General features: G+C 31.9%; 204 protein-coding genes, 3 tRNA genes and 2 pseudogenes (2 of these 209 only partly in view). 107 read left to right on the plus strand and 102 right to left on the minus strand.

The features are described 5' to 3' along the window. On the plus strand, positions 1-2,061 hold the 3' portion of the coding sequence (locus Q0891_RS07065; RefSeq protein WP_299100168.1) for a polysaccharide biosynthesis tyrosine autokinase. 321 nt of this gene lie to the left of the window's left edge; 2,061 of the gene's 2,382 nt are visible here — the last part of the coding sequence; the start codon falls outside the window, past its left edge; its stop codon occupies positions 2,059-2,061. Positions 2,062-2,136: 75 nt separating this feature from the next. Here Q0891_RS07065 and Q0891_RS07070 read toward each other — a convergent pair whose 3' ends face one another. Continuing rightward, positions 2,137-3,309 (minus strand): proline dehydrogenase family protein, encoded by a 1,173-nt coding sequence (locus Q0891_RS07070; RefSeq protein WP_299100170.1) that lies wholly within the window; start codon positions 3,307-3,309, stop codon positions 2,137-2,139. Positions 3,310-3,403: 94 nt separating this feature from the next. On the opposite strand from Q0891_RS07070, the gene aroB reads away from it, so the two are divergent. After that, on the plus strand, positions 3,404-4,474 hold the full coding sequence (gene aroB / locus Q0891_RS07075; RefSeq protein WP_299100172.1) for a 3-dehydroquinate synthase: 1,071 nt from the start codon (positions 3,404-3,406) through the stop codon (positions 4,472-4,474). On the opposite strand, the gene Q0891_RS07080 is transcribed toward aroB, so the two are convergent. The 3 genes from Q0891_RS07080 to Q0891_RS07090 all read right to left on the minus strand — a co-directional run bounded on the left by Q0891_RS07080 (position 4,471) and on the right by Q0891_RS07090 (position 6,755). Next, complete coding sequence (locus tag Q0891_RS07080; protein ID WP_299100174.1) at positions 4,471-4,986, minus strand: DinB family protein; 516 nt, start codon at positions 4,984-4,986, stop codon at positions 4,471-4,473. The genes aroB and Q0891_RS07080 overlap by 4 nt on opposite strands. Positions 4,987-5,052: 66 nt before the next feature. Continuing rightward, positions 5,053-5,535 carry a winged helix-turn-helix transcriptional regulator gene (locus Q0891_RS07085; RefSeq protein WP_299100176.1) on the minus strand — a complete coding sequence of 161 codons (483 nt, stop codon included), beginning with the start codon at positions 5,533-5,535 and terminating at the stop codon, positions 5,053-5,055. 74 nt (positions 5,536-5,609) lie between these two features. Then, a complete protein-coding gene (locus tag Q0891_RS07090) occupies positions 5,610-6,755 on the minus strand; it encodes a M14 family zinc carboxypeptidase (RefSeq protein ID WP_299100178.1) in 1,146 nt (381 codons plus the stop codon). A 303-nt stretch (positions 6,756-7,058) separates the two neighbouring features. Between Q0891_RS07090 and Q0891_RS07095 the strand changes: the two genes are divergently transcribed. The 5 genes from Q0891_RS07095 (at position 7,059) to Q0891_RS07115 (ending at position 11,171) form a co-directional block, all read left to right on the plus strand. Beyond that, on the plus strand, positions 7,059-7,433 hold the full coding sequence (locus Q0891_RS07095; protein ID WP_299100180.1) for a helix-turn-helix transcriptional regulator: 375 nt from the start codon (positions 7,059-7,061) through the stop codon (positions 7,431-7,433). A 40-nt stretch (positions 7,434-7,473) separates the two neighbouring features. Continuing rightward, positions 7,474-7,860, plus strand: coding sequence for a hypothetical protein (locus tag Q0891_RS07100; protein ID WP_299100182.1), 387 nt, complete (start codon positions 7,474-7,476; stop codon positions 7,858-7,860). A gap of 4 nt (positions 7,861-7,864) precedes the next feature. Then, the gene (locus Q0891_RS07105) at positions 7,865-8,650 is read left to right on the plus strand and encodes a TerC family protein (protein WP_299100184.1); all 786 of its coding nucleotides are present in this window, start codon (positions 7,865-7,867) and stop codon (positions 8,648-8,650) included. Positions 8,651-8,813: 163 nt separating this feature from the next. Then, positions 8,814-10,223 carry an MBOAT family O-acyltransferase gene (locus Q0891_RS07110; RefSeq protein ID WP_299100186.1) on the plus strand — a complete coding sequence of 470 codons (1,410 nt, stop codon included), beginning with the start codon at positions 8,814-8,816 and terminating at the stop codon, positions 10,221-10,223. A gap of 3 nt (positions 10,224-10,226) precedes the next feature. After that, positions 10,227-11,171: a hypothetical protein gene (locus Q0891_RS07115; protein WP_299100188.1), complete on the plus strand. Its 945-nt coding sequence runs from the start codon at positions 10,227-10,229 to the stop codon at positions 11,169-11,171. On the opposite strand, the gene Q0891_RS07120 is transcribed toward Q0891_RS07115, so the two are convergent. The 18 genes from Q0891_RS07120 to Q0891_RS07205 form a co-directional block, all read right to left on the minus strand. Then, on the minus strand, positions 11,168-13,837 hold the full coding sequence (locus Q0891_RS07120; RefSeq protein WP_299100190.1) for a DNA gyrase/topoisomerase IV subunit A: 2,670 nt from the start codon (positions 13,835-13,837) through the stop codon (positions 11,168-11,170). The genes Q0891_RS07115 and Q0891_RS07120 overlap by 4 nt on opposite strands. Continuing rightward, complete coding sequence (locus Q0891_RS07125) at positions 13,838-14,308, minus strand: hypothetical protein (protein WP_299100192.1); 471 nt, start codon at positions 14,306-14,308, stop codon at positions 13,838-13,840. It lies immediately after the preceding gene. Next, entirely contained in the window at positions 14,305-16,164 is a 1,860-nt protein-coding gene (locus Q0891_RS07130) for a DNA topoisomerase IV subunit B (RefSeq protein ID WP_299100194.1), read from the minus strand. Before Q0891_RS07130 ends, Q0891_RS07125 begins: the two co-directional genes overlap by 4 nt. A 162-nt stretch (positions 16,165-16,326) precedes the next feature. After that, complete coding sequence (locus Q0891_RS07135) at positions 16,327-17,223, minus strand: DMT family transporter (RefSeq protein ID WP_299100196.1); 897 nt, start codon at positions 17,221-17,223, stop codon at positions 16,327-16,329. Positions 17,224-17,350: 127 nt separating this feature from the next. Then, on the minus strand, positions 17,351-17,908 hold the full coding sequence (locus Q0891_RS07140; protein WP_299100198.1) for a hypothetical protein: 558 nt from the start codon (positions 17,906-17,908) through the stop codon (positions 17,351-17,353). A 57-nt stretch (positions 17,909-17,965) separates the two neighbouring features. After that, a complete protein-coding gene (locus Q0891_RS07145; protein ID WP_299100200.1) occupies positions 17,966-18,427 on the minus strand; it encodes an SRPBCC family protein in 462 nt (153 codons plus the stop codon). Between the two features lie 144 nt (positions 18,428-18,571). Further along, positions 18,572-19,666: a redox-regulated ATPase YchF gene (ychF, locus tag Q0891_RS07150; RefSeq protein WP_299100204.1), complete on the minus strand. Its 1,095-nt coding sequence runs from the start codon at positions 19,664-19,666 to the stop codon at positions 18,572-18,574. A gap of 180 nt (positions 19,667-19,846) precedes the next feature. After that, a complete protein-coding gene (locus Q0891_RS07155; RefSeq protein ID WP_299100206.1) occupies positions 19,847-22,189 on the minus strand; it encodes a DEAD/DEAH box helicase in 2,343 nt (780 codons plus the stop codon). Next, positions 22,183-22,881 carry a hypothetical protein gene (locus tag Q0891_RS07160; RefSeq protein ID WP_299100209.1) on the minus strand — a complete coding sequence of 233 codons (699 nt, stop codon included), beginning with the start codon at positions 22,879-22,881 and terminating at the stop codon, positions 22,183-22,185. Before Q0891_RS07160 ends, Q0891_RS07155 begins: the two co-directional genes overlap by 7 nt. A 153-nt stretch (positions 22,882-23,034) precedes the next feature. After that, positions 23,035-24,978: an alpha/beta fold hydrolase gene (locus tag Q0891_RS07165; protein ID WP_299100210.1), complete on the minus strand. Its 1,944-nt coding sequence runs from the start codon at positions 24,976-24,978 to the stop codon at positions 23,035-23,037. A gap of 178 nt (positions 24,979-25,156) precedes the next feature. Further along, on the minus strand, positions 25,157-26,029 hold the full coding sequence (locus Q0891_RS07170) for a hypothetical protein (protein ID WP_299100211.1): 873 nt from the start codon (positions 26,027-26,029) through the stop codon (positions 25,157-25,159). A gap of 2 nt (positions 26,030-26,031) precedes the next feature. Then, positions 26,032-27,480, minus strand: a complete 1,449-nt coding sequence (locus Q0891_RS07175; protein ID WP_299100213.1) for an MBOAT family O-acyltransferase — start codon at positions 27,478-27,480, stop codon at positions 26,032-26,034. A 166-nt stretch (positions 27,481-27,646) separates the two neighbouring features. Further along, positions 27,647-27,796 (minus strand): hypothetical protein, encoded by a 150-nt coding sequence (locus Q0891_RS07180; protein WP_299100215.1) that lies wholly within the window; start codon positions 27,794-27,796, stop codon positions 27,647-27,649. 147 nt (positions 27,797-27,943) lie between these two features. Next, positions 27,944-28,315: a hypothetical protein gene (locus tag Q0891_RS07185; RefSeq protein ID WP_299100217.1), complete on the minus strand. Its 372-nt coding sequence runs from the start codon at positions 28,313-28,315 to the stop codon at positions 27,944-27,946. A gap of 58 nt (positions 28,316-28,373) precedes the next feature. Beyond that, positions 28,374-29,090 carry a DUF3307 domain-containing protein gene (locus tag Q0891_RS07190; RefSeq protein ID WP_299100220.1) on the minus strand — a complete coding sequence of 239 codons (717 nt, stop codon included), beginning with the start codon at positions 29,088-29,090 and terminating at the stop codon, positions 28,374-28,376. Further along, complete coding sequence (locus Q0891_RS07195) at positions 29,090-29,686, minus strand: SatD family protein (protein WP_299100223.1); 597 nt, start codon at positions 29,684-29,686, stop codon at positions 29,090-29,092. Before Q0891_RS07195 ends, Q0891_RS07190 begins: the two co-directional genes overlap by 1 nt. A gap of 163 nt (positions 29,687-29,849) precedes the next feature. Further along, positions 29,850-30,176: a hypothetical protein gene (locus Q0891_RS07200; RefSeq protein WP_299100225.1), complete on the minus strand. Its 327-nt coding sequence runs from the start codon at positions 30,174-30,176 to the stop codon at positions 29,850-29,852. A gap of 353 nt (positions 30,177-30,529) precedes the next feature. Further along, positions 30,530-31,039 carry a nuclear transport factor 2 family protein gene (locus tag Q0891_RS07205; protein ID WP_299100227.1) on the minus strand — a complete coding sequence of 170 codons (510 nt, stop codon included), beginning with the start codon at positions 31,037-31,039 and terminating at the stop codon, positions 30,530-30,532. A 314-nt stretch (positions 31,040-31,353) separates the two neighbouring features. On the opposite strand from Q0891_RS07205, the gene Q0891_RS07210 reads away from it, so the two are divergent. After that, a complete protein-coding gene (locus tag Q0891_RS07210) occupies positions 31,354-32,496 on the plus strand; it encodes a carboxypeptidase-like regulatory domain-containing protein (protein ID WP_299100230.1) in 1,143 nt (380 codons plus the stop codon). 72 nt (positions 32,497-32,568) lie between these two features. Here the strand turns inward: Q0891_RS07210 and Q0891_RS07215 are convergent, their stop codons facing one another. Further along, positions 32,569-32,922 (minus strand): 4Fe-4S dicluster domain-containing protein, encoded by a 354-nt coding sequence (locus Q0891_RS07215; protein WP_299100233.1) that lies wholly within the window; start codon positions 32,920-32,922, stop codon positions 32,569-32,571. A gap of 167 nt (positions 32,923-33,089) precedes the next feature. On the opposite strand from Q0891_RS07215, the gene Q0891_RS07220 reads away from it, so the two are divergent. From Q0891_RS07220 to Q0891_RS07260, 9 genes are all read left to right on the plus strand, one after another. Beyond that, complete coding sequence (locus tag Q0891_RS07220) at positions 33,090-34,148, plus strand: acyl-CoA reductase (protein WP_299100235.1); 1,059 nt, start codon at positions 33,090-33,092, stop codon at positions 34,146-34,148. Positions 34,149-34,281: 133 nt separating this feature from the next. Continuing rightward, positions 34,282-35,343, plus strand: a complete 1,062-nt coding sequence (gene serC / locus Q0891_RS07225; RefSeq protein ID WP_299100237.1) for a 3-phosphoserine/phosphohydroxythreonine transaminase — start codon at positions 34,282-34,284, stop codon at positions 35,341-35,343. Positions 35,344-35,443: 100 nt separating this feature from the next. Beyond that, a complete protein-coding gene (locus tag Q0891_RS07230) occupies positions 35,444-36,394 on the plus strand; it encodes a D-2-hydroxyacid dehydrogenase (protein ID WP_299100239.1) in 951 nt (316 codons plus the stop codon). 100 nt (positions 36,395-36,494) lie between these two features. After that, positions 36,495-37,130: a DUF937 domain-containing protein gene (locus Q0891_RS07235; protein ID WP_299100241.1), complete on the plus strand. Its 636-nt coding sequence runs from the start codon at positions 36,495-36,497 to the stop codon at positions 37,128-37,130. A gap of 215 nt (positions 37,131-37,345) precedes the next feature. After that, positions 37,346-37,783: a DUF6146 family protein gene (locus Q0891_RS07240; protein ID WP_299100244.1), complete on the plus strand. Its 438-nt coding sequence runs from the start codon at positions 37,346-37,348 to the stop codon at positions 37,781-37,783. Between the two features lie 49 nt (positions 37,784-37,832). After that, the gene (locus tag Q0891_RS07245) at positions 37,833-38,327 is read left to right on the plus strand and encodes a DUF6787 family protein (protein ID WP_299100246.1); all 495 of its coding nucleotides are present in this window, start codon (positions 37,833-37,835) and stop codon (positions 38,325-38,327) included. Further along, complete coding sequence (locus Q0891_RS07250; RefSeq protein ID WP_299100248.1) at positions 38,324-38,665, plus strand: hypothetical protein; 342 nt, start codon at positions 38,324-38,326, stop codon at positions 38,663-38,665. Before Q0891_RS07245 ends, Q0891_RS07250 begins: the two co-directional genes overlap by 4 nt. A gap of 37 nt (positions 38,666-38,702) precedes the next feature. Next, the gene (locus Q0891_RS07255; protein WP_299100250.1) at positions 38,703-41,102 is read left to right on the plus strand and encodes a TonB-dependent receptor; all 2,400 of its coding nucleotides are present in this window, start codon (positions 38,703-38,705) and stop codon (positions 41,100-41,102) included. Between the two features lie 24 nt (positions 41,103-41,126). Continuing rightward, complete coding sequence (locus Q0891_RS07260; RefSeq protein WP_299100252.1) at positions 41,127-41,696, plus strand: type 1 periplasmic binding fold superfamily protein; 570 nt, start codon at positions 41,127-41,129, stop codon at positions 41,694-41,696. Positions 41,697-41,743: 47 nt separating this feature from the next. Here the strand turns inward: Q0891_RS07260 and Q0891_RS07265 are convergent, their stop codons facing one another. Next, the gene (locus Q0891_RS07265) at positions 41,744-42,022 is read right to left on the minus strand and encodes a hypothetical protein (protein WP_299100254.1); all 279 of its coding nucleotides are present in this window, start codon (positions 42,020-42,022) and stop codon (positions 41,744-41,746) included. A 205-nt stretch (positions 42,023-42,227) separates the two neighbouring features. Here Q0891_RS07265 and Q0891_RS07270 point away from each other — a divergent pair, with 205 nt between their 5' ends. The 9 genes from Q0891_RS07270 to Q0891_RS07310 all read left to right on the plus strand — a co-directional run bounded on the left by Q0891_RS07270 (position 42,228) and on the right by Q0891_RS07310 (position 53,477). Beyond that, positions 42,228-44,669, plus strand: a complete 2,442-nt coding sequence (locus tag Q0891_RS07270) for a DUF5916 domain-containing protein (RefSeq protein WP_299100256.1) — start codon at positions 42,228-42,230, stop codon at positions 44,667-44,669. Between the two features lie 39 nt (positions 44,670-44,708). After that, positions 44,709-45,386, plus strand: coding sequence for an ABC transporter ATP-binding protein (locus Q0891_RS07275; protein ID WP_299100258.1), 678 nt, complete (start codon positions 44,709-44,711; stop codon positions 45,384-45,386). A 131-nt stretch (positions 45,387-45,517) separates the two neighbouring features. Continuing rightward, positions 45,518-46,549: a hypothetical protein gene (locus tag Q0891_RS07280; RefSeq protein WP_299100260.1), complete on the plus strand. Its 1,032-nt coding sequence runs from the start codon at positions 45,518-45,520 to the stop codon at positions 46,547-46,549. A 150-nt stretch (positions 46,550-46,699) separates the two neighbouring features. After that, positions 46,700-47,467: an alpha/beta hydrolase-fold protein gene (locus tag Q0891_RS07285; protein ID WP_299100262.1), complete on the plus strand. Its 768-nt coding sequence runs from the start codon at positions 46,700-46,702 to the stop codon at positions 47,465-47,467. Positions 47,468-47,469: 2 nt separating this feature from the next. Further along, complete coding sequence (locus Q0891_RS07290) at positions 47,470-48,876, plus strand: M17 family metallopeptidase (protein WP_299100264.1); 1,407 nt, start codon at positions 47,470-47,472, stop codon at positions 48,874-48,876. A gap of 66 nt (positions 48,877-48,942) precedes the next feature. Then, positions 48,943-50,142, plus strand: a complete 1,200-nt coding sequence (locus Q0891_RS07295; RefSeq protein ID WP_299100266.1) for an ATP-grasp domain-containing protein — start codon at positions 48,943-48,945, stop codon at positions 50,140-50,142. 50 nt (positions 50,143-50,192) lie between these two features. Next, entirely contained in the window at positions 50,193-50,954 is a 762-nt protein-coding gene (locus tag Q0891_RS07300) for a cytochrome c oxidase assembly factor Coa1 family protein (protein ID WP_299100268.1), read from the plus strand. A gap of 453 nt (positions 50,955-51,407) precedes the next feature. Then, positions 51,408-52,538, plus strand: a complete 1,131-nt coding sequence (locus Q0891_RS07305) for an MBL fold metallo-hydrolase (RefSeq protein ID WP_299100270.1) — start codon at positions 51,408-51,410, stop codon at positions 52,536-52,538. Positions 52,539-52,562: 24 nt separating this feature from the next. Next, complete coding sequence (locus Q0891_RS07310; RefSeq protein ID WP_299100272.1) at positions 52,563-53,477, plus strand: AraC family transcriptional regulator; 915 nt, start codon at positions 52,563-52,565, stop codon at positions 53,475-53,477. A gap of 18 nt (positions 53,478-53,495) precedes the next feature. On the opposite strand, the gene Q0891_RS07315 is transcribed toward Q0891_RS07310, so the two are convergent. The 8 genes and pseudogenes from Q0891_RS07315 to Q0891_RS07350 form a co-directional block, all read right to left on the minus strand. Continuing rightward, entirely contained in the window at positions 53,496-53,918 is a 423-nt protein-coding gene (locus Q0891_RS07315) for an SRPBCC domain-containing protein (RefSeq protein ID WP_299100274.1), read from the minus strand. A 58-nt stretch (positions 53,919-53,976) separates the two neighbouring features. Continuing rightward, a complete protein-coding gene (locus Q0891_RS07320) occupies positions 53,977-54,492 on the minus strand; it encodes a Crp/Fnr family transcriptional regulator (RefSeq protein ID WP_299100276.1) in 516 nt (171 codons plus the stop codon). A gap of 95 nt (positions 54,493-54,587) precedes the next feature. Then, complete coding sequence (locus Q0891_RS07325; protein WP_299100278.1) at positions 54,588-55,790, minus strand: hypothetical protein; 1,203 nt, start codon at positions 55,788-55,790, stop codon at positions 54,588-54,590. A gap of 2 nt (positions 55,791-55,792) precedes the next feature. Then, positions 55,793-56,614: a GMP synthase gene (locus tag Q0891_RS07330; protein WP_299100280.1), complete on the minus strand. Its 822-nt coding sequence runs from the start codon at positions 56,612-56,614 to the stop codon at positions 55,793-55,795. An 18-nt stretch (positions 56,615-56,632) separates the two neighbouring features. Next, positions 56,633-57,727, minus strand: coding sequence for a carboxylate-amine ligase (locus Q0891_RS07335; protein WP_299100282.1), 1,095 nt, complete (start codon positions 57,725-57,727; stop codon positions 56,633-56,635). 159 nt (positions 57,728-57,886) lie between these two features. Then, positions 57,887-58,276 (minus strand): annotated as a pseudogene (locus tag Q0891_RS07340) (helix-hairpin-helix domain-containing protein); the annotation flags it as partial. Positions 58,277-58,318: 42 nt separating this feature from the next. Continuing rightward, positions 58,319-59,266: pseudogene (locus Q0891_RS07345) on the minus strand (RimK family alpha-L-glutamate ligase); the annotation flags it as partial. Positions 59,267-59,309: 43 nt separating this feature from the next. Next, on the minus strand, positions 59,310-60,014 hold the full coding sequence (locus tag Q0891_RS07350; RefSeq protein WP_299100284.1) for an alpha/beta fold hydrolase: 705 nt from the start codon (positions 60,012-60,014) through the stop codon (positions 59,310-59,312). Between the two features lie 372 nt (positions 60,015-60,386). Between Q0891_RS07350 and fumC the strand changes: the two genes are divergently transcribed. The 3 genes from fumC (at position 60,387) to hutI (ending at position 64,545) form a co-directional block, all read left to right on the plus strand. Beyond that, positions 60,387-61,784, plus strand: coding sequence for a class II fumarate hydratase (fumC, locus tag Q0891_RS07355; RefSeq protein WP_299100286.1), 1,398 nt, complete (start codon positions 60,387-60,389; stop codon positions 61,782-61,784). Positions 61,785-61,817: 33 nt separating this feature from the next. Next, positions 61,818-63,212 carry a T9SS type A sorting domain-containing protein gene (locus Q0891_RS07360; protein WP_299100288.1) on the plus strand — a complete coding sequence of 465 codons (1,395 nt, stop codon included), beginning with the start codon at positions 61,818-61,820 and terminating at the stop codon, positions 63,210-63,212. A 97-nt stretch (positions 63,213-63,309) separates the two neighbouring features. Then, positions 63,310-64,545, plus strand: a complete 1,236-nt coding sequence (gene hutI, locus Q0891_RS07365; RefSeq protein WP_299100290.1) for an imidazolonepropionase — start codon at positions 63,310-63,312, stop codon at positions 64,543-64,545. 65 nt (positions 64,546-64,610) lie between these two features. Here hutI and Q0891_RS07370 read toward each other — a convergent pair whose 3' ends face one another. After that, on the minus strand, positions 64,611-65,498 hold the full coding sequence (locus tag Q0891_RS07370; protein WP_299100291.1) for a chromosome partitioning protein ParA: 888 nt from the start codon (positions 65,496-65,498) through the stop codon (positions 64,611-64,613). A gap of 106 nt (positions 65,499-65,604) precedes the next feature. Between Q0891_RS07370 and Q0891_RS07375 the strand changes: the two genes are divergently transcribed. Continuing rightward, positions 65,605-66,624, plus strand: coding sequence for a formimidoylglutamase (locus Q0891_RS07375; protein ID WP_299100292.1), 1,020 nt, complete (start codon positions 65,605-65,607; stop codon positions 66,622-66,624). Continuing rightward, positions 66,614-67,078: a GNAT family N-acetyltransferase gene (locus tag Q0891_RS07380; RefSeq protein WP_299100294.1), complete on the plus strand. Its 465-nt coding sequence runs from the start codon at positions 66,614-66,616 to the stop codon at positions 67,076-67,078. Before Q0891_RS07375 ends, Q0891_RS07380 begins: the two co-directional genes overlap by 11 nt. A 344-nt stretch (positions 67,079-67,422) precedes the next feature. On the opposite strand, the gene Q0891_RS07385 is transcribed toward Q0891_RS07380, so the two are convergent. The 8 genes from Q0891_RS07385 to Q0891_RS07420 all read right to left on the minus strand — a co-directional run bounded on the left by Q0891_RS07385 (position 67,423) and on the right by Q0891_RS07420 (position 77,676). Then, complete coding sequence (locus tag Q0891_RS07385) at positions 67,423-69,120, minus strand: hypothetical protein (protein ID WP_299100296.1); 1,698 nt, start codon at positions 69,118-69,120, stop codon at positions 67,423-67,425. Positions 69,121-69,204: 84 nt separating this feature from the next. Then, positions 69,205-69,732 (minus strand): hypothetical protein, encoded by a 528-nt coding sequence (locus Q0891_RS07390; RefSeq protein WP_299100298.1) that lies wholly within the window; start codon positions 69,730-69,732, stop codon positions 69,205-69,207. Between the two features lie 40 nt (positions 69,733-69,772). Next, positions 69,773-71,008 carry a DUF6638 family protein gene (locus tag Q0891_RS07395; protein ID WP_299100300.1) on the minus strand — a complete coding sequence of 412 codons (1,236 nt, stop codon included), beginning with the start codon at positions 71,006-71,008 and terminating at the stop codon, positions 69,773-69,775. A 72-nt stretch (positions 71,009-71,080) separates the two neighbouring features. Further along, positions 71,081-71,665, minus strand: a complete 585-nt coding sequence (locus tag Q0891_RS07400) for an NUDIX domain-containing protein (protein WP_299100302.1) — start codon at positions 71,663-71,665, stop codon at positions 71,081-71,083. Between the two features lie 23 nt (positions 71,666-71,688). Next, positions 71,689-73,017, minus strand: coding sequence for a hypothetical protein (locus Q0891_RS07405; RefSeq protein ID WP_299100303.1), 1,329 nt, complete (start codon positions 73,015-73,017; stop codon positions 71,689-71,691). 2 nt (positions 73,018-73,019) lie between these two features. Next, positions 73,020-74,981 carry an AAA family ATPase gene (locus Q0891_RS07410; RefSeq protein ID WP_299100305.1) on the minus strand — a complete coding sequence of 654 codons (1,962 nt, stop codon included), beginning with the start codon at positions 74,979-74,981 and terminating at the stop codon, positions 73,020-73,022. A 155-nt stretch (positions 74,982-75,136) separates the two neighbouring features. Next, a complete protein-coding gene (locus tag Q0891_RS07415) occupies positions 75,137-76,180 on the minus strand; it encodes a hypothetical protein (RefSeq protein WP_299100307.1) in 1,044 nt (347 codons plus the stop codon). Positions 76,181-76,329: 149 nt separating this feature from the next. After that, on the minus strand, positions 76,330-77,676 hold the full coding sequence (locus Q0891_RS07420) for a microtubule-binding protein (protein WP_299100309.1): 1,347 nt from the start codon (positions 77,674-77,676) through the stop codon (positions 76,330-76,332). Between the two features lie 417 nt (positions 77,677-78,093). Between Q0891_RS07420 and Q0891_RS07425 the strand changes: the two genes are divergently transcribed. Next, entirely contained in the window at positions 78,094-78,312 is a 219-nt protein-coding gene (locus tag Q0891_RS07425) for a hypothetical protein (RefSeq protein ID WP_299100310.1), read from the plus strand. A gap of 112 nt (positions 78,313-78,424) precedes the next feature. Here the strand turns inward: Q0891_RS07425 and ettA are convergent, their stop codons facing one another. From ettA to Q0891_RS07455, 6 genes are all read right to left on the minus strand, one after another. Next, complete coding sequence (ettA, locus tag Q0891_RS07430) at positions 78,425-80,116, minus strand: energy-dependent translational throttle protein EttA (protein WP_299100312.1); 1,692 nt, start codon at positions 80,114-80,116, stop codon at positions 78,425-78,427. A 52-nt stretch (positions 80,117-80,168) separates the two neighbouring features. Next, positions 80,169-80,351 (minus strand): CAL67264 family membrane protein, encoded by a 183-nt coding sequence (locus Q0891_RS07435; protein WP_173281019.1) that lies wholly within the window; start codon positions 80,349-80,351, stop codon positions 80,169-80,171. Positions 80,352-80,461: 110 nt separating this feature from the next. Next, positions 80,462-81,187 (minus strand): pirin family protein, encoded by a 726-nt coding sequence (locus Q0891_RS07440; protein WP_299100313.1) that lies wholly within the window; start codon positions 81,185-81,187, stop codon positions 80,462-80,464. Then, positions 81,184-81,621 carry a MarR family winged helix-turn-helix transcriptional regulator gene (locus tag Q0891_RS07445; protein ID WP_299100315.1) on the minus strand — a complete coding sequence of 146 codons (438 nt, stop codon included), beginning with the start codon at positions 81,619-81,621 and terminating at the stop codon, positions 81,184-81,186. The genes Q0891_RS07440 and Q0891_RS07445 overlap by 4 nt, the downstream gene beginning before the upstream one ends. A 42-nt stretch (positions 81,622-81,663) precedes the next feature. Next, entirely contained in the window at positions 81,664-82,194 is a 531-nt protein-coding gene (locus Q0891_RS07450) for an NADPH-dependent FMN reductase (RefSeq protein WP_299100317.1), read from the minus strand. Between the two features lies 1 nt (position 82,195). Next, positions 82,196-82,552: a DoxX family protein gene (locus tag Q0891_RS07455; RefSeq protein ID WP_299100318.1), complete on the minus strand. Its 357-nt coding sequence runs from the start codon at positions 82,550-82,552 to the stop codon at positions 82,196-82,198. Between the two features lie 148 nt (positions 82,553-82,700). On the opposite strand from Q0891_RS07455, the gene Q0891_RS07460 reads away from it, so the two are divergent. Genes Q0891_RS07460 through Q0891_RS17295 form a run of 3 tightly spaced genes read left to right on the plus strand, consistent with a single transcriptional unit; the run spans position 82,701 to position 85,552 of the window. Then, positions 82,701-84,329, plus strand: coding sequence for an acyl-CoA carboxylase subunit beta (locus Q0891_RS07460; RefSeq protein WP_299100320.1), 1,629 nt, complete (start codon positions 82,701-82,703; stop codon positions 84,327-84,329). A 52-nt stretch (positions 84,330-84,381) separates the two neighbouring features. After that, positions 84,382-85,032, plus strand: a complete 651-nt coding sequence (locus Q0891_RS17290) for an MFS transporter (protein WP_367179560.1) — start codon at positions 84,382-84,384, stop codon at positions 85,030-85,032. 37 nt (positions 85,033-85,069) lie between these two features. Continuing rightward, the gene (locus tag Q0891_RS17295) at positions 85,070-85,552 is read left to right on the plus strand and encodes a hypothetical protein (protein WP_367179561.1); all 483 of its coding nucleotides are present in this window, start codon (positions 85,070-85,072) and stop codon (positions 85,550-85,552) included. 64 nt (positions 85,553-85,616) lie between these two features. On the opposite strand, the gene Q0891_RS07470 is transcribed toward Q0891_RS17295, so the two are convergent. The 6 genes from Q0891_RS07470 to Q0891_RS07495 all read right to left on the minus strand — a co-directional run bounded on the left by Q0891_RS07470 (position 85,617) and on the right by Q0891_RS07495 (position 93,755). Further along, complete coding sequence (locus Q0891_RS07470) at positions 85,617-85,784, minus strand: hypothetical protein (RefSeq protein ID WP_299100322.1); 168 nt, start codon at positions 85,782-85,784, stop codon at positions 85,617-85,619. A gap of 96 nt (positions 85,785-85,880) precedes the next feature. Continuing rightward, positions 85,881-86,243, minus strand: a complete 363-nt coding sequence (locus tag Q0891_RS07475; protein WP_299100324.1) for a methylglyoxal synthase — start codon at positions 86,241-86,243, stop codon at positions 85,881-85,883. 1 nt (position 86,244) lies between these two features. Continuing rightward, on the minus strand, positions 86,245-87,108 hold the full coding sequence (locus Q0891_RS07480) for an N-acetylglucosamine kinase (RefSeq protein ID WP_299100326.1): 864 nt from the start codon (positions 87,106-87,108) through the stop codon (positions 86,245-86,247). Positions 87,109-87,186: 78 nt separating this feature from the next. Further along, positions 87,187-88,188 carry a type I glyceraldehyde-3-phosphate dehydrogenase gene (gene gap, locus Q0891_RS07485; RefSeq protein WP_299100328.1) on the minus strand — a complete coding sequence of 334 codons (1,002 nt, stop codon included), beginning with the start codon at positions 88,186-88,188 and terminating at the stop codon, positions 87,187-87,189. A gap of 31 nt (positions 88,189-88,219) precedes the next feature. Then, positions 88,220-89,206, minus strand: a complete 987-nt coding sequence (gene pfkA / locus Q0891_RS07490; protein WP_299100333.1) for a 6-phosphofructokinase — start codon at positions 89,204-89,206, stop codon at positions 88,220-88,222. Positions 89,207-89,342: 136 nt separating this feature from the next. Then, positions 89,343-93,755, minus strand: a complete 4,413-nt coding sequence (locus Q0891_RS07495; protein WP_299100334.1) for a translocation/assembly module TamB domain-containing protein — start codon at positions 93,753-93,755, stop codon at positions 89,343-89,345. Between the two features lie 162 nt (positions 93,756-93,917). Between Q0891_RS07495 and tsaD the strand changes: the two genes are divergently transcribed. From tsaD to Q0891_RS07535, 8 genes are all read left to right on the plus strand, one after another. After that, a complete protein-coding gene (gene tsaD, locus Q0891_RS07500) occupies positions 93,918-94,940 on the plus strand; it encodes a tRNA (adenosine(37)-N6)-threonylcarbamoyltransferase complex transferase subunit TsaD (RefSeq protein WP_299100335.1) in 1,023 nt (340 codons plus the stop codon). 560 nt (positions 94,941-95,500) lie between these two features. After that, a complete protein-coding gene (locus Q0891_RS07505; protein ID WP_299100337.1) occupies positions 95,501-96,133 on the plus strand; it encodes a peptidylprolyl isomerase in 633 nt (210 codons plus the stop codon). Further along, the gene (locus Q0891_RS07510; protein WP_299100339.1) at positions 96,133-96,837 is read left to right on the plus strand and encodes a 16S rRNA (uracil(1498)-N(3))-methyltransferase; all 705 of its coding nucleotides are present in this window, start codon (positions 96,133-96,135) and stop codon (positions 96,835-96,837) included. Before Q0891_RS07505 ends, Q0891_RS07510 begins: the two co-directional genes overlap by 1 nt. Positions 96,838-96,848: 11 nt before the next feature. Continuing rightward, a complete protein-coding gene (locus Q0891_RS07515) occupies positions 96,849-97,490 on the plus strand; it encodes a DUF4159 domain-containing protein (protein WP_299100341.1) in 642 nt (213 codons plus the stop codon). A 38-nt stretch (positions 97,491-97,528) separates the two neighbouring features. After that, a complete protein-coding gene (locus Q0891_RS07520; protein WP_299100343.1) occupies positions 97,529-97,861 on the plus strand; it encodes a hypothetical protein in 333 nt (110 codons plus the stop codon). Between the two features lie 219 nt (positions 97,862-98,080). After that, entirely contained in the window at positions 98,081-98,584 is a 504-nt protein-coding gene (locus Q0891_RS07525; protein ID WP_299100345.1) for a TrmH family RNA methyltransferase, read from the plus strand. A gap of 48 nt (positions 98,585-98,632) precedes the next feature. Then, complete coding sequence (locus Q0891_RS07530; RefSeq protein WP_299100347.1) at positions 98,633-99,721, plus strand: AI-2E family transporter; 1,089 nt, start codon at positions 98,633-98,635, stop codon at positions 99,719-99,721. Between the two features lie 6 nt (positions 99,722-99,727). After that, on the plus strand, positions 99,728-100,924 hold the full coding sequence (locus Q0891_RS07535) for a class I SAM-dependent methyltransferase (RefSeq protein ID WP_299100349.1): 1,197 nt from the start codon (positions 99,728-99,730) through the stop codon (positions 100,922-100,924). Here the strand turns inward: Q0891_RS07535 and Q0891_RS07540 are convergent. Then, entirely contained in the window at positions 100,896-101,303 is a 408-nt protein-coding gene (locus tag Q0891_RS07540; RefSeq protein WP_299100351.1) for a hypothetical protein, read from the minus strand. The two genes, Q0891_RS07535 and Q0891_RS07540, sit on opposite strands and share 29 nt — an antisense overlap. A gap of 436 nt (positions 101,304-101,739) precedes the next feature. Between Q0891_RS07540 and Q0891_RS07545 the strand changes: the two genes are divergently transcribed. The 4 genes from Q0891_RS07545 (at position 101,740) to Q0891_RS07560 (ending at position 102,877) form a co-directional block, all read left to right on the plus strand. Beyond that, positions 101,740-101,828, plus strand: a tRNA-Ser gene (locus Q0891_RS07545). A gap of 50 nt (positions 101,829-101,878) precedes the next feature. Then, positions 101,879-101,953, plus strand: a tRNA-Pro gene (locus Q0891_RS07550). A gap of 33 nt (positions 101,954-101,986) precedes the next feature. After that, positions 101,987-102,060: transfer RNA gene (locus Q0891_RS07555), tRNA-Arg, on the plus strand. A gap of 193 nt (positions 102,061-102,253) precedes the next feature. Then, positions 102,254-102,877, plus strand: coding sequence for a LysE family transporter (locus Q0891_RS07560; RefSeq protein ID WP_299100353.1), 624 nt, complete (start codon positions 102,254-102,256; stop codon positions 102,875-102,877). A gap of 10 nt (positions 102,878-102,887) precedes the next feature. Here the strand turns inward: Q0891_RS07560 and Q0891_RS07565 are convergent, their stop codons facing one another. Continuing rightward, the gene (locus tag Q0891_RS07565) at positions 102,888-104,939 is read right to left on the minus strand and encodes an HDIG domain-containing metalloprotein (protein ID WP_299100356.1); all 2,052 of its coding nucleotides are present in this window, start codon (positions 104,937-104,939) and stop codon (positions 102,888-102,890) included. A gap of 114 nt (positions 104,940-105,053) precedes the next feature. Here Q0891_RS07565 and Q0891_RS07570 point away from each other — a divergent pair, with 114 nt between their 5' ends. Together Q0891_RS07570 and Q0891_RS07575 are read left to right on the plus strand one after the other, a co-directional pair. Continuing rightward, positions 105,054-106,232, plus strand: coding sequence for an acetyl-CoA C-acyltransferase (locus Q0891_RS07570; RefSeq protein WP_299100358.1), 1,179 nt, complete (start codon positions 105,054-105,056; stop codon positions 106,230-106,232). 9 nt (positions 106,233-106,241) lie between these two features. Next, positions 106,242-106,991 carry a C40 family peptidase gene (locus Q0891_RS07575; protein WP_299100360.1) on the plus strand — a complete coding sequence of 250 codons (750 nt, stop codon included), beginning with the start codon at positions 106,242-106,244 and terminating at the stop codon, positions 106,989-106,991. A gap of 52 nt (positions 106,992-107,043) precedes the next feature. Here the strand turns inward: Q0891_RS07575 and Q0891_RS07580 are convergent, their stop codons facing one another. Together Q0891_RS07580 and gyrA are read right to left on the minus strand one after the other, a co-directional pair. Further along, a complete protein-coding gene (locus Q0891_RS07580) occupies positions 107,044-108,333 on the minus strand; it encodes a tetratricopeptide repeat protein (RefSeq protein WP_299100362.1) in 1,290 nt (429 codons plus the stop codon). Between the two features lie 28 nt (positions 108,334-108,361). Next, entirely contained in the window at positions 108,362-110,911 is a 2,550-nt protein-coding gene (gene gyrA, locus Q0891_RS07585; RefSeq protein WP_299100364.1) for a DNA gyrase subunit A, read from the minus strand. A 424-nt stretch (positions 110,912-111,335) separates the two neighbouring features. Between gyrA and Q0891_RS07590 the strand changes: the two genes are divergently transcribed. Both Q0891_RS07590 and Q0891_RS07595 read left to right on the plus strand, forming a co-directional pair. Continuing rightward, entirely contained in the window at positions 111,336-113,885 is a 2,550-nt protein-coding gene (locus Q0891_RS07590) for an ATP-dependent Clp protease ATP-binding subunit (protein ID WP_299100366.1), read from the plus strand. A gap of 80 nt (positions 113,886-113,965) precedes the next feature. Further along, complete coding sequence (locus Q0891_RS07595) at positions 113,966-114,346, plus strand: hypothetical protein (RefSeq protein ID WP_299100368.1); 381 nt, start codon at positions 113,966-113,968, stop codon at positions 114,344-114,346. 31 nt (positions 114,347-114,377) lie between these two features. Here Q0891_RS07595 and Q0891_RS07600 read toward each other — a convergent pair whose 3' ends face one another. After that, positions 114,378-114,716 (minus strand): helix-turn-helix domain-containing protein, encoded by a 339-nt coding sequence (locus tag Q0891_RS07600; RefSeq protein ID WP_299100370.1) that lies wholly within the window; start codon positions 114,714-114,716, stop codon positions 114,378-114,380. Positions 114,717-114,954: 238 nt separating this feature from the next. On the opposite strand from Q0891_RS07600, the gene nfsB reads away from it, so the two are divergent. The 25 genes from nfsB (at position 114,955) to Q0891_RS07725 (ending at position 141,608) form a co-directional block, all read left to right on the plus strand. Then, positions 114,955-115,614 carry an oxygen-insensitive NAD(P)H nitroreductase gene (gene nfsB / locus Q0891_RS07605; RefSeq protein ID WP_299100372.1) on the plus strand — a complete coding sequence of 220 codons (660 nt, stop codon included), beginning with the start codon at positions 114,955-114,957 and terminating at the stop codon, positions 115,612-115,614. 27 nt (positions 115,615-115,641) lie between these two features. Further along, positions 115,642-116,475 (plus strand): DUF4437 domain-containing protein, encoded by an 834-nt coding sequence (locus Q0891_RS07610; RefSeq protein WP_299100374.1) that lies wholly within the window; start codon positions 115,642-115,644, stop codon positions 116,473-116,475. An 81-nt stretch (positions 116,476-116,556) separates the two neighbouring features. Continuing rightward, a complete protein-coding gene (locus Q0891_RS07615) occupies positions 116,557-117,420 on the plus strand; it encodes an AraC family transcriptional regulator (RefSeq protein WP_299100376.1) in 864 nt (287 codons plus the stop codon). Positions 117,421-117,543: 123 nt separating this feature from the next. After that, complete coding sequence (locus Q0891_RS07620; RefSeq protein WP_299100378.1) at positions 117,544-118,389, plus strand: enoyl-CoA hydratase/isomerase family protein; 846 nt, start codon at positions 117,544-117,546, stop codon at positions 118,387-118,389. Positions 118,390-118,418: 29 nt separating this feature from the next. Next, the gene (locus tag Q0891_RS07625) at positions 118,419-119,381 is read left to right on the plus strand and encodes a 2OG-Fe(II) oxygenase (protein WP_299100379.1); all 963 of its coding nucleotides are present in this window, start codon (positions 118,419-118,421) and stop codon (positions 119,379-119,381) included. A 98-nt stretch (positions 119,382-119,479) separates the two neighbouring features. Then, positions 119,480-120,286, plus strand: a complete 807-nt coding sequence (locus Q0891_RS07630; RefSeq protein WP_299100381.1) for an SDR family NAD(P)-dependent oxidoreductase — start codon at positions 119,480-119,482, stop codon at positions 120,284-120,286. Positions 120,287-120,524: 238 nt separating this feature from the next. Then, on the plus strand, positions 120,525-121,028 hold the full coding sequence (locus Q0891_RS07635; protein WP_299100383.1) for a transcriptional regulator: 504 nt from the start codon (positions 120,525-120,527) through the stop codon (positions 121,026-121,028). Between the two features lie 11 nt (positions 121,029-121,039). Continuing rightward, the gene (locus Q0891_RS07640) at positions 121,040-122,170 is read left to right on the plus strand and encodes an efflux RND transporter periplasmic adaptor subunit (RefSeq protein ID WP_299100385.1); all 1,131 of its coding nucleotides are present in this window, start codon (positions 121,040-121,042) and stop codon (positions 122,168-122,170) included. A gap of 22 nt (positions 122,171-122,192) precedes the next feature. Further along, positions 122,193-125,330, plus strand: coding sequence for an efflux RND transporter permease subunit (locus Q0891_RS07645; protein ID WP_299100387.1), 3,138 nt, complete (start codon positions 122,193-122,195; stop codon positions 125,328-125,330). Between the two features lie 4 nt (positions 125,331-125,334). Beyond that, a complete protein-coding gene (locus Q0891_RS07650) occupies positions 125,335-126,753 on the plus strand; it encodes an efflux transporter outer membrane subunit (protein ID WP_299100390.1) in 1,419 nt (472 codons plus the stop codon). Positions 126,754-127,024: 271 nt separating this feature from the next. Next, positions 127,025-127,645 carry a MarC family protein gene (locus Q0891_RS07655; RefSeq protein ID WP_299100392.1) on the plus strand — a complete coding sequence of 207 codons (621 nt, stop codon included), beginning with the start codon at positions 127,025-127,027 and terminating at the stop codon, positions 127,643-127,645. Positions 127,646-127,692: 47 nt separating this feature from the next. Beyond that, positions 127,693-128,289, plus strand: a complete 597-nt coding sequence (locus Q0891_RS07660) for an NAD(P)H-dependent oxidoreductase (protein WP_299100393.1) — start codon at positions 127,693-127,695, stop codon at positions 128,287-128,289. Between the two features lie 3 nt (positions 128,290-128,292). Further along, positions 128,293-130,182, plus strand: a complete 1,890-nt coding sequence (locus tag Q0891_RS07665; protein WP_299100396.1) for a monovalent cation:proton antiporter-2 (CPA2) family protein — start codon at positions 128,293-128,295, stop codon at positions 130,180-130,182. Between the two features lie 155 nt (positions 130,183-130,337). Then, a complete protein-coding gene (locus Q0891_RS07670) occupies positions 130,338-131,729 on the plus strand; it encodes an NAD-dependent succinate-semialdehyde dehydrogenase (protein ID WP_299100399.1) in 1,392 nt (463 codons plus the stop codon). A gap of 134 nt (positions 131,730-131,863) precedes the next feature. Beyond that, positions 131,864-132,745, plus strand: coding sequence for an AraC family transcriptional regulator (locus Q0891_RS07675; protein ID WP_299100401.1), 882 nt, complete (start codon positions 131,864-131,866; stop codon positions 132,743-132,745). 90 nt (positions 132,746-132,835) lie between these two features. After that, positions 132,836-133,033: a hypothetical protein gene (locus tag Q0891_RS07680; RefSeq protein ID WP_299100403.1), complete on the plus strand. Its 198-nt coding sequence runs from the start codon at positions 132,836-132,838 to the stop codon at positions 133,031-133,033. A gap of 2 nt (positions 133,034-133,035) precedes the next feature. Further along, positions 133,036-133,413 (plus strand): nuclear transport factor 2 family protein, encoded by a 378-nt coding sequence (locus tag Q0891_RS07685; protein ID WP_299100405.1) that lies wholly within the window; start codon positions 133,036-133,038, stop codon positions 133,411-133,413. A gap of 139 nt (positions 133,414-133,552) precedes the next feature. Beyond that, positions 133,553-133,753, plus strand: coding sequence for a CsbD family protein (locus tag Q0891_RS07690; protein ID WP_299100407.1), 201 nt, complete (start codon positions 133,553-133,555; stop codon positions 133,751-133,753). 293 nt (positions 133,754-134,046) lie between these two features. Next, positions 134,047-135,657, plus strand: a complete 1,611-nt coding sequence (locus Q0891_RS07695; protein ID WP_299100409.1) for a glutamate synthase-related protein — start codon at positions 134,047-134,049, stop codon at positions 135,655-135,657. 6 nt (positions 135,658-135,663) lie between these two features. Next, positions 135,664-136,404: a hypothetical protein gene (locus Q0891_RS07700; protein ID WP_299100411.1), complete on the plus strand. Its 741-nt coding sequence runs from the start codon at positions 135,664-135,666 to the stop codon at positions 136,402-136,404. 9 nt (positions 136,405-136,413) lie between these two features. Next, positions 136,414-137,568, plus strand: coding sequence for an ergothioneine biosynthesis protein EgtB (gene egtB, locus Q0891_RS07705; RefSeq protein ID WP_367179562.1), 1,155 nt, complete (start codon positions 136,414-136,416; stop codon positions 137,566-137,568). Next, complete coding sequence (locus tag Q0891_RS07710; RefSeq protein WP_299100413.1) at positions 137,569-138,570, plus strand: L-histidine N(alpha)-methyltransferase; 1,002 nt, start codon at positions 137,569-137,571, stop codon at positions 138,568-138,570. Position 138,571: 1 nt separating this feature from the next. Next, positions 138,572-139,240: a hypothetical protein gene (locus Q0891_RS07715; protein WP_299100415.1), complete on the plus strand. Its 669-nt coding sequence runs from the start codon at positions 138,572-138,574 to the stop codon at positions 139,238-139,240. Positions 139,241-139,343: 103 nt separating this feature from the next. Continuing rightward, positions 139,344-140,195, plus strand: a complete 852-nt coding sequence (locus Q0891_RS07720; RefSeq protein WP_299100416.1) for an SDR family oxidoreductase — start codon at positions 139,344-139,346, stop codon at positions 140,193-140,195. 123 nt (positions 140,196-140,318) lie between these two features. Further along, positions 140,319-141,608, plus strand: a complete 1,290-nt coding sequence (locus Q0891_RS07725) for an ATP-binding protein (protein WP_299100417.1) — start codon at positions 140,319-140,321, stop codon at positions 141,606-141,608. A 133-nt stretch (positions 141,609-141,741) separates the two neighbouring features. Here the strand turns inward: Q0891_RS07725 and Q0891_RS07730 are convergent, their stop codons facing one another. The 7 genes from Q0891_RS07730 to hutH all read right to left on the minus strand — a co-directional run bounded on the left by Q0891_RS07730 (position 141,742) and on the right by hutH (position 148,667). Further along, on the minus strand, positions 141,742-142,548 hold the full coding sequence (locus Q0891_RS07730) for a type 1 glutamine amidotransferase domain-containing protein (RefSeq protein WP_299100418.1): 807 nt from the start codon (positions 142,546-142,548) through the stop codon (positions 141,742-141,744). A gap of 109 nt (positions 142,549-142,657) precedes the next feature. Further along, entirely contained in the window at positions 142,658-143,818 is a 1,161-nt protein-coding gene (locus tag Q0891_RS07735) for an iron-containing alcohol dehydrogenase (protein ID WP_299100419.1), read from the minus strand. A 21-nt stretch (positions 143,819-143,839) separates the two neighbouring features. After that, positions 143,840-144,838: an NADP-dependent oxidoreductase gene (locus Q0891_RS07740; protein ID WP_299100420.1), complete on the minus strand. Its 999-nt coding sequence runs from the start codon at positions 144,836-144,838 to the stop codon at positions 143,840-143,842. 12 nt (positions 144,839-144,850) lie between these two features. Beyond that, positions 144,851-145,483 (minus strand): NAD(P)H-dependent oxidoreductase, encoded by a 633-nt coding sequence (locus Q0891_RS07745; protein WP_299100421.1) that lies wholly within the window; start codon positions 145,481-145,483, stop codon positions 144,851-144,853. A gap of 7 nt (positions 145,484-145,490) precedes the next feature. Then, a complete protein-coding gene (locus Q0891_RS07750) occupies positions 145,491-146,156 on the minus strand; it encodes an NAD(P)H-binding protein (protein ID WP_299100422.1) in 666 nt (221 codons plus the stop codon). After that, positions 146,157-146,741, minus strand: coding sequence for a TetR/AcrR family transcriptional regulator (locus tag Q0891_RS07755; RefSeq protein ID WP_299100423.1), 585 nt, complete (start codon positions 146,739-146,741; stop codon positions 146,157-146,159). Positions 146,742-147,137: 396 nt separating this feature from the next. Next, the gene (hutH, locus tag Q0891_RS07760; protein ID WP_299100424.1) at positions 147,138-148,667 is read right to left on the minus strand and encodes a histidine ammonia-lyase; all 1,530 of its coding nucleotides are present in this window, start codon (positions 148,665-148,667) and stop codon (positions 147,138-147,140) included. A gap of 128 nt (positions 148,668-148,795) precedes the next feature. Between hutH and Q0891_RS07765 the strand changes: the two genes are divergently transcribed. Beyond that, positions 148,796-149,833, plus strand: coding sequence for a TlpA disulfide reductase family protein (locus Q0891_RS07765; protein ID WP_299100426.1), 1,038 nt, complete (start codon positions 148,796-148,798; stop codon positions 149,831-149,833). Positions 149,834-149,894: 61 nt separating this feature from the next. Here Q0891_RS07765 and Q0891_RS07770 read toward each other — a convergent pair whose 3' ends face one another. Further along, positions 149,895-151,457 (minus strand): NAD(P)H-hydrate dehydratase, encoded by a 1,563-nt coding sequence (locus tag Q0891_RS07770; RefSeq protein WP_299100427.1) that lies wholly within the window; start codon positions 151,455-151,457, stop codon positions 149,895-149,897. A gap of 391 nt (positions 151,458-151,848) precedes the next feature. On the opposite strand from Q0891_RS07770, the gene thrA reads away from it, so the two are divergent. From thrA to Q0891_RS07795, 5 genes are all read left to right on the plus strand, one after another. After that, the gene (gene thrA, locus Q0891_RS07775; protein WP_299100428.1) at positions 151,849-154,323 is read left to right on the plus strand and encodes a bifunctional aspartate kinase/homoserine dehydrogenase I; all 2,475 of its coding nucleotides are present in this window, start codon (positions 151,849-151,851) and stop codon (positions 154,321-154,323) included. Positions 154,324-154,350: 27 nt separating this feature from the next. Further along, positions 154,351-155,274, plus strand: a complete 924-nt coding sequence (locus Q0891_RS07780; RefSeq protein ID WP_299100430.1) for a homoserine kinase — start codon at positions 154,351-154,353, stop codon at positions 155,272-155,274. 89 nt (positions 155,275-155,363) lie between these two features. Further along, positions 155,364-156,656 carry a threonine synthase gene (gene thrC / locus Q0891_RS07785; RefSeq protein WP_299100432.1) on the plus strand — a complete coding sequence of 431 codons (1,293 nt, stop codon included), beginning with the start codon at positions 155,364-155,366 and terminating at the stop codon, positions 156,654-156,656. Positions 156,657-156,714: 58 nt separating this feature from the next. Next, entirely contained in the window at positions 156,715-157,377 is a 663-nt protein-coding gene (locus Q0891_RS07790; RefSeq protein ID WP_299100433.1) for a hypothetical protein, read from the plus strand. A gap of 6 nt (positions 157,378-157,383) precedes the next feature. Next, on the plus strand, positions 157,384-157,734 hold the full coding sequence (locus Q0891_RS07795; protein WP_299100434.1) for a ribose-5-phosphate isomerase: 351 nt from the start codon (positions 157,384-157,386) through the stop codon (positions 157,732-157,734). Here the strand turns inward: Q0891_RS07795 and bshA are convergent. The 8 genes from bshA to Q0891_RS07835 all read right to left on the minus strand — a co-directional run bounded on the left by bshA (position 157,731) and on the right by Q0891_RS07835 (position 168,288). Further along, complete coding sequence (gene bshA, locus Q0891_RS07800; protein WP_299100435.1) at positions 157,731-158,867, minus strand: N-acetyl-alpha-D-glucosaminyl L-malate synthase BshA; 1,137 nt, start codon at positions 158,865-158,867, stop codon at positions 157,731-157,733. The two genes, Q0891_RS07795 and bshA, sit on opposite strands and share 4 nt — an antisense overlap. A gap of 171 nt (positions 158,868-159,038) precedes the next feature. Next, a complete protein-coding gene (locus Q0891_RS07805; protein ID WP_299100436.1) occupies positions 159,039-161,996 on the minus strand; it encodes a glycoside hydrolase family 3 N-terminal domain-containing protein in 2,958 nt (985 codons plus the stop codon). Between the two features lie 111 nt (positions 161,997-162,107). Further along, positions 162,108-163,331, minus strand: a complete 1,224-nt coding sequence (serB, locus tag Q0891_RS07810; RefSeq protein WP_299100437.1) for a phosphoserine phosphatase SerB — start codon at positions 163,329-163,331, stop codon at positions 162,108-162,110. 81 nt (positions 163,332-163,412) lie between these two features. Continuing rightward, the gene (locus Q0891_RS07815) at positions 163,413-163,898 is read right to left on the minus strand and encodes an ABC transporter ATPase (protein ID WP_299100438.1); all 486 of its coding nucleotides are present in this window, start codon (positions 163,896-163,898) and stop codon (positions 163,413-163,415) included. 53 nt (positions 163,899-163,951) lie between these two features. Further along, the gene (locus Q0891_RS07820) at positions 163,952-164,734 is read right to left on the minus strand and encodes a (Fe-S)-binding protein (protein WP_299100439.1); all 783 of its coding nucleotides are present in this window, start codon (positions 164,732-164,734) and stop codon (positions 163,952-163,954) included. 106 nt (positions 164,735-164,840) lie between these two features. Further along, positions 164,841-166,157, minus strand: a complete 1,317-nt coding sequence (locus Q0891_RS07825) for a (Fe-S)-binding protein (protein ID WP_299100440.1) — start codon at positions 166,155-166,157, stop codon at positions 164,841-164,843. A 13-nt stretch (positions 166,158-166,170) separates the two neighbouring features. Further along, positions 166,171-167,118 carry an MlaD family protein gene (locus Q0891_RS07830; protein WP_299100442.1) on the minus strand — a complete coding sequence of 316 codons (948 nt, stop codon included), beginning with the start codon at positions 167,116-167,118 and terminating at the stop codon, positions 166,171-166,173. Between the two features lie 54 nt (positions 167,119-167,172). After that, a complete protein-coding gene (locus Q0891_RS07835; protein WP_299100444.1) occupies positions 167,173-168,288 on the minus strand; it encodes an N-acetylmuramoyl-L-alanine amidase in 1,116 nt (371 codons plus the stop codon). 109 nt (positions 168,289-168,397) lie between these two features. Here Q0891_RS07835 and Q0891_RS07840 point away from each other — a divergent pair, with 109 nt between their 5' ends. The 4 genes from Q0891_RS07840 to Q0891_RS07855 all read left to right on the plus strand — a co-directional run bounded on the left by Q0891_RS07840 (position 168,398) and on the right by Q0891_RS07855 (position 173,621). Then, a complete protein-coding gene (locus Q0891_RS07840; RefSeq protein WP_299100445.1) occupies positions 168,398-171,163 on the plus strand; it encodes a putative LPS assembly protein LptD in 2,766 nt (921 codons plus the stop codon). A 143-nt stretch (positions 171,164-171,306) separates the two neighbouring features. After that, on the plus strand, positions 171,307-171,687 hold the full coding sequence (locus tag Q0891_RS07845) for a RidA family protein (RefSeq protein WP_299100447.1): 381 nt from the start codon (positions 171,307-171,309) through the stop codon (positions 171,685-171,687). Between the two features lie 94 nt (positions 171,688-171,781). Beyond that, positions 171,782-172,822 (plus strand): GMP reductase, encoded by a 1,041-nt coding sequence (locus Q0891_RS07850; protein ID WP_299100448.1) that lies wholly within the window; start codon positions 171,782-171,784, stop codon positions 172,820-172,822. Between the two features lie 28 nt (positions 172,823-172,850). After that, complete coding sequence (locus tag Q0891_RS07855) at positions 172,851-173,621, plus strand: TIGR02757 family protein (RefSeq protein ID WP_299100449.1); 771 nt, start codon at positions 172,851-172,853, stop codon at positions 173,619-173,621. Positions 173,622-173,696: 75 nt separating this feature from the next. On the opposite strand, the gene Q0891_RS07860 is transcribed toward Q0891_RS07855, so the two are convergent. Beyond that, positions 173,697-175,592, minus strand: a complete 1,896-nt coding sequence (locus tag Q0891_RS07860; RefSeq protein ID WP_299100450.1) for a peptidase M61 — start codon at positions 175,590-175,592, stop codon at positions 173,697-173,699. Between the two features lie 85 nt (positions 175,593-175,677). On the opposite strand from Q0891_RS07860, the gene Q0891_RS07865 reads away from it, so the two are divergent. The 5 genes from Q0891_RS07865 (at position 175,678) to Q0891_RS07885 (ending at position 181,120) form a co-directional block, all read left to right on the plus strand. Continuing rightward, the gene (locus tag Q0891_RS07865) at positions 175,678-176,685 is read left to right on the plus strand and encodes a glycosyltransferase family 2 protein (protein WP_299100451.1); all 1,008 of its coding nucleotides are present in this window, start codon (positions 175,678-175,680) and stop codon (positions 176,683-176,685) included. A 280-nt stretch (positions 176,686-176,965) separates the two neighbouring features. Next, positions 176,966-178,891, plus strand: a complete 1,926-nt coding sequence (locus tag Q0891_RS07870; RefSeq protein ID WP_299100452.1) for a BatA domain-containing protein — start codon at positions 176,966-176,968, stop codon at positions 178,889-178,891. Continuing rightward, the gene (locus Q0891_RS07875; RefSeq protein ID WP_299100453.1) at positions 178,888-180,141 is read left to right on the plus strand and encodes a dihydroorotase family protein; all 1,254 of its coding nucleotides are present in this window, start codon (positions 178,888-178,890) and stop codon (positions 180,139-180,141) included. Before Q0891_RS07870 ends, Q0891_RS07875 begins: the two co-directional genes overlap by 4 nt. Further along, positions 180,141-180,473, plus strand: coding sequence for a hypothetical protein (locus Q0891_RS07880; protein WP_299100454.1), 333 nt, complete (start codon positions 180,141-180,143; stop codon positions 180,471-180,473). Before Q0891_RS07875 ends, Q0891_RS07880 begins: the two co-directional genes overlap by 1 nt. Positions 180,474-180,475: 2 nt before the next feature. Further along, complete coding sequence (locus tag Q0891_RS07885) at positions 180,476-181,120, plus strand: alpha/beta fold hydrolase (RefSeq protein WP_299100455.1); 645 nt, start codon at positions 180,476-180,478, stop codon at positions 181,118-181,120. Between the two features lie 72 nt (positions 181,121-181,192). Here the strand turns inward: Q0891_RS07885 and Q0891_RS07890 are convergent, their stop codons facing one another. Continuing rightward, entirely contained in the window at positions 181,193-181,699 is a 507-nt protein-coding gene (locus tag Q0891_RS07890) for a hydrolase (protein ID WP_299100456.1), read from the minus strand. Between the two features lie 2 nt (positions 181,700-181,701). Next, positions 181,702-182,463, minus strand: coding sequence for an MBL fold metallo-hydrolase (locus Q0891_RS07895; protein WP_299100458.1), 762 nt, complete (start codon positions 182,461-182,463; stop codon positions 181,702-181,704). A gap of 89 nt (positions 182,464-182,552) precedes the next feature. Here Q0891_RS07895 and Q0891_RS07900 point away from each other — a divergent pair, with 89 nt between their 5' ends. After that, positions 182,553-184,007 carry a TonB-dependent receptor gene (locus tag Q0891_RS07900; RefSeq protein ID WP_299100460.1) on the plus strand — a complete coding sequence of 485 codons (1,455 nt, stop codon included), beginning with the start codon at positions 182,553-182,555 and terminating at the stop codon, positions 184,005-184,007. Positions 184,008-184,080: 73 nt separating this feature from the next. On the opposite strand, the gene Q0891_RS07905 is transcribed toward Q0891_RS07900, so the two are convergent. Both Q0891_RS07905 and bcp read right to left on the minus strand, forming a co-directional pair. Continuing rightward, a complete protein-coding gene (locus Q0891_RS07905; RefSeq protein ID WP_299100462.1) occupies positions 184,081-184,479 on the minus strand; it encodes a hypothetical protein in 399 nt (132 codons plus the stop codon). A gap of 73 nt (positions 184,480-184,552) precedes the next feature. Beyond that, entirely contained in the window at positions 184,553-185,008 is a 456-nt protein-coding gene (gene bcp / locus Q0891_RS07910; RefSeq protein ID WP_299100464.1) for a thioredoxin-dependent thiol peroxidase, read from the minus strand. 35 nt (positions 185,009-185,043) lie between these two features. Between bcp and nth the strand changes: the two genes are divergently transcribed. After that, the gene (nth, locus tag Q0891_RS07915; RefSeq protein WP_299100466.1) at positions 185,044-185,700 is read left to right on the plus strand and encodes an endonuclease III; all 657 of its coding nucleotides are present in this window, start codon (positions 185,044-185,046) and stop codon (positions 185,698-185,700) included. Between the two features lie 66 nt (positions 185,701-185,766). Next, a complete protein-coding gene (locus Q0891_RS07920) occupies positions 185,767-186,285 on the plus strand; it encodes a hypothetical protein (protein WP_299100468.1) in 519 nt (172 codons plus the stop codon). A 51-nt stretch (positions 186,286-186,336) separates the two neighbouring features. On the opposite strand, the gene Q0891_RS07925 is transcribed toward Q0891_RS07920, so the two are convergent. Both Q0891_RS07925 and Q0891_RS07930 read right to left on the minus strand, forming a co-directional pair. Continuing rightward, positions 186,337-186,483 (minus strand): hypothetical protein, encoded by a 147-nt coding sequence (locus Q0891_RS07925; RefSeq protein ID WP_299100470.1) that lies wholly within the window; start codon positions 186,481-186,483, stop codon positions 186,337-186,339. 57 nt (positions 186,484-186,540) lie between these two features. Next, positions 186,541-187,125, minus strand: coding sequence for a sigma-70 family RNA polymerase sigma factor (locus Q0891_RS07930; RefSeq protein WP_299100472.1), 585 nt, complete (start codon positions 187,123-187,125; stop codon positions 186,541-186,543). 449 nt (positions 187,126-187,574) lie between these two features. Here Q0891_RS07930 and uvrA point away from each other — a divergent pair, with 449 nt between their 5' ends. Beyond that, positions 187,575-190,364 carry an excinuclease ABC subunit UvrA gene (gene uvrA, locus Q0891_RS07935; protein WP_299100474.1) on the plus strand — a complete coding sequence of 930 codons (2,790 nt, stop codon included), beginning with the start codon at positions 187,575-187,577 and terminating at the stop codon, positions 190,362-190,364. 1 nt (position 190,365) lies between these two features. Continuing rightward, positions 190,366-191,022: a hypothetical protein gene (locus tag Q0891_RS07940; RefSeq protein WP_299100476.1), complete on the plus strand. Its 657-nt coding sequence runs from the start codon at positions 190,366-190,368 to the stop codon at positions 191,020-191,022. On the opposite strand, the gene Q0891_RS07945 is transcribed toward Q0891_RS07940, so the two are convergent. Further along, positions 191,019-192,080, minus strand: a complete 1,062-nt coding sequence (locus tag Q0891_RS07945; RefSeq protein ID WP_299100478.1) for a DUF3667 domain-containing protein — start codon at positions 192,078-192,080, stop codon at positions 191,019-191,021. The genes Q0891_RS07940 and Q0891_RS07945 overlap by 4 nt on opposite strands. Positions 192,081-192,270: 190 nt before the next feature. On the opposite strand from Q0891_RS07945, the gene Q0891_RS07950 reads away from it, so the two are divergent. After that, the gene (locus tag Q0891_RS07950) at positions 192,271-193,485 is read left to right on the plus strand and encodes a hypothetical protein (protein WP_299100480.1); all 1,215 of its coding nucleotides are present in this window, start codon (positions 192,271-192,273) and stop codon (positions 193,483-193,485) included. A gap of 103 nt (positions 193,486-193,588) precedes the next feature. Here the strand turns inward: Q0891_RS07950 and Q0891_RS07955 are convergent, their stop codons facing one another. From Q0891_RS07955 to Q0891_RS07970, 4 genes are all read right to left on the minus strand, one after another. Further along, a complete protein-coding gene (locus Q0891_RS07955; RefSeq protein ID WP_299100482.1) occupies positions 193,589-195,049 on the minus strand; it encodes an oligosaccharide flippase family protein in 1,461 nt (486 codons plus the stop codon). Between the two features lie 108 nt (positions 195,050-195,157). Beyond that, entirely contained in the window at positions 195,158-196,456 is a 1,299-nt protein-coding gene (locus Q0891_RS07960) for a glycosyl transferase family 1 (RefSeq protein ID WP_299100484.1), read from the minus strand. 68 nt (positions 196,457-196,524) lie between these two features. Beyond that, positions 196,525-198,990: a YfhO family protein gene (locus Q0891_RS07965; RefSeq protein WP_299100486.1), complete on the minus strand. Its 2,466-nt coding sequence runs from the start codon at positions 198,988-198,990 to the stop codon at positions 196,525-196,527. 109 nt (positions 198,991-199,099) lie between these two features. Continuing rightward, on the minus strand, positions 199,100-199,393 hold the full coding sequence (locus tag Q0891_RS07970) for a DUF4834 family protein (protein ID WP_299100488.1): 294 nt from the start codon (positions 199,391-199,393) through the stop codon (positions 199,100-199,102). A gap of 130 nt (positions 199,394-199,523) precedes the next feature. Between Q0891_RS07970 and Q0891_RS07975 the strand changes: the two genes are divergently transcribed. Together Q0891_RS07975 and Q0891_RS07980 are read left to right on the plus strand one after the other, a co-directional pair. Further along, entirely contained in the window at positions 199,524-200,498 is a 975-nt protein-coding gene (locus Q0891_RS07975) for a transporter (protein WP_299100490.1), read from the plus strand. A gap of 17 nt (positions 200,499-200,515) precedes the next feature. Further along, positions 200,516-201,634 (plus strand): GTP cyclohydrolase, encoded by a 1,119-nt coding sequence (locus Q0891_RS07980; protein WP_299100492.1) that lies wholly within the window; start codon positions 200,516-200,518, stop codon positions 201,632-201,634. A 73-nt stretch (positions 201,635-201,707) separates the two neighbouring features. On the opposite strand, the gene Q0891_RS07985 is transcribed toward Q0891_RS07980, so the two are convergent. From Q0891_RS07985 to Q0891_RS07995, 3 genes are all read right to left on the minus strand, one after another. Continuing rightward, positions 201,708-202,967 (minus strand): aminotransferase class I/II-fold pyridoxal phosphate-dependent enzyme, encoded by a 1,260-nt coding sequence (locus Q0891_RS07985; protein WP_299100494.1) that lies wholly within the window; start codon positions 202,965-202,967, stop codon positions 201,708-201,710. Positions 202,968-203,283: 316 nt separating this feature from the next. Then, the gene (locus Q0891_RS07990; RefSeq protein ID WP_299100496.1) at positions 203,284-204,321 is read right to left on the minus strand and encodes a PLP-dependent cysteine synthase family protein; all 1,038 of its coding nucleotides are present in this window, start codon (positions 204,319-204,321) and stop codon (positions 203,284-203,286) included. A gap of 73 nt (positions 204,322-204,394) precedes the next feature. After that, a complete protein-coding gene (locus Q0891_RS07995; RefSeq protein ID WP_299100498.1) occupies positions 204,395-206,458 on the minus strand; it encodes a S9 family peptidase in 2,064 nt (687 codons plus the stop codon). A 78-nt stretch (positions 206,459-206,536) separates the two neighbouring features. On the opposite strand from Q0891_RS07995, the gene Q0891_RS08000 reads away from it, so the two are divergent. Next, positions 206,537-206,860, plus strand: a complete 324-nt coding sequence (locus Q0891_RS08000) for a YbaB/EbfC family nucleoid-associated protein (RefSeq protein ID WP_299100500.1) — start codon at positions 206,537-206,539, stop codon at positions 206,858-206,860. Between the two features lie 88 nt (positions 206,861-206,948). Here the strand turns inward: Q0891_RS08000 and Q0891_RS08005 are convergent, their stop codons facing one another. Then, complete coding sequence (locus Q0891_RS08005) at positions 206,949-207,965, minus strand: low specificity L-threonine aldolase (RefSeq protein ID WP_299100502.1); 1,017 nt, start codon at positions 207,963-207,965, stop codon at positions 206,949-206,951. A 3-nt stretch (positions 207,966-207,968) separates the two neighbouring features. After that, complete coding sequence (locus tag Q0891_RS08010) at positions 207,969-210,371, minus strand: zinc-dependent metalloprotease (protein ID WP_299100503.1); 2,403 nt, start codon at positions 210,369-210,371, stop codon at positions 207,969-207,971. A 102-nt stretch (positions 210,372-210,473) separates the two neighbouring features. On the opposite strand from Q0891_RS08010, the gene prfB reads away from it, so the two are divergent. The 4 genes from prfB (at position 210,474) to Q0891_RS08030 (ending at position 215,074) form a co-directional block, all read left to right on the plus strand. Beyond that, positions 210,474-211,578, plus strand: a protein-coding gene (gene prfB / locus Q0891_RS08015) for a peptide chain release factor 2 (RefSeq protein WP_299100505.1) whose coding sequence is annotated in 2 segments (ribosomal slippage) — positions 210,474-210,536 and positions 210,538-211,578 — 1,104 coding nt in all. Because the reading frame shifts where the segments join, the coding sequence is not laid out codon by codon here. 19 nt (positions 211,579-211,597) lie between these two features. Next, on the plus strand, positions 211,598-211,939 hold the full coding sequence (gene arsC / locus Q0891_RS08020) for an arsenate reductase (glutaredoxin) (protein WP_299100507.1): 342 nt from the start codon (positions 211,598-211,600) through the stop codon (positions 211,937-211,939). Positions 211,940-211,949: 10 nt separating this feature from the next. Continuing rightward, positions 211,950-212,414, plus strand: coding sequence for a hypothetical protein (locus tag Q0891_RS08025; protein ID WP_299100509.1), 465 nt, complete (start codon positions 211,950-211,952; stop codon positions 212,412-212,414). Between the two features lie 137 nt (positions 212,415-212,551). Beyond that, positions 212,552-215,074 carry a TonB-dependent receptor gene (locus tag Q0891_RS08030; protein ID WP_299100511.1) on the plus strand — a complete coding sequence of 841 codons (2,523 nt, stop codon included), beginning with the start codon at positions 212,552-212,554 and terminating at the stop codon, positions 215,072-215,074. Positions 215,075-215,150: 76 nt separating this feature from the next. Here Q0891_RS08030 and Q0891_RS08035 read toward each other — a convergent pair whose 3' ends face one another. Both Q0891_RS08035 and Q0891_RS08040 read right to left on the minus strand, forming a co-directional pair. After that, positions 215,151-217,742: a zinc-dependent metalloprotease gene (locus tag Q0891_RS08035; protein ID WP_299100513.1), complete on the minus strand. Its 2,592-nt coding sequence runs from the start codon at positions 217,740-217,742 to the stop codon at positions 215,151-215,153. A gap of 115 nt (positions 217,743-217,857) precedes the next feature. Beyond that, on the minus strand, positions 217,858-218,517 hold the full coding sequence (locus Q0891_RS08040) for an HAD family phosphatase (RefSeq protein WP_299100515.1): 660 nt from the start codon (positions 218,515-218,517) through the stop codon (positions 217,858-217,860). An 84-nt stretch (positions 218,518-218,601) separates the two neighbouring features. Between Q0891_RS08040 and Q0891_RS08045 the strand changes: the two genes are divergently transcribed. Further along, positions 218,602-218,769 carry a hypothetical protein gene (locus Q0891_RS08045; RefSeq protein WP_299100517.1) on the plus strand — a complete coding sequence of 56 codons (168 nt, stop codon included), beginning with the start codon at positions 218,602-218,604 and terminating at the stop codon, positions 218,767-218,769. Between the two features lie 388 nt (positions 218,770-219,157). Here Q0891_RS08045 and Q0891_RS08050 read toward each other — a convergent pair whose 3' ends face one another. The 6 genes from Q0891_RS08050 to Q0891_RS08075 all read right to left on the minus strand — a co-directional run bounded on the left by Q0891_RS08050 (position 219,158) and on the right by Q0891_RS08075 (position 225,655). Then, entirely contained in the window at positions 219,158-219,673 is a 516-nt protein-coding gene (locus Q0891_RS08050; RefSeq protein WP_299100519.1) for a hypothetical protein, read from the minus strand. A 12-nt stretch (positions 219,674-219,685) separates the two neighbouring features. Then, positions 219,686-220,597, minus strand: a complete 912-nt coding sequence (locus Q0891_RS08055) for an AraC family transcriptional regulator (protein ID WP_299100521.1) — start codon at positions 220,595-220,597, stop codon at positions 219,686-219,688. Positions 220,598-220,606: 9 nt separating this feature from the next. Then, a complete protein-coding gene (locus Q0891_RS08060) occupies positions 220,607-221,557 on the minus strand; it encodes an SDR family oxidoreductase (protein WP_299100524.1) in 951 nt (316 codons plus the stop codon). A gap of 227 nt (positions 221,558-221,784) precedes the next feature. After that, on the minus strand, positions 221,785-223,692 hold the full coding sequence (gene acs / locus Q0891_RS08065; protein ID WP_299100526.1) for an acetate--CoA ligase: 1,908 nt from the start codon (positions 223,690-223,692) through the stop codon (positions 221,785-221,787). Between the two features lie 36 nt (positions 223,693-223,728). Beyond that, the gene (locus Q0891_RS08070) at positions 223,729-224,085 is read right to left on the minus strand and encodes a DUF779 domain-containing protein (protein ID WP_299100528.1); all 357 of its coding nucleotides are present in this window, start codon (positions 224,083-224,085) and stop codon (positions 223,729-223,731) included. Between the two features lie 70 nt (positions 224,086-224,155). Continuing rightward, on the minus strand, positions 224,156-225,655 hold the full coding sequence (locus Q0891_RS08075) for an aldehyde dehydrogenase family protein (RefSeq protein WP_299100530.1): 1,500 nt from the start codon (positions 225,653-225,655) through the stop codon (positions 224,156-224,158). Between the two features lie 172 nt (positions 225,656-225,827). Between Q0891_RS08075 and Q0891_RS08080 the strand changes: the two genes are divergently transcribed. Beyond that, positions 225,828-226,742 (plus strand): AraC family transcriptional regulator, encoded by a 915-nt coding sequence (locus Q0891_RS08080; RefSeq protein WP_299100532.1) that lies wholly within the window; start codon positions 225,828-225,830, stop codon positions 226,740-226,742. Positions 226,743-226,762: 20 nt separating this feature from the next. On the opposite strand, the gene Q0891_RS08085 is transcribed toward Q0891_RS08080, so the two are convergent. Genes Q0891_RS08085 through Q0891_RS08095 form a run of 3 tightly spaced genes read right to left on the minus strand, consistent with a single transcriptional unit; the run spans position 226,763 to position 230,109 of the window. Next, positions 226,763-228,457, minus strand: coding sequence for a sodium:solute symporter family protein (locus Q0891_RS08085; protein WP_299100603.1), 1,695 nt, complete (start codon positions 228,455-228,457; stop codon positions 226,763-226,765). A 19-nt stretch (positions 228,458-228,476) separates the two neighbouring features. Beyond that, positions 228,477-228,734 carry a DUF4212 domain-containing protein gene (locus Q0891_RS08090; protein WP_299100534.1) on the minus strand — a complete coding sequence of 86 codons (258 nt, stop codon included), beginning with the start codon at positions 228,732-228,734 and terminating at the stop codon, positions 228,477-228,479. Then, complete coding sequence (locus tag Q0891_RS08095) at positions 228,712-230,109, minus strand: sodium:alanine symporter family protein (protein WP_299100536.1); 1,398 nt, start codon at positions 230,107-230,109, stop codon at positions 228,712-228,714. The genes Q0891_RS08090 and Q0891_RS08095 overlap by 23 nt, the downstream gene beginning before the upstream one ends. A 270-nt stretch (positions 230,110-230,379) precedes the next feature. Here Q0891_RS08095 and Q0891_RS08100 point away from each other — a divergent pair, with 270 nt between their 5' ends. Further along, positions 230,380-230,686, plus strand: partial view of a heparan-alpha-glucosaminide N-acetyltransferase domain-containing protein gene (locus Q0891_RS08100; protein ID WP_299100538.1) — the start only. Its footprint extends 791 nt past the window's final position; only the first 307 of its 1,098 coding nucleotides appear in the window; its start codon is at positions 230,380-230,382; its stop codon lies beyond the right edge, outside the window.

Raw genomic sequence — 230,686 nt, forward strand, 5'->3', positions numbered from 1 at the left:
ATTAGATGCTTCGCAGAAGGTAGTATTAAGGAAAGAGAAATTTACAATAATCCACCTGTAAAAATTGATTTTTACGCCGCTGACTCAATAATACATTTTGTTGATACCACTTTATATCTCAAAGTAAAATCACCAACAAAATTTTTGGCCTTTAAAAACGAAGGAAAGTCTTTATTAGATAGAGATGAGAAAAAAGGAAAGTCTTATAGTTTTGGATCTAGAATAAAAACTGGATTTGGAGACATGGTTCTAACACCAAATACAGGTAAGCATGCGCCAATTGTAGGAAGCAATCTAAAAATCACCATTAGTTCTGTAAGTAAACTTGTAAATAGTTACCAGAAGAAGATAAAAATCTCTTCAGAAACAGGGTCTAGTGTTTTGCATTTAGCATTAAATGAGAGTATTTCATACAAAGCAGTTGATATATTGAATGAACTCGTTTCTGAATATAACAAAGATGTATTAAAAGAAAAAGAAGAAGTTATTAAAGCTACGTCTGACTTTATTGATAATAGACTCGCGCAAGTATCAGAAGAATTAGAAAAAGTTGATTACACGGCTGAGAGCATTCAAAGAAAACAAGGTTTAACTGCATTAGATTCTCAAGCTGATTTAAATCTCCAAACAGGACAACAATTACAATCTGAAATTGCCACAACGTCAAGAAATATTCAATTAATTGATTATTTACAAGAAGACATATCAAGAACAGATAGAACAAGTGATTTATTACCTGCTGGTCTCGCTATTGGTGATGCTAACACCGACCAGGTAATTAAAAATCATAATGAGTTGGTTGCCAGACGAGATAATTTACTTAAAAATTCAACGGAACAAAATCCAGTTGTTATTCAGCTTAATAGTCAAATTTCAGCCTTAAAATTAAATATTCAAAGCTCTTTAAAAAATATAAAGTCTAGCTCACAAATGACTTTAAGTAGTCTGAGCAGAGAAAACAGTAGAATTCAGGGTAGACTCTCTACAGCTCCTACTAAACAAAGACAATTCAGAGACATATCTAGACAGCAAAATATTAAGGAATCACTATATCTATATTTACTTGAAAAGCGAGAAGAATCTGCTATTAAATTAGGTATGGATTCTCCGAATGCCAAAATTGTTGATATGGCATTTTCATCACATAGACCCGTTGCACCTAACCGAATGATTGTGTATATAGCCTCGTTGCTATTTGGCTTAGGTATACCAATTGCACTAATTTATATTTCTGACTTAATAAACACTAAACTTTATAGAAAAGATGATTTAGTAGATTTATTAGATATACCATATTTAGGTGATGTTCCAAAAACATCTAAAAAGCAAAAACTAGTTAAAAAGGTAGATTATTCACCAAAGGCGGAAGCATTTAGAATCATAAAGTCTAATATAGATTTTATGCTTAGAGATATCAAAGGACGTGCTAAAAAGATTTTTGTAACCTCTACGATTCCACAAGAAGGAAAATCTCATACTAGTACCAATTTAGCAACATCTATAGCTCACTCTGGTAAATCTGTATTATTAATTGAGACAGATATACGTGTACCTAAAATACTAGATTATTTAGAAATCACAGATCAACCAAAACAGGGATTATCAGACTATATAGCCGATCCTTCTATAAAACCTCAAAGCGTAGTATTAAAACATAAAGAAAATAAATTTTTAGACATTATACCATCTGGTACAATTCCTCCTAATCCTTCAGAGTTATTAATGAATGAAAGAGTAGTTGATTTGTTCACATATTTTGAGGACAAGTATGACTACATAATTGCAGATACTTCAGCAGTAGGAATTGTAAGTGATACGCTGTTGATTTCACATTTAGCGGATACTTTTATATATGTTGTGAGTGCTGCCAAAATAGACAGGCGTTTACTACAACATGTCGCACAACCATTATATACTGAAAAGCGATTACCTAGAATGACAATGCTTTTAAATGGTGTTCGTGCAGGTAATAAAGGATATGGTGGCTATGGCTACGGTTATGGTTACGGAAACAACCCTAATAAAAAGAAAAAATGGTATGAGTTTTATAAAAAATCATAACATTAAATAATCAAACAAAAAGCCACTTAAATAAGTGGCTTTTTGTTTTTATTCAAATACTTTTTAGTTTATGTACTATAATTTACGACGCCTCTTTTCAGCCTTTAATAAAGATAGCTCTCTACTTGTTTGACCTGCAACAGACGTGTTCTCTTCTGCCCTTCTTATTAAATATGGCATGACATCTTTAACCGGACCAAAAGGAATATATTTAGCCACGTTATATCCTTCTGCAGCTAAATTGAAACTAATATGATCACTCATTCCATATAATTGGCCAAACCACACATTATTATCCTTCTTAGATATATTGTGCGTTTCCATAAGCTCCATAGCTAAATAACAACTCAACTCATTATGAGTGCCAATAAACACAGAAATGTCTTTTAAATTTTGAATAATATAGTTTAGTGTTACATTAAAATTTTCATCTGTAACCTTTTTATTTTCACAAATTGGAGAATCATATCCTTTTTCTATCGCTCTTTCACGTTCCTTTTCCATATAAGCGCCTCGTACGATTTTCATCCCAATTTTAAAACCATTTAATTTTGCACGCTTGTGCAATTCTTTTAAATAATCAAAACGGTCCCAACGATAAAGCTGTAGTGTATTGTAAACAACTGGCACCTTTGTATTATAGCGACGCATCATTTCCTCTACCAAATCATCAGCAGCATCTTGCATCCAACTTTCTTCTCCATCGATTAAAACTTCAACGTCTTTCTCTTGTGCAAGTTTACAAACAGCGTCAAATCTATTTACAATTCTATCCCATTCAGCTTGCTCATCTTCTGTGAATGCTTTCCCTTCTGTCTTTTTTTGATATAAATAAAAACGTCCAAAACCTGTTGGTTTAAAAACCACAATAGGCATGGCTTCCTTCTCATCACAGAAATTAATAATCTTTAATATTTTTTCTAATGCACTATCAAATTGATTTTCAATTGCCTTACCTTCCACAGAATAATCTAATACAGAGCTAACACCTTCTGTATACAAATCGTCAATAACACATAAACAATCATCTTCATTTACACCTCCACAAAAATGGTCAAATACAGTAGACCTTATTAAACCTTCTACCGGCAAATGTGCTTTTAAGGCAAAGTTTGTTGCAGCTGTCCCTATCCTTACCAATGGTTGAGAAGAGATCATTTTAAATAAGAAATAAGCGCGCTCTAAAGCCGAATCGGACTTTAACACAAAGGCCGTTTTTGTATTCTCAAAAAGGGAACGATTTATCATTTTAATTGAAGTTTATATACAAATATATTTATTATTAGGTTCATTTTTATTGAAAAAGGAAGTATTTTCACCTAATCAAATTAGATCGTTCATAATGGATTCAATTTCAACCAAAAATGCAATCGTTTATTTTAATTCAGACGTTTATACAGAAATAAACAAGTACTTAGAAGTTAGCAAGCCTTCTAAAATATTTGTACTTGTAGATACAAACACGCACGAGTATTGTTTACCAAAATTCTTAAGCGAACTACAATCTGGAGATATTGCAATTGAAGTTATGGAAATGCCTAATGGAGAAGAGCATAAAACAATTGATATTTGCACAGGTGTTTGGGAAGCTTTATCAGAATATAATGCAGACAGAAAAAGTCTTTTAATTAATTTAGGAGGAGGCGTTGTCACTGATTTAGGTGGTTTTGTTGCAAGTACTTACATGCGAGGAATTTCGTATATCAACGTACCAACCTCTTTATTAGCAATGGTAGATGCTTCTGTAGGTGGAAAAACTGGAGTTGATTTAGGAGCCCTAAAAAACCAGGTTGGTGTTATTAACGAAGGCGAAATGGTCGCTGTTGATACTACATTTTTAGACACCTTACCACAGAACGAAATGGTTTCTGGTTTTGCAGAAATGTTGAAACATGGTTTAATTTATGACGAGAAATATTGGAATACCTTAACAAATCTTGAAGCTTTAGATATTTCAGATTTAGATCAACTTATTTACGATTCTGTGATTATAAAAAACAAAGTTGTTACCTCTGACCCAACAGAACAAGGCTTAAGGAAAATACTAAATTTTGGTCACACTTTAGGCCATGCCATTGAAAGCTATTTTCTTGAAAATGCTGACAAAACACCTTTACTTCATGGCGAAGCCATAGCCATTGGCATGATTTTAGAAACATATTTATCTACAAAAGTATGCGGACTAACTATTGATGCATTGCAAAATATTACTGAAGGTATCTTAAAAACGTTTTCAAAAGTTGAAATTTTAGATAACGATATAAAGACCATTATTACCCTTTTACAACATGACAAAAAGAACAGTCATGGTATAGTAAAATTTGTTTTACTCGAAGCTATTGGCCAACCTAAAATTGACTGCGTGGTAAGTAATGAACTTATTCTCGAAGCTTTTGAATATTACGCTAATTAAAGGTAACGATTATTAATAATTTCAATGTGGTGGTTTTCGTGTCCTATAGTAATATAAGCTAATGCTCTAACTGAAATAGGATAGCCACTAGCCTCTCCTATTTGTAATAATACTTCAGAATTAAAACTTGCATACAAGGCAATTGTTGCTTGTCTTACAGCAACAAATTCTTCTATTAGATTCTCCAATGAACGATGGTTAGCATAAGATTTGTCTACATAACCATTTTGTTCAAAACCAGGTAATGCTGTTTTATCATATCTTGCTACTCTTAAGGCTCTATAAGTAAATATACGCTCCGTATCTATAATATGAAGTAATATCTCTTTTATAGTCCATTTCTCTTCAGCATATTTATAATTGTGCTTATCCTCAGGAATTGCTGAGAAAAATGAAACCACTTTATCTAAATTTCCTTTTAAACCATCCACAATAGATGCATTTGTAGATTTTTCTATATACGACTTATAATAATAACCGTACTCATGTTCTCCAATTATAATTTTATCCATAGTTATGAGATATAAAAAAAGCCCTTAGCGATTAACAAAGGACTTTATTATCAATTATTTAATCGATTAACCTAACTCGTTAAAAATAGTATGCATTAATCGTTTTTTATCGTTCAGACTTTCCTCTAATGAAATCATAGTTTCTGTTCTATAAACACCATCAATATCATCTAACATAAAGATAATATCCTTTGCATGCATAGTATCTTTTGCTCTAATTTTACAGAAAATATTAAACTTTCCTGTTGTGATATGTGCTACAGTAACATAAGGAATTTCATTAATACGCTCTAATACAAACTTAGTTTGCGAAGTATTTTGAAGAAAAACACCTACGTAAGCAATAAATGAATAATCTAGTTTATGATAATCTAATGTTAATGAAGAACCTTTAATAATTCCTGCTTCTTCCATTTTTTTAACACGCACGTGAACTGTACCAGCAGAAATCAATAATTTCTTAGCTATATCAGTAAAAGGAATACGTGTATTATCGATAAGCATATCGAGGATTTGATGATCAACTTCATCCAATTTAAACTTTGCCATTATTTAATAATCTTTAGATTAAACGCAAAAATAACACATTTAATATAACGATAACGCATAAAAACTGAATAATTTTAAGAATTTAGTGAGATTCTTTCATTATTCAACAACACGAAATCGATTTCGTTACCTAGTTTTAGCTCTGTATTTGAAATTGTTTTTACCGTATTTCCATTTGCCTCTATTTCTTTGTGACCAAATTTAGATTCTAATTTAGAAATTTGAACAATTTTTGGAATAAAACAGACTTTATTATCCTTTAGCACTTCTTGAAACTGAAATGCAACATCAGTAAGTTGATTTTTAGTAGAATTCAGCTTTGCATTCCTTATAATAACATCATAAAAGCACTTCCCATTTTCTGGTATATCTAAATAAGCAATGTAGTTGTCTTCATTTATACCATCAGCAATAACATCTAATCCTTTTAAAAGTGACATAAACATCAAACGCCTTACGGTTTCTCTTTGGTAATCATCAGCAAAATGACCAGCTTCATATAATATAGTAGGTACTCCAAAATTTTGGAACGTGTCTCCTACACAATTAATATTGAATCCATCATCATATCTTCCAACAGCATTAGGAATCTCTTCTTGTAATAAATTATTAATCTCTGCGACTATGGCCATTGCCACTTTCCTATTCTTAGTAAGGGATCTTTCCTGATCTTGAGCAGGAGATAAAAACGACAATGTTGCGATATTATTCGTTTCACCAGCACTAAATATGGTGCGTTGACCATGAAGATTAAAACAATAATCTGGGAGAAATTCATTATAAGTACGTCTTAGGACTATACTTTCTGGCTGGCTTAAATCTTGTGCATCTCTATTTAAATCAACTAAATTGGCATTAATACGTGTATAACGTTCTGCACCATCTGGGTTTAAAATTGGGATTATAAGTAATGTGCAATTCTCTAATATCGTTTTTACAATGTCATTATGAGTTTCAAACAAATTAAAACAATCAAAAAGTGCTTTTGTCGATGTTGATTCATTGCCATGCATTTGCGACCATAACAAAATTTTCATTGGTCCATTCCCAAATTCAAAACTATAAATTGGTCGTTCCTCTACAGAATAACCAATAGTTGATATTCTAGATTTTGAAAATTTATCAAAACAATTTTCTATGTGAGAATTGGTAATATAACGTCCAGATAATTCCTTCGTTTTTACAGTTGGGAATATGGTGTTTAAAAGTTCTAAATTCATGTGCTTAAATTATCATTTGCAAATGTAATCATTTGATAATTTACAATTGTAAACAATCAATATCAGTTAATTTTTTACAACCGTAAACCTAAATGATATATTTTTCTGTGCGAAGCTATATTGAAAATAACAAATTCTAACTAATGCTCTAATTTATAATGTAAAATATTATTTATCAGTCAATTATATTCAAAAATCAATCTTATAGTTTAATACGAATACAATTATTAATTTATATTTAACACAAATTAAACACCTTTTGTTTACATTTGTGTACTAGTATTTACAATTATAAAGTTTACAATGATAAACTCTGTTGATTTTACAAAAAGACTTCAAAAAGTCATTGATTTTTACAACGAAACAGCTTCAAGTTTTGCTGAAAAAATTGGTGTTCAACGCTCAAGTATTTCGCATATTTTATCTGGAAGAAATAAGCCAAGTTTAGACTTTGTGATGAAGGTTCTACACTCCTATCCTGAAGTAGAATTATATTGGCTCATGAATGGAAAAGGTAATTTTCCGAGTGATTTAAAAAATTCAGAAAATCAAAACTCTCAAATAACCGAAACTAAAACTCCACCTCAATTACCTATATCAGAATCCAATTCTGATTCCGATATTGAAAAAATTGTCATATTCTATAAAGACGGAACTTTTAAAAGTTATAAGCCCTAATATTCTTTTTACTATTCATTATCTTTGTTAAAAAGATTTTATGAGAGTAATAATTTTACTTTTTTCACTGCTATTTTTAACGAGTTGTTATGAAACTGAAAGAAATTGTACAGATTTTAAAACTGGTACTTTTGATTTTACATATACGCTAGATGGTGTAGAACAAACAACACGCTTTACACGAACAGAAAACTTCAATATAGATTATCATAACGGGAAAGTAGACTCATCTTCCGTGAGATGGATAAATGATTGCGAGTTTATACTTAAGAAGTTACATCCTACTAGTAATTCTGAAAAAGATGCTATTCACATGAAAATATTATCTACTTCTCAAGACTCATATATGTTTGAATATAAATTAGCTGTTAAGCGACCAAACAAACCGCTTAATGTTGAAAAAGGTATTGCTGTAAAAATAAAATAATTTTATGTTAGATTTTCTACTTACTTCAGATGCTATAATGGCATTGTTAACCTTAACGTTTCTTGAAATTATTCTGGGAATAGATAATATTGTTTTTATATCTATTGCTGCTAATAAACTTCCAGAACACCAACGAAATAGAGCAACCAACATTGGCTTAATTCTAGCTATGGTGCAACGTATTATACTACTTTTCTTTGTGTCATTTTTGGTTGGTCTAAGTAAGCCATTTTTTACCGTAGACAATAATTGGCTTTCCATTGGAGTCAGTTGGCAAGCGATTATTCTGTTTGCTGGCGGTTTGTTTTTAATTTATAAAAGTACTTCAGAGATAAGAGAAAAGGTCGAAAACCCGTCTCACGATGAAGATGAAGTTAAATCTAAGCCTATAAAATCTCTTAGTAATGCTATTGTTCAAATTGTTATTATTGACTTTATATTCTCTATAGACTCCATACTTACAGCAGTTGGTATGACAAACGGATTGCATCCTAACCATAATTACACTTTAGTTTTAATGATCATAGCAGTAATGATATCAATTGGCATTATGATTGGTTTTGCAAACCCAATAAGAAAATTCATAAACGCTCATCCTAGCATACAGATACTAGGTTTAGCATTCTTAATTTTAATTGGATTTATGCTCATTACAGAAGCTGCACACCTCTCACATACAGAGTTTTTTGGCAAATCCGTTGGCGCAATTCCTAAAGGTTATCTATATTTTGCTATAGCATTTTCATTATTCGTAGAATTTATAAACTTTAAAACGACGAAGAAAAAATAAATACAACTTTAAAATTGAAAAAAATTAAAGTTGTAGAACGTTGTTTTTAATCCGCTTAACTAAAATTCCTCATCTAATTAGGATACGCGAATTTGGTTTTACTATATTTCGACAAAATTAACATGTTTTTAAAACAGACCCAAATCTATAAAACACTCAGTTAATGCTTTTTAACTCGTTAGAATATCTTATATTTTTACCTATAGTCTTCATTATCTATTGGTTACTAAAAAACAGCTACAAGAAGCAGAATATCTTATTGCTTATCTCGAGCTATGTGTTTTACGGTTGGTGGGATTATCGTTTTTTATCTCTAATCATTTTCAGTTCTTTTTTAGATTACTTTGTTGGTCAAAAAATCGAAGAAGCTATTGGCAACAAAAACAAAAAGCGCTGGCTATTAGTAAGCTTATGCTCTAACTTAGGTTTACTTGCCGTATTTAAATATTACAATTTCTTTGCAGATTCATTTTCAAGTACGATGTCTAGTATAGGCTGGGAAGTTAATGACCTTACGTTAAACATCATATTACCTGTAGGTATTAGTTTTTACACTTTTCAAACGCTGAGCTACAGCATTGATATTTATAGAAACGAAATAAAAGCGAGTAGAGATATTGTTGGTTTTTTTACGTTCGTTAGCTTATTTCCGCAATTAGTTGCTGGACCAATTGAACGAGCATCTAACCTAATGCCACAAATAGAAGGCAAAAGAAAACTAAACGCTACATTAATAAAAACAGGCGTATTTCAAATCTTTATAGGTTTATTTAGAAAAGTTGCCATTGCAGATAACCTAGGTGTCTATGTAGATTCAGTTTACGGAAACTATGAAATACATAATAGTTCTACACTTCTAGTCGCAACTGTTTTTTATGCATTTCAAATTTATTTTGATTTCTCTGGTTACTCTGACATTGCTATTGGTAGCGCAAAACTCTTTGGGTTTAATTTTAATAGAAACTTTAATTTCCCTTATTTCTCAAGAACGCTTACTGAATTTTGGCGACGTTGGCATATGTCATTATCCTTTTGGTTAAGAGATTATCTTTACATCTCCTTAGGTGGAAACAGAAAAGGAATTGTTATTACCTACCGAAACTTATTACTTACAATGCTAATTGGCGGCTTATGGCATGGAAGCTCTTGGAATTTTGTGATTTGGGGAGGAATTCATGGGTTGTTTTTAAGTTTAGAAAAGTACACGTTTTCCGCTTTAAAAATTAAAACCTTTAATGCATTTGGGTACATCTATACATTTATTGTTGTACTAGTTGCTTGGATATTTTTTAGAGCGCCAGATTTTCATTCTGCCTCAACTATAATTGTAGAAATATTTAGCTTTAACTACGGAAGCCTTTTTGTTGGAAACATTAATACTTTTATCAATGGTCTATTATTGCTAGTTTTAGGGTTCTGTATAGATTTAAAAATCTTTAGGTCTAAAACACCTCTGGAAGATTATGGTATTAAATTCAATACCGTAAAATTATCCATTATTGTTTCTGTTATAATTATAATGCTGTGCTTGTTCTATTCAACAGCTGAAAACTTTATTTATTTTCAATTCTAGATTATGAACTCAGATATCACAAAAAAGCTTTTAAAAATTGTTGTGCTGACCATAATCATTAGTTATGGATTAGATAAACTTGTCTTCTTTGGCTTAAACAAGATTAGCGACAATGTAATGACAGGACAAGCCATCGGAAAGCTTAATCAATTTCTATCAGTAAAAGACAATACAGATTTTTTGGTTTTTGGAAACTCAAGAGCCAACCACCATATTGATGTCGATTTATTTAACGACAACAGCTACAACATGGGAGTTGACGGTGTTGGTATTGCTTATAATAGCACTTTAATTAACACCTTGCAAGAAGATAAAAAACAATACGTTATAGTTCATATTGATACTAAAAACTTTTTTGATAAGGATTACGATGGATCAGACATTAGAGGGTTAAAAACAAAGTATCATAGAAACGACCAAATTACGACAGCTTTAAATAATTCTAACCGATTATCTTTACTACAGCATATCTATTATAGCATGAATTATAATGGAAATGCGATTGGAATTATTAAAAATTACTTTAAACCTGGTTACGACTTTAAGACTTATAATGGTTATGATCCTTTAACAATAAATAAGTCTCAAGAAGAAATGAGAGACACCATATTGTCTAAAGCTGATACCAACGAGGAATGCAACAAAAACCTTGAAATGAATTTAGTTGCAATTGATTATTTAAAATCGATGAAATCATTTATAGATAAAGCACCAAACAAAACTTTTCTATTTGTCACATCACCTATCTACAACGACACTTGTGATAAAGACAATAAAATGCTAACAGCATTAATGAATGAACTCGGATTAAATTATTTGGATTACACCAATTTATACAAAAACCAAAAAGACAATTCATTTTGGAAAGACCCAACACACTTATCTAAAGAAGGTGCTGAGGCATTTTCTTCTGTATTATTGAAACGATATAAAACGCTTAATAATTAAAACAAAGTAACCTGGCCTTTATCGTCGGTTTCTAAATCATCGTCATTATCATCAGTTTTATCTGTAGCATCTAAATTTTCAGCTTTAATTTCTGTTTTAGAATCAGTATTTAAAGTTTCTTCGCCTACAACTTCCAAATCATCTGCATGCACTTCTTCTGGTGCTTCGTAAGGCAAAGATTCTAGTAAATTAACTTGATTAATTTTATCTTTAGTTAATTGATTCCCTTGAGCAGTAATACCTTTTATTGATATAAACGCTTCTAAATCGACTTCCATATTAGGCTTACGATCTTTACCACGCTCTTTGGTAAATTCTACTTCTGCCATTGGTCGCCAATCGGTAGAAACTATTTCTAATTGAGAATCTGCATGATCTGATATAAAAGATTCCTCCTTTCCTTCTTGCTCAACTATAAATCGTTTCACATAATAACGTTCTTTTTCTCCATCGTAATAAATAGCAGAAATTGGTTTTTTAGGAATCCATTTTTCAAGAACAATCATATCACTATCAAAATGCGTCGTTAATTCAGGAATAATGCATTTAATGATTCCAGATTGATTTATAATTAAAAGTCTATCCTCTCCTCTAAATTCACCTATTAGCTCACCTCTTCCATCAACATTTAATCGCTGAACAGTATCGTCAAACCATATTTTACGTGGTTTTAATGTTGATACTCCTTTTTCCTTAAGTTCTATGCGTTTTATAGGATGCTTAGTTACCGTATTTCCTTTAGATGCTCTTCCTTTAATTAGGACGTTTGCAAAATCTAAATCCCACTTCATCTTTTTAATACCTCCTATTTGCCTCAACATAATAGTAACAACTTCAGCTTCACCATTAGGATTAGCAGAGAAATATAATAATGGAGAATTTTTACTACCATTAGTTAAATCGTATTCTCGATCTCTCGTCATACTCGTTACCGCAAAACGTTTAACGTAGGACGCACCTCCTTTGCCATCACGATAAATCAAATTGTAAATAGTACGTTTATCTTTTTTCTTAAAGACAGCTACATGAATTATGTTTTTTCCAATAAAGGTTTTTGAATCTACTTTGGTAACCATCATTTTACCGTCCTTAGTAAAAACAATAATATCATCAATATCACTACAGTCACAGACGTATTCATCACGTTTAAGTGCTGTTCCAATAAAGCCTTCTTCTCTATTAACATAGAGCTTAGTATTTCTAATAATTACTTTTGTAGCATCTACATCTTCAAATATCCTTATTTCAGTTTTACGCTCTTTACCTTCACCGTAATCCTTTTTTAATCTTTCGAAATATGCTATGGCATAATCAATTAGATTTGCTAAGTGATGCTTTACTTCAGCTATCTGATCTTCCAAAGCATCTATTTTCTGTTGTGCTTTATCGATATCAAATTTAGAAATACGCTTAATTCTAATTTCGGTTAAACGCGTAATATCTTCTACTGTTATAGCACGTTTTAAATGTTTTATATGAGGTTGAAGTCCTTTGTCAATAGCATTTATCACACCATCCCAAGTTTCTTCTTCTTCAATATCGCGATAAATACGTTTTTCAATAAAAATACGCTCTAACGAAGCAAAATGCCATTGTTCTTGAAATTCACCTAATCTAATTTCTAATTCACTCTTCAAAAGCTCTACAGTATTATCTGTAGAACGACGCAACATTTCGGTTACACCAACGAAATAGGGTTTGTTATCTTCAATTACACAACCTAATGGCGAAATAGATGTTTCACAATTTGTAAAAGCGTATAACGCATCAATAGTTTTATCTGGAGATAATCCAGAAGGCAAATGAATTAAGATTTCAACTTCAGCAGCTGTATTATCTTCTATTTTTTTAATTTTTATTTTGCCTTTATCATTTGCTTTAAGAATAGAATCAATCAATGAAGATGTTGTAGTAGCAAAAGGAATCTCTGTAATAACTAAAGAGTTTTTATCGCGTTGAGAAATTTTTGCTCTCACCCTAACTTTTCCACCTCGCAGACCATCATTATAATTTGTAAAGTCTGCTATACCAGCTGTTGGAAAATCTGGCAAAATAGTAAAGCGTTTACCTTTTAAGTGTTTTACAGAGGCATCTATAAGTTCAATAAAATTATGTGGTAAAATTTTAGTTGATAAACCAACGGCAATTCCTTCTCCTCCTTGTGCTAAAAGCAAAGGAAACATAACTGGTAAATTAATTGGCTCCTTTCTTCTTCCATCATAAGAGGCCTGCCATTCTGTAATTTTTGGATTATAAACAACGTCTAAAGCAAATTTTGATAAACGTGCTTCTATATAACGTGATGCTGCTGCTCGATCTCCTGTGAGTATATTTCCCCAGTTTCCCTGTGTATCTATTAGTAAATCTTTTTGACCAATTTGCACCATGGCATCTGCGATACTCGCATCACCATGCGGATGGTATTGCATAGTATGACCTACAATATTTGCCACTTTATTATAACGACCATCGTCTAAGTCTTTCATAGAGTGCATTATACGGCGTTGTACTGGCTTAAAACCATCCTCAATAGCTGGTACAGCACGTTCTAAGATTACATAAGATGCATAATCTAAAAACCAATCTTTATACATTCCGGTAACCTTCTTAATAGTTTCTTGGCTACCGTTATCGTCATTTAACAACTCGTCATGTTCTTCTGTCATTTACCCTAGTTTACTTTTATTTTCTTTAATAATTTTTCTTAAAGACTGCTTAACATATTTTATCTTCTTACTTTTTAGAAGTGATACATTAAATCGTTCTTTAGAAATACTACCATTTTTATTTTTTCTAGAAATTACCAAAGTTTTGTAAACTTTATAATTATTAATCTTATAACCAATAACCTTGTGTTTAGCAATTTCTATTTTGCGCTCTCTATAATTGATATAATCTGTTAGAATTAAGCCTTTATTAATTATAACCAATTTAGTACCATCACTATCGTACTCAAAATAACTGGCCACAAAATGAACTACCACAACTGCTATAGCCAATCCTATAACAACCCATAATGAACTCCCTTCTAATACATGAAATGATTTAAAAACCGTTGCCAATAATATAGCAAAGACCAACAATATAAAATAGATAGAAATTATGGTGCTTTTTACGCTTCTATTGTCTGTTCTCATACGTTATCTTCAACAACATCAAGTTCAACTTTAAGATTGTCAATAATAAATTCTTGACGCGTAGGTGTATTTTTTCCCATATAGAAGGATAATAACTCTTCAATAGACATATCCTTATCTAACATTACAGGATCTAAACGAATATCATCACCAATAAAATGCACAAACTCATCTGGCGAAATTTCACCCAAACCTTTAAATCGTGTGATTTCTGGTTTGTTTTTTAATTTCTCAAGGGCATCTTTTCGTTCCTCTTCGGAATAGCAATAAATGGTTTCCTTTTTATTTCTTACTCTAAATAAAGGTGTTTGTAGTATATATAAATGACCTTCTTTAATCACTTCTGGAAAAAACTGCAAGAAAAATGTAATTAACAACAAACGAATGTGCATACCATCAACATCGGCATCAGTTGCAATAACCACATTATTATAACGTAAATCTTCTAAGGATTCTTCAATATTTAAAGCGGCTTGTAGTAAGTTGAATTCTTCATTTTCATAAACAATCTTCTTACTTAGTCCATAACAGTTTAAAGGCTTTCCCTTTAAACTAAATACAGCTTGCGTATTCACATCTCTCGATTTTGTGATACTGCCAGAAGCCGAATCTCCCTCAGTAATAAACAAGGTCGTTTCAAGATTACGTTCATTTTTAGTGTCACCAAAATGCACTCTACAATCGCGCAACTTCTTATTGTGTAAACTCGCTTTTTTAGCTCTATCCTTCGCTAATTTTCTAATACCAGATAATTCCTTACGTTCACGTTCTGCCTGTAGAATTTTACGTTGAATTTTCTCTGCAGAATCCGGATTTTTATGTAAATAGTTGTCTAAATAGCGTTTAACGTAGTCGTTGATGTACGTTCTAACGGTTGGCAAATCGCCACCCATATCTGTAGAACCTAATTTGGTTTTTGTCTGACTCTCAAAAACAGGTTCCATTACTTTAATAGCAATAGCTGCGACAATAGACTTTCTTATATCTGAAGCCTCATAACTCTTTCCGTAAAATTCTCTAATGGTTTTTACAATAGATTCTCTAAAAGCTGCTAAGTGCGTACCACCTTGTGTCGTATTTTGTCCGTTTACAAACGAACGATATTCTTCACTATACTGAGTTTTACTGTGTGTAATTGCTATTTCTATATCCTCTCCTCTCAAATGAATGATAGGATACAACATATCAGATTCATTAATATTTTCTGATAATAAATCCTTTAAACCATTTTCACTATAATATTTTTCGCCATTAAAAACAATGGTTAATCCAGGATTTAGATACACATAGTTTTTAAGCATCTTAACAACATACTCGTTACGATACTTATAATTTTTGAAAATAATTTCATCCGGAATAAAACTAACCTTAGTTCCTTTTCGTCTACTTGTTTCGTCTAGTAGTTCTTGATTTGTTAAGTTTCCTTGTTCAAATTCTGCAGATGCCGATTTGTTGTCTCGTGTAGATTCTACTCTAAAATAAGATGATAATGCATTTACAGCTTTTGTACCAACACCATTTAAACCAACTGATTTTTTAAAGGCTTTAGAATCGTACTTTCCTCCAGTATTCATTTTAGAAACTACATCAACCACTTTTCCTAAAGGAATACCACGACCGTAATCTCTAACAATAACACGTTCTCCTTGAATGGAAATCTCAATGGTTTTACCTGCTCCCATCACAAACTCATCAATAGAATTGTCTAGAACTTCTTTAAGTAGTATATAAATACCATCATCTGGTGAAGACCCATCACCTAACTTTCCGATATACATACCTGGTCGCATTCGGATGTGTTCTTTCCAATCGAGTGAGCGTATATTATCTTCGGTATAGTTAGACTGTTCTGCCATAAAGTTGAGGTCGAAATTTTGTTGGAACGCTAATATAATACTATACCATAAAAAATAAAATATGGTTTTAGTAAAGTAATTAACAATAATGCATTAAAACTGTTGAGAACATTGACTTTGCTTCAATTTTTGCTCTAAAATTTGAAATGACACCTAAAAATCCTAATTTTCTTTCCGTTTTGAAATTAATAGTATGCCAGAAATAACCACTAATGTACCAACCACTTGAAGCACAGTTAAGCTTTCATTCAAGAAAATAACCGCTAAAATTATGGTTGTGATTGGCCCAATACCTGCCACAACTGCAAAATTTGAAGAATTGATTAATTTAATTGAAATAGACACTAAAAACGATGGAATTACAGTTGCAAAAACCGCAATACACAATCCTAATGCATACACTTGCCAAGGATAATTAAGAATATCTACTCTAGAAAACAAGCCATAATGCACAAACACACAAATACAAGAAACCAACATAGCAAATGCCGTAAAACGCATGACACCAAATTTAGGAATCAACCAACCACTACCAACTAAATACGAGGCGTAAGTCACGGCACTCAGCAACACAAAGAAACCGCCTAAGTAGGTATTAGATCCTGATATTGAAACCTCACTACCAAAGGTTATAATAATACCAATGTACGTGATTAGTATTGCTAATTTCTGAAGTTTAGTGATTGCTTTTTTAAGGAATAACTTGTTAAACAGCAACACAATCGTTGGATAAATAAATAAGATAATACGCTCTAAACTGGCTTTAATATAGGTTAAACCAACAAAGTCAAAATAGCTAGCGAGATAATACCCAACAAATCCAAAAAACACTAACCAAAGGTAGTCTTTGCGCTGTGTAATTTCTTGTTTTTCATTTCTATATACATAAGCAATAACCACATAAAACGGAAACGCAAATAGCATTCTAAGCAACAGCATACTAAGCGCATCAATATTATAGCGATATGCCAATTTTACCATAACAGCTTTAGAAGAAAATAAAACAATCCCTAAAACTCCAAGTAAAACGCCGTAAATGAACGTTTCCTTCTTTTTCATTGAACGAAAATAAGGGTAAACTTTTTAATTGAAAATGAAAAATATAAGATTTACGATGTTCAGTTTAGAAAACTAAAACCTAAAACCCAAGACTAACAAGAATTCTATAAACCAAGTAAGCAAATTTTTATTTCTTCCTAAAATCGAATCCCAAATTAAGCTGAAACATTATTGGCCAAATATTTCCATTTCCTTTAGTATCCATATAATATTGAGGTCCAACATCGAATAGTAAATGAAAGCGCTTTCCGTATTTTCTTTGAATTCCCCAAGTTGGTCCAAACGCAAAATCAAAATCTGAAGTTCTATTTACATTTTCTGCTATAGAATTTCCACGCGTTACCAATCTAAAGGATACAAAATTTCCAGAATTGTTTGTTGTATTTCTATTTTTGTCTGTTCTCTTATTTAGATTGTAAAACCACTTATGCTGAAAATCGGCAAATGGACTTATAACATATATAAATCCGCTTCCTCCTGACGTTAAATCAGGATAACCTCCACCATAATCAACACCTAAGGATGAAGAAAATGTAGAATATTGACCTGTAGGAATTTCGAGTTCAATTGCTGGATTTAAAAAATTGACACGCCAAACTTTTTCAGTTCCAATATCGTTAGTGTTTTGGGCATAATTTAATGTGGTCATCAACCCAAAAATTAATGTAAATAGGATTTTTCTCATTGAATGTTGGTTTTTGAGATTCTAAATATTGGACAATTTGAATCAAAAATTATGCCGTTAAGACGTCATTAATGCCTCTGCCTTTATTTTTAAGAATTCATTTCTAGTCCTTAATAAATTGGTCATATAACGTTTTAGAAACAAAACATTTGCCAATTGACCTAGAATACCAAAAGGCGATTGAAAATGAAACACATCAACCATTAAGGTTTTATCTTGTTGTGTAGAAAAAATATGTTCGTGTTTAAAACTTTTAAAAGCACCAGAAACCATTTCGTCCACAAAATACGAAGGACTTTCAAACGCTGTGATTTTTGAAGTAAGCTGCTGTGTAACACCAAAATGTTTAGCTTCCCAAGTTACCGATTCTCCCAACGCTATTAATCCTGAAGTTTTACCAGCTATTGCCTTCTCTTTAGAATGCGCCATGGAATCTTTGTGAAAATCAATATTACGCGCTAAATCAAAACAGGTTTTTAGGTCTGCTTTAATTAGGGTTTTGATTTCAATTATTGGCATTATGTATATTTTAATTCGTCATTAAAAGGAATGCGAAACCTATGACGAGTTAACCTATTACAATTATAGCATAAAAGGTTAAGACTGTGCTCAACCAAACAAATAAGCTAAGTTAATAGCCAATACCAATAAGCAAAAAGCTACTTACACGTTAAACAAGAAATGCATTACATCGCCATCCTTAACAATGTAGTTCTTCCCTTCTACTTTCATTTTACCAGCTTCTTTTACTTTGGCTTCACTTCCGTATTCTACGTAATCATTATACGCAATAACTTCTGCTCTAATGAATCCTTTTTCAAAATCGGTATGAATAACACCTGCTGCTTGTGGACCAGTTGCTCCAACATTTACAGTCCAAGCTCTTACTTCTTTTACACCAGCTGTGAAATACGTTTGCTGATTTAAAAGTTTATAAGCCGAACGGATTAATTTTGCCGAACCTGGCTCTTCTAATCCTATATCTGCCAAGAACATTTGGCGCTCTTCGTAGTCGTCTAATTCATTAATATCTGCTTCTGTACCAACAGCCAACACTAAAACTTCTGCGTTCTCGTCTTTTACAGCGTCTCTTACTTTATCTACGTAAGCATTACCTGTAGTTGCAGCACCTTCATCTACATTACAAACATACATTACGGGTTTGTCTGTGATAAACTGAGATGGTTTTACAAACTCTTCGTAATCTTCTTCTGAAAACTCTAATGCTCTTACCGAAACACCAGCTTCTAAACTTTCCTTTATTTTAAGAAGAATAGCTTCTTCTTTCTGAGCTTCTTTGTTTCCTGTTTTTGCGGCACGCTTAACTTTATCTAACTTTTTTTCAGTTGTTTCTAAATCTTTAAGTTGCAATTCCATATCAATAGTTTCCTTATCTCTTATAGGATCTACAGAACCATCAACGTGAACAATGTTTTCATTATCAAAACAACGCAGTACATGCAAAATAGCATCAGTTTCTCTAATATTAGCTAAGAATTGGTTACCTAAACCTTCACCTTTAGAAGCACCTTTTACCAAACCAGCAATATCTACAATCTCTACAGTTGCAGGCATTACACGCTCTGGATTTACCAATTCTTCTAATTTCTCTAACCTTGGATCTGGTACATTTACCACACCAATATTAGGCTCAATAGTACAAAACGGAAAGTTAGCACTTTGCGCTTTAGCGTTAGATAAACAGTTAAATAAGGTTGACTTTCCTACGTTTGGTAATCCTACAATTCCAGCTTTCATCGAAAAACTTGTTTTTCGTTCTCACACAAGTGAGAATCTTGTTAAATATTAATCGCAAATTTTGCGTTTGCAAATGTAAGTTATTTGTGGAATAGTTATTTAAAAAGTTTTAGGAATAATTAATTACTTTTTAATTATATTTTTACTAAATCAAGAAATTTTAACTGAAAGACATTATTACTATATATATCTTTCGATTAACTTGTAATTATCTGGCTCAGTAATAAATTCATTAATCGATTTTTTAAATTTTATCTCTGTCTCATCAATAGTTTCTATATGTTCAATAAGTAGTTCTATTTCTTCAAAACTAAACCCATATTTCAAAAGCCAAATCTCTGTTTCATCATTAGTACCAAATTTTATGTAGTTACTTAAAATAAGTGACCTCTTATCATTTGTTTTTTCAAAGTAAAGTATCAATGCACTAGATATTGGGTCTTTTACAGAAAGGGAAAGAACTTTGTCAATATAATCATAAGTGTCATAAATTATTGTATCAAAATCTATATCAGTTACACTAGAGTTTCTACGGAATAAAGGTACTGGTTTTTTAAAACTTTTATTTGGAAGGGCTTCAGCTATACAAGAAAACCTTACTTTTTTTTCAAAAAGTTGCTTTTTAAATTCATTTATCGAAATTTCCTCTTTTTTCAACTTTTGTCTTAACTTTCGTCTAAAATCTTTCTCAGATAAAAATGCGTGTCTCAATGAAATTATTTCAGCGAAAGACTTTCCTTGAATCTGCCAAAGTAAAATAGGAATAGATGCACTTAGGACACTTTTCTCACCATCACTGAGTTCAGTTCGTCTTAAATGAGCTGTATAGATATTTTGAAGTGCTTTCTTTATTTTTCTTCTTTTATAGTCAGTTAATACATAATATTCCTTTACTGTTAAAGGCTCTAATTCTTGGTTTAAAAAGTTGTCTAAAATAAAAGAGATTTGTTTATCTAAATCAGCTTTTTCTATTCGTGATATTTGGCTTTCTGTTAATTGTAAATCAGAATTAAAAGTGTCATTTTTTATTGCATCTACTATATCAATAAAGTCTTCATTATTTGGGTCTGTCGGGTTATCAAGATTTGATAATGGTGATAATGATGATTCAGTATTTAATCTATCTATAAAAGTTCCTTTGTTTTTGCTCTCTACTACGACATAGCCATAATCAAAGTGATTGTCTTCAAGCGTTACTCTACCAGCTCGCCCTATTAAATTTTTTAAACTTAAGGTCTTTTGGTCTTCATTACCTCTGAAATTAAAGTTGTTAATCCAAATTATATCAAATGGCATATTAATGCCTTGAATTAATGTAGAAGTTGAAAAACAGATTTTAGCGTGATGACTATTTACAAAATCTTCAATTATTAATCTTGCGTTTAAAGGAATTGAACCGTGATGAATTACGATACCTCTTTTCATTAAGTAGATAAGCATAGAACTCTTTTCACTATCATCTTTAGTTCCAAAAAAGGACTCTATTTTTTCAATATAGCTTAAACTTTCTTTATCTGTTATTATTGGACATAATTCGATATAGTCTGCAAAAGATTCAATAAAATTCCCACTATATATTTTTGATTTTGAAATGTATATTAGTGCTGTGCCATTATTTTTAATAGTTTCTTTAACAATATCACTTTCAATTTTTTTTCCTTTCATTTCATCTTGAAATGGTGAGAAATATTTAAAGCTACCCTTTGAATGTTCAATGAAAATTTTACCAACAGTTTTTTGATTATATGTTTCTGAATCAATACTCTGTGTGATATTATTTTTTTGGAATTGTGCTTCAGGATTAAGTATAAAAGGATGAGTAAACACCTTTTTTATATTGCTTAATTTTTTATCAATTCTTCTGACTAGAGAATCAAATTTCATTCCTCTTATACCTTCTTCCGAAATTTGGGCTTCATCTAGTAAAATTAATTCAACATTTAGTTTTGGAATGTTTTTAAACAATTCTTCACCTCTTTCAGGTGTTATAATATAAATTCTATTTTTAGTTCTTTTTGTATTTACTACTTCAATGAATTGCAGAACTAAAGTGTCTTTTGATACAAGTTTTTTGACTTTAATTAAATACTCTGAAATTAAGGCTCTTGATGGCAATATGATAATGATATCTCCTTGAGTTTCTTTAATTAATTCTTGAAATAAAAATGATTTACCAGCACTTGTTGGTGCTGAAAATGAAAAATTAGTATATTTTTTTATTGAAAGATACGCATCTGCTTGTATAGGAGTGAATTTGTGTCCTGTGTCTGAAATTATTGTTTCAGCATATGCATTGTATATTGCTTCTATGAATGAATTTGGTTCTTCTGTTTTGTAAAACAAACCCATAAGAAACATTAGTTTAGATTCGTATTTCTTAAAAGATTCGGCATTATATTTTTTCAAATACGATAAAGTTTCTAGATGGCTATTGTCAGTTGGACCATTTTTATGAAAATCATAAAGTATTTCTTTTATTAAATTTTCATCAAAACCTTGGTTGAATATTATTTCACTTAACATAGCTCAACTGCGATTAGATAAAGTTCATTATATTTAATAATCTCCTTTATTGGTTCTGAATCAAGAGCATTATTAAGTGTATCAATTATGTTTTCATTATTATGTGAAAAAGCAGCTGAATATCCTTTTTTATTCTCTATGATATTTTGTTTGGTTTTTGAATCTAAAAAAGGAAGTAATGATAGTAATTCAGCGCTATCTCTGTCTCCAATAAAATCAATTATTTGGTTAAAGGCTTTGGCTCTTGGAGTTCCTTCTAGACTAAACTTAGCCTCTCCAAAAACTAAATAACTATTAGAGCTTATAGAGTGATAGTCAAAACCAGGGTTTCCTGTAATTTTTTCTTTGAGTAATTCGGCTAATGGTATTAATTTATGCGAATGTTCAATTTCTAAAGCTTGTTGAGCTGCGTACGAAACAATAAATTCTCCAATTTCAGTATTTACATTTGAAGATATTTTAGCAATTATTTCATTTACAATTTTATCAATAGTTTTTTTTGAAGTAGCTCTAAAAGTTATTTGAGAAATTTCATCAAGATTGTTTATCCAACTTGTATCACAAATATGTTCTTCAAACTTTTCAACAATTGGTCTAAAGTTTTTAATTTTTATATGGATACAATTAATTTGACAACTACTCCCAGTTGGTAACTTATTTAGGTACTTATTGTCAATTTTATTAATTTCCATCTCTATATCCTTGCTTCAATGCCTTGTCTCAAATGAAAAGCGAAGTTACCGATTTCAAAACATAAAATCTATACGTAGAACTACGTATTTAACAAGAAAAATCCCAAGCCAAAGACTTAGGATTTCTATATTAATTAAAATTGGCACCTATTGTTATTTAGCTTCAATTTCAATACTTTCCGTTGTACCATCCATTGGCACATTTTCTTTTTTAAGATGTTTATCTAAAAACTTTAAAATTCTACTATAAGATTCTATTTGATTTTCCTTTTTAATAAAACCATGCCCTTCATCTTCAAACAACACATATTCTACCGGAACACCGTTTTTTCTAACACCAGCTACAATTTCATCACTTTCTACCTGCAACACCCTTGGGTCTTGAGCGCCTTGTAACACAATTAATGGTTTAGTAACTTTATCTGTATGAAATAAAGGCGAAATTTGTTTCAGCCTCACAGAATCTGCAGAAAAAGGGTCTCCTAATTCTAGGTATAATGACTCTCTAAATGATTCCCAATATGGCGGAATACTCTTCATGGTACGTATCCAATTGGTCACACCAAATAGGTTAACGCCAACATCAAACTCTTCTGGAGTATATGTTAATGCAGCCATAGTCATGTAACCACCATAAGATCCACCAATGATACCTATTTTGTCGCCATTAATTTCTGGTTGTGATGCTAACCAGTTTTTACCTTCTACACAATCTTGTAAATCTTTCTCTCCATGATTACGATCATCCATTTTAAAAAATGTTTTTCCGTAACCACTACTACCACGATTATTAACTGCTAAAACGGCATAACCATGATTAACCATATATTGAATAAGAGAACTAAACCCTTGACGAGACTGTCCACCAGGACCACCATGAACCCAAACCATTGCTGGCACTTTGTTTTCTACTGAAGCTTGATGTGGTAAATAATAAATAGCAGGAATTTCAACACCATCAAACGATTTATAACGAATTACTTTTGCGGTTACTAAATCTTCTACATCTATAGCATCGTTAAGAACATTAGTTAGTTTATGTTGTTCTTTAGTTTCAATATTATAGGTGTATAAATCTGAAGGCGAATTAGATCCACCAACATACATACGCATCCATTTTTCATCATCACTGAAACCAACACTTGTAATGCTCTTATCTTCAAAATCTGGCAAATCAATAGGTTTCATTGATTTAGAATCTAAGACTTCAATGGCATTTTTACCATCTTCGTTCACATAAACAATCATATATTTTCCTTTGGAGGTAAAACCACTTCCTACGATATCCCAAGGTTTTTCTAAAACTTTTTTCTTCGCTTTAGTTTCCAAATTATAAGACATTAAATAGGAGAATTCGTTACCATCATCTGTTGTGTAATAGAACTTAGAATTATCTTTTGAGAAATCTTGAGATGAATTCTTACTTTGATTTTCGTTTATTTTAATCATTTCCTTAGTTTTTACATCATAAAGAAATAAGTCGCTATCATTTGTGTTTATCGATTTAGTAAGTGCAAAATAATTTTCGTCACTTGACATTCCTGAAAAACTGAGCCCACTATCATCTTGATAAATCATTTCAGACGTAAAATCATCAATAGACATTTTGTACACATCAAAATATTTCGGATTCCTTTTGTTAGAACCAATATATAAATACTGATCATCATCTGACCAGCCATAAAAACTAGATTTCACACCTTTGTCTGGTGTAATATCTTTGATGTTTCCCTCTAAATCCCTTACAAATAAATGATCTATTTCGTCTCCATTACCATCTGCACTTAACAACATTCTATTGTCATTTGGGAAATAAGATTCTGCAAAAACCGAAGTACTATCAGAGGTTGTAATTGCAATCAATTCTCCTCCTGTAGAAGGAACAATGTAAACATTATAGACTCCTGAACGATTACTAGATAAAAGTAAACTACTATTATCTGCAGAAAAGCTTCCACCTGTTACAGCTTCGTTATCCATAAATTGTTCAATAGTATATTGCTTAATTTCGCGATTAACCATTGCATTGTCCGTTTTATTGTCTTTGCAAGAAAACAGGAGTACAACTAAGCATAAACCTAAAATTTTTGTTTTCATAATATTAGTTTTTTGATTTTCACTTAAATGTACAACATTCTAATTAACAAGTGATTATAATCTTATTTTAATTGATGTTGAATATCAATACGCAGTACATCATCTTTTTTGTACAAAAAAATCCCAAGCCAAAGACTTAGGATTTAATATTATATTTCGTAACCTATTTTATATTTTTCTAATTCTGAGTTTTGGCTATTGTATTTAAGTGAGAAATTAACTCCTTCGTAAACTTTTTTGCTCCAACACCATTTAAGTGATCAATATTAAAAAAGAGCGAATCTGGGTAGTGATCTGTTGTTCTATCAAAAACTATATGGCTTTTACTGTACTTTATATTTAGTCTTAAATATTCTTCCATAATGTCAATTGGAATCTCATTTATATATTTTTTATGCAAAGGATGACTTGTAAGCACTAATGATATATTTTTAACTTGACACAAATCAACAATTGAATCTAAGTAATTTTTTGAAATCTCTGAAACTTGCAACTCTTTTCTACCATCAAAATAGTGCGTTTTTACTGTTTTTTTCCATTTAGAAAAATTAGTAGACGTACTTTCATTTGAAAATTTTGATAAATATATGATATGATTCTGCTTTGGATAAAATGCAGTTTGTTTCCACAAAACTTGACGATAAATCGAATAATCTATTAAAGGAGTATCAAATTCAATTATAGGGTAAGCTCTTTTCATCATTTCATTAACCCATGGTTGACGTGTAAATTTAAAATCATTGAATTGAGAAATATTATGTGGAGCAAAACCAAGAATCAAAGTATCCGGCTTGATAGTATTCAATATTTTTTTAAGTTTCCAAAAGGTTAAAACATAAGGCTCTGCAGTTTGCGAAATATTTTGAGCGTTGCTAAAATAATTCTCATTAATACTTAACTGTGGATGTGAATCTCCAGCTATGAGAACATTTTTATAAGTCATTGGCAACTCTTCATTGACATAAATAAATCTATTAATAAGCATATTTGCACCAAAGTATATGGATGGAATTGCTAAGAAAATTATTAAACTTTTTATGAATTTTTTCATACTTAGAATTGAAAATAAATAAACTCTTGTTCCCTACCTCCAAACCAGAGTATCGCCATCACGATAGCGTAATAAAATATATACCTTAAAGGTTTTACCCATTTAAAACCAATTGTTTGTATTGCAAATTGACCTTCTCTTCCAACCCATTCAATTAATACGAAAATTCCAATAAGAATTATCGTCGGGATTGCTAAGCTACCATTTACAAAATATGGAAGAGCAAAAACCTGTGTAGAAAATATTTTACTAATAATTTCAAATGCGTGATGAATGTTCTCAGCTCTGAAAAATATCCATGCAAAAACTACTAGAGAGAAAGTCATAAACATACTAAACAACTCCTTTAGTGATGGGAAATTTTTACCTTCGGCAATACTATCAATAAATGTTCTGTTTTTATTTAACAAAAGTAATGGCAAAAAATAAATTGTATTTAAAGCTCCCCAAGCAATAAATGTCCAATTTGCTCCATGCCAAAAGCCGCTGACTATAAAAATAATAAATGTATTTCTAACTTTCATCCAAGTCCCACCTCGACTTCCTCCTAAAGGAATATATAAATAATCCCTAAACCAAGTTGAGAGGGATATATGCCAACGTCTCCAAAACTCAGCCATATCCCTTGAAAAATAGGGGAAGTTAAAGTTCTGCATTAGGTCAAAACCAAATAGTCGCGATGTACCAATAGCTATATCTGAATAACCTGAAAAATCCCCATAAATTTGAAACGTAAAAAATATAGCGCCAAGGATTAAAGTGCTTCCGTTTAAATCAGCGGAATTATTAAATATCTGGTTTGCAAATTCAGCACAATTGTCAGCAATGACAATTTTCTTAAATAAACCCCAAAGAATTTGGCGTAATCCATCAACAGCTTTTATATATTCAAATTTTCGCTTTCTATTAAACTGAGGTAGTAAGTGAGTTGCTCTTTCTATTGGCCCTGCAACCAATTGTGGAAAAAAACTAACAAAGGATGAAAATGCAATAAAGTCCTTTGTAGGTGTTAATTTTCGTTTATAAACATCTATTGTATAACTCAAGGTTTGAAACGTATAAAAGCTGATTCCTACTGGTAAAATAATATGTAAAGAATTCGCTTTTATATTTGATCCAAAAAACGAAAAGACAGTGACGAAATTTTCAAGAAAGAAATTATAATATTTAAAAAAGCCTAAAAACCCTAGGTTCACTAAAATACTTGTCCAAAGTAAAATTTTTCTCTTAGTTTGATTTTCTTCTTTATTAAGTTTTTGGCCAATAGTGTAATCAACAATTGTACTGAATAAAATCAACAATAAAAACCTCCAATCCCACCAACCGTAAAAAAAATAACTTGATGCAACTATTAGAAAATTTTGAAGTTTTAAACTTTTATTAAATACAAACCAATATAGGATAAAAACTATAGGTAAGAAAACAGCAAAGTCTATTGAGTTAAATAACATTATTATCTTTTATGCTTTATTGTTAATCTTTAAATTGATAGTTAATTCATTAGATCCAAAACTATAATGTGAGTCCGTTTAAACATCTATTTGCGTTTGCAAATGTAGAGAATTTGAAAAAATAAATGTCATTTTAATTATCATAACTTTTTAAAGTATTTATTCGTTAAATCGTCAAAATCAATTCATCAGATATAGTTATTTTCAAATTTTCCCTTCCTATTAAATTAAGCATTTTTTCAGGATCAATTGTTGTTTTCAAAACATGGTATTCTAAATCAGGATCCACATTTTTTCTTAATTCTTCAAAATTCATTTTACAGTCTATTTTATTCAACAAAAGTAAATTAATCGTAATATTTTAAAAATCAAACTTATAAACAGTTATAAACAAGAAAAATCCTAAGCCAAAGACTCAGGATTCAATATAACATTTCGTAATCTATTTTATATTTTTCTATAGTTAAGTTACATTTTTAAAAGTAGGATAGTTCTCGGTAATACTACCAACACCTTTTTTATTCATTTTAAAAACCACATCTTTTTTTGTTGTAAACAATAACACAGATAAAAAAGAGGATTTTAAATGCTGCTTTACAATAGGCAAAGCGTCTTCTAAAGTCATTTCTTCTTCTATATCTTCGGTTTCTCGTGGTCTAAAGCTATACTTTAATATGACTTTAAAGTCGTCTTCTGCATAGATTGGCCTTAAGAAAATGTTTTTTAATTCCGGTTTACCAATGGTTTTTGCCATGGTTAATTTTGCAAAGGTTTTAGCTTCTATGCTTTCTTTTACTTGTTCCCAGAACTCATTAAATACATCTTGGTAGGTCATAGATTTTATTATTTATACTGGTTTGTCTCTATTTGTGGTGTTTGTTTATAATTGAATTTTACACTAAGGTTATAACATATTTATACAACAAGCCTATAAATATGGCCATACCAAAGCTTATTAATGTACCTATAAGCATGTATTCGGTAAGCTTTCTGTCTTTAGCTCTAGATAAATCGCCAAATCTAAATACGGATTTTGCCGCAATAAGCAACCCAATGGCACTCCACTGATTTAGTAATATAAAACTAAACACAAATAGACGTTCTAAAATACCAATGTATTTACCTGCGCTTTCTAATGAGTCCTCAGAATTATCTTCTTCTAAACTCCACTTTCCCATTAACATTTTCATAATGATAGAGGACACAGAAGTTATTAATAACAATGCAAGCAGTAATAACAAGGCTTCTTTAGAATATAATTTTTCAATATCTAAGCTATAAGGCGCTTTAAAATAAACGACAGCACCTATAATTAGTATATGAAGTATTTGATCTACAAAAAACAGCCATCTGGTATTAGCTTTTGCCTCGAGATTTATTTTAATGATATCAATGACCAAATGACTAATAACTATGATTATAAAATAGGGTAAAAACGACCAATTGAATTGAAACAGTACTAATAATGCTGCAAAATGAACTAAACCATGAACGTATAAGTATTTTGATTTATGCTTTTTATCCTTTTTATCTTTTACCCAACTGTTTGGCTGTAAAACAAAGTCTCCAATGATATGTGCGATTAAAAATTTAGTAAATAAGAGTATCATTATTGAGCGATTTTTGCTTTATAAAAATTGTTCATAGTCATTATTTCTTCAAAACCTCCTCTTTTTAAAGCTTCACTAATACTACTTTGAGATTTATTGAGGAGTTGCGCTAAATCTTCTTGTTTTTTATCGGAATGCTCTAAAGTTGTTGTAATTACTTTAGCCACTGTACTACTCCAGTTATTTGCCGTTAACAATGCTAAACTAAGCATAATATTAATAGATTCATTGAAATTTTGGTCCGTTGTTTTTATGGCTAAGGTTTGCTTTTTTAAGGCTTCAAAGCAATCACCAGACATTATATATGCAGACCCATTAGATTCTGTTATTTTGCTAGATGCATAGGTTTCTTCACCTATACCAATGGCCATCCTAACATCTTGTGATTTTAGTTGTTTAATTGTTGCTTTAATATGCATAGCTGCAAGTAATGCTTTTTGTGGTGCTATTGAAAGCTGAAAACTATCGCCTCTAAATATCTCCCAACTATTAGATTCTTTGCCATAATAATTAAGCGTTTTTTTTAGAGGTGCTAACCAACGCTCTGTATCTATCTCTCTAGAATTGATGATATCTCCTGTGATTACTGCAATCATTTTTCTTGGTTTTACACAAATATATCGGTTTTTTAGCCAATATACAACTTTATCGGCTTAATAACCGATATTTTTAATTATCGGATTTGTAACAGATAATTAAAAGTGGAATAAAAAAATCCTAAGCCAAAGACTCAGGATTTATATTTCTAAACTTTTAAAACTATTCACGCTCCAAAAGCTTTTTTGACACCTTATAAGTTGCTGCATACGCTAAACCTTCTTGTCGTTTTTTAAAAGTTGCAAATGCTCTGGTGTACCATTTGGGATCTGTTGCTTTCTTTTTAAACTCTTCGTGACTTAAAACGTCGTACATTTTACCATCTAACCAAGGTTCTATACCATAGATACCAATGCCAAAGTGCTGTACGCGCTGGAGTACGGTTTCAAAATCTGTTTCAGAGAAATAATGCGTTTCGCCATCGAAACCATCATTTACATTTTTTAAATCAGTGAAAACGTGTTTTTCTAAAAATTCTGTTTGTGTCATTATATTGCTGTACCTTAATAATTATTATCTATTCTATAATCTAAAATTAAGACGCTTTAATGTCATTAATTTCTGGACGCAAAGTTAAGCCTTCTTAAACCGATTACTTCATTTATTTAATAAGATGATAGCTTATTTTGCCAATCATTTAACTTAGGTTACAATCTTAAACATAGGATCGTTTTCCGTGATACTGCCTACTCCCTTTCTATTCTCTTTGATTACAATATACTTTTCGTTTGTAAATAACAGAACAGATAAAATCAATGAAGCACCTAAAACATCACAAAAAAATCCTAAGTCAAAGACTTAGGATTTCAATGAAACATAAGGGCTAACAAAACGGCTAAAATTTAGCTTTCATTTTTTAGTAATGGCGAATGATGTTCGCTCACAATTTTCCAACCTGCATTTGTTTTCGCAAATAACAATGACATCTGATCGTTAACTACTACAAGATTTTCTCCAAATTTTAATTGAAAATCAGTATGCATTGTCACATTAGCCACATCGCCAAAAACAGCTATATGCATATCATTGGCATCAAATTTTATAACCTCTGTAACCTGACTAAACGTATTACGTTCAAATTCTTCATTCTCCTTGCTGTCATTTCGAGGTTCTCCATTTTTAAACTCAGTAAATTTTGGTCCATAAGCATGAAAACTAATTAACTTATCCATATCACCATCACGCAGACTTTGCTCTATAGCATTCCAGGTTTCTAATATTTCTTTTTTTGCTTCTGGAAACTCGTCATTTATTAAATCTACTTCCTCTACCTCTACAATTTCGGCTTTTTCTTTGGTTTGCTTGCAAGCAAATATTGCAACACCAACAACCACAAGTAACACTAATTTCATTTTATAAATCATAATACATAATTAATTGATTAATAGCGAGTTAAAGATACAGCTAAAAATTGTAAGAACGCATACGTATAACTACGTAATTTTTTAATAATCAAATAATTACACTATATTTAAGCGTAGTTCTTAATAAATACTATGGTTGTCTTCATAAAAAATGAAGGAGCAATACCAGACGGCAGTTTAAAATGCAACTGGCAAACTAGGGAATTTCTGTATTAAACTGTTATATAAATAGATACGACTAACGCAACCATTTGAATCTTTGTGCGTCTACAACATAACTAATCCATTAAAACCTCACAAAAATGAAAAAATCAATCGCTTTTATCTTAGTGCTGCTCCTAGCCTATTCGTGCTCAAAAGACAAACAAGAAAACAATGATGGAGATTTTAATCTCAGCGGAAAATTTGTCGCGCCTAATGGCACTGATGCTGTTTCTAAGGCTAATGTAAAATTATACGAAGGCAACACCCTTATAAATGAAACGCTTACAGATAGTGAAGGTAACTTTACATTAACTGGTGTATCACCTGGAGATTATGAGGTCATCATCTCAAGAGGACTTTTCTCAACAACTCTTAGTACAACTGTAAATACTGACAATGATATTTTTGATATAGACCTGAGTACTATTACCATTACAGATCTGCCAAACATCGCTGTAGTTACTGGTGATTACGATAATATAGAAACTGTTTTGTATAATATTGGGCTTGTAAATCCTGTAACAGGAGAACCATTATTTGATATTATAGATGGACATGATTTAGCAGGAAGACCAAGTAGTTCTCAACAAGGACACAGCCACGACACTAATACTAGCTTAAGTAAAACTACTACTAATGAACAGTTAGAACCTAATGTAGATTTTGGATTTGGAAGTTTAATTGAATCGCCTGCATTATTAGCAAATTATGATATTATATTTTTAAACTGTGGCTTAAGTGAATACAAAACAGAATTCACTAGTAATCTTACAGATTTTGTTGCCAATGGTGGCTTGCTTTATGCTACCGATTACACTTATGTTTATTTATATGACATTACTAATTATGGAACAGATTATATCTCTTTTAGAGACCCTTATCGTTCAGGTCAGTCATTATCTACAACTGCAGAAGTACTCAACGAAGATTTATTAGATTGGATGACCTTAAATTTTAATATTTCGACTACAGATAATACCGTTACAATTGATCAGTTTCTAAATAGCTGGCAACCCGTGGCATCTTACGACGACAATACTGTGTTGCCTTGGTTATATGGTCCTGTGGTGTATAATGACGGTATTGAAGAAGATATCTATTTAGCCTACACGTTTGCGCATGGTAATGGTGGTGTGTTATACTCCTCTTTTCATACTAAAAATAGTGCAACACAATCTGAAGCTGTTGAGCGTTCTATTCAATATTTAGTTTTTGAATTAGCGAGCTTAAAATCGGAATAATACATACCAAATAAAATTAAAAAACCCGAAGCCTTAGACTTCGGGTTTTTTAGTTATTTCTTAGTTTTGAAATTAACCTTCAGGATGCATAAAACGTTGCTTACCTAATAACTCTTCTTCAGTTTCTACATTATCATCATCAGGAATACAACAATCCACAGGACAAACAGCAGCACATTGAGGTTCTTCATGAAAGCCCATACATTCTGTACACTTATCTGGTGCTATGTAATACACTTCATCATCAATAGGTTCTTGTGTTTCGTCAGCATCAACTTCTTTACCATCTGGTAAAACAATTTTACCGGTTAAGCTTGTACCATCAGAATAACGCCAATCATCGGCTCCTTCGTAAATAGCTGTATTTGGGCATTCTGGCTCACATGCTCCACAATTTATACATTCGTCAGTGATTATAATTGCCATAGTTTTTATCTTTTTCTTTAGTAATCTGCGCGTTAATTAATTAAAATGTCAGATGTATTTCGCAAAATTTAATCCATATTTCACAACAAACTTTTTCTTGCTCATTTGGTTTGCGTAATTTTGCAAATGCAAAAATAAAGCCAAAACATCGTATAACCAAACCATATATGGATTTACAACAAAGAATTAACGCTTTTATAAAATTAGGCGCTTTTTTAAAGCAATTTGAGAATAACGAAGCCGTTATAAATAATAATATTGAAGCAAATGATTTATTTTTTGATGGCTTTAAACACCAAATAAAACTTGCTCAAGAAGCCAATGGCTGGTTTACAAAAAACAACATAACTTTTACGCTAAAAAATTGGTCTAATGCATTGACCAACAAAAACATTAGCGAATGGTTAGAAAAGTATAACTTTAATATTGAAAACCCAAAGACCGTTGCTATTATTATGGCAGGAAATATTCCTTTAGTTGGGTTTCATGATTTTTTATGTGTCCTTATTTCGGGCCATAATGTTTTAGTAAAACAATCATCTAACGACAAACATTTATTACCATTTTTAGCTAAATATTTAGAGATAGTTGAACCTCATTTTAAAGGCAAAATAAAATTCACTGAAGAAAAGCTTGAGGATTTTGAAGCTGTAATTGCTACAGGAAGCGATAACACTGCTCGCTATTTTGAGTACTACTTTAAGAACAAACCTTCTATCATTAGAAAAAACAGAAATTCAGTGGCTGTATTAACAGGTAATGAAACATCTGAGGATTTAGAATTATTATCTGATGATATTTTTAGATATTATGGATTAGGTTGCAGAAACGTTTCGAAACTTTTTGTACCAAAAGGTTATGATTTCCAAGCCCTATTTAAAGCCGTTTATAAATGGCATCCCATAATAAATGAATCTAAATACGCTAATAATTACGACTACAACAAAGCCGTGTATTTAATGAGTGAGTTTGATATGTTAGAGAACGGATTTCTGATGATAAAGGAAGATAAAAGCTACGCATCTCCTATAGCTACGCTGTTTTATGAGTATTACGATTCTATTGAGGATTTAAAACAACAAATAGCAGATAATATAGACCATATACAATGTGTAGTTGCTAAATCATTTAAGGATGGAGAAATAGAATTTGGTGACACACAGAATCCAAAGCTAAATGATTATGCGGATAATGTAGATACTGTTGAATTTTTGTTAGAAATATGAGATAAAAATTATCAATTTAATAACATAAATTAAGCATTTAATTAGCACCTTTGTAACGGTTTAAAAAATTAATAAAATTTCTGGTCTAGACTATTATTAAGTCTAATAGAACGGAAATGAAAATAAAATTTTCATGAAAAAACACAATTTTAGTGCAGGTCCATGTGTATTGCCAAAATCGGTAATGGAACAAGCAGCAGCAGCAGTTTTAAACTTTGATGAAGGCTTATCCCTTTTAGAAATATCACATCGTAGCAAACCATTTGTTGATGTCATGGAAAATGCTCGATCTTTAGCTTTAGAGTTATTAGGTTTAGAAGGAAAAGGTTATAAAGCGTTGTTTTTACAAGGTGGCGCAAGCACACAATTTTTAATGGTAGCATTAAACCTACTAGAAAAAAGAGCTGGTTACTTAAACTCTGGTACTTGGGCAGACAAATCTATAAAAGAAGCAAAAATATATGATGATATTTACGAAGTAGGATCATCTAAAGCCGCCAACTTTAACTACATACCAAAAGGATACGATATCCCAGAAGATTACGATTATTTTCACTGTACGTCTAACAATACCATCTTTGGAACACAAATGAAGAGTTTTCCAAACTCTCCTGTACCAATGGTGTGTGATATGAGTAGTGATATATTTTCGCGTCAGTTAGATTTTTCTCAATTTGATTTAATCTACGCTGGAGCTCAAAAAAACATGGGTCCTGCAGGTACAACTTTAGTTGTTATTAAAGAAGATATTTTAGGTAAGGTGTCTCGTAAGATTCCTTCAATGATGGATTATAAAGTTCATATAGGAAAAGGTAGTATGTTTAATACACCTCCTGTATTTGCCGTTTATGTATCTATGTTAACAATGCAATGGTTAAAAGATTTAGGTGGTATTAAAGCTATTGAAGAAATCAACGAAAAGAAAGCAAGCTTAATATATTCTGAAATTGATTTAAACCCATTATTTAAAGGTTATGCTGTAAAAGAAGATCGTTCTAACATGAATGCAACGTTTACATTAGAGAACGAAAACCTTAAAGAAACATTTGATGCTATGTGTTTAGAAGCTGGTATCAACGGAATTAATGGACACAGAAGTGTTGGTGGCTACAGAGCATCAATGTACAATGCGTTGTCTTTAGATAGCGTTAAAGCACTTGTAGAGATTATGAGTGATTTAGAAAGTAAAGCTTAAAAAAGTAAGGAGTACTCTATGGAGTACGATTTAAAAATAATTATAATTTAAAGTCTTTGAGTTGAAAAACTTTTAAACTTTTAAACTTTTAAACACAAACATGAAAGTATTAGCAAACGACGGAGTTTCTCAAAGTGGTATAGATGCCTTAGAAGCTGCAGGTTACGAAGTTATAACAACAACAGTTGCCCAAGAACAATTACAAAACTACATTAATACAAATGAAGTTTCTGTATTATTAGTAAGAAGTGCAACAACAGTAAGAAAAGATTTAATTGACAACTGCCCTAGCCTGAAAATTATTGGTCGTGGTGGTGTTGGTATGGATAATATTGATGTAGAATATGCACGTGAAAAAGGCTTAAGTGTTATAAACACACCAGCAGCTTCATCTCATTCAGTTGCCGAATTGGTATTTGGTCACTTTTATGGTTTAGCACGTTTTTTACATAACTCTAATAGAGATATGCCATTAGAAGGTGATGCCAATTTTAAAGGCTTAAAGAAAGCTTATGCAAAAGGAACAGAATTAAAAGGTAAAACTTTAGGTGTTCTTGGTTTTGGTCGTATTGGTCAAGCAACTGCAAAAGTAGCTTTAGGTGCAGGAATGAAAGTTGTAGCCTTTGATCCATTTTTAGAGAAAGCAGATTTGCAATTAGATTTCTTTGATGGACAAAAAGTAAATTTTGAAATAAAAACAATTTCTAAGGAAGAGGTTTTAAAACAATCAGACTTTTTAACGTTACACGTACCAGCTCAGAAAGACTATGTTATTGATGAAGCTGAATTTAACCTAATGAAAGATGGTGTAATCATGGCAAATGCAGCACGTGGTGGTGTTGTTAATGAAATTGCACTTGTAAAGGCAATTGAAAGCGGTAAAGTAGCAAGAGCAGCTTTAGATGTTTTTGAAAAAGAACCAAAACCAGAAATTCAATTACTAATGAATTCTTCATTATCGCTTACACCACATACTGGTGCAGCAACAAATGAAGCGCAAGATAGAATTGGTGTTGAATTAGCTGAACAGATCATTTCTATACTAGGTTAATATTAAAATGTGACCAAAGCAAAAAAAGTGAGTCCTACAATTGTGGGACTTTTTTTGTACCTTAACAAACAATATTTAACATAAATTAATTCAATAAAAAATGGCAGGAATTTTAGACTTATTAAACAGTGACTTAGGAAAAACAATCATAAGCGGTGTTTCTGGATCAACAGGAACAGATCAAGGAAAAACCAGTAGTGTATTAACTATGGCTTTACCAGTACTTATGAAAGCAATGGAACGTAATGCTTCTACACCAGAAGGTGCAGCAGGATTAATGGGTGCATTAAGCGGTAAACATAACGGAAGCATATTAGATAACCTTGGTGGTTTATTTGGTGGTGGTGTTGATGAAGAAGTAACTAACGATGGTTCAAAAATTCTTAACCATGTATTAGGAAGCAAGCAACAAGGTGTTGAGCAAGTAATTGGTCAAAAAGCTGGTTTAGATTCTGGCGCAGTTGGTAACATTTTAAAAGTAGCTGCTCCTATTTTAATGGGTGTATTAGGAAAACAAGCTAGCCAAAACAATGTAAGCTCACAAAGTGGAATTACTGGTTTATTAGGCGGTTTACTTGGTGGTAGCGATACAGCTAACGAACAAAGTTTCTTAGAAAAAATATTAGATGCAGATGGTGACGGTAGCGTTATTGATGATGTAGCTGGTATGGTTTTAGGAGGTAGCAAAAGCTCTGGAGGACTTGGTGGTCTTTTAGGTGGTTTATTCGGAAAATAAAATAACTTCCCTTTTATATAAAGCAAAGCAGTTCTTACTATAAGAGCTGCTTTTTTATTGATTGCATTATTACACTTTAAAATTAACTAGGTTAACGTACTCAAAAGGAGTGTTCACATAATATAGGTTGTTATACCATTTAGTTTTCTATTGCTTTGTAGTGTTAATTCAAAGTGAAAACTCAAAAACACAAACATTTTTTAATATCTTTAAGTATGAAAAAGTTAATTCCATTTATTATTATTCTTATTTTAATTGCTAGTTGTAAATCTTATAACAACAACCAAACTATTAACAATGAGAACGAAAACAGCTTAGTACAGAGTGACACCGTAACTATAAGTAGTGACGAGAGTGATTATGAAATTATTATTATAGAACCTGGATTTAATACGTGGTTACTTACTACAGCACGACCAGAAGGCTATTATTCGCAAGAATGGCTAGAAACTAGAAATGCACTTATGGTACAAACATGGAACCAACGCAACTTACAACCTAGTGCTTTTGATCCATCACTATACGAGTTGCGAATTGATTACGACACCAGAACCGATTATGGCTATGAAGTAAATTATAAGCTATACAATTACTTTGTTTACTTTCAATTAAAATACAAACAAAGACTTTCTTCTTTTAGTCCTCGAATTTAGACTTATAATACATCTTTATTTATTAATTTTGAGGCACGATTAAAGTGCTATGGAAAAATTTAAAAAACATTGGGAAATACAACACAATTGGCAGTTGTTGTTTCCCTTTTTTGGTTTAATTGGTTTAGGATATTCTGCATTTAAAATTTCGAATTCAATTTTAAAGGACAATCATTTAATTCTAATAATTGCTGTCGCTTCTATCCTATTTTTCCTTTTATTGAAATTAACCCTTTTCATTTTTAAGAAACTTGAAAAAAAATGGATTCTAGATTATAAATGGGAAATGATTCGTGTTTTTATGGTATTTGCCATAACAGGCTCATCTTCATTGATAGTTGGAAGACCAATAATAAAGCTATTAGGAATTACTAAAGAAAACTTAAACCCTATCCTTTATTTGGTATTATTTATTATCATTGGGCTCATTTTTTATCAAATACTTTTAGTTACCTTTGGATGGTTATTTGGGCAATTCAAATTTTTCTGGGAATTTGAAAAGAAAATGCTCAGAAGATTTGGATTAAAACGGTTCTTAGATTGAATTTTAAAACACTAATATCATCAATATTTAAAAGCTTAGCGGTTCTGCTAGTGCTTGCTGTATTGTTGCCTTCTGCCGTAAAATTTAATCATGTTTTCACGCATCATTCACATAACGTCTGTGATGAAGATGATTCTACGAATACACATTTTCATGAAACAGATTTTGATTGTGATTTTTATAAATTTAAACTCTCAAATAATTTATATTTAGTATTCAACAATTTTGAACTAGATGTAAAGAAGACAAACGCTCAACAATTATCTTCATATTATAATTTTTCAACGAATTATAAGCCATTAAATAGATTTCTAAGAGGTCCTCCTCTAGCTGTGTAACTTTGAAATAAAACACATCAATAATTAAATCTAATTAATGAAGCAATTCATTATTGGCATGGCTCTAACATTAACTTGTTTTAGCTATAGTCAGACCTGTACATTTACTTTTTTAGGAGAACTTTCAGATTTCCATGACGGAACGCTAATCTCTTCAGCTACAATACATATCAAAGAAATTGATAAATATGTGGTATCTGATTTTGATGGAAAGTTTAAGATTGAAAATCTATGTAGTGGTACCATTACTTTAACCATTTCTCATGTTGGCTGTGAAACTAAAACGGTTTCATACCAACTAGATAATGATATGTTTAAGAAAATTTACTTAGAACATCATTTAGAAGAACTCAATGAAGTTACAGTAAGCACTAATCTTAAAACGGAAAGTACCAGTATAGAGCAATCTATCAATAAATCGGTTATAGAAAATTACTCAGACAAATCGTTAGGAGATGCTTTAAACTCATTAAGTGGTGTTTCTTCTTTAAATACAGGAAATACTATTGTAAAGCCTATGATACATGGTTTGCATAGCAGTAGATTATTAATAATTAATAATAATGTACGTATGTATGACCAAGAATGGGGAGATGAGCATGCACCAAATATTGATATCAATTCTAGTGGTAAAGTTGTTGTTGTGAAAGGTGCAAACACGTTAAGATATGGAAGTGACGCTATTGGTGGATTAATTCTTGTTCAACCGCAAAGGTATGCTGCAGTAGATAGTTTATTTGGCAGTTCTATGTTGTCATTAAATTCTAATGGATTTGGTGGTAATATTAATTCTGAAATTATAAAAACCTATAAATCGGGATTTTACGGTAGACTTCAGGCAAGCTATAAAAAGTTTGGGGATTTTAAAGCACCAGATTATTACTTAACCAACAGTGGTTTAAAAAACTTAAATGCATCAGCGAGAATTGGTTATAGAAGTTTTGAAAAAGGGTTTGATGCCTATTATAGCGTTGTTGATAACGAAATAGGCATTTTACAATCGTCACACATTGGAAACGTAGGTGATTTAGTTGCTGCTATTAACAGAACTGAGCCTCGTGTTATAGATGATTTCTCATATAATATAGATTATCCTAAGCAAAATATATTGCATCATTTAGCTAAAATTGAAGCTTATAAACGATTCAAAAATTTAGGAAAACTAACAGTACAATACGATTTGCAAATCAATAGACGAAAAGAATTTGATTTAAGACGAGGTGATCTATCAGACACTCCTGTTATTGATCTAAGGTTATTTACTAATGCTTTGCAATCTAATTTACATATGGATTTTATTGAAGGTCTAAAATTAGATATTGGAGCCTTAGTACGCTTTCAACAAAATGATGCAGTTTCTGGGACTGGTGTTAGTCCATTAATTCCAGACTTTAAAAAATTTGAAGCTAGTATTTACACAATAGGTAACTATAATTTAAATGCGTCTTCTAAAATAAATGCAGGTGTTCGCTACGATTATTCAAGAATTGAAGCAGACAAACGTTACAACCTAACTGATTGGAATGAAACCTATAATTATGATGAGTTATTTCCTGAATTTGAAACAAACACTATTGAAAACACAAGTATTTTAACAAATCCTGAGTTTACATATCATAACATTTCTGCTAATTTAGGCTACTCAAAACAGTTTGAAAGCGATTTATCGGTTTTTGCTAATTATGGCTTAGCAACCAGAGTACCTAATCCTTCAGAATTGTTTAGTGATGGTTTACATCATAGTGCCGCAAGAATTGAAACGGGTTTATTAACATTATACAAGGAAAGGGCTCATAAATTTGCAGCATCTATAGAGCGAAACAACGAGGATTTTGGATTTTCGATTAGTCCATATTTCAAATATATTAAGGATTACATGCAGCTTATTCCTGTGGGTATAACCACAACGATTAGAGGTGCTTTTCCTGTTTGGGAGTATAATCAAATCAATGCACAAATATTGGGTGTTGATATTGATGTTACCAAAAAAATTACAAATAGACTTAATTATGTAGGTAACTTAAGTCTTTTAAGAGGCCAAAATCTTTCAGATGACATTCCTCTTATTCATATGCCTGCAACAAACCTTACAAACAGTATATCTTATTATAATGATGAATTAAATCAATTAACAATGCGTTTAATTCACAAAACTGTATTACAACAAAAAAGATATCCAGATTACAACTTTTATACATACGAGCCAATACTACAAGAAGATGTCTATGTAGATATTAGCTCAACAACTCCTGCGTATTCATTATTTAGTTTTAATAGTTCAATGAGCTTCAAAGCTTTTAAAACAGGATCATTAAAATTAGAGTTTAATGTCGAAAACATATTTAATACCAATTACAGAAATAACTTAAATAGGCTTAGATATTATGCAGACGAATTAGGCAGAAACTTTAATATTAAAATTAAAATCAATTATTAACTCAATACATTAAAATTAAAAATTATGAAAAATATAAAATCAGTAAAAACAATTAAATTATTAGCCTTACTTCTTGTAACAAGTATCGCTTTTGTTAGCTGTTCTAGTGATGATGACGATCATGATGATCACGATCACGAAGAAGAGCTTATCACTACAGTAACTTACGAGCTTATTAACGGAACAGACATTGTTACTTTAGTATATCAAGACTTAGATGGTGAAGGTGGTGCAGATGGTAACACAACTGTTTCTGGTCCATTAACTGCAAATACAGTTTATTCTGCAACTATTGAATTGTTAAATGAAACTGAAAATCCTGCAGAAGATATTACAGAAGAAGTTGAAGCAGAAGGTGACGAGCATGAGTTCTTTTACACATCTTCTATTTCTGATGTAACAATCACTAAATTAGATGAAGATTCTGATGGAAACCCAGTAGGTATTGTAACAACATTTGTTACTGGTGACGCAGGATCTGGTTCATTAACTATAGAATTAATTCACGAGCCAACAAAACCAAATGATGGTACGTCTGCAAGTGCAGGAGGAAGCACTGATGTAGATGTAACTTTCCCTATCGAAGTACAGTAATTTAAGTTTGTAATACAGTTAAAAAAGCACTCTAACGAGTGCTTTTTTTATGCCTTATTGTAACTTTTTTGTGCACTAAAAACATAAGTATAAAACCACATAATAGTAAACGTTGGTATAATATCTAAACCTGGTAATCCTTCTTCTATTAAAGTAATTACTCCAGCTACTTTACCTGCTTTTCCATCGTATAATTTCGTCATTAATAATGCTGAAATTGGAGCCCAAACAATATCTGTAAATTCTCCAAAACCTGGAATTACGAATGAGACCATACCAATAGCATCTAATAACATGCCTAATCCTAATAATTTGTATTTATTCATATATAATATTTATTACCTATTATAACACAATAAGTATTCCAAAACCTATAAATCTTGAACTACTAACATTTCCTTAGTACAGTTTTTAACAAATAATTAAGACGTATGCAGAACATCTGAGGTTAGATTTGTAATAATAAAAATGTAACAACCGCTAAATAATTACATTTATATAGTATCATCAATCATCAGAAATCAATCAATTATGAACTCTCGTTCACACCTCTCACTCCTACTGTACTTTGTTTTAACGCTTTGTGTTTTCTCTCAAGATAAAAAATCACTTCAAATAGAACGTACAGAAAACGCGCCTAAAATAGATGGTCTATTAGATGATTCTGTTTGGGAGCATGCGGAAAACGCTACTGGTTTTACCCAAATTAGACCAGAAATTGGCAATAAACTACCACATGGAGAGCGCACAGAAGTAAAAATAGCTTACGATGATAATGCCATTTATATTTCAGCCTATCTCTACGATGATCCTTCAAAAATAATGAAGCAATTAACGTCTAGAGATAACTTTGGACAGAGTGATTTTTTTTTAATTGCACTAAATCCTAATAACGACTATCAAAACGACACTTATTTCGTAGTCTTTAGTTCTGGTCAGCAAGCAGATGCTATTGCAAACCCAACAATTGGTGAAGATTATGGTTGGAATGCCGTTTGGGAAAGTGCTGTAAAAATCAATGATGATGGTTGGGCTTTAGAAATGAAAATTCCTTACAGAGCTTTACGATTTGCAGATCAAGAAGAACCAACTTGGGGAATTCAATTCCATAGACATTTTAGACGATTTAGATCACAATATACGTGGAATCCATTAGACCCAACACAAGGATACGTTGGTTTATATCATGGAGAGTTAAAAGGATTGGATAATATTAAGCCACCTGTACGCTTAAATCTTTATCCATTTTCAACAGGCCTTGTAAATACCTATGATGGTGATACAGATACAGACCTCACATTTGGCATGGACGTAAAATATGGAATTACAGATAATTTTACTTTAGATGCTACATTGGTACCAGATTTTAGTCAAGCTGGTTTTGATAATGTAACTCTTAATCTTGGTCCTTTTGAGCAAACCTTCTCAGAGCAACGTCAGTTTTTTACAGAAGGTGTAGATTTATTTTCTAAAGGCGGTTTGTTCTTTTCCAGACGAATAGGAAATGGTCCAAGTGGGCAACTCAATTTAGCTAATAATGAAGAGGTAAATAGACCCAACGAAGTAAAAGTACTTAATGCATTAAAAGTTTCAGGTAGAACAAAAGACGGACTTGGTATTGGTCTTTTTAATGCTATAACAGAAAAAACATATGCTACCATTACAAATACAGACACACAAGAGTCACGCAGAGAAGTTGTAGAACCTTTTACAAATTACAATATTCTTGTTGTTGATCAGCAGTTTAACGGTAATTCTTCTATAGGTTTAATTAATACCAATGTATTAAGAGAAGGTAATTTTAGAGATGGTAATGCAACAGCTTTAGTTGGTGACATAAAAAATATAAGAAATACTTATAGAATTCTTCCTCAGTTAAAAATGAGTAATGTAAACTATCAAGACAGCGATTTAGAAACTGGTTATAGTACTTTTCTATATGTAGGCAAAACCCATGGCAATCTAAGGTACAGTTTTGATCACAGCTATGCAGATACTAAATACAACATCAATGACTTAGGACTAATTTTTAGAAATAACTATAACAATTTTGGTGTTGATATTTCGTATCAGATTTTTGAACCTAAGGGAAATTTAAATAGCTATAGCGTTAATGCTTACATGAATTATGAAAATTTAGCTAATCCAGGCACTTTTTCAGGCACTAATTTTGGCGCAGAATTCAATGCTCAAAACAAAGGATTAAACAACTTTGGTTTCTGGGCAGATTTTGAACCAGGTAAACAATATGATTTTTTTGAATCTAGAGATGGAAGACCTTTTATCTTTGAAAACTTTGCAAGTGGAGGTGGTTATTACTCATCTAACTACAACAATAAATTTGCGTTTGATATTAATGCTAATTCTTTCAAAATATTTGAAGAAGGCAGAGATTTATTTGGTTACAACCTTACTTTAAGTCCTAGATTTAGATTTAATGATAAATTTTTACTGATTTATTCAGCAAGACTTAATGTATCTAATGGATCTAGAGGTTACGCAACTTATGCAGATGATCAGCCTATTTTTGGAGAACGAAATAGACAATCCTTAACAAATAGTATATCTGCCAATTACACTTTTAATCCCTTAAATACTTTAGCCCTAACCTTCAGACATTATTGGGACACTGTAAAATATGATAATGAGTTTTTTACCCTTTTAGATAATGGACTATTAACTACCGCTTCTGGTTATACGTTTGATAATATTGGAGATAGTCCTAACATTAATTTTAGTACATGGAATATTGACTTTAGTTACTCATGGCAATTTGCTCCAGGAAGTTTTTTAACGACGCTTTACAGAAATCAACTTTTTAATAGAGATACCTTAGCAGAAGAAAACTATACAGACACCCTAAATAATCTCTTTGACCAGCCTATACAGCATACTTTTTCTCTAAGAGTGCAATATTTTATAGATTTCAATGGTATAAAATCTGTATTTAAAAGTAACAAATCTGCATCTTAGTTTTGTGCATTAATTCATTAAGTATTACTTTCACATCTTATGAATAAGACCGTAATTTCCGCAAAGCAAATAAAGAAAGCCTACAAAGATCTCCAAGTTTTAAAAGGTGTTGATCTAACGATATTAAAAGGCGAAGTCATTTCTATCGTTGGTGCTTCTGGTGCTGGTAAAACTACACTTTTACAGATTTTAGGAACTCTAGATAAACCAGATTACAACTCTGATACTGAGCTTGTAATAAATGATCAATCCATACAAACATTAAACGATAAAGCCTTAGCCAAATTTAGAAATAAGAACATTGGGTTTATCTTTCAGTTTCATCAATTATTACCTGAATTTTCGGCATTAGAAAACGTTTGTATTCCAGCTTTTATAAATAACACGCCAAAAGCTGAGGCGGAACAACACGCAATAGAGTTATTAGAATATTTAGGCTTAAAAGACAGAATACATCACAAACCCAACAGCATGTCTGGAGGTGAGCAACAGCGCGTTGCTGTAGCTAGAGCACTAATTAATAAGCCAAATATTATATTCGCAGATGAACCTTCTGGTAACTTAGACAGCGAATCCGCAGAACAATTACACAATCTATTCTTTAAGTTAAGAGATGAGTTTAACCAAACCTTTGTAATTGTTACTCATAACCAAGAATTGGCAGCAATGGCAGATAGAAAGCTAACAATGGTAGATGGCAAGATAATGGCTAAATAAGCTTTACTGTAACTAAAATCATCATTATTTACTCAGATCATTAATAATAAGATTTAACCAATTAATTGTTTAGTTCTTCACGCAACCATTTTACAATTTTTACATCTATTAGAGCAACCTAATCAGTCAATTTGAAAAACATAATTTTATTTCTTTGTTTAATATTATTCTTAAACTCGTGTACAACCATATTAAATAGCAAAACAACACGAGTAAATATTTATGCTTCTGATGATTCTAAAGTTGAATACAAAAATGAAGAAATTCAACTCAAAGAAGGTCAAGCTATAATATACCCTCTTCGCTCTAATGAAACTTTGCAATTCACTATTTCTAATGATAGCGTCTCAACTGATTTTAGATTTAATAGAGAAATATCCTCATTAATATACTTAAATATACCCTACACTTATGGATTAGGTATACTGATTGATCTTACTAATAATAAACGATTTACATACAGGAGAAATATATTTTTTGAGTTAGATTCAACTACAAATAAGTATCAAATTTTTGAAGGAAAAACGAATCCTTTTAAACAACATCAAACTTTTATTTACACATCACCAATGTTGGCAATGGATGTGTTTTCGCAACCGCAATTATCATTAGGAGTCGAATACTTTTTTTTAAACAATGCCAGTTTTAGTGCTGAATATTCAACCGTTTATACTAAAAGATTAGGATCTAGTTCTCGCTTAGAGGTTTTCGAAAATAAAGGTCGTTCCTTCAGATATGAACTTAAATACTACAATCTAACAAAGTTTATTAGAAACCCTAAAGTGAACGAATATTTAGGGCTAGAAGCACGCTTAGTGAGATATCAGTACAACAAAAGAATTAATTATTACAGATCTAATCAAGACATTAACTATTTTGTTAGTGAACAAATTGCTGTTCAAAAATCATTAGATATTTTTAACATAAAATATGGATTAAATTTTCCTGTAGGCAAGAAAATGTATATTGATTTATATACAGGTTTAGGTCTACGAAAAAAGACCTTTAAAAACCCAAATATTAATTACAATCCTGAAACCGATCGTTTTTTGGATGATGACAATCACTCCTTTTTTGGAATTAACAACAATTACCTAGAAGGTGTTCATGATCGTAATCTTCTCAATTTCTCTCTTGGATTTAAGTTTGGCTTTAAACTTTAAAGAATTGTTGAAATCTGTTTCTATTTTTATGGCAATACAACCCATAAAATAGTATTTTCGCTTAGAACTCTTTAATTTCATTTTTACATTATCCCAAGCCTAAAATGAACCCATTTTAAAGAGTTATTACCTTAATTAAAATATATGACAGTGAAGGAGTTCGAACCTATAATAGAAGTTCTAGAAGAAGCCTACGAAATACCGCGTCTAAATGCTACGCGAAAAATCTCAGCATTATTACCACATGATTATTACGAAACAGATAGACGTTACCCTGTACTCTATCTCCAAGATGGACAGAATTTATTTAACCCTTCTGCCCCTTTTGGTGATTGGGCAATTGATAAATCTATGGCAAAACTTGCCGAAGAAGGTCTTAGAAACCTTATTATCATCGCAGTAGATCATGGAAATGAAGAGCGCATCAATGAATATCTACCCTATTTTCATCCTAGATTTGGTGAAGGAAAAGGTAATTTTTATATTGAATTTATGATAGAACGGTTAATCCCTTATATCAACAGTCATTACAGAACCTTAACCGATTTTGAAAATACTGGTATTGGCGGAAGCTCAATGGGTGGATTAATTAGTCTTCACGCAGGACTCAAAAATCCCGGTGTATTTGGTAAAATGATGATCTTTTCGCCAAGTTTATGGATTTCTAATAAGATTTTTAAGAGTACTAAAACGTTTCAACCTTTAGAAAAATCTAAAATATACTTGTATTCTGGAGGACAAGAAAGCGAAGAACATTTACCTAATGCACATCGCTTAGGAAACCTAATTCAAGAGAAAATGGGAAAAGGGTATGATATCGATTTTCATTTTTCAATAAACGAACACGGAAATCATTCAGAAGCACATTGGCGAGAAGAATTCCCAAAAGCCGTTAAATGGCTTTATTTTAATTCATAATTATGACGTATAAACACAGCAAATCATTAGATATCACAAAAGACTTTATTCTTCCCTGTAGAAAAGATGAACTTGATTCTATAAAGGAATTTTTACCAATTGAAAATCCAGATTTTGATGGCAGTTTCTCTACTCATCAATTACTTTACGGAACACAAGGTAATAGAATATACCTCATAGGTTTAGGAGAAGAAAAACACAATTCTCAATTAGAGAAAACATTTCAGAAATTAGCTTTTGAAACTCAAAAGTATTGGAATAAAAACATTCAAGTTTATACTGAAAACCTAACAGAAGATGACATAAAAAAAGCTGTTATTGGCTTAAAAATGGCACAATATGCCATTGGTGAATTTAAATCTAAAAAAGAGAAAACTAATAAAATTACGGTTTCATTTACATCTTCAAAAACTATAAAAAATGTTTTAAATGAGGGGAAATACACAGGCGAAACCATAAATAGAATTAAAGCTTTAGTTGATTCGCCACCAAATATAAAAACACCAGAATTTTTAGGGAAGTGGGCAGAGAAATCAGCTAAGGATACGGATTATAAGTGTTCTATATTAAAACATAAAGAATTAAAAAAGCAAGGATTTGAAGCTGTGCTCTCTGTTGGAAAAGGAAGTGTAAACAAACCAGTGGTTATCATCACAGAATACACACCAAAAAAGAGCAAAAAAATTGATATTGCTCTGGTTGGTAAGGGAATAACTTTTGACTCTGGAGGATTATCTATAAAACCCTCTACCAATCTTCATTACATGAAAAGTGATATGGGAGGCGCTGCAGTTGTTTTGGGTGTTGTGGAACTCATTGCTAAACTAAAGCTAGATATTAATATCGTTGGTATTGTGTGTTCTGCAGAAAATGCTGTAGATGCAGAAAGCTATAGACCTGGTGATGTTATCAACTCCTACTCTGGTAAAACTATTGAAATTATTGATACTGATGCTGAAGGCCGTTTGGTTTTAGCAGATGGATTAAGTTACGCCGTAAAAAATATAGAACCAGAATACTTAATTGATTTAGCCACCTTAACAGGAAGCGTTGTAAGAACTTTAGGTTATGAAGCAGCTGGAATGTTTACACACAACGAAGAAATGGCCAAAACCATGTCTGAAATTGGATATAAAGTACATGAGCGTGTTTGGCAATTACCAATGTTTGAAGAATATAAAAGTGATTTACATAGTGATATTGCAGATCTCAGAAACTTTAGCGGCAAACCATTAACTGGTGCAACCAATGCTGCACAATTTTTAGAGTCATTCACTGAAGAACACAAAAATTGGATGCATTTAGATATTGCAGGTGTTTCTTTTGGAAGTTCGCCTTATGCTAAGATGAAAAGTGCTTCAGGTTATGGTATTCAGTTAATTACTGAATTTATAAAATCAAAAATTTGAAGCTGTTATTGCGTTATTAATTTTAAATCACTAATTTAATATCTAATTTATATCAAAACCAATACCATGGCTAACCAACCACTAAACTTTCTTTGTATTTCCACTTATTTTAAAGGAGAAGATTTTTTAAAAAGTGTAAAAGCTGAAGGAAATAATGTTTATTTATTGACTAAAAAAAAATATGATAATGAACCTTGGCCTTGGGATGCTATAGACGATACATTTTACATTGAGGAATGGAATCACGAAGATGTAGTAAAAGGTATTGCCTACAAATTCAGAAACATAAAATTTGATCGGTTTGTAGCTTTAGATGATTTTGATGTTGAAAAAGTAGCACTTCTAAGAGAACATTTTAGAATGCCTGGTATGGGAAGAACCACAGCCCATTATTTTAGAGATAAATTGGCTATGCGAGTTAAAGCTAAAGAAGAAGGCGTTAATGTACCAGAATTCACAGACTTATTTAATAACGACTCTATTAACGATTATGCTGACAGTGTAAGTCCTCCTTGGTTAATAAAACCAAGAATGGAAGCTTCTGCAACTGGAATTAAAAAAATACATTCTAAAGATGAATTGTGGCACGTCATTAATGAACTTGGTAATGAACGCGATAATTATTTAGTCGAAAAATTTGCACCTGGAGACGTATATCATGTAGATGGTCTAAATGTAGATGGAAAAGTTGCGTTTGCAAGAGTAAGTAAGTATTTAGATACACCATTTGAAGTGGCTCATGGTGGTGGTATATTTAGGTCTGCAAGTTCAGAAATTGGCTCTAAAGTAGAAAAAGCGCTGCAAAAAATGAATGCTGCAGTTATGAAAGCATTCGGTATGCAATTTGGGGCATCACATACAGAGTTTATACAATCTAAAGCCACAGGAGAGTTATTCTTCTTAGAAACATCATCTAGAGTTGGTGGTGCCAATTTAGCCGAAATGGTAGAATATGCTTCTGGCATAAACCTTTGGGGAGAATGGGCTAAAGTAGAGTCTGCTAATCTTTTAAACAAAACCTATAAACTTCCAAAAATCAATAATCAATATGCAGGTATTGTAGTATCCTTAAGTCGATTTGAACATCCAGACACGTCAAGTTTCACGGATAAAGAAATTGTTTGGCGTATGGATAAAGCATGGCATATTGGACTCATTGTCGTTTCAGATTCTAGTGAGCGTGTTTTAGAACTATTAGATCGCTATACAAAACGTATTGGCGAAGAATTTCATGCTAGTTTACCTGCTCCTGATAAATCTGAGTAAAAAATCTTTCAATTTCAAAATAAAAATCAACCTTACCATCTTTTTTAAAAATGCAAGAAATCGCAGAAAACCAATACCAATTAGCTAGTAGAAAAAGACGAATTGCTGCCTTTCTCGTAGATCACTTTGTGATGACATTTTTAATCGTTTCTATTACTTTTTTAGCATTAGGACCAGATTACTTAAACGAACCTGATTTCTCCAAAATAACAGCCGTAATGCTAACGACACTATTATTAGGTTTTGCTGTTTATTTTGGTAAGGATTCTATCAAAGGTATTAGTATTGGTAAATGGATTTTTGGAATAATGGTTAGAGATGAAGATAATCCTGAAGTTGTACCATCTATGGGAAAATTATTTTTCAGAAACATATTTATAATCATTTGGCCTGTAGAATTTATTGTATTAGCAACAAGTAATGAAAAGAAGCGTTTAGGCGATAAAGTTGCGAAAACAATTGTGGTTAAAAACCCTAAAAAACCAGCCAAGCTTCCTAGAATACTTACTTTAGTTGGTGCTGGTTTAATTTTTATAACGTTTATGATTCTATTTGTTGGTGCAGCAATGAAAAACTCTGATGCTTATAAAGTCGCTGTAGAAAACATAGAACAAAACGAACGTATTATAGAAGAAACTGGTGGTATTAAAGGTTATGGAATGATGCCTTCAGGAAGTATAAATATAACTAACGGATTTGGAGAAGCACAACTATCAATTACAGTTTTAGGCAATGAAAATGATGTAAACGTTGGTGTTTACTTAACTAAACAACCTAATGGAGACTGGCAATTGATAGAGATGAATCCATAAACTAAATTTTGAAATTTTACAATCCTAAATTCTCTCTTGCTCTTATCATCATTCAGCTTTTTTTTTCGTTGAACCTTTATTATGATTTTGTAATGTGGGGAAAAAACAATCCAAAATTAGATGCACTCGTTAATCGAGATTTTAATGGAGACGCACTATTTATTTTCGTCGTGATAATTGGACTTTATGAAATGACAACAAAGCGAGGTCATTATAAAAAAATACTTAGAATTATTATGAATTGTATTGTCTTTGGTACTTTCTTATCAAAGAAAATACCAATAAAAAATCTTTATGATGCTATTTTTAATTCTGCTTGGTTTATAGCAAGCATTGTTCTAATACTAATGGTCATTAGAATTATATTCATTAGCAAAAAGTATTCAACTTTCAGTAATTAGAATACAATTCCACATTCATAAGAATTGTAATTTTGTTTTAGAATTAAATAAAATGATTAAAAAGATTTTAAAACGAATAATGATTACAACCCTTATTATAATTGGTTTATTGGTAACAGCATATTTTGCTTTCACCAACTACTACCCTAGTTTTGGTGGCGATGTTTCTAAAGAACAAAAAGCTATTTATTCAAAATCAGAACAATTTAGAGATGGAAAATTTAATAATACAAATCCTGTTCCTAAAGAATTAAGTTTTTCTGAAACTATGAAATTGGTATATACGTTTTTTACAACAAGAGTACCTAATGGAAGACCTAAACACGATTTAAAAGCAATTAAAATAGATTCTACAAATATTGCAGAATATAATGGCGAAGCCAGAATGGTTTGGTTTGGTCATTCATCTTTTTTATTGCAATTAAAAGGTAAAACCATTCTATTAGACCCAATGTTTGGCAAAGTGGCTGCACCTTTAGATATTTTAGGAGGCAACCGGTTTAATGAAGAGTTTCCTTTAGAAATTGCGAAATTACCCAAAATTGATGCCGTTATTTTCTCACACGATCATTACGATCATTTAGACTATAAATCAATTTTAAAAATTAAAGATAAAACCAAACATTTTTATGTGCCATTAGGCATAAGCACACATTTAAAAGCTTGGGATGTTCCGTCTGATAAAATTACAGAGTTAGATTGGTGGCAAAACACAGAATTTGAAGGTTTAAATTTAGTCTGTACACCTGCTCAACATTTTTCTGGACGTAAAATGAATAATGGACAAAGCACCTTATGGAGTTCTTGGATTATTCAATCTAAAACTGAGAACATCTATTTTAGTGGAGACAGCGGTTATACTAACCACTTTAAGGAAATAGGCGAAAAATATGGCCCTTTTGATTTGGCTCTTATGGAATGCGGACAATACAATGATAGATGGTCTGATATACACATGATGCCAGAAGAAACTGCTCAAGCAGGAATTGATTTAAAAGCCAACAAAATAATGCCAATACATTGGGCAGGATTCAAGTTAGCCTTGCATGAATGGACAGATCCAATTGAGCGTGTTACTAAGAAAGCAAAAGAGCTAAACCTTAACGTTATTACACCTAGAATTGGTGAACAAATAATAGTTAAAGACTCTACCCACACGTTCACTGATTGGTGGAAAGATTAATAATTTCCTTATCTTTATTTATACATGAAAGAAATTGTTCAAATAAATAGTATTGCCGAAGTACATGCTTATTTTGGATTAAAGAAACCCAAACATCCTTTAATTTCTATTATTCGTGTTTCTGATAGCGTAGAAGATATAGATATTGAAAACTTTAAGTATGCTTTTAATTTATATCATATTAGCTTAAAAGATAATTGTGAATACACCATCTCTAATTATGGTCAAAATTCTTATGATTATCAAGAAGGTTCCATGGTTTTTGTGGCACCCAATCAGGTATTAGAAATTGAAAGACAAAATATTAACCAAGAAGATTCAGGTTGGAGCATAGTGTTTCATCCTGATTTAATTAGACAATCTAAACTAGGTAAACGAATTGACCATTATTCATTCTTTGAATATGCATCAAACGAAGCGCTTCACCTCTCTAACGAAGAACGACAAACCGTAACTGAGATTTCTCAAAAAATAGAAAAAGAATTTAGTAGCAATATAGATGCTCATAGTCAGACTTTAATAATTTCGAATTTAGAATTACTTTTAAATTATTGTGTACGGTTTTATGATCGTCAATTTTTTACAAGAACTAATTTAAATCAGGATATTGCTAGTCAGTTCGAAAAACTTCTTAAAAACTATTACGGTAACAACAAGCAATTACAATTTGGTATTCCGTCTGTTAAATATTGCGGCGAAGCTATGAATATGTCACCAAAATATTTGAGCGATTTATTAAAGAAAGAAACAGGTCAAAGCACACAAGACCATATTCATAAATACATCATTAATAAAGCTAAAAACAGATTACTTAATTCTAATGAAAGCGCAAGTGAAATTGCATATAGCTTAGGGTTTGAATATCCACAATACTTCAGCAAAATTTTTAAAAAGAAGACAAGCATGAGTCCAAATGAATATAGGCAACGTTTAAATTAGTAAGTAACTTGACTATACTTATAAGTTTTCTGCATGTAATTTTAATTCTGCATTCATTCTTTCAAATCCCATTTTAGTATCCTCATCTATTTGTTTAGAGAACATTTTAACCAAAATGCCACAAAAATTCTCCCTTTGCTCGAAAAGCGTTGTACCATTGCCGTTATCTGATAATTTAAAAGCATGTTCACCATCAAAAAGTCCTTTAAACCATAGATGACCAAGCCATTTCAATTCTTTTTCTTCATCTCTCACCAAAACAGTTGGTCTAAAAGTCATACCTTGTATTTTAATTTTAATCTGGTTACCAACTTTTACATCGCCTGAGACTGACTTTATAAAAGAATTCCATTTAGGGTAGTTATCAAAATCAGTTAAGATTCTCCATACTGTCTCTATATCAGCATTAATAGTAATTGATGTTGTAATCTGCTTTGTCATTATAATAAATTTATAAAACAAAGATCTATACTATTATAGGTGCTCCTCTTGACAAATATCAAGAAATCTTTTTTTGTCGAATTCTGCTAAATGTTTCTGGAGACATACCTAGCATTGAAGCTAAATATTGCAAAGGTACTTGGTTAAATAAGGCTTTATTATTTTTAAAAAGTTTATCGTAGCGTTCTTCAGCACTAAGAGATAAATGACTAAAAACGCGTTCTTCAAGATGAACAAAACAACCTGCAATAAATTGCTTTTCCATTTCCGCCCAATTAGGAACTACTGCATTTAAAAGTGCATAGTTTTCACTATTAATGGTGTAAAGTTTACAATCTGTAAGTGCTTGTATATTGAAACGTGCTCTTTGTTTAAAGCTAAAACTATATAAGTCCGTGATGAACGAGCCTTCAGTAGATATCCATTGTGTAATCTCTTTATCATTATAATTAGCAAAGACACGAATAATACCACTTCGCACGAAGCTCAATTTTTCACAATATTGACCATTCTTTGTAAAATACTCACCCTTTTTTAATTCTGTTTCATTAAACAAGGATGTAATTTTATCCATATTTTGGTTAGATACACCAAAATATGATGTTATATATTTCTCTAATTCTGTCAATGAAATAATTTCTTTAACTTAATATGGGTAATTAATAAGCTTTAATTCTCAAAAAATCCTGTACTACCACCAACCCAAGTTTTGTCTTTATTATACTTTACACCTACCATTTCGCCTTTACTTAAACGCATTAAATTGCTTACAATTTCTGTTTTGTTGGTTTTTGAATTATGAAGCATCATCATTCTAATTTCGCATTTTGCTGGCACATCCATTGTCTCAATTACTGGTGCATAAGCGACTTTTTCTTGCAGTAGATAATTAGATTTATTGGATAAACCATCAATCATTTTTTTAGTAACATGAATCTCAACACCTGCACCAGCAAAGGAATATAAAGGTTTTAAAACGTAATTTTCTAAATCAGAAGGGATTTCTTTAAGTTGGTCTAAATAATAAGATTTAGGTACATAATCTCCTTTTAATAATGGCATTGTGTATTTACTGATTCTATAAAACCAATTGGGATGGCCAATCCATTCTACATCAACTTCATCTTGAAAACTAAATTCAGTTTTTAAATCTGTTCTCTGGTGTAGCTCATCAAAAATAATTCTGTTATAAATTTTTGATACTTCAACTTCAGATTTATTTTCATCTAAATAATAAAGTATCTTTCCTCTTTTCTTTAAATCAGTTATGCAGAGCACCTTAATCCCTAATTCTTTTGCTGTAGCATAAAAATCAACTGCTGTTGCTTGTTTTTCTGGTTCTATTTCTAAAAGTACAACCTGTTTAGGATTGGTATCTCCTACAATCTCTTGTTTTAAAAGTACTAAATAATCATCGGCAGTCATTCCGTTTAAATGCTGAGAAAAACCTTCAGGAATTACATTACCAAAATGCTTAATATATTTTCGTCCTAGTAATTCTTGAAAATAATATAAAGAAGGAAATCCTTGTAATTCGATTAATTTAGGCGTTAAATCGCCATTCTCATCCTTACAAATCCCAAAATCGAGTTGAATAAATTTAGATTGTTCATCTTCATTTGGTACAATTGTGTTTGTATCAAAAAAAGCACCATCAGTCAATTCTTTAAAATTAGATTTATTAATAACAGACATGATATCATCACAAGCCTCTATTAATTTCTCCTTAAGTGCTTTAGATAAAAACACTGGTGTTTCTGCAATTTTAAACGGAACATGATAATTATAAGTCCCATTTATATCTTTTAAGAAAGCATCATATTTTTCTTCCGAAAAATTAGCATTATAAACGTCTCTAATAGGCTTTATCATTATTACTTAGACATTAAAGGTTCCTTAATCTTAATAATTGCGTTTTCTATAAACTGAGGTAAAATTGTATTATAGGTTAATTCAATCTTTTCAGGATCATCAATCCTATCCATCATCTGACTGTATTTTTTCTCGCCAAAACTAGAAATAACTTTATTTTTATTTTCCTCTAGTTTAAAATAAGCCTCCATACTAACTGGTTCTGCTTCAGGATGAAACTGTGTTCCCACAAATTCCTCCGAAAACCTAACAGCCATAATAGCACGCTCTAACTCTACATGCGTTCTAATTTTTTCAAGACTTAAAATGGTAGCGCCATGTTTTTTAAAAACCGTTAATTTAGGCTGAATCAACTGCCAATCTCTTGAATCTACGGCGTAGAAAGGGTCATTTAAACCTTTAAAGATAACATCGTTATGTCCTTTTTTAGTTTGATGCACTTTTAAAATTCCAAATGACGTGCTGCGTCTTGGCTTTAGTTCTCCTAATTGAAAATAATCACAAATAACTTGAAACGAATAACATATAAAGAAAACAGATTTCTTCTGGCCGTTAGAGGTTTTATTAAAATCCCAAAGATTTTGCATTAACTTCAAATATGGTTTTCGCCATTTGCCTTCATCTAAAGGACTTCCTGGTCCTCCACTTGATATATATATATCAAATGATGTATCTGGTAATTCATCTTTAGCTCTTACATTGAAGATTTGGTAATCAACTTCAGAACTAAAACTATTTACAATTTCAGTAATACAACGTAACCCTTGATTGGGTTCGTCGTTATTCATATCTAAAATAGCGAGTTTTAATTTTTCTTTTATCATTGGTAAAATGTAGGTAATTTATAATCCTGAAATAGTTTGCTCCGTTATATAGTCTACTACTTTGGTTAGGTCGTTTGTTTGTTTAAAAATTTCGAGCTGACGGTCTGCTCCTGTTCCATTTTTAATCATTTCATGCACATATTCAATTTCTTTTCGAGAGCCTAAATCATCTACGACATCATCAATAAAATCTAGTAATTCTAACATTAAAAGTTTTGTTTCAACTTCTGCTTCTTTACCAAAATCTATCATTTTCCCTTCTAAACCATAACGACTTGCACGCCATTTGTTTTCATTTATTAAAGCACGATGGTAATTCATAAAATTAAGATTATGTGTTCTTAAATCATATAATTTAGCCACTAAAGCTTGAATAATTGCCGTTATACAAACAGTTTCATTAACGGTTAAGGGAATATCACAAATTCTAACTTCTAACGTTGGAAAAAATGGATGTACTCTAATATCCCACCATATTTTCTTAGGATTATCAATACAATTTGTTTTTACTAAGACATTAACATAGTTTTCATACTGCGCATAATTTTCAAAAACACCAGGAATTCCTGTTCTAGGAAATTTATCGAACACTTTAGATCTAAACGATTTAAAACCTGTGTTTCTACCTTCCCAAAATGGCGAATTAGTAGATAAAGCGTACAAATGCGGTAAAAAGTAACGCATAGAATTTACAAGATGAATGGCCATTTCCTTATCTTCCATGCCAACATGTACATGTAAACCAAAGATTAAATTAGAACGTGCTGTATCTTGCAACTCCGTAATTATTTCATCATACCTTGGATTTGGTGTTAACAACTGGTGTTCCCATTTAGAAAATGGATGTGTACCAGCAGCTCCTATTTTGTATCCCAAATCATTAGCAATACCAGAAATAGATTTACGTAAATGCGTAATTTGATGTCTTGCATCTGTAATGTCTTCACAAATATTTGTACCAACCTCTACAACAGCTTGATGCATTTCTGCTTTTACCTGGTCATTTAAAACCTTGGCAGCTTCTGTAACAATTTGTTGGTCGTGAGAAATTAATTCTCTAGAAACAGGATCAATAATTTGATACTCTTCTTCGATACCTAAAGTGAATTTCATATAAAAAATATTGGAGGTTAGTTAGGCAAATAAATTTATGAATAAATTGAATACAATTTGAGCGTAACTTAAAATATAAACTTTAGTCTTTAGTCACGCTCAATTTTGAAATTAGTCACAAACTGATAAAATATAGTCAGCAACAGTACTGAAGAATGGTTACTTTACCTTTCCTCCATTTAATTCATCCTGTAATTTTTTTAGCTCATCCCATTTTCCATTAGCAGCTAATTTCGCTTGTTTTGGCCAAGTATCGGTAACATGATTACCGCGCACATCTACAATAATTTTAGTGATTTTTGCAGATTTGGTTTTTGCCAATTCGGCAAACGTAGTAATACTCGCTTTTGCCAATGTCGCTGCAATTTTTGGTCCAATACCTTCTATTTTCTTTAAGTCATCTGGCTTTACATTTTTAGCAGGAGCCTTTTTTACAGCAGTTTTCTTAGGTACTGTTTTTTTAGCTACAACATTTTTAGCAGGTGCTTTTTTAATTGCCACTTTTGTAGCTACAGCTTTCTTATCAGCAACTTTTTTCACAGCCTTCTTTTTAGCTGTAGGCTTCTTTTTAGTTGCCTTTTTAGGTGCAGCTATTTGATCCTTTACAAAAGTTCCCCAAGTTAAGTTCATTTGACCCTTTTTGTATTGTTTTGCTCTTGCGATTGCCATATTAGCAGCATTCTCTACAATCCATTCAAAATTGTCTTCGCCTACAGAATTTATATCAGCATCTGGTGCAGGATTACAAAAATCAATAGCATATGGAATTCCGTCTCTTACAGCAAATTCAACCGTATTAAAATCATAACCTAAAGCTTTATTTAATTTAATACAATAGCTCTCAACTAAATCTAATAGCTTCTTATCAACAGGAGGACCATCAATGACGTAGCGCAAATGATGCGGATTACGAGGCTCATATTGCATAATATGAATCTGGTCAGTACCTAAAGCATAACACCTAAAATATTCCGTGAAATTAATTTCTTCTTGAAGCATCATTACTAAATTCTCCGTTTCACCATGCTTAGCCCATAAATCTTCAGGACTTTCTACACGATAAACACTTTTCCATCCACCACCATCATGTGGTTTCATGTAAGCAGGAAAACCAATAGTATCGAACATTTTTTCCCAATCGAAAGGGAATTTCATGTTTCTAAAAGAATTTTCATCAGTATCTGGTGGACGATGAGAAGACGGTAAAATAAAGGTTTTAGGCACAGGTACTCCAATAGACTCTGCTAAAGCATTATTAAAGAATTTTTCATCTGCACTCCACCAAAACGGATTGTTTATTACTGCAGTGCCAGTGATAGCTGCATTTTTTAAATAGGCTCTATAGAAAGGTACGTCTTGAGATATTCTATCAATAATAACAGCATACTCATCTGATTTTGCTTGCTCTACAGTATCGATAGAAACAGCTTCAGCCATCATATCTTTAATACCTTGTTCTTCTATTTTTTTATTAACTCTATCAATAAATGCCCAAGGGAAGGTGTTTTCTTGACCGAATAAAATTCCTATTTTTCTCATACTTAAAATGGATTAGTTGGTTTAATTAATTTAGTTTGTAAGCTTATAATTTAGATAAATAATGTGGAAACATTCTATTCCACAAAGGCCAATCATGTTCTGCCCATTTATGCTCGTCATACCAGAAAGGTATGTTTTTTTCTGTTAATATGCTAGCCATTTGCTTATTAGAATCTAAACAAATATCCCATTCACCTACACCAAGAACTATTTTCATATTCCACAATTCAGGATGACTTGCTCCTGGTAAGAAATCTACAGGATTATTATAGAATACATTATCATCGTAATGACCATCTACAAATGATTTAATATCAAAAGCACCACTCATACTAAACATATGACTTACACGCTCTGGATGTCTAAACGCAAAATTTGCGGCTTGATAACCACCAAAACTCGGTCCTGCCACGGCAACCTTATTCATACCTTTTTCATCACAAATTTTATTAACGAGTTCATTCATAATAAACTCATCATACCACGCATGGTTTTTAGCACGATCTGCAGGATGAATACTTTTGTTATACCAACTTAATTCATTGATACTGTCAGGACAATAAATCTGAACTAAACCTTGTTCTACAAACCATCTCACAGACTCTACAAGTTGCATATCTCTGCATTCATTATGCTTTCCCATTGTTGTTGGAAACAAAATTACAGGGTAGCCAGTATGTCCAAAAACAAGCATTTCTATATCTTTACTTAGTGTTGGTGAATACCATTTAAAGTGTTCTTCTTTCAATTGAATAATTTTTAGTTAATTATTAAAAATTTTAAGTTGGCAAAAGTAAGCTATTTCAATCATTAATATAACCCTTTATCACTGAAAACAAAATAGTTAGCCTCAAATTTATTTCGCTTTAAATTAATGTATCTTTAGTTTTTCTTACTTATTTTTCTGCAATGACAATTCAGCAATTAATATTTTGATAATTACATATTTATGATAGATAAAATTCACCAATTTCATAAAAACGAAAAATAAACATACTCTTAAAAATAGTAAAAAAACTTATTAACTTTTTTAATTATTACCTGTTCACATAAAAGCTTGAATAATCGCTTATTAAAATTTCAAAATCTTTAAATTTGTATAGCATTAAATAAATCTAATATGAATTATAGAATTGAAAAAGATACGATGGGTGACGTAAAAGTGCCTGCCGACAAACTTTGGGGAGCACAGACAGAACGTTCTCGTAATAACTTTAAAATCGGAGCTTCGGCCTCAATGCCATTGGAGGTTGTTTATGGGTTTGCTTATCTAAAAAAAGCAGCAGCATATACTAATTGCGAACTAAACGTTTTATCTAAAGAAAAACGTGATTTAATTGCACAAGTATGTGATGAAATTTTAGAAGGTAAACACAATGACCAATTTCCACTAGTAATTTGGCAAACGGGTTCTGGGACACAGAGTAATATGAATGTGAACGAAGTTGTTGCCAACAGAGCACATCAAATTGCCGGAAAAGTAATCGGTGATGGCGAAAAAACAATTCAGCCAAATGATGATGTTAATAAATCACAATCATCTAACGATACGTTTCCAACTGGTATGCACATTGCAGCTTATAAAAAAGTTGTAGAAACTACAATTCCTGGTGTTATTCAATTACGTAATACATTACACAAAAAATCTATTGAATTTAAGGAGGTTGTAAAGATTGGACGTACGCATTTAATGGATGCTACGCCATTAACTTTAGGACAAGAATTCTCTGGATATGTATCTCAATTAGACCATGGTTTAAAAGCATTAGAATCTACACTTGCTCACTTAAGTGAATTAGCTTTAGGAGGTACTGCAGTTGGTACAGGCTTAAATACGCCAGAAGGTTATGATGTGTTAGTGGCAAAATATATTGCTGAATTTACAGATTTACCATTTATAACAGCCGAAAATAAATTTGAAGCTTTAGCAGCACACGATGCGATTGTAGAAACTCATGGTGCATTAAAAATGTTAGCCGTTTCACTAAATAAAATTGCAAATGATATTAGAATGATGGCATCTGGACCTCGTTCTGGTATTGGAGAAATCATAATTCCGGCAAACGAACCAGGAAGTTCTATAATGCCAGGAAAAGTAAATCCAACACAATGTGAAGCGTTAACTATGGTTTGTGCTCAGGTTTTAGGTAATGATGTAGCTATTTCTGTTGGTGGAACACAAGGTCATTATGAGCTGAATGTATTTAAACCAATGATGGCTGCAAACATTTTACAATCTGCACAATTAATTGGTGACGCTTGTGTAAGCTTTGAAGAGCATTGTGCGAGTGGTATAGAACCAAACCATAAGGTAATTAAAGAATTACTAAATAATTCTTTAATGTTGGTAACTGCATTAAATACAAAAATTGGGTATTACAAAGCTGCTGAAATTGCAAATACGGCTCATAAAAATGGAACAACATTAAAAGAAGAAGCTGTAAATCTTGGTTATGTATCTGCTGATGATTATGACGAATGGGTAAAACCAGAAAACATGGTTGGTAGCCTAAAATAATTGAAATTAATTAACCATTTAAAACAATAACATATGAAACACAAATTACTATTTACATTTGCTTTATTAGGTTCTTTTGCATTTGCACAAACTACATTTTTGCCAAAAGTAACCATTAATGGATCTACAGGTGATGCACCTTATGCTATAGATTCTGGTTTAATTGATGGTGATGCTTTTATAGATGTTGTAATTGGTACAAACCTAGGCAACACTATAGAATGGTATAAAAATAATGGAGATAATACCTTCACTTTACAAACGTTGGTATCTAACGTTCTTGACGGTATCGTTGAAGTTAAGCTAGTTGATTTAAATAACGATGGCTTTTTAGATATTCTGGCTTCTGCTTATAATAATGATCGTGTTGTTTGGTTTACAAATGATGGTGCTGGTAATTTTTTAACTCAAAATGTCATTTCTAATTCTGTTTTAGGTGCTTCTGGTATGGCTGTTGGTGATATTAATAACGATACTTTTCCTGATGTTGCTGTATCATCATATGATAGTGACGAAGTGATTTGGTTCTCTAACGATGGAACGGGTTCTTTTACTTTAGAAACAAATAAAATTGATAATACTTTAAACGCACCAGGCGCAGTAAAATTAATAGATATTGATAGTGATGGCGATTTAGACGCCGCTGTTGGTACTGCTGCCTATAGTGGTGATGTTATAGAAATATTTAGAAATGATTTAATTCCTGGAGGAACAGTGTCATTTATTAAAGATGCTACTTCAGTTGCCACTGGTAAAGTTGGAATATTTAATCTAGAATTTGAAGATTTAGATGGCGATTCTAATTTAGACATTTTAGTATCTGAAGTTTCCTATGGAGGTGGTCCAAATGGTAATTTATATTGGTATGAAGATAATGGTTCTGGTTTTACAGAAACAGTATTTACAACCTCAGTAAGCAATCCTGCGTTAGCGCGTTTCAAAGATTTAGATAATGATGGCTTAAATGATATTGTTCTAGGCAATGGAAAATCAAATGCTGGTAATGACCTAGTTTGGTTTAAAAATAATGGTGCTGGTGTTTTTGCTGCAGAAGAAGTTATAGACGCTACCCAAAGCCAAGCATTTGTGCATGCCATTGAGGATTTTGATGCCGATGGTGATTTAGATATTGCCACGTGTGCATATAATAATGACGCTTTAAATTATTTCGAAAATCAAAAAGTTGTGCTTAGTATTCCTGTTTCAGAACTAGAAACGGTGTCTATATTTCCTAATCCAACAACAGATTTTTTAAATTTTGAAGGTTTTGATACATCTATGAATGTGACAGTTTTTGATGCTTTAGGAAAACAAGTTTTAACAAAAACAATATCTAATGGCGAAAAGCTTGATGTATCACAATTAGCTACTGGTATATACACAATAAAGTTGAATGATAAGTTCTCAACAAAATTCATTAAGGAGTAAATTATTATTAAATAATTAACGATTAACGCTGGTAAATATCAACTAGCGTTTTTTTTTGTTCAAAAATTTAACAATCTTTACAAAAACACCAATCTCTATGTCTATTCTAATTTTAAATATCAAACAACTTCTACAGGCACATGAATCTAATGTAACCATCTTAAAAGGAGATGAAATGAAAACGCTTTCAGTACTCGAGGATGCTTATGTTTACATAGATCATGATACCATTATTGAATTTGGTAAAATGGAAGATTATAGAACTATCGAAGCTGATACTGTTATAGACGCTACAGGTAAATTGGTTCTACCCTCTTGGTGCGATTCTCATACGCATATTGTATATGCTGGTGATAGAACTTCAGAATTTGTAGATAGAATAAATGGCTTATCCTATACTGAGATTGCGAATAAAGGTGGTGGAATTTTAAATTCGGCTAAAGTACTTCAAAACACATCCGAAGATGAATTATATGAACAATCTATAAAACGATTAAACGAACTTATAGCTATGGGAACTGGTGCTGTAGAAATTAAAACTGGCTATGGATTAACCGTTGAAGCAGAGTTAAAAATGCTAAGGGTTATAAAACTCATTAAACAAGAAAGTTTAGCTGTTATCATTCCTACACTTTTAGCTGCTCATGCCATACCAGAAGCCTACAAAACAAAAAAACAAGATTATATAAAATATATCACAGACGAATTAATTCCTAAAGCGGTAGAATCTAATATTACACATTATTTAGATGTATTCTGCGAAGAAGGCTATTTTGATATTAACGATACCGAAACCATACTTAAAGCAGGTAAAGCTCACAATTTAAGACCAAAAATACATGTTAATCAATTTAATATTTTAGGTGGTATTGCTCTTGGTGTAAAGTATAATGCACTCTCTGTAGATCATTTAGAAGAATTAAACGACGATGATATTAAAGCTTTAAAAGGCAGTGAAACTATACCTGTTGCATTACCAGGTTGTTCTTACTTTTTAGGAATCCCTTACACTCAAGCTAGAAAAATTATTGATGCAGGTTTACCATTAGCAATAGCCACAGATTACAATCCCGGTTCTGCACCAAGTGGAAACATGAATTTTATTGTGAGTTCTGCTTGTGTAAAACTAAAAATGACACCTGAAGAAGCTATTAACGCTGCAACAGTAAATGGCGCTTATGCCATGGGAATTAGTAATATGTACGGCAGTATAACACGTGGAAAAAAGGCGAATCTACTCATTACAAAACCAATGAATCATTATAGTGAAATACCTTATGCTTTTGCTCACAACCCAATTGAGCAAGTCATTATAAACGGTCAGTTATTATAAAACAAAAAAAATCCAGAAGTAACCTTCTGGATTTTTTTGCTATCAATCAATCAAATAATAATTTCTTATTTCAATGTAAACTCTGAAGAAGAAATTAATTCTTTATTGTTAAATACATTTATTTTATAACGACCAGCTTCAAATTTAGAATCCTCTGAAGGCGAAACATATTCGCAAATATTTAAATTTCTGTTTTCGTAATTAAATCTACTAATTAAACTGTAGTTTAAAACTTGATCATCAAACTGCATCTGATCATTAGCACCTAATACATTATTCATTGGGTCAATAACCTGAACGTATAATTCCTTATCACCTGCTTCAGTTAACATGTTTTTTGCAACCGTGAAACAAACTTTAATTTTATCGCTACGTCTTGCACGCTCCATTGGTACTTGTTTTCCACTAGCTCTTTCTAAAACTCCCATACCAACTAAACCTACAGTTTGTAAAGCTGCCGCATCTTTAACAACACCTGCCAATTCTGTGTTTTGAACTAAAAGTGAATCTGTAAACATTGTACGCTCAGCCAATTGTACTTGTGTACTATCTAAAGACGTCGCTAAATATTGGTTTTCAACTTTTAAACGATCGTTTTCAGTTAATAAAATCTCCATTTCTTCTTCTAGCGCTTGGTACTTCTTTTTGTATCTCCATAAACTGTTAACACTGTTCTGAGAGATTTTAAGCGAATCCATTAAACCTTGAATACGGTCTCTAGCTGCAATTAAATCTTGATTTTTTACTTCACTATCAGCAATAGCTTCATCGTAATCTTTAGCTAAATTGCTTAAGTCATTCATTACTTGTTGCTTTTCGCTAACTAGTAATTTTTCATTTTCCTGCTTTTCATTATACAACTTAGATGTATAAAATGCAGTTACTAAGAATAATACAGCTAAAATAGCTAAACCTACTTTTAGTGCGGTACTTGATTTTTGTGAACCATTCATAAATTGTTTCGTTTTAGTATTGTTAATTGTTGTTTTAATTGTTTAATTGAGATCAAAGTAATTAAATAAAACTGTACTTTTATTCTATTATTTTAATTTTTTCCAAATGAATCATTTTATCTTATTTACTGAAAAAGAAAAACAAGAGTTTTTAAAGAAACGTAAAGATGAATCAAAATTTGGTGAACATATTCAGTTAATTCCTAACCTCACTAACATATACGATGATATTGTTAATTTAGACGTTGACTATGTAATATTTGGAATTAAAGAAGATATTGGAGTTTATGGAAATCACGGAAGAACAGGCACTTACAAGGCTTGGGATGCCACTCTAAAAATTTTGTTAAATATACAAAGTAATGCCTTCACATTAGCAAAACGGGTATTGGTATTAGGTCACTTACAGTATAATGAACAGCGTGAATCATTACTTAATCTAGATAATTCTAAGAAAAAAGATTTACATAAAATTAGAAGTTTTGTCGAAATTATAGATAAAGACGTCACATGTTTAGTTTCAACAATTGTGAAGGCAGGAAAAATCCCAATTGTCATAGGAGGAGGACATAATAATGCTTACGGTAATATTAAAGGTTGTGCTTTAGCTCACAATGAACGTATGAATGTTGTAAATTTTGATGCACACACAGATTTTAGAGCAGAAGAAGGCAGACATAGTGGTAATGGATTTAGTTATGCTTATGCGGAAGGCTTTCTTAAAAATTATTTTGTTTTTGGATTGCATGAAAATTACACCTCAGAAGCTTTGCTAAAAAAAATGAAGAAAGTAAAGTCCATAAAATATAATACTTACGAATCTATTGAGGTTAGAAACGATGTTGATTTTAAACCTGAAATGAAATCTGCTTTAGACCATGTTTCAGATAAGCATTTTGGCATTGAGATAGATTGCGATGCTATAGAGAACATACCAAGCAGTGCAAAAACTCCAAGTGGATTTAGCATTAAACAAGCCAGACAGTTTGTAAACTATTTTGGAAAACATAGCAATGCCACCTATTTACATATTTGTGAAGCTGCACCAACAAAGAAAACCGCTACCAAAGTTGGCAAATTAATTACATACCTGATTACAGATTTTATTAGAGCAAATGACAATTAAAATTATAGAATTCAATAAAAAGTACACACAAAACTTCTACGATTTGAATATTGAATGGCTTAAAACCCATTTTTATGTGGAAGCTTATGATGAGGAAGTTTTAAGTCAACCAGAAAAATATATTATTGATAAAGGTGGTGTTATATTCTTTGTACTAAAAGATAAAAATGTTGTTGGAACAGCTGCTTTAATGCTTACAAGTAAACCTAATATTCTAGAATTAACAAAAATGGCTGTTCTACCAGAACTGCGTGGTCAAAAGATTGGACAACAATTATTGCAGCATTGTATAGATTACGGTAAATCTCAAAGCTTAAAAGGCCTACTACTCTACTCTAGTCGAAAACTAGAAAATGCTATACACTTATATCGTAAATATGGATTTGTAGAAATTCCAGTTGAGGAAAACTGTCCTTATGAACGCTGTGATATAAAGATGATGTTAGAGTTTTAGTTTTGTTATACTGAATTTATTAGATTCTGAAACCAGTTCAGAATGACAAACAAGTAACTCAGTTTATTTACTATTATTGGATTTAAATATTTTCAACTTTAAGGATAAAAATTATAGAGCCTATCTCGTGCTTTAAGATATTCTCTATCTTTTGATTTTGTCATGCTGAATTTATTTCAGCATCTCATTTCAATAAGTGTTAGATTCAGATTCTGAAACGAGTTCAGAACGACAAAGAGGACCGTTTCATTCATTAAATAATCGAATGAGATAAATCTTATTAACTAAAAAGACCTGTCAGGTTTTAGAAACCTGACAGATCTGAATAATTTAAAATCAATTTTTTATTGTCCTCCTATGGCTTTTAACGAATCTAATTCGCGTTGAAGTGCATCAATTTTATCGGTATTATCTTCAACTTTAGGAATACTCATTAGTGAATCCATTTCTTGTTCTATTATATCTTCATCCTTTGGCACTTCCTTAAAGTAATAACCAATGCCTTCACTAGATCTCCAAGCTTCGTTTAATTGGTTATAAACTTCCTCATCCCAAGTGCTTGGATGCTTAACATCTATCCAAATCACATCTCTATATTCACTATCAATCAATACTAAATCTGGTGTGGCAGATCCATCAAATTGTTGTGCATCAGTAGAACTTATTGAAGAAATTGTACCTAAGAAAAACATACGTTTTCTACCAGCTATATTCTTTATATATGGTCTAAATTCTACAGGTGTACTTGCATTCCAATCATATTCTTTACGCGATTCTTTAACTTTTAATGGCATTGCAGAAACACCTGCATAACCTTGTTTTTTGGTCGCGTGATCATAGTAATACAATTTATCTGTTCCGTCTGCAGGAATAAACACACTATAACTTAAACTGGTGCGCTCATCGCCTACTGGCTCTAAACCAAACCAATGGTATAAACCACTAAATGCATCTGAATTAGAACCTGCAAAATCAAAATCTGTAACATATGGTTGTTGATTTTGGTCTTTTGGCATCATTGGAATTTTTACGGCTGTTTCCATATTCCAAGGTAATGGATCGCTAAATCCACCCAAGAATTTTAAAGATTCTGCTTCAAGTTGAGAAACTTTTTCTGATAAGGTATTTTGTTTCATTAAAAAAGGATGATTCTTAATCTCATCTGGACTCACAAAGGTTCCTTTACCAATTGTAATTCTTTCTATATAATCGTTAGCATCATGTTCTCCACTATCAATTATCATCACACCACCAAATGATGGATAAGGAAAAAAGAATCCTTTCCACTTTATTAAACTTACTACTTCTACCCATTTACCAGCATCGTTTTTCATGTAAAAGGTGTCACTTGGCTCATAATTAAAAAGCATCCAAGGATTAAATCGCTGCACTACAGCATTGTATGTATTTCTACTAAACTTTAAGGATTCTCCAATTGAAAACGTAACAGGTATTCTATTTTCATTAGAAAACCTAGGAAATGGTGTTGTACTGCTAACAGCAAATACTTCTTCAGTATTGTCACTTATTTGTTGCATTACGTACTTTTCGCTTGGCTGTATGGCCATAGTCCATTTGTTCTCTGTTCCTATTCTTACTAAATGTGGTAATGAGACATCTTTTGTTTCTCCAACACTTTCATTTGCCATAGAAAAAATGTTTCTTAATGGCTGAATACGTTCGTTTTGTGTTAATGGTAATTCGTTAATTTCAACTTTATTTAAACTGTTGAATACATTATAAGTTCTCATGTAATCGTACATTTTAAAATGCCATCCTACTGTATATAAAATACCAAAGAAAATGATGAGTAGCGCGAGCATGCCTAATCTTCCGCCTGTACTTGCCGAATTTCTGAATTTTCTCAATCCAAAGAATAGCACCAATACACTAACGAGAATTATAAATATGTATTTACGTAGAAATAATAAAACAGGTTGGTAATCGTCTCTAAAAAAGAACAATAGCACTAATAATAGCAACACCACAAAAATTGTGATTCCCTTTTGTTTTCCGCCTTTATTCCAGTAATTTTTAATCATTTCTTAAATTTTGTTGTTGTAATGCTTACTTGTTTGTAGTTAAAATTGACAGAGCCTGAAACGAGTTCAGGATGACTACATGTTTTACATTAGACCCTTATCCTTCAATCGGTCACGCGCACTTTGCTTTTCTACTTCTGGTTTTGATTCTAACTCTTGTTCCGTTTCCACATTGTCCGAACTTTCTTTTGCTTCTAACTCTTGTATAAAGTCTTTTCCTTTTTCTACGGTGTCTTTTACAGCATCCATTAATGAATCTCCTTTTTCATCTATAACTTCAGACGATTTAAAAACAAAATTTGCTAAATATGTCCCTAATAATGTACCAAACATACTAGATGCGAATAAAGAAATAGTCATTAAATCAATTGGAATTAAAAATCTAGCAATAAGAATACCTACTAAAAAGAGTACAGCAATATAGACCAATCGCATTAAGAAAGATTGTTGATATAGAAAGCCCTTTTTACTATTGGCGTCCATTTGTAAATCTTTAGAATAAAAGATTTTATTAAAAAATTTATATACTTTATTGCTCTTAGATTCTCTCCAATACAATACAATTCCGAATAGTATGGAAGCTACAAAAGCTATTATTTCTAGTGACATCATGTTTTACGTTTAAGGTTCTTATAAAATTAGTCTAAAATAATTAGATATTGTTACGGATTTTTTCAATTACCCAATCTTTAAATGAATCGTCCCAAGTTTCGTAACTCTTATAAAACTGCTCTTTATCATACCAATACAAGAATAAAACATCTTTTGATGAGATATTAATCAGTAACTTATGTATTAAGTCGCGATGCTCAGAGGACAACGATGAATGTGGCTGATGCAGTGCAAAATAAAAGGATTGGTCTACAATATCTTCAATCTTAAAAGCATTGCTTCGTTCTAGTTTTTCTAGATAAAGCTCCACTCCCATGACTTGTTTTCTAGCTTTTAAATCAATTTTATTGAGATAACTCTTAAAGAGCACTTTATCATTTAAAATATCTTTTATAGGATGTTCCGTTTCTGATAGAAACTGCGCTAATTCGTACTTCTTAGTTCTATCGTAAATTGGTGTTTTTACAATCTGTTCTAAATCACATTCTATAATGATGTGATCTTTTAGTTTATCCACCAATTCTGGTTGTGCAATATGATAGATTAAAACATCATGAATAGTATCTTTTATTGCTTCTTTGTAATGCTCTAAACTTTCAAAAACCACAATAGGTTTAATAAAATCTCTAAGTAAATAAACACCATCAAAAGCTCTTGAGAAAAACGAATCTGTTGAAAAATGTAAAGGATGTAAACTGAGATCTCTATTTCTTAAATCGCCAAATGTCTTAGCTGAATTTAATAGTTCTTGATGAATATTTTCATCTATAAAATTATTTTCGGTCCTAAATTTATCCACCAATTTTAGTTGATCTTTTTGAACTTGCTCTAGATTATCTATGAGACGGAATGTGATATTTACATTATCGTATTTCAAAATATCCAAAGGCTCATAAAAAACATCTATATTTTGATCAAAATCTATACAAATAGCGGAATCTCTTGTAATATCATTGATTTTTTGCCCATGAGTTCTAAAGATATGTTGCATCATTTCTTTATCAAATGAATGAAATGGCAGATATACAGGTTTTCCTTTTTGCAATGGCGAAATAATAATACCATGTGGATTAGCATCGCCATGATTTAGATACTGCGTATTGTTTTTTTCCTCTGCAACTTCTGGACTCCAACCAATACCATCGATATAAAACGAGGTTAGTTTGGTTGCTTTAAAACCCAATGTTTTTAAGCATTTATTATAGCGTTCTACTAATTTTCCGCTTATGGGAATTAGTTCACTTCTGTATAAATTTGCTTGTTTTAATTTATTCATATTCCTTTCCCACAACTATGGGAATCTATTTGTTTATACTTTTTTAAATAGTTGACTTTTTAGACCTATCAATTATTTTATCAATTGATTAATCTGAGCATATTGCAACAACATTATTGTTTTTGCATCAACAATCTCTTCTTGCTTTACCATTTCAATCGCTTTAGAAAAATGAACTTCTAACACCTCAATTTCTTCATTTTCACTTTCTAAACCTCCTCCTTTTGTAACCTTCATATTTTCATCATACTCAGCTACAAAAAGAAACATTTTTTCGGTGATAGCTCCTGGCGACGTATAAGCGGTTAATACTTGTTTTGCTGTGCTAATTCTATAACCAACTTCTTCTTTTGTTTCTCTAATTACGGTTTCTAGTGCGCTATCATTGTTGTCAATAGCTCCTGCACAAACTTCAATAGACATGCCTTCGTCGTTATTGACATCATAGATTGGCATTCTAAATTGCTTGGTTAGAATTACATTTCCACTCATGGGATTATACAGCAATATTGCAGCTCCATGTCCTCTATTATAAGTTTCTCTCGATAACCGTTTCCACTCGCCATCTTTGAATTGATAATCGTAATCAATTCTATCTAATTTTGCCCAATCGTGAGAAAGGGTTGTTTTGCTAATGTTTTTTAATTTGTCTTTCATATGGATTTATCCTTGAGATAGATCTAATTGTTTTCAGTATAATAAAATGGAATTGACCAAGACTTAATATTATCCATGCTGAATTCTTTTTTTATAGTAATAGTCTGCATTCCGAAGGTTACATCCTTTAAGGACACATAACCTACAACGCCAAATTGTTTGGTTACTGGATGCTTATATTTTAAGAAATCGGCATCTACTTTTTCATCATTTAAAAACACTGTATTATAGGTTTTATAGCAGTTTAAAAAACTTAAACTACTCGCTTTTCGCTGTTCTGATTTCGTTAGATTTTCATCTTCTTTATAAGTTTCACAAGTGCCTTCTCGTAGTCTCTTTTCGTTATCAAAAATGGGAATAAAGACTTTAATTACTTTAGATTTTATAACATCAGATGCAATTTCTGGTGCTAAAAGAAATGTGCTGCTTGTATTTTCGGATGCATAATAATTTGGGTCTATTTTTAATTCATCTCCTTCAATACCAATTCCAGTTTTAATTAAATACGGAATGTTAGTTTTACTCATTTGAATAACAGCCAAAGGCATACCAACAATTAAAAATGATAGCATTAAGTAAGCAAGCGATTTGTTTTTCTTAAAGTTAGAGCCAAATATCATTGTCACTTGCAGAATAGACTTATATAAAGGCCCAATCATAATAAGTGAGCTATATTTTACAGCTTTAAAATATAAAATCTGAAGACTTTCTTTTTCTTTGTTTTTCTTCAAATTAGCTATAACACCAATAATCATTTGGAATAGCATAGCTCCAATAAATAAAACTAATGGAATTAAAAGTATTAGTGTTGGGACGTAATCCGATAACAAATTAAATAATAGCAAGTAAAGACATGCTATTAAAGCCATATAAGTATACATCAGCAAAAATGTAAATGCTGCTGAAAAAATAACGCTACACAAAGCATCTACTTTCTTTATAGAATCTTCTAGTTTTGGAAGAATAGTGAGAATCTTCTCCGTATATATTTTTGAATACGCACTATCTTCTATACTGTAATCTGGAAAAACAGAATTTAAGCCTACTAAACCAATCCAATATGCACGAAGAAAAAAATGAATAACGAACATAGATGCCAAAATACTTATGGCAAATAACCCAATAAATAAAATAGCATAACCCACTAAATATTGACTTGGATTTAATACGTTAATAAACTTATTTGTTCCCCAATCAATAACATCAAACATCTGAAATATACCAAAAATAGCAATGGCAGAGACTAGCAATTCAGCTTCCCAGCTTTCATCCTTTAGTCGTTGTAACCAACCTTTTGTGGGTTCGTTAACTACTTTATCTGGCTCTATGTCGTTGTTCGTGTTATTATCCATTTTTAGCCTTTTACTCCAAATTGCTCGCGAGCCTTTGTTTCAATATTCATTTGATTCACTCTAGAATCTACTTTTCGTTTAAAGTCTGTATCTGCAATTGTTGCCACGTTATCTAAATAACGAATTACTTCTTGTCTTCTAATATCTGAAAAGTTTAAACCTTTCATGTTAGACTTCATTAATTCTTGAAGCATATTAAATTTAGTCTCGTAATCTTTTTTGAAATACGTTTCAGGATTTTCAAACCAATCTTGTTCTAAATCGAAATCCGTCAAACGTAATGAAATGGCAGACTGAATATTTCTAACATCTCTTGAAGAGAAAAATGGAAATATTTTCTGAATTTCTTTATACAAAGCCGCATAAAACATATGGTCGTTATTTTGATGTAGTTTTTCAACTTTATCAAACGTATCATGTACTCTTGCTTCCGATGGATTTTCAATAGCATTAAGAATTTCGCCCATACTATTGGCTAGTCCTTGGTCTGACAAATATTTATACACTTCAGGATCATTCATGTTTACAAAATCTGGCATGGTATCTTGTAATTTTTTCCACCAGATGTAATCTTGGTCAACAAAATCGTGCTCCGTACGTGCACCATCAATTTTAAATCGTCCTTGTACTCTAGAAATTACAGCCTTATCTAACATTTCTGGCAAATTGGTAAATAAACCAATAGAACTGTTTCCGTAATTAACGGCATAAGCACCTTCTGTATATCTTAAAAATACACCAATTACTTCTTTTACACCTGCAGAAACACCTTGTGCTGTACGCTCTTGCAAGTTATTTTCGGCATCATCAATTGGTGCAAAAATTAATTTAGTTGGGTCTTGTAATGGCTTCATCCACTCTACCATTTTTTCGGCAGAACCACCTTGAAACGTGCTAATTAACGTATCTGGCATGGGATGAAATAAAAACGGAATATCTAAATTATCTGAATGTTCTTTTAACCTGGTTGCAATAGCTGCAATCAACATACTTTTTCCTGTACCAGGAATTCCGTAACCCATAAAAACAGGCATAAATCCACCTAATTCTTGAAATGGATTTTTCTTTGCTTCTATATCGTAACTCAATAAGCGTTCTGTTAAGCGACGTGCAAAATGTTTAGCATCTCTGTTACCTACAATTTGCTCAAACTGAATTTTATTGAATTCAATACTCTTTGCTGTTCCTGAGAATGAATTTTCCCAACCAGAAACTGCAAAATCACTGTTTTCTAATTTATAAGTTCTGTCTGAAATGCTTTCCGTGTACTCTAAACTACTTTTTCTTAATTGAATTTCGTCTATTAAGGCTTCAAAATAAACCACAGTAAAATCAATAACATCTTTGTCTGATTTTATAATTTCAGGATGACCTAAATACTTATCGTAGTAGAATAACTGACAAGAAATTCCTTTTAAAGGCGTTAATAGTGATACTTCTGGTATGCCCGCAAACTTCTGTTTCATTACAGATAAATCATCCGAAGCATGTGGTTTTAAATCATGAAGAATTTTATATGCTGTTGAAAATAACATGAAAGCAGTTGCTGTATGCATCTTACTTTCATATTCACGTCTTCCTGAACTATCTAATGCCGATTTATTCTCACTTAAACTCGATAACCCTGAAGCATCATAGAATGAATCTTTTATCCAAATTCCTAGAGTTAAACCTTCTTGTACGGCATACAACGTTTGATTTAAAAAAATAGGAAGCGCTACAGACTCAGGTAACAAACGTTTTTTTAATGCCAAAATCGTTTTAGACACTGAAGTGACATTAACGTTACTTCCGTTGTTTGCTCTAGACAAATACAATAAAATAGATTCGTCTTTGGCATCAGTATCTTTATTTTTTGCACGTTGACTTTGTTCCCATTGAATGGATTTTAGATAGGTTGTTGCTTCATCTCGAAGCATGTCTAATTCATTTTGTTTTATAGGGAAAGTTGAGTTGTGTTCCATTTTTTTTAGTTTTCAGTCTCAGTTAAAAGTAAACAGTTGATTACATCGCTCTGATTACTCTTCTAAAACTGTTTTTTGATAATTATTATTTTCATTTTCCGCAATACTGAAAACTGCGACTGGGACTGTATTTTTTTTTCTATGCGACTGTAAACTTATTTCATTTCTAAGTCCGAAATTTGAATAGGCGACATCGCCAACTTATTCATAATCTCTGGTGTTTTATTATAAAGTAATTGTATAATTCTATGTGGCGCAAATACGTAGCGTTGTCTAAAAATAGCATCCCAACGTTGAAAGGTTTGTTTGCTAAAAAAACTGCCTTCTTTAAATTCGCTACCCGATTTTAATTCGTCTATTTTAAATGAAATTGCGTACGATTCTAATGGCACTTCCTTACTAGCTATACTTTGTAAAATTGCATGTGTCACTTTGTTTTCATCTTTAGCGAACACATTATGAATTGGTCCTAAATCGATACGTCTTATACGTTTAGGAAATACTTTTGGCAAACGCTTATCTATAGCATAAGCCATGGTATCTAAATTCATATCACGATCAGCTGCATTTTTTAGAACTGAATATATTTCATCCTTATAGTCTTGTACATTTTTACCATCGTAATTAAAATACATATAGCAAATGTATGGTCTGTTATGTGTTACATCATAAAAGCTCCAACTTACCAAATACTCTTCTTCAGAATTTTCAGTAGCTTTCATAATTTTACCTTGTACAAAACGATTAAAAATATATTCTTTCTTAGCAGACGTGTAGTATACTATAGATGATGCTTGAAAGAGTTTGCGCTTAGCAATGGGCTCTTTTTTCCGCATTAAAGTATCTAAAAATTCTTCTTTTAGCGTTTCTACATCCGTAAGTTTGCCCAGATACTCTTCACGTAATTCTAAATCATTAAATAAATATCTAAACTCAAGGTAATTAGGAAAACCAGAATCGGTTAAATCCACTTTCATGTTTTCCTCATCATCATACATGTATTTTACACGCATGGCTTCAATAGAATACAACAACAAATCACTGTATTGCTTAAATAATTGAACTTCTTGGTCGTTTAGTAATTGTTTTTCTTGAACCGCATAAATAAGTTCCTTTAATGTGAAATCTATCATTTTGTGATAAAACACATACTGTTCTTTGGAATCTAATATTGCGGAATCTAAGGGTGTAACTATCATTATGGTTGGTAGTTGGCAGTATTCTGTTTGCAGTGACCCTCAACTATTTGAAAGGCACTATTAAAAAATTTATCAAATTATAGCGTATGGTTTTTAGTATTCAATTCGTATTTTCTACCAACTGAATACTAAAAACCAACAACTATTTTTTATCCTAAAAGGTCATCGTCACTAGCTTCTGGCTTTGGTGGATCTGCTGGTTCACCTGCGCCATCATTTGCTGGTGCATTTCCATCTGCTGCGTAATAATCTTCGAAAATCTCTTTCATATCAATTCCGTAACGGTCAGCAAAATTAGACTGGATAGACTTATCCTTTTCTCTAATTTCTTGCAACGCTTCAGCATAACTTCCATAAACACCTTGCATCACTTTTTCGTGCACAGGAATGTTGTCCATCATTTCTTGACGTGCTTTAGCACTTGCCGTATGCATTGCAGCTAAAGTTTCTCCAATATGCTCATCGGTTTTAACACCTAAGTGTTCTAAAATAGCCGCAAATTCTTGGTCAGTACGTGCTTTTAATGCTACAACGTAACCATCGTAATATTTAAGACGCTCGTCTGTATCACTCTTTAATTTTGCTCTATGTGTTTGCAAATTACTACGTAAAGACGTTAATACTTTAATAGTAAGATTATGTTTGTGTACAAAACTATCTTTTGAAGCTGCTAAGGTTGTATAAGCATTTTTAAGACCTTCTAATTCTTCAACTTTTTGCTCTAAAGTAGTTACTTTACCTAACGCATCAGAGTATTCAGTAGATTGCTTATCTGCAACTTCTTCTAAAGCTTGACGTGCTTGTTTTAGTAAAGCATATTCCGTTTCTAGCTTATCTTCTACTTCTTTTTTCTTTTGAAGCGCTTTTGTATGGTTGTTAGAAGCTTCAACAATTGCCGTTTTAAGACTTTCTTCAACTTCTTTTATTTCAATTTCTCTATCTTTTAAACGCTTAATTGCCGCTTGACTCTTAAAAGACAATTCATTTAATAATGTTTGTACATCAGCTGTTTCAATACGTTGTTGAAACATGGCTTTTGCCTTATTATCCGCAGCATCACGTACTTTTTGAGCATCTTTTAATTCTTGTTCTGCTTTTTGAATTTTTCCTTTTCTACCAAAAAGGTTATTCCAAAATGTGTCTGGCTTTGCATTTGCATCTTCTAATTCAACTTTTGCACGTTCTAAACGTTTTATTGAATCGTCTATGATTTTTTGTTCTGAGGCATTTAAAGCAGAGAACCCTTCAAACATAATACCAACTTCATCTTGGTAATCGGTTAAATCTTTTATAGCATCTAATAAGGTAGTTCTGTCTTTTTCAGCCATATCTACAACATTATCTAATGTTGCATTTAATATTTTCTGACGACTTTCAGGATCATCTTCTTGAGCCAATTTAGACTTCATTTGGTCAATGGCCTTTCCCCAATTTACATCGACTTTCGCTGTTTTTTCGTTGGAATTTGTTTCTAATAAATCAAAATCATCAGACATATTTGTGTAGTGTTATTAAGTTGAACAATTTAAGGATAACAATTTCGGTAATTTTTTAAGACTATAAAAACTTTACTTACTAAAATATAGGTAGCTTGAATTTTAAAAATGTTACAATTTTCGTAATTATTTTTTAGCAATACTTTATTCTAAAAAAAATACTATTGATATAATCAGTTTTAAATTTAATTATCGTGGTAATATTATCAATTTTATTTATTCATTTTTTAAATAATAAACCCTAAAACAAAAGGCTTAATATACCAACAAACACAGCTGTTTATCGGATTTTACAACCGTTTTATCGATGAAATTGTTGATATAAAATGGTAAATAATTTAAAATTAAGCATTTAAGAATAAGATTTTTTCTATATTAGCATCCTAGAACCCCAATTCTAAACCATTATATATGTTTATGCAACTTCTTACAAAGGCTTTGATTGTGACAACGACACAACTTACCATTATACTCATATTAGTGGCTTCGGTTTTTCTAGTTCTTATTGCAATCGCAATTATTAAAATGTATAAACTTAAAGCTGAAAATAAAAAATTGATGCAAACCAACGCCTTCAAGGACTACGAAAATTCAAATGAAGAAAGGCCTAGTGGACATCTTTATGGCGATAATTAAATTATTATAAAGTGATGACGTATATTAATAGAAAACTATAGTCTATTACGCAAAAATATAAAACTAAAAAGCCAGCAAATTGCTGGCTTTTACATTGTAAAATGAGTGAAAATTATCTCACTAATTTTTTATATTTAATTCGTTTTGGCATTAAATCTCCACCTAAACGTTTCTTCTTATTTTCTTCATAATCACTAAAGCCTCCTTCAAAGAAATAGACTTGAGAATCACCTTCAAATGCTAATATGTGTGTACATATTCTATCTAAGAACCATCTATCGTGACTAATAACAACAGCACAACCTGCAAAATTCTCTAAACCTTCTTCTAATGCTCTTAATGTATTTACATCTAGATCATTAGTAGGTTCATCTAAAAGTAAAACATTACCTTCCTCTTTAAGCGTCATAGCTAAATGCAAACGGTTTCGCTCACCACCAGAAAGTAATTTTACTTTTTTGTTTTGCTCACCTCCTGAGAAATTAAATCGGCTTAAATAGGCTCTAGAATTTACTTCCTTTCCTCCCATCATAACCAACTCTTGCTCATCACTAAAGTTCTGCCAAATTGTTTTTTCCGGATCAATATTAGAGTGTTTCTGATCAACATATGCAATCTTGGCCGTTTCACCTACTTTAAACTCTCCTTTATCAGGTTTTTCCTCTCCCATAATCATTCTGAATATAGTCGTTTTACCAGCACCATTTGGTCCAATAACACCAACAATACCAGCTTGAGGTAGATTAAAGTTTAAATCGTCATATAGTAACTTGTCATCATAGGCTTTGGCAACACCTGCAGCTTCAATTACATTAGTCCCCAAACGCGGACCATTTGGAATGTAGATTTCTAACTTTTCATCGAGCTGTTTTTGATCCTGACTCATTAATTTGTCATAGTTCTTTAAACGTGCCTTTTGCTTAGTTTGTCTTCCTTTAGCTCCTTGACGTACCCAGTCTAACTCGCGTTCTAATGTTTTTTGACGTTTAGAAGCTGTTTTACTTTCTTGTGCCATACGCTTTGATTTTTGATCTAACCAAGACGAGTAGTTTCCTTTCCAAGGAATCCCTTCTCCTCTATCTAATTCTAAAATCCAGCCTGCAACATTATCTAAGAAGTATCTATCGTGCGTTACCGCAATTACAGTTCCTTTATATTGTGCTAAATGATGCTCTAACCAATGTACAGACTCCGCATCTAAATGGTTGGTTGGCTCATCTAATAACAAGACATCTGGCTCCTGAAGTAATAAACGACATAAGGCCACACGACGACGCTCACCACCAGAAAGAACTCCTATTTTCTTATCGCCATCTGGAGTGCGTAACGCATCCATAGCAATTTCTAATTTGGTATCTAATTCCCATGCACCTGCCGCATCAATTTGATCTTGCAACTCTGCCTGTCGATTCATTAGCTTTTCCATTTTATCGGCATCGCTATAGACTTCTTCTAAACCAAACTGATCATTAATACTATTATATTCATCAAGAATAGCAACTGTTTCTGCAGCACCTTCTCGCACGATTTCCATAACCGTTTTATCATCATCTAATTGAGGTTCTTGCTCTAAATAACCTACTGTGTAACCAGGTTGAAAAACAACATCTCCTTGATAGTTTTTATCTACACCTGCAATAATTTTTAATAATGTAGATTTTCCTGATCCATTAAGACCAAGAATACCAATTTTAGCTCCATAGAAGAAGCTTAAATATATATTTTTTAAAACTGGTGTATTTGCACCTGAAAACGTCTTTGTAAGACCAGACATTGCAAAAATCACTTTTTTATCGTCACTCATAATTTAAGTATAAAAGTTTATTGTTATAAAGTTAAAAGATATTCTGGCCAAATTAAACTCTGCCTTTCAAGGCATTAAACACCCATGATATACAGAAAAAACCACCACCAACAGCAGCAAATCCCCAACCTGCAACATCATCGTATCTAAATGCACCTAATGCTATTAAACCACATCCTACAAATATCATTATCCAAGTTGCCCAAGCTAGTACTGTGTTTTTATTCATCGCCATATTCTTAATCTTTAATTTGGTTAATTAGTTAGTTGAATTACAAATATCGTATTTTAAATAAAAAAAGCATCACAAATTGTGATGCTTATATAATTATTCATGTTAAAAATCTATAATTTTATCATTGGTACTTCAATGAATAATAACTCACTCTTTGATTTTGCTGTAATTTTAAAACTATCCGTTTCAGAAATTCCTATAGCATCACGCGAGTTTAAATCTTCATTTTCAATACTACTATTTCCTGCTATATTCATGATGTAAACACCATGATCTTCACTTTTTAATGTATACTGAAACGAATTATTTTCTAACAAATCAATTCTAGAAAGTTTAACATCTTGATGGACTTTTAAACTTGCATTGTCCTTATCACTAAATGAGGTTACTAAAGTTTGAAGTTGTCCTTGTCTATCTTCAGCTTTAAATACCTTTTGATCGTAACGCGGTTTTACATTTCTTTCATCTGGAATAATCCATATTTGAAATAAACCTAATTCGTCATTAACAGAACCATTAATTTCAGAATGTTGAATCCCAGTGCCTGCAGACATTACTTGCACTTCACCTGGTACAACAGTTTGCCAATCATTATGCATGTTATCACGATGCTTAAGAACACCTTTTAATGGAATGGTAATAATTTCCATATTATCGTGTGGATGTGTACCAAATCCCATTTTAGGTCCAACAATATCATCATTTAACACTCTTAAAGCGCCAAAATGAATTCTATCTTCACTAAACCAACCTGCAAAACTAAAGGAGTGATTAGCTTTTAACCATCCATGATCTGCAAATCCTCTACTCTCTGCTTTATGTATTACCTTTTTCATCTCATTTTATCTAATAAATCACTTAATTGTGATGCTTCTTCTTCAGTTAAATTTTGAAAAATACTTTTACGATCTGCTTTAGAAATCTCTTCTAACAGATTTAATCCTTCTTCAGTAATATTGATATGTACAACACGTCTATCATTTGGGCAAGCGATACGTTCAATCAAGTGTTTTGAACTGAGCTTATCCATTAAACGCGTCGCATTTGGAGATCTTTCAATCATGCGTTCCTTTATCGTTTGTACTTTTAAAGGTTGACCTGCTCCTTTTAAAATTCTTAATATATTATACTGCTGTGATGAAATTTTAAAAGGTTTAAAAAATGCAGCCTGATAACTATTAATCCAATTAGCCGTGTACAAAATATTAAGCATTGCTTTTACTTTTTGATTCGGAAACGTAGAATTAATATCTTTAGAAAAATCGCCCATATATTCTGAATAATTAAATTAATATAATATTAAAGGAGAAACTTATAGAGTGGCTTCAAATTTTTTGACCTGTTCTAATAATTGTGCATTTGATGCCTCATCGGTAATTTTACCTTCAGAAAAATTATCATAAAAAGAAGGTAATGAAAACGTACCTACAATTTGTGCATCATGATACGGAAATCTACCTTTTGCGATTTCTAAAACTGTAACTCCTCCTCTAGCTCCAGGAGATGTTGCCATTAATAACATAGGTTTATTTAGAAATGTTTTTTGCTCAATGCGAGAAATCCAATCAAATAAGTTTTTGAAAACTGCACTGTACGCTCCATTATGTTCTGCCAACGAAAGAATAATACCATCAGAATTCTTTATGGCCTCTGCAAAACGTTTTGCATTTTCAGGAAATCCTTCTTTCTGTTCTAAGTCTACTCCGTAAATAGGTAGCTCAAAATCGTTTAAATCTAAAATATTAATTTCAGTTTCTTTTACTAAACTAGAGGTATACTCAACTAATTTTTTGTTGATTGAAGTAGTGCTATTACTACCTGCAAATGCTATTATATTTTTCATTTTAGTTTTGGTTTTTTTTGTTAAATATATAAGATACTATCAATAAAACAAACGCTATAAGCGCTCCTGTTTGTTCGCCATCGCCAATCATGTAATGCGCGAAAAATGCCAATATAAATGCAAAGAAAAATCCTGCATAAGCCCATTCTTTAATCACTTTAAATTTAGGGTTCCAAATAGCAAAAAGCCCTAAAAGTTTAGCCACAGCGTAGGGATAAATAATATAAGTTGGATAACCAAAATTAGTGAACATTTGAGACACATCTTCATGTTTAAAAAAATACATGCTTACAGAAAACAGCATCAATAAGGTTAACAATCCTGTGGCTACGTAATAAATAATTTTATTTTTTTTCATTTTATAATATGTTTAGTTAGAGTGCAAATATAACATAAAATTTATTTACATTCCTAGGAATATATTTCCATGTTATATATTTTTAGAAAACATTAACTTTCCAAAAATAGTTTCGTTTTGTAAATTCGTACAAAACAAATCTATATTAATGGATATCAAATTCAACCAAAACGAAGACCACAATAAACTTTTAGTTTCTGACTTAAAAAAGCGATTTGCGAAAGTCAAACTAGGTGGTGGTCAAAAAAGTATTGAAAAACATCATGCTAAAGGTAAAATGACAGCCAGAGAGCGTGTTGATTATCTATTAGATCCTAAAGCCAAATCTATAGAGATTGGTGCATTTGCTGGAGAAGGTATGTATGAGCAATATGGAGGTTGTCCATCTGGAGGTGTTGTTGTAAAAATGGGATATGTAAAAGGTAAACAATGTATTGTAGTGGCTAATGATGCTACTGTAAAAGCTGGCGCCTGGTTTCCTATTACAGGAAAGAAAAATTTGCGTGCACAAGAAATCGCCATAGAAAACCACTTACCTATTATTTATTTGGTAGATAGTGCTGGTGTCTTTTTGCCAATGCAAGATGAAATTTTCCCTGACAAAGAACATTTTGGACGCATTTTCAGGAACAATGCTGTGATGAGTAGTATGGGAATTACCCAAATTTCTGCTGTTATGGGCAGTTGTGTTGCTGGAGGAGCTTATTTACCAATAATGAGTGATGAAGCCATAATTGTTGATAAAACAGCGAGTATTTTTTTAGCAGGAAGTTATTTAGTAAAAGCTGCAATAGGAGAATCTATTGATAATGAAACTCTTGGTGGCGCAACAACACATTGTGAAATTTCTGGTGTTACCGATTATAAAGCTACAGACGACAAAGATGCTCTTGATAAAATTAAGAACATTGTGGACAAAATTGGAGATTTTGATAAAGCAGGATACAATAGAACTGCATCAATAAAACCTAAGGAAAATCCTAATGACATTTATGGTATACTTCCAAAAAGCAGAGCTGATCAATACGACATGAAGGACATCATAAAACGATTAGTTGATGATTCTGAATTTGAAGAGTACAAAGAAGATTATGGAAAAACTATTATTACGGCTTACGCCAGAATTGAAGGTTGGGCTGTTGGTATTGTTGCTAATCAAAGAAAACTAGTAAAAACTAAAAAAGGCGAAATGCAATTTGGAGGTGTTATTTACAATGACTCAGCAGATAAAGCAACACGATTTATTGCTAATTGTAATCAGAAAAAGATTCCTTTAGTATTTCTACAAGATGTTACTGGCTTTATGGTTGGAAGCAAATCTGAACACAGCGGAATTATTAAGGATGGTGCCAAAATGGTAAATGCTGTCAGTAATTCTGTGGTTCCAAAATTCACGATTGTTTTAGGTAATAGCTATGGTGCAGGAAATTACGCGATGTGTGGAAAAGCGTACGACCCAAGACTAATTGCTGCATGGCCAAGCGCAGAGTTAGCTGTAATGAGTGGAAATTCTGCGGCTAAAGTACTATTGCAAATTGAAACAGCTTCACTTAAAAAGAAAGGTGAAACAATTACTAAAGAAAAAGAGGAAGAATTATTTAATAAAATAAAATCAAGATATGATGATCAAGTATCGCCTTATTATGCGGCTTCTCGCATATGGACAGATGCTGTAATTGATCCGATAGACACAAGAACTTGGATTTCTATGGGAATAGAAGCTGCTAACCACGCTCCTATTGAAAAACCTTTTAATATGGGTGTTCTTCAAGTTTAATATGCAGCAACAAACTAAATCTAAAAAACAGCCTCTGTACATCCTAATATTATTGATATTAGCCGCAGAGGCCATTTTTATTTTACCCTTTGTTCTACAACGCGTTTTTAGACCGACATTTCTTGAAACTTTTTCAATAAATAATGAAGATTTAGGCTACTGCTTTTCAGTCTATGGTATAGTTGCTCTTTTCTCCTATTTATTTGGCGGACCAATAGCTGATAAATTTCAACCTAAAAACTTAATGTCAGTTGCGCTGATTTTAACTGCGTTCGGAGGTTTCTATTTTGCAACATTTCCTGAATACCAATATTTAAAGTTATTATATGGATATTGGGGATTTACTACCATCTTTCTGTTTTGGGCTGCAATGATAAAAGCCACAAGAATTTGGGGAGGCGATAATAACCAAGGTATAGCTTTTGGATATTTAGATGGAGGAAGAGGTATAGTTGCTGCGACCTTTGGTTCGCTTGGTGTTTTTGTTTTCTCTTTTTTTATTGAAGGTACAATTACTAATTCTTCTTTAATTGAAAGGCAATTTGCTTTTAAACAAGTCATTACAACTTGTTCAATTATTGTGGCTATTATTGGACTAATAGTCTATTTTTTTCTAAAAACCTCTACTGAGGAAGTAACAGATTTAAAATCGGACTTTAACAGTTTATACATTAAAAATTTTAGGAGCCTATACTGGTTATAAAGCTACCGATTTATTTACACTTTATGCAACAGACGTAATGCGTTATAACGCCATTAAATCTGCAGAAGTTGGCACTTATTTACTCTACTTAAGGCCAGTCATTGGTGTTATTATTGGTTTAATGGCGGACAAAAGCAGAGCTTCTTTTTGGTTAATAATTGGGTTTTTACTTACCACCTTTTCTAGTCTTATATTTAGCTTTGGAATTATTGATAATAACACAACAATGTTATTTATTATAAATATTCTCTTAATGGCTATTGGTGTATATTCTTGCCGTGTTTTATATTTTGCAACCTTACCAGAAGCAAAAATTCCTGTTGCCTTAACAGGAACTGCTGTAGGATTGGTGTCTATAATTGGCTATACACCAGATATCTTTTCTGGACCAATGTTTGGAATTTTAGTTGACAATCCTAATAAAACCGCAGGCTTAGAAAATGCCTTTTTAGTCTTGAGTGTATTTAGTATTATTGGATTTTTAACCGCATATAGATTTTATAAAATATCTAAAAAATAGGAACAAAAAAAGAGCACAAATATAAAATCTGTGCTCTCTTATTATAAAATTAAGAAATACTAATCTAGCGTTTAGCCTTCTTCTCTGCTCTAATTTCTTTTAAACGCTCAATTGATGAACCAAAAATCCAGTAAGGTACCACAAAAGTTAAAAGGAAAATCATTAACCAAAAACCGATAGTTAATATGGTTAAAAAAGCTAAAAATCCTAAATATTGATCAAATTCGAACATAATTTTTGTTTCGTTTACGTTTATTGGTACAAAGATATAACCAAAATATAAGTTTTACAACAGGCTTGCCTAGTTTTATTAACAGGTTATTAAAAATTATATCGCTTTTATAAGTAATTCTGCTGTTGCAGGATTTGTAGCCAATGGAACATTGTGCACATCGCATAATCTCATTAACATTAAAATATCTGGCTCATGTGGATGACGATCTAATGGGTCTCTAAAAAACAAAACCATATCGCACTGTCCTTCAGCTACTCTAGCTGCAATCTGTGCATCACCTCCTAAAGGACCAGACAACAATGCATTAACTTGCAAGCCAGCTTTACTTACCTTCTCTCCTGTTGTACCAGTAGAAATTAGCGTAATATTTTTATGTTTTAAAATTTCACTATGCTGATTTAAAAACTGAACCATTTCAGCCTTTTTTCCATCATGCGCAATAATTGCAATTTCCATATTAAAGATTCTTCACGTGATAATCTACTAATCCCTCAATTGGTCGTCTTACAAAGTTACCAACCTTAAACCCGAATTCTTCTGCTACTTGCTTTATTTCTTCTTGTCCAAAATAAGCGATAGAACCAGCAAAATGAACAGGAATTCCTTCTTTTAATTCTTCTTTATATTGAAGTATCATGTTTTCTGCAAACAAGCGAATACCAGTAGTAATTACTTTACTAATGTATTCTGAATCCTTATTAATGAACATAAATTCAGCATGATCTGCTAAATAAGCACTAGGATTGGTTTGCTTATATAAATTATATTTTATAAAATCAGCTTCAAGATTGTGTTTATGAGCAAAAGCTACACTTATGGTGTCTGGCATTTTATTAAAATAGTAATCTCTAATTAATTGTTTACCAAAATAATTACCACTTGCATCATCCATTAAAATAAAGCCTAAGCTAGATACGCGTTGGTGCAAATCTCTACCATCATAATAACTACAGTTAGATCCTGTTCCTAGAATACAAACTACAGCTGCTTCATCATTTTTATCAATACAGGCTCTTACGGCTGCATATGTATCTTCTCTAACTTCTACTATGGCATTTTTGAAATAATATTCTAAAATCGATTTTAGTAAAAGTGTTGGTTTATCTGTTCCACAACCAGCACCATAAAAATAAATATGAGTTACTTCATCTGCAATTGACATCAGCTCTTTACTCTTTCGAATAATTTTGTTAAGCTTCTTTTCTGCAACAATAGCAGGATTTAATCCTTTGGTTCTTATTTTGTCTACGGTTTGATTTCCGTTTTCATCAATTGCAATCCAATCGCATTTTGTAGAACCACCATCTGTAATTAAAATCATGATAAGGTATATAAATAAAAATTCCGTAGTCTATGACAGAACATAATCCTACGGAATTTTCAGAATTAATATTATGTCTTAAAGGCTATTTACCTTTTGAGCTAAATCAACTAATTTATTAGAATAACCAAACTCATTATCATACCAAGATACTAACTTGAAAAACGTTGAATTTAATTCTATTGAAGCATCAGCATCAAATACACTAGTTTTAACCTCACTTACAAAATCTTGAGATACTACAGCATCTTCAGTATAACCTAAAACACCCTCCATAGAACCAGCAGCTGCTTTTTTCATAGCCGCTTTAATCTCTTCTAAAGATGTTGCTTTTTTAGTTTTCACTGTTAAATCTACAACAGACACATCTACAGTTGGTACTCTAAATGCCATACCTGTAAGTTTTCCATCTAATTCAGGAATAACTTTTCCTACTGCTTTTGCAGCTCCTGTAGAACTTGGAATAATGTTATTGATGGCAGAACGTCCTAAACGGTAATTTTTACGTGATGGTGCATCTACTGTAAATTGAGTAGAGGTTGCTGCGTGAATTGTAGTCATTAAACCTTCTTCAATACCAAAATTATCTTCAATAACTTTAGAGATTGGAGCTAAACAGTTTGTTGTACAAGATGCATTAGATACAATTGTATCGCTCGCTTGTAATTTACTATCGTTTACTCCCATTACAAACATTGGTGCATCTTTACTTGGCGCAGAAATTACTACTTTTTTAGCACCACCATCAATGTGGTATTGAGCCGTTTCTAAAGTTGTAAAAATACCTGTACATTCTGCGACTACAGTTGCACCTGCTTCATCCCACTTTAAATTTTTAGGATCTCTTTCTGCTGTTACACGGATTGTTTTTCCATCTACTACTAATTGTCCATCTTTTACTTCAACTGTACCATCAAATCTTCCGTGTACAGAATCATACTTTAATAAGTATGCTAAGTGATCAACATCCAATAAATCATTAATTGCTACAACATCAACGTCATTACGTTTTACAGTTGCTCTAAATACAATTCTTCCTATTCTACCGAATCCGTTAATTCCTAATTTTAAATTTGCCATTACTCTATCTTTGTTTTAATTTTTGTTCTTATTAAATTGTCATTATATCCGAAACTCTTAAAAGTTCCATATTAATTTTTGATTTTCCTTTTACGGCTTGATCAAACGGTGTTAAATCCATAACATCGTTTTTAATACCTACCATATAATTACTTTTACCGGTAATTAAACTTTCTACGGCTTTCACTCCCATTCTACTTGCCAAAACACGATCAAAACACGATGGTGATCCGCCACGTTGCATATGTCCAAGAACAGAAACTCTTACATCATAACCTTCCATATTTTGGTCTACGTAATCTTTTAGTTCAAACACACTTTTACCGATTTTATCACCTTCGGCCACGACAACAATACTGGAAGACTTTCCTGATTTTTTACTTCGTCTTAATGACTCCACAAGTCTGTCTAATCCTAAATCTTCTTCAGGAATTAAGATCTCTTCTGCACCACCAGCAATACCAACGTTTAAAGCAATATGCCCAACATCTCGTCCCATTACTTCAATAAAGAATAATCGATTATGCGAACTGGCTGTATCTCTAATTTTATCAATGGCATCTACAACCGTATTTAAAGCGGTATCGTAACCAAGTGTATGTGATGTACCAACGATATCATTGTCAATTGTTCCTGGAATTCCCATTACAGGAAAATCGAACTCTTGATTAAATATCATTGCACCTGTAAAACTTCCATCACCACCAATAACTACAAAAGCATCTATTTCTGCCTTTTTTAATTGTTCGTGCGCTTTAGTTCTACCTTCTATTGTTCTAAATTCTGTTGAACGTGCAGATTTTAAAATTGTACCACCTTTATTAATGATACCTTTTACACTACGAGCATCCATTTCAATAAAATCCCCATCAATCATCCCTTCATAACCTCTATAAATGCCGATGCATTTGATATCATGAAAAGCACATGCTCTAACAACGGATCGTATTGCGGCATTCATTCCTGGAGAATCTCCTCCAGATGTTAAAACACCTATCTTTTTAATTGTATGTAGCATTTCTATAATTTGTTTACAGTAAAATTAAGAAACAATACATAGAATTATGTGACTATTGTCATAAATATTTAGTGAAAAACCAATTCAAACGTTTTCGTTAATAAGTATTTTAATAAAATGAAGATAAATGTGAATTTTAGGACTTGGTTTTATCCTTTTTTTCTTTCACTGACATAAAATCTGGCAAGAAATCATCATCGTTTTCTTGGTCTTTTTGCTCCTGACTTTTTACAGCTTTTTCTTTTCTATTTTTCCCAGAAAATATAATTTGAAGAAATTCTTTAAACGTATCAAATTCTACATTGTATGACAAACCAACACCTTGGGTATAGCCAATTTCATCAACAAGATTAACGATACTGTTTTCTCTATTGAAGACTTTGGCTCTTAACGTACCATCTTCATTTAATAAAAAGTCTATCTGTACATCGCCACTAATTACCGTTTGACTAGCACTACCAAATGGTACACCAACCTTACCGTTAACTAATATTTTATCGCTTATTTTAGTTTGAAGTGTTAGGCCTACAGTTGAATTGGTCTGTAACTCTGGTGTATCTTGACCCAATTCTAAATCGATACCAACATCTAAGTTTCCATTATTAGTACCAAACAAATTATTTACGATTCCTGATAAACGTTCTGAGATGGTACCTGTAAAATTAGCGCCTTCTATACCATTAGAGAAGCCTCCTGTAGCTAAAAATATTAAGGCTTGGTTGTCTTTTTCTTCTTTTGAAGATAATCTATATTCTAATTCTGATTTTACGGTAGAACTCACACCAGGAAATCTAAAATCGAATTCCGGTACTGGTTGCTCTAATTGTCCTGTTAAGTGAATTTCTACTTCTACATCTATACTCTGAGTAATAGGATTATCTAGTAAAACAGACGGATTGGCATCGCCAGAATACACCGCTTTTAAATTTAATTCTGCACCTAAAGGATCACCTTGCCATACAATGTTTCCGCCTTGCTCAACTTTAAATTTCTTTTCAACAAAACCACCATATTTAAAATTATAAAAACCTTCGTAAACTGTAAAATCACCGAACATATTAAAAGTTCCGCTTGTATTGATATAAAAATTTAAAGTACCCTCGCCTTTTCCTTTAATCGTACTGCCAGCTTCTTTATCAATGACGATTTCTATAGTTGCATTTTGATTTACGTTAAGATCAAAATCTAAAATCAGTCCCTTAACTTCAATCTGTTCTGCTATTTTACCTTTAACCTTGGCTAATTTTTCTTCAGGACTTAAGAAATGAATATATGAATTGTCTCCAAAGCTTTCAGCATCATTAAGTGGAATAAAAAATTCTGTTCCTGCTTCTGTTCTACCATTGTTAACTTCAATAACTAACTGTTCTGTAGGCCCTTTTATTTCTGCTGTACCTGAAATAAACCCTGTACCATAATAAAGTTCGTCTTCAGATTCTTCTGTATTTAATACTAAAAGTCTATTTGTATTTAACCTTAAACCTAATCTCCAATCTGAAAAGTTATAATGTTCTATAAAACCATTTAAATTTCCTTTTGAGAAGTATTTAGAATCGGTCATTGCCACATTCTTAAAAATGAATTGTTGCCCTCTTAGTTCTACTTTAGAATCAAAATCAAATCCATAATCTACATTTAAATATGGGATTGACATACCTGCTCTATCGAGCAGTAATTCCCCATCTATACTAGGCTTATTTAAACTACCAGATACTTTTGCATTTCCTGATACTAGTCCCCTAATATTATTAATCACACCTTCGCCTAGGGGATTTAATGGGTCTAATAAAAACTCTTCAAAGGCGACATCTAAATTAATTGTAGGATTGTTTTCTGCTATATCAATGAATCCTTTTGCTCCTAACGACTTAATATTATCATTAATTAACGATACATCTACCTTATAATCAGTTAAAGAATTATTACCCTCAATTTTAGCTTTTAGATCACCTAAGTCAAAATCATTAACAAAAAGACTACTTATTTCTACATTAGATTTTGGAAGATATACGCCATTATTTTGAATCACTTGAAGCTTTCCGTTTACAATACCTTTAAGGGCTAGACTATCTATACGTGGTGTAATTTTAACGAGTTGTACGTCCTTGAAGTCTACATTAAAATTCTTATTAAGCGAATCATTGATTTTACCTGATACTAAAATCTCCTCGTTGCCTTGAGTAATTTTTATTGGAGAAATATCAAACGCTTTAAAACCTCTATCAAAACGAATTTTATTTAATGAATCTTTCTTTGAATTTAAAAGCCATTCATACCCTTTAAAAAGCACATCAGATTTTCTAATACCAACTACAGATTTGTTAGATTCATCAATAGTATAAAATAGATTTAAGTTGTAATTATCCCTGTTATTCTTACCTCCTTTAAATTCAGTTTTTACTAATAACGTATCTCGTTTTGTGACATTAATCAAGCTAAATTCCGAAGCATTATAAATTCCCGTACCAATACTATCTATCTCAATATAAGTATTATACAAAGGATTACTATTATCGATACTTATATTGATTTTATTTGCAAAATAATCTTTAAATTTAATTTCTGGCGAGTTAAAAGCTAACTCAAAACCTTTTTCGTCAGTTTCTATTCGGCCTTCAATAAATGTATTTTTTCCTAGTGTTAGATCCTTAAAAAAAACAGCTGCAATTTTTGAGTGGATATTAAATTTAAAATCGAGATATTGACCTTCTTCTAAAACGTTTGGTACATAATTAGTATAAATACTTCCAACTGAATTCTCTATTAAACCTACAACATCCTTAATATTGAATTGTCCTTTAATCGTCCCGCTAATAATGTCTGGTGAATTAATGGTAAGTGTACGCACTTGGTCTTTAAATGAAGATACAATATCAAAATCTTCAAACACATAGCTTCCATCTTGGTTTTTATAGGTTGTATTTTTTATATTAATTGCGCCTATTGCATTATCCAAATTTGATCCTGTACCATTCATGGTAACCAGCCCTCTAAATTCAGAGATATTATCTCTTGTTATAAAGTTTAATTTATTGAGGTTAGCATAACCAACTTGAGCTTTAAAATCGAATTTATTGATGTCTTGTGAAAAATCTACTAAGCCATTAAAATCAAGCTGTAAGTTAAGATCTTCTACACTTAGTAATCCATTAAAAATATTATTACCCAAATCTCCTGAGAGCTTAATATCTTGGTAAGTGTAACCATTATATTGAAGCATTGAAACTTCTCCTTTTACATCTGTCCTTAAATTCTTAATGGTAAAACCTTTACCATCCACATCTAGATTTAAGCTCGTGGTTTTTACCAAAGGATCATTGATAAGTTTACCGATATCAAACTCATCTAATATCACATTACCTATATAATTGGCATTATCAATATTGTCTATGTTAGTTAATTGTAGATCAGATTTAATTAATCCTAAATCTGTATTAATATTTACATTCGCTTCTACACTTTTTGCCGTAATGTAAGATGTTCCTGTAATGTTAAAATTACCAACTTTAGAAATTACACTTGGTATTGAATTCCCTAAAAGTCTTGGTAATAGTGCTGTTAAATCATTATAGTTTGATGCTAAGTTTTGAAACGTACCTCTTAAAGCGAAACTATCATCTTCTCTACTAAACAAGTTTTGAAACGTAATATCTCCAATAATTCTTGTATTTGTAGTTGTACTAACATTGAGGTTTGTGGCTACTAAATTATTTAATGTACCAGATAAATCTGCATTAAGATTTGCATGTTGATTGGTACCAAACTCGTCAAAAAAAGCATTTAATTCGGTTAAAGAAATATTTGAATCTCTGAAACTCGCATCAATATTAACTTTATCTATAAAATATTTTAAATCTTCTCGTTTATAGTTGAATCTTAAATCGCCTATTAATTCTGATTGATCAGTTTTAATATTTAAGTCACCAAACGTCATATGGTCTAGTGTATATTCAAAATTTGCCATTAAGTTTTTAACGGCAATTCCTCTACTATCTTTAAAACTAAATTTATTAATACGAGTACTGACTTCGGGACCATTAATTAGAAAATTAGTAGCATTAGCATTAAGTTCAGTAAACTCAAAGACTTTTGGCGTTTCTAAATTTTCATTTACTAATCTAAAAACTCCGTTTTCTATAGACACATCACTAGATGAAAATAAGAACTCACTTGGCTCTAATCTTGGATTATCACTATCAAACTTAGCCACGAAAATATCTAAATTAGATTCGTCTTCATCTAAATATGTTTTGTGATTAAATAGAACATTCTGAAGATCTATATCTCCAAAATTCAGTTTGGTATTATATAGATTTCTAAAACTAATAATTGAACTATTAAGCTCGCCAACACTTATTAGAGTATCTTTTTTATAGTCTCTAATTAAAATTTCTTTCAACTCAATATCACCATTAAGTTGCATGCCCACTCTACCAATATTGATATTGGTTTTAAATTCGTTGTTTACTCTAGTAGTAACATATTTTCCTAAACGTGTTTGAACGGCAGGAATGGACAACACTAAAAACAAAATGAAAAATAACAGCAAGATTATTGCTAGTATTTTACCTATTATTTTGAGTATCCGTTTGATAGAATTTTACGATTTAAAAGTTTGAAATCTTCCTTACCTTTGTACTTACAATATGCTGTAATTAAAGCAATGGACTTAAACTTGTAAAATTAACAATTATTGTGCCGAATATCGACTATGAAAAAAGAAAATATTTACATCCTAGGAATAGAGTCATCTTGCGATGATACGTCTGCTGCTGTATTATGCAATAACACTATTTTGAGCAATGTTGTTGCAGATCAAAAAATACATGCCGAGTATGGTGGTGTTGTTCCAGAATTAGCGTCTCGTGCGCATCAGCAAAATATAGTTCCTGTGGTGCATCAAGCACTAGAAAAAGCAGGTATAAATAAAGACCAATTAAGTGCTGTAGCATTTACTAGAGGTCCTGGTTTAATGGGATCTTTGCTTGTTGGTACCTCATTTGCAAAATCTTTGGCTTATGGATTAGATATTCCGCTTATTGACGTTAACCATATGCAAGCTCATATTTTAGCGCATTTTATTGAGGAAAAAGATCATAAAATACCACCTTTCCCCTTTTTAGCAATGACTATTTCTGGTGGACACACTCAAATTGTTAAAGTGAACAATCATTTTAATATGGAAGTGATTGGAGAAACTATAGATGATGCTGTTGGTGAAGCTTACGATAAAAGCGGGAAGATTTTAGGATTAGGTTATCCTGCAGGACCTGAAATTGATAGACGTGCGCAGTTAGGTAACCCAAAAGCTTTTCAATTTACAAAACCCAAAGTAGATGGGTTAAATTTTAGCTTTTCTGGCCTAAAAACAAACATCCTATATTTTGTGCAGCGCCAAGTAAAGACAAATCCTAATTTTATAGAAGAAAACCTTAATGATATTTGTGCGTCAATTCAATTTACCATAATTGGAATTTTAATGTCAAAATTAAAACTAGCTGTTAAAGAAACAGGAATAAAGCATATTGCTATTGGTGGAGGAGTTTCTGCTAACTCTGGTATTAGAAAAGCTCTAAAAGATGCAGAACAAAATTTTGGATGGACAAGCTATGTACCAAAGTTTGAATACACCACAGACAATGCCGCAATGATTGCTATAGTTGGTTATTTGAAATATTTACAAAAGGACTTTTCAAATTTTGATGTCATGGCTACTGCTCGATTAAAGATATAAAATGAAAAGAATAACACTTTATTTCTGGCTAATTTCATTTTTCTTCTTTCTACTTAGTTTTTACTTTTTTATATTTAAAAACACATTAATTGATGTAAATATTTACGACACCTATTATGTTATTCTCAACTCACATTTATCATTATTACTTGCTTTAGTGTATACCGCGACAAGTATTATTTACACCCTTATTTCTATCAAAAAAATAGCATTAATTAGTTGGCTTACAAAAACACATTCTATAATTTCTATTACTATTGTTCCGTTATTTTTTATCGGTTATTTTATTTTAAATAACAATGTAGAATCTGAATTTCCATTATTTGATGATAGCCAAAATTTGAAGTTATTTCTAATAGGAATGGGCATACTTTTTTTACTCACTCAATTCATTTTAATCATCAATATTGTATTCAGTACTAGTATATCTTTAAAATTAAAAGCACGGAACTGATCAAAAATTGTTAAAACATCTGTTAACATCCTTTCTACCTTTCCTTTTTATCTAGCTGAAAATTTAGTTGCTTTGTATTATCCTAAATCAAAATTATAATTAAAACATGAAACATTTTTTATTATTACTTCTGCTAATTCCAATCTTTGCGTTTTCTCAAGGCACTTTAGAGCAACAACTAGATTCAATTTCTACGTCGGAAGAAGCCTCCACATTTTTAAAAGAGAATAAACCAAAACAAGGCAAAATTTTTACATTTAATAAAGCCAAGCACAAAACTAGATTAGCTGATGATCTTTTCAAGTTGTCTAAAGGTGGTAAAAAAGTAACAAGAACCGATTTCAAAAAAACCTACTATAAGGTTATTGATAAGTCTGAAGTAAATTATTCAAAATTCAACATAATTGTATTTGATGCTGCCAAAACCAGTGAAGAGGACGCAAAAATAAACCGCGAAAAAGTAATAAGTCAATACAAACAAGGTTATAAATTTAAAGACCTAGCAAAACATTACTCAACAGGACCTACAGCAAAAATGGGTGGCGATACTGGCTGGATAAAAGCTGGAGACATGTCTACCGCTTTTGATGATGTCGCTTTTAATGAGACGCACAAATTGAATGACATTTTTCTAGTTGATGACCCTGAAAGTAAAAAATATTATTTGGTCATTAAAACTGAAGTTGAAACACCAATTGAAGAAATTACTGTTTTAAAATTTTCTGAAGATATCGATTAATGCAATTATTCTACAATCCTAATATAACTAAAAACGATTCTAGCTTTAAATTTGATAAAGAAGAAAGTAGGCATATTGCTAAAGTATTACGAAAAAAAGTTGGTGATACTCTAAACATTACCAACGGTAAGGGTTGGCTTTTTACTGCAGAAATCACAATAGCAGAGCAGAAAAATTGCGCGGTATCTATTACATCCAAGCAATTACAACCAGAAAAAAATTACAAATTACATTTAGCTGTTGCTCCAACAAAAATGAACGATCGCTATGAGTGGTTTTTAGAAAAAGCAACCGAAATTGGAATAGACAGCATTACACCCATCATTTGTGATCATAGTGAACGTAAAGTGGTAAAAACTGAACGCTTTGAAAAAATCATTCAGTCTGCAATGAAACAATCTTTACAATGCTATTTACCAAAATTAAATGAACCAATAAGTTTCAAAAACTACGTAAATAAAGCGTTCAATGATCAGATTTTTATTGCACATTGTGAGGAAACTGATAAGAAATCTTTAAAATCTGTTTTAAAACCAATTACGGATTGCACTATTTTAATCGGTCCAGAAGGTGACTTTAGCGTTAAAGAAATTGAAATGGCTTTGCAGCATAACTTTATTGCAGTAACTTTGGGTAACACACGCTTAAGAACAGAAACCGCAGCAATCGCAGCCTGTCATTCTGTTGCTTTTTTAAATGAATAACCTTTAGGTTGATGAAAACTATTTTTACAATTTTATTTACGCTTTTTGCCGTTTTTCTTTCTGCACAAGATGTTGCAATCCTTAAATATAAAGGTGGTGGAGATTGGTACAGTAACCCAACAGCATTGCCTAATTTGGTAAAGTATTGCAACGATAATATTGATACAGATATTAATGAAAGTGTACAAACTGTTGAAGCAGGAAGCACAGATATATTTCAATTTCCTTTTTTGCATATGACGGGTCATGGTAATGTATTCTTTAGTGATGACGATGCAGAAAACTTAAGAAATTATCTAATTTCTGGTGGATTTCTTCATATTGATGATAATTACGGAATGGAACCATATATTACTAAAGAATTAAAAAAAGTATTTCCAAATAACGAATTGATAGAGATCCCTAAAGATCACGCAATTTTCAGTTCTGCTTACGAGTTTAGCAATGGTTTACCAAAAATTCACGAACACGATGGCAAAGCACCACAAGCTTATGGGATTTTTAATGATAGTAGACTAGTTTTGTTATTTACTTTTGAAAGTGATTTAGGTGATGGATGGGAAGACCAAGAAGTGCACAATGATCCAGAAGATGTAAGAGAAAAAGCATTGAAAATGGGTGCCAATATTATTAAATATGCTTTTGAGAATTAATAGCATATTTATATCTTGAAGATTAAAAGTAAATTTTTATGAAACTTACCTATCGTTGTGCATCTTGCAAAAAAGATAATTATATTAAAACCAAAGCTTCTGATAGATACGGTTTATTAATGGAAATGGGTAAAAATGAATTTAATCATCGCTGCAAACATTGTGGTTATTTTACAAAAAAGCATATTAATAGATTGTATGCAGATGATAATTATATGCTTGTATTCGTTGGATTTATGCTTTCTGCAATTGCCACATTTTTTCTTTGGGAATTTGGTTGGGTTTCGACTTTAACTGGCGCAATTCCGCTTTATTTTTGGATAGAAATGAAAAAGAAATCGAGTGCATTTAATGGCACGTTAGTAAAATAAAAATGAAGACATATTCAATCAAATATAGAATTATAGCTTCATTTTTAGTTATCGCTTTTACCTTTCAATCAATGAAATCGATTAATAATCACACTTATACAATTGGTGTTAATAGTTTTCATGTAGATTACTCTTGTATGATGAGAATTCCAACACATTTAGCTATTCCTTGCAGTTATTATAATTGTAACATGTAGTTGTAAAAAATTAAATTATAAAATGCAACTCAACCATTACAATTCTAATTTCAAAAAGCAACAACACGCCATTAAAGTGATCTGTGATAACGTTACAAACGCACCTAATATTGGCAGTCTATTTAGAGTTGCTGATGCATTTGGTATTGAAGAACTTATTTTTTGCGGTAAGAACATTCAATTGGGAAGACGTATGACAAAAACGTCTCGATCTACTGAAAAATATGTGAATTATAGTTTTAATGATTCAATTGAAGAACAAATACAAAGCCTAAAAGCAAGCGGTTATTTTTTAATAGCATTAGAAATTGCAGAAAATAGTGAAGCTTTATCAAGCTTTAAACTACTAACTAATCAACCTATTGCTTTAATTTTAGGTGATGAGAATTTTGGTGTTTCTGAAACTTTATTAAACCTTGTAGATGCAGTCGTTCATATTAATATGTATGGAAATAATAGTAGTATGAATGTCGTACAAGCCACTAGCATTGCTCTTTTTGAGATTACTAAACAACTTAATTCCTAAATTTGTCTTGCTGAAATTATTTCAGCATCTTTGAGTAAATTAAAAGAAATGAACTCCAAAACTATAGCCAATGGTATAATTAGAGCCTTAGGTATTATTTTAGCAATTGTATTAGTCCTTTTTTTTCTGTTTAAAATTCAATCTGTAATAGTTTACATTGCTGTTGCAGCCGTAATATCACTTATTGGACGGCCAATAATTTTGTTTCTCAGAAGAAAATTAAAATTTAATAATACCGCAGCTGTTATTGTAACCATGGTATTGTTATTAGGACTTTTAATTGGTTTGGTAGGCTTGTTTATTCCTTTAATTGTGGAACAAGGCCATAATTTATCTTTGCTAAACATTAATCAACTACAAATTAATATTGAAGATCTATACGATCAAATTGTAACATATTTTGAGTTTAATAATATTGATGTAGAACAATCAATAAAAGATTCTAACTTATTATCTAAACTAGATTTTGCCTTGATACCAAACTTTTTAAATTCATTTATTAGTGGTTTAGGAAGTTTTAGTATTGGTTTGTTTTCAGTACTTTTTATTTCATTTTTCTTTTTAAAAGACAGTAAATTATTTGAAGATGGTATAATGACATTTGTGCCAAGTGGCAATGAACAACGATCAAAAAGATCAATTAACGCAATTAAAGATTTGCTATCTCGCTATTTTGTAGGTCTCATATTTCAAATATTAATCTTGTTTATTATCTATACTATAATTCTATTAATTTTTGGAATAGATAACGCAATAGTTATTGCGTTTTTGTGTGCGCTTCTAAATTTAGTACCTTATGTAGGTCCTTTAGTGAGTGGCTTTTTAATGTTACTGTTAAGCATGTCTAGTAATTTAGGAGAAAGTTTTAGTGATGTTATATTACCTAAAACAACATATGTAATGATCGGTTTCATCATTGCGCAACTCGTAGATAATTTTTTTAGTCAGCCTTATATCTTTTCAAAAAGTGTAAAATCACATCCACTAGAGATCTTCTTAGTAATAATTATAGCTGGTATTTTATTTGGTATTGTAGGAATGATTGTAGCGGTACCAACCTACACTGCGATAAAAGTTATATTAAAAGAATTTTTATCTGATTACAACATTGTGAAAAAATTGACAAAAGGAATTTAGATTATTTTGAAAAAAGCGATTCTAAATAAAGAAATTCAGGAATTTATATCTTTAAATTTAAATTCTGATATTTCTAAATTGTTGCTAAAAGGCATTCCTTTTAACACAATAGATCAAAAAACAGTCATTGAGCAAATTGAAGCTAAAAAACGTTGCCAGAAAAAACTACCTACATGGTTTAATTGTGATAATATATATTATCCTAATAAACTTAATATTGAACAAACCTCTTCTGAAGTTACTGCCAAACACAAAGCAATTTTAGTTTCTGGAAAAAAGTTAATTGATTTAACTGGAGGGTTTGGTGTAGACATTTATCACTTTGCTAAAAAACTTGATAGCGTAATACATTGTGAGATTAACGAATCGCTTTCGCAAATTGTTAAACATAATTTTAATGTCTTAAATATTAAGAATGCAAAATGTCTTAATGAGGATGGTACAAAAGTTTTAGAACAATTAAATGAAAATTTTGATTGGATCTATTTAGACCCTTCCCGTAGAGATGCCTTAAAGAAAAAAGTATTTTTGTTAGCCGATTGCGAACCTAACATAAAAGAACATAGAGATTTACTCTTTAAATACACTAATAATGTAATGATTAAAACCTCTCCATTATTAGATTTAACCGCTACTCTTAATGATTTACACAATGTAAAAGAAATCCATGTTGTGGCTAATAATAATGAAGTTAAAGAACTTTTATGGATATTAGAGAAGAATTATAGCGCACAGGTAAAAATAATAACCTCTAATTTAAAAAATAATTCTACCCAAAGTTTTAATTACATATTTAATGAAGAACAAAGGGCTATTGCTACATACAGCAAGCCCTTAAAATATCTTTATGAACCTAACTCTGCGGTATTAAAATCAGGCGGATTTAACTCTATTAGTACGTTACTAAAAATCGACAAATTGCATCAGCATACACATTTATATACTTCTGATGTACTTATGGAATTTCCAGGTAGACAGTTTAAAATAGTGAATATAATTCCGTATAATAAGAAATTGTTCAAAAAAGAAAATATATCCAAAGCAAATATTACAATTAGAAATTTTCCGATTTCAGTATCTGAAATTAGGAAAAAGTTTAATGTAAAAGATGGAGGAAATACCTATCTCTTCTTCACAACTGATCTTTTAAACAAAAAAATTATTATTCTTTGTTCTAAAGTACAGTCGGAGTATATGAAATAATTTCGTTATTGATATCTACTTCAATTTCATATGCCATACAATTATCCATTTGTATAAGAACTTTGTCATCCGAAACATTTTGATCAGATCCTTTTAAAGAAAACATAACTTCAGCTTCAGAAAAAGTAGCCCAAGATGTTGTAGAATTTGGAGGAATGTTCAAAATACTTACAACAGTAGTTCCGTCTGTAAGAAATACTTCAAGATTAAAAGCTACTGTTCCATTATTTACAACCCTAGTTTTAGGGTCTTCTTCATTACAAGGAGGATTTAAAGTAGTAGATTGATTTTCAACAACAAGATCATCTGTTGTTTCAGTGCATGCACTAGTCAATAAGATTAGACCAAAAATGGCCGATAACTTTAGTAGGTTTTTCATTTTCTAAAAATTTTTGAAATAAGCCTTTGAGATTATTTCACTTAATTTGGGACAGCAAACATATAAAACGATTTACATAATACCGACAAAAAGTTATTTTTTTTCGATGAAATGCATATTTTTTACCATAAATTAATCAATAAATGTCCTTTTTGACGATGAAATACCGTTCCATCCTATAAAAACGTACTCAATTACATACTTCTAATAGGTTATATATTAGAGTTTTCTAACAAATTCTATCTAATTGGTTAACCAGATAGTTCAAATTTCAGAGAAAATATCAGGTAATTTTACCAATTTTTGATGATTTAAATTGTCTTAAAAACACCAGGGAAAAAATTTTAATAAAAACCCTACAAAAATTTTGTTTACTTTAAAATGAACTGTTATCTTTGCACCCGCATTTAAATGAATAGCGTTCATTTTTTTAACTGGAGAGGTGCCTGAGTGGCCGAAAGGAGCGGTTTGCTAAATCGTCGTAGGTGGAAACACTTACCCAGGGTTCGAATCCCTGTCTCTCCGCAAAATTTACTTCAGCGTATGCGACTGTAAGTATTTTTTTTAACCAATTTCGGGGTGTAGCGTAGCCCGGTTATCGCGCCACGTTTGGGACGTGGAGGCCGCAGGTTCGAATCCTGCCACCCCGACTTTTATTGAATTTTTAGAGTTTATCTCTAAATGGTCGCATAGCTCAGCTGGATAGAGCACCTGCCTTCTAAGCAGGCGGTCCTAGGTTCGAATCCTAGTGCGATCACAAGAAGCCTTACTTTAATTAGTGAGGCTTTTTTGTTTTTGGATACTTATTAAGACTATTATGGTCTTTCACTTTGCGCCTTGTTATCAATTTATAGTTTATTAATTAAATCTCTTTACTATTTGAGCTAAAATAGCAACTGAACGGAACAACAACACCATATATTTAGTTGTTAATTGCAAGAAAAAATTAAATGAACTTTTTTATATGCTTATTCTTGGGTGTTATCGTTGCCACTTCTGGCAGTGTAGTGCCTAGTTATTTAAATTTAACTGTTGTTAAGTACAGTTTAAAAAGTGGTAAAAAAGCTGCTTTTTATCTTATTGGTGGCTTTGCTACTGTGCTATTTTTTCAGGCCAACATAGGTGCTTATTTATCCAATGTTCTAATGGAGAACTCTGAGTATATTTCTTTAATACAAAAAATTGGTTCTGTAATACTAATGCTGCTATCCATTAATTTTTTCAGACTACACTTTACTCCAAATGAGAGAAAGAAGAAAATAGAAATTAAAAAATCAAAAGCATATCTAAGTGGTATTGGCTTATCAATAATAAACACTACTGCTATTCCATTTTATTTCACATCTATATCACTACTAATTAGTATAGACTATTTTGAATATTCTTTAGAGAATAGTTTATACTTTTCTCTTGGCTCAACAATAGGCTCATTTTCATTGTATGCCCTATACGCTATTATTGCCAATAGAATAGCACATAAACTTCAAGTTATTGCAGATAAAATGAATTTAATTTTAGGCTTTCTTACCGCAACAGTTTCTATAATAAACTTAATATATCTATTTGTATTATAATTGTAAATGCTTATTCTGGATACTCAATTCTAAGATGGTATATATTAGCCAATTTAGATTTTAAAACTTTTTTAATAGATTGAATTTCTTTAAATGTAATATCAGCATTTAAAAACTGACCATTCTCCATTTGCTTATTAATTATATTTTCTACAAAATCATTAATCTTTGTACTTGTAGGTTCTTTTAAACTTTTTGAAGCTGCTTCTACACTGTCACACATCATAAGTATAGCAGTTTCTTTACTGAATGGTTTTGGTCCTGGATAAGTAAAGTCTTTTAGGTCTACAACTTCGTTTTCTGCTTTTTCCTTCATATAAAAGTAGTAAACCAAACTTGTACCATGATGGGTTCTGATAAAATCAATTACTCTATCTGGCAAGTTATACTTTTTTGCAATTTCGATTCCTTTTATAGCATGATCTATGATAATTTTAGCGCTTTCTTTGCTAGACAATTCATCATGAGGATTTATACCTGTACTTTGATTTTCTGTAAAATACGTTGGATTATTCATCTTACCAATATCATGATACAAAGCTCCTACTCTAATCAACATGGCGTTTGCTCCTATCTCGTTCGCGGAAGCTTCAGCTAAATTCGCAACATTTAATGAATGATGAAATGTACCTGGCGCTTTATTAGATAATTCCTTCAACAGTTTTGTATTAGTATCAGACAACTCTAATAACGATACATCAGACACAAGACCAAATATTTTTTCGTATATATATATTAATGGTTGTACAAAAAGTGTCGCAAGACCACATAATATAAACAATCCAAAGGTTTGCCATTTTAAACCTGTTAATTGACCTTCGTGAATAACAAAAAACGCAAAATACGCAATGATATAAATAAACGTAATTTGTCCTACTGATATAAATAGGTTTGCTCTTTTGTACAATTCAGAAACCGTTAAAATGGTTACCATTCCGGCTATAATCTGAAGAAACATATATTCATAGCTATTAGGAACAATAAACCCTAATAGTAAAACAGTTAACACATGAGCAAATAAACCTAATCTCGCGTCAAAAAAGGCTTTTAATACCAGTGGTAGAATACATAAAGGAACTACATATATATACTGGGAGTTAAAATTAATTACTAACGTAGTCAACAATATCATTAAAGCAATATTGAAAAATATAAAAGTAACCTTAGTATTATTGAGAAAAACTTCTGTTCTGTATTTTTTAAGAAACAATAGTAACATCAGTAAAGCCAAAGCTACCAATAAGGTATAGGCAACTAAAACCCAGTTATAGTTTTTAGTATTCCAAACATGAGATTCATACTCCGACTTTAAAGAGGTTAGAATATCATATTGATCTTCTTCAATTACTTGACCTTTAGAAACAATTAATTGGTCTTTTTCAATATGTCCTCTTGTTAAAGAAATTTGAGATAATTCTTCTTCCAGTACCTTTTCAGTAATGCTTTTATTGAGACTTAAGTTAGGTTTTAAAACATCAAAAAATAGAGAAACCATCCGTTTTTTAGAATTAAGCTTAATTCCATTACCTAATTCTTTCTCAACAATCTTACGTAGCTCTCCAATTTTATACAATCTACCATACTGTAATTCATTTTGAACTTTATTAGATGTAACTAAAATTACAGACCGCTCATTTGAATAACCGTATTCTGAATCCAATATTCCAGAATTGTACAACTTATTAATTAATACTTTACCTTTTTTAAACAAGTCTGAATTTTCAATACTAAAAGCACTAGAATCTACAAAGACACGATTGAATCCATCTAAATAATTGGATAATACTTGTTTCTCAACGTTCTTATTGACATCAAAATATAAGGGGCTTTGATTTTCAATTTCGCGCTTTTCCTTATCAATTTCATCTATAGATTTTTTTATCGCAAAATTAAAAGGAGCATAAAGACTTTCGGACTGCCATGGTTTACTCTTCTCAAAGGAATATCTGAATTTCCCTGTTTTAGGAAACAAGTAAACTATAAAAAGAGTAGTAACTAGATATAGTAAAATTTTGTAGCCTAAGGCATGATTTTTATACCATTTATTGAAGAATGTATTCATAGACAATCAAATGTAATAAATATTAAAACTTTAGAAGTGCAATATCATTAATACATTCTCAAATCTCTTAAAAAATGTTTAATTTCGCAAAATATAACAACAAACTAAATAATAATGAATAAGGAAGTCGTAATCGTTTCAGCCGTTAGAACACCAATAGGTAGTTTTTTAGGTCGTTTATCTTCTGTTCCTGCACCACGTTTAGGTGCTGCAGCAATTAAAGGAGCACTTGATAAAATTAACCTAAAACCAAATCTAGTAGATGAAGTAATTATGGGTAATGTAGTGCAAGCTGGTACTGGTCAAGCACCTGCAAGACAAGCTGCAATTTACGCTGGTTTGCCTAATACAGTTCCTTGTACTACCATTAATAAGGTTTGTGCTTCTGGTATGAAAGCAGTGATGCAAGCCGCACAAGCAATTCAGTTAGGTGATGCAGAAATTGTCGTTGCTGGTGGAATGGAGAATATGAGTGCTATACCTCATTATTTTCACGCAAGGAAAGGGACAAAATTTGGACCAGCTACACTTGAAGATGGAATGCAAAAGGATGGTCTAGTTGATGCTTACGATAAAAACGCAATGGGTGTTTGTGCAGATGCATGTGCTACAGAATATAAATTTTCTAGAGAGGATCAAGATGCTTATGCTGTTCAATCTTATGAACGTTCTAAAGCAGCTTGGGATGCCGGAAAATTTAAAGATGAAGTTATTTCGATAGAAGTACCTCAACGACGTGGCGAACCTGTGATAGTTGATACTGATGAAGAATATACAAACGTAAAAATGGATAAAATTCCTGCATTACGTCCTGCGTTTACTAAAGATGGAACGGTTACAGCTGCAAATGCATCTACAATAAATGATGGTGCAGCTGCTTTAATTTTAATGAGCAAAGAAAAAGCCATTGAATTAGGATTAAAACCTCTTGCAACCATCAAAGGTTATGCCGATGCTGCCCACGAACCAGAATGGTTTACAACAGCACCTGCAAAAGCACTGCCCAAAGCATTAGCAAAAGCAAATGTAGATTTAAGTGATGTTGATTTTTTTGAATTCAATGAGGCGTTCTCTGTAGTAGGCTTGGCAAACATGAAAATATTAGGATTAAACGATAACAATGTTAACGTTAACGGTGGCGCTGTATCTTTAGGACATCCTCTTGGATGTTCTGGTGCAAGAATTTTAGTGACATTAATTAATGTGTTACGTCAAAACGACGCTAAATTAGGGGCTGCCGCAATTTGTAATGGAGGTGGTGGAGCTTCTGCTTTAATATTAGAACGCGCTTAACCAAACTTTATGCAATACGGCATCTGCAATCTTGGAATTGTACCCATAAGATTAGAACCTAGTGATACCAGTGAAATGGTAACTCAGGCTTTATATGGAGACTTTTTTAAAGTATTAGAACAACGTAAAAAATGGAGCCGAGTTAGATTTGCATTTGATAATTATGAAGGTTGGATCGATAATAAACAATACAAAGAAATTGATGTAGAAGATTATAATACGCTAAAATCCGCCGATATTAATCTATCCAAAGATATTATCGAATTTGTAACAGATAGTTCTAACAACTTATATCCTATTCCTGTTGGATCTAATTTAAATGGATTAGAATTATTAAACCATCACTTTGATGGCAACTCACATACTTCTGTTTCAGTTAAATCTAATATTATAAAAACTTCTTTTCTTTATTTAAATGCACCTTACCTTTGGGGAGGAAAAACACCTTTTGGCATTGACTGCTCTGGTTTTACTCAGATGGTTTACAAACTAAATGGGTACACTTTACTTAGAGATGCTTCTGAGCAAGCGACACAAGGTGAAGCGTTGAGTTTTATTGAAGAAAGTGAACCAGGAGATTTAGCATTTTTTGATAATAGTGAAGGTCATATAACTCATGTGGGAATTATAATGGAAGATAATTATATCATTCATGCCCATGGAAAAGTAAGGATTGACAGATTAGATCATAGTGGTATTTATAATAAAGAAAAAAATACTCACACCCATAAACTTAGGGTTATTAAGAAAATTATATAAAAAAAAGCGACTAATAATTTAGTCGCTTTTTTTTTATAAATTATAGTATATACTAGTTTCCTGCACTTTCTATATTTTCAATTTTAGCTTTCATAGCCTTGTACTTTTCTCCTTCATTTAAAGCACCATAGATATTTTTTAATTGCGTTAAAATATCTAAGTTTTTAGATAAAGGGTTGACATTTAAGTAGTTTTCTAAAATTGCAGCACCTTCAGAAAAGATCGCTTTCTTTTCTACTCTAATTTCTTCATATCTCTTGTTATCTGCTGCGGAATTACCTAATGCATTCATTTCGTCATTCATGGCATTACCAATGTTTACCTGAATACTAGATAAATTAAGTGCTGCATCAGCATGGTCTGGTTTTAATTTCAATGCTTTATTAAAATAACTTTTTGCATCATCAAATTGACCAGCGCTCATTGCTAAAACACCTACATTATAATTTAAATCAGGATTCTCAGGATCCATAGATAATGCTTCTTTGTATAACTCAGATGCCTTCTCTTTGTTATCAAGTTTCAAGTAAACATTTCCTTCAGATAAAATTAAATTATAATCTTCTGGGTTTTCAGCTTTTGCATCTGCAATAGCACCTAAAGCTTTTTCATTTTCTCCTTGAGAAACATAAATTAATGCGATATTTTTTACGATTTCAGATCGTCTTGATTCTGCTTTAGAATCTCTTGGTTTATCATGCGTTTTAATTTTAACTGCAAAATCTCTACCTGACTTATTATCACCATAAAAATCTTCTTCACCAGTTTCTAGGTTTGTTGCATAATAATTCATTGCAATTCCTGTATAACCTAAATCTTCAAGTTCAATGTAATACTTTAAAGCACTATCATAATCTTCAGCTCTCACTGACGAGTATGCTGCGCTATACAAATAAGAAGTGTCTTTTGGAGAAACTCTATAAATTTTCTCAAATCTCGCTGCTGCTCCTTCATAATCATTACTCTTAAATGCATCATTTGCCTTAGTAATAAAGGTATTGTACATTTTAGATTTCATATCGTTAGCTTGATCAGTATATTTCAACTTACCCATTGATGATTCTAAAGTTTTCAACTTATCTAGCGTTACAATAGCTTCATCAATATTTGCATCTGTACCAGCACCATTGGCATATAAAGCTTGCGCTTTCAAAAAATAAAATTTTGCCTTAGACTTACCGTCCATGTTATCAATTAAAGCTTCTGCAGTAGATACTGCTGCTTTGGCATCTGAGAAATTTACATTCTTAAGTGCTTTTTCAATTGCCTTTAACTCATTCTTTTGAGCATAGGACATTGAACCAATTGCCAATAAAAGCACTAATGTCATTAATTTTTTCATCTTGTAATAAATAATTTATTGTTATAATTTAGTTTTCGGTTTCAGTATTATCAATAGCCGTGCCATCTTCAGTTGAGCCAGTATTTTCAGTACCTCCTTCAGTCTCTTCAATATCTAACTCCTCAATATTCTCTTCATCATCTTTCATTACTTTCGCAACTGCAGCAATAGAGTCTTTACCTTTTAAGTTAATTAACTTTACCCCTTGAGTTGCTCTACCCATTACACGCAAGTCTGCAACGGCCATACGTATAGCGATTCCTGATTTATTAATGATCATTAAATCATCTTCATCCGTTACATTCTTAATAGACACTAAATTACCTGTCTTTTCAGTAATAGAAATAGTTTTCACGCCTTTTCCTCCTCTATTAGTAATTCTATAATCTTCTAAACTTGAACGCTTTCCGTAACCATTTTCAGAGACCACCAAAATATTGCTCTCCATATCGTTAACCGCAATCATTCCAATAACCTCATCAGTCTTTTCATCTTGAAGTCTAATGCCTCGTACACCAGATGCGTTTCTACCCATTGGTCTCGTCTTAGCTTCCTCAAAACGAATTGCCTTACCAGATTTTAAAGCTAACATTACTTGACTCTCACCTGTCGTCAACTTTGCTTCCAATAAAACATCATCTTCCTTAATTGTAATAGCATTAATACCATTTGATCTTGGACGAGAATACTGTTCTAAAGATGTCTTCTTAACCTGACCTTTTTTAGTAGCCATGATTACATAATGGCTGTTTATATAATCTTCATCCTTCAAATCTTGAGTACAGATGAAAGCCATAACTTTATCATCTTGCTCTATATTTATTAAATTCTGAATTGCCCTACCCTTAGATGTCTTAGAGCCTTCTGGGATTTCATAAACACGCATCCAGAAACATTTTCCTTTTTGCGTAAAGAATAACATATACTGATGGTTAGTACCAACGAATAAATGTTCTAAGAAATCTTCGTTACGTGTAGTAGAAGCTTTTTGACCAACTCCTCCTCTATTTTGAGTTTTATATTCTGTAAGTGACGTACGTTTTATGTAACCTGCATGAGAAATTGTAATAACAACTTGAGCATCTGGAATCATATCTTCAATACTCAAATCTCCACCAGCATATTCTATAATAGAGCGACGATCATCACCATATTTATCTCTAACAACTATTAACTCGTCTGTAATGATACTCATTCGACGTTCTTTTTTGTCTAAGATATCTTTAAGATCAATAATTGTTTTCATTATTTCCTCATACTCAGCACGCAGTTTATCTTGCTCTAAGCCTGTTAACTGACGTAATCGCATTTCTACAATTGCCTTAGCCTGAATTTCTGACAGTTTAAAACGTTCAATCAAATTGTTACGAGCTTCTTCAGCATTAGATGAAGCACGAATTATTTTAATTACTTCATCAATATTATCTGAAGCAATAATTAAACCTTCTAATATGTGTGCTCTTTCTTCTGCCTTACGTAATTCGTATTTTGTACGCCTAACAACTACTTCATGTCTATGTTCAACAAAATAGTGAATCAATTCTTTAAGATTCAACAATTGTGGCCTACCATTAACTAATGCAATATTATTTACACTAAATGAAGATTGTAAAGCTGTATATTTATAAAGTTTGTTAAGTACAATGTTTGGTATTGCATCACGTTTTAAAACGTATACGATACGCATACCATTTCTATCAGACTCATCTCTAATGGTAGAAATACCTTCAAGTTTTTTATCATTAACAAGGTCAGCAGTCTTTTTAATCATGTCTGCTTTATTCACTTGATAAGGAATCTCTGTTACAATAACACATTCTCTTCCTTGAACTTCTTCAATTATTGCTTTACCACGCATTACAATACGTCCACGACCTGTATGAAAAGCTTCTTTCACACCATCATACCCATAAATGGTTCCACCTGTTGGAAAATCTGGTGCTTTGATGTGTTGCATTAACTCATCAATTTCAATATCATTATTTTCTATATAAGCAATAGTTCCATTTACAACTTCAGTTAAGTTATGTGGTGGCATATTAGTTGCCATACCTACTGCAATACCAGATGCACCATTAACTAATAAACCTGGAATACGTGTAGGAAGAACAGTTGGTTCTTCTAAAGTATCATCAAAATTTAGTTTATGATCTACCGTTTCCTTATCAATATCTGCCAACATATCTTCAGATATCTTACGCATTCTTGCTTCGGTGTAACGCATTGCTGCCGGACTATCACCATCTACAGAACCAAAGTTACCTTGTCCGTCAATTAACATATAACGTAAACTCCATTCTTGAGCCATACGCACCATCGCATCATATACTGAAGTATCTCCATGTGGATGATACTTTCCTAAAACTTCACCGACAATTCTTGCAGATTTTTTATGCGCACCACTTGCTCTAACACCTAGTTCATGCATACCGTAAAGTACACGTCTGTGAACGGGTTTTAAACCATCTCTTACATCTGGTAATGCACGTGACACAATGACTGACATCGAGTAATCAATGTAAGCCGATTTCATTTCATCTTCAATGTTAATTGGAATGAGTTTTTCTCCTTCTGCCATATATAAAATTAATTAGTTTTTTTTAAATTTCAATAACGTGCTAATATAACCAAAATACCACTGTTTTTAAACAAAATCAATCCCCTATTTGGCTTTTTTTATTAACAATATTTGATATCTTTTTAGTTAATAAGTATCTCACTAATTACTTTGATATAAAATGCATTTTTATTCTCTTCGTTAACAACATAACACGAACAATCATTTAGTCATTAAAATTGTTCAAATAATCTCATTTAACTGCACTTGTATATCTCTAAATATTAAAAACTTAGCATTCAACATATGCTGCTTTTTTGATTGTCTTAATTACAAATTATTTAGAACTATACGTAACACATTTTAAATTTGATTTAGTTTAGGTATGGTTTTTGCCACTTACCTAATATGTTTTTATTATTTTTAAAGCAGAAAGGAAATTAGTATGGATGATAATTTTTCACCAAGAGTAAAAGATGTAATTGCTTATAGCAAAGAAGAAGCCTTGCGTTTAGGTCATGATTTTATTGGTACTGAGCATTTAATGCTTGGTCTTTTAAGAGACGGTAACGGAAAGGCTATAGATATTTTAGGTGCGTTAGAGGTAGATCTCAACCACCTTAGACGTAAAGTAGAGATTCTAAGTCCTGCAAACCCAAATATCGTTACAACGTCTAACGAGAAGAAGAACTTGCATTTAACAAGGCAAGCAGAGCGTGCATTAAAAACAACTTTTTTAGAAGCTAAACTGTTTCAGAGCACCTCAATAAACACAGCGCATTTATTATTGTGCATTTTAAGGAATGAAAATGATCCTACTACAAAGCTTTTAAATAAGCTTAAAGTGGATTATGATAACGTAAAAGAAGAATTTAAATCTATGGCAACGAGCGAAGATGATTATTTAGAAACTCCAAAAGCAGAGTCGTTTTCTGATGATGATATTAACGAAGAGGAAGATGCAAAGCAAAATCCATTCGGTGGACAAGCTGGCAAAACCAATAAGAAATCAAAAACACCTGTATTAGATAATTTTGGAAGAGACTTAACTGTACTTGCAGAAGAAGGTAAATTAGATCCTGTTGTAGGACGAGAAAAAGAAATACAACGTGTATCTCAAATTTTAAGTCGAAGAAAGAAAAACAATCCTTTATTAATAGGAGAACCTGGTGTTGGTAAATCTGCAATAGCAGAAGGCTTAGCGCTGAGAATTGTAAAAAGAAAAGTATCACGTACCTTATTTAATAAACGTGTTGTGACTTTAGATTTAGCGAGCTTAGTTGCTGGTACTAAATATAGAGGTCAGTTTGAGGAACGCATGAAAGCCGTTATGAACGAATTAGAAAAGAATGACGACATTATTCTTTTTATTGATGAAATTCATACCATAGTTGGCGCAGGTGGAGCAACCGGAAGCTTAGATGCCTCTAATATGTTTAAACCAGCATTAGCAAGAGGCGAAATACAATGTATTGGTGCCACTACTTTAGATGAGTATAGACAATATATTGAAAAGGATGGTGCTTTGGAACGTCGTTTTCAAAAAGTAATTGTTGAGCCAACTTCTGTAGAAGAAACTATAGAAATACTTAATAATATTAAAGGTAAATACGAAGAGCATCACAATGTTGATTATACAGATGAAGCTATTGAAGCTTGTGTAAAATTAACTAACCGTTATATGACAGAACGATTTCTTCCAGACAAAGCTATTGATGCTTTAGACGAGGCTGGTTCTCGTGTTCATATTACCAATATTGATGTGCCAAAACAAATTCTTGAATTAGAAAAGAAGCTTGAAGAAGTTAAAGAAACTAAGAATAGTGTTGTTAAAAAACAGAAATACGAAGAAGCTGCTAAGCTAAGAGATGATGAAAAACGTCTTGAAAAAGAACTAGCAACGGCACAAGAAAAATGGGAAGAAGAAACCAAACAACATAAAGAAGTTGTAACGGAAGATAACGTCGCTGATGTAGTCTCAATGATGACAGGTATTCCTGTAAATAAAATTGCACAAACTGAAATTAACAAGTTATCTCAATTACCAGACCTTATTAAAGGAAAAGTAATTGGTCAAGATCAAGCGGTTGCAAAAGTGGTTAAAGCAATTCAGAGAAACAGAGCTGGACTTAAAGATCCCAATAAACCAATTGGTTCATTTATATTCTTAGGTCAAACAGGTGTAGGAAAAACACAATTAGCTAAAGTATTAGCAAGAGAGTTATTTGATAGTGATGATGCATTAGTAAGAATTGACATGAGTGAATACATGGAGAAATTTGCTATCTCTCGTTTAATTGGAGCACCTCCTGGATACGTTGGCTATGAAGAAGGCGGTCAATTAACTGAAAAAATAAGACGTAAGCCTTACGCTGTTGTCTTATTAGATGAAATTGAAAAAGCACATCCAGATGTTTTTAATATGTTATTGCAAGTTTTAGACGATGGTTATTTAACAGATAGTTTAGGACGTAAAATTGATTTTAGAAATACAATTATTATAATGACCTCTAATATTGGAGCTAGAAAACTTAAAGATTTCGGTTCTGGTGTCGGTTTCGGAACTTCTGCTGCAATAGCTCAAGAGTCTGATCATGCAAAAGCTGTAATAGAAAATGCGCTTAAAAAAGCATTTGCTCCTGAATTCTTAAATAGAATTGATGATGTTATTGTCTTCAATGCGTTAGAAAAAGAAGATATAGGAAAAATAATTGATATTGAGCTTGTAAAGTTAATTGACAGAATCAAAGATTTAGGATACAATCTTAAATTAACGAGTAAAGCAAAAGACTATATAGCTGATAAAGGATTTGACAAACAATATGGTGCAAGACCTTTAAATAGAGCTATTCAGAAGTACGTTGAAGATGCTCTAGCTGAGGAAATTATCAATTCTAAAATCCATGAAGGTGATACAATCACTATGGATTTAGATGAAAAAAATGATGAATTAAGTATTAAAATTAAATCATCTAGTAAAACTACAGAATCTTAAATTACTTCAACTTTATTATAAAAAACTCCTTCCTTATGAGGGAGTTTTTTGTATTTTAGAGATTATACTTAAAATAAGTAATGGAAAAAACTGTACAAATAGAATTCTGCACTATCAATTTTTATGAGGATTATATAGTGACAATTATGAATGAAGGAGTTCATGTAGACAGATACCACAATGAGACACTTATTAATATGGCTGAAGAATATTACAATGGTAAACCATTTGTTTATATCACACACAGAATTAATTCATACTCTGTTAACCCAAATATTTATAAAACCACATCAAAAATGAGAAGCTTAGCTGGTTTTGCTGTAGTTTCTGAAGACTTTAAAGCGATTAAAAATGCACAAATAGAAAAGTTATTTTTAAATAAACCCTTCGGTATTTTTTCAAATTTAGAAGATGCTATTTCATGGAAAGACGAAGTGATTAAATTAGATATTACTGATTAGGTCTACTTTACTCAAATATTTCAAAATGTTTTTAACTATATTTTTTCTCACTAACAACGGAAACTCCCCAATCAGCAATAGATTGAATTAATGGTATCAATGTTTCTCCTAATTCAGTTAAAGAATATTCCACTTTTAGTGGTGGTTTAGACGTATAAACCTTCCTTTTAATTACACCATCTTCTTCTAAAGTCTTTAATTGTAGGCTTAAAGTGCGCTCCGTAACGGATGGTATTTCCTTTCGTAACTCATTATAGCGTAAAGTTTTATTTATTAAGTGAAATAAAATTACAGTCTTCCACTTGCCTCCTATAATACCCATTGTAAGACTAGTGCAGCAAGGATACTCTTTTCCTTTGAATTTATGCATAATACATTTTTAATGTTACAAAAGTACATCACTATACTTAATTATACAACTATACTTTTTATAGTTTATTTAACATAGTCTTGAATCCTTCGATATCATTGAGTTAAAACCATTTTAATAATAATTATTTTGTACTATCATTTTTGACCGTTCTTGTATAAAAAATTTACTATACATACTTTTGTCACTATACTTTTGATAGTTAAAATTTTAATCAACTAAAAACAAGCATTAAATAATGAATTTAAAAGAAATATTAAACTGGAGATACACAACTAAGGAATATGATACAACCAAAAAAATATCTGATTCAGATATGGCTGAAATCAAAAACTTATTGAGAATGAGTCCGTCTAGCGTCAATCTACAACCTTGGCACTTTATTGTTGCCGAAACTACTGAAGGTAAAGCACGTATTGCCAAAGGAACACAAGGCTTTTTTAGTTTCAATGAACCTAAAGTAACTAATGCTTCTGCAGTAGTATTGTTTTGTGTTAAAACTGATGCTGATGATTCATATTACCAACACATTGCAGATACTGAAGATAAAAATGGACGTTTTCCAAATGAAGATATTAAAAACGGATTTCTAGGTGCTGTTAAAGCTTTTGCCGGAATACATAAATACGATTTAAAAGATTTACAACACTGGATGGAAAAGCAAGTATACCTTAATATTGGAAGTTTCTTACTAGGTGTAGCAACTTTAGGAATTGATGCAACTCCAATGGAAGGAATCGATGTAAAAGCTCTGGATGAAGAGTTTGGATTAAGAGAAAAAGGATATACTTCTTTAGTGGCTGTTTCAATTGGCTATAGAGCAGAATCTGATTTCAATTCCACAGAAAAAACGCCAAAATCTAGATTACCAGAAAGTGAAACTTTCACTGTAATATAAATTGCTATCGATTTTAAATTCAAAATCATGAAAAATCAATTTTTAATAGTATTAGCAATTGCCACAACCGTATTTACTCAGGCACAAACGCCAACCACAGATAATATTAAGTCTGTGAATGAAGTTGTAACTGCAGACAACGTGGAATGGGGTTGGTTAAATCCGCTACGAGGCAATAAAAGTCCAGCAGCAGGAAAACTTTGGGGAGACAGAACAAAAAACGAACCAGCAGGATTCTTAGTAAAATTCAATAAAGGATTTTCTTCACCACCACATATTCACAATATTACGTATCGTAGTATAGTAATTAAAGGATTGTTGCACAATGATGACGAACAAGGCGAAAAACAGTGGTTGACAGTAGGTTCTTATTGGCAACAACCGGCAGGAGAAGCCCATATTACAGCTGCTGATGATAATGATAACATGGCATTTTTAGATATTCAAGAAGGTCCATATTTGGTAAAACCAACATCGGAAGCTTTTGATAATGGTGAGCGTCCTGTCAATGTTGACAAAACAAATTTGGTTTGGCTAAATGCTAACGATATCGAGTGGGTTTCTTCGAAAAGTAATGTAGAAACCGCTTTTTTATGGGGAACCCACGAAGAAAATCAATTACGTGCAGTACTTTTAAAATTACCAGCTGGTTTCAGTGGGAAAATTAAAAACTTGAGTTCAAATTTTAGAGCGGTCGTTATTTCAGGAGGATTAACACTTCAGTTTTCTAAGAAAGAAGAAAAAAGCAAATTAGAACCTGGATCTTATTTTGGAGTTGAAGAAGATTCTAAATCAATAATAACAACAGATAAAGAAACAGTTATTTATATTAGAAGTAACGGAGATTTTAAAGTCAAATAATTATTGATTAATAGCAGGAAAAGCCACAATAAACTGTGGCTTTATTTTTTTTAAATATGTTGTAATTTTATAAATAATATTATGGCCAGAACAATTATCGAAAACATTGTAATCACGCAATATAAAAACCAAACGTTTTTTGAGTTTTGCCAGTACACAACCATTCGTTTTTTTGAAATTGTATATTTCGAAGAAGGCTCAGGAACCATAAAAATTAATGGTAAAACGGTAAAGTATACAGCCAATAGCGTTTTTGTGTTTATTCCTGATGATATTTATATCTTAAATCCGGAAACAGAAACTTCTACGGTAGCGATTAAATTTTTAAAGAGTTTTTTCAGAAATACAAGTTCGCAAAATATAAATCTTCCGGTAAACGATTGGTTTCGTAAAATTGAAGAAATCTTAAATAGTGAAAGTCATGAGCTTCGTGAAATGCAGTTTGAAACCGAAGCAGATCGTTCGCATTTAGTAGCTTTAGTAAACATGGTTGCAACTGAGTATCTGAATAAGCAATCCTTCGACATCTTCATCATTCAAAATTCATTATCCGTTATTTTACATCTTATTGCTCGAAATATTCAATTTATAAACACTTCAGATTCTGTAAAGGAAGTGAAATCGTCTAAAATTCAGCAAATCATCAATTATATCCATTCCAATATTTATAATTCTGAATTGCTATCGACTAAAAGTCTAGCTGAAGAATTTCATATGGCAGATAATTACATCAGTGAATATTTCAAAAAACACACCGATGTTTCTTTAAAAAAGTACATCATCAACTACAAATTAAAACTTGTGGAGACCAGATTGAAGTATACCGATTTGCAATATTCTGAAATTGCAGTAGAACTAGGTTTTACAGATTCTAGTCATTTAAACAAAACATTTCAAAGTTATAAAGGCACCAGTTTAAGTGCTTTTAGAGCAAGTTTGGCTTAATTTCATACAGAAACCTTTTTTTTTACTAATACCACTTTGTTTTCTACCAAAAAAAACCTTGGTGTCTATTTTAAATTTGCAGTGTAATTAATACACACAAAAAACAATTTAAAAACAGATATCATGAAATACAAGAACTTTCAAACATTTACAGCAGAACAAAAAGGAGGAATTTTAACCGTAGATATTAACTTCGGACCAGTAAACGTACAGGGACAAGAAATGTTAGCAGATTTAAGCAGTCTTTGCTTACGATTAGAACGCGACAGAAGTGTAAAAGTAGTAGTTTTTGAATCTTCAAATTCGGGGTATTGGGTTTGCCATTATGATACCGATTTATTAAAAGATTTATCTACAGAAGCCGTTCCAAGAAACGAAATTGAGTTATTAGACTTACAGTCTGTTTTAGAAAGATTAAGCAATGTACCACAAGCAACCATTGCAAAAATTGAAGGATTTGCACGTGGTGGCGGACACGAAATGGCATTAGCATTAGATATGCGTTTTGCAGCAAGAGGAAAAGCTAAATTTATGCAAATGGAAGTTGGTATGGGAATCTTACCTTGTGGTGGTGGAGCTTCTCGTATGGCAAGACAAACAGGGTTAGGAAAAGCATTAGAAATTATTTTAGGTGCAAGAGATTGGGATGCTGATGAAGCTGAAAAATTCGGAACCATAAATAAAGCCTTAGATGCTGATGAAATTGGACCTTATGTAGATGCTTTAGCTCAACGTATTTCAAAATTTCCAGCAGATTCTATTACAGCTTCTAAGCGTGCAGTTTATGCATCGGTAGACTTACCAATTAAAGAAGCTTTAAAAAAAGAAGCATATCAATTATTTCAAGCTACAAGCAAAACTCCTGCCGTAAAACGTTTTCAATATGCAGATGATAATGGTGCGCAATTTAACCATGATAATCAAAAGAATTGGGAACAAATGGTAATGGATATTCAAGAGGTTAACTAATCAAAAAATATTAATTTAAAAAATTAGATATGAAAACAATAGCAAATATAAATGCACTTGCTGAAGCTCGTGCTCTACAAGTACCATCAAGAGAATTATCATTAAAACGCGATCCATCAGTTTCAAAATTTTGGAATAATAACCGAAACTTATTAGAAGACGCTTGGACAGAATGGGAACTAAAAAACAAAGATAAATTATTATTACCAGACGAATCTTTACTAGATCCAAAATTACGTAATGCTATAAACGATGCTTGGGAAAACCCAGAAAAAGAAGACGTTGTTGCTAACTTATGGGAAGAAATAATTCCTGGTGTTTATGAAACACAGTTTTTTGATTTAGAGCGTTTAGCAGATTTTCGTAAATATTTAGAAGATGCGGTAAAGTCAGAGATTCCTAAAAGAGCGCCTTACGGTATTCAATTAAACCGTTATGGAATGATATTAGATCCAAGATCTGAAGGCTATTTGGCAGCACCGAGTTTCCAAGAATTTTACAACACAATTATGAATCGTTTTATGCGTCCGATTGCTCGTTTACTGTTAGGAACTTATGGTTATGATAATCAAACCTTTGGTTTTTCTATACAATATAATCCAGATAAAGACAAGGATTTGCATGCACATACAGATGCTTCTTCAGCTACATTAAATATTAATACTAACTTACCTGATGAAGAATTTACTGGATCTATAGTTGATTTCTATGATAAAGCTTCAGGTAAAACGGTACAAACAAAGTTTGAACCAGGCAAAGCCATCATCCATAGAGGAAATGTGCCACACGCCACACACCCAATTACTAGTGGACAACGGAGTAACTTAGTTGTTTGGTTATATGGAGACCAGATGCAAATACCACGTGGTAGCATAAGTAGTTATGGAAGTGCAGGTAATTCTGCATCTAAGATTATAACATCAGAAAATGTAACAGCTCGTGAACGTTGGAGTGTACCAAATAGTCCTAAGGATAGGATTGCACCGTTTTAATAAAGTAATAGAATAATAATTTGTCTGTTCGAGCGCAGTCGAGAACTATTAGTAAAATTTAGACTGTACTCGAAAAGACAAACAAAAAACAAGTACTTATGAATAAAACTATAATAATCACAGGAAGCACAGACGGCATAGGCAAAGGAACTGCTTTAAAACTAGCCCAAGAAGGCCATACAGTTTATATACATGGAAGAAGTGAGACAAAAGTGAACAACGTCATTGAAGAAATTAAAGCAGCTTCAAATAACGATAATATAAAAGGTTTGGTTGCTGACTTTTCAGATTTAAAAGCAGTATCAACTTTAGTAGAACAAATTAAAAAGGAAATTCCAACTGTTGATATACTAATTAATAATGCAGGCATTTTTAAAAGTCAAGTTGAAAAAACAAAAGACGGTTTAGATATAAGAATGGCTGTCAATTATTTAGCGCCTTCACTATTAACACATGGCATTTTGTCTAGTATAGAAAATTCTCAATCACCAAGAATTATTAATTTAAGTTCTGCAGCGCAATCTACAGTTAGACCAGCTGTTTTATCAGGAGATGCTACTGTAAATGAAAGTGAAGCATATGCACAAAGTAAATTAGCATTAACCATGTGGAGTTTCTATTTTGCAAAACAGCATCCCAACATTACCACAATTGCCCTAAATCCTGGATCGTTACTAAATACAAAAATGGCCAAAGAAGCTTATGGTCAACATTGGTCGCCTGCAGAAAAAGGTGTGAATATCTTATACGATTTAGCAACTTCGGATGCATATAAAGATGCTACAGGAAAATATTTTGACAACGATAAAGGCGAAAACATTGGTCAATTTGCTTCCGCACATCCAGATGCTTACGATGAATCTAAAATTACAACCTTATTGAAAGCAACACGTAGTTTGATGTAAGCTCTTATATCTAAAATTAAATTATTAAAGCCCTCAGCATAAAGTTGTGGGCTTTTTATATTTTAATTTAATTATCTCATAATCAATATTTTAAACAACAGTAATAGTTCTTTAAACATTTTTAACAATCATTTAACTTCGTTTAGTTCGGTTTGTTCCGAACTTAACTTTAAATTTGCTAAGAATTTTAAAGTGCAAATGCATTTAATTTAAAATTAAAACAATAATTCAAACCGTTATGGAAAATAACATTTGTAAGGAAAAAATGCGATTAGTTGAAAAACTTGGTGTGCATTTAGAAAACAGAGAACAATTAGCACCAGTTGCAGCACGCATAATGGCGTATGTAATTCTTACGGGTAAAAATGGAACCACTTTTGAAGAATTGGTTACCGTTTTATGCGCAAGTAAAAGTACTATTTCTACGCATATAAATCATTTACAAGGCTTAAACAAGTTAGAGTACTTTACAAAAACTGGTGATAGAAAAAAATACTTTGTTATAAATAAAGATTCTGTAATTCATCACATCGATAATTTAATTAACGAGTGGCAAGAAGTGCGAGAATTACATTTAGAAATTAAAGCCTATAAAAACAATATAAACGAAGAGAAAATTAAGAAGAAAGAAGAAAAATTCGATTTAAATTTTCACAACGATTATTTAAAATTTATTGATGAAGCGTCGGCTTCTATAAAAGAATTAAGAACCAAATTAACAGATAAATCATTCGATATTTAAATACCAAAAAAATGAAAAATAGTAAATTATATAGCGTATTAACTTTAAGTGTATTCTTAGTCATTGTAAGTTGTGGTAACAGCGAACAAAATCAACCTGCAGCAGAAGCTCCACCTTCACCCTTCCCTGTTTCTCAACTGCAAACAAAAACGGTTACAGGTTATACAGATTATCCAGCAACTATTGAAGGAAGAGTTAATAGTGATGTAAGAGCAAAAACGGCTGGATATATTGAAAAAGTTTACGTTGATGAGGGACAAAAAGTAAAAAAGGGACAAGTGTTATTTAAATTAGAAACACAATCTTTGAGTCAAGATGCAGGTGCTGCAAAAGCTCAAGTAAATGTAGCACAAGTTGAAGTAGATAAATTAATACCATTAGTAGAAAAAAACATAATTAGTCCGGTACAATTAGAAACTGCTAAGGCAAATTTAGCGCAAGCACAAGCAAATTACAGCAGTGTCTCCGCTAATATTGGCTATGCAACAATTAAAAGCCCTATTGATGGATATGTTGGTTCAATCAATTTTAGAGAAGGTGCTTTAATTAGTCCTAGTGATACTACACCTCTAACTACAGTAAGCGAAATTGACGAAGTATATGCGTTCTTTAGTTTCAATGAAGCACAATATATAGATCATTTACAACGATCAGAAGGAAAAACGAAAGCTGAACGAATTAAAAATTCACCAGACCTTAGTTTAATTTTAGCAAATGGTAAGGAATATTCCGAAAAAGGAAGAATACAAACTAGTACTGGCCAGATTAACCAAAATACAGGTACAATTCAGATTAGAGCTGCTTTTAAGAATCCTAAAGAAATTTTAACCAATGGAAACAGTGGTAAAATAAGATTTCCTATTGAATACAAAGATGCCATTGTAGTACCTCAATCAGCTACTTTTGAGCAACAAGGAAACATTATGATCTTTAAACTTGGTGCTGACAACAAAGTAGAAACATCAATATTAAAAATAGAAGGAGCCGTAGACAATCTATACGTTGTTGAATCTGGTTTAGAAGTAAACGACAAAATCATAGTTTCTGGTGTTGGCAAATTAAGAAACGGAATGGCAATTTCGCCACAAGAAACATCATTCGAAGACGCTATAGCACCAGTAGCCACTTTATTCAGAAATTAGATAACCACCAAACATTTTAGTCATGTTAAAAACATTTATTGAAAGACCAGTGCTTTCAACGGTAATCTCTATTATCATAGTTTTACTAGGAGTTATTAGTATAACCTCCTTGCCTATTGAGGAATATCCTGATATTGCACCACCAACAATTAAGGTAACAGCAAATTATACAGGAGCCAATGCAGAAACCGTCTTAGAGAGTGTAATTATACCAATTGAAGAACAGATTAATGGTGTAGAAGGAATGACATACATTACCTCTACGGCATCAAATACAGGAGCTGCAGAAATCACTGTCTATTTTGATCAAGAGATTGATGCAGATATTGCAGCAGTTAACGTTCAAAATCGTGTTGCTAGAGCAAATCCTTTATTACCAACTGAAGTTATACAAACTGGTGTAACCACTCAGAAACAAGAGACAAGTGCTTTGATGTTTATTTCTATGTATTCTGAAAGCGATAATTACGACGCTACGTTTATTCAGAATTATTTAAAAATTAATGTCATTCCTGCAATGCAACGTATTAGTGGTGTTGGAGATGTTAGTTTGTTCTCTCAACAAGATTATGCGATGCGAATTTGGTTAAATCCAGAAAAATTAGCGTCCTATAATTTAATTCCGTCAGATATATCTGCAGCTTTAGCGGAACAAAATTTAGAAGCAGCAGCAGGATCTTTAGGTCAAAATAATGGAGAATCATTTTCTTATACATTAACTTACAGTGGAAGATTTAAGGACGAAGCACAATACAGCGATATAGTTATTAAAGCCTTAGGAAATGGAGAGTTTTTACGACTTAAAGACGTCGCAACAATTGAGTTAGATGCGCAATCCTATGCCTCTAATGCTATGAGTAAAGGAAATCCTGCTGTGTTTATGGGTATTTTTCAAACTAAAGGCTCAAATGCCCAGGAAATTATTGAAAACATTAAATTTACATTAGAAGAAGTAAAAGCAGATTTACCAGAAGGTTTAGATGTATTTGTACCTTACGATACAAGTTTGTTTTTAAATGCATCTATTGACAAAGTAATTACAACTCTATTAGAAGCATTTTTATTGGTATTTTTAGTTGTATTTATCTTTTTACAAGATTTTAGATCTACATTAATTCCTGCAATTGCAGTACCTGTTTCAATTATTGGTACGTTCTTTTTCCTAAATGTATTTGGGTATTCAATAAACCTATTAACACTATTTGCTTTAGTATTAGCCATTGGGATTGTGGTAGATGATGCTATAGTTGTTGTAGAAGCCGTCCATGCAAAAATGGATGATGGCGAGCACAACCCAAAAAAGGCGACACTTAGAGCGATGAATGAAATTTCGGGAGCAATTATTTCAATTACTTTAGTAATGGCAGCTGTATTTATTCCTGTGACATTTATTACTGGTCCTACTGGTGTGTTTTATGAGCAGTTTGGTGTTACTTTAATTATTGCCATTTTAATTTCAGCTGTTAATGCCTTAACGCTAAGTCCTGCGTTATGTGCTCTATTATTAAAAGAACATAAAAACGATAAAGAATTAAAAGGAAAAAGTCCATTAAAACGTTTTTACACATTATTTAATCGTGGTTTTGATGCAACCATTCAACGTTACGGCAGGTCTCTTGAGTTTTTATATAAAAGAAAATTTATTTCAGTTCTACTTCTAATCATTGCAGGAGCAGGCATCTATTGGGCTTCAATGACAACACCAACAGGTTTTGTACCAAATGAAGATAGAGGAATTGTATTTGCTAATATAGAATTACCACCAGGAGCATCTTTAGACAGAACTGATGCTGTCGCTAGAAAACTATACGATAAAGCCAAAACTATAGAAGGCATCGAAGCTATTAACTTTATAAAAGGTAGAAGTTTAATAAGTGGCGCTGGTAGTAACTTTGGTTTTGGGATTGTAAAACTTAAAGATTGGTCAGATCGTGAAGATCCATCACTTTCTGCACAAGCTATTACCGGAAAATTATTTGGTATTGCTGCAACTATACCTGATGCTAACATTATATTCTTTTCACCACCAAGTATTCGTGGTTTTGGTAACTCCTCAGGGTTTGAAATTAACTTACTTGATAAATTTGGTGGAGAGTTTGCAGATTTAGATAAAGCTAATAAAGACTTTTCTATGGCTTTAATGAGTCATCCAGAAATTAAATACGCAACATCAGCTTTTAATACAAGTTATCCACAATATGAAATGGAAGTAAATGTTCCATTGGCAAAAGAAAAAGGCGTTTCTGTAACCAGTATATTTTCAACATTACAAGGTTATATTGGAGGAATTTACGCTTCTGACTTTTCAAGATTTGGTAAACAATTTAGAGTATATATTCAAGCATTACCAGAAGACAGAGCAGATGAAAGTGCCTTGAATAGTATGTATGTTAGGACAGATACAGGAGAAATGACACCAATAACACAGTTTGTGACGTTAAAACGTGTGTATGGTCCACAATCGGTAACTCGTTTTAACTTATTTAATTCTACCATGATCTCTGGAGCAACTAACGACGGTTTTAGTACAGGTGATGCCATTAGAGTAATTGAAGAAGAAGTTGCAAAACTACCGAGTAACTATACAGTTGCCTACTCTGGTTTAACACGAGAAGAAGTTAATGCAGGTAATCAAACTACATTTATCTTCATATTGAGTATTGTATTTGTCTACTTCCTTTTAAGTGCACAATACGAGAGTTATTTATTGCCTTTTGCAGTTGTTTTATCATTACCATTTGGAGTTTTTGGAGCATATATAACTACTAAATTCTTAGGATTAGAGAATAATATTTACTTCCAAATTGCCCTTATAATGCTTATTGGCTTGTTAGCAAAGAATGCAATTTTAATTGTAGAATTTGCTTTACAGCGTCGTAAACATGGTGAAAGTATTGTGGATTCAGCTATACTAGGAGCTAAATCTAGGTTACGTCCTATATTAATGACATCATTTGCATTTATACTTGGATTGATGCCATTAGCCTTAGCAACAGGTGTAGGATCTGAAGGAAACAATTCCATTGGTTCTGGAGCTGCAGGTGGAATGCTAATTGGGACAATTTTAGGTGTTTTTGTAATACCAATCCTATTTATATTATTTCAGTGGTTACAAGAAAAAATTTCGAGTAAACCAACAGTACAAACTATTGAAGATTAAAAAAATGAAATCAATTATAATACATAGAAATTTTAGCAAAGGTGTTTTATTAATTATCGTAGCCTTAACAATTCAAAGTTGTTTTGTAGCTAAAGATTATAAAAGACCAGATTTAACAGCTGAAACTGAAGCGCTATACAGAACGGAAAATTTACCTACAGATAGTGTTTCTATAGCAGATGTTTCTTGGAAAACCTTATTTACAGACAAGTACCTTCAACAATATATTGAAGAAGGTTTGCAAAATAATATGGATGTCCGTATTGCACTGCAACAAATGATCGCTGCAGAAGCGTATGCAAAGCAAGGTAAAGCAGGATTCTTTCCAACATTAAGTGTTGGCCCTAATTACACACGTCAAGAATTTTCAGAAAACAGTCAGTTTGGTTCAATTTTCAGTGGAGGATTAGACACCTACGATGTCACTGCAAATTTATCTTGGGAAGCAGATATTTGGGGAAAAATAAGAAGTAATAATAGAGCCACGCAAGCTTCATACTTACAAAGTGTGGCCGCTCATCAGGCTGTAAAAACGCAGTTAATATCAAGCATTGCAAACACCTATTATAATCTCCTTGCTTTAGATGCTCAGTTAGAAATAACAAAACAAACGATTGCAACACGAGAAAGTGGTGTAACCACAATTAAAGCTCTTAAAGATGCAGGACAAGAAACACAGGTTGCTGTAGATCAAAACATAGCGCTTTACAATAATGCAAAAGCTTTGCTCGTAGATATAGAAACTGCCATATTTAAAACCGAAAACACACTTAGTATTTTATTGGGTAAATCTGCACAAAATTTTGAAAGAGCAACTTTAGATGTACAAAAAATAGATCAAGATTTAAAACTTGGTTTACCTGCTACTCTATTGAGTAATAGACCTGATGTTATGGCAGCAGAATATGCATTAATCCAAAACTTTGAATTAACCAATGTTGCTAATAGTAGCTTCTACCCTTCCCTTACGCTAACAGCCTCGGGAGGATTACAAAGCTTACAATTAGATGATTTATTTAATACAAGCTCTTTATTTGCAACTGTTGTTGGTGGTTTAACACAGCCGTTACTGAATCAAAGAAAATTAAAAACTCAAAAAGAAGTTGCATTAGCCAACCAAGAAACAGCGTTACTAAACTTTAAAAAAACGTTATTAATTGCTGGTAATGAAGTGTCTAATGCCTTGTTCACTTTTGAAGCGGAAACGAAAAAATTCGAATTTAGAAAAAATGAAGTCGAAGCTTTAAGGTCTGCTGAGATAAATTCTGAAGAGTTACTTAAAAATGGCTATGCTAATTATTTAGATTTACTAACTGCTAAACAAAGTGCATTGAGCGCTGAACTTAATATAATAGACAGTCAATTACAACAGTTGATTGCCGTTGTAGATTTATATGAAGCGCTTGGTGGTGGTTGGAGATAAAAATTAAAACATAATACTGATTTTCTATCTATAATTTAGATGGAAAATCTATAAAAAGTTTATAAAATAGGGTGTTCATCAATTGATAAACATCCTATTTTAAATACCATTTCTAAGTAATAATTGAGCTTTAAGTTAAAAATCGTTTTTAACTTTTTGTCTATTTCTATTTTAATCACAATAAAACATACTTAACTTGTTACTTTTTAAAGTAATTCAACTGGTATTAATTGGTAAAGTCATAGTATTACCAACTAACATTTTATAAAAAATGGATAATCTAATTACCTTTTCGATAGCTGTATTTACGGCATTTTTTGCAATTACAAACCCTATTTCTAATATGACGGTTTTTCTGTCATTAACTCAAGGTGCAAATAAAAAAACAAAACATGACATTAACCGAAAATCTAATTTTATAGCATTTGTAATCGTTGCTGTATTTGTACTGCTAGGCAAATATATTTTTGAATTATTTAACATCACAATTCCTGCTTTTAAAATTACAGGTGGAATTCTAATATTTTTTATAGGTTTTGATATGCTTCAGTCTAAGCAATCTAATGTAAAAACAATTGATAATGTTGCAGTAGATGAAAACATTGCTGTTTCGCCATTAGCGATTCCAATATTGGCTGGACCTGGAACAATTGTAACAGCCATGAATTTTGTTGCTAAAGCAGAGACTATACATATTATTTTAGTGATTGCCATATTTGGTTCCATGAGTATATTAACTTATTTTACGTTTAGATTAAGTGATTTAATTGTAAAAATTGTAGGTAATAATGTGATTTCCGTAATAGGAAAAATTATGGGATTAATTATTGCCATTATTGGAACTGGTATGATTATAACAGGAATTAAACTTGCCTTTAACTTAGTAGCTTAATTTAAGCTGATTGAAAATTTAGAGCATATAATAATATAAATGGCAGCATGAAAAAAATTCTAATTCTTTTCGCTCATCCAAAACTAGAAAAATCTCGAGCTAATTTAGCTTTAATTAATCATATTAAAGATAAAGAAAACGTAACTATTCATGATTTGTATAATGAATACCCAGATTTTCATATCGATGTGCTAAGAGAACAGAAGTTATTAGAACAGCATGATATTATTATATGGCATCATCCGTTTTACTGGTATAGTTGTCCACCATTAATGAAACAATGGATTGATATGGTGTTAGAATTTAATTGGGCTTATGGACCAGAAGGTAAAGCGTTGCACAACAAAACGTGTCTCAATGCTATAACCACTGGAGGTTCTAAAGAAGTGTATTGTTCTGCAGGTTACAACAGTTTTACGGTGGAGCAATTTTTAAGACCTTTTGAGCAAACTGCAAATTTATGTGGCATGACATATTTTCCACCTTTTGCAGTAATGGGAACGCATAATCTTTCCGATGAAAAATTGCACGATTACAAAGTTAACTACGGAAAATTAATCGATTTACTGCAAGCCGAATTAACCATGAATGACTTTGAAAAAATGTCATTCATTAATGATATTCCACAACTTAAAAGCTCGTAAAACATGACTGGAAGTTTACTTTTTGAAGCCATTGTATTTTTAGCAGGAGCCATAATCTGTGTGTCCATTGCCAAGCGTTTGGGCTTAAGTTCTGTGATTGGTTATTTATTGGCTGGTGTTTTAATTGGACCTTATGTTTTAGGTTTTATAGGAGAGGAAGGCGATGATATACTTCATTTTGCAGAATTTGGTGTTGTGATGATGCTGTTTCTTATTGGTTTAGAAATTGAACCCAAAAACTTCTGGAACATGCGAAAAACCATTCTCGGAATGGGAGGCATTCAGGTTGGCGGCACGATGCTTTTATCCTACTTGCTATTCTACTTTTTAGGATATGATTGGCAAGTCGCTCTTGTAATTTCTATGGCTGTAGCTTTATCTTCTACAGCTATTGCTATGCAGACCATAAAAGAAAAAGGGTTAATGGACACTACGTTTGGGACTAGCGCTTTTTCAATTTTATTGTTTCAAGATATTATTGTGATTTTTATGATTGGTGCAATGCCTTTGCTATCTAATTCTAATGTAGAATCACATTCCGATAATCATAGTGAATCTTTAAGTTTAATAGATAGTTTACCATTAGGTTTTCAAACATTAGCAATTATTTTATCAGTTGTTATTGTTATTGCTTTGGGTCGCTTTGTCATTGTGCCAATGCTTAGAAAAGTAGCGAAAACTGGTGTACGAGAATTATTAATAGCAGCTGCATTTTTAATTGTATTTGGCATTTCGCTTATTATGGAATTGGTTGGCTTAAGTCCGGCTTTAGGTGCCTTTTTAGGTGGAGTCGTTTTATCGAGTAGTGAATTTAAACATGAACTAGAAAGTACCTTAGAACCTTTTAAAAACTTGTTATTAGGTTTATTTTTTATGGCAGTTGGTGCGTCTATTAACTTTATCGTTATTGCCAAAAGTCCGCTAACCATAGGAGGCGTTTTAATCGCCATTATTGTATTAAAAGCTGTGGTTTTATATATTACTGGTCGTGTTTTTAAATTAAAACTAGACCAAAAATTATTGCTAACCTTCAGTTTAGCACAGGTTGGAGAGTTTGCTTTTGTATTGCTGTCTTTTGCATTTGGACTTAATATTTTAGAACAAGAACAAATGGATATGTTGTTAGTAATAACAGCACTAAGTATGGCTTTAACACCAATTATCAGTATAATAAATGAACGTTTTATTCTTCCAAAAGTAGGCACCAAAGAATCCATACAGCGTCCTATGGACCATATTGCAAAATCGCAAAAAATAATTTTGGTTGGTTTTGGACACTTCGGAAGTACTGTCGGTCGTTTTTTGAGGTCTCATGGTGTAGAAGCAACCGTTTTAGACCAAGATTCTAATCGTGTAGATTTTCTACGTAAAATGGGATTTGAAGTATATTATGGAGATGCAACACGTTTAGATTTATTAGAATCTGCTGGCATTGCAGACGCTAAAATTGTAATTATTGCCACTAACAAAGTAAAGGTTTCTAAAGCCATTAGTAAAATAGTGGAAGAAAAATATCCTCACGTAGAACTTATGATTCGTACTAAAAACAGATACGATGCTTACGAGTTGTTAAACCTTGGTAGAGAAAACATTTATCGCGAATCTTTAGACACATCATTATCGCTCGCGAGTGATGTGTTGCACAAATTAGGTTTCAGAAAATATACTTTAAACAGACAAGTTAAAAATTTCATTAAATATGATGAGACGAGTTTAAGGCGTTTAGCTAAAGAGCCAAAACGCGAGGAAGATTATATTTTTAAAGCTCGAAAAGAATTACAAGAGCAAGAAGAATTACTAGAAGCCGACTTTAAAAGAGGTATCGTTGATTTTGATAACCATTGGGATAGTGAGCACATTAGAAAAGCTTTAGAAAAATCGAGTGATTTATAATGCAAAAGCTTAATTCTCTTTCATTTTTGCCTAATCATGTGTTCATATAATATTACTTTTAACTGATATGATTCAAACGTCTTAAGGATTTCTTAAAGCCATAGATTTTACGTTTTCACTTCGCTAACTTTAGATGAATTGATAAAAATAGAACTATGGATAATGAAGAAACAAAAGGGTTTAAAACAATTAATCCAACTACAGAAAAAGAAATAAAACATTATAATTACATGACAGAAACAGAGGCTTTTGAAGCTGTAGAACGTTGTCATGAAGCATTTTCAGAATGGAAATTAAAATCCCTTAGTCATCGTGCAGAGATTATACAAAACGTTGCCAAAAAACTAGCAGCGCATAAAGATGAATATGCTCAGCTTATGACAGATGAAATGGGTAAACTTTTAAAGCAGAGCCAGCAAGAAATCGAACTGTGTCAAGGCATTTGTGAATATACAGCAACCCAAGGTCAAGAGCATTTAAAAGACGAAAATAGAACCTTACCTAATGGTGGAAAAGGTATTATTCAACAAGCACCGATTGGTGTTATTTATGGCATACAACCTTGGAATTTCCCACTATATCAGGCAATAAGATATGCTATTGTAAATCTAATGGCAGGAAATGGCGTGTTATTGAAACACGCAAAAAATGTAACAGGTTCTGCATTAATGTTAAATACAATTTTTGAAGAAGCTGGTTTACCAAAAAACTTATTTACCGTTTTAATTATAGACCATGATACATCAGATAAAATTATTGAACATGACAAAGTTAGAGGTGTAACACTTACAGGAAGTTCTGAAGCTGGAAAATACATTGCTGAAAAAGCAGGTAAAGCTTTAAAAAAGACCGTTTTAGAATTGGGAAGTAACGATGCTTATTTAGTTCTAGATGATGCAGATATTGAATTAGCTGTTAAGACTAGCGTTAAAGGACGAGTTTTTAATAATGGAGAAACCTGTGTCGCAGCTAAACGTTTTGTGGTAGTTGATGAAGTTTACGATGAATTTAAAGAAGCTTTTGTTGAGCAAATGAAAGCTATTAATTATGGTAACCCAAACGATGAAAATTCAAAGATTGGACCAATGGCTAGAAAAGATTTAAGAGATAAGATTCATAGTCAGGTTGAAGACAGTATTAAGAAAGGTGCTGATGTGTTGTGTGGTGGAGAAATTCCATCTGAAACAGGCTATTTTTATCCAGCAACAATTTTAGCAAATGTAAAAGAAGGACAACCTGCTTACGACGAAGAACTTTTTGGTCCTGTGGCTTCATTAATAAAAGCAAAAGATAACGAAGATGCGATGCGCATTGCCAATGATAGTCGATTTGGCTTAGGTGGCGGAATTTTTAGTAAGGATGAAGACAAAGCCGTAGAACTTGCAAAAAAACATTTTGACACAGGTATGATTAATATTAATTCATTTGGTTTAGCACATCCAAACATGCCTTTTGGAGGTGTTAAAGATTCAGGTTATGGTAGAGAACATGGTGGTTTCGGAATTAGAGAGTTTGTCAATTCTAAATCCATATTACTTAATAATTAGACTGTAATAGAATAGTAAAAAAGCCTATAAATATCAATTTATAGGCTCTTTTTTTATAAATCAGATATGCATTTAATGGAAGTATTTTAAAAAGATTGTATCTTGATTAAGATTTAAAATATAACCAGAGATTTTTGCCAAAGAACATTCCAAATATTGTTTTCAATTCTAAAAAACCAAATAACAGTGGTATTGAAATCTTAACTATTCAAAATCTGGCGGCGCGTAAAAATGAAGTTTTAGACCATCATCCTGAAAAAGCACACCAAGTCGCTTTTAATATGATTGTGTTATATACCGAAGGAGAAAGCCAACAACTCATAGATTTTGTTTGGCATAAAGTGCAGAGAAATACCATTACACATGTAGCAAAAGGTCAAATAAACGCGTTTCAGTTTACTAAAGGTTTAGAAGGATACATCTTATTATTTACTGATGATTATTTAAAAAAGCAGATTAATAATCTACCTAAAAATGAATTAATTCGGTTATTTAATACACATTTGTTTTCGCCAATCATTCAGGTACCAGAAACATCTAATGTGGTAAATTATTTTCAATTATTGTATGAAGAATACAACAATCAAAAAGAAGATTACAATCAAGAAAAGACCTATAAATCCTTGCATTCTATTATTTTTTCTAAGTTAGATAGCTTAAAGGAAATTGAAACATATCATCTTAAACAATCCAAACAAATTCATGTCTTTTTAGATTTTAAATCAATTCTAGAAAAACAGTATAAAAGTAGCAGAAATGCTGATTTTTATGCTGAACAATTACACATTACTTATAAGCATTTAAATACCATTTGTAAGGATATTATTTCTATGACTGCAAAGCAATACATAGATAGATTTATAATTCTTGAAGCAAAACGATTGCTTATAAATTCCGAAATTAAAAGTACTGAATTGGCGTATACATTGGGTTTTAATGAACCTACAAACTTTGTAAAATACTTTAAAAAGCATACAGGTTTTACACCAAATAATTTCAAAAAGGACTATTTGTAAATTCAGGTTCGATATTTACCATTTTTACACTGATATTCATCTTTAGAACATAGTGTAGTTATAAGATATTTGTTATCAAAAAGAATTCAAATGTCAGACGTAAGAACATGCTCAACTTGTGGCGCAAAAGCAAAATATAAAATGAAAGATGCTGTGGAAACTTATACAGCAGTTCAAGATGAGAATGCCTTTAAAAAAATTGGCCAACTAAAAAAAGCCATGCAAAAATTTAAGGATAAAGCTGAGGCTTTAGAAAAAGAGTTAGAAATATTAAAAGCTAAACTATAATTATGGATACTCAACAAAACAAAAAAAACGCTATCGCCTTTTATAAAATGGCTTATGAAGGCAACCCAATAAAAGCAGTAGAACTATATGTTGGAGAAGAATATATACAACATAATCCAATTGTTGCGGATGGTCCGCAAGCTTTTATTGATTATTTCAATCGCATGCAAAAAGAATATCCTGTGAAATCTATAAACTTTGTAAGAGCGGTTGCTGAAGATGATTTAGTAGCATTACATACGCATCAAATTTGGCCAGATAATGACCAATACATAACCATGGATTTCTTTAGGTTTGATGCTAATGGCAAAATTGTAGAACATTGGGATAGCATTCAGCAAGTACCAGAAAAGGCTATGAATAGGAATACAATGTATTAAACTTTTCGTTCAAATCCTTTTAAAATAATTTTGATTTGAATTAACTCTTAAATGGATTACGTCAACTTAAGCTATGAATACTCCTTAATTTTACATCATAAGCCAATAATGGTTTATATAACATTAAATATCATAAATTATGACAAGTGCTATAGAAGATAAATTGAAAGGAAACTGGAATATTGCTAAAGGTAAATTAAAGCAACAATGGGGAGATTTAACTGATGATGATTTAGATTATCAAGAAGGAAAAGAGGACGAATTAGTTGGTAGAATACAACAGAAAACAGGAGAGTCTAAAGAGAAAATAAATAATTTTTTAGATAGCTTAAAATTCTAAAAACCACCATTTTATATAATCAATGCTAAGACAAAAATATATAAGTCTTAGCATTTTTTTCATTCTTAACTTACCAAACGTATGTATCAAATTTTTACTCTAATATAAAACATACTTGTAATAACAGAATAATTAGACCTTAACAATTGAATTCGACTGATGAAAAATAAATTCACTAAATTTAGAAAAATAGATCATGTTGTAAAACAGAGATATTCAACTTTAGGCAGTAAATAAATAATTGTTGTAATTATTTCGAAAAAGATTCGACCTAACTTTTATAAAACTACCAGATGAAAAAACCAACCAAATTATTTAAAGTTAGTCAATTAAAAAATAAACAACCTGAACACGCCTTAGTCAATGGCTTAGATTTGGTTATTGTAAAGTTCGATGAAGATATTTCCGTGCTCTATGGAAGATGTTTACATAGAGGTGCTTTAATGTCTGATGGTCACGTAGATGGACACAACTTAATTTGTGGAGTTCATGGATGGGATTATCGGGTAGATTCTGGTGTATCAGAATACAATAACAAAGAAGTGCTTCATAAATTTTCAACAAAAATTGAAGGTGATGATTTATTTGTAGACGCCTTTGAAATTGAAGCTTACTTAGTTAATAACCCTCAACCATTTAACAGAGATAACTATTTAGGTGCATATGCAGACACACATCCTGAAGAAACAGAACCTTATACAGGTTATATTAAAGAATTAGCACAAAACGGACTTAAAAATCTAGGACACCATGGGTTTTCAGCTTCCATGGGAGTGGACAGAAATACATTACCTAAATGGGATAATATTCAGTTTTTGCCAGCGCAATTAGCAACGCGTCCATTGTTGGATGAAGAGTCTGTGGCGACTAAAGTGGTTATTGGACCTAATGCTAAAAAATCATTAGAATTAGATATTCCTTTATTTGTTAGCGATATGAGTTTTGGCGCTTTATCTAGAGAAGCTAAAATTTCATTATCTAAAGGCGCAGAACTTGCTGGAACGGGTATTTGTTCTGGTGAAGGTGGAATGCTTCCTGATGAACAAACTAATAATTCGAGATATTTTTATGAATTAGCATCTGCTCAATTTGGATTTTCTTGGGATAAGTTAGATAATGTACAAGCCTTTCATTTTAAAGGTGGTCAAGGCGCAAAAACAGGAACTGGAGGCCATTTACCAGGTAATAAAGTAAGCAAAGAAATTGCAGAAGTGAGAGGATTAAATGAAGGAGAGACAGCAATCTCGCCTGCAACGTTCCCTAATTTTCATGGTGTAGATGATTTTAAAGATTTTGCACAAAAAGTACGTGAGAGAACTGGTGGAATTCCTATTGGATTTAAAATAGCAGCAAGTCATATTGAAAAAGACATACAATTTGCACTCGATGTTGGTGTGGATTACATCATACTCGATGGTCGTGGTGGCGGAACAGGCTCTGCGCCAACAATTTTAAGAGATCATATAAATGTGCCAACAATTCCGGCTTTAGCTAGAGCTCGTAAATATTTAGATAAAGTTGGAGCCAACCATGTTACTCTAGTAATCACTGGAGGATTACGAGTTGCCGAAGATTTTGCAAAAGCATTAATGCTTGGTGCAGATGCCATTGCGGTTTCAAACTCGGCTTTGCAAGCCATTGGTTGCTTAGGCATGCGTGCTTGTGGAAGTAATAATTGTCCTGTGGGAATTGCAACCCAAAAAGAATCATTGCGTAGTCGATTAATTATAGACGCTTCAGCAAAACAATTGCATAACTTTTTTGATGCTACAAATGATTTAATCAAAGTAGTCGCAAGAGCTTGTGGCTATGATGATGTCAATAAATTTAATCACGATGATTTATCAACTTTTGATGTTGATATACATAAACTTACAGGAATTAATTACGCAGGAATAAACTAAGAAACCATGAAAGAACAAATGCATTTAGCTGCACAATATTTGGCTGCAGCAGGAATTAGTTTCCTAGAGAAAAAAGACGATGATAGCCATACAAACTTGGATTTTAATATAAAAGATGCCTCTTTAGAAACCCATTTACTATCTAAAAACGAAGACCAGTTATGCTTAAGTTATAATGATTTTTCATTGCAATGGAAATCTAAAACCGGAACTGTTACTTTTGAATTAGATGGAGCTACACACCAAGAAGTTTTAAGTTGGTTAGCAGACACCTCTAAAGCGCATTTAAATAAAGAATACACTTATAACTTACATTACGATTTACCTTACAGCATTGATAATTCTTATACGTTTCAATTAGAAAGTACTGAGGATTTACAAAAATTGGTACAACTAAGAACTTTGGCGCAATTAAGTTTAGAGCAAATAAATTCCGACTTTAATAAAGACGCGAGTATTAGAGTTTGGCCACATCACTTTGATACTGGTATATACACACCATTGGTTGACGATGCTATTAGTTTTGGTCTTGGGCTTGCAATACCTGATAATTTAAGCGATGTGCATTACTTTTATATTAGTGGTTATAAAGAAGGAAACGCCATAGAGCCTTCAAATTTTAATTCTTTAAATATTGGTTCATGGATAAACAAAGATTTTAAAGGTGCCATTTTACCAGCGACACAAGTTGCAAAAAATGAAGCCGTTACGTTTTTTAAAGAAGCCATTAATCAATTTAATAGATAATAATTCAGTTTGAAGATAGACATTATAAAAAAGTATAACGACGTAAGAACCGCAACCATAGATTTTTGCAGCCATTTGCAAATAGAAGATTTTTCTATACAAGTGGTTCAATTTGCAAGTCCTGCAAAATGGCATTTAGCACATACAACATGGTTTTTTGAGACTTTTATCCTTAAAAATTATGTGAAAGATTATAAAGAGTTTGATGCCGATTTCAACTTTCTCTTTAACAGCTATTATAACAGTTTTGGAGATAGAATTTTGCAAACCAATAGAGGCAACATGTCGCGTCCTAGTATAGATAATGTCTTTGCATATAGAAGATATGTAGATGCTAAAATGCAAGATTTTTTAGAACGTATTACAGACGAAGAGGTAATCGATTTAGTAATTCTTGGTTTAAATCACGAACAGCAACATCAAGAACTGTTAATTACTGACGTGAAATATATGCTTGGTCATAATCCTATCTTCCCTGAGTATCACAAAGATTTCAATTTAATTAAAGACCAAAATACCATTACAAATACAGTTAAAATTCAGTCTGGTATATATCAAATTGGTCATCAAGCAGACGGTTTTTGTTATGATAATGAATTAGGAGTACATAAAGTATATGTTGACGATTTTGAAGTGAATAATCACTTGGTTACTAATGGTGACTATCTAGAATTTATGGAATCTGGAGCATATTCTGATTTTAATCTTTGGTTAGATGAAGGTTGGTCGTGGGTAAATAAAAATGATATAAAAGCGCCAATGTATTGGCATCAAGTAGATGGTGAATGGCACAATTATACGCTTGCAGGATTACAAAAAGTAGATAACGATGCTATTTTAAGTCATATTAATTTTTTTGAAGCTAATGCCTTTGCTGCTTGGAAAGGTATGCGCTTGCCAACCGAATTTGAATGGGAAATTGCATCTAAAGAACTCAATTGGGGAGAACGATGGGAATGGACAAATAGTGCCTATCTGCCCTACCCTAACTTTGAAACAGCAAATGGTGCTGTAGGCGAATATAATGGCAAATTTATGAGTAATAAAATGGTACTTCGTGGCGCTTCTGTTGCTACTTCAAAAAACCATAGTAGAGCAACTTATCGTAATTTTTTTAACCCAACAGAAAGATGGCAATTTACTGGAATTAGACTAGCAAAATAGATGATAGATACAACAAAGACTAAAACTAAAAATCAGAATAACCAAAATATAGAAATGATAGAAACATTTAAAAAGGATGTGAAACAAGGGCTAGAATCAAATCCCAAAACTTTATCTTCTAAATATTTCTATAATAAAATTGGTGATGCTCTTTTTGTAGAGATTATGAATCTTCCAGAATACTATTTAACGCGAAGTGAGCTCGATATTTTTCAGAATAAAACACAAGATTTAATAGATGCTTTTCAAATAAAGACAGATTCACATTTTGATTTAATTGAGCTTGGCGCAGGAGATGGCCTAAAAACAAAAGAACTTTTAAAGGCTTTAGACCAGCAGAATTATACATTCGATTATTTACCTATTGATATTTCTTCAAATGCATTACAATTACTAGAAAAAGACCTTTCTAATACCTTACCTAACGTTTCTGTAAAAAAACAGCAAGGCGATTATTTTGAAATATTAGCGTCTTTAAAAAACACTAGTAAACCTAAAGTTATTTTGTTTCTCGGTTCTAACATAGGAAACATGACTGATGAAAAGGCTGCAAAATTCATCTATAATTTAGGCGTAAATTTAAAACCAAGAGATAAACTTCTTTTAGGTGTAGATTTAATAAAATCGGAAGCTATTGTTCTTCCTGCATACAATGACGGTAAAGGGGTTACAGAAAAATTTAATCTTAATTTATTGCAAAGAATTAATGACGAATTAAGCGCGAATTTTAATCTAGAAACCTTTAAACATCAACCAGAATATAACGAAGCGGAAGGCATTGCAAAAAGCTATATAGTAAGTACAGAACAACAAACGGTAACTATAAATGCACTAGAAACTTCTTACACTTTTGAAGCAGGTGAAAAAATTCACACTGAAATTTCTAGAAAATATAACGATGCTTTAATCAAAAAAATAATAGCAAATACCGATTTCACTTTAGAAACTAAAATTCTAGATAGTAAAGCCTATTTTGCAGATTATATATTGACAAGACACTAAAATGCCAACAAACAAATTAGCCGTATTAGGATTAGGAAGTCGTTCTACTTTATATTATTTAAGTGAATTAAATCGTTTATATAATGAAGCAAAAGGCGATTATAGTACATGTCCCTTTATATTGCTAAATGCAGATTTTAATGCCATTAATTCGTTGTTACCATATACATCAAACGAGTTGGATAAGGCTGTGGAACAATACACAACTGAAATAGAAAATCTCAATGCTGAACATCTGCTCATTCCAAATATTACATTACATGAAACTATTGATAGATTAAATATCAGTAAAAATGTGCTTCATCCGATTTCATTAAGTATTAAAAAGATTAAAGACAACAAATGGGATAAAGTGATTTTATTCGGTTCGTTTTTTAGTATGAATGCTTCATATATTAATGATCAATTAAACAGTAATGGCATTCAAATTAGTCTTCCAAAAGAAGAAGATATGCGTTTTATTGATGACGTTAGAAAACATATTTATAGTGAAACAGAAACGCCTGAGATGATCGAAAAATATCACTTACTAATTAATACCTATTCTAAAAAACATCCTGTAATTCTATCTTGTACAGAATTATCTATTTTAAAACCTAAAGGGAATAAAAACCTTTTAGATATGGCAGATGTACAAATAAAGCAAGCGATAAAGTACATTTTAAAATAAAGCAGATATTTACCATTTTTAGTCCTAAATTCATCTTTCTTGTCATTATAATAATCCTAAACTTTGTATGGCAAAACGAAAGTATATTTCTGAAAATTAAATTATGAAAATAGCAGTCACATCAGCAAGTGGAAAATTAGGAGCTTCTATTGTTAAACATCTTGTTAAACTAATTGGAAGTGGAAATGTAATCGCTATTGCTCGTACGACTGAAAAAGCAAAGCATCTTAATGTTGAAGTTAGAAAAGGAGATTATAATAATCGTGAAGATTTTAATACAGCCTTAAAAGGGATTGATGCGGTTTTATTGGTATCTGGAATGGATACACCTGAAAAACGGATTATTCAACATAGAAACGTTATCGAAGCAGCAAAACAAAATGGCGTAAAAAAAATAGTTTATACAAGTATTGTTGGCGCAGAAGAAAACAATGCCTTTAGTCCTATAGTGCAAACCAACAGGCAAACAGAAAGAGATGTTCAAAATTCTGGATTAGATTGGGTTATTGGTAGAAATGGCATTTATATAGAGCCCGATTTAGAATACATTGACACTTATGTTAAAGACGGAGAAATAAGAAATTGTGCTGCAGACGGAAAATGCACCTATACGAGTCGTGAAGAATTAGGTTATGCCTATGCAAAAATGCTTACCGAAGACAAACACAATCAACAAACTTATAACTTAGTAGATAACGGAATCACACAAACCGAACTAGCAGACAATATCAACCAAGTTTTTAATACCAATTTAAGTTTTAATAATGTATCTGTAGAAGATTACAAAACAGAACGAATTGCTGAATTAGGTGATTTTATGGGAACTATTATTGCAGGAATTTACGAAGGGATTAAAGAAGGTGCAAACGATGTATCTTCAGATTTTGAAAAAGCAACAGGTAGACCGCATTCATCAGTATTGACGATGATGAATAGCTATAAGACAACAACTTAAAAGCAAATCATTACAGATATGGTGTTTACATTTTGATTATTTTAAACTTAATTTTATTATTAAAGATCTATGGAGTATCTTTCAAAAAGATATACTTAAAATGCTTAAATAGTTTAATTATTTATGAAAAATGAAGACCAAATATTAAAATTAGAGAAAGATAAAATAATTGAAAGACAACTTAGGTTTCAGCAATTATTAATTAGTATTTCTACTACTTATATTAATTCGGACTTGTCAGATATTGATGATTTAATTCATAAATCATTGAAACAAATTGGTGAGTTTGTGGAATCAGATCGCAGTTATATTTTTTCTTATGACTTTGTAAATAATACGACCTCAAACACCTATGAATGGTGTAGTAATGGTATAGAAGCAGAAATTGATAATTTACAAAATATCCCAATAGATTACATAACACATTGGTTAGAAGCGCATAAAAAAGGTAAAGCTTTTTATGTAGAAGATGTGAGTTTATTACCAGAAGATGGCGAATTTGGTTTACGTGCTATATTAGAACCGCAAGGTATAAAAAGCTTAATTGCGATACCAAAAATCAAAAACAATGAATTAATTGGATTTGTGGGCTTTGATTCGGTTAAAAAAATCAATAAATACAATGACAACGAGCAAGACATTCTTTTTGTTTATGCAAATATGCTAGTTAACGTCATTCAAAGAAAAGAACAAGAAGAAAAGATAAAAGCACAAGAAGAGAAAAAGGAACAATTACTGAAAGATTTATCACTTCAAAATGAACAATTAAATGAATACGCACATGTAGTATCTCACGATTTAAAAGCACCATTGATAAACATTCATACATTGGTAGGTTGGTTTATGGATGATAATAAATCTAAAATTGATGAAAAGGACTTTTATCCTTTAAACCAAGTTATTTTTAATGTAGAAAAAATGGATAATTTAATTAGAGGTATTTTAGACTATTCTACTATTAATAAACTAGATGCACAAGATGCCCTAATAGATTTTAATATCATTGTAGATGAAGTATTACAAACCATGCTAATACCAGAAACTACAAAAATTACAATACAAGAAAACTTACCAAGTTTAACTGGTAATGCGTGGCGTTTTAAACAAGTATTTCAAAACCTCATACAAAATGCAATTAAGTACACTGACAAGGAAAATGGCACTATCGATGTTGGTTATCTTGACAAAGGAGATATTTATGAATTTTATGTAAAAGACAATGGTATAGGAATTAATAGTAATTACTTCGATAAAATATTTAAAGTCTTTACAAAATTAGAGAGCACTGGGTCTTCATCTGGAATTGGTTTATCAATTGTTAAAAAGATTGTCAATTTTTACAATGGAACCATATGGTTAGAAAGTGAAGAAGGTAAAGGTACAACGTTCTATTTTACGTTTTCAAAAGAATAAAACATACATTATATTCTAAGATTTAGTCTCTTACATTTTAGCTTTTATAACATTGTATAAAGTTATATTTCATTATTTTAAATAAAAAAAGGTTATCAACAAATGATAACCTTTTACTAATAAATTAGTAGAACTACTTTAAGCTCGCTACTAATTTTTCTGCAACTAACTCAGAAGATGCTGGGTTTTGTCCAGTAATTAAATTACCATCTTGAATAGCGTAAGCTGCCCAATCTTCTTCTTTAGAGTAAATTCCACCATTTTCATTTAACATATCTTCAACTAAAAATGGAACAACCTTCGTTAAGCCAACAGCATCTTCTTCTGTATTTGTAAAACCAGTAACTTTTTTACCTTTAACTAATGGTTCTCCATCTATTCCTTTAACATCTTTTAATGCAGCAGGAGCATGACATACAAATGCAACAGGCTTCTCTTGTACATTAAATTTTTCGATTAAGGCAATTGACGTTTCATCGTTTGCTAAATCCCATAATGGTCCATGACCTCCAGGATAAAATACGGCATCAAAATCGTCTGCATTCATATCTGCTAACTTATGTGTGTTTGCAATTAATGCTTTAGTTTCTTCGTCTTTATTGAAACGCTCAGTATCTTCTGTTGCAGCATCTGGCGAATCACTACTTGGATCAATTGGAGCAGCACCACCATTTGGCGTTGCAATTGTAATTTTAGCACCTTTATCTAATAATGTGTAATATGGATTTGCGAACTCTTCAACCCAAAATCCTGTTTTTTTTCCTGTATCTCCTAGTTTATCATGAGATGTTAATACAAATAATATGTTCATTTCTTTTTCTTTTTTTAATTCTGTTCTATTTTTTAAAACAGTTTCAGTAGGGACAATGTTTGTTTTGTCTTTACAGCTAGATGCTGCAATAAGTATTAGCATCACTGCTATTGAACTTCCTAGTTTCATTTTTTTTAAATTTTTTATACTATTAATAGTGTCAGTTTGAGCATAGCTAAAAACCTTAGAAATTTTGCCATTATAGCATTTTAACTACACTCAAATCAGACTATTAAATTTAGTAAGCCATTTTGACTATTTTCTCTACCTTTTCTGGAGATAAGCTTTGGTGTTCACCTAACTTCGTCCACCCACGTTTTGTAAAACGTTCAGAAATTTCTTCTGCTGTTCCTTCATAATCTTTAGTGTAATCTGATAACTTTGTATCAATACCTAATTCATGGAAAAAATCGACTGTTTTTTCAATAGCAGCATAGGCTTTATCGTCTGTGCTACTTTCAGTTATATTCCAAACACGTTCAGCATATTGTGCTAGTTTTTCTTTTTTAGATTCAAAATTAAACTTGTAGTGACTTGGTGCAATTACTGCTAACGTACGTGCGTGATCAATACCAAATAAAGCAGTTAATTCGTGACCAATAGCATGTACTGCCCAATCCGTTGGTACACCTTTTTGGATTAATCCATTTAGAGCCATTGTACAACTCCACATAAAGTTTGAAGCTGCTTTATAATCTGTTGGGTCTTTTAAAACTGTTGGTGCTACTTCTATTAAGGTTTGTAAAATACTTTCTGCAAAACGGTCTTGTAATAATGCACCAATAGGATACGTCATGTATTGTTCTAAAACGTGTGTAAAGGCATCGGTTAAACCGTTTGCTAATTGACGTTCTGGAATAGATGTAATCACTTGAGGGTCTAGAATAGAAAACTCAGGAAATAAACCTGGTCCACCCATGGCTAGTTTTTCTTTAGTTTCTTTTCTTGTGATAACTGCTCCAGAATTCATTTCAGATCCTGTTGCTGGTAAGGTTAATACAGTTCCAAAAGGCATTCCTTTTTCGGTTCTAATATTTTTAGTTAAAATATCCCAAGGTGTATCACCATCATAAACTGCTGCTGCAGATAAAAATTTAGTTCCATCAATTACAGATCCACCACCAACTGCTAGTAAATAGGTAATGTTTTCCTCTTTTATAACTTTTAAAGCATCCATTAAAGTTGCGTATTCTGGATTTGCAGGAATACCTCCAAACTCAGTGACATCAAGGTCTGCTAAAGCGGTTTTTACTTGGTCGTAAATTCCGTTATTCTTAATACTTCCTCCACCATAAAGTAATAATACTTTAGCATCTGCAGGAATTTCTTGGTTTACTTTTTCTATAGTATCCTTTCCAAAAATAATTTTGGTTGGGTTTTTAAAATCAAAATTGTTCATCTTCTTTTTCTTTTTTGGTTATTATATTTTCACAATCATTTTTCCTTTGTTTTTACCTTCAAATAAATCGATAAAAGCTTGAGGAATATTATCGAAACCATCAATGATAGTCTCGGTATAGGTTAATTTTTCTTCGGCTAACCAACCTGCTAATTTTTGTATCGCTTCTGGGAATTTTTCAGCATAATTACTGACTATAAAACCTTGCATTAACGCACTGTTTTTTACTAAAAATGGTTGAACACTTAAACTAGTAGGTAATTCAGTTTCATTATAAACCGAAATGGCACCACAAATTATAATTCTTGCAAACTGATTTATACTGAATAAAACCGCATCCGAAATAGGTCCACCAACATTATCAAAATACACATCGACACCATTTGGTGCAGCTTCTGCAATTGCAGCTTTCATATTTTTAGTGGTGTTGTAATTGATACCTTCATCAAAACCGAATTTACTTTTTAGCATCTCGATTTTTTCATCTGTACCAGCAATACCAATAACGCGTAACCCTAGTATTTTTGCTATTTGTCCAACAACACTACCAACTGCTCCTGCAGCTCCTGAGACAAATATAGTTTCACCTTTTTTAGGTTTTCCTATTTCGGTTAATCCTAAATAAGCTGTTAGACCTGTCATACCTAAAACACCTAAATAAGTACTTAAAGGTGCTTTTTCTGGATCTACTTTATTTAAGACTTCACCATTAGACACTTGTTGAGTAGACCAGTTTAGCATACCAGAAACGTAATCTCCAACTTGGAATTTTTCGTTTTTAGATTCTAAAACTTTAGCCACGACACCAGAGTGTACAGGTTCGTTTAATTTAAAAGGCGGAACGTAAGATTTTGCGTCACTCATTCTTCCTCTTAAATAAGGATCTACAGAAACATAAACGGCTTCTAATAGAATCTCACTATCGGAGATTGTTAGTGTTTTATCTTCTTCAACAAATTCGAAATTTGAAAGTGTAGGTTTTCCTTTGGGTCTATTATTTAATACTATTGTTTTAGTCATAATTTTTCTTTTTTAATCGATAGTTGTTACTAAATCTTTCATTGGTTTTCTAACCTTTACGAGTCCAGACAACCAATCCTCATCTTCATTTCTGTAACCCAATGGTAATAAAACGGTACTTCTTAACCCTTTAGCACGTAAACCTAGTATTTGGTCTACCGCTTCCGCATCAAAACCTTCCATTGGTGTAGCATCTACACTTTCGTAAGCTGCTGCAATTAAAGCGTGACCAAGTGCTATATAAGCTTGTTTGGCTGCGTGATTAAAATTCTCTTCTGCATCTTTTTGAGGATACGAGTTTAATAATTGTTGACGGTAATTTTCCCAGCCTTCGCTTTTGAAACCACGTATTTCATTAGTTAGGTCGAACATATAATTAATACGTTCTTCTGTATAAGTATCCCAAGCTGCAAAAACGAGTAGGTGAGAGCTTTCTGTAATCACAGACTGGTTCCAACCCACTTCTCTAATTTTTTCTTTTAATTCTTTATTCTTAACTACTGTAATTTCAAACGGTTGCAAACCGCTTGAGGTTGCTGCTAAACGAGCTGCTTCTAAAATTCGTTCTACTTTTTCTTCTGGCACAACATTACCATTCATTGATTTTGTTGCATATCTCCAGTTTAATTTATCTAATAATTCCATGTAATTTTTAATTGTTTGTTGTAATTCTTTTAATATCCTCCGAAGTAATAACAACATCAGAATAACTTGTGCTATTTGCTAGATTTATCATAGCTTCAGCCATATTTTTAGGATCTGTGATTTTATATTTCTTTAATTTTCCTAAGAATAAAGGCTGAATAACTTTAAAGATAGCTTTTCCAATATCTTCTAAAGTGCGACTTTCTTTGCGGTCTCCACCAATTAATGATGGTTGAAAAATGAACGTTCTCTTTAAATCTAGTTTTAAAATATCACGTTCCATTTCGCCTTTTGTTTTATTGTAAAACACATTACTATTCGCATCTGCACCTAAAGCTGAAATGACTAAAAAAGATTCAATACCATTGGCTTTAGCTAATTTCGCTGCTGAAACAGGAATACCGTGGTCTATTCTTTTAAATAATACTTTATCTGGTGTTTTTGCTTTGGTTGTACCTATACAACAGAACACTTGGTTACCTGTAAAATCACTTTTAAATTGCTCGATTTCTAATAAATCTCCAATAAACTGTTTGACTTTACTTGGTAACCCTTCAATTTTAGAACGTGAAAACAACTTGATGCTTTCATAGCGATCGTTATTAATCAGTTGGTCTAATAATAAACCACCTGTTAATCCTGATGCACCTAAAATAATTGCTGTCTTCTTCATTTATTTACAAACTTTTATACTGCTCCAAGCAGATTCATAAGCTTCTTCTAAGTGAATTCTATCTAATTGAAATACACCGCGTCTTTGCATAATCATTAAAAACGATAATGGATTTATAGCATAAGCGTACAGTAAATAATCCGATAAAGGTTTTATTATACCTTCTTGCCTGCCACGTTCCCAGAGATCTAGTAACGGTTGTAAATGTTTTATTCCTTCCCTTCTACTCTGTTCATCAATCATTGGTGTGTTATCACATTGTGCTAAAAACAGAGCATTTTTGGATTCCTTTAGTTTAAAGTCGGCTATACGATTCCATATCAATTTAAAACCTTCTTCAACTGGCATTGCGTGATTATAAGTACTAAAAGCAAAATTGGTATATTCTGCTTTTACATCAATATATGTTTGATTAACCAAATCTTGTTTGTTTTCAAAATACAAGTAAATAGTAGCAGGAGACACGTTAGCCATTTTAGCTATTTTGCTCATAGGTGTTGCGTGAAATCCATTGTTATTTACCAACTCAATTGTGGCTTTTACAAGGGCGTTACGTTTATCTATACTTTTTTGAAGTTTTGCCATTTTCTTAAATTCATTGATAAAAATAATCAAAAAATGAACGTTCATTCTTTTTTTTAACAAAGGTTTAATATCCTCTTTTATTTCAAAAAAGAAATTCTTAAATATCATAACAGAATTATACTTGATTGAAAAAGCAACTGAAAGCTATAACCTTGTTAACGTAGAATAAATAAAATAACTAAGGCAGCAGTAATAATATTAAGTTATGAGCTACCTACTATAGTTTACACATAATGTTAATGGATAAAAATTGACACTAAAATGATAGTAAAGAATTTATATCTCTCCCATTACCTATTTTTGATACTACCAATGAAGTCATAATATTAGTACCAAAAAACTTAAAACAATTCTTAAGAAGGTAATTTTCAAACCTTTTAAAATATATTTTTGAATTTATTTTAAATCGTAAGAATTTAAAAACAATTCTTCAATTTCAATATCCACATCTTTTAAAAATTGAATTGACGCTTGAATATCATCATGTAACACTTCATCTACTTTTATAAAAGGCACCACTTTTCTGTATTGCTCTAAAAAGGACTCTAATAAAGGAGAGGTTTTAAGTGGTCTTCTAAATTCTATAGCTTGCGACGCATTCATTAATTCTATGGCAATAACACGTTCTACATTTTTCACTAACGTGTAAGCTTGCGTAGCTGCGTTTGCGCCCATACTTACATGATCTTCTTGGCCATTACTAGACACAATACTATCTACACTTGCTGGAGTAGCCAATTGTTTATTTGCACTTACAATACTAGCTGCTGTGTATTGCGGAATCATAAATCCTGAATTTAATCCTGGATTATCCACTAAAAAAGCAGGTAATCCTCTTAAACCTGAAACGAGTTGAAACACACGTCTTTCTGAGATATTTCCTATTTCTGCCATCGCAATTTTTAGGTAATCTAAAGCTAATGCTAGCGGTTGACCATGGAAATTTCCACCAGAAATAATTAAATCTTCTTCGTGAAAAATGTTAGGATTGTCAGTAACCGAATTGATTTCTGTTAATACTACTTTTTCTACAAAATCTAACGTATCCTTTGTTGCACCATGCACTTGTGGAATACAACGAAACGAATAAGGATCTTGTACATGTTCTTTTTCACGAGCAATAAGCTCACTTCCTTTTAAAAATTCATTAAAACGTCTGGCTACTTTTCGTTGTCCAGGATGAGGACGAACGGCATGCACTAAATCATGAAATGGATCTAAACGACCATCAAAAGCATCTAAAGAAATACTAGCTATTATATCTGCTAAATACGATGTTTTATGAGACATTAATAATAAATATACACCATAGGCACTCATAAATTGTGTGCCATTTAGTAGTGCTAAGCCTTCTTTGGCTTCGAGGGTTATAGGCTCCCAATTGAATTCTTCTAATAATTGAGCGGCTTCATATTCTTTATTTTTATGTACCACTTTTCCTTTTCCTAATAAAGGCAAAGCTAAATGCGCCAAAGGTGCTAAATCTCCAGAAGCACCTAATGATCCTTGTGTAAATACAAATGGAAATATATCGTTATTAAAAAATTCTATTAAGCGTTCTACGGTTGCTAATTGTACTCCACTATGTCCATAACTTAAGGACTGTATTTTTAATAGTAACATCACTTTAACTACAGATTCTGGTACACGTTCTCCAGTTCCACAAGCATGAGACATAACTAAGTTTTCTTGTAATTGACTTAAGTCTTCATCAGAAATTTTCACATTATATAGAGAACCAAAACCTGTGTTAATCCCATACATTGGCTTTTTATTACTCGCCAATTTATGATCTAAATATGATTTACATTTTTGAATGTTATTTATAGACTCCTCAGAAAGTTTTAGCTTTTTATTTTTGTAAAAAATATTGTAAATGGTTACAATATCTAAAGCGTCTGAAGAGATAGTATGATAGTTATTCATTATTTAAAATTATTTAGTACTCAAAATTGAGAATAATTTTACAGTTTACAAGGTTTTGTTAATAATTCATTGGTACTTTTTATTTAACGATTAATGCTTATTTTTGCGTTTGAATAAAAATTTTAAAAATGAAAAGATTATTATTACTAGTTACTGCCGTAACATTAGTAGCATGTAAAGGTGAACCTAAAGATTACGTTACACTTTCTGGAAAAATTGAAAATCCAGATGAAAGTAAAACGCTTAAAATTTTTAAAGGTAAGAGCTACGAAAAACTGATTACATTAAATGATGATGGTTCTTTTTCAGATACATTGAAAGTTGTAGCAGGTGATTACAATCTTCAGCATGGTAAAGAATATGGAACTATTTATTTAGAGAATGATAATTCTTCTTCTTTTGAAACAGATTATGAATCTTTTATTGATTCTATGGTTTTTAAAGGTGATGGCGCTGATACAAATAACTTTTCTTTAAAATCCTACACTATGGGTAAGGATTATTTTACTGAAGACCTTGTTTCTAAAGGTAGTAAAGAAGATGTTGAAAAAGCGTTAGAAGATTACCAATCTGCTTATCAAGATTTAAAACAGAAATATCCTGCTGTGGATTCTACCCATTTGGCATTAATGGATAAGAACGTAGATCGCACAGTAAAGCAGATAGATCAGTTTGTGAGTTCTAAATTTGCCATTATTGGTGCATTACCTAAAGGATCTATATCTCCAACTTTTGAAAATTATGAAAACTATGCTGGTGGCACAATGTCACTTTCAGATTTAAAAGGTAAATACGTTTATATTGATATTTGGGCTACTTGGTGTCCTCCTTGTATTAGAGAAATTCCATCTCTTAAGAAGATTGAAAAGCAATATCATGGTAAAAACATTGCGTTTGTAAGTATCTCTGTAGATAATGGTCGTGGTTACAAAAATGATGCAGCTGCTGCATATCAAGGTTGGAAAAAAATGATTGTAGATAAAGAATTAAGCGGAATTCAGTTGTATGCAGATAATGGTTTCCGATCTGATTTCATCAAAAACTATAAAATTAATGGAATTCCTCGATTTATCTTAATTGACCCAAATGGTAATATTGTAAGTGCTGATGCACCAAGACCATCAAGCCCGAGCTTAATAGAATTATTTAACGAATTAGAAATTTAAATTATTCATAATAGAAGCATTAAAAAGCCAAACATTTTAACTGTTTGGCTTTTTTTTATGATTATTGTTTTGGTTTTTCGTCTGGCTGTTCTTCTTGTGGCGGCTCTGGTTTTTTAAATAAATCAATATATGCTTTACTCACACCTTCAATGATATGGCTCGCAATTAAACTTTGATAACCATAGTCTTCGAGTTGAAGATCTGCTGCTTTGCCATGTAGATAAACCGCAAAAATAGTTGCAGATAACTGCTCATAGCCTTGTGCAACTAAACCACATATTATTCCGGTTAAAACATCGCCACTTCCTGCTGTGGCCATACCAGGATTTCCTGTTGTATTTATGTAAAATTTATCTTGAAAAACGGTTATAGTATTTGCACCTTTTATAACTACAATCAGATTATATTTTTTAGAGAATGCTTTTACCTTTTTTAATTTATCAAAATCATCTGACCATTTACCAATTAAACGCTCTAACTCTTTAGGATGTGGTGTGAGGATGGTAAATTCTGGTAGTAATTTTAATAACGCTTTCTTTTTAGATAAAATATTAAGACCATCTGCATCTACAACTAATGGGCTTTTATTTTCTTTTAAGAAAGCTTCAAAAGCTTTTATTGTTCTCCCAGAAGTACCTAGCCCTACTCCTACTCCAATAACTGTTGGATCTAAATCAAAACTGATATTAGAAATATGAGTTTCATCACTATCTGTAATGACCATTATTTCTGGTATTGCAGATTGTAAACTATGGTAACCACATTTTGGAGTATATGCTGTAACTAAACCTGCTCCAGAACCTAAAGCTGCTCTGCTCGCTAAATTTACAGCTCCGATTTTGCCATAACTTCCTCCTAAAATCATGACATGTCCAAATTCTCCTTTGTGAGAAAACTTTTGTCTTGGCTTATAAAGTGGTAATACTTCATGTTTTGAAATAAGCTCTACTTCTGTGTCTGTTTTTATTAAATAATCGCGATCAATACCAATATCTAAAGCTTCCCATTGTACTGTGTATTTTGCTGTTTCTGGTAAAAAGAACACTAATTTAGGCGATTGAAAACTTAAGGTGTAATTGGCATTAACAACATCCTTTTCATCTTCTACTCTTTTGTCTGTAAATAATCCTGAAGGTATATCAATTGATAACGTAAACGCTTTAGAAATTCTAAATTGCTCAAAAAGGGCTTTTACCCAATCGTTTGGCGGACGATTTATACCAATCCCAAAAACAGCATCTACTATTATATCTTCCTCCTTTATAACTATTTCAGAAAAATCATTTTCACAACTCAACATTTTAGGCCAATCCTTCGTAACATTTTTTATACGATCGTAGTTAATTAAAAAATCTTTAGATCGTTTATCACTACAATTGACAATATAAGTGACCACATTATAGCCATGAGTTACTAAATGCCTTGCTAACACTAAACCATCGCCTCCATTATTACCTATTCCACAGAACACGTGGATTGGTACTTGAGCGCCTTGCATACGCATGTGAATCCAGTTAAAAATCTGAATTCCCGCGCGTTCCATTAAATCTGTTGATGTTATTTTTTGACGTTCTGTAGTTAGTTTATCGCCTTCATAAATTTGTTCTTTAGAAAATAATTTCATTTTACTAGTTATAATTTTAAAGTGATTACCTGTAACATTATAAATAAACTCATTTTGAGAATTTATTTCAACATAGTGATTGTTACATGTGAATTGTTTAACACAAGTTGTAAAATGCTAGCAATAATTCAATTTAATTGCAAAGACTAGCCCTTTTTTACAAATTCCTTAAAAAGGAATAATTAGTTTTTTTATTACTGTAAAAATAATACTTTTGACATGTAATGACGAAAAAAATAAACATATCAGAAAATACAATCTCACATACATTCGGTATGTCTATTTCTATGTTTTTTATTTCAACTATTATTACCCTTTGGGGTAATTTATAATATGCTTTCCGTCCCTTTTTGTCTATACAGACATTTTATTCTCTTAAATTATATAAAATATGAAAGTCCTTAAATTTGGTGGAACATCAGTAGGTTCAGCCGAAAACATAAATAAAGTTATAAATATATTAGATCAACAATCTAAAAACACAAATATTGCTGTTGTAGTCTCTGCCGTTGGTGGTATCACAGACAAACTTTTAGAAGCTGCAAATTTAGCTTGTGCTAAAAACGAAGATTACAAACTGAAATACGATGTCATCTGGTCTATACATAATAAAGTGATTGACGGCTTATTTGAAAATTCAAATCAGAACAATGAGTTAAAGGTAAATCAAGATAAATTACGTGAAATAGTTTCTGATAAATTAAACGAATTAAAAAGTCTACTTAATGGTATATACCTCATTAACGAGTTGTCACCTCAGACAAAAGATAAATTATTAAGTTTTGGCGAAGCATTGTCTTCTACAATAATTTATCATACGCTTAAGTCTAGACAATTAGATGCTACTCTAAAAAACTCACAAGAAGTAATTATTACAGATTCTAACTTTAATAATGCTATTGTAAATTTTGAAGTTACCAATTCTAATATTCAAGAGTTTTTTAAATCTAACTCTAATGCTATAGTATTGTTTCCTGGTTTTGTTTCAAAATCTACACATGGCGAAATTACTACTTTAGGTCGTGGTGGATCCGATTATACAGCTGCTATTATTGCTGCTGCTATGGATGCTGACGAATTACAAATCTGGACAGACGTTAGTGGTATGTACACTACAAACCCTAAACTGGTAAAACAGGCTTCTCCTATTGTTGAATTATCTTATCAAGAAGCTGTGGAGCTATCACATTTCGGTGCAAAAGTTTTATATCCTCCTACAGTAATGCCAGTGCTTAAGAAGGAAATTCCTATTGTAATTAAAAACACAATGGAACCAGAAGCTATTGGTACAACAATTACTAAAAACACCGTTAATGCAGATAATTCGCCTGTAAAAGGAATTAGTAATATTGAAAACATTGCTTTACTAACCTTACAAGGTAATGGTATGGTTGGTGTTCCTGGATTTAGTAAACGTCTTTTTGAAACGCTTGCTCAAGAGAAAATCAATATCATATTAATAACACAATCATCTTCAGAGCATTCTATATGTTTCGGAATTTCGGCAAATGATGCACAACGCGCAAAAGAGGTTATTGATACGGTTTTTGAATACGAAATTGCATTACAGAAAATAGACCCAATTGTTGTTGAAATGGATTTATCTATTATTGCGGTAATTGGCGATAAAATGAAAAGTCATCAAGGAATTAGCGGCAAAATGTTTAGTACGCTTGGCAAGAACAACGTAAATATTAGAGCGATTGCGCAAGGTGCGTCTGAACGTAATATTTCTGCTATAATTCATAAAAATGATGTGAAAAAGGCTTTAAATAGTTTACACGAACAGTTTTTTGAAATAAAAACGAAACAAATTAATTTATTTATTACTGGTGTTGGTAATGTTGGCGAACGACTTATTGAACAAATAAAACAACAAAAAGCCTACGTTAAAGAAAACTTTAAAATCAATCTAAGAGTTGCAGGTTTATCTAACTCTCGAAAAATGGTTGTGAATGATGAAGGAATTAATCTTAAAAACTGGAAAGAGCAATTAGACGCTGGGGAAACAGCGAGTTTAGACGGATTCTTTCAACATGCAAAATCCTTAAATTTAAGAAACTCTGTTTTTGTAGATATTACTGCAAACGAAGCGGTTTCTAACATTTATGGCGAATATCTAAAACAAAGTATTTCTGTTGTCGCTTGTAATAAAATTGCATGTTCTGGTAATATTGAATATTATAATGAGTTAAAAACATTATCGCGTAAATACAATGCTTCATTCTTATTTGAAACCAATGTTGGTGCAGGTTTACCGGTTATTGACACATTAAGTCATTTAATAACTTCTGGAGATAAAATCAATACAATTCAAGCTGTTTTATCTGGTAGTTTAAACTTTATATTCAATAACTTTAATGCTGAAACTACATTCTATGATGTCGTAAAACAAGCACAAGAAGAAGGTTATACAGAACCTGACCCAAGAATTGATTTGAGCGGAATTGATGTAGCACGTAAAGTTTTAATTTTAGCTAGAGAAAGCGGACACGCTATTGAGCTTTCCGATTTAGAGAGTGATAATTTCTTAACTGATGGTGCAATGAATGCATCTTCTGTTGATGATTTCTTTGAAACCCTGAAAACTGATGAAGCTTATTATCAAAGTTTATTCAAATCTGCTGAAGACAATAATTGTCAACTCAAATTTGTAGCCGAGTTTAACGACGGAAAAGCAAAAGTAGGTTTAAAAGAAATACCTGAAGGTCATCCTTTTTTCAACTTAAAAGGAAAAGATAATATTGTAATGTTCTACACTCAGCGTTACCCAGAACAACCCATGATTATTAAAGGTGCTGGTGCTGGTGCAGATGTTACGGCTTCTGGTTTGTTTGCAGATATTATAAGAATTGCTAATAATTAATGATTACCGCTTTTGCGGAAAATAAACATGAAAAACGAAATCAAAATATTTTCGCCTGCTACAGTCGCTAACGTCGCTTGTGGATTTGATGTACTTGGCTTTTGTTTAGATACCATAGGAGATGAAATGGTTATTAGAAAAACAGAAGAAAAAGGAATTAAAATCACGAAGATTGAAGGCTACGACCTTCCGTTTGAAGCAGAAAAGAATGTTGCTGGTGTTTCGGCATTAGCAATGTACGATGCGTTACAGCCAGATTGCGGATTCGAAATTGAAATTTATAAAAAGATAAAACCAGGTAGTGGAATTGGCAGTAGTTCAGCAAGTGCTGCAGGTAGTGTTTTTGGTATGAATGAATTACTAGGAAAACCATTAACCAATACTGAGCTTACAAATTTCGCCATGAAAGGCGAAGCCTTAGCTAGTAAATGTGAGCATGCAGATAATTTAGCGCCTGCAATTTTTGGAGGATTTACATTAGTAAAAAGTGCTTGTCCATTAAAGGTATTAGAATTACCAACACCTTCTGATTTATTTGCAACATTAATTCATCCACAGATTGAAATTAAAACATCAGAATCTAGAGCCATATTGCCAAAAGAAATTCCTTTAGAAAATGCCATTACTCAATGGGCAAATGTTGGAAGTTTGGTACATGGCTTACACACTTCAGATTACGATTTAATAAAAGAATCATTAAATGATGTGGTTATAGAACCTTATAGAAAACAATTGATTCCGCATTTTGATGACGTAAAATCTGCTGCATTAGAAGCAGGAGCTTTAGGTTGTGCAATTTCTGGCTCTGGTCCTTCAATTTTTATGCTTAGTAAAAGTGAAGCTACCGCCAAAACGGTAGAACAAGCCATTCGAAAGGTCTACTCAAATACAGATATCAAATTTGAAACTTATGTTTCTAAAATTAATACCGAAGGAATTAGAATTTTGTAGAAATTACAGAAGACTGATGACTGAAGACTGAAGACTGAAGACTGAGTTAAATAATTACCAAATTCTGTCGAAAAAAATAATATAATACAATGAACTATTACTCTTTAAATAAAAAAGCACCCATTACAACTTTTGCAGATGCTGTAGTCCGTGGACTTGCACCAGATAAAGGTTTATATTTTCCTGAATCAATTACGCCTTTAGACCCTTCATTTTTTGAAACTATTGAAGACAAATCTAATACAGAAATTGCATTTGAAGCGATTAAACAATTTATACTTCCTGAAATTCCAGAAGATGTACTAAAAACGATTGTTGAGGAAACTTTAAATTTCGATTTTCCTGTTGTTGAGATTAATGAAAATATTTCAACCTTAGAATTGTTTCATGGTCCTACAATGGCTTTTAAAGATGTTGGCGCTCGTTTTATGGCGAGATGTTTAGGCTATTTCAACAAAACTAACACTAACGATGTTACGGTATTAGTAGCAACTTCTGGAGATACAGGAGGCGCTGTTGCTAATGGTTTTCTTGGTGTAAAAGGTGTTAATGTAGTTATCCTTTATCCAAGTGGTAAAGTAAGCGACATACAAGAAAAGCAATTAACAACTCTAGGACAAAATATTACAGCCTTAGAAGTAGATGGTGTTTTTGATGACTGCCAAGACATGGTAAAACGTGCCTTTATGGATAAAGAATTAACAAGTAAAATGCAACTAACATCTGCAAATTCAATAAATATTGCGCGTTGGTTACCACAGTTGTTTTACTTTATGTTTACCTATAAACAATTAAAATCTAAGCATAAAGAGATTGCATTTTCTGTACCAAGCGGAAACTTTGGAAATATCTGTGCTGGTATGGTTGCGCAAAAATTAGGTTTACCTATTAAACACTTTATTGCATCTAATAATGCAAATGATACGGTTGTAAATTATATGATTTCTCAAACTTACAACCCAAAACCATCCGTACAAACCATTAGTAATGCTATGGATGTTGGTAATCCTAGTAATTTTATCAGAATACAAGAATTACACAATAATGACTTTGATACGCTAAAGGCAAACCTATCTTCTTATAGTTTTACAGACCAAGCGACCAAAGAAGCTTTACTAGAAATCTATAAAGACTATAATTATATTGCTGATCCACATGGCGCTGTTGGTTATTTAGGTGCAAAAAAATACCTAGAAAATAATGATGCACATGTGGTGTTTTTAGAAACAGCACACCCAACAAAATTCTTAGATGTAGTTGAAGAGGTTATTGAAGAATCAGTGCCTTTACCACCACAAATTGAAGCAGTAATGGATAAAGAAAAAGTAGCTATTAAAGCGAGTTCTTATGAAGATTTAAAAGCATTTTTACTTAATAAATAATTTATTTTTAATAAATTGGATGAATAACATCATTTGCAGCTAAGCGTTCAATTATTTTATGAAGATAACTATAATAATATTTTTCTGTTCTGTATTTCAATTTGCTTTCTGTCAAAAAAAAATTGTTTATGCTAATGACAGCTTAACGATAATCACAAAATCTGAGTATGATAACGTTGAAGAAACCAGTTATTTAAGAAAATTAAAATTTCAAACAGATTCACTTTTAATATATGTTAATACATTAAGATTTCGTAAAGGAAAAATATCAACAAGTCTTTTAGATTCTATAAGGACTAAATTTTCATTACCAGAAGAGGTTGACTACGATGACAAAAAATTATTGATTATACATTATCTTCCTAAGAATGATCAATGTTCTACTCTGGACTATAGAATAATGTTTAAGAATGATTATACAAAATATCAACGTAAATCAAAAAAATTAAATATTGGAAATCACATTTTTGTGAATCAGCTAAATGCTGAAATTCGAGGTTTTGGCTCAGAAATTCAATGGATTCAAGATCCTGACATGATTATTGAAAATACATTCTTTATAGCTCCTTATCCTTGTGGAGGATTTGTTATAATTGACTATAAAGGTAATTACTTTACACATCGATTTGAATATCATCCAACATATGTTTTTAAAATAATAAAAGAAAACTTTAAAGATTATTTATTAATACAAAATGAAGTTATCTCAACAGAAGATTAACAAATAATGCCAAAAAACCTTTACACCATCTACGTTATAGAACTTTCTAAACGTGTGTTTACAGAAAATACGAAGTTTAGAAAAGCAAATCCGCAGTTTAACGGTGTTTTAGAATGTTTATATGTTGGCATGACGAGTAAAACGCCTAAAGAACGATTTCTTCAGCATAAAACAGGACATAGAAATAAGAAAGGCTATAAAATTTCTTCTAATATTGTTGAAAAATATGGTACATATTTACGTCCTAGCTTATTCAATCATATTGATCCTTTTTTTACTAGAGCTGAAGCATTAAAAGCAGAAGGGCAAATAACTTTAGAATTAAAACGCGAAGGCTACGCTGTTTGGTCTAATTAATGTACAACAAACTTCTTTAAAGTTTCTTCGTATATCTTTTCATACATAGGTACGATATTTCGAAGATCGAATTTTTCAGATTGAATTTTCGCATTAATTTTAAACTTATTCAAAGTATCATCGTCAGATAAGATTTTAATTGCATTTTCTGACATGTCGTTTACCGCATTAACATCACTTAAATATCCCGAAAAACCATCTTCATTTACTTCTGGCAAACCTCCCGTATTCGTAGAAATTACAGGTACTCCATTAGACATTGCTTCCAGCGCAGCTAAACCAAAGCTTTCGGTTTTTGATGGTAATAGAAATAAATCACTGAAACATAAAATTCTGTCAATTTCATTACTATTTCCTAAGAAAACAACACGATCTGTAATTCCAAATTCTTCAACCAAGCGTTCTGCGGATTCTTTTTCTGGACCTTCTCCAACCAACATTAATTTTGCTGGTAATTCCTTTTGAATATTATAGAAAATCTTAATAACATCTGGAATTTGTTTCACTTCCCTTAAGTTACTGATATGAGTGACAATACGCTCATTATCGTTAGCCATCATACCACGCTGACAATCTGTAAAATTATGTTCTAGTTTCTCAATATCAATAAAATTAGGAACAACGTGAATTTCCTCTTTAATATCAAATAAACGTAACGTATCTCTCTTTAAACTCTCCGAAACAGAAGTTACCGCATCTGATTTATTAATACTAAATGTTACAGCTGGCTTATAAAACGGATGACTACCAACTAATGTAATATCTGTTCCATGCAACGTTGTTACAATAGGAACAATAATTCCTTCGTCTTCTAACATTTGTTGTGCCATAAATGCTGCATAAGCATGCGGAATGGCATAATGAACATGCAATAACTCAATGCCATATAATTTAACCATATCTACTAATTTGCTCGATAAAGCTAATTCATATGGTTGGTAATGAAATAATGGATATTCTGGAACGTGCACTTCATGAAAATGTACATTGTTACTCAATAATTCTAGTCTAACGGGTTGGCTGTAGGTAATAAAATGAATTTCATGACCTCGCTTAGAAAGCTCAATACCTAATTCTGTAGCCACAACTCCACTTCCTCCAAATGTTGGGTAACACACTACGCCTATTTTCATGTAATATTTTTGGTTTTAAGTAATAAATTAAAAGTTGAAATGCTAATTATTTATCTGTAGTCGAAATAATATATAAGTCCTTTCTCACTCAATTTTTCAATTATCTAAAGTTACCATTTTACCGAGCTTAAGATTTAACTTTAATAACTTTTTAACGTTCGTAATTTGACGTTAATCAATAATGGCTTCATAAATTAAACGTTGAATTTCTGTTCTAATATTCTCTCGTAATAATAAATTTTTACCTGCTTGCGGATACGTTCTATTGGCTAAAAAGATATAAACAATTTCTTCTTCAGGATCTGCCCAAGCGTAAGTTCCTGTAAATCCTGAATGCCCAAAACTTGTCATAGATAAACAACCACAAGTTGGACCTTCTTCGCCTAACTGAGGCTTATCAAAACCGATACCTCGTCTATTATTGTTACCACAATAATAACAGTAATTAAACTTATCTACGGTTTCGTTTTTGAAGTAGCGCTTTCCGCCATAAAATCCTTTTTGCAAATACATTTGCATAATCTTTGCTACATCATTAGCGTTGCTAAAAACTCCTGCATGTCCTCCTACTCCATTTTGCATAGCTGCTCCCATATCATGAACATAACCATGTACCTTTTTGTAACGATAATAATTATCTATTTCAGTTGGTACAATATCTTTTAAACTAAACTTTTTTCGTGGATTATAGGTGGTACGATTTGCACCTAAAGATTTATAAAAACGATCTTGAGTAATTTCGCTAAGTGGTTTATCATAAAAACCTTCTAAATAATCCTTTAGAATATAGTAAGGTAAATCACTGTACCTGTATCGTAAAGATGAAAGTAATTCACTTTCTCTAATTATTTTCTGTATAGAATCTTGATAGTCATTACGCATAAAAAGTGTGTTAGTGACTTCTACATTGTATTCACTACTTCTAGTTTTTCTATAATATTTAGGATCAGGCTTTTTAGTAACAGTATCTAAAGTAGCGTAATAGAAGGGAATCCAAGGTTTCAGTTGCGCGTAATGCGATAACATTTTCTTTAAGGTTACATTCTTTTTGTTTGTATTTCGATATTCTGGAATTAACTTGCTCAATCTATCATCTAAAGAAATTGAACCTCTTTCTTCTAACTCCATTAAAACTGGTAAGGTTGCTAATATCTTGGTTAACGACGCTACATCATAGATGTCATCACTATCTACTTTATTTTTTTTAGAATAGGTATGATAACCAAAGTTTTTGTTATAAACCACCTTACCTTTTCGCGCTACTATTAATTGAATACCAGGCGTCATTTTTCCGTTTACAGCATGGTTGGCTACTGAATCTATTCGGCTTAATAGCTGAGAATCCATACCAACACGCTCTGGTAAACCGTAAGTTAAACTCATTAAAGAGTTATAAGTTTCTCCGGTACCTACTGGAAAAAATTCTCCTGTGCTTACAGGTAATTTTCCTTTTGCTGGTAATGCACCAAAAATTAATTGCGCTGATTTTTGTTGCGCAATTTTACTATTTTGATAACTCATTACTATGCCTTCAATATTTTCTACAGACAATAAATCATTTAAGGCATAAGGTCTTGCGAACACGTCTAGTATTACTGTATTTGTTCTAGCGATTTCATACAACCATGCCATTTCTTTTTGAGAAAACTTAAATCCTTTCCACGGATTAGCATTAGATTTATGAAACCCAACAACAACAGTATTATAATTTTGAAGTTTATTTATTATCTCATTTAGTTGATCCGCTTTGATTTCATGTACTTTAGTGTACTTTTTTAATTCGTCTAAAAACACAGAACCATTATCATCACCTAAAGTTACATAGGCCACTTTCTTAGTTTCTAAGTCTCTAATTGGTAATAATTCATCTGAATTCTTAACAACTGTAATGGCATTTTCCATGAGTTCTTCATAGAGCGCATCGTCCTTTATTCTGTTTAAATCATTTTTTAAATTATAAATTCCTACTGGCGAATAATTATTAAGTCCAACTTTGTACTTCGCCATTAATATTTTCTTAACTGAATGTGACAATCGTTCTTCAGTTATGGTTCCATTGTTAAATGCCTCTACTAGCTTAGCAATACCTTTTGCAGGATTTTCAGACATTAGCATAACGTCGTTACCTGCTAAAAAAGCCATTAAATCAATTTCTCCACCTTTTACTATACTTCTAGCTCTTGTGCCATCTACGCCTTTTTCTACATAATCAGCCGCACCTTTCATGGTTAAAGCATCAGTAAAAATTAAACCTTTAAAACCTAATTGCTTTTTTAAAATATCTGTAACAATATGTTTAGATAATGATGAAGGAAATCCTCTCCTTTTTTCTAAACTTGGTACATTTAAATGTGCAACCATAACACTTGCCAAACCTTGTTTTATAAGCTTTTTGTATGGATATAATTCTATAGAATCTATACGTTGTGCACTAAAATTAATCGTTGGTAATTTTAAATGAGAATCATCTTCAGTATCACCATGACCAGGAAAATGTTTAGCATTAGCCAATGTGCCAGCACTTTGCATACCTTTCATAAAAGCTAATCCTTTTTCTGTTACATTATCTCTGTCCTCACCAAAGGAACGGTTTCCAATAATTGGATTATTAGGGTTTGTGTTAATATCTACTGCTGGCGCAAAATTAAAATGTACACCAAGTCGTTTACAATGTTCTCCTATTTGTCTTCCGGTTTGTTCTACTAATTTATTATCCGTAATTGCACCGAGTGTCATATTCCAAGGAAAGGCATACGTAGAATCTAAACGCATACTTAAACCCCATTCTGCATCCATACCAACTAACAATGGAATATCTGAAGCGGCTTGTAACTCATTATTTAATTTTGCTTGACGTACTGGTCCTCCATTAGAATAAATTAACCCACCAATATGATGGTTCTTAATTAAACTAGCAATGCCATTTTCATGTGTTTTACCTTTGTCTGAAAACACTTGCACCATAAAAAGTTGTCCAACTCGTTCTTCTAAAGACATGGAATTGTACAGACTATCTACCCATCTTTTTTGTTGGACAGCATCCTTTGTTTGAAGCGGATTGTTAAAAAGATCTTGTGCAAAATTAATTTGAAAACACAAGCACATAAGAAAAAGGGCAAAGTAACGCATTGGCAATCTTTTTTCGTTTATTATTTAGATAACGAATATTGTGCCAAATTAGCATATTTTAAAGGAAGTATAAAGACTTTAAGATACTTTTATAAACGAGGTAATTAACAATTATGAAAGTAAATCGATATGACGATCGTGGTATCCTAATAAATATAATACACCATCTAATCCTATACTAGATATTGAACTCTGGGCATTGTCCTTTACTTTTGGTTTGGCATGAAAAGCAATACCTAAACCTGCTAGATTAAGCATTTGTAAGTCATTTGCACCATCACCAACTGCAATAGTCTGCGCAATATCTATTTGCATTTCGTCTGCGAGTAATTGTAAATATTCGGCCTTTTTGCTTCCGTCTACGATATCTCCAATATAACCACCTGTTAAGGCACCATCTTTAATTTCTAATTGGTTAGCAAATACATAATCAATATCTAATTTTTTCTGAAGGTAATGACCAAAATAAGTAAATCCACCAGATAATATAGCTGTTTTATAACCATAATTGTGAAGTGTATCTATTAATCGTTTTGCGCCTTTTGTAATTGGTAAACGTTCTGCAACTTCTTGTAAAACTGATTCACTCAACCCTTCTAAAAGTTTCATTCGTCTTTTAAAACTTTCATTAAAATTGATTTCACCTTGCATTGCAGATTCTGTAATAGCTTTTACTTCATCGCCAACACCAGCTAATTCTGCAAGCTCATCAATAACTTCTGTTTGAATTAACGTTGAATCCATATCAAAACAAACCAAACGTCTATTACGTCTAAACATTGAATCTTCTTGAAAAGCAATATCCACATCTAATTCCTTAGAAATTTCCATAAACTTTGAAGTAAACTCCGTTTTATCACTTATTTTTCCTCTAATAGAAAGTTGTATAGATGCTCTTGGGTATTCTGCTTTTTTTACAAGTGACAAACGACCTGTTAAACGTTTAATAGAATCGATGTTTAAGTTCTTTTCTGAAATTACTTTTGTCACTTCAGATATTTGTTCTGCAGCTAATTTTTCTCCCAAAATAGTAACGATATAACGATCTTTACCTTGAAGACTTACCCAATTTTCATAATCTTCTAATGAAATTGGTTTAAACTTTGCTTTAATGCCTAATTCATAAGCTTTAAATAGCAAATCTTTGAGAACTGCAGCAGATTTTTTACCTGATTTTATTTCAAACATAATACCTAAGGATAAGGTATCGTGAATATTCGCCTGACCAATATCTAAAACTTTGGCATCATATTCAGCCAAAACACTAGTTAATGATGATGTTAATCCTGGTTTATCTTGTCCTGAAATATTTAATAAAAAAATGTCTGTAGCCACTTCGTAAAATTTGTTGTTGGTTGATAGTCACCGTAAAAATGACTATTCTATTTTAAATATGAAAGTTTTTTAGACGAAGTGTTATTTAATAAATCGGTTATGCCAACTCTCACTAGCAGGTACTTCCCAATTTTCATTTAACTCAGCGATGTTTGTTACTAAGTTATTAAATACAATAGTGTTTTTTGATACTGCCTTTTGTTGTGCCATTTTTTTAAAATCTACCAATGGCTTGTAAGCTATAAATTCACCTTGTTTATAAGATACATTCATTTTATCCATTAAATCAACTTTATACTGTTGCTCTAACTGTTGTATAAAACTTACGGAAGAATCAATAGAACAACCTGTTGCACTATTTAAACTCTGATCCATAGCAATTACTATAAATCGCTTATAAACTATTTTATAACCTGCTTTTAAATCTTTTCCATGAGCAGTCCATGCTTCAATGAATGTGTCTAATTGCGATTTAAGTTGCACTTGTTCATCATCTGAAAACGAACGGTTACATTGGTAAATCCAAACTCTTGATTCTTCTGGTAAAGTGTTAAAATCGACTAACATAAAATTTTTTAAGATTTGAGGGTTTTGATAAATTGAATTTTAGTACAATAATCTTAAGCTTCCGCAATCAACTCAGCAATATCCATTACTTTAATATCTGCTTCTTTTTCTTTGAACTTTACACCATCTGTCATCATTGTGTTACAATACGGACAACCTGTGGCAATAATTTCTGGCTGTGTTTCTAAAGCATCTTCAGTTCTAAGAATATTGATTTCCTTATTTCCTGGTTCTGCATCTTTAAACATTTGTGCTCCTCCTGCTCCACAACATAGTGCAGTTCCTTTGTGACGTTTCATTTCTACTAAAGTCGCATTTGTTTTTTTAAGAACATCTCTAGGTGCGTCATAAACACTGTTTGCTCGACCTAAATAACATGGATCATGGAACGTAATTCGCTTTCCTTTGAAAGTGTTTCCATCTAAAGTTAAACGACCTGCAGATATTAATTCTTCTATATATTGTGTATGATGAATTACATCATAATTACCACCAAGATTTGGATACTCGTTTTTTAAACAATTAAAAGAATGCGGATCGCAGGTTACAATGCGTTTTACTTCGTAAGCATTTAAAACTTCAATATTCATAACGGCTTGCATCTGAAACAGGAACTCATTACCAGCACGTTTTGCAACATCACCTGTATTACTTTCTTCTGTTCCTAAAACTGCAAAATCTACATTTGCTTTGTTTAAAATCTTGACAAATGCTTTTGTAATTTTCTTTGCTCTATCATCATAACTTCCAGCAGAGCCAACCCAAAATAAAATTTCTGGTTGCTTACCTTCTGCCATCATATCTGCCATAGTAGGCACTTTTAGTTGCTCGCTCATTCTATTTGATTTTTGTTAAAAGTTCAAAAGCTTTAAAATTTTTATATCAACTTTTCCACTTTTATAATCCTTCAACTTTATAACAGTATAACTTTAAACTTTCTAATTAGTTTTCGTCTTTCCAATTTAAACGATCCATTTGGTTATAAGGCCAAGGTGCTCCGTTGTTTTCTATATTAGTCATCATGTTATTTAATTCCATTGGTGCAGCACTTTGCTCCATTACTAAATAACGACGCATATCCATAATAATAGATAATGGATTGATGCTTACAGGACATTCTTCTACACAGGCATTACAAGTTGTACATGCCCAAAGTTCTTCGTTTGTAATATAATCTCCTAAAAGTTGTTTACCGTCATCTACAAACTTACCTTTATTAAGGTCTATGTTTTTACCAACTTCTTCTAGACGATCTCTAGTATCCATCATAATTTTACGAGGCGACAATTTCTTGCCTGTAAGATTCGCAGGACATGCCGACGTACAACGACCACACTCAGTACAAGTGTATGCATTAAGTAATTGCACTTGTGTTAAATCCATAACATCACTTGCTCCAAATTTAGCTGGCACTTCATCCTCTGCCGTTTCTGGAGGTGCGGCATAAGGATCTGCGTCAGGATCCATCATTAATTTTACTTCTGCAGTTACAGCTTCAAGATTATTGAATTTTCCTTTTGGTTCAACACTTCCATAATATACATTAGGAAATGCTAAAAGGATATGTAAGTGTTTAGAAAAATATAAATAGTTTAAGAAAATTAGAATACCTACAATATGAATCCACCATGCAATTCTTTCTATGGTGTGTAAAGTTTCTAGCTCAAATCCGCTAAACCAAGGTGCTATGAATTGCGTAATTATATTTCCAGAGTTTGAAGCTTGAAAACTTGTATCTGTTGCATTCATCAGTAGAAACAAACACATTAAAACAACTTCAAAATAAAGTATAATGTTACCATCACTCTTTGGCCATCCTTTCATTTCTGAACTTAAGAAACGTTTAATTTTAATCACATTTCTTCTGATCCAGAATATAATGACAGATACCAAAACCATTACAGCTAAAACCTCGAATGAACCAATTAAAAAACCATATAATGAAGCTGGCAAATACTCTTGACCAATACGATGTGTTCCAAAAAGTCCATCGATAATAATTTCGAGAACTTCCATATTAATAATCACAAAACCTACGTAAACAATGGCATGTAGAAAGCCTGAAACTGGTCGTTTTATTAATTTACTTTGTCCTAATGCAATATTTACAACGTTTTTCCAACGTTCGGATTTATTGTCATCTGCATTGACTTTGTGACCTAATTTAATATTACGAATTAGTTTTTTTACATTATTAGCAAAATAACCAATACCTGCAATTAATAATATTGCAAAAATTATATTTGGTAAGTATTCCATAGAGTTGGATAATCTAATTGTTGTTTAATTGAGCTTCTGTAGGTTTCTCGTAAGGGATTTCTTTTTTAGACAAAATACGTCTGTAACGCGCTGGGTGTAATTTTATATCCAATATTAGAAGTTCTAATTCTTTAGTAGCACTTTCAAGATTATTGTATAGTTTTTCATCTTTCAACAACTTGCCCATTGAACCTTCGCCAGCTTCTAATCCAGACGCTAATTGGTTGAATTTTAGAATTAATTCATCCAAATTTTTAACTGTGTTCGCTAACTTAGCATTATTCAAATCTTTCATTAAGATAGCCAACTCCTTCGTAGTTGAATCAAAATTATCTAGAATAGATGCCAGTTTCTCATCATGTTGATTTAATAAACTATTCGCTTTTAAACCAATTCTATTGTAAGTTTTTAAAGTAGAATTTAATTCGGATATGGTTTGTTTTAATCCGTTATCAGAATCATCTTCAACTAAAGCATTTATATTTGTTAACAGCGTATCTGAAGCACGTAATGTAGATCCTAAATCTTCACTAATTCCTGAAAAATTCTTTTCTAAAGAAGAAATCATTCCTGGCTTAATTTCAGATTTAATAAAATCCCCATCTTTAGCTATATTGCCATCATTTGCATCTACAATAGCTAAACCATTACCTCCCATTAAACCATCTTGGTATAATCTTACAACACTATTTATAGAGAATTTTAATTCTGGTGTAACGTTAAATGCAACTTTAGTTTTACCCGATTCAAAATCATATTGAATACTTTCTATTTTACCTATTTTATTTCCCTTTACGGTTACTGGCGAAGCCATAGATAATGAGTTATAATCGAATTCTGTGTAGTAGGTGTTAGTTCGTCCAAATAAATCTTCACCTTTAAGATAGGTAAATAAATAAATGCAAAAAGCGATACCAGCAATGACTAGTATAGCTGTTTTAACTTCTCTTGAAATTTTCAATGGGCTATTCTTTGGTTTAAAACAAAATTAGGAATAAATATATTAATAATATTCTTAATTACTAGCAGATTTCAATGCTTCAGTCATGCTAATCCTTTTACCTGCTTTAAAAGCAACAATAAATGCACCTGAATATTCTTTTCTTGCTTTGCTTAGCAAATTTTGAATCTTATTATAGTCTGAAGTTTTACCACTATAATATTTAAAGATATTGCCTGCTTTATCTCTAGTTATTTCACTTAAGCCTTTAAAATTATATGATTTTGGTTCTAATTGTTTTGAACTCGCTGCAATTTGAACTTTAAACGTAATGCCTTCAATAATCTGAGGGGTTTCTTCTTCAGTTGGCGTAGTGACTTCCTTATTTGCAATAGACAAGTGACTACCAACATTTAAATCGAGTTCTTCTTTATAATCTATAATAGCCGTTTTTATAGCACTCGCCATTTTAGTTTGACCAGCTTTTGTATTTAAATAACTACCTTCCTTTTTATTAGTTAAAAAACCAACTTCTACCAAAACACTTGGCATATATGTATTTCTAATAACTAGTAAGCTAGCTTGTTTTAAACCTCTACTTTTTCGTTTTGCTTTACCTATAAAATTATCTTCAATCTTTCTTGCTAAAATAATACTCTGTTCCACATAAATTTCTTGCTCAATAGTAAGGGCAATACCTGATTCAATGGAATTAGGATCAAAACCTTCATAATGCTCTTCAAAATTCTCCTCTAAGAAGATCACTTCATTTTCACGCTTTGCTACTTCAAAATTTCTATTTGTATTTTTTTCTCCTAATACAAATGTTTCTGTTCCACTGGCTTGTGAGCTATGCGCATTACAATGGATAGAAACAAATAAATCTGCATCTGCTTTATTGGCAATATTAGCGCGCTCGTGTAGTTCTACAAACACATCTGTTTTACGTGTATAAATTACCTTTATATCTGGGTTCTTAGCCAAAGATTTACCAACCTCTAAAGTTACTTTAAGCGCTATATCTTTTTCGCTATGACCATTACCAACATTACCAGAATCATGACCACCATGACCAGCATCTAACACCACCACAAACTTATCGTCTTGCGCATGCAATTGACTATAAGATGTTAAAGAATTTATAAATAAAAGTAGTAAGAATACTATTAAGTGATTTTGCTTCGTTTGCATATTTTATTAACGATTTATATACTCGGTTTATTACATGTTTTTAACTGTAACAGCGTATTTTTCAACTTTATGATTTTAATAAATCAATCACAAAAAAATAACTGTACTTTTGGCGTTTCAAAAACCGAGCCATACTTTTACAAAAATACATCTAAAAGGATTGCGTACAAATAGATTATACATACTTTTTTCCCTGAGTTTTACAGTGTTTATGAACACTTTGAGCTTCGCCCAAGAATTACCTAAACCTAAGGCTTCAATTCCGGCAGAAAAACCGAAGGATACAACTACAATAGGTATAAGTGATATCGCTAAACTCCCTGTAAACACAACTGAAACTGACAGCACAGAAAATGACTCCTTAAAAAAGAAAGAGTTTTTAACAGGTATTGTAAAATATAGAGCTGCCGATTATGTTTCTATGAATCAAAGGACACAGAAAATTTATATGTACAATGAAGCCGAAGTGCTTTATGAAGACATGGAAATTAAAGCTGGTGTCATAGAAATTGATTACAGTAAAAATTTAGTCTATGCAGGCCGAATAAAAGATTCGACTGGTTATTCTCAACGACCGGTTTTTACGCAAGGTGCTAATGTCATAGAACCAGATTCTATTGTTTTCAACACAGAAACAAAAAAAGCGCTAGTATTTAATTCTAGAACAGAACAACAAGGCTTTAAAGTCTATTCCCCTATTACTAAAAAGGAGAATGATTCTGTATATTTTATGAAAAGAGGACGATTTACAACGGCTGAGGATGAAGAAGATCCGGAATACCAGTTTGTCACGTCAAAGATGAAATTAGTCCCTAACAAAAAAGTTATTGTAGGACCAACATATATGGAAATCTATGGTGTGCCAACACCTATTGCATTGCCGTTTGCCTTTTTTCCTATGACTCAAAAGCAAACATCTGGAATTATATTTCCTTCCTTTGGAGAAGATACAGGTAGTGACCGAGGTTATTTTATTCAAAACGGCGGTTATTATTTTGCAATTAACGACCATTTAGATTTAGCTGTTTTGGGCGATTATTATACTAATGGTAGTTACGGATTGCGAGTTGAAAACAATTACGCAAAACGTTATAGATACCGAGGAAACATAAGCTTTAGATACGAAAATTTATTAGACAGTGAACGTGGATTTTCAGACTTTAGTCAAAGCACTATTTATAATTTGAGATGGTCGCATAGTCAAGACGCAAAAGCCAATCCTAATGCTCGTTTTTCTGCTTCGGTTAACTTAGGAAGTAGCACGTATTATCAAGAATCTGTAAATCAATTAAATCAATCTAACTTTTTAAACAATACACTTGCCTCTTCTGTTTCTTACTCAAAAACTTTTGTGGGTGAACCACAAGTTAATTTAAGCTTAACAGCATCACATAGTCAGAATACAAATACTGGAGATATTAATTTAACGTTACCAACCTTACAGACCTCTGTAGGAAGAATTTATCCATTTGCACCAAAGACTGGTTCTAAGAAAGGAATTATTCAAAATGTTAATTTCCAAGTTACGTCTAGAGGTGAATATTCTATAAGTACTAATGACAGTATTTTTGGTAAAAGTGAAATGTTTGATGATGCTAAAGTTGGTATGAAACATAGCTTACCAATAACCACAAATTTTAAAGTTTTTGATTACTTTAGTGTGAGTGCTAATGCTAATTTAGAAGAAAACTGGACGCTTAAAACCGTTAGCAAATATTACGACCAGACAAACGAAGAAGTTGTAACAATAAATCAAAATGGTTTTGATCGTTTTTTAACTTATAATTTTGGTGCAAGCATTGGTACTACCGTTTACGGAATGTACAATTTTGAAAAAGAAGGCAAGGATCCAAAAATACAAGCCATAAGACATGTAGTAAGACCATCTCTGAGTTATTCCATTACACCAGCCTTTGATCAGTATTACGAGACCTATGATGTTGTTGATGCAGATGGTACTACCTCTGAAGTAGAATATACACGTTTTGAAAATTCACTTTACGGAAATCCTAGTAATCGCTACTCTAGTAGTGTAGGCTTATCAATAGGTAATAACTTTGAAGCTAAGATTAAATCTAAAGATTCCACAAAAACAGAACCTGAGAAAGTTTTTATTCTAAATAACCTCAACTTTTCTACTGCTTATGATCTGGCAGCTGATTCACTTAATATAAGCCCTGTAAGAGTGAGTGGTGGAACACAGATTTTGAATAACAAAATGAACATTAACTTTGGGATGACTCTAAATCCCTACGCCTTAGATAGCAATAACAATGTTGTAAATACTTTTAATATTAATAATGGTGGTAGTTTATTTCGTTTAACATCGGCCAATCTAACCATGAGTTATACGCTTTCTAATGATAGTTTTTCAGGCAAAGACACAGAGAGAGACTCGTCATCATCTCGAGAGTCCGTGAGATCAGGAGGGCGAGATGATGACCTTTTTGGAAGAGCTGAAGATTTCGCAGACAAACGACTCTCTGACGACGATAAAGGAGAAGAAAAAGAAAATAATAATGAATTTTATAATTACAAAATACCTTGGAACTTAAGATTGGCATATTCCGCTAATTATGGCAACACTCGAAGAGAAAACGCCATTTCTTCGCATTCACTTATGTTTTCTGGAGACGTGGATTTATCACCTCGTTGGAGTGTCGGAGCATCCTCTGGTTACGACTTTTTAAATCAGGGATTTACGTATACGCAATTACGTTTTGAACGAGATTTAATGAGTTGGCGAATGAATTTTTCTTGGATTCCATTTAGTGATCGTAGTTCTTGGAATTTCTTTATTGGTATAAAATCAAGTATGCTTTCAGATTTAAAATATGATCAGCGTAAACGTGCAGACCGTAGCGTAGGAAATTAATCTGATTTCTAATATCATTGTTCTAACTCAACCCTTTTCACATATTAACATAGACTTTTTATATCGCTGTTTATTATAAAAAAATAGATTAAATTTGATGTATTGTTTAAAGTAATCAAACGCTCTATTATGAGAGAAATAACATGAAGAAAATAATTCACACTACAAAAGCACCAGCTCCAATAGGACCATATAATCAAGCAGTTTTAACAGGAAACACATTATACACTTCGGGTCAAATTGCGCTTCATCCTGAAACAATGGAACTTGTAATTGACGATATAAAAACCGAGACTAGACAAGTTATGGAAAACATGAAAGCTGTTTTAGAAGCTGCAGATATGACCTTTGAAAACGTTATTAAATCATCTATATTTATTAGTGATATGAATAACTTTAAGCAAATCAATGACGTTTACGGAAAGTATTTTGATGAAGCCACTGCACCAGCTAGGGAAACTGTTGAAGTTGCTAATTTACCAAAATTTGTAAATGTTGAAATTAGCATGATTGCTATAAAGTAAATGTTAATAAAACAAAAACACTTCTGCTTATATAAAGCAAGTATTTATTTGAAAGAATTGTACTTTTGATAGTAACCTTACACTAGCTTCAAACATGCGTATAGAACATGATATTAAATTAGGATTTAAGGATGTAATGATTCGTCCAAAACGTTCTACATTAAAAAGTAGATCACAAGTAACTTTAGAACGTAATTTTACATTTTTAAACAGTACCGCGAATTGGAAAGGCGTGCCAATCATGGCTGCCAATATGGATACTGTTGGTACTTTTGAAATGGCTTTAGAGTTATCAAAACTTAAATTATTTACAGCAATTCATAAACACTATTCAGTTGAAGAATGGAACTCTTTTCTCTCTGATGCGCCAAACGGACTCGAAGATTTTATTGCCATTAGCACTGGTACAGGTAATGAAGATTCTAATAAATTAAAGGCCGTTTTTGAAAGCAATCCTCAATTAAAATTTATATGTATTGATGTAGCCAATGGTTACTCAGAGCATTTTGTAAATTTCGTACAACAGACAAGAAAACTATACCCAGATAAAGTCATTATTGCAGGGAATGTTGTTACTGGTGAAATGGTAGAGCAATTGCTTCTCTCAGGTGCAGATATTGTTAAAGTAGGCATTGGCCCAGGCAGTGTCTGTACTACGCGAGTAAAAACAGGCGTTGGTTATCCACAATTGTCTGCCATTATTGAATGTGCAGATGCCGCGCATGGTTTGGGTGGACAAATAATTAGTGATGGTGGTTGTGCTACTCCTGGAGATGTTGCTAAAGCATTTGGCGCAGGCGCAGATTTTGTAATGCTTGGTGGTATGTTTTCTGGCCATACTCAAAGTGGTGGTAAAGTTATTACGCGTAACGGTAAACAATACAAACAATTTTATGGGATGAGCTCTTCTACAGCCATGGATAAGTATGTTGGTGGTGTTGCTGAGTATAGAGCTAGTGAAGGGAAAACTGTTGAAGTTCCGTATAAAGGTGATGTAAAAAACACTTTGCAAGACATTTTAGGTGGCTTGAGAAGTACCTGCACATATGTTGGTGCTGAGCGATTAAAGGAGTTAACTAAGCGTACTACTTTTATTCGAGTAGCAGAACAAGAAAACCAAGTTTACAATAAGTAGACTTGACTTATTTACAAACACATATCGCTTGAAACTAAAAAAACAAGACTTAAAAGATTTTCTAGACGAGAAAGTTATTCTCTATAACAGTCCAAAATTTATTGATAGTGATCCTATACAGATTCCTCATCAATTTTCTAAAAAAGAAGATATAGAAATTTCTGCATTCTTAACGGCTACAATCGCTTGGGGAAACAGAAAAAGTATTATTAATAATGCACATCGCATGATGGAATTGCTAGACCACTCCCCCTTTGAGTTTGTTATGCAGCATCAAGATTCGGACTTAGAACGATTTAATGGATTTGTTCACAGAACGTTTAATAGTGATGATTTAATGCAGTTTGTAAAAAGCCTGAGACACATATATCAACAACATAAAGGTTTAGAAGCTCTATTTGCAAAATATGCTGATACAGCTTCTCTTCAAAATAGTATTCATCAGTTTAAAAATGTGTTTTTTGAACAACCACATTTAGAACGTACTAAAAAACACATTAGCGACCCCTTTAAAAACTCCGCAGCCAAACGCATTAACATGTTTCTTCGTTGGATGGTTAGAGCGGATACTAAAGGTGTAGATTTTGGAATTTGGAATTCACTCTCACCATCGCAATTAAGTTGTCCTTTAGATGTACACTCTGGAAATGTAGCTAGAAAATTAGGACTATTAAATCGCAAGCAAAATGATGGTAAAGCCTTAGCAGAATTAGACAAATCATTGAGGCAATTAGACCCAAAAGATCCCGTTAAGTATGATTTTGCTCTTTTTGGATTAGGTGTTTTTGAAGGTTTTTAAATCTAAGAACAGCGTATAAAAAAAGGTTTCCACATTGGAAACCCTTTTTTTTATTATGAATTGAAGTATTTTAAATTAGCCCTTTAACCAAGCTGATTTTAATGCTTTTTGACTTTCAGTTGCGTTTTCATCATCCATCAATTTCTCCTCAGATGCATACGCTTTGGTTAACGTTGCTTTTATTAGAATTGGCTTTCCATCACGTTCTAAGTCCATTGTTATTTCTTGACCTTCTTGCCACCCAAACATACCACCAATAACACCTTGCGCATTAGCTAACGTTAAATCAGTTCCATTCACTTTCTTAATTACATCTCCAGCTAAAACACCTTGCGATTTCCAGAACGAATTCTTCTCAACCATTGGAGAAAAGAAAATGATACCTTTTTCTTGATCTCCATCAAAGATCACATTTTGGCCTCCTGCAAAAATATAGTTCGTTTCTACTTGAGATGCTCCCATTTTTAAACCTGCCATTGCAAAAAATTCTTCGTAATTAATTGGCACATCTCCTTCTACATGCGTTTTTAAAAATTCACCAACACTTGGGTAGGTCATTGCCGTAATTTCTGCAATCAATTTATCATCTTCAAAAGGCTTTTCTTTTCCATATTTTGCAGATAATTCTTTCATTAGAGAAAGCATACTTCTGTTTCCATCACTTTCTTTTCGCATTAAAATATCAATACACATACCTATTAATGCGCCTTTCATGTACACATTGTAATACTGATCAGCGTATGGTTCCTCTAATACGTTTTCACTCATAATGGTAAAACTCATAGCATCATCTAAACGCGATCTAGAAATATTTATTTTAGACTGCATTGTGTTAAAAAATGTTGCCTCATCAACTAATCCTTCAAATACTTGAAAGTGTTGTGCAAAATATTCTGTTACACCTTCATACATCCATAAATGCTTAGAAAATGTAGGTTTGTTATAATCAAAGTAATGTACATCTTCAGAATGCACAGATAATGGTGTTACAATATGAAAAAACTCATGTGCAACAACATCAATCATTGATGCTTTTAAAGCTTCTAACGGACTGTTTTCACTAAATACAACCACTGTAGATGTATGATGTTCTAACGCTCCAAAACCTTTTGGCGACGTTTCATCTCCTCGCGACAAATACACATAAATATCATATCGTGGTGTACTGTTTACATCCCCTAAATAGCTCTTTTGAGCTTCCATCATTTTGTAAACTGTTTCTTTTAAGCTTGCTGCAGTATGTTTTCCTGTAGGCGAATAAAGACTCAAAACAATTTTAATATCGCCAACCATAAATTCTTCAACATCTAATTTTCCATACATCATTGGGTTGTCTGTTATATCAAAATAACGTTGTGCAAAATAACTACTCGTTATAACCGTTCCGTTATCGCTAGACTTTACACCTTTATCTTCTAAAGCAGACGTTCTAGCAAAATTTGCTGGTCCTGTTACATCTAAAGCATATTGATTATTCTTTAAAGAATCAAAATAACCTATAAAACCATGAAGATTTAAAACATAATTTTCTTCTTCAATATTAGTACCTGCTGGCGAAAAAGGTTGCTCTCCTCCTATACCACCAGTAGTTTCAATATCAAATGTATCGTTTACATAATATTGAATTTTATCTAATTTAGTTGCATCTGCAATAGTCCAAGTATTAGTATCTACCTTAGTTACTGTTAACTCATTTCCTTCATAATCTAAAGCTTTAAAGTCATCAACATACTTACCAAAGTCACTAACGGAATAGGTTCCTTGTACCACTCTTGGTAATCTATAAGTTACTGTTTCGGTTGTAAAACGACCTGGATTTATTGTTACAGGTACTCTATCATTATCTACAGCTGTTAAATCTAATGCTGTAACAATAGGATTGCTAATTGCTAAATCATCTACCGTTGGTTTTGCAGATCCACAACCTACCAAAACAACACTTAAGCCAAGTATGGCTAAATAATTCTTCATGTTTAAATTTTTAATTTTTTTATAAGACCCACAAATCTACAATGTGTTACTATTAAAAACCTAAAGGTTTTGTTAAATTCGCAATATGTCACAACCTTTAGTTAGTATTTTAATTCCCTTTAAAAACACAGAAGCCTTTATTGCTGAGTGTATTCAGTCCGTTTTACATCAGACTTACAACAATTGGGAAGCTATTTTTATTGATGATAATTCCGATGATAAATCGTACAAAATAGTCCAAAATTATACTAAAACAGATTCTAGACTTAAAGTTTACAAGAATAATAACTCAGGAATTATAGAAGCCTTAAAAACGGCCTATTCTAATAGTTCTGGCAGCTATATTACCAGAATGGATAGTGATGATATTATGACACCTATCCGACTTGAAACAATGGTTGCTAATCTTGAAGCCCATGGCAAAGGACATTTAGCCGTTGGCCAAGTTAAATATTTTAGAGCAGACGGACTTAGTGATGGTTTTGCGCGTTATGAAACTTGGCTGAATCAACTGACAATTACAGGTTCTAATTATTCTGAAATTTATAAAGAATGTGTCATTCCATCACCTTGCTGGATGCTTAGTAGAGAAGATTTTGAAGCTTGTAACGGATTTAACTCTGAGATTTATCCTGAAGATTACGATTTAGCATTCCGGTTTTATAAGGCAAAATACGCCTGTATTCCTTGCAATAAAGTATTACTGCATTGGCGAGATTACAGTACAAGAACTTCAAGAACCCACGAGCATTATGCAGAGAATTCCTTTTTAGACCTAAAAGTGAAATACTTTTTAGAATTGAATTACGATGCCTCTAGACCATTAGCCATTTGGGGCGCAGGACACAAAGGAAAAACCTTAGCCAAAATATTATTGACACAACAGATTCCGTTTTATTGGATATGCGATAATCCAAAGAAAATAGGAAAACATATTTACGACCAAGAGCTCTATAATTTTGATTATTTAGCTGAACTTAAAAACCCTCAAAGTATTGTAACTGTTGCCAACACCAAAGCACAAGAAGAAATAACTCAGTATTTTGAAACTCAAAAGATGCAATCGATGATTGATTATTACTTTTTCTGTTAAATTTCTCAGAAGCTGAACGAGGTTATCTCTAATGATTATTTATATTTGAACAATGCCGACCTGCTAGGTTTTTGAAACATAATTATTCGTAAGAATATACTATTTTCAACGGTCTAACGTCGCACCTCTAAAGTCCCCTCAAGGGGACAATTAATAAAAAAAATCTTTCAGTTTTTTTTATTCGCAATAGTGAGACTGTCCCCTTGAGGGGACTTTAGGGGTGTAAACAAATGAAAAATAAAGCATCAAAAGTTTAAAAACAAACAGATAACAACAACGCATGCAGTTTAAAAATCCCGAATTACTTTACGCACTTTTTCTGCTGGTTATTCCTATTCTTATACATTTATTTCAGCTTCGTCGTTTTCAGAAAGTTGAATTTACCAATGTTAAGTTTTTAAAGTCTGTAAAGCTACAAACACGTAAAAGTTCTCAGTTAAAAAAATGGATTACGCTTTTTACGAGAATGCTACTTTTAGCTTGTGCTATCATTGCGTTTGCACAACCTTATATACCAAATACAGAAGCGTTTAATGAAACTCAAGAAACCGTTATTTACTTAGACAATTCCTTTAGTATGGAAGCCACTGGCAGCAACGGAACCTTACTTAATGCATCCATACAAGATATTATAAATACATTGCCAGAAGATGAAAAAATTAGTCTTTTCACTAACGATAAAACCTTTAGAAACACAACCGTTAAAGCCTTAAAAAACGATTTAATTCAATTAACATATTCACCAAACCAACTTAACTATGATGCGGTTTATTTAAAAGGAAAACAGTTATTCTCTAACACAGGTACTTCAACAAAGAATTTAGTTTTGGTGTCTGATTTTCAGCAAAAAGGCAATCTTTTAAATTTTGAAAAAGATTCTACGGTTCAACTAAAATTAGTGCAACCAAAATCGACATTGGTTTCCAACATTAGTATAGACAGCGTTTATGTTTCTAATTCTACTTCTGAAACTTTAGATTTAAACGTAAAATTATCTAACCAAGCGGAACCAGTTGACAACGTTACCATTTCTTTATTTAATGATGATGTGTTACTTACAAAAAGCGCAGTGTCTATAGATGACGATGCAGAAACCATTTTTACAATTGCCAACAATAAAGCCATTAATGGTAAAATAACAATTGAAGATGCAGGTTTGCAATATGATAACACCTTCTTCTTTAATATTAATACAAAACCAAAAATTAAAGTTTTAGCGATTAACGAAACTGCAGATGATTCGTTTCTAAATCGGATTTATACTGAAGATGAATTCGACTTTAAAAGTTTCAAATTAAACGCACTTAATTTTAATTTAATTCCTGAACAAAACCTTATTATTCTCAATGAATTAAACAACATTTCTAATGCTTTAAAAACAGCCTTAATGGGGTTTAGAAATGATGGTGGTAAATTATTAATTATTCCCTCAAGTAAAATTGATTTAAATTCTTATAATCAAACACTTAAAAACTTAAATATTAGTGCTTTTTCTAACCGAAATACGAATAAAAAACGGATAACAAGCATCAATTATAATCATCCACTTTTGGCTAATGCATTTTACTCTAAAGTGACTAATTTTCAATATCCAAAGGTTGAAACATCATATAGTTTTGCTTCAAATTCTAATAACGTTTTATCTTACGAGAATGGTTCGCCTTTTTTAGTTGGAAACATTAATACTTACGCTTTTTCTTCAGCAATAAATTCTGATAATTCAAACTTTAAAAATTCACAATTAATTATTCCTGTGTTGTATAATTTAGGCTTACAGAGTTTAAAATTATCGCAATTGTATTACACTATTGGCCAACCCAATTCTATTGCTATTCAAACAACCATTGGACAAGATGATATATTAACTTTAGATGCTAAAGAAACTTCTGTAATTCCGCTTCAAAAAACATATAGTAAATCGGTTGTTATAGAAACTGACGATTTCCCAAATGTAGCAGGAATTTTAAACGTTAAGAACAAAGAAAACGTTCTCGAAAACCTCAGTTTTAATTACAACAGAGCAGAAAGTAACCTTAATTATTACGATTTAAATGCTTTTACTGAAACAGATGTAGAAACGAGTTTAGCAACCACAATTAATAATATAAAAAGTGACACAAGTATTAATGCGTTATGGAAATGGTTTGTTATTTTTGCATTAATATTTCTAATAATTGAAATGTTACTTCTAAAATATCTTAAATGAACGCACTCATAAAATCTGCAACCATCGTTGATTCTAAAAGTGATTTTCACAATGAAACGGTTGATATTTTAATTGAAAAAGGTCGTATTTCCAAGATTTCAAAACGCATATCCAATCCCAATAATTACAAAGAAATTAAACTAGACAATTTGCATGTTTCGCAAGGTTGGTTTGATAGTAGTGTATCTTTCGGCGAACCTGGTTATGAAGAACGCGAAATCATTAGTAACGGTTTAAAAACTGCTGCCAATTCTGGTTTTACTGCTGTGGCCTTAAATGCCAATTCTAATCCTGTAATTGACAGTTATGCAGACATTACGTTTGTAAAATCTAAAGCACAAGATAATGCCGTTAGCCTCTATCCTATTGGTGCTTTGACACAAGGCAGCCAAAGTGAAGATTTAGCGGAGTTGTTTGATATGACTAATGCTGGCGCTGTCGCTTTTTACGATTACCAAAAGCCAATTTGCAATCCTAACTTAATGAAAATTGCATTGCAATACGCGAGTAATTTTGATGGTTTAGTATGTTCTTTTCCTCAAGAATCTAAAATTTCTGGTCTTGGTGTTGCCAACGAACATATTAATAGTACCAAATTAGGTCTAAAAGGAAATCCGGCTTTAGCGGAAGAATTGCAAGTCGCAAGAGATTTATTTTTGTTAGAATATACCGAAGGCAAACTACACATACCAACAATTTCTACAGCAAAATCAGTAGAATTGATACGAGCAGCGAAAGCTAAAAAGTTAAATGTAACCTGCAGTGTGGCTGTCCACAACCTTATGTTTACAGATGACGTTTTACATAGTTTTGACACCAACTACAAAGTATTGCCACCTTTAAGAACACAAACAGATTGTGATGCCTTAGTTGAAGGTTTAAAAGACGGCACTATTGATATGGTTACTACTGACCATAACCCAATTGATATTGAAGACAAGAAGATAGAATTCGATTATGCTAAATACGGAACTATTAGTTTAGAATCTGCTTTTGGAGCGTTACAAACGTTATTTACAACTAAGAAGACAATTAGTCTTTTAACCCAAGGAAAATCGAGATTTGGTGTTGCTGAATCTACATTAAATGAAGGCGAATTAGCCGATTTAACTTTATTTAATCCAGATACTTCTTATGAGTTTAGTAAAAGCGATATTACCTCTCGCTCTAAGAATTCTATGTTTTTAGGAACTGAATTAAAAGGGAACACTTATGGCATTATTGCCAACAATAAAATTGCTTTAAAATAATGGATAAAAATACAATAGACGAAGGCAAAACTTTAGGTTTAGTAGCTTACTTAACTTTATTTGGTACGTTGATTGCCTTTTTTATGAACCAAGACAAAAAGAATCCGTTTACGGCATTTCATATAAGACAAGGATTAGGCTTAGGTATTCTTTATATGATTATTGCTTTTCTTGTCAGTAGTATGGATAGCATGATGGTAAGCATGTCTTTTTGGATTTTCTTTTCAATTTTATATTTCTATGGTTTAATAGGAGCTATTTCTGGAAAGATGAATAAAATTCCATTAATTGGAGATGTGTTTCAAAATGTATTTAAATCCATTGGTCAATAATTATGTCTAAACTACACTATATCACAAGACCTTCTTCTTTAAAAGAAAACGCACCACTTTTAATTATGTGCCATGGTTACGGAAGTGACGAAAATGATTTATTTTCTTTTGCTTCAGAATTGCCAGAAGAATTAATGGTAATTTCTTTAAGAGCTCCTTACGCTATGCAACCATATGGAAATGCATGGTATGCTATAAATTTTGATGCTGATAAAGGAAAATGGAGTGATAACGAACAAGCTAAAGAGTCAGTGGATAAAATCGCCGAATTTATAGATTATGCTTGTAATACCTATGCTGTGGATTCTAAAAATGTAACCTTATTAGGATTTAGTCAAGGGACTATTTTAAGCTATGCTGTGGCACTGACGTATCCTGATAAAATTAGAAACATTGTGGCTTTAAGTGGTTATGTTAATGAAGATATTATACCTAAATCAATAAATAAAGCAGACGTTTCTCATCTTAACTTCTTCTGTTCTCATGGTTCTGTAGACCAAGTCATTCCGGTAGATTGGGCACAGAAAGCGCCTGTGTTTTTAAAAGCTTTAGATATTAATCATGTGTATTCTGAATATCCTGTAGGACATGGTGTTGCACCTCAGAATTTTTATGATTTAAAAGATTGGTTAAAAAACCATATTTAATCTGAAATAATTAGGTTTGAAAACGCACATAAATCACTAATTACAATAAGTGTATACTCTGAATCTCTGAAACTAATTAACTGATGGATACATTAAATACTCTACCAATTTGTATTTAAGCTGATTTTGTTCATCAATCTCGTAACTCACAAAAATTTCGCCCCAAAATTCGCCGTCCGTGAAATTAGCAATAATCCATTTGTGATTTAAAACTCTAATTTTATTAATTAAAAGTTTAGATTCCGTCATAGAAACGTAAGGCACTATAGGATGGTCATCACCTTCGTAGTCATTCATATTATATAATCCCTCTATGATTGCAGGAATCAATTTCTCTGTATCATAACCTTGTGCTTCAAAATATGTCAATGCATCCTCATTGCCATCAATATTAAAATAACTCATTTCAAAATTTTGCTCCTCCATCGCTTTAATGGTCGCTTCACTCTCTTTAAGTTGCGATTTCACTTTAACAATATCTACCTCATATTTATCTAATATGTTTTTAGAATTTACATATTGAAAAATGAGCAAAAGCACAGTGAAAATGAATAAATACATTAAAATTTTATTCTTCATATCTATATTGAAATTTGTAAGTTATCGTAAGCTAAAAAAACGTTTTTTGGTAAGTTTTGTTGTACATCATCATGAAAACCCAAATAATGACTCACATGTGTTAAATAAGCTCGTTTAGGTTTTACTTTATCAATAAACTCTAAGGCTTCCGCTAAGTTAAAATGTGAAATATGTTCTTTAATGCGTAGAGCATTAATCACTAAAACCTCTAAATTTTGAAGTTTCTCCATTTCTTCATCACTCACCGTTTTCATATCGGTTAAGTATGCAAAATTATGAAATCGATAACCAAAAACCTGAAGCTTATAATGCAAACCTTCAATAGGCATAACATTAATATTACCCGCTAAGAAAGGCTCATTTTTTACATAATGCTTTGTAACACTTGGTACACCAGGATATTTTTTACCAGTAGTAAAAATATAATCAAAACGTTTTTCTAAGGATTCAAAAACGCGTTGATGCGCATATAAGTCTATATCGCCTTGTCTAAAAAAGAAAGGGCGAATATCATCTAAACCCATTGTATGATCTGCATGCTCGTGTGTAAAAATAACGCCATCGATTTTCGCTACTTGAGCACGTAGCATTTGCTGCCTAAAATCTGGTCCGCAATCAATAACATATGTGAAATTATCCCATTCTACCAAAACAGATACACGTAAGCGCTTATCTTTTGGGTTATCACTTAAGCAAACAGGATGATCACTTCCTATGATAGGAATTCCTTGTGATGTGCCTGTCCCTAAAAATGTAATTTTCAATGTAAATTGGTTTAAAACAAAAATAAACTTATTTTTTTGTTTGCAATAGTAAATTAATACCTTTGCGAAAACGATGTAATCCCAATTCTATGAAGGAAATAACGTATAAAGGTGATGCTTTAATTGAAAATATTCCATCACTAAAAGACAAAGCCTTACGTATTAATCTTAATGCTGATATTTATGGTACCTTTTCTGAGATTGGTGCAGGACAAGAAACCGTGCGTCATTTCTTTAGAGCAGGTGGAGCTTCTGGTACTATTGCAAAGGCAATGTCTGCTTACGATAAAGACTTTAGCGATGCCATTTATGGAATTGAAGATGATAAACGTTATGTAACTGAGGCCAGACTTAGAAAAATGCTAAATCATGAAGTACGTTTAATGGAAGAACGTATTACTAGAGATAACAATCCTAATAAAATTTTCTTCTCTTACGCTAATACAGTAGCCACGATTGATTTTGCAAAAAAATACAAAGGTCATGGTTGGGTTGGTATTAAATACCAAGTTGGACCAAATGAAGAGTACAACGATATAATTTTACATGTTCGTTTTAAAGAAACAGATGCACGTTTACAACAAGAAACTTTAGGTAAATTAGGTACAAACTTAATTTATGGTGCGTTCTACAAATACAATCAACCACGTAAATTATTACGATATTTATACGATCATTTAGATAAAGATCAACTAGAAATTGATACAATTAATTTTTCAGGTCCTGTTTTTAAAGATGTAGATAACCGATTAATGAGTTTACAACTGGTTAAAAACGGAATGACAGATGCCGTAATGTTTGCGCCAGATGGTAATAACGTTTTGCCTGCGCGTGTACTTTATAAAAAGAACATTTTAACGCTTAGAGGAAGTTTTAGACCTGTAACTAAAGTAAATATGGACATGCTAGAAAAATCTCTAGAAATGTTTGTAAAAGAAAATAAGGTTGAAAAAGAAAAAACTCAAGTTGTCTTTGAAATTACGCTATCTAACTTAAGAGCAGAAGGAGAAATTGACGAGCAAGATTTTATGGATCGTGCAAAATTACTATGTTCATTAGGTCAAACTGTTTTAATTTCCAATTTCCAAGAATATTACAAATTAGTGGAATATTTCTCTCAATATTCTAGAGCTCGTATGGGCTTAGCAATGGGTGTAAATAATTTAGTGGATATATTTGATGAAAAATATTATCGCCATTTAAGTGGTGGTATTCTTGAAGCCTTCGGTAAATTATTTTATAAAGATTTACGCGTTTACCTATATCCTATGCAAAATAAGGATGGTAGTTTAACTACAAGTGAAAACCTTAAAGTACATCCACGTATGAAAGAATTATACAAATTCTTTAAATACAATGGAAAGGTTGTGGATATCGCTGATTTTGATACGTCTAATTTAACCGTATTCTCGAGAACTGTTCTTAAAATGATTGCAAATAATGATAATGGTTGGGAACCTATGTTACCAGAAGGTGTTGCAAAACTAATTAAAGAGAAAAGCTTATTTGGTTGTGAATCTGAAGAGGTTATACACAAAAACTAAGCTAAATTAATATTAATAAAAAAAGCGTATTGAAAATTTCAATACGCTTTTTTTATTATTTGCTTTATTTAAATTATTGCTTAGTGTATTTAGCAATGCATGGTTCTATACATGGATAATATATCTTAAGTGTATTACCATTAATCTCATAATTAAAATTTAAGATAACCGTCAAATCACTGCATCCAACAGGTGTAATAGTCGAATCAGTTTCAGAATAAAAACCCTCAGAAGGATTCTCAATTGAACCTGTCATTTCACAAATATTTCCATTACTAGTAAACGTATCTTCACCTAAAAAAGTAATCATTTTTTCACTATCTACATCTTGAAAAGTTCCATTTCCATCTCCTGGATCTACCAATATCTCTATCAGTTTCCAATTCCCAATTAAATCTGCATCTTCTGTATCATCATCACTACATGACACTAAAACCATGATTGCCAATAAGGTGTAAACTAATTTTCTCATATATCTATTTATTTAGTAGATTCAAAAGACTACAAAAGGTTGCGCTGATATTTCAATTATTTTAAAAAAAAATCTAAACATCCAAAATCTGCTCAGCATGAGCCTTGGTCTTAACTTTAGAAATAACATCTGTTAAAACACCATTTTCATCAATTACAAAAGTTGTTCTATGAATTCCATCATATTCTTTTCCCATAAATTTCTTAGGTCCCCAAACTCCAAAAGCCTCAATTACAGCCTTGTCTTCATCTGCTAATAAAGGATATTGAAATCCATATTTATTTTTAAAATTAGATTGACGTTTAGCACTATCTGCACTTACGCCCAGAATTTCATAGCCTAAAGACTGAAAACGCTCAAAATTATCATTAAGATTACAAGCCTCTGCAGTACAACCAGGTGTACTTGCTTTTGGGTAAAAGAATACCACTAATTTCTTTCCTTTATAATCCGATAATGAAATAGAATTGCCTTGCTCATCTAATGCCGTAAAATTTGGAGCCTTATCTGCTACTTTTAAATGTGTCATATTGTGTAAATTTGTATTTCTGTAAAAATACAATAATGACCAAACAAGAAAAAGTAGATTTTGTTATAGAAACATTAAATAAACTCTATCCTACAATTCCGATTCCTTTAGATCATAAAGATCCTTATACTTTATTAATTGCTGTTTTAATGTCTGCACAAAGTACTGATGTTAGAGTCAATAAAATAACACCACTTTTATTTGAGCGAGCAGACAATCCTTATGACATGATTAAATTAAGTATCGAAGAAATTAGAGAAATTATAAAACCTGTAGGTTTATCACCAATGAAAAGTAAAGGCATACATGGCTTGTCTCAAATTTTAATTGATAAGCATAATGGCGAAGTACCACAAACCTATGAAGCACTAGAGGAATTACCTGCTGTAGGTCATAAAACAGCTGCAGTAGTTTTATCACAAGCTTTTGGCATACCAGCTTTTCCCGTAGATACTCATATCCATCGCTTAATGTATCGTTGGAATTTAACTAACGGAAAAAATGTAGTACAAACAGAAAAAGATGCCAAACGCATTTTTCCAGAAGAACTTTGGAATGATTTGCACTTACAAATCATTTGGTATGGACGAGAATATTCGCCAGCTCGAGGTTGGGATTTGGATAAAGATATAATTACCAAAACTATTGGTAGAAAAACGGTTTTAGACGACTATTATAAAAAGAAGAAGTAATATAAACACGATTTAGTACTGCTAGTATTGGTATAATTATTGTGGTAATAGTTGAAACCACGAACCATGAAAAAGCTATATTTAGTAGTATTGTTCACTTCATTTTTTTCCTGTATATCATTAAGAAAAGCTCCAGAGTATTTTACATACAAATTAGAGGTTGCAAAAAAATTTAAGCGCCAATTTCCTAAAGAGATAGCATATATTTTTGAAGACCCAAAAGCTGCCAATCAATTTTATCAGTATATCGATAAAAAATATCGATTAAATGATAGTAATGTTGGTATAAACGTACCAATTGTAATTGATAATAAAACATTTTATTTTACATATTACGAGGCAGAAATACCTGATAAAAAACTTAATTTATTAGGCTTAGCAATTGACACAGCACGTGCTGCAAATGATAAAGATCCTATTTTTACAAATGGCTATGTAAAGCGCCAAGGACATTGGTTCTTAGCCCTAACTGTATATGATGAAAAAGATAATAACTGTCTAAATAAAACCAATAGTGATAGAAAAATAGTATTAGATTATTTAAAACTTCTACAAAATGAGTATTTAAATAGCCATTCATTATAAACATAAAAAAATCCTGAAACGTTAATTTCAGGAGTTCTTATGCTTTTTAAATTAATTCAGAAGCGCTTCAAACTTCATCTTATTATGACTTATAACACTTAAAGCCTTAGAGTAATTGAGAAGAAACTTTACAGTTTCATCTTTTGGGTTTAGGTTATGCATTTTTTTTGGGGAAGCATTAGAGTAAATTTTTGCCATTTTAATAATTTATCAGTTTATATATAGCAAAAACGGAACTAACTCTACTTTATTGTATCAATTTGTTAAAACAATATTATTCTGTTCAATAACCTTTCGCATATTGATTAGTGCATAACGCATTCTTCCTAATGCTGTATTGATACTAACACCTGTTCTTTCAGAAATTTCTTTAAAACTCATGTCTTGATACATACGCATTAAAAGCACTTGTTTTTGATCTTCTGGTAACTCTTCAATTATACGTCTAACATCAGATTCTACTTGATCCTTTATAATCGATTTTTCTGCATTTAGAGTAGAATCACTTAATACTGAAAAAATACTAAACTCACCTGTGTTATGAAATTTGGGCATTCGTTTGTTTTTTCTAAAGTGATCAATCACTAAATTATGTGCAATTCGCATTACCCATGGTAAAAATTTACCTTCTTCGTTATATTTTCCTCGTTTTAAAGTTCTAATGACTTTAATAAAGGTATCCTGAAAAACATCTTCAGTGACATCTCTATCATAGACTTTAGAATAAATAAAACTGTAAATTTTTTGTTTATGCCTTTCTATTAAAACTGAAAGTGCATTCTCGTTACCTTTAATGTAGTTGCTAACCAACTCTGCGTCCTGGATAAGTTCTTTGTTCATAATAATTACTTTAAAGCTCAATAGATTCCTATTAAGTTTGGGGTTAAAAAGCTGTTTTTTAAAGTAATATTATATTATACGCAGTTGTTTATATAGATGAATAAGTTTCAAATATAACAACAATCATTCCGAAAAAACAAAAAATATGAGTAAAATTTAACATTTTGTCGGATAAACAGCTCCTTTTATAGATGAAATTACTGATAAAATCTACGGTAAATCAGCAAACCCAACAACTAAATATACTAACTATCAATGACTTACAATTATTTTTATTAAATTTTATGATAATTTTAAAAAAATCTTAAAATTTCAATTAATTCTTAAAAAAATATGAATTTGAATTTTGAATGAGTTCTATTACACATTAAGGATGATTTAATTAAGCATAATTTATTCCTTATTTGCTATTATAGTATCTTTGCAAACTTAGATATCCACAATAATCAATGAATAGTACTGTATTAGACGTTAATCCTAAAGAAAACATCATTATTAAAGGTGCAAAATTGCATAACCTTAAAAATATAGATGTTGTAATTCCCAGAAACAAACTGGTTGTTATAACAGGTTTATCAGGATCTGGAAAATCGAGTTTAGCGTTTGATACCCTTTATGCAGAAGGCCAAAGACGATATGTGGAAAGCCTAAGTAGTTATGCACGTCAATTTTTAGGACGATTAAATAAACCTAAAGTAGACTATATAAAAGGTATAGCACCAGCCATTGCCATTGAGCAAAAAGTAAACTCTACGAATCCAAGATCTACTGTTGGTACAACCACAGAAATTTATGATTATCTAAAGTTATTATTTGCCAGAATTGGTAAAACCTACTCACCTATTTCTGGAGAAGAAGTTAAAAAGCATACAGTTTCTGATGTTATTAATTTTATTTCAAAATTTGAAGAACGTTCAAAATTATTACTCTTAGCTCCAATAACTTTAGAAGAAGGTAGAACGATTGAAAACAAACTTCAAACCTTGCAACAACAAGGTTATGCACGTATAAAAGTAAACGATGATGTTGTTAGAATTGATGAAGTCTTAAAAACAAAAATTAAATCAGATAAAAATCTTTTCTTAGTTGTTGATAGAATTGTTTTTAAAAATGACGAAGATTTCCTCAACCGTTTAGCAGATGCTGTTGGTACTGCTTTTTATGAAGGCGTTGGCACATGTATTATAGAATCGCTTGCAGATAATAAACAAACGGTTTTTAATAATAAGTTTGAATTAGATGGTATGTCTTTTTTAGAACCAAACGCACATTTATTCAGCTTTAATAATCCGTATGGTGCTTGCCCTAAATGCGAAGGTTACGGTGATGTTATTGGTATTGATGATGATTTAGTGATACCAAACACAGCACTATCAGTTTATGAAAACGCAATTTTTCCATGGCGAGGTGACTCTATGAGCTGGTATAAAGACCAATTGGTTAATAACTCGCATCATTTTGATTTCCCTATTCACAAGCCTTATTTTAAGTTAACAGATAAGCAAAAAGAGCTCATCTGGAAAGGGAATAAATATTTTGAAGGCTTAGATTCTTTTTTTGCGGAGTTAGAGTCTAAAGCGTATAAAATTCAGAATCGCGTAATGTTGTCTCGTTATCGTGGAAAAACAAAATGTAATGTTTGTAATGGAAAACGTTTGCGTGTAGAAGCTAGTTATGTAAAAATAAATGAAGCTACAATTACAGATTTAGTGGATTTACCTTTAGATGAATTAGCCGTATTTTTCAAAAATCTTAAGCTAAGTGATAGCGATACAAAAATAGCCAAACGTCTTTTAACTGAGATTAATACAAGACTGCAATTTTTAACCAATGTTGGTTTAAACTATTTAACCTTAAACCGAAAATCGAATACACTCTCTGGTGGAGAAAGTCAACGTATTAACTTAGCCACTTCATTAGGAAGTAGTTTAGTGGGTTCTATGTATATATTAGACGAGCCTAGCATTGGTTTGCATCCTAAAGACACCGAACGTCTAATTGAAGTATTAAAATCTTTACGTGATTTAGGTAATACAGTGATTGTTGTAGAGCATGATGAAGATATAATGAAAGCTGCAGATGCCATTATAGATATTGGCCCAGAAGCAGGAACTTTTGGAGGCGAAGTTATGGCTGTAGGTAATTTTAAAGAGATTCTTGCCGCAGACACATTAACTGCAAAATACTTAAATGGTCAACTTGAAATTGAAGTTCCAAAAAAACGTAGAACTTCAAAATACAGTATTGAAGTTGTTGGTGCACGAGAAAACAATCTTCAAAATATAGATGTTACTTTCCCTTTAGAAATGCTAACCGTTATAACAGGAGTTTCTGGTAGTGGAAAAAGTACGTTAATAAAAAAGATTTTATTTCCTGCGATTCAAAAGAAATTAACCGGTTTTAGCGATAAAATTGGTCAAGTTTCAGAAATAAAAGGCAATCATAGTAATATAAAGCATGTGGAGTTTGTAGATCAGAATCCTATTGGTCGTTCGTCGCGTTCTAATCCTGTGACGTATATCAAGGCCTATGATGATATACGTGCCCTGTTTGCATCTCAGAAATTAAGTAAAATAAGAAATTACGCTGCCAAGCATTTTAGTTTTAATGTAGATGGTGGTCGTTGTGAAACTTGTAAAGGTGAAGGCGAAGTAACTATTGAAATGCAGTTTATGGCAGATGTCCATTTAACCTGTGATACTTGTAACGGAAAACGCTTTAAGAAAGAAGTCTTGGAAGTTAAGTTTGATGGAAAATCTATTGATGACATTTTAAATTTAACTATTGATGATGCGCTAGAGTTTTTCAAAACTAATATTGAAACAAAAATTCATAGAAAGTTACAACCGCTTCAAGATGTTGGTTTAGGTTATGTTACTTTAGGCCAATCATCTTCTACTCTATCTGGTGGTGAAGCACAACGTATTAAACTCGCTACTTTTTTAGGAAAAGGAAGTAAAAGTGATAATGCACTCTTCATTTTTGATGAACCTACTACTGGTCTTCATTTTCATGATATCAAAAAATTATTAAAATCATTTCAAGCTTTAATCGCTAAAGGGCATTCTATAATTGTCATTGAGCACAATATTGATCTTATAAAATGTGCTGATTATATTATTGATTTAGGACCAGAAGGTGGAAAACATGGAGGACAACTAGTTGCTGTTGGTACTCCAGAAGACATTGCAAAAGACAAAAATTCTGTAACCGGAAAATATCTTCAAGAGAAACTATAAGATGGAATTACCTAAAGGATTTCATAATGAGATTATAGAGGCAAAAGAAAATTTAATAGAGAATAGTGATTTTAAATCCTCGGTATCTACTGCACCTTTAGTGTATGGAGGAGCAAACTTTAAAACTAATATTCTTGTTGAGAAATCGAGTTCAAAAGTGCTTTACAAACCCTCTATTGGTGCTGCACTTTTCAGTTTTATATTTCTTGCTGTTGGATTAGGAGTTTTATTTTTTGGCTTAATGCCCTTAATAGATTCAATCAGTGAAATCGATTCTTTAAATTGGTTCTTACTTATTTTCGGACTTATATTTTCTGGTGCTGGTGGATTTATGTTTTATCAATTTTACAAGCCTCGTGTTTTCGACAAACAATTAGGTGTTTATTATAAGGCTTATAATATTGATATTTATAAAATAAAAAGAGACAGTTCTAAAAAATATATTCCTTTAAACACAATTGTTGCTCTACAAATTATTGGTGAGCATGTAAAAAGCGATGAAGGTTCTTATAAAAGTTTTGAGCTCAATTTAGTTTTAAATGATAGTAGTAGAAAAAACGTGGTTGATCACGGAAATTTAAAATCTATTATTATCGATGCTGAAATTTTAAGTGAGTTTCTAGACATTCCTATCTGGCATGCAGGTTCTACTACTTAATAGAACATAAACGCATAAAACAAAATAATTACCACTGTAGTGGGTATTACAATTGTCATAAACATAAATGTCGCCACACTGCATTTAAACCAACTTACAAACCATCCTTGACCATAGAATTTTTTTAAGGCAATCATTAAGTAAAAAAACGTTGATAATGCCACAAGCCAATCTATCCAATCTGGTATATCCCAAATTGAATTTACACCAAATATAATAGTGAATACTGTAAACAGATAAGAGAAAAAGTAAAAACTAAACACTAAATGATGTGCATAGCGTCCTTTTCTGAAATACAGTAGTTTTATAATTAATGCAAATATTGGCAGTAAAAAGAATAAAGCAATTGGTATGGTATCATAAAACGTGTGTAAAATATTTCCTCCATCTCTAGACTTGTAAAATTTTAGAACTTGGGTATATAATTTTCTTTTAATCCAACCATCATCCTCTTCGAGTCCCATAGTTTTATATATCTCACTATCAGATGCTTTCACCTTAATTAGAGAATCAATTTCTGCTTCATTAAAACCAAAAGAAATGTCGTTTTTCTTTGGTAATTTATCGAGTGAAACAATAGAGTCTATTTCACTATCACTCATTCTAGTAATAAATTGATTGTCCTTCAGCGCTTCCTTAATTTTAATACGATCTAGAGAATCAATTCTCTTAAGCTCTAATGGATCAATTAATTCAGTATCATCTGTATCAAAAGTTTTTTTTAATTCTTCATTTAATAATTCAGTTTGTTTTCTAACGGTAAATGAAAAAATAAAGAAGAATACAACAGAAATAAACAAATACATCTGAGCAGGATGAAGATACAAGAGTCGCTTACCCTTAATAAACTCTTTAGCTAGATAACCTGGCTTAAATAATAATGGAATAAAGCTCTTTAAAAAACGAGCATCAAAAGAAAAGTAATTACTAATGGTATTATAGAATAAAACTCCAATAGTTAATTCGTCGTTTGTTTTTTGCCCACAATGTGGACAAAATTGAAAACCTTCATCATAAGGCTGTTCGCAATTTTTGCAATTCTCTTGGTTGGCTATCATTTTGGTTGGTAATCAGTTTTAAAAGTAACAAAAATTATAACATTACACACTAATGTCGTTGGTTTCAATTTCAAAAATTAAGAATACACTTTAAGCAAAAACAAGTTAAAACCCTTAATATCAGATGTTTAATTATTTTGGCACGCTGTTTGTTTAGTACTTAACGAGTTTAATTTAAAACCCAATTATTATGAAACGAATACTATATTTATTTGCAGCTTTAGTCGCTATGAGCACAACTGCATTCGCAACAACTAACACAACATCAGAAGCAGAAGCTTCTAACAATAATTATGTGAGAGGTTATGGTAAGTCTTTCATATTTACTGAAGCTGGTATTGAATTTTCAGTATTTGCAGATGGTCAATTTGACTTTTATTTACCAAACTACGGACCAGATGTAAACGTAGATATTGATACGCCTGGTTTTAGTTTAAGTTTTAACTCTGGTTACGATTACAATCCGTACCTACAATATGATGAGTATGGAGCAATTATTCAAATTGAAAACACACCAATTTATTATGATTATTACGGACGTGTAAATCAAATAGGAAACATTTTTATTAACTATAATGGACGTGGTAGAATTAACCGAATTGGAGGTCTTAATGTATATTACAGAAACAATGCTTTTTGGAGATATGATGGATTTATCAATACTTACAACAGAGCTTATGTTTATAGACCATGGCACCGATTTTATGCGATACCACATGTTAACTTTTGTATTGTTCATGTAAATCCGTATAGAAGATATTATGCACCTGTAAGACATATTTATTACAGACCATATTCTAATAATGTAAGACACTATAACATTGTTAGAGGCAACAATGGCCATGTTACAAGACGCGCTAATACAGTTAGAAATACACGTAGATATGTACAAACACCAAGAAACAAAACGGAAAGAAGTATTAGAACACGTGTAACGCGTAACAATAAAGTAATTGCTGCAACAAGAACAACACGTTTAAAAGAAAACAACGCTGTAAGAACAACTAGAGGTAATAATGCTACAACTAGATCTAGTACAAGACGTACTTCTGATAAAGTAACGCCTACTAGAACTACAAGAACTAACAGAACAGCTACAACACGTTCTAAAACTAGAGTTAAGAAACCTACTGCGACAACACGTAGTAGTACATCGACAACAACTAGAAGTACAGGAAATAATAATGTGACCAGAACTAACAGATCTGTGTCTAATAAAAGAACAACAACGAGTAAGCCTAGAACTACAGCAACAAGATCAAGTAATACTAGATCTCAAAGCACAAGAAAAGTGAGCTCTGTTCAAAATAAAAGAAAAACAACGTCTGTGTCTAACAAATCTAATAGCAGTAGAAACACTAACCGAAGCGCTACTAGATCTAACACAAAACGTACAAGAGGATAAAAACGATTTTTTGGTTGGTTAGGATGTCCCGTTTGATGTATGCTTTAGAGCACCTTACGGGACATTCTTGTTTTTAGATTTCTGCTTTCGTAAGAATTTAAGTTTAATTGAAACGTAAATACTTCCTTATCTGATTTGAAATATCCTCAGAAACATTCAACTTATATATAAGAACAATATAAATCAATCCAATTAAAATTGATTTTAGAATGATATTTACTATAGGTTGAAACGGAAACTCCCAAAAGTAAAATCCTAGAGATAATACAAGTAGTGTTACTACAATTTTGGTTGAACCTAAAGTGAAAGGCAACATATTAAATTTTCGTTTTACAAATATAATTTTAACCGTATTGTAAATAAATACAGCTAAAAATGTTGCAAACGCCGAGCCTTCAATTCCATAAATAGGTATAAAAATAGCATTAAGAATAATGGCCATAATAGCCAAAAGCACTCCAAAAAACAACACCATTCTGTAGTAATCACTATTAAATAAAATAGCATTATTGTTTCCTAAACTGTTATCATACAGCTTGGCTAAACTCACAATTAAAACTACAAAAAGTCCTCCAGTAAATTTATCTGGAAGAATTTCATACAACTGATTAATATTTAAAATAATTAACAAAAATATAAATCCGCTTATTACCAAAAGCGTCATAGAACTTCGTTTGTATAAATCTTCTAGCGAGTCATAATCCTTCTCATTAAGATATTTTGCAGATAATGGCAACATAATTTGATGCATGGCACGTTGCGGAACAGCAATTACGGTAGCAATAAAAATAGCAACACTGTAATAAGCAACTTGCTCAATATCTGGTAACATTAAGCCAATCATAAATTTATCGATATCTAATATAAGTGTAGCAACAGAACCTGCAATTATCATTAGGGCAGCATATTTTAAAATAGAAAATTGATGCTCTAATTTTTGAAATTTCAACTTCGGGAATCTTACAGAATAAGCATATAATTTCATAATTACCATTCTAATTACATACACAGCAACCAATGCTACAATAAAATTATCAACGGTTAACCATTTAAAATAAACCGCCAACAATAAAAGCATAATGCATACTCTATGAAAAATCTCTTTCATTAAATTACCAAAAACGGTTTGCATTTGCACTTTAGTCCACGCAAAAAAGATTTCGAAATAAGCCATAGAAATTGCTAGTATAAAAATATGCCAAACATAATTTTCTACAATTTGATTTTCGTTAGACAACCAATCTACAATAGCATCATAAGCAAAATAACCTATAAAGGCAGCAGGTATAATAAACAGGAAAGGCAGAAATAACATAAACGTTAAAAAACTATTGATGCTATTTTTAGTTTTAAATGTTGAATAAAATTTTACAATCGCATTATGAACTCCAAATGCCATAAAAGGCATCATAATATTTGCTGCCGAAAGCAAAAAAGCGACCAACCCATAATATTCATCGGATAGAAAATTGGTATAAAGAAAAAGTGTATTAATTGCACCAATACCAAAACCCAAATATGTGGTTATTGTGTTTTTAAAAGATTGGTTTAATACGATTCCCATAGTGAGGCAAAATACGATTATAAAAATTCAATTTGTATATTGTTTATTGTTTTAAAAACACCCCTAAAGTCCCCTCAAAGGGACAATCTCACTGTTACGATTAAATAATCAGCTATCTTTTATAAGTTGACTTAACTTTTCTGTCAATGCTTTTCTACTATATGGTTGTAAACCTATAGCATTTACACATAAAGTATTATTCTGAAATGCATCAAAATAAGTTAATAGTTGTGTTTTTAATTCAGCTTTTTGCGTGTAGTTAAAATAGCTTCCTGTGTTGGTTGATGTAATAATTTTTTCCACATCAGCATCTTTAGGCCCTAAAGCTAGTATTGGCGTTTCTGCAATAAGGTATTCAAAAACTTTACCTGCAATTATAGCTTTGGTGTCTTCGGAATCAATTTCTATTAACAACAATAATTGCGATTTCATTTGAAACTTTATCGCTTCATCATGACTCACATAACCCACAACATCTAAATGATTTTTTAATCCAAATTGATTAATAGATTCAATAACATCATCGCTTACCACACCAATTAATTGCAACCTAAAAACTTCTGAAAACTCTTTGTTTTCTTTAATTAATTCTGAAAGTGTTTCCCATAAAACCAACGGATTTCTTTCTGATAATAATGAACCTATATGAGATAGTGTAAATTCTTCATCCTTCCCTTCTATGCTATTATTATGACCATCATAACCATTTGTAATAACCGTAATCGGTTTTTTAGTTTTAGTTTCAAATTCATGTTTGGTATGATGACTTGTCACAATAATATGGTCTGCTGTATTTAAAACATTTTGCTCTAAATTTAAATGCTTCGCTTTTGATGACGTTGTAAGTTTTAAATCTTTGTGATAGCCAATGGTCGTCCAAGGATCTCTAAAATCTGCGAACCATTTTACATCTAATCTAGCTTTTAGTTGTAAACCAATAATATGTAAACTATGTGGTGGACCTGTGGTAATAATAGTCTCTATGTTATTATCTTTTATATATTGAGATAAGAACTCTACTGAAGGTTTTATCCAGTTTTTACGTGCATCTGGAATAAAGAAATTCCCTCTCACATAAAGCATTGCTTTCTCAACAATAGATTGTTTTTTTGCCTTAGGAATAACACCAGAACTTATTTTTTTTGACTTGCCTTTAGAAAACAAACTAGCCAAACCGTAAGGTTCGTTTATAGGCTGTTTTAGAATAGTAACACCATCTGGAATTTCATTAATTAAACTCTCATCTAGTATTGGGTAATTTGGGTTTTCTGGACAATAAACAATGGGTTCTATTTCAAAATCTGGTAAATACTTTACAAACTTTAACCAACGTTGCACGCCTGGACCTCCTGCTGGTGGCCAATAATAGGTTATTATTAGTGTTTTGTTTTTGTTCATGTCTGTCATTCCTGCGAAGGCAGAAATCTATTAACTAGTAATCTAAATGCGGATTCCTGCATACGCAGGAATGACAATTATTCGTTTTCATTTTTGAAGGAATAGAATAAACCTGCAATCAATAAAATAACCAAAACAGCAGAACTTGTTAAAGCAACTTTACTTCCTGTTGCAACCACTTGCGGTTCAAATTTAAACTCAATAGTGTGTTTTCCTTTTGGCAATTCTAAAGCTCTTAACACATAATTTACTCTAAAATGAGGGACTAATTTGCCATCGATATACGCATCCCAACCTTGCTTATAGTAAATTTCAGAAAATACGGCTAAGCCATCATTTTTATTATCAGATTGATACTTTAAATAATTTGGTTTAAAGTCTAATAATTTAATAGATGCTGTAGAGTCTAAATCAAATACGTACTTACTTATAGTTTTAGTTTGTGTTACTGGTAAAGAACTCGCAAAAGATTGAAACTCTTGTCTACCCATCACTGCATCAGTTTTAGTATTTAAACTATCTAAAGCTAAAATTTCTTGATTAGCGTCATCTACAATTTTTAATTTTGACACAAACCAGGCATTCCCATTAGCTTCATTATTTGTATAAGGAAAAATAGTGTTTTGTTCTTCAGCAATAATGTATTTTGTATTCAGCATATTGAGAACATTCATGTTATTTTTATACACATGAAAATCTAACAATTCCTCTACACGTCCTAATTTTGCTGCACTATAACCCATTAAAGAATTATGGTAGTACGCTGCTTTTGCAGGCATTCTTTGTCCATCATTAGACATATCCATCACTCTAAAATGACTCTTATCTTTTAAAATTTCTCTATCTGCTTGATTTGGCTGATAAGGTTTATCCACTTTTATCGCAGAAACAAAATCATCATTATTTACATACTTCTTATCTACTGAAACTAAATCGAAAAGAATCAAAACCGCGAATACCACAACCACTAAGGTTTCTGATAATTTCTTTTTTAAGAATAAGAATATTGTTCCGGCAGAAAGCAAAACTAATGTCAAAGTTCTTATAGTATCTGCAGACATCAGAGCCATTCTGTCTTTAATAATAGAATCCATAAAGGCTTGTCCGTAAGCGCCAATATATTGGTCATCTCTTAAACCTTCAAAATCAAATAACGTAGATTTAAATAAGAGAAAGATTAAAGCCAAACCTGCTGTAATACCAACTGAGTAATACAATGCTTTCAGTTTTTCTTCACCCTTTTGAAAATCATTAAATAACCTAGACAATGCAAAAATCCCTAAAACTGGAATACATAATTCTAATATAACTTGAATAGAGCTTACTGCTCTAAATTTATTATAAAATGGTACATAATCGATAAAGAAATCAGTTAAGAATCCTAAGTTTTTACCATAAGACAGAAGCATTGATAAAATGGTTCCACCAACAAGCCACCATTTCAATCTACCCTTAACTAAAAATAATCCTAAAACAAATAGAAAAATTACAACTGCGCCAACATACGCTGGTGCTTCTACAATCGGTTGTTTTCCCCAATACATTGGTGCATTTCTGGCAGCATCTAAGGCTTCAATTGGAGAAGCTCCTAATCTAATATACGCTTCGTAAGTTTCAGAATCTTTACCAACATCTTCGTAATTCCCTCCACCCATAAATTTAGGGATGAAAAGATTGAAGGATTCTAAAATTCCGTAGCTATATTCCTTAATATAATCCTTATCTAAACCAGTGGTTGTTTCTTTTAGAGAACCATCTGCATTAATAGTTAAATCACTTTGTCCTCTAGCACTTTCCTTAACATACTCTTGTGTAGCCATTATGCCTGTTGCGTTGAGACCTACAGCTAATATGGCAGCAACAATTAATAAGCCAACGGACTTAAAAAAATGTGGTAATTCCTTTTTCCTAAAGGCATCTATTAGATAAGCTAATCCTAAAACCAGAACCAGTAACAATAAATAATAGGTCATTTGGAAGTGATTCGCAACAATCTCTAAACCTAAAGCAATCGTAGTGAGTAAAAAACCGAGAATATATTTCTTTCTAAAAGCGAATACAATTCCACTTAAAACTAAAGGCATATAAGCAATAGCATGTGCTTTAGAGTTATGACCAACACCTAAAATAATGATAAGATAAGTAGAAAACCCAAAGGCTAACGCACCAAGTGCAGCGAGTTTAAAATCTACTTTTAAAGCTATTAATAAAATATAAAAACCTATAAAATATAGGAATAGATAATCTGCTGGCCTTGGCAGAAAACGTAATGCTAAATCTAATTTTTTAATATAGTTATGAGGATATTTTGCACCTAATTGATACGTTGGCATCCCTCCAAAAGCACTATTGGTCCAGTAGGTTTCTTCACCTGTAGTTTTAGCAAACTCTTTTTGCTGTTGAGCCATACCAATGTAATGCATTATATCACTTTGGTTAATCTTTTTTCCTTGTAAAACAGGACTGAAATAAGCTAATGAAACAACTACAAATCCTATTAATATTAAGACATGCGGTAGTATACGTTTTGTAGAAAATGACATGAGAATGCTTTAAGTTGAATGATTCTGAAAAGTAGTTATTTTTTTTGAAACAATACTAAAGTTTAATTTATACTGAATGACATTCAGCAATAAATTTAAAATAATGAAATTAATCTATTTCTTCGTAATCGATATACTCGCCTACTTTTTCGTTTGAAGATTTATTTTTATTAGGCATCTTATCAATAACCGTTTCTCCTTCTTTTTGTTTTTGCTGTTGTCTTTGTTGATTTGGGTTTTGGAACCCACCAAATTGTCCTCCAAATTTTTCTTCCGCTTTTTTGGCAACAAAACGCACCAACAAAGGAGCAAAAAGACGTGCTAAAATCTTAAAACCGTAGTAAACTAATAAAATAATTAAAATAATTTTTATCAATCCCATAAATGAGGCTTCTTGAATCATATGAATAAATAATATTCAAAAATACAATTATCGTCATTTATAATGCGTTATTATTCCTTAAAAAAACTATAAAATCTATATATTTGAATCAAATCTTCAATATACTGAACGGTTTTAAATCCTATTAAAAATGAGAATACTCAAATCGACCTTTATTTTATTAATAACTATTTCTTTTAATTCCGCTTTTGCACAGTACACGGAAGTAATCAACTCTAATCGACCAGGCGTTTCTAAAAGTGCTTTTTCAGTTGGTACAGGAGTTGTACAATTTGAAGCTGGTGCCTTTACCGTAAAAGAAGATCATGCCCTTAGAAATTATGAAGTTTCTGGTTTTGGTCTAGATTTTGGATTACGTTACGGATTATTATTTGAACAATTAGAATTATCTCTTGATGGCGTATACCAAAATGATACATTTACTAATTACAATGGACTAGTACCTGACGAAGACGCAAGATCTAATTTTAAAAACTTTACAATTGGAGCAAAATATTTAGTTTACGATCCTTATAAAAATGCAGAAGAAGCTAAGCCCAATATTTATAGCTATCATGCCAATAGAAAGTTTAATTGGAAATCATTAATACCAGCTGTTTCTATTTATGCTGGCGCAAATTTTGACACAAAAAATAATCCATATACTGATTTAGGAATTGAGGGCTTTAGTCCAAAAATTATGATTGCAACTCAGAACAATTTTAATGGAGGTTGGGTTTTTGTAATGAATTTAATTAAAGATAGAATTGGAACAGATCAATCTGATTTTTCATACATACTTACGTTAACCCATTCTTTTACACCGCAATGGGTAGTTTTTGGAGAAACTCAAGGTATTAAAAGTGATTTTTATGCTGATAATATTCTGAGGTTTGGTGGTGCATATCTCTGGACAAGAGATTTTCAACTAGATGCCAACATTGCATTTAATACCAAAGACACACCAACTGTTTTCAATATCGCTTTTGGAGCTTCTTACCGCTTAGACTTTCATAAAGACAAAAAGATTGATAATGGTAATTCCGCTAAAGATGGAAATGGTAAAATGCGTAAAACCAAAAAGAAGAAGAAAAAGAAAGAAGCAGATGATTTTGATTCTGAATAAATAGCTGTCCTAACGCAATGATCACAATAAAAGAAGCCATATCTAAGAAGGAATTAAAGGCATTTGTAAAATTTCCTTTTTCATTATATAAAGACTCTAAATATTGGGTGCCTCCAATTATTAAACAAGAGTTAGAAACCTTTAATAAAGATACGAATCCTATTTTTAAAGATGCAGAAGCACGTTTTTTCTTAGCCTACAAAGCAGGAGAAATAGTTGGTAGAATCTCAGCAATTGTGAATTGGCTAGAAGTAGATAAACAAAACATTAAAAAAATGCGTTTTGGCTGGTTTGATTTTATTGATGATTTAGAGGTTAGTAAAAAATTACTCGAAACTGTTGAAAATATTGGCAGAGAGCATCAACTTAGTTATACAGAAGGTCCTGTTGGATTTTCTAATTTAGATAAAGTTGGTGTAATGACTGAAGGCTTTGACCATATAGCAACAATGATTACTTGGTACAATCATCCTTACTATGTTGACCATTATACATCACATAAATATCAAATAGAGAAAGAATACTCAGAGAGTAAATTTCCTTTTGCCAATGTAAAACCTGAGTTTTTTAAGAAAGCGCAAGAGCTTATTAAACGACGCTATAAATTAAAAGCGCTACAACTAAAGACCACGGAAGAAGTTATGCCTTACGCAGATCGTATGTTTGATTTGTTTAATGAAAGTTATTCCTCATTATCTTCATTTGTCGAGATTACAGATATTCAAAAGGAATATTTTAAAAAGAAATTTATAAGTTTTGTTAATCCAGAATACATCAAATTTGTCACTGATGAAAATGACAAGCTTGTCGGATTTGCTATTGTAATGCCAAGATTTGCTGAAGCCATTCAAAAAACTAAAGGAAAATTATTCCCATTCGGTTTTACGCATATCTTAAAAGCAAAGAAGAATAGTAAAGATGTTATTTTCTACTTAATAGGTATTCATCCAGATTATCAGAACAAAGGCGTACATGCTGTAATATTTAATGAATATTACGAAACTTTTAGGGCGAAAGGAATCTTAACTTGTTATAGAACTCCAGAACTCGAAGATAATTATGCTATTAAGCAAATTTGGAAACACTTCGATCCTAAAGTTTATACGAGACGTAAAACTTTTAAGAAAGATTTATAACGAGTAGATATAACCATAAAAAAACGGTCATCACAAATTTTGCGATGACCGTTTTTTAATTTAAAGGATCAATTTATTCACCCATTGCAGCGATCAATGCCGCAGACATTCTTTTATATGTTCCATTTTCTAAACGACTTCTAATGGCATCAAAAGCATCTAGTGTTTCTCTAACATCTTCTAATGTATGAGTAGCTGTAGGAATCATTCTCAGTAAAATTAAACCTTTAGGTATTACAGGGTAAACCACTATAGAGCAGAATATTCCATAATTTTCACGTAAATCCCTTACTAAGGCCATTGCTTCAGGTATACTACCCTTTAAATATACAGGTGTTACACAACTTTGTGTAGTTCCAATATCAAAACCACGCTCTTTTAATCCCGATTGTAATGCATCAACAATAGTCCAAAGATTCTTTTTTAGTTCTGGCATTGTACGCAACATATCTAATCGTTTTAAAGCACCAACTACAAGTTGCATTTGTAACGACTTAGCGAACATCTGAGAACGTAAATTATATTTTAAGTAATCAATAATTTCTTGATCTGCAGCAATAAATGCACCTGTACTTGCCATAGATTTAGCAAAGGTTGCAAAATACACATCAATATCATCTTGTACGCCTTGCTCCTCACCAGCTCCTGCTCCTGTAGCACCTAAAGTACCAAATCCATGAGCGTCATCTACGAAAAGTCTGAAGTTAAATTTTTTCTTAAGCTCTACAATTTCTTTTAATCGACCTTGTTCGCCTCGCATACCAAATACACCTTCAGATATCACTAAGATTCCTCCACCTGTTTGTTCTGCCATTTTAGTAGCACGCTCTAAGTTTTTCTCTAAACTTACCACGTCGTTATGCTTATAAGTAAAACGTTTACCCATATGTAAACGAACACCATCTATAATACATGCATGTGCGTCAACATCATAAACAATAATATCATCTTTGGCTACTAATGCATCAATAGTAGAAACCATTCCTTGGTAACCAAAATTTAATAAGTAAGCTGCTTCTTTACTAACAAAAGCTGCAAGTTCATTCTGTAATTGCTCGTGTAATTCTGTGTGACCAGACATCATACGTGCTCCCATTGGGTAAGCTGATCCGTATGCTGCAGCTGACTCAGCATCAACCTTTCTAACCTCAGGATGATTTGCTAAACCTAAATAATCATTAATACTCCAAGTAATAACGTCCTTTCCTTGAAATTTCATTCTATTAGAGATTTCGCCTTCTAGCTTAGGGAATACAAAATAACCTTCTGCTTGTGCAGCCCATTTTCCTAATGGTCCTTTATCTCTATAAATCTTTTCAAATAAATCCTTCATGCTCAATGTTTGCTATCAATCCTTACCTCAAAATACATACAAGATATGGCAATAAAAACACCTCAACATTCAAAATTACTAAATGAAGGTATTAAAGTTGAATTACCATAAATTGATGTTCATATAAAAACCAGCTTGTACGAGTTAGCTGTTAGAGATAATTTTTAATAATTGTTAAATTAGTTTTGTTAGTATCTGCAAAATTAGTTAATAAAATTATGACCGCATAATTTATTTATTCTAACTATTAACTAAGTTTTGAACAAAAAAAAACCTACTACTTAATAGTAATAGGTTTTTTTTAATTATAATGTTATTATTTAATATATTCTATTGTGGCTTGCACTTCTGATTTTGCATCAAAAAATCCTTGATCAGACATCCATTTGTCGTTATAAACTTTACTCATGTAACGCGATCCATGATCTGGAAACATTACTACAATTTTATCTGAAGCTTTAAACTCTCCTTCTTCTACTAATTGCTTTATTGCTTGCATCGCTGCACCACTTGTGTAACCCACAAAAAGCCCTTCTGTACTAGAAATTTCTCTAGCAGTATGTGCGCTTTCTTCATCTGTTACTTTAATAAACTTATCTATCAAATCGAAGTCCGTAGCTGTTGGTATTAGATTTTTACCTAAACCTTCTATTCGGTAAGGATAAATTTCTTTATCGTCAAACTCACGTGTTTCATGATATTTCTTTAAAACAGAACCATAAGCATCAACTCCAATAACTTTTACGTTTGGGTTTTGCTCTTTAAGATATTTTGAAATACCAGAAATAGTTCCTCCTGTTCCACTACACGCAATTAAATGTGTGATTTCTCCATTAGTTTGTTCCCAAATTTCTGGACCAGTAGAATTGTAATGTGCATCAATGTTTAATTGATTAAAATACTGATTGATATAAATAGAACCTTTATTTTCTTCGTGTAAACGTTTTGCAACTTCATAATAAGAACGAGGATCATCAGCTTTTACATGTGCAGGACAAACATAAACCTTTGCTCCCATAGACTTTAACATGTCTATTTTATCTGCTGAAGATTTAGAACTAACAGCTAATATACACTCGTAACCTTTTATAATACTTACTAAAGCTAAGCTAAATCCTGTATTTCCAGAAGTGGTTTCTATAATGGTATCACCAGGCGACAAAATACCTTGACGCTCTGCCTCTTCTATAATATGTAGTGCAATTCTGTCTTTTGAAGAATGACCTGGGTTAAATGCTTCTACTTTTGCGTAAAAATCGCCATTAAAGTCAGCAGTCATTCTGTTTAATTTGATAAGTGGTGTATTTCCTATTAGTTGAAGTACATTATCAAATACATTTTTGTTTTGCTTCATAAAAAATATTTTTCAGTAACCTATTTATATATTAGACACCTAAAACCTCGCAAAGGTAACACTTTTTTTAAAACTAGGCTGTAATTCCTTCTAAATCTAACAAGAAAGCAAACTCTTCTGCATCTTCTTTTAGGCTTTCAAATCGTCCTGAAGCACCACCATGACCAGCATCCATATTAGTTTTTAAATACAATTGATTATCATCTGTTTTCATTTCCCTAAGTTTTGCAACCCATTTCGCTGGTTCCCAATATTGCACTTGCGAATCGTGCAAACCGGTTGTTACTAACATGTTTGGATATGCTTTGGCTTCCACATTATCATATGGTGAATACGATTTTATATAATTGTAATATAAAACGTCATTAGGATTTCCCCATTCGTCATACTCACCTGTCGTTAACGGAATTGAATCGTCTAACATAGTTGTAATCACATCTACAAAAGGTACAGCTGCAATGACGCCATTATACAATTCTGGTGCTTTATTAATAATTGCTCCCATTAGTAAACCGCCTGCACTTCCTCCCATGGCGTATAAATGCTTAGACGATGTGTAACGCTCCTTAATTAAATGCACAGAACATGCTATAAAATCTGAAAATGTATTCTTCTTATTTAACAATTTTCCGTTTTCATACCAATCACGTCCTAAATATTCGCCTCCTCTAATATGTGTAATTACATATATGAATCCACGATCTAATAAAGTTAATCTTATGGTTGAAAAATAAGGATCAACGGTAGAACCATAACTTCCGTATGCATATTGCAATAGTGGGTTACTACCATCTTTTTTAATACCTTTTTTATAAATCACAGACATTGGGATTTTTGTACCATCCTCTGCTGTTGCCCAAATACGTTCAGACACGTAATTGTCTTTGTCAAAATTTTTATCTAAAACCTCTTGTTCTTTTAAAACAGTTTTGGTTTTAGTACGCATATTAAATTCAATAACAGAAGATGGCGTTGTCATTGCATTATAACCATATCGCAATAATTCTGTATCAAAATCTACATTAGTTCCTGTGTAGGCTGTGTACGTTTCATTATCAAAAGGTAAATAGTAATCTTCAGTATTATCCCAACGCTTTATTCTAATTTCGTTAAGTCCGTTTTTACGTTCACTTATAACTAAATAGTCTTTAAAAATATCAATGCCTTCTAAAAGAACATCATCTCTGTGTGCAATAACTTCTGTCCAATTTTCAACTTTAGTTTGTGTTTCTAAAGTTTTCATTAATTTAAAATTGGTCGCCTTATCCTTATTAGTAAGAATATAAAAATGATCATTATAATGTGAAACACTATATTCTAAACCTCGAATTCTTGGTTGAAACACTTGAAATTTGCCTTCAGGATTATCCGCATCTAGAATATGATACTCGTTTGTTAATGTACTGTAACACGCAATAATGATATACTTTCTAGATTTAGATTTGTAAACGGCTGCACCAAACGTATCATCTCCTTCTTGAAAAACAAGTTCGTCCTCTGATGTATCACCTAAACGATGTTTATAAATTTGAAATGCTCTAAGCGTAACTTCGTCCTTTTTAGTGTAAAACAACGTTGCATTATCATTTGCCCAACTGGAAGAACCTGTAGTCCCTTCTATTCTATCGTCCGCAACTTGATGCGTTTTTAAATCTTTGACATGAATAGTATAATTTCGTCGTCCTGTGTTGTCAATTCCGTAAGACACTTTCTTATTATCAGGACTAATACTTATACCTGCTAATTTGAAATAAGATTCGCCTTCTGCCATTTTATTACAGTCGAATAATAGTTCTTCAGGATTATCTAAACTGTCTTTTTTACGTGTGTAAATTGGGTAGTCTTTTCCTTTTTCGAATTTAGTAATGTACCAATAGCCATTATATTTATATGGTACTGAAGAATCATCCTCCTTTATTCTGGCCTTCATTTCTTCAAATAAATCCTTCTGAAACGCCTTTGTGTGTTCCATTTGACTATCGCAATATGCGTTTTCTGCATTTAGATAGTCTATAACTTCTGGATGTTCTCTGTCTTTCATCCAAAAATAATTATCAATACGCACGTCGCCATGCTTTTCTAATTGTTGTGGAATCTTTTTGGCAATAGGTGGATTTAAATCTGAAATTTTTGTCATTTGTTTTAAGAAAATTTTAATCTAAAAAGTCGCGCAATTTACTAATTTTACAGCGTAAAAATTTAAAAGACACAATATATGTTTGGAGATATGATGGGAATGATGGGCAAATTAAAAGAAGCTCAGAAAAAAGTTGAAGAAACTAAAGAGCGTTTGCACACCGTTTTAATTGACGAAGCAAGTAACGATAATAAATTAAAAGTAACCATTACTGCTAATAGAACTATTAAATCTATTGATATTTCAGATGAATTACTTGAAGATAAAGATATGCTTGAAGATTACTTAATCCTAACGCTTAACAAAGCCATAGAGAAAGCTACAAACGTTCATGAAACTGAAGTCGCAGCTGTTGCAAAAGAAGGCATGCCAAGCATTCCTGGTATGGATATGTTTAAATAGAAGCCCCTTTAATTCCCCAAAGGGGAAAACTAATACTTTATACCTACTGTTTTTATAGCAACTTTTTTTTTTTAAAGGTTTATGCCAATTATAAGCCATTTAAAACTTCCAATAACTTGTCATGCATTTGGTCTGTATAATCCAAATGTGTGACCATACGCAGTTTATTGCTTCCCATGCCTATAATTCTAATATTCTTTTCGTTAAGATTATTTAGGAATTGTTTTTCATCCACATCATCATTTAATTCAAAAATAACGATGTTGGTTTCAATAGGTTCTACTTTTTTAATAATTGACAATTTAGACAACACCTCTCCTATTTCTTTGGCACGCTTATGGTCGTCCGCAAGTCGTTCTATATTATTATCTAAAGCATATAAACCTGCGGCTGCCAAATAACCTATTTGTCTCATATTGCCACCAAATAGTTTTCTTAAGCTTAACGATTGTTTCATAATGTCCTTATCGCCAATTAAAACTGAACCCACAGGACAACCTAAACCTTTACTTAAACATATCGAAATAGTATCAAAAGTATGACCATATTGTAATGTGCTTTCATTTTTAGCTACCATAGCATTCCAAAGACGTGCACCATCAATATGAAATCCTAAATTATTAGATTTACATACTTTTTTTATGTTTTCAAATTCATTAAAATCCCAACACGCTCCACCGCCTTTATTCGTTGTATTTTCTACTTCCACTAAACTGGTTTGACTATAATAATATTCTGGTGGATTAATGGCTTCTTCAACTTGTGTAGCAGTAAACATACCTCTATTACCATCTATTAATTTACAAGATGCTCCACTGTGAAAAGCGACACCTCCAACTTCATAATTATAGATATGTGCGTATTTATCGCAAATTACCTGCTCACCAGGATTGGTATGTAATTTTATTGCAATTTGATTTGCCATACTGCCTGAAGGGAAAAACAACGCCTTATCCTTACCAAACATTTTAGCTAAACGTGCTTCTAATTCATTAACCGTTGGATCTTCTCTAAAAACATCATCACCAACTTGAGCAGACATCATAGCTTCTAGCATCTCCTTTGTTGGTTTTGTAACCGTATCGCTTCTTAAATCTATAATCATATTTTAATAATCTTTATAAGTACAAATATCAGTTCCTATTGGAGAACCATCTGGTATTTTGGGAGAACTTTCTAGTTTAAATTTTTCTGGATGCTCATTAAATTCTTTAATCATAAGGCCATACTGCATAGCAATTGCATCATCACTATTAAATCGAATGGCCAAGTTAGCAAGCGATTTATTAGCAATTGCTTTAGTTTGAAAATAACTATTGTCATTTATGGCTAGGTTCATAACATACTTTAAAACATTGATATTGATTTGATGTTGTATAGCTTGCAAATATAAATCTGTTTGATTATTATTAAATGTGTTCTTAAACAAACCATCTAAAACGTCTTGTAAACTTAATTGCGTTTCATCTAAACTTTTTTGAAGTATTAATCGATTGGCACGTTGAGGGTGTAACAAAAATTTTAATGTCATATCGCTAGCTGTATTTGCAGCACTTAGCGGATCAAAAGCAACACCTGTTTTGCCTTTAAATGATTCTCTAGTGCGTCCATAACCAAAAGCTCTTGGAGGAAACAATGACAATTTATCCTCTGGAATGGCTAAAACTTTTGCGTCTATCGTATTAAAAATACCGTCTAAAGTTTCCCTTTGTATAGATCCATCAACTGTTTTAGATGTGAATTGCCCATCGCCTTTTACGGCATAATTATAATCTAATCCACCAATAACTTTGGTTGCCGCTTCCACTTGAAAGCGATGATAAAAATATAAAGGAACAAATACATCTTCTAAAACAGAGTAAGGTTGATAAGCCTTTATATTTTCGACTGAAAAATTAGCTATCGCTTGTTTTCGTAATTCTAAAACTTCGTCTAAACCAGCTTTAGGTGTTTTTCCGTTATCCCATAAATGGGCAAAAGCGTGTGCACCTCCAGCTGCTCTGGCATCAGCATCTGTTATAAAACGTAAACCTTCATTTTGAGCTTTTTTAAGAATATTACGCAAAGCTGTTTTTTCATCTGTTTTCTTATCAAATTCCGAATAACTATAAGCCACAGTAACTTTATCCCAATTACCAATGCCTGTTGCATAGGCTTTACTGAAATCAATAATTCCATCATTTATAGAAACTAGTGGATGCGGATAATCCATCACAGAAGCTCTATCATTAATACTTGAAGCAAAATTATGCGCAAAACCAATAGTATGGCCAATTTCATGCGCACTTAATTGTCTTATTCTGGCTAAAGCCATATCTAACATTGGTTTATAATTTTCATCGCGCTCAGCAAACGGTTTATTCATTAAGGCTTGAGCAATCATAAAATCTTGACGAATTCGTAAACTTCCTAAACTTACATGACCTTTAATTATTTCGCCTGTTCTGGGATCTACAACACTAGCTCCATAACTCCAACCTCTAGTACTACGATGAACCCATTGAATAACATTATATCTGCAATCCATAGGATCTGCATCTTTAGGTAGCATCTTTACTTGAAATGCATCTTCAAAACCAATAGCTTCATAAGCTTCATTCCACCATCTTGCTCCTTCGAGTAGTGCAGATCTAACTGGTTCTGGAGTTCCAGGATCTAAATAATAAATAATAGGTTCTACGGCTTTGCTCTTTAATGATTTAGGGTTTTTCTTAACCAAACGATGACGTATAATAAATCGTTTAGTAATATCTTCTTCAATAGGTGTTGCATAGTCTAAATAAGATATAGAAATTGCGCCACTGCGCGTATCAAAAACTCTTGGTTTATAATTACTATCTGGTAATTCTATAAAAGAGTGATGTTGTATTACACTAATCAAGGAAGGTGTTGGTGTAACACTTCTTAAATTTCTACCCGTTGGCTCGCCCTTAAAGGTTAATAAAGCTTCAAACTCAATATTTTTTGGAAATGCTTTAGTACGCTCAAGAGAAAGTGCGCTTTTTGATTTATCTAATTTATAAATACCTTCTTTTTGTCTTTTTAATCGACTTGTCACGCCATTGGTATCTTCCATCAAAAAAGGTGTAAAATCAATAATATATTCCCCTTTTTTATCTGATAAAATTTTGAACCCGAATAAAACAGAATGCGCAAATGCTTGTTCAATACTTTTCTTTTCTAACGCATTTTTTGTGTTGGCTCGATATTTTAAATTAGGCTGAACAAGCAACAACTTGTTACCCGCTTTTTTAAAATAAACTACACGCTCTCCACCTAACAGTCCTCTATCTAAACCAATATCATTGCTACCAACACCAGAGGCTAAAGAGTTTACGTATAAAAACTCAGTATTCAGTTTTTCAACCTTTAAATAGATTTTATCCGTACTTTCTTCGTAATAGAAATCAAAATAACCTGTAAATTCTTGTAAATCTTTTTTATCTAAAATTTGGGCATTGATGGAACAGCCCATGATAATAAAACCTAATAAAAAGTATATTTTTTTCATAGCAAATAATTGAGTCATAAAACTACGGAAAATCTAAAAAAACAATTCAAAATTATGGCACTTTAAATCCACTGCATATATTTGTAGAAATAACAATAATTTATGATAACATCAGATCAAATAAAAGATCTTAATTCCCGTCTAGACATACTTAGACAATATCTTTGACTTAGATGCTAAGCTTATAGAAATTTCTAACGAAGAAGAACAAACTTTTGACCCTAATTTTTGGAACGACTCTAAAGCTGCCGAATTGGTAATGAAATCAATTAGAGAGAAAAAAAGTTGGGTTACCGATTTTAACAATGCCAAATCACTTTTTGAGGATTTAGAAGTCATTTATGAATTCTACAAGGAAGACGAAGCTCCCATGGAAAATGTAGAGCATCGTTATGAAGCCGCAGTAAATACCATTGAAAAACTAGAATTTAAGAACATGCTTTCTGAAGAAGGTGATAGTTTAAGTGCTGTTTTACAAATTACGGCTGGTGCAGGTGGAACAGAATCTTGTGATTGGGCAAGTATGTTAATGCGTATGTACTTAATGTATGCTGAAAAAAGTGGCTTTAAAGTAAAGGAACTTAACTTACAAGATGGCGATGTTGCTGGTATTAAAACTGTGACCATAGAAATTGAGGGTGAATATGCTTTTGGTTGGCTCAAAGGCGAAAATGGTGTACACCGTTTAGTTAGAATCTCTCCTTTTGATAGTAATGCTAAACGCCATACAAGTTTTGCTTCGGTTTATGTTTACCCATTAGTAGATGACTCAATTGAGATAGATATTAATCCTGCTGATATTGAAATAACAACAGCACGATCAAGTGGAGCCGGAGGACAAAATGTAAATAAAGTGGAGACCAAAGTTCAGTTAAGACATAAACCATCTGGTATCCAAATTCAATGTTCTGAAACACGTTCACAACAAGACAATAGAACACGAGCTATGCAAATGCTAAAGTCTCAATTGTATGAAATTGAACTACAGAAACAAATGGCACAACGTGACGATATTGAAGCTGGAAAAATGAAAATTGAATGGGGAAGCCAGATTAGAAATTATGTGTTACATCCTTACAAATTAATTAAAGATGTACGCTCTGCTCACGAAACTGGTAATGTAGATGCTGTTTTAGATGGAGATATTGAACCATTTTTAAAAGCGTATTTAATGCTAATGGGACAAAAAGAAGATTCGGCATTATAATTGTAATTAACAAAATAAGATGATTAAAATATATCACAATCCAAGATGCTCAAAGTCTAGACAAGGACTTGCAATTGTAGAAGGCTCTGATAAAGAATTTGAAGTTGTAAAATATTTAGAGAATCAGTTAACCGTTGAAGCTTTAGAAATTTTAATTTCTAAACTATCAATACAACCAATTGATTTAGTGAGAAAAAATGAAGCTATTTGGAAATCTGATTTTAAAGGTAAGGACATGTCAGATAAAGAAATTATAGAAGCTATGATTAATCATCCTAAGTTAATAGAAAGACCAATAGTAGTTAATGGAAATAAAGCTGTGATTGGTAGGCCACCAGAAACTATAAAAGAAATCATTTAAAAGACATCAAATGAAAAAGTTAATTTTTATTGCATTTGCCTTACTTCTAAGTTTAAATTTATCAGCACAACGAAGTAGAAATACAAATCAAATTCCGCAAACGCAAAGCGAACCAACGGAAGAACAAATCGCCAAACATAAACGAGATATGGAAGAGCGACGAGATGAATATATTCAAAATTTCTTATCTACTTTAGAAGCAGACGAATTTCAGAAGCACATTATCAAGCAAAACATAATAAGTTTTTTTGAAGCTAAAACAGAACTTTATAAGGTTAAATATGAACACAGTATGGATAGGAAAAATGCTGTGGAAAAATTAGAAAAAACGCATTTCAAAGATCTTGAAGAGCTTATTTCTGAAAACGATATGACCAAATTAATGGAAATGATAAAAGGCGACTTTGATGAAAAAGAAGTTATAAAAAAGAAGAAGAAAAAACGTAAAAAGAAGAAACAAAAAAAAGATAAATAGGATGATAATAACTAAGAATTTTAACACTTATCATTACCGTATTTTCTTTAGGTTGCTTTAACAAAAGATTAACCTATTACAATTGAACTAAAGGTATTTTTGCGAGTCTAAATATTTATAACCTTTAACCAATTGTAATGAAATTAAGTTTTTTCGCATCTCTATTATTAATTATCACATTCTCAAATTCTTTTGCTCAAAAAGATATAAATATAGAAGGAATAGTCATTGAACAAGGCACTAACATTCCTTTAGAATACGCAACAGTCGTTGTTAAAACAAAAGCTGATAACAAAATAATTACTGGTGGAATAACAGACACCAAAGGTAAATTCAAAGTCGAAGTACCAGCTGGTACATATATAATTTCTGTAGAATACATATCTTATAAAACCAAAACTTTCCCTGAGCAAACATTAACTCAAAACACAAACTTAGGTACTATAAACTTAGCTTTAGATGAAGAATCTCTAGACGAAGTTATGGTTGTCGCTGAACGTACTACTGTTGAAATTAAACTCGATAAAAAAGTATACAACATTGGTAAAGATTTAACCACTGCTGGCGGAACTGTAAGTGACGCGCTTAACAATGTACCTTCCGTTACTGTTGATGTAGAAGGTGCTATAAGTCTTAGAGGAAATGAAAATGTTAGAATATTAATAAATGGTAAACCCTCTGCTATGGCAGGTTTTGGTGATAGCAATATATTAAGTCAGTTACCTGCAGAAGCTATTGAGCGTGTAGAAGTTATTACATCGCCTTCTGCGAGATATGATGCTGAAGGAACGGCAGGAATTTTAAATATTATATTAAGACAAAAAGAAACTTTAGGTTTTAATGGATCTGTGACATTAACGGCCGGTAATCCTGATAATGCTGGAGTTTCAGCTGCATTAAATTATAGAACAAAAAATTATAATCTCTTTTCTAATTTTGGATGGAGATATTCTAATGCTCCAGGTAAAACGTTCATTGATGTAAATTATTTTGATGAAATAGAAGATGGTATTATAGACGAACCAGAATATAGAAGAATTCGAGAACGTAAAAACGAAGATCGATTGAATAGAAACTATAATACAAATTTAGGTATGGAGTATTTCTTAAATGAATCTTCATCTTTAACCGGAAGTTTTTTCTATAATTTTGGAAATGACGCTGACGTTTCCCTAAATTCAAGTGAACGTTTTAATAATAATAATAATAATAATAATAATATCATTGTAGAAAATACGCTTAGAAGAGAAAGAGAAACTGAAAAAGATAACAACTACCAAATTGCTATTAATTATCAAAAACAATTTGGTGAGGATAGAGACCATAAATTAACAGCAGATTTTCAATATGAAAATGGTAATGAAGAGGGCTACACCTATTTAAATGAAGATTATATCTTCACAGATCAAGAAGATCCTGAACTGTTTCAAATAGAACAAGAATTTACCGACGAGAAACAAAAAGAGTTTTTATTTCAAGCTGATTATGTACTGCCATTAGGAAAAGATTCTCGTTTTGAAGCTGGTTATCGTGGTAGTTTTGAAAACAGCAATACCGATTATGAACTTTTACAAGAAGATTTAGATTCAGGCGAATTTTTATTAAATGAAGATGTATCAAACATTTTTGACTATACAGAAAATGTAAATGCATTATATAGTCAATATGGTACTAAATTTGGAAGATTTTCATTTCTTTTAGGTCTTAGATTAGAGCACACCCAATTAAAAGGAAAGATTGAATCACAAACAGAAGATGTAACAGATAACGAATTAGATTTTGATAAAAACTATTTAGGCCTATTCCCTACTGTAAACCTAATTTACAATTTAGACAAAGAAGACTCAGACATTGAAGAAAGTATCACTTTAGGATTTAACCGAAGAATAAATCGTCCTCGTGGCAGATACGTAAATCCTTTTCCTTCAAGATCTAGTAGGACTAATATTTGGCAAGGAAACCCTGATTTGAATCCTGCTTTTTCAAGCACTTTTGATTTGGGATATTTAAAACGATGGGAAAAATTTACCCTTACCTCTTCTATTTATTACCAATATGAAACTGATGCTTTTGAAAGAGTACAAGAAAATACTGGTACGCAAACTACGGATGGTATTGACATAATTAGAACAATACCAATTAATTTGTCATCTAATCAACGTATAGGAACCGAAATTGGTGCGATGTACAGTCCTGCAAAATGGTTGCGACTAAACTCTAGTTTCAATTTCTTTCAATTTGAAACTGAAGGGGAATTTAACGGTATAGACTACAGTGCTAAAAATACAAGTTGGTTTGCTCGTTTTAGTTCTAAAGTGACTTTACCACTTGCTATCGATTGGCAAACTAGTGCATTTTACAGAGGACCAAGACAAGAAGCGCAAACTGATGTTGATGGCATATTTTCACTTGATTTAGCGTTTAGTAAAGAAATATTGAATAATAAAGCAACGATAGCATTAAACGTTAGAGATTTATTTAACTCAAGAAAATATGTCGCTACAACAACTACTGATTTCTTTCAAAGATATAATGAGTATCAAAGAAGACAGCGACAAATCAACGCTTCATTTACCTATAGGTTTAATCAAAAATTAAATAAACGTGAACGTTCTGGAAGAAACGGTAACGGTGGAGATGATATTGATTTTGAAGGCTAAAATAGCGTATACTCAAAAATAAAAAAAAGGCACAAATTAAAATTTGTGCCTTTTCTGTTTTCTTAATTCTTGTCTTCTACTTAACCTCTTTTAATGCATTATCTATTAAAGTACGTAAATGTTGTTTATGTGCTTTGCTAGATACATTTCCATTTGGTGCTGCCATGTTTCTAATTTGCTTTAAATTATATAAAGCCATTGATTTGGCAGTATTTGTATATCTGCTACTTTGTTTACCTGTTAACATATCAATTAACATATCTGTATATGATATTTGTAAATTCTGTCTAAAGGAATTGACGTTACCATAAATATCTGTTTTAAAAATAGCAGAATTTAAATCAGTCATATATTTAGATAAAGAGTACTCATTACCATACAATTCACTATCCGAAATTCTCTGTAACGTATTATTGTGTAAAATATGTCTTAGCACATTACGTTGATACGTTAATACTTGCGCATGTATTTTAGGATCTTCGGGACCTCTAAAAAAGTTATAACCTCTTCTTTGTAAAGCTAAATAATTATACAAATCATTTGGTGCGTTAAATGCATCAGGTGCAAAAGCATATTTCTTTAATGCATTCATTGCTCTTTTTTGATCCACCAAACTTACAGGTGTATAAGGTTGCTTTCCTCCTTCTTGACCAATCATTGATCTATCTACATAAACACCACCAATAAATCGAGAAATAACATTGACAGCCGTAGCACGTTGTCCACTTAAAATGTAGTAAGCTCGCCTTAATTCTTGATAAGACTCTCCTGGTTTAGAAAATTTAGATTTTATATCATTCATCATACTATCAACCAATTTTATTCTGTCTATAGAATAACCTATTTGATCATTAGACAAATCTCCAATCATTACTCTTGGGTCAATCGCTTTTCCTGGCGCACGCATGTCATCTGCATCATTACCAAAAATTAATTCTGGTTCTGTTGATCTATTCAGTAAAGCTACTTTTTCAGCTTCAGAATTAAATGGTGTGTAACCAAACTGAATTGCCCAAACGTCATAAGGACCCACAGATGTATCGTAATACTGACCTTGATCTGCTCTATTGTTTGTTAGGTTAATACCTGCATAATCCATAACAGATCCTGTTAAGCATTTCCCTTCAATAAAATCTTTATCTGCTAATTGTTCTGGCGAAAATAATTGACTAGCCTTCATGTTATGATTTAGTCCTAACGTATGGCCAACTTCATGCATAATTAATGCGATCATTGCTTCTTTTTTCATACGTGCCATTTCGATATCAGATCCACTTGTAGCCTCTACAACTGCTTGACCAAACATGGTATTCTCATGCATTGTATGACCAAATGAACATAAAACTTTATTCTTTTTTAAATAGTCTGCAGCATCAAATTCCACATCTGCTTTAGCTAAATCAAATAACTGATCATAGAATACCCTGTTAGTAAAATGCACATATTCTAACATTATATCTGCTCCAATTATTTCTCCTGTTCTTGGGTTTACAAAACTTGGTCCATAGCCACCAAAAGGCGGATTTGGAGAAGATGTCCAACGTAATACATTATAATTAATATCTCCTGCATCCCAATCTGCATCGTCTGGTTGTAACTTAACAACCATGGCATTTTTAAAGCCTGCTTTTTCAAAAGCTTTATTCCACTCTAACACACCTTGTGTAATTGTTTCTCTCCATTCCACTGGTGTAGAATTCTCCATCCACCATGTAATAGGTTCCACTGGTTCTGATAAGGCAGCATTAGGATCCTTTTTAACCAAATTCCATCGATGTACTAAATCTTTGTATGGTGCAGAGTTAGTTGCCGTTTGATCATTCACTTGTGTCGTAAAATAACCCACTCTAGGATCGTCTAAACGAATTTCATAATCATTATCTGGCATTGCAATTAAACTGTGAAATACTTTAATACTCACATTTCTTCCATCAGTTACAGCTTGAGAACCACCGTTTAGTACCGAAGGGCTTGAGTATACATACTCAACTTCAAGATTTGTATTATCATCATAGTTATTGATGCTATTAATTTTGGTTTTTGATTTGTCTAGATTTCCTAATTTAAATGCCATAGGGCTAGAACCCGGAAAACGTGGTGGTTTAATTTGGGTTAATGTTTCTTTTAAAAACAAACCATCTGCTTTTATTAAATATAAACCTGCTTTTTCATCATGTGCTTCAATCTTTACAGCTGCCATAATACCTTCACTAGTATTAGCATCTTTAGATTTAGAGATTGCATTATCTGGATCAAAATAAAATGACGTGTTTTGAGAAACAAATTCTATTTTGTTATAGAATTTTTTTACTTTAAAAACTTTAGAGCCACCATAAGCACCTCTAAAACGGCCTGCATCTACAACACCATTAGATACTTGATTAAAATGTATATAATCTTTACCTAATTGCTCATCACTAATTACCATTTGTAATGCTCCAGTAATTGTATCGCGATACATGGTAAACAGACCTTCTATCTTTTCACTAGATTTAGTGAGGTCTTTAATTGACTTTTTCTTAGATTTAGGTTTCGGTGCTGGTGTTTCGGTTTTATCCTTCTTTTTCTTTTTCTTTTTTTGAGCTTCTACATTTTGAGGTGCCATAAAAGCGCTAACTACAAGCGCTATAGATAAGAGTCTATAGACATTTCGTTTTTTGATTTTCATGATTAAAATTGATTAGTTTGTATTTTAACAAGATATTGAATAAATCATAAAAGATTCTCTAATATTTTGTTAAAATAAGGAACTCTCAACCTATCACTTTATCATAAAAAGAGAATTATTTAAAATATAAGTGCTGTTTATCATAAGACAGCTCTTCAAAGCTAGAAACCACCATATTGGCTAATGCATAGTCTTGGCCAGACGAATGTTTACTTTTAAAACCAGCGCAAAAAATTCCTGCAGCATGTGCTGCTTTAATGCCATTAGTAGAATCCTCAATAACCATACATTCTGATTTATCTTGATCTGTATGTTTAGCCGCTTTTAGAAAAATCTCTGGATGAGGCTTTGATTTCTCTAAATCTGCACCACTAAATTTTCCCATAAAATATTGGTTTAGATCAAAGCGATTAAAAATGCGTTCTATATTTGGCATAGAAGCCGAAGAAGCCACTACCAGCTTTACACCATTAGCATAATAGTCCTTGATGCGCTCTAAAACACCATCAATTAATACCAAACCAGAATCGTTTTCAAACAAATATTTAAAGTGTTTTCGTTTTATACTGACTAGAGTTTCTGGTGCTTTGTCAATATTAAAATGGTCTACTAATCGTTTACAGATATTAATTGTAGATTGCCCAGTAAACGATTCATAAAGTGCATCATTGACTTCAATATTAACATCGCTAAACATCTGATAATAGGCTTTACGATGTAAAGGTTCTGTGTCTACAATAACACCATCCATGTCGAATAATACGGCTTTGAGCATAAAATATATTATTTTAGCCACGAAGATAGTAAAGAGTAATTTTGAGTGCAACGAGAAATCTCATTATTAAATAACAAATCTATTATGGCGAAAAAAGGAAAAGAGAAAAACACCAATAATAAAGCCAAACATAGCAAGCTCATTGCGCAGAAAAAAAACAAAATAAAATCTAAGGATGCTGAACGTAAAGCCCGTTTAAGAGCTATTGTTGAGAAAGCTAAAGCACAAAATAATGCTTCTGATGATGCTTAAGTAAGTTATGTTTTCTACTCGATGAACCTCAGCATTAATAGTTATTTTAAGAAGAAAATATTTTAATGCAACTCAAACCTAAAATATTGGCTTAAAGGAATCATTGAATTGGACTCTAAAAGTGGATGGACGAGTAACGATGATCTTGGAGAATGGATTACTGCAATTTTTTACAACGCATTCGTTTCTGGATACGAGCCCTTAGAAAGGGAACTCGGAAATTACAATGAACAAAGTGGCATATTTATAAATTCTAATAATGAATCTCGGAGAATAGATTGGAAGAAAGTTTATAATCTGAAAAATAATATCTTATTCTGAAATATTGCTGCAGGTAAAGTGAATTTCAGGTCGAGAATTTATATACCTTATTGGGTGTTGTACGCCGTTATTTTTTGATTGCATTATTCAATTGTACCATTTTCAATTCTTTATGGTACGTTTCAATTCTAGAGTAAGCAGTTCCATCAACTAATAAAATAACTATCAACATTGCAATTGTTGTAATGCTAATTGCTCTCCAAGTTGGTGTATTAATGAACAGAATTAGTAATGCTGAAACAATTATAAGAATTGGAATTACTTTGAAAACAACTGTATATTCCTTTAATGTACTTTCTGAACGTTCTATTTCGGATTGGTAAAAAGCAGCTGTATCAGTATTAAAGTCTTTCTCAAACTGTTTAACTCTTTGTATATTTGTATAGTTAAGACCCATACCAATAATTAAAAGTAGAATGCCTGCTACCAAAGTTGGAATAATATAAGCTTTTGCTAAATCTGTTTTTCCTAATTGCCAAAACCCAATACTTGCAATTAAAAACCCAATCGCAAAAAGGATAAAAAAACGTGTTGAGAATACTTCAGCTTTTGCCCACTCTGTAGTTAATTTTAATAGTTCCATTGACAATAATTCCTAGTTCATACTATATTTCTGTTGGTATTCTGAAGGGCTTATTCCTTCTTTTTTTTTGAATAATCTAGAAAAATATTGTGGATATTCAAACCCTAACTCATAAGCTACTTCCGAAACGCTTTTATGAGGCTCCAAAAGAATGTTTTTTGCTTCGTCAATTAAATACAATTGCAAATGTTCAGTTGTAGTTTTACCTGTTTCTTTTTTCAAAGTATCACTTAAGTAACGTTGAGAAACCAACATTTTATTTGCTATGTGTTCTATACATGGAATTCCTTTTTCTTGTAAATGACCTGATTCAAAATATTCAGTTAATTGCTGATTAAATTGTTCCAGCAAATCGTTCGATATTTCTTTCCTGTTTAAAAACTGTCTTTCATAAAATCGATTGGCATACTTAAAAAGCGTACTTAATTGAGAAATGATAATTTCTTTGCTAAACTCGTCTTGGTTGTTATGATATTCTATTTCAATATTTTCAACTATTAATTCTATTTGCTTTTCTTCTTTTGGCGAAAGATGTAATGCTTCATTTACTGAATAGGAAAAGAAACCATATTTTTTTATTTGTTGTGCTAAATCTGTTCCTTTCAAAAAATCTTCGTGGAAGTTTATTGAAAAGCCTTTTCGCTCAAAAACCACGCTACTATCCCATTGTAGAATTTGCCTTGGTGCAATGAAAATTAAAGCTCCATTGGTAAAATCATATTTTGTTCGTCCGTAGTTTAAGTCGCCTTTTACAAATTTCTTTAAGCTAATGGAATAGCAATCGTTTGTAATTGGTGGCGAACTTTCTTTTGGACAAGGTAAATAACCATCGCCTTTTGAGTTGAAAACACTCAACATAGGGTGTTCTGGTCTCGGTACTTCTAAATAATCGAGATAAGTCGATAATGTTTTAAAGTGCTCCATCATACAAATTTATATATTCCATTTTACACCTGTTTCCTTTTCCGAAAGTTCCCATAATTTATTTGATACGACTTTATCTTTTGCGTGTGATTCTAATTTATGTGCTCCAACTGGGCCAGTCCAATTATTTCTTCCTGTTGGACCATAAAAACTACTTTGGTCTAAATTAGGTTCTGTGGCACACATCAATTGCGGATAAGCACCTTTTTCAGCCGATTGTGTTAATGGCGACAATTTCATTAGATTAAAGATGAATTTCATCATAAAGCTACCACTTGAATTTATTAGGTTGGTTCTTGAAGAACCTGGATGACAAGCATATGCTTTAACATCTGTTTTCCCAGCTTCTTTTAATCTATCTTGTAATTCGTACATAGACATTATCTGCGCCAGTTTACTTTGACTATATGCATTATTAGGCGTGTAATCTTTGTTCCAATTCAAATCATCAAATTTGATGGTTTTAATTCCCATATCATATCCCAAACTTCCTACCGTTACAATTCGTCCTTTGGATTTCTTAATAAGTGGGAACAATAGTGCTTGAAGCGTAAAGTTTCCGAAGTAATTTGTTCCCATTTGACTTTCCCATCCATCTACTGTTAACGTTTGTTTAGGTACTTGGGCAATAGCAGCATTACAAATGAGTGCATCGATTTTAGGAACTGTTTTTACAACTTCTTCTGTTGCTTTTTTCACCGAATCTTGAACAGCCAAATCTATTTTTATAGCTACAACGTCTATATCATTTCCAAGTTCTTGCTTTAGAATTTTAATGGTGTCTTCAGCTTTCTTTGGGTTTCTATTAAGCATTACCACTTTTGCTCCTTTTGATAGTAATATTTTCGCTGCTTCAAATCCTGTTCCGCTTGTAGTTCCCGTTATTACATATGTTTTACCATTTAATTTTTCAATTCTATCTGGTGTCCAACCTTTTTTACCAAATTGATTTTTCTCCATTTTTGCTTACGTTTGATTTAATAAGACAAAATTAGGTCGGAAAGGAACTTAACTTCTTATACGGATTTTCTAAAGTTGGATACTTTTTGGTTTGAGTGGGTAATTGCACCATACTACGGAAAAATTAATTATTTAATACAGAAACCACTAATTACCTTTTATACATCAAACATAAACCTACTGTTAATTAACAAAATTTAGTAATGATAGCCGTAAACTTTAAGTATTTACAACACATTATCCATAATATCTTGTACTACTTCAGGATTTAAAAGTGTGCTTGTATCACCTAATTGATCGGTTTCATTACATGCAATTTTCCTTAATATTCTTCTCATTATTTTACCTGATCGTGTTTTTGGTAAACCATCTGTAAATTGAATCTTATCTAATTTTGCAATTGGGCCTATTTGCTCTGTAATTAATTGATTGATTTCTTTACGTAAATTATCATGATTTCTGCTTTCTCCAGTTTCCTTTAAGGTTACATAACCATAAAGCGCATTTCCCTTAACATCATGTGGAAAACCTACAATTGCACTTTCTGCAACCGCAGGATGTTCGTTAATAGCATCCTCTATTGGAGCTGTTCCTAAATTATGACCTGAGACTATAATAACATCATCTACTCTACCTGTAATTCTATAATAACCTACTTCATCTCGCAACGCTCCATCACCTGTAAAATACATATTATCGTAAGCAGAAAAATAGGTGTCTTTATAGCGTTGATGATTGCCCCAAATTGTTCTGGCTATACTTGGCCATGGGAATTTAATGCATAGTCTGCCATCTACTTGGTTACCTTTAATTTCTTGACCTTGCTCATCCATTAATGCTGGCTGAATACCTATAAAAGGTAATGTTGCATAGGTTGGTTTTGTTGGTGTTGCAAATGCTATTGGAGTAATCATTATGCCGCCTGTTTCAGTTTGCCACCATGTATCTACAATTGGTGCTTTTTTCTTACCAACATTATCATCGTACCAATGCCACGCCTCTTCATTTATAGGTTCACCTACAGTACCCAACACTTTAATGGATGACAAATTATGTTTTTCTAAATGATCAATGCCTTCTTTAGCTAATGCTCTTATTGCAGTAGGTGCTGTATAAAATTGATTAACCTTATGCTTTTCTACAATGTCCCAAAATCGTCCGAAATCTGGATAACTTGGTACGCCTTCAAACATTACAGTTGTGGCTCCATTACAAAGTGGTCCATAAACAATATAACTGTGACCAGTGATCCAACCAATATCTGCTGTACACCAATACACGTCCTTTTCTGTGTACTGAAATACATTTTTGAAGGTATAGGCTGTATACACCATATAACCTGCTGTTGTATGCACCATACCTTTAGGTTTTCCTGTAGAACCAGATGTATATAAGATAAATAATGGATCTTCTGCCTTCATAATTTCTGGGACACAATCTGAATAGGCATCATCTAAAAGTGGTTGTAACCAATAGTCACGTCCATCTTTCATATTAATATCAGAATGAATACGTTTTGCCACCAAAACAGATTCAATAGAAGAACATTCCTCTAAGGCTTCATCTACAATACCTTTTAAATCTATTGTCTTTTTACCACGATAAGAACCATCACTAGTGATTACCATTTTACATTCGGCATCATTAATTCTAGTTGCTAAAGCTGTTGAAGAAAAACCTGCAAATACCACAGAATGTATAGCTCCAATACGAGCACATGCTAAGACAGATATTGCCAATTCAGGAATCATAGGTAAATAAACACAAACTCTATCTCCTTTTTTAATGCCTTTATCAATTAGTACATTTGCAAATCTACATACGCGTTCATGTAATTGTTTATAGGTAATATGTTCTGCTTCTTCTAAAGGATCATTAGGTTCAAAAATTATAGCGGTTTTATCACCTCTTGTATATAAATGCCTGTCTATACAATTCTCAGTTATGTTGAGTTCTGCACCTTCAAACCATTTAATTTCTGGTTTAGAAAAATCCCAACTAAGAACTTTATCCCATTTTTTTCGCCATATAAAATGTTCTTCCGCAATTTCTTCCCAAAAAACTTCGGGATTTCTTACTGATTTACGGTACACTTGGTAATATTCTTCTAAGTGTTTTATGTGATAATTACTCATTATTTAGTCTCTATTTATTTTAGTTTAAAAAGGTAGTTATTTTGAATTAAAAAAAGAAGCTTCTTCTTCGGATAATAATCTGGAGTGAATTAAGAACCGTAAGCCTAATGGAATTTCTAATGAAAAACTCGCGCCTCTTCCTGTGGTTACATCTACTGTGAGATGTGTATGTTTCCAATATTCAAATTGATCTTGATTCATGTAAAAGTTAACACCTTCTACTTCACCTAAAAGTATATCACTCTCATCTAAATACATGTCTTCTTTTTCAAAAATCATTGGTGCAGAACCATCGCAACAGCCTCCACTTTGATGAAAAATTAATTCGCCATGCTTGGTCTTTAGTTGTTGAACCACCTTGGCTGCCTGTTCTGTTATTTCTACTCGTTTCATATGTTTTATACATTAAAAAAAAGCTGAATTAAATTAACTAATTCAGCCTAATTCTACTATTAATAAATTTCTAAAAGAAACCTAACTTGTTCTTATCATAAGAGATTAACATGTTTTTAGTTTGTCTGTAATGACTCATCATCATTAAATGATTCTCTCTTCCGAATCCCGATTTTTTATAACCACCAAATGGTGCATGTGCAGGATAAGCATGGTAACAGTTTACCCAAACACGACCAGCTTTTATAGCTCTTGGTATTTGATATAATTGATGCGCATCTCTGGTCCATACACCTGCTCCTAACCCATATAATGTATCGTTTGCAATCTCTATAGCTTCTGCTTCATCTTTAAATTTAGTAACACAGGCTACTGGTCCAAAAATTTCTTCTTGAAAGACTCTCATTTTATTATGTCCTTCTAATAGTGTTGGCTTAATGTAATAACCATTGGCAAAATCGCCTTGGAGCTTATTAGCTTCGCCTCCTGTTAAAACTTTAGCGCCTTCGTCTTTACCAATTTTGAAATAAGACTGTATTTTTTCGTACTGATCATTAGAAGCCTGAGCACCAACCATACAACTTGTATCATATGGATTATTCTGTACAATGGCTTCTGTTCTTGCTATAACACGCTCCATAAAAGCATCATAAATATCTTCTTGCACCAAAATTCTTGATGGACACGTACATACTTCGCCTTGGTTGAATGCAAATAAAACTGCGCCTTCTATAGCTTTATCTAAAAACGCATCATCTTCATCCATAACACTATTAAAAAAAACATTTGGCGATTTTCCACCTAATTCCATAGTCACAGGATTAAGGTTTTTAGATGCAAATTGCATAATTAATTGACCGGTTGTCGTCTCTCCTGTAAAAGCGACTTTATCAACTTTAGAACTCGATGCTAAAGGTTTACCAGCTTCTGGACCAAAACCATGTACGATATTTAGAACACCAGGCGGCAATACATCTGCGATTTTTTCCATTAATAATGTGGCTGTTGAAGGTGTTTGCTCTGCTGGTTTTAAAACAACACAATTACCAGTAGCTAGTGCAGGTGGTAATTTCCAAGACAGCATTAATAAAGGAAAGTTCCAAGGAATGATTTGGCCAATAACACCAAGTGGCTCTTTAATATTCATGGATAAGGTATTCTGATCTAACTCCGTTGCACTGCCTTCTTCAGCTCTAATACAAGCAGCAAAATAGCGCCAATGATCTACACAAAGTGGAATATCTGCATTTAATGTTTCGCGAATTGGTTTTCCATTATCACAAGTTTCTACAAGAGCAAATTCTTCTAAATTGGCTTCAATAATATCGGCAATTTTATTTAATAATGTGGCGCGCTCAGTTGCTGAAGTATTTCCCCACGATGCTTTAGCCGCATTTGCTGCATCTACAGCATTTTCAACATCCTCTTTTTGCGATCTTGGATATTTTGCAATTAGTGTACCATCTACTGGAGATGTATTTTCAAAATACTCACCACCTACAGGTGGCACAAATTTGCCATTTATAAAATTGGAATACTTCTCTTTAAATTGTGGTTTAGAATAACTCATACCTTAATGTGTTTATTTATTAGTTTATACTTTTTATTGCCAAAAATTTGACTATTTAGTAATTTTGATAAAGTTATTTTATCATATTCTAAATAAATTGAACATATTTATTATCTTTTTGAACATATCTCTTATTAACTAATTTTAAGATTATTTTTTTGTAATATTGAGAATGAGCCACTTACTATCTAAACATAAAAGCCATAGAAAACTTACTACATTAGTAGAAAATAGAACTACTTATAATGCCGAATACGCAGAATTAAACATCTATGAAACTCATGCTATGGCAGAGAAAGTATCGTTAACTTTTGACTTTCCTATTATTGCGAGTATGCTAACCGGAAAGAAAATTATGCATTTAGATGACTTTGATGCATTTGACTTTTTCCCTGGAGAATCTGTAGTAATGCCTTCTCATAAGGAAATGATTATTGATTTCCCTTTGGCGACTAAAAACCAGCCTACACAATGTCTGGCTTTAGGAATTGATGCTTTTAAGATTGAAGAAGTTGTAGAAAAATTTAATCATAATGTTGCTATAGAAGATGAAAATAACAATTGGGACTTAAGTACAACCACTTCTCATCTTATAAATAATGTTGACGTAAATCATCTTATTGAAAGACTGACGTACACTTTTACAAATAGTAATAAGTCTAAAGATGTTTTACTCGATTTAATGATTCAAGAATTAATTGTAAGATTGCTTCAGACAAAAGCTAAATCGTTAATAATAAATGACACACACACCTTTAATGATACCAGAATAGGAACTGTAATTAAATTTATTAAAGAGAATCTTACCAATAAAGATATTTCTGTAGATCAATTAGCGAAAAAAGCGTACATGAGTGCTTCCCACTTTCATAAACAATTTAAAAACACCTTAGGCATCTCTCCAATTGACTATATCAATTCTGAAAAAATTAAGTTTTCAAAAAAGTTAATTAAAGAATCAAAAAACTTAAGAATGTCTGAAATTGCATTTCAATCTGGTTTTAACAATACAAGTTACTTTAACAGACAATTTAAAAAAATGGAAATGATGACACCTCAACAATTTAAGGCTTCGATAAATAAATAACTTTTATTAAATATATCATCTTAGTGAGAAACCGCTTCATTTGCACCACTTGGAATACGAATATTCTCAACCAGATCTTGAACTTCTTTTGGAGGTACCTTAGTAAATTTCATAATTGTAACTGATACTATAAAATTAAGAAGCATCGCTATAGTTCCAAAACCTTCAGGAGAAATACCAAACCACCAATCGGCTTTTTCGCCACCACCAAACCAGCCAAATTTAAATTTAGTCATGTAAAATAACATGGTAGTTATGCCTACTATCATACCAGCAACAGCTCCTTCTTTATTCATCTTTTTGTAAAAAATACCAAGTATGATAGCTGGAAAAAATGAAGCCGCAGCTAAACCAAAAGCTAAAGCGACAGTAGCTGCTACAAAACCAGGCGGATTAATACCAAAATAACCAGCTACACAAACCGCTACAACAGCAGAAAGACGTGCCGCTATTAATTCTCCTTTTTCTGTAATTTTTGGATTTATCATTTTCTTGATTAAATCATGAGACACTGAGGAAGAAATAACCAATAATAAACCTGCAGCTGTGGATAGTGCTGCTGCCAAAGCGCCTGCGGCTACTAAGGCAATTACCCAGTTTGGCAATTTAGCTATTTCAGGATTTGCTAAAACCATAATATCATTATCTACAATCAATTCATTTTTTGATTCATCTGCTACATATTGAATAATACCATCATTATTCTTATCTGTAAAACTGATTAAACCAGTTGTTTCCCATTTCTTAAACCACTCTGGCATTGCTGTGTAAGGTTGATTAGAAACGGTTTCAATCATATTTGTTCTAGCAAAAACAGACACAGCTGGTGCTGTAGAATATAAAATAACAATAAGTAACAATGCTAAACCTGCTGATTTTCGAGCATCCTTAACACGCTTTACAGTAAAAAATCTAACAATAACATGCGGAAGACCTGCTGTACCAACCATTAAAGCTAGTGTGATTGCAAAAATATCTAGTGTGGTTTTTGAGCCTTCTGTATATTCATTAAAACCAAGGTCTGTACTCAATCCATCGAGCTTATCTAATAGGTAAGTTCCTGAACCATCCGATAGTGTACTACCAAATCCTAGTTGTGGTATTGGGTTGCCTGTCATTTGAATTGAAATAAAAATAGCTGGCACCATAAACGCAAATATGAGCACACAATATTGTGCTACTTGTGTATAAGTAATGCCTTTCATGCCTCCTAGAACAGCATAAAATAACACGATTATCATACCTATGATAACACCTGTATTGATATCAACTTCTAAAAAACGAGAAAACACTAAACCAACACCTCGCATTTGGCCTGCTACATAAGTAAATGACACTATTAATGCACAAATAACACCAACCAATCTGGCTGTATTAGAATAATAACGATCGCCAATAAAATCTGGAACGGTAAACTTTCCGAATTTTCGTAAATATGGTGCTAGTAATAATGCTAATAAAACATAACCGCCTGTCCAGCCCATTAAATAAACGGCACCATCATAGCCAGCAAAAGAAATAATGCCAGCCATAGAAATAAATGAGGCTGCACTCATCCAGTCTGCTGCAGTTGCCATTCCGTTTGCTAATGGCGAAACACCTCCACCTGCAACGTAAAATTCTTTTGTAGAACCTGCTCTAGACCATATTGCAATTCCGATGTATATTGCGAAAGTTATGCCAACTAATATATAGGTCCATGTCTGTACTTCCATTCCTGCAATTAAAAATAGATTATTCATCATAGCCGAATTTTTTATCAAGATTATTCATCAGCTTCACATATACAAAAATGAGTATAACGAACACATACATTGAGCCTTGTTGAGCAAACCAAAATCCTAGTTTAAAACCTCCTATTTTAATAGTATTTAATTCATCTTTAAAAATGATACCTGCACCATATGAAACCGTAAACCATATGGCAAGTAAGATTAATACATATTTGATATTGGCTCTCCAATACCCTTTAGGATCCTTCTTTGATTTCATGTTTATTTAGTTTTAATCTTTTAATATAACCTTTTAATTCCTTTATAACCTTTGGCGCCAAGATTATAGTAGCCGTCATTGTAGGAATTGCCATTAGTGCAAACACACCATCTATAAAATTTATCATAGCTTCAAATTTGGTGGTTGCTGCTATAACAATACTAGAAATGTAGAGATAATTATAATAATGCTTTTTGTCAGCTCCTATTAAAAAAGACATGCATTTTGTGCCATAATAGGCATAAGAAAATAAGGACGAAATACTAAATATGAATATACATACCATAAGAAGATACTGACCAACACCAGGAATTGCATCTTGAAAAGCAGATGCCGTAAGACTTACTCCATTATTAGACGTTGTTTGCCAAACACCTGTGACTAAAATAGCTAAAGCTGTAAGCGTACAAACTATCAACGTATCTATTACAGGTCCCAACATAGCAACTAACCCTTCTCGTACAGGTTCGTCAGTCTTAGCTGCACCATGAGCCATAGGTGAAGTTCCTATACCTGCTTCATTAGAAAACGCTCCTCGTTTTATGCCTAATAAAACCAGCGCACCTAATACACCACCAAATACAGAATCTTCATTTATATGATTAGCTTCAAACACGTCTGTAAAAATCATTACAAAATACTTTGGTACTTCTTCAAAATTAATACCCAAAATGATTAACACTAATGCAAAATATAGAATAACCATTGTAGGTACCATTTTAGCTGCGAGAGAACTAATTCGCTTTAGTCCACCAAGAATAACTATAGACGTAAAAACAACCAAAACAATAGCAATTATTAGATTGGTAGTAAAGCTAACCTCAACACCATTTGGTATTAATATAATATCATTAATGGCTTGTTTTAGTTGATTAACATTCACAACAGGCAATGCCCCAAGCATACCAAAAACACTAAACATTACAGCCAAAAATTTCCAGTTTTTTCCAAGACCTTCAATAATGAAATACATAGGTCCTCCTTGTACTTCACCATGAGAATCTTTACCTCTATACATTATTGCTAAAGTTGATGTAAAGAACTTGGTTGCCATACCAACAATAGCACTGATCCACATCCAGAACATAGCTCCTGGTCCACCAACTGAAATGGCTAATGCTACACCAGCTATATTCCCCATACCAATTGTAGATGACAACGCTGTTGTTAATGCTTGAAAATGCGAAATCTGACCAGGATCGTTTGGGTCGTCATACTTTCCTCGTAACACACTTATCGCATGTCCTAAATACCGAAACGGTAAAAACTGAGACCTAATTAAAAGGTACAAACCACCTCCAATTAATAAAATAAGCAAAGGTAAACCCCAAGCAAGATCCGAGAATTGTTTAAGAATTTGGTTAAGAATTGTCATAGATTATAAATTTAATAAACCGTTTTTATTTAAAGTATAATGTCATCAATTTATTTATAACTAATATGCTTATGTATAGTTTTACCAATAAAATTTAAATAACATATTTTTGTAATACCGAACTATTGAAATAGTAATTATAATCTTTCAAATTGAATAGATTTTCATCTAAATATTAATTCTTAATACTAAAAAAATAGTATTCTTAGAGTATAATGTGAGATCTGTAAGTATAATATAAGCTATATTTATTGTGACAAACCAATTAATTTGAATCCTAATCGCCTTTATTTTATTGATGCTGTAAGAGCCTTTGCAATTTTAATGATGCTGCAAGGCCATTTTATAGACACTTTACTAGATCCATCTTATAGAGATCAAAATAATACAGTATTTAATATATGGGAATATTTTAGAGGGATTACGGCTCCTACCTTTTTTACGATTTCCGGTTTAATATTTTCTTACTTGCTTATCAAGGCCAAACGGAACGGCAAGGTTAAACAAAGGATGCGAAAAGGTTTGATGCGTGGTATAATGCTCATTGGAATTGGGTATCTATTAAGAGCTCCTATAT

Source organism: uncultured Winogradskyella sp. (genome assembly GCF_947498005.1).
Classification (GTDB): Bacteria; Bacteroidota; Bacteroidia; order Flavobacteriales; family Flavobacteriaceae; genus Winogradskyella.

What these genes read in the sequence shown, in the direction of transcription:
- Q0891_RS07070 (WP_299100170.1), bottom strand. Translation starts at nt 3,309, where the DNA reads ATGATAAATCGTTCCCTTTTTGAGAATACAAAAACGGCCTTTGTGTTA.
- aroB (WP_299100172.1), top strand. Translation starts at nt 3,404, where the DNA reads ATGGATTCAATTTCAACCAAAAATGCAATCGTTTATTTTAATTCAGAC.
- Q0891_RS07080 (WP_299100174.1), bottom strand. Translation starts at nt 4,986, where the DNA reads ATGGATAAAATTATAATTGGAGAACATGAGTACGGTTATTATTATAAG.
- Q0891_RS07085 (WP_299100176.1), bottom strand. Translation starts at nt 5,535, where the DNA reads ATGGCAAAGTTTAAATTGGATGAAGTTGATCATCAAATCCTCGATATG.
- Q0891_RS07090 (WP_299100178.1), bottom strand. Translation starts at nt 6,755, where the DNA reads ATGAATTTAGAACTTTTAAACACCATATTCCCAACTGTAAAAACGAAG.
- Q0891_RS07095 (WP_299100180.1), top strand. Translation starts at nt 7,059, where the DNA reads ATGATAAACTCTGTTGATTTTACAAAAAGACTTCAAAAAGTCATTGAT.
- Q0891_RS07100 (WP_299100182.1), top strand. Translation starts at nt 7,474, where the DNA reads ATGAGAGTAATAATTTTACTTTTTTCACTGCTATTTTTAACGAGTTGT.
- Q0891_RS07105 (WP_299100184.1), top strand. Translation starts at nt 7,865, where the DNA reads ATGTTAGATTTTCTACTTACTTCAGATGCTATAATGGCATTGTTAACC.
- Q0891_RS07110 (WP_299100186.1), top strand. Translation starts at nt 8,814, where the DNA reads ATGCTTTTTAACTCGTTAGAATATCTTATATTTTTACCTATAGTCTTC.
- Q0891_RS07115 (WP_299100188.1), top strand. Translation starts at nt 10,227, where the DNA reads ATGAACTCAGATATCACAAAAAAGCTTTTAAAAATTGTTGTGCTGACC.
- Q0891_RS07120 (WP_299100190.1), bottom strand. Translation starts at nt 13,837, where the DNA reads ATGACAGAAGAACATGACGAGTTGTTAAATGACGATAACGGTAGCCAA.
- Q0891_RS07125 (WP_299100192.1), bottom strand. Translation starts at nt 14,308, where the DNA reads ATGAGAACAGACAATAGAAGCGTAAAAAGCACCATAATTTCTATCTAT.
- Q0891_RS07130 (WP_299100194.1), bottom strand. Translation starts at nt 16,164, where the DNA reads ATGGCAGAACAGTCTAACTATACCGAAGATAATATACGCTCACTCGAT.
- Q0891_RS07135 (WP_299100196.1), bottom strand. Translation starts at nt 17,223, where the DNA reads ATGAAAAAGAAGGAAACGTTCATTTACGGCGTTTTACTTGGAGTTTTA.
- Q0891_RS07140 (WP_299100198.1), bottom strand. Translation starts at nt 17,908, where the DNA reads ATGAGAAAAATCCTATTTACATTAATTTTTGGGTTGATGACCACATTA.
- Q0891_RS07145 (WP_299100200.1), bottom strand. Translation starts at nt 18,427, where the DNA reads ATGCCAATAATTGAAATCAAAACCCTAATTAAAGCAGACCTAAAAACC.
- ychF (WP_299100204.1), bottom strand. Translation starts at nt 19,666, where the DNA reads ATGAAAGCTGGAATTGTAGGATTACCAAACGTAGGAAAGTCAACCTTA.
- Q0891_RS07155 (WP_299100206.1), bottom strand. Translation starts at nt 22,189, where the DNA reads ATGTTAAGTGAAATAATATTCAACCAAGGTTTTGATGAAAATTTAATA.
- Q0891_RS07160 (WP_299100209.1), bottom strand. Translation starts at nt 22,881, where the DNA reads ATGGAAATTAATAAAATTGACAATAAGTACCTAAATAAGTTACCAACT.
- Q0891_RS07165 (WP_299100210.1), bottom strand. Translation starts at nt 24,978, where the DNA reads ATGAAAACAAAAATTTTAGGTTTATGCTTAGTTGTACTCCTGTTTTCT.
- Q0891_RS07170 (WP_299100211.1), bottom strand. Translation starts at nt 26,029, where the DNA reads ATGAAAAAATTCATAAAAAGTTTAATAATTTTCTTAGCAATTCCATCC.
- Q0891_RS07175 (WP_299100213.1), bottom strand. Translation starts at nt 27,480, where the DNA reads ATGTTATTTAACTCAATAGACTTTGCTGTTTTCTTACCTATAGTTTTT.
- Q0891_RS07180 (WP_299100215.1), bottom strand. Translation starts at nt 27,796, where the DNA reads ATGAATTTTGAAGAATTAAGAAAAAATGTGGATCCTGATTTAGAATAC.
- Q0891_RS07185 (WP_299100217.1), bottom strand. Translation starts at nt 28,315, where the DNA reads ATGACCTACCAAGATGTATTTAATGAGTTCTGGGAACAAGTAAAAGAA.
- Q0891_RS07190 (WP_299100220.1), bottom strand. Translation starts at nt 29,090, where the DNA reads ATGATACTCTTATTTACTAAATTTTTAATCGCACATATCATTGGAGAC.
- Q0891_RS07195 (WP_299100223.1), bottom strand. Translation starts at nt 29,686, where the DNA reads ATGATTGCAGTAATCACAGGAGATATCATCAATTCTAGAGAGATAGAT.
- Q0891_RS07200 (WP_299100225.1), bottom strand. Translation starts at nt 30,176, where the DNA reads ATGACACAAACAGAATTTTTAGAAAAACACGTTTTCACTGATTTAAAA.
- Q0891_RS07205 (WP_299100227.1), bottom strand. Translation starts at nt 31,039, where the DNA reads ATGAAATTAGTGTTACTTGTGGTTGTTGGTGTTGCAATATTTGCTTGC.
- Q0891_RS07210 (WP_299100230.1), top strand. Translation starts at nt 31,354, where the DNA reads ATGAAAAAATCAATCGCTTTTATCTTAGTGCTGCTCCTAGCCTATTCG.
- Q0891_RS07215 (WP_299100233.1), bottom strand. Translation starts at nt 32,922, where the DNA reads ATGGCAATTATAATCACTGACGAATGTATAAATTGTGGAGCATGTGAG.
- Q0891_RS07220 (WP_299100235.1), top strand. Translation starts at nt 33,090, where the DNA reads ATGGATTTACAACAAAGAATTAACGCTTTTATAAAATTAGGCGCTTTT.
- serC (WP_299100237.1), top strand. Translation starts at nt 34,282, where the DNA reads ATGAAAAAACACAATTTTAGTGCAGGTCCATGTGTATTGCCAAAATCG.
- Q0891_RS07230 (WP_299100239.1), top strand. Translation starts at nt 35,444, where the DNA reads ATGAAAGTATTAGCAAACGACGGAGTTTCTCAAAGTGGTATAGATGCC.
- Q0891_RS07235 (WP_299100241.1), top strand. Translation starts at nt 36,495, where the DNA reads ATGGCAGGAATTTTAGACTTATTAAACAGTGACTTAGGAAAAACAATC.
- Q0891_RS07240 (WP_299100244.1), top strand. Translation starts at nt 37,346, where the DNA reads ATGAAAAAGTTAATTCCATTTATTATTATTCTTATTTTAATTGCTAGT.
- Q0891_RS07245 (WP_299100246.1), top strand. Translation starts at nt 37,833, where the DNA reads ATGGAAAAATTTAAAAAACATTGGGAAATACAACACAATTGGCAGTTG.
- Q0891_RS07255 (WP_299100250.1), top strand. Translation starts at nt 38,703, where the DNA reads ATGAAGCAATTCATTATTGGCATGGCTCTAACATTAACTTGTTTTAGC.
- Q0891_RS07260 (WP_299100252.1), top strand. Translation starts at nt 41,127, where the DNA reads ATGAAAAATATAAAATCAGTAAAAACAATTAAATTATTAGCCTTACTT.
- Q0891_RS07265 (WP_299100254.1), bottom strand. Translation starts at nt 42,022, where the DNA reads ATGAATAAATACAAATTATTAGGATTAGGCATGTTATTAGATGCTATT.
- Q0891_RS07270 (WP_299100256.1), top strand. Translation starts at nt 42,228, where the DNA reads ATGAACTCTCGTTCACACCTCTCACTCCTACTGTACTTTGTTTTAACG.
- Q0891_RS07275 (WP_299100258.1), top strand. Translation starts at nt 44,709, where the DNA reads ATGAATAAGACCGTAATTTCCGCAAAGCAAATAAAGAAAGCCTACAAA.
- Q0891_RS07290 (WP_299100264.1), top strand. Translation starts at nt 47,470, where the DNA reads ATGACGTATAAACACAGCAAATCATTAGATATCACAAAAGACTTTATT.
- Q0891_RS07295 (WP_299100266.1), top strand. Translation starts at nt 48,943, where the DNA reads ATGGCTAACCAACCACTAAACTTTCTTTGTATTTCCACTTATTTTAAA.
- Q0891_RS07300 (WP_299100268.1), top strand. Translation starts at nt 50,193, where the DNA reads ATGCAAGAAATCGCAGAAAACCAATACCAATTAGCTAGTAGAAAAAGA.
- Q0891_RS07305 (WP_299100270.1), top strand. Translation starts at nt 51,408, where the DNA reads ATGATTAAAAAGATTTTAAAACGAATAATGATTACAACCCTTATTATA.
- Q0891_RS07310 (WP_299100272.1), top strand. Translation starts at nt 52,563, where the DNA reads ATGAAAGAAATTGTTCAAATAAATAGTATTGCCGAAGTACATGCTTAT.
- Q0891_RS07315 (WP_299100274.1), bottom strand. Translation starts at nt 53,918, where the DNA reads ATGACAAAGCAGATTACAACATCAATTACTATTAATGCTGATATAGAG.
- Q0891_RS07320 (WP_299100276.1), bottom strand. Translation starts at nt 54,492, where the DNA reads ATGGATAAAATTACATCCTTGTTTAATGAAACAGAATTAAAAAAGGGT.
- Q0891_RS07325 (WP_299100278.1), bottom strand. Translation starts at nt 55,790, where the DNA reads ATGATAAAGCCTATTAGAGACGTTTATAATGCTAATTTTTCGGAAGAA.
- Q0891_RS07330 (WP_299100280.1), bottom strand. Translation starts at nt 56,614, where the DNA reads ATGATAAAAGAAAAATTAAAACTCGCTATTTTAGATATGAATAACGAC.
- Q0891_RS07335 (WP_299100282.1), bottom strand. Translation starts at nt 57,727, where the DNA reads ATGAAATTCACTTTAGGTATCGAAGAAGAGTATCAAATTATTGATCCT.
- fumC (WP_299100286.1), top strand. Translation starts at nt 60,387, where the DNA reads ATGAATTATAGAATTGAAAAAGATACGATGGGTGACGTAAAAGTGCCT.
- Q0891_RS07360 (WP_299100288.1), top strand. Translation starts at nt 61,818, where the DNA reads ATGAAACACAAATTACTATTTACATTTGCTTTATTAGGTTCTTTTGCA.
- hutI (WP_299100290.1), top strand. Translation starts at nt 63,310, where the DNA reads ATGTCTATTCTAATTTTAAATATCAAACAACTTCTACAGGCACATGAA.
- Q0891_RS07370 (WP_299100291.1), bottom strand. Translation starts at nt 65,498, where the DNA reads ATGAATGGTTCACAAAAATCAAGTACCGCACTAAAAGTAGGTTTAGCT.
- Q0891_RS07375 (WP_299100292.1), top strand. Translation starts at nt 65,605, where the DNA reads ATGAATCATTTTATCTTATTTACTGAAAAAGAAAAACAAGAGTTTTTA.
- Q0891_RS07380 (WP_299100294.1), top strand. Translation starts at nt 66,614, where the DNA reads ATGACAATTAAAATTATAGAATTCAATAAAAAGTACACACAAAACTTC.
- Q0891_RS07385 (WP_299100296.1), bottom strand. Translation starts at nt 69,120, where the DNA reads ATGATTAAAAATTACTGGAATAAAGGCGGAAAACAAAAGGGAATCACA.
- Q0891_RS07390 (WP_299100298.1), bottom strand. Translation starts at nt 69,732, where the DNA reads ATGATGTCACTAGAAATAATAGCTTTTGTAGCTTCCATACTATTCGGA.
- Q0891_RS07395 (WP_299100300.1), bottom strand. Translation starts at nt 71,008, where the DNA reads ATGAATAAATTAAAACAAGCAAATTTATACAGAAGTGAACTAATTCCC.
- Q0891_RS07400 (WP_299100302.1), bottom strand. Translation starts at nt 71,665, where the DNA reads ATGAAAGACAAATTAAAAAACATTAGCAAAACAACCCTTTCTCACGAT.
- Q0891_RS07405 (WP_299100303.1), bottom strand. Translation starts at nt 73,017, where the DNA reads ATGGATAATAACACGAACAACGACATAGAGCCAGATAAAGTAGTTAAC.
- Q0891_RS07410 (WP_299100305.1), bottom strand. Translation starts at nt 74,981, where the DNA reads ATGGAACACAACTCAACTTTCCCTATAAAACAAAATGAATTAGACATG.
- Q0891_RS07415 (WP_299100307.1), bottom strand. Translation starts at nt 76,180, where the DNA reads ATGATAGTTACACCCTTAGATTCCGCAATATTAGATTCCAAAGAACAG.
- Q0891_RS07420 (WP_299100309.1), bottom strand. Translation starts at nt 77,676, where the DNA reads ATGTCTGATGATTTTGATTTATTAGAAACAAATTCCAACGAAAAAACA.
- Q0891_RS07425 (WP_299100310.1), top strand. Translation starts at nt 78,094, where the DNA reads ATGCAACTTCTTACAAAGGCTTTGATTGTGACAACGACACAACTTACC.
- ettA (WP_299100312.1), bottom strand. Translation starts at nt 80,116, where the DNA reads ATGAGTGACGATAAAAAAGTGATTTTTGCAATGTCTGGTCTTACAAAG.
- Q0891_RS07435 (WP_173281019.1), bottom strand. Translation starts at nt 80,351, where the DNA reads ATGGCGATGAATAAAAACACAGTACTAGCTTGGGCAACTTGGATAATG.
- Q0891_RS07440 (WP_299100313.1), bottom strand. Translation starts at nt 81,187, where the DNA reads ATGAAAAAGGTAATACATAAAGCAGAGAGTAGAGGATTTGCAGATCAT.
- Q0891_RS07445 (WP_299100315.1), bottom strand. Translation starts at nt 81,621, where the DNA reads ATGGGCGATTTTTCTAAAGATATTAATTCTACGTTTCCGAATCAAAAA.
- Q0891_RS07450 (WP_299100317.1), bottom strand. Translation starts at nt 82,194, where the DNA reads ATGAAAAATATAATAGCATTTGCAGGTAGTAATAGCACTACTTCAATC.
- Q0891_RS07455 (WP_299100318.1), bottom strand. Translation starts at nt 82,552, where the DNA reads ATGAAAAAAAATAAAATTATTTATTACGTAGCCACAGGATTGTTAACC.
- Q0891_RS07460 (WP_299100320.1), top strand. Translation starts at nt 82,701, where the DNA reads ATGGATATCAAATTCAACCAAAACGAAGACCACAATAAACTTTTAGTT.
- Q0891_RS17295 (WP_367179561.1), top strand. Translation starts at nt 85,070, where the DNA reads ATGCGTTATAACGCCATTAAATCTGCAGAAGTTGGCACTTATTTACTC.
- Q0891_RS07470 (WP_299100322.1), bottom strand. Translation starts at nt 85,784, where the DNA reads ATGTTCGAATTTGATCAATATTTAGGATTTTTAGCTTTTTTAACCATA.
- Q0891_RS07475 (WP_299100324.1), bottom strand. Translation starts at nt 86,243, where the DNA reads ATGGAAATTGCAATTATTGCGCATGATGGAAAAAAGGCTGAAATGGTT.
- Q0891_RS07480 (WP_299100326.1), bottom strand. Translation starts at nt 87,108, where the DNA reads ATGATTTTAATTACAGATGGTGGTTCTACAAAATGCGATTGGATTGCA.
- gap (WP_299100328.1), bottom strand. Translation starts at nt 88,188, where the DNA reads ATGGCAAATTTAAAATTAGGAATTAACGGATTCGGTAGAATAGGAAGA.
- pfkA (WP_299100333.1), bottom strand. Translation starts at nt 89,206, where the DNA reads ATGCTACATACAATTAAAAAGATAGGTGTTTTAACATCTGGAGGAGAT.
- tsaD (WP_299100335.1), top strand. Translation starts at nt 93,918, where the DNA reads ATGAAAAAAGAAAATATTTACATCCTAGGAATAGAGTCATCTTGCGAT.
- Q0891_RS07505 (WP_299100337.1), top strand. Translation starts at nt 95,501, where the DNA reads ATGAAACATTTTTTATTATTACTTCTGCTAATTCCAATCTTTGCGTTT.
- Q0891_RS07510 (WP_299100339.1), top strand. Translation starts at nt 96,133, where the DNA reads ATGCAATTATTCTACAATCCTAATATAACTAAAAACGATTCTAGCTTT.
- Q0891_RS07515 (WP_299100341.1), top strand. Translation starts at nt 96,849, where the DNA reads ATGAAAACTATTTTTACAATTTTATTTACGCTTTTTGCCGTTTTTCTT.
- Q0891_RS07520 (WP_299100343.1), top strand. Translation starts at nt 97,529, where the DNA reads ATGAAACTTACCTATCGTTGTGCATCTTGCAAAAAAGATAATTATATT.
- Q0891_RS07525 (WP_299100345.1), top strand. Translation starts at nt 98,081, where the DNA reads ATGCAACTCAACCATTACAATTCTAATTTCAAAAAGCAACAACACGCC.
- Q0891_RS07530 (WP_299100347.1), top strand. Translation starts at nt 98,633, where the DNA reads ATGAACTCCAAAACTATAGCCAATGGTATAATTAGAGCCTTAGGTATT.
- Q0891_RS07540 (WP_299100351.1), bottom strand. Translation starts at nt 101,303, where the DNA reads ATGAAAAACCTACTAAAGTTATCGGCCATTTTTGGTCTAATCTTATTG.
- Q0891_RS07560 (WP_299100353.1), top strand. Translation starts at nt 102,254, where the DNA reads ATGAACTTTTTTATATGCTTATTCTTGGGTGTTATCGTTGCCACTTCT.
- Q0891_RS07565 (WP_299100356.1), bottom strand. Translation starts at nt 104,939, where the DNA reads ATGAATACATTCTTCAATAAATGGTATAAAAATCATGCCTTAGGCTAC.
- Q0891_RS07570 (WP_299100358.1), top strand. Translation starts at nt 105,054, where the DNA reads ATGAATAAGGAAGTCGTAATCGTTTCAGCCGTTAGAACACCAATAGGT.
- Q0891_RS07575 (WP_299100360.1), top strand. Translation starts at nt 106,242, where the DNA reads ATGCAATACGGCATCTGCAATCTTGGAATTGTACCCATAAGATTAGAA.
- Q0891_RS07580 (WP_299100362.1), bottom strand. Translation starts at nt 108,333, where the DNA reads ATGAAAAAATTAATGACATTAGTGCTTTTATTGGCAATTGGTTCAATG.
- gyrA (WP_299100364.1), bottom strand. Translation starts at nt 110,911, where the DNA reads ATGGCAGAAGGAGAAAAACTCATTCCAATTAACATTGAAGATGAAATG.
- Q0891_RS07590 (WP_299100366.1), top strand. Translation starts at nt 111,336, where the DNA reads ATGGATGATAATTTTTCACCAAGAGTAAAAGATGTAATTGCTTATAGC.
- Q0891_RS07595 (WP_299100368.1), top strand. Translation starts at nt 113,966, where the DNA reads ATGGAAAAAACTGTACAAATAGAATTCTGCACTATCAATTTTTATGAG.
- Q0891_RS07600 (WP_299100370.1), bottom strand. Translation starts at nt 114,716, where the DNA reads ATGCATAAATTCAAAGGAAAAGAGTATCCTTGCTGCACTAGTCTTACA.
- nfsB (WP_299100372.1), top strand. Translation starts at nt 114,955, where the DNA reads ATGAATTTAAAAGAAATATTAAACTGGAGATACACAACTAAGGAATAT.
- Q0891_RS07610 (WP_299100374.1), top strand. Translation starts at nt 115,642, where the DNA reads ATGAAAAATCAATTTTTAATAGTATTAGCAATTGCCACAACCGTATTT.
- Q0891_RS07615 (WP_299100376.1), top strand. Translation starts at nt 116,557, where the DNA reads ATGGCCAGAACAATTATCGAAAACATTGTAATCACGCAATATAAAAAC.
- Q0891_RS07620 (WP_299100378.1), top strand. Translation starts at nt 117,544, where the DNA reads ATGAAATACAAGAACTTTCAAACATTTACAGCAGAACAAAAAGGAGGA.
- Q0891_RS07625 (WP_299100379.1), top strand. Translation starts at nt 118,419, where the DNA reads ATGAAAACAATAGCAAATATAAATGCACTTGCTGAAGCTCGTGCTCTA.
- Q0891_RS07630 (WP_299100381.1), top strand. Translation starts at nt 119,480, where the DNA reads ATGAATAAAACTATAATAATCACAGGAAGCACAGACGGCATAGGCAAA.
- Q0891_RS07635 (WP_299100383.1), top strand. Translation starts at nt 120,525, where the DNA reads ATGGAAAATAACATTTGTAAGGAAAAAATGCGATTAGTTGAAAAACTT.
- Q0891_RS07640 (WP_299100385.1), top strand. Translation starts at nt 121,040, where the DNA reads ATGAAAAATAGTAAATTATATAGCGTATTAACTTTAAGTGTATTCTTA.
- Q0891_RS07645 (WP_299100387.1), top strand. Translation starts at nt 122,193, where the DNA reads ATGTTAAAAACATTTATTGAAAGACCAGTGCTTTCAACGGTAATCTCT.
- Q0891_RS07650 (WP_299100390.1), top strand. Translation starts at nt 125,335, where the DNA reads ATGAAATCAATTATAATACATAGAAATTTTAGCAAAGGTGTTTTATTA.
- Q0891_RS07655 (WP_299100392.1), top strand. Translation starts at nt 127,025, where the DNA reads ATGGATAATCTAATTACCTTTTCGATAGCTGTATTTACGGCATTTTTT.
- Q0891_RS07660 (WP_299100393.1), top strand. Translation starts at nt 127,693, where the DNA reads ATGAAAAAAATTCTAATTCTTTTCGCTCATCCAAAACTAGAAAAATCT.
- Q0891_RS07665 (WP_299100396.1), top strand. Translation starts at nt 128,293, where the DNA reads ATGACTGGAAGTTTACTTTTTGAAGCCATTGTATTTTTAGCAGGAGCC.
- Q0891_RS07670 (WP_299100399.1), top strand. Translation starts at nt 130,338, where the DNA reads ATGGATAATGAAGAAACAAAAGGGTTTAAAACAATTAATCCAACTACA.
- Q0891_RS07680 (WP_299100403.1), top strand. Translation starts at nt 132,836, where the DNA reads ATGTCAGACGTAAGAACATGCTCAACTTGTGGCGCAAAAGCAAAATAT.
- Q0891_RS07685 (WP_299100405.1), top strand. Translation starts at nt 133,036, where the DNA reads ATGGATACTCAACAAAACAAAAAAAACGCTATCGCCTTTTATAAAATG.
- Q0891_RS07690 (WP_299100407.1), top strand. Translation starts at nt 133,553, where the DNA reads ATGACAAGTGCTATAGAAGATAAATTGAAAGGAAACTGGAATATTGCT.
- Q0891_RS07695 (WP_299100409.1), top strand. Translation starts at nt 134,047, where the DNA reads ATGAAAAAACCAACCAAATTATTTAAAGTTAGTCAATTAAAAAATAAA.
- Q0891_RS07700 (WP_299100411.1), top strand. Translation starts at nt 135,664, where the DNA reads ATGAAAGAACAAATGCATTTAGCTGCACAATATTTGGCTGCAGCAGGA.
- Q0891_RS07710 (WP_299100413.1), top strand. Translation starts at nt 137,569, where the DNA reads ATGATAGATACAACAAAGACTAAAACTAAAAATCAGAATAACCAAAAT.
- Q0891_RS07715 (WP_299100415.1), top strand. Translation starts at nt 138,572, where the DNA reads ATGCCAACAAACAAATTAGCCGTATTAGGATTAGGAAGTCGTTCTACT.
- Q0891_RS07720 (WP_299100416.1), top strand. Translation starts at nt 139,344, where the DNA reads ATGAAAATAGCAGTCACATCAGCAAGTGGAAAATTAGGAGCTTCTATT.
- Q0891_RS07725 (WP_299100417.1), top strand. Translation starts at nt 140,319, where the DNA reads ATGAAAAATGAAGACCAAATATTAAAATTAGAGAAAGATAAAATAATT.
- Q0891_RS07730 (WP_299100418.1), bottom strand. Translation starts at nt 142,548, where the DNA reads ATGAAACTAGGAAGTTCAATAGCAGTGATGCTAATACTTATTGCAGCA.
- Q0891_RS07735 (WP_299100419.1), bottom strand. Translation starts at nt 143,818, where the DNA reads ATGAACAATTTTGATTTTAAAAACCCAACCAAAATTATTTTTGGAAAG.
- Q0891_RS07740 (WP_299100420.1), bottom strand. Translation starts at nt 144,838, where the DNA reads ATGACTAAAACAATAGTATTAAATAATAGACCCAAAGGAAAACCTACA.
- Q0891_RS07745 (WP_299100421.1), bottom strand. Translation starts at nt 145,483, where the DNA reads ATGGAATTATTAGATAAATTAAACTGGAGATATGCAACAAAATCAATG.
- Q0891_RS07750 (WP_299100422.1), bottom strand. Translation starts at nt 146,156, where the DNA reads ATGAAGAAGACAGCAATTATTTTAGGTGCATCAGGATTAACAGGTGGT.
- Q0891_RS07755 (WP_299100423.1), bottom strand. Translation starts at nt 146,741, where the DNA reads ATGGCAAAACTTCAAAAAAGTATAGATAAACGTAACGCCCTTGTAAAA.
- hutH (WP_299100424.1), bottom strand. Translation starts at nt 148,667, where the DNA reads ATGAATAACTATCATACTATCTCTTCAGACGCTTTAGATATTGTAACC.
- Q0891_RS07765 (WP_299100426.1), top strand. Translation starts at nt 148,796, where the DNA reads ATGAAAAGATTATTATTACTAGTTACTGCCGTAACATTAGTAGCATGT.
- Q0891_RS07770 (WP_299100427.1), bottom strand. Translation starts at nt 151,457, where the DNA reads ATGAAATTATTTTCTAAAGAACAAATTTATGAAGGCGATAAACTAACT.
- thrA (WP_299100428.1), top strand. Translation starts at nt 151,849, where the DNA reads ATGAAAGTCCTTAAATTTGGTGGAACATCAGTAGGTTCAGCCGAAAAC.
- Q0891_RS07780 (WP_299100430.1), top strand. Translation starts at nt 154,351, where the DNA reads ATGAAAAACGAAATCAAAATATTTTCGCCTGCTACAGTCGCTAACGTC.
- thrC (WP_299100432.1), top strand. Translation starts at nt 155,364, where the DNA reads ATGAACTATTACTCTTTAAATAAAAAAGCACCCATTACAACTTTTGCA.
- Q0891_RS07790 (WP_299100433.1), top strand. Translation starts at nt 156,715, where the DNA reads ATGAAGATAACTATAATAATATTTTTCTGTTCTGTATTTCAATTTGCT.
- Q0891_RS07795 (WP_299100434.1), top strand. Translation starts at nt 157,384, where the DNA reads ATGCCAAAAAACCTTTACACCATCTACGTTATAGAACTTTCTAAACGT.
- bshA (WP_299100435.1), bottom strand. Translation starts at nt 158,867, where the DNA reads ATGAAAATAGGCGTAGTGTGTTACCCAACATTTGGAGGAAGTGGAGTT.
- Q0891_RS07805 (WP_299100436.1), bottom strand. Translation starts at nt 161,996, where the DNA reads ATGCGTTACTTTGCCCTTTTTCTTATGTGCTTGTGTTTTCAAATTAAT.
- Q0891_RS07815 (WP_299100438.1), bottom strand. Translation starts at nt 163,898, where the DNA reads ATGTTAGTCGATTTTAACACTTTACCAGAAGAATCAAGAGTTTGGATT.
- Q0891_RS07820 (WP_299100439.1), bottom strand. Translation starts at nt 164,734, where the DNA reads ATGAGCGAGCAACTAAAAGTGCCTACTATGGCAGATATGATGGCAGAA.
- Q0891_RS07825 (WP_299100440.1), bottom strand. Translation starts at nt 166,157, where the DNA reads ATGGAATACTTACCAAATATAATTTTTGCAATATTATTAATTGCAGGT.
- Q0891_RS07835 (WP_299100444.1), bottom strand. Translation starts at nt 168,288, where the DNA reads ATGCAAACGAAGCAAAATCACTTAATAGTATTCTTACTACTTTTATTT.
- Q0891_RS07845 (WP_299100447.1), top strand. Translation starts at nt 171,307, where the DNA reads ATGAAGAAAATAATTCACACTACAAAAGCACCAGCTCCAATAGGACCA.
- Q0891_RS07850 (WP_299100448.1), top strand. Translation starts at nt 171,782, where the DNA reads ATGCGTATAGAACATGATATTAAATTAGGATTTAAGGATGTAATGATT.
- Q0891_RS07860 (WP_299100450.1), bottom strand. Translation starts at nt 175,592, where the DNA reads ATGAAGAATTATTTAGCCATACTTGGCTTAAGTGTTGTTTTGGTAGGT.
- Q0891_RS07865 (WP_299100451.1), top strand. Translation starts at nt 175,678, where the DNA reads ATGTCACAACCTTTAGTTAGTATTTTAATTCCCTTTAAAAACACAGAA.
- Q0891_RS07870 (WP_299100452.1), top strand. Translation starts at nt 176,966, where the DNA reads ATGCAGTTTAAAAATCCCGAATTACTTTACGCACTTTTTCTGCTGGTT.
- Q0891_RS07875 (WP_299100453.1), top strand. Translation starts at nt 178,888, where the DNA reads ATGAACGCACTCATAAAATCTGCAACCATCGTTGATTCTAAAAGTGAT.
- Q0891_RS07880 (WP_299100454.1), top strand. Translation starts at nt 180,141, where the DNA reads ATGGATAAAAATACAATAGACGAAGGCAAAACTTTAGGTTTAGTAGCT.
- Q0891_RS07885 (WP_299100455.1), top strand. Translation starts at nt 180,476, where the DNA reads ATGTCTAAACTACACTATATCACAAGACCTTCTTCTTTAAAAGAAAAC.
- Q0891_RS07890 (WP_299100456.1), bottom strand. Translation starts at nt 181,699, where the DNA reads ATGAAGAATAAAATTTTAATGTATTTATTCATTTTCACTGTGCTTTTG.
- Q0891_RS07900 (WP_299100460.1), top strand. Translation starts at nt 182,553, where the DNA reads ATGAAGGAAATAACGTATAAAGGTGATGCTTTAATTGAAAATATTCCA.
- Q0891_RS07905 (WP_299100462.1), bottom strand. Translation starts at nt 184,479, where the DNA reads ATGAGAAAATTAGTTTACACCTTATTGGCAATCATGGTTTTAGTGTCA.
- bcp (WP_299100464.1), bottom strand. Translation starts at nt 185,008, where the DNA reads ATGACACATTTAAAAGTAGCAGATAAGGCTCCAAATTTTACGGCATTA.
- nth (WP_299100466.1), top strand. Translation starts at nt 185,044, where the DNA reads ATGACCAAACAAGAAAAAGTAGATTTTGTTATAGAAACATTAAATAAA.
- Q0891_RS07920 (WP_299100468.1), top strand. Translation starts at nt 185,767, where the DNA reads ATGAAAAAGCTATATTTAGTAGTATTGTTCACTTCATTTTTTTCCTGT.
- Q0891_RS07925 (WP_299100470.1), bottom strand. Translation starts at nt 186,483, where the DNA reads ATGGCAAAAATTTACTCTAATGCTTCCCCAAAAAAAATGCATAACCTA.
- Q0891_RS07930 (WP_299100472.1), bottom strand. Translation starts at nt 187,125, where the DNA reads ATGAACAAAGAACTTATCCAGGACGCAGAGTTGGTTAGCAACTACATT.
- uvrA (WP_299100474.1), top strand. Translation starts at nt 187,575, where the DNA reads ATGAATAGTACTGTATTAGACGTTAATCCTAAAGAAAACATCATTATT.
- Q0891_RS07940 (WP_299100476.1), top strand. Translation starts at nt 190,366, where the DNA reads ATGGAATTACCTAAAGGATTTCATAATGAGATTATAGAGGCAAAAGAA.
- Q0891_RS07945 (WP_299100478.1), bottom strand. Translation starts at nt 192,080, where the DNA reads ATGATAGCCAACCAAGAGAATTGCAAAAATTGCGAACAGCCTTATGAT.
- Q0891_RS07950 (WP_299100480.1), top strand. Translation starts at nt 192,271, where the DNA reads ATGAAACGAATACTATATTTATTTGCAGCTTTAGTCGCTATGAGCACA.
- Q0891_RS07955 (WP_299100482.1), bottom strand. Translation starts at nt 195,049, where the DNA reads ATGGGAATCGTATTAAACCAATCTTTTAAAAACACAATAACCACATAT.
- Q0891_RS07960 (WP_299100484.1), bottom strand. Translation starts at nt 196,456, where the DNA reads ATGACAGACATGAACAAAAACAAAACACTAATAATAACCTATTATTGG.
- Q0891_RS07965 (WP_299100486.1), bottom strand. Translation starts at nt 198,990, where the DNA reads ATGTCATTTTCTACAAAACGTATACTACCGCATGTCTTAATATTAATA.
- Q0891_RS07970 (WP_299100488.1), bottom strand. Translation starts at nt 199,393, where the DNA reads ATGATTCAAGAAGCCTCATTTATGGGATTGATAAAAATTATTTTAATT.
- Q0891_RS07975 (WP_299100490.1), top strand. Translation starts at nt 199,524, where the DNA reads ATGAGAATACTCAAATCGACCTTTATTTTATTAATAACTATTTCTTTT.
- Q0891_RS07980 (WP_299100492.1), top strand. Translation starts at nt 200,516, where the DNA reads ATGATCACAATAAAAGAAGCCATATCTAAGAAGGAATTAAAGGCATTT.
- Q0891_RS07985 (WP_299100494.1), bottom strand. Translation starts at nt 202,967, where the DNA reads ATGAAGGATTTATTTGAAAAGATTTATAGAGATAAAGGACCATTAGGA.
- Q0891_RS07990 (WP_299100496.1), bottom strand. Translation starts at nt 204,321, where the DNA reads ATGAAGCAAAACAAAAATGTATTTGATAATGTACTTCAACTAATAGGA.
- Q0891_RS07995 (WP_299100498.1), bottom strand. Translation starts at nt 206,458, where the DNA reads ATGACAAAAATTTCAGATTTAAATCCACCTATTGCCAAAAAGATTCCA.
- Q0891_RS08000 (WP_299100500.1), top strand. Translation starts at nt 206,537, where the DNA reads ATGTTTGGAGATATGATGGGAATGATGGGCAAATTAAAAGAAGCTCAG.
- Q0891_RS08005 (WP_299100502.1), bottom strand. Translation starts at nt 207,965, where the DNA reads ATGATTATAGATTTAAGAAGCGATACGGTTACAAAACCAACAAAGGAG.
- Q0891_RS08010 (WP_299100503.1), bottom strand. Translation starts at nt 210,371, where the DNA reads ATGAAAAAAATATACTTTTTATTAGGTTTTATTATCATGGGCTGTTCC.
- arsC (WP_299100507.1), top strand. Translation starts at nt 211,598, where the DNA reads ATGATTAAAATATATCACAATCCAAGATGCTCAAAGTCTAGACAAGGA.
- Q0891_RS08025 (WP_299100509.1), top strand. Translation starts at nt 211,950, where the DNA reads ATGAAAAAGTTAATTTTTATTGCATTTGCCTTACTTCTAAGTTTAAAT.
- Q0891_RS08030 (WP_299100511.1), top strand. Translation starts at nt 212,552, where the DNA reads ATGAAATTAAGTTTTTTCGCATCTCTATTATTAATTATCACATTCTCA.
- Q0891_RS08035 (WP_299100513.1), bottom strand. Translation starts at nt 217,742, where the DNA reads ATGAAAATCAAAAAACGAAATGTCTATAGACTCTTATCTATAGCGCTT.
- Q0891_RS08040 (WP_299100515.1), bottom strand. Translation starts at nt 218,517, where the DNA reads ATGCTCAAAGCCGTATTATTCGACATGGATGGTGTTATTGTAGACACA.
- Q0891_RS08045 (WP_299100517.1), top strand. Translation starts at nt 218,602, where the DNA reads ATGGCGAAAAAAGGAAAAGAGAAAAACACCAATAATAAAGCCAAACAT.
- Q0891_RS08050 (WP_299100519.1), bottom strand. Translation starts at nt 219,673, where the DNA reads ATGGAACTATTAAAATTAACTACAGAGTGGGCAAAAGCTGAAGTATTC.
- Q0891_RS08055 (WP_299100521.1), bottom strand. Translation starts at nt 220,597, where the DNA reads ATGGAGCACTTTAAAACATTATCGACTTATCTCGATTATTTAGAAGTA.
- Q0891_RS08060 (WP_299100524.1), bottom strand. Translation starts at nt 221,557, where the DNA reads ATGGAGAAAAATCAATTTGGTAAAAAAGGTTGGACACCAGATAGAATT.
- acs (WP_299100526.1), bottom strand. Translation starts at nt 223,692, where the DNA reads ATGAGTAATTATCACATAAAACACTTAGAAGAATATTACCAAGTGTAC.
- Q0891_RS08070 (WP_299100528.1), bottom strand. Translation starts at nt 224,085, where the DNA reads ATGAAACGAGTAGAAATAACAGAACAGGCAGCCAAGGTGGTTCAACAA.
- Q0891_RS08075 (WP_299100530.1), bottom strand. Translation starts at nt 225,655, where the DNA reads ATGAGTTATTCTAAACCACAATTTAAAGAGAAGTATTCCAATTTTATA.
- Q0891_RS08080 (WP_299100532.1), top strand. Translation starts at nt 225,828, where the DNA reads ATGAGCCACTTACTATCTAAACATAAAAGCCATAGAAAACTTACTACA.
- Q0891_RS08085 (WP_299100603.1), bottom strand. Translation starts at nt 228,457, where the DNA reads ATGGAAGTACAGACATGGACCTATATATTAGTTGGCATAACTTTCGCA.
- Q0891_RS08090 (WP_299100534.1), bottom strand. Translation starts at nt 228,734, where the DNA reads ATGAAATCAAAGAAGGATCCTAAAGGGTATTGGAGAGCCAATATCAAA.
- Q0891_RS08095 (WP_299100536.1), bottom strand. Translation starts at nt 230,109, where the DNA reads ATGACAATTCTTAACCAAATTCTTAAACAATTCTCGGATCTTGCTTGG.